The following is a 230,686-nucleotide window of genomic DNA, read 5'->3' as shown; positions in this document are numbered from 1 at the left end:
TAAGTGGGCATAACCTGAACTGATTAGAACACGCTATTGCTAGCTGTGTGTGTTTTAATTGGCTCAGGTTTTTTATTTGTAAAAATCACCATTTATATACAGAAGGAAGGGTCAAATATGAAATATGAGCAATTAGCAAAGGATATCATTGCCAATGTGGGTGGAAAAGAAAACGTTTCCAGTGTTGTCCACTGTATCACACGTCTACGTTTTAAATTAAAAGATGAAAGCAAAGCGAACACAGAAGTACTAAAAAATATGGATGATGTTGTAACTGTAATGAAAAGTGGTGGCCAATATCAAGTAGTAATCGGAAATCACGTTCCAGATGTGTATAAAGCAGTTGTAGCAGCAGGTGGATTCCTAGGGCAAGATCCAGTTGAAGCAGAAGAAGGTCCAAAAGGATCATTATTCAGCCGCTTTATTGATATGATCTCAAGCATTTTTACTCCGGTACTTGGTGTTTTAGCAGCAACAGGGATGATTAAAGGTTTTAATGCTTTATTTGTCGCATTTGGATGGTTAGAAAATACGTCAGGTACGTACCAAATTTTAAATGCTACAGGTGATGCCCTCTTTTATTTCTTGCCAATCTTCTTAGGTTATACAGCCATTAAGAAATTTGGCGGCAGTCCATTTGTTGGGATGGCGATAGGGGCAGCGTTAGTGTATCCGACCCTATCAACAATCACAGCTGGTGAACCGTTGTATACGGTTTTTGCAGGAACGATGTTTGAATCACCTATATACGTTACATTTTTAGGGATTCCAGTTATTTTAATGTCTTATTCTTCATCGGTTATTCCGATTATTATTTCAACTTTCTTTGCAGCTAGATTAGAAAAAGGGTTAAGAAAAGTGATTCCAGATGTTATTAAAGCGTTTATTGTACCATTGTTAACATTAGTGATTATTGTACCAGTTACATTCCTCGTGATCGGTCCTGTTGCCACATGGGCAGGAAGTTTATTAGGTCAAGGAACATTAGCAATTTATAATTTAAGTCCAATTATTGCAGGTTTATTCTTAGGTGGATTCTGGCAAGTATTTGTTATTTTCGGATTACACTGGGGTTTAGTACCAATTGCATTCAACAACGTGGCAACTATGGGATATGATACGATCTTAGCTCTTATATTTGCTGCTTCCTTTGCGCAAATTGGTGCGGTACTAGCGATTATGATCAAAACAAAGAATCAAAAGTTAAAAACATTAAGTATTCCAGCATTTATCTCAGGAATTTTTGGTGTAACAGAGCCGGCGATCTACGGGGTTACCCTGCCATTAAAGAAACCATTCATTATTAGCTGTATTGGTGGAGCCGTTGGTGGTGCAATTCTTGGTATGACAAATGTAAAGGGTTATATCATTGGCGGTTTAGGGATCTTTGGTATTCCTTCATATATTAGTCCAGAAGGAATTGGCATGGATTTATACGGAGCTCTAATTGCAATTGTCGTTGGTTTTATCGTCGCATTCGTTCTAACATTATTTTTTGGGGGTATTAACAAAAAACAAGAAGTTAAAACAGAAGCAACTTCAGCAAGAAATGAAGTTGCAGCAACAAAGGTTCAAACTGAAAAAATAGCAAGTCCTTTAAACGGAGAAATCGTAGAATTATCAGAAGTTCAAGATGCAGCATTTTCATCAGGAGCATTAGGTCATGGTATAGCCATTGAGCCAGAAGAAGGGAAATTGCTTGCTCCTGTATCAGGTACGGTTTCAGCTTTATTCCCAACAAAGCATGCGATTGGCATAACAACAGATTCAGGTGCAGACATTCTGATGCACATTGGAATGGATACGGTTCAATTAGACGGTAAGTTTTTCACAACTCATGTAGCTCAAGGTGATTATGTTGAAATAGGACAACTATTAATTGAATTCGATATCAAGCAAATCAAGAATACCGGTAAACTGTTAACAACACCGATTATTGTGACAAATCATAAAGAGTACCGCTTAGATTTAACAAAAGAAAAAAAGGTGAAAACAGGCGATCAATTATTTACACTAACGACGAAGTAAATTACATGTTCAGGAGAAAGGGCAGGATTTGTTTCTTTCTTCCTGACGTTTTATTTAAGAAAGGGAGGATATTTATATGGCTTTTCCAAAAGGATTTTTATGGGGTGGAGCGCTTGCAGCTAACCAAACAGAAGGTGCGTATTTAGCAGATGGTAAAGGACTAACAACAGTTGACTTATTGCCAACAGGAAAAAAACGCTGGGAGATCATGTTAGGGAATCTTCCTTCCTTTGAACCGTTAGAAGGAGAATTCTACCCCTCACATGAAGCAATTGATTTTTATCATCGTTATAAAGAGGACATTGCTTTATTTGCTGAGATGGGCTTTAAAGCATTACGTCTTTCGATTTCATGGGGGAGAATTTTTCCGAATGGAGATGATGCTGAGCCAAATGAAGCAGGACTGAAATTTTACGACAATGTATTTGATGAGCTATTAAAGCATGGCATCGAGCCAGTTGTGACGATTGCTCATTTTGATGTACCAGTGAACCTGGTGAAAAACTATGGCAGCTGGAAAAACCGCAAGCTTGTTGGCTTCTTTGAAACATATGCTACGATTCTATTTAAAAGATACAAAGACAAAGTAAAGTATTGGATGACGTTTAACGAGATTAATATGCTTCTTCACCTGCCATTCGTAGGAGCGGGTCTTGTATTTGAAGAGGGAGAAGATAAAAAACAAGTAAAATACCAAGCAGCCCATCACCAATTGGTAGCTAGTGCATTAGCAGTAAAAGCGGGTCATGAAATCAACCCGGATATGAAAATCGGCTGTATGTTAGCCGCAGGTCAAACATACCCGTACTCATGTAATCCAGATGATGTTTTTGATGCAATGGAAAAAGACCGTGATTCCTTCTTCTTTATCGATGTGCAATCTCGCGGCAGATATCCAGGGTATGCAAAAAGATTCTTCAAAGACAACCACCTGACGATTGCAATGGAAGCGGGAGATGAAGAACTTCTAAAGAATCATACGGTTGATTATATTGGCTTCAGCTATTACGCAAGCCGTACAACAAGTACCGATCCGGAAATCAATAAGACAACGGCTGGAAATGTGTTTGGTTCGATTGAAAATCCATACTTACAGAAATCTGAATGGGGCTGGACCATTGATCCAAAAGGCTTCAGAATTACAGCCAACCAGTTATACGACCGTTATCAAAAACCTCTATTTGTAGTGGAAAACGGGCTAGGTGCCGTTGATGTTCCAACTGAAGATGGAGAAGTGAACGACGATTATCGTATTGAGTACTTACGGAAACATGTGGCCGAAATGTCAGAAGCGATTGAAGACGGTGTAGAAATAATAGGTTATACAAGCTGGGGACCAATTGACCTAGTCAGTGCGTCCACTGGGGAAATGAAAAAACGTTACGGTTATATTTATGTTGATAAAGATAATGAAGGAAACGGAACATTAAATCGTTCGAAAAAGAAAAGCTTTCACTGGTATAAAGAGGTGATTGCAACAAACGGAGAAAAACTATAAGTTAAAATGAGACTTCCATTAGTAGGTTTTTACTGCCCGTTAAGGATAGGATGATAGTGGAGAAATTTTGATAATGGCTTTCATTCTTATACAATGTAAGAATAGATAAAGGGAAGAATCCATAATAAACTTATAGGTGGTCAAATGAAAATAGCCAAAGTATATAACAACAACGTTATCAGTGCATTTAATGAAAAAAACGAAGAGCTGGTCGTCATGGGGAGAGGTCTGGCCTTTCAGAAAAAGCCGGGAGACCTTGTGGACGAAGAAAAGATAGAAAAGATTTTTGCGCTGAAAAACAACGATATGTCTGAAAAATTCAAAACCCTTTTATATGAAGTGCCGGTTGAATACATGGAAGTGACAGAAGAGATTATTAAAATTGCGAAAAGCAGGCTTGGAAGAAGCCTCAATGATAGCATCTATATCTCTTTAACAGACCATATTCACTTTGCGGTTGAAAGAAATGCAAAAGGGTTTGATATTAAAAATGCCCTGTTATGGGAAATCAAAAGATTCTACAAAGAAGAATTTGCGATCGGCATGGAAGCATTACAAATTATCAAGGACAAGTTGGGTGCCCTTTTACCAGAGGATGAAGCGAGCTTTATTGCCATGCATATCGTCAATGCAGAGCTCAACCAAGAAATGCCGAATGTCGCTAATATTACAAAAGTAATGCAGGACATCTTAAATATTGTGAAATATCACTTTAAAATGGACTTTGATGAAGAATCATTAAATTACTTTCGCTTTATTACCCATTTAAAGTTCTTTGCTCAACGATTATTTAGCAAAACATATATAGAAGACGACGATCCCTTTTTATTCGAAACGGTTCGTCAAAAGCATCAAGAAGCGTTCGAATGTACAGAAAAAATTAATGACTACATCAAAAATCAGTTCGATTACAGCCTGACAAATAACGAAAAATTGTACTTGGCTATCCATATTCAAAGAGTTGTCAATCGCTGATTGCATAATTAGGAGAATAAAACCTACGACGTAAAAAGAGGAGAATGATTATATGGGGTCATTCTCCTCTATTATTTTTTAGGTGTGTTTAGTAGAAGCAAAATTCAGTTTTAATAGAGTATGTATATTGATTGGCACCTTTTTTCACTAATGCGAACACGAGTCCTAGTTATAGAAACGTATCCCTTTTAGAGTATTGGTCCTTTTATAAGAAGTAAAGAGTATAAAATTTGAACTTAGTTTTAGTGTCTAGCTCCAGGCTCCATCTGCTCTAGGGTCTAGTCAAATAGGAATAGAAGGTAAAGAACTTCTATTCCTATTCGCCTTATGCTTGTCGCCGAATGCTAAGCGCCTTGCGCTTTTCTTATGAAAAAACCTAAATTAGTCTTTATAAAAATGTTGAAAAGTTTTCAACAAGGTAGTAAAATGATCACGTAAACGTTTTCTCTAGATTGAAAGTAGGTGGATTATGTCTTGTACCATCAAGGATGTTGCTAGGCATGCAAATGTGTCAATTGCGACTGTATCGAGAATTATCAATAACCAGGTGGGTTATTCGGAAAAAACGAAGAAGAAGGTTCTTGATGCGATTGAAGAATTGGGGTATCAACCGAATGCTGTTGCAAGAGGGTTAATAAGTAAGCGTACACATACAATCGGAGTGCTTTTCCCTAAGCTATCAAGTACATTAGTAACAGACCTCTTAAGTGGTATAGAAAAAGCAACGCATGAGGCTGGTTCAAGTGTCATTGTTTGTCATACCGAATCAAATGGGGAAAAGACAATGAAATACTTGAAGCTATTAAATGAAAAGCGGATTGATGGGATTATCTTCACCAGTGCTCCTTTATTAGGTGAATACTATGACTATATAAAGAAAATGAATGTTCCTATGGTTCTGTTATCGACGGAAACCTATGCTTACCCGGTCCCTTACGTAAAAGTAAATGACCAGCATGCAGCATATACGGCAACACAATACTTAATTAATAAAGGCCATAAAAAAATCGGCATGCTTAGCGGAAATATTGAAGATACTATTTCCGGAAAACCACGATTTGATGGTTTTAAAAGCGCTTTACAAGATCACAACATCCCATTTGATGACTGTCATGTTGTGTTTAATAGGGGCTTTACCTTTTCTGACGGGATGGATGGCCTAAAATCCTTACTTAAACAGGTGTCAGACCTTACCGCTGTTTTTGCGGCAAGTGATGAAATGGCAATGGGAGCGATATCTGCTGCCTACGAGCTGGGGATAAAGGTTCCCGATGAGCTATCGATTATTGGTTATGATAATTTAAGTATTGCCAATATGTCGATTCCGCCATTAACAACCGTTGCACAGCCCTTAACAGAAATGGGAGAAATGGCTGCAAAAATGCTATTTGAGCTGCTGGATTCTCAAAAAACAGTTGAAAGCAGGATTATGCCACATAAAATTGTCGAAAGAAAAAGTGTTATCGCAAAGGAGGGGTAATCTTTTTTTATCACTTTACGTAAACGTTTACTCATATATTAAAAAAAGTTGCGGAAATTCAATGAAAATATTTTTTTAATACAATGAGTAAACGTTTACTATAACTTTTTATTAAATGTTTACACAATATAAAACTACATTTTAGGGGGAACCAACAATGATAAAAAAAGTAACAGCAAGTATCCTAAGCCTTGCGGTAGGAACTTCGATCTTAGCAGGATGCGGTGGAAATGAAGGCGGTGGTGCTGAGGGTGGAAAAGTAACATTAGAGCTGTTCTCAAATAAAGCCGAAAGCATTGATACTTATAAAGGGATTATTGCGGAATTTGAAAAGCAAAATCCTGATATCGACATAAAACTTGATGCCCCTCCAGAGGCAGAAACGGTATTAAAAACTAGATTAACGAAAAATGATTTACCTGACATCATGTCAATTGGCGGTAATGCAACATACGGAGAATTAGGACGAGCTGGAGTATTACATGATTTTTCTGATTCTGAATTAGTAAAAGGCATTCAACCTTCTTACGTTGATATGATTGGCCGCTTAGTTGGAACAGAAGAAGAAGGGGTATTCGGTCTTCCATATGCGACAAATGCAAACACGGTTATTTACAACAAGCAAAAGTTTGAGAAGCTCGGTTTAGAGGTTCCAAAAACATGGGATGAGTTTATTGCCGTTTTAGAAAAAGTGAAGGCAGCTGGGGAAATTCCAATTTACTTTACATTGAAAGATGCATGGACTGGGATGATTTCTTGGAACTCACTTGCAGCAAATATTACTGGTGAAGATTTTGCAGAAAAGAAAAATGCCGGTGAAACAACATTTGTGAAAAGCTATGATGAAGTGGCTGATAAAATGCTAACTCTTACAAAATACGGTCATAAAGACAATTTAGGTGTTGCTTACGGTGATGGAAACAATGCATTTGCAAGCGGTAAAGGAGTTATGTATATCCAAGGAAACTGGGCCATTCCGGAAATCCTAAAGGCGAACCCGGATATTGAATTAGGTACCTTTGCAATGCCAGTTACGAATGACCCTGCGCAAAATAAGCTAGTCTCTGGCGTTGACGTTTTATTAGCGATCAATGAAGAAACAGAGCATAAAGAAGAAGCACTAAAATTCGTTGAATTTATGATGAACAAAGACACAGCAAAACGCTATATCGACGAACAAAAAGCATTCTCTGCTATTGAAGGTGTATTCCAAGAAGATCCTGTATTTGAAGGCATTAAACCGAACTTCGAATCAGGTGCGATTACAAGCTTCCCAGACCATTACTATCCATCAGGCATGGGGGCAGAAAACCTTGTACAAGAGTTCTTAATTAAACAAAAGAAAGAAGCTTTCTTGAAGAAATTAGATAGCGAATGGGAAAAAGTACAAAACCGTTAAAAAAGAATAGGGGGCATCACTTGTTGATGCCCGCATATTCTCTTAGCTCTAAATGTATAAGCCACTCCTTAATAAAAGGTTTGGACGAGGAGCTACCTTTTATTAAGGAGCGTCTTATGTGTGAGAGCTAAAAAATGCCTTATTACATGTGTTTGATAAAGGAGAGGTAATGATGAAAAAGAAAAATTATGTGTACATGTTGATCGCAATTCCAGCGTTTGTCCTTTTCTTCATCTTCCATACGTATCCTGCCCTTCAAGGGATTTTTTACAGCTTTACGGATTGGAAAGGGTACGGGGATTGGAATTTTGTAGGCTTGAAAAATTACTTCAATGTTTTTAAGGATGAACGTGCATTAGATGCATATGGCTTTACCTTTAAATTTGCGATTATCTCTACGATTCTTGTAAATATTTTTAGCTTGCTTGTAGCGATGGGGCTTAATGCGAAGATTAAATTTCAGAAGACGCTTCGTGCCATTTACTTTTTACCCTATATTTTAAGTATTTTGATAGTAGGTTTTATTTTTAACTTTATTTTCACACATTTCCTACCTGGAATTGGAGAAAGTCTAGGAATTGAATTTCTAGCCAAAAATATATTGGGAGATCCTAAACTAGCTTGGTTAGGGATTGTCCTTGTGGCAGTTTGGCAATCGGTTGCCTTTAATACGATTCTCTATTTAGCAGGTCTGGTAACGATTTCAGAAGACTTATACGAAGCGGCGAGTATTGATGGAGCCGGGGTTTGGCGAAAGTTCTGGAGTATTACATTCCCGCTTATTGCCCCTTTCTTCACGATTAATATGGTTCTAGCTATGAAAAACTTTTTAATGGTCTTTGATCAAATCATAGCCCTAACCGGCGGAGGTCCTGGCACATCAACAGAGTCGATTTCATTATTGATTTATCGCGGCGGTTTTGAAGGCGGAGAATTTGCGTATCAATCCGCAAATGCTGTTATTTACTTCATTGTTATTGTCGTAATTTCAATCATTCAATTAAAATTCCTAGAGAAAAGAGAGGCGGAAAGCTAATGATTAACAAACAAACAAACTGGCCTGTGACTACTCTCTTAATTATTGGTACATTACTCATCTTACTGCCTTTGTATTTAACCATTACGATTGCGTTTAAAACACCGCAGGAGATGGCCGGGAATTTATTAGCCCTGCCAAAATCCTGGTCGTTTGATAACTTTACACAAGCTATTGAGATGACAAATTTCTTTAATGCCCTTGGAAATACTGTATTTGTGACTGTATTCGTAGTTATTTTTACTGTGTTAACAAACTCGTTAGTGGCGTATGCGATCGCACGAAATATGCACAAAAAGGCTTATAAATTCCTATTTTACTATTTTGTTAGTGCGATGTTTATTCCCTTCCCAATTATTATGCTTCCGATCGTTAAGCAAACAGCTGCATGGGGGATGGATAACCTAGTTGGTTTAATCATTTTATACGTTGTGTTCAATTTATCGTTTAATACGTTTATCTATGTAGGATATATTCGCTCGATTCCAAAAGAGCTGGAAGAAGCAGCAATTATCGATGGTGCAAGCACATGGGGCGTCTTCTGGAGAGTGATTTTCCCATTATTAGCACCAATGAATGCAACTGTCGCCATCATCACCTGTTTAGGTGCATGGAACGACTTTATGCTTCCTCTCGTCATGTTAAGTGACCGGGAAATGGCAACATTGCCGTTAGTCCAATACATTTTCCAATCACAATTTAGTACAGACTATAATCTGGCATTCGCCTCCTACCTTATGGCGCTGGCACCGATGATTGTCGTCTACATCTTTGCACAAAAATGGATTATTAGCGGCGTAATGAAAGGTTCGATTAAGTAATAGAAATGGGGGATAGGACTGTCCCACAAAAAAAGTGTATTCCCAAAAAAAGGAGTGTATACATGTTGGAAAAAGCATGGTGGAAAGAAAGTGTTATATATCAAATATATCCGAGAAGTTTTAATGATAGCAATGGTGATGGGATTGGTGATTTAAAGGGGATTACAGAGAAGCTTGATTATTTAAAAGATCTTGGCATTGATGTGATTTGGCTTTCTCCAGTCTATAAGTCACCTAATGATGACAACGGATATGATATTAGTGATTATCAAGATATTATGGATGAGTTCGGAACGATGCAGGATTGGGAAGAGCTTTTACATGAGGTTCATCAGCGCGGAATGAAGCTCATCATGGATTTGGTTGTAAATCATTCATCTGATGAGCATGCCTGGTTTGTTGAATCAAGGAAATCAACAGATAATCCGTATCGTGATTACTATATTTGGCGACCTGGAAAAGAAGGCAGTGAACCGAATAATTGGGAATCCGTCTTTAGCGGATCAGCATGGCAGTATGATGAAACAACAGATGAGTATTATTTGCATCTCTTTAGCAAAAAACAGCCTGATCTTAATTGGGAGAATGAGAAGCTACGTGATGAAGTATACAAGATGATGACATGGTGGCTTGATAAAGGTATTGATGGGTTTCGTATGGATGTGATCAATTTTATTTCAAAAGTACCTGGGCTGCCGGATGCGCCAAATCCTCCAGGGAAGAAATATGCTCCAGGCGGACAATTCTTTATGAACGGACCGCGAATGCATGAATTTTTACATGAAATGAATCAACAGGTGCTATCAAAGTATGACATCATAACAGTTGGTGAAATGCCGGGAGCATCAGTTGACGACGCGAAGCTGTATACAGGTCATGATCGTGATGAATTAAACATGGTTTTCACCTTCGAACATATGGATCTTGATTCAGGTCCAAATGGAAAATGGGATTTAAAAAAGCTTAACTTACTAGATTTAAAAGAAAATATTTCAAAATGGCAAAATGGTCTTAATGGGGTAGGCTGGAACAGCTTGTATTTAAACAATCATGATCAGCCGCGAATGGTTTCGCGATTTGGCAATGATCATGAATATCGTGCCGAATCAGCGAAAATGCTTGTAACCTTCCTTCATATGCTGCAAGGAACACCATATGTGTACCAAGGCGAAGAAATTGGGATGACGAATGTCCGTTTTGCTTCCATTGATGAGTACAAAGATATTGAAATCTTAAATATGTATAATGAAAAGGTGATCCAAGGTAATGAGGATCCTGCAAAGATCATGGAGTCAATCTATGTAAAGGGCCGTGACAATGCCAGAACACCTTTTCAATGGGATGATAGCGAAAATGCAGGCTTTACAACAGGAAATCCTTGGATTAAGGTAAATCCGAATTACAAAGAAATCAATGCAAAACAGGCAGTAAACGATCCAAATTCGATTTATCATTATTACAAGAAGATTATTGCCCTACGTAAAGAACATGACATTATTGTCTATGGTGACTATGAGCTGATCTTGCCTGAGCATGAATCGATTTTTGCCTATATACGGACATACGGAAGTGAAAAGCTAGTGGTTATTACAAACTTTAGCAGTGAACACGTTCCATTTACGCTGCCTGAAGGTCTCAAAGTTACTTCTTCACAGTTATTAGTAAGTAATTATGAAATTGATAATCATGAAGATGTTGCCTCTTTTTCGTTAAAACCTTATGAGGCAAGGGTTTATAAAATTTAATAACAGAAAAAAGCAGATCAAGGTATTGGTCTGCTTTTTTTCATCCGAAGAAATTTAAAGATAGTGTATCCTATTAATCCCTTTTGCATATATTTTGATGAATCAGATACATCAAAGGTTCATTAAATTTAATCTCCATCTGTTATTCCGTTATACTTTGTGCCAATTGCTTTTCCTTCCACATGACGGTAATGCTCAGGCCGATGACCATAATGACAGCGGAGAAAAGATAAGGATAGTGGATGTTTACATCAAATAGTATTCCTCCAATTGCCGGACCTACGATATTCCCTAAGCTCGTATAGGTTGAGTTCATTCCAGCAACAAATCCTTGCTCATTTCCAGCCGCTTTTGATAAAAATGTCGTTAATGCCGGGCGAAGCAGGTCAAATGCAAGGAAGATGAAGCAAGTTACCGCAAGCACCACCAAAAAGCTAGAGATCACGGTAGACACGACAGCTAACACAGCACCTGTTAATAAACAAATTTGAATCAGCTTTTTTTCGCCAATCATATCAACCATTTTTCCAAACATAAATACTTGAACAATTACGCCGAATAGTGAGCTTATCGTAATGATCGCTGCAATGTCCTTCGGGGTGAAACCGAACTTATGGTCAGAAAATAAGCTAAAAACCGTTTCATATGCGGATAAACCGAAAGCCAGTACAAATACAATCATAAATGCAATAAAGTAAAGGGGATTAAGCGATCGTTTTAAATCACTTAAAAAGCTTGACTGTTTTGTATTGGAAGAAAGTTCAGCAAGCTGTTCCTTTGTTAGCGGTTCTTTTAACAGAAATATCGATGAAATGCAAGCTAAAAAGGCAATGGCTGCGGCAAAAAAGAAAGGCATACGTATTCCGTGTTCAGCAATAAAACCACCGATGCCAGGTCCTATTATAAAGCCAGTGCTTATCGCCGCAGAAATATACCCCATTGCTTTTGGACGTTCCTGAACAGAGGTAATATCGGCCATATATGCAGTAACACCTGGCATGATAAAGGCGGCACTAATCCCTCCCAGGATCCTTGATAAATAGAGCAACGATACATTTGTTCCTAAACCAAAGATCAGTTCTGAAACCCCGAAGAGGAATAGTCCTGCTATGATTATGTTCTTTCTGCCGTAACGGTCCACCCAACGTCCTGCAAATGGTGACATCAGTAGTTGTGAAACCGCAAAAACGGCAACTAGATAGCCCATCGTTTTTCCTGATAAATGCATGATATCCATAAAGGATGGCATAACAGGGATGATGAGACCAATTCCTAGAAAGGCAATAAATAAATTGCTAAGGAGGATAATAAGTACTGCTTTTTGTTCTTTTATTGGTTTCTTCATGGATCAACACCTCTTTCTGTCATAAATCATTGATGTGAAATGCCTCTCCAAAATACCTTCCAAGAGGCTTCTAATTTGTCCTTTAGTCGTTTCTCATCATTGCCGTATACAAGCTCAAGCATGATGGAATCGACTACACCTAAGAACGCGAACGTGGGTGTTATTGCTTTATCTTCTACGATTGCTTTCGCATTCATCCAATCCTGAAATTTACTTTCGAGGATCGCCTGCACCTTACTCTCAATATCAATAACTTCCATTTCAATTGCTTTTGCAAGGTGGGGTGGCGGAAAAAAGGACATACGCAGCCAAAACTTTAACTGTTCATTTTTTTGGAACAGATCAATTATGAATTGCAGGAATCCATATAGGTCTTTTTCTGGGTTTTGTGCATCTACCATACTGAAATAGTGGAGCTTTGAAGACAGCTCAGTCTCTTTTGCATCATGTAAAACTTGCAGAAAGAGATCATCCTTCCCTTTAAAATGGGCGTAGATCGATTGCTTTTTCATGCCAACTTCTTCTGCAATTTGGGAGAGAGAAGCACCTTCATATCCATGAATCGTAAAATATTTTAGAGCTGCATCTTTAATTTCATTACTTTTCAATAAACTTCACCTCGTATTTTACGAACGTTCGTCAGTTATCTTACCAGATAAAGTAATAGTAAGCAAGTTTTTAATAATAGATATAGAGATTCTAAACAAGTTTTTAGGAAAATTATATAGAAGATAACCATGTATTGACAATTTATTTAGGATCGCTATATAATTTAATTGTGAGGTGAATGTATGATGGAAGCACGTGATAAACAGCTGGAACATTTTGTAGACTGTTTTCAAGCGATTGGCCGGTTTATGAAGCGTAATCAGTGGAGTAATCAAAAGGCAACTGAAATTACAAAAACGCAATGGCTGATTCTTCGCTTTTTGTGGAAACATGATGGTTGTACAATCGGGCAGCTTGCGGAGCGGCTGGAGGTTCGTTCGAGTTCAATGTCACAAATGATTGATCGCTTAGAGCTTGCAGGAATGGTATATCGTGAACCAGACCAGTACGATGCGCGAACACGAATTGTCAAATTAACAGAGGCTGGTAAAGAGACGATCACGAAAATGAAAAATGCCCAAGTCGAGTTGCTGTCTGGTCCGTTTAATCAGCTAACACCGGAGGAACAGTCCACACTTGTTGAGATCATGACGAAAATGGCAAGTCAGCTAAAACCACAAGGATTTAAACGGAAATAACTCTTTTATAGTCGATTAAATGTTTAAGGTCGCTATATAAAATAATTTCTGTTCCTAAATTGACTATACCTTTAAGTTCACAAGCACTATACACTGATTTAATTTACCTCATAAATTTAAGCTTAAGCACGTTATATATAATGAAGGACAAAACCGGTAGGAGAAGCGCAGGAAAAGTTTGTCATCCCGATTTTGAATGACAACACAGCAAAGTAAAAGTCTTGATAAAAAATATGCAAAAAAGTTCCAAACATTCTAAAGGAGGAATCTTTCATGAGTATTCTTAATATCATCAATTCACGACGTACGATTAAAAATTTCAAAGCAGATCCGGTTGAAATGGAGCAAATCAGCAAATGGCTGCAAGCGGCTGCAATGGCTCCGAATCATAAAATGACCGAACCGTGGGAAGTGTATGTGGTTGGTCCGGAAACAAGAGAAAAATTAAACCACAAAACAAATTTCTTTAATGCGCCTGTAGTACTCGCAATTTTATCAAAGCATGGTGCCACTGAAATCGAAACAGAAGAAAACCTCATTGCGACAGCATGCTTTGTGCAGAATTTTAATTTAGCTGCCTGGGAAGAAGGAGTTGGCACATTCTGGTCATCCATGGGAGGAGCTGCGAGAAACCGTGAAATTCTTGGGGTGCCTGAGGGATATGATGTGGTTGGAGTATTTGGTGTAGGTTATCCAGAAGAAATAAATCAGCCAAAAGAGAGAACACCAATTCAAGAAAAAATAAAGCATTTATCGTAAGCGGACATAGATTCTATTATTTATCCGCAGCAATACCACCTTACTTTCAGGAGGAAAAAGGATGAAAGTTGAAGAGTATATCCATTCTCTGTTTACGAAGGATGATGCTGTTTTAGAGCAAGTCTTGGCGAGTATTCGTGCAAATGGAATGCGAAATATATCCGTACCGCCGGAAATCGGAAAGCTGCTGACCCTATTAGTGAAAATTTCAGGCGCCAAAGAGATTCTAGAAATTGGAGCGCTTGGCGGATATAGTGGAATCTGCCTTGTTCGCGGCCTTGGGAAAGAAGGACATTTAACCTCATTAGAGTTAAAAGAGAAATTTGCCCAAATGTCCCATGAAAATTTTAAAAAAGCTGGTTTTGGCGACCGGGTAACCTACTATACTGGCGAAGCCTTAAACAGTTTAGAGCAGCTCGAAAAGGAACAAAAAAGGTTTGATTTTATTTTTATTGATGCGGATAAGGAGAATTATCCGAACTACCTGGAATGGTCAATAAAACTTGCCAATCCCGGTGCACTAATTGTCGGCGATAATGTGTTGCGAGGGGGACGGGTATGTGACAGTTCCTATATTGATGCGCAAACAGATTACATACGTACCTTTAATGAACGTCTGGCAAAAGATCCTAAATTTGAATCGATCATTCTGCCGATTGGAGACGGAATCGCAATTGGTCGGGTAAAGGAATAAAAATAATATCATGAAATTAAGGATTACCGATAGGTTTATCGCCGATGGTATCCTTTTTTTATTTTATATTCTTTGTTTCTGAATCAATTAGATAAAAATTATGGTTAAGTAGACTAACCTTAAACTTTGGCATATTACAATTTCTTTAGCAATCGGGCCATTTTATTTAATAGAATAAGGCTTATTATTAACGGGGAGTTTAGTGAAATTCTTGCTTATCATATAAAAACCATTCAAAGTAGAGAATGGTTGTTTAAGAAAAGTTATTTATGCTTTTTCTAATTATAAATCCGATTATTAAACCAGGAATAACAAACAACATTGGGAGCCATACAGGACCCAATAACACTCCAAATATTGTTAAGTTTGAGGAGAAAATTAATCCTAGGGTAACAAAATAGGCTGAAAATACAAAGGGGAGAAACGAAAAACGGTCTTTTCCTCCTCCAGCGTCTTTATATGCATCCCACATTGCAAAGAAATACAAACAGGGATAAAACATCAGCCACTGGTAATTCGTTTGTTCTATCGCTAATTGAATATTTCCTTGAAAGCTTGAAATAATCGTTTCGTTGAGATTGGCTAATATGTTAATAAGAAGTTCTAAAATTACTAGAACAATCCCCTTTATCAGTTTACCGTTTAAAAACTGGCCAAATCCAGGGAGGGCAATATTCCATAGTAATTTTTCTAGTTCATTTGACTTTATCTCTACTATCAACTTTTATTTTTACTTTGGCTGATTTACAAGTGCTTGACGGTCATCTGCTTGCGGTGGTTCCTCTAGCCAACCGTGTTTTATCAAAATGTTTGCGCCATCTTCTGCATACAAAGCAATTTCTGCTGAAAGGCGAGTATATGTCGCACTTAAATCCATTCTATGACAAGTTCCAGCAGCGGTACCGTAATTCCCTATCCCGACCGCAATCATACCGGTTGTATGGAACATCATCAATTTATCCGAAAAGGGTGCAACAGTACTATCCAAAACATGAGAATCCCAAATCATTGGAGCAGGAACGTCTCCGTTGGTTAGTATTGAACTAAATTTTTTGATGTGTTTATTAGCAATACCTTTTCCCTCCATAAAATATTGTTTCACGTCTTCACCTTTACAGACTTGTGCAAAAGCCATCATCATTGCTTTCCCTAATGCGTTCGTTTGGACGTTTATAAATAGATGTGTTATTTCGATTGAGGATAACGGTCGTTTATTCTGTCCTAAAAAATCAAATAAGAAACTTTGTTTTTTTACAAAATCAACCTTGTCTGGTATTGAAATATGCGGTGGTCGAATATACACGCCTTTTGATAACATAACTTTTCTCGCTTTATCGTGTAACTCTGAAGTAGACAAAAGTAAATCTGTGAAGAAATTACTTACATCTGAACGAGCAGAAACACCAATTGCTACGCCAATACCTGCCATTGCAATAATCCCCATTTTTTGCAGGTACATGAGCATAAATGTATCTGTAAACAATCTTGGTGCATTTACATTTACGTCTTCATCCGTAAATCCAACGGGTATTGGGTGTTTTTCATCGTTAAAAATATATGTAATTGTTTGTAGATTCTTTTGTGATAAATTCATGGCGTCTTTAATGAGCGAAAGTATTTCTTTATCCTCGCATACCTTTTCAAAATATTTGAAGACACAAGTTGCCAAAGAATCGTTTAAATACTGTGTCCAAAGAAAACCCATTTCCGAAGCAGTAAGTGGAATGTTATGCTCGGTCATTACCTTTCCTTTTTCTACACCAGAATTACTCATAACGCATTTCTCCTTAAAGTTCAAATGATAATGCTATAAACAAAAAATACTTACTATTATCATGATGTTTTATACACAGAAACATTATTCATTAATTAAATGGTAAATAATGGGTTTTGAGTATCTATAACAAATAGAAACTTAGTTTATCTTGAGTTGCTTTTCTATTTTATTGTAATCGTAGCACCTTTATTTCGATAAATAGATGTATTAGTTTATGAAGAATTAAGTTATTTTTGGACTGAGGTCTTATTTTAGTTTTTCCATTAATATAAGGGCAAATTCTTTATTGAAAAATTCTATAAACATTCTTTATCTTTTTTTTGGATTTAGTGAAATTGCCATCTGATTCAAAGGGGAGTAATTTGTCTTAGTTCTTAATGACTAGCATTGAAGATTCTAGAAAAATCAACAGATTTTATTTATCTGTAAATAAATCCACATTTTTAATTTTTTTGTAAATTTTATCTTTGTTGTTTTTCTTAAAATTAAGTTAATTAATATTTTTTAAATATAAATTGCATTTAGTTTCTATTAAAAAAACATTATAAAAAGTGAAAAAAATATAGTACGTAGTTATTTTGGTATAAAAATAATTCAAAAAATATTTGTAAAGAGAATATTAAGCTAGAGAAGATAATCTAACAATGCTGTTGACAACAAAAATCAGCTCAAGTAGAATCCAATTTGTAAAACTTATGTGTGACAAAAAATGGATAATACTTACTTTCATTAACAATTTAAGATGAAATAGTTAATTTATCCTAAATAGGAGATGGTGCTAAAAAAGCAGTAATATTTCCTTTTATTGTTCGTAAACTTAATCTTGTGTCAAAATTATAATTTGAGAGGGGAATTTTAAAAATGGCAGATGATACTTTGTACAAATTATCTTATTTGAATAAGTTGGGGGAACTAAAAGAAAGGTCTCCTCAAGTAGCACAAAAGTTTATGCAGTTTGAACATGAAGTGTTTCAGAATGGTGAAATTCCAACTAAGACAAAAGAGTTAATTGCGATAGCTGTTGCTCATACTACTGGTTGCCCTTATTGTATTGAAGCTCACGTAGCCAAATATAAAAAGTTAGGTGGAACGATGGAGGAAGTAATTGAAGCAATTGCTGTTGCAGCTGCACTTAAAGCAGGTGCTGCAATTAGCCATAGTGTAAATGCGATCAATGCCTATGAAAGAAATTAATGATAAATTTTGAGGGGAATAAAGAAATGCTGCAAACCAGTTTAAATAAAAATAGTACACACTCCTCTTTAATAGATTTATTGAATAGCAATGCAAAAAAGCATCCACATAAAATAGCTTTTAAGTACTTAATTGGAGAAGAGGATGAAATTTCCCTTTCGTATAAGCAATTAGTTGTGGATTCTAAAAGAATTGCAGCTTATTTGCAAAAGGAAGGATTTTCTGGGAAACAAGCCTTAATTATGTATCCACCAGGGTTGGAATATGTGAAAGCATTTCTCGGATGTCTTTATGCAGGCGTTATTGCAGTCCCAGTATATCCGCCCACTCTTAGCAGGAATATGGATAGAATTAGAAGTATTTTAGTAGATGCTTCAACAAACATAATCTTTACTACTTCACAGCTACACTCTAAAATTGTCAAACATTTTTCTGAGGAAACAGCCTCAATGGATATAAAATGGATTTGCATTGATGAGTTAATTCTCCCCCAAGCCGATCAATGGAAACAGCCAAATGTTAATGGAGAATCCATTGCTTTTCTACAATACACATCAGGATCTACTTCACAACCAAAAGGTGTAATGGTCACACATCAAAACATTCTGTACAACGAAGAAATGATAAAAAAAGCATTTGATAATAATGAAAACACAATCGTATTAGGCTGGCTGCCTTTATACCATGATATGGGTTTAATCGGGAACGTACTTCAACCACTGTTTTTAGGCGGAACGAGTATCCTGATGTCACCAATGGATTTCTTGCAAAAACCATTGAGATGGTTACAAGCCATATCGAAGTATAAAGCAACCGTAAGCGGAGCACCAAATTTTGCTTATGAGTTATGTGTAAAAAAGATAACTGATGAACAGAAAACTCTAATTGATTTAAGCTCTTGGAAAGTAGCCTATAATGGTGCCGAACCAGTAAGATATGAAACTTTAAAAAAGTTTGCTGAGGCCTTTAAAAATTGTGGATTTAAAGAAGAAAGCTTTTATCCGTGTTACGGGATGGCAGAAGCTACTCTGTTTATTTCGGGTGGAGAAAGTAATAAAAAGCCAATAATCAAACACTTTGATTCACAAGCTTTAAGAGACAATAAAGTACAAGAGACTAGTGAAAGCAATAAATCCACTGCATTAGTCAGCTGCGGAACAACCTATCTAGAACAAGATATCAAAATCGTTAACCCAAATACATATCATATCTGCTCAGAAAATGAAATAGGTGAGATATGGGTCAATGGCGTAAATGTGGCAAAAGGTTATTTCGGTACAGGGGATAATGCAAGTTTTAGCGGACTTATATCTAATGAAAGTGCTGATAAATATCTTAAAACTGGAGACCTAGGATTTATTAATAATGGTCAGTTATATATTACCGGAAGATTGAAAGATATCATTATCTTAAGGGGAAAAAATTATTATCCCCAAGATATTGAATTAACAACGGAAAAAGCTCATATAGGAATACGAAATGGATGCAGTGCTTCATTTTCGATAACTGAAGAGAATGAAGAAAAACTAGTCATTGTTGCTGAAGTCGAAAGAGCTTTTAGACCAAGAGAATCAAGTCATCAAAATGAAAAGTCAGATGCTAATAATGTCTTAATTCGCATTCGTCAAAAAGTCATGGAAGAACATGGGGTTCAACCATATTGTATTTGTTTAATAAAAACAGGTACCATTCCTAAAACTTCAAGTGGGAAAATTCAAAGAAATGCTTGTAAACAGGAATTTTTAAATAACGAATTAGTCATTTGGCACATCGATAAAAAAGAATAGCCAAGATTTTTGAAAGGATATGTTTCTGTGGTAAACCGATATAACACAATAATAGTTGGAGCAGGGCAAGCTGGTTTGGCTATGGGGTATTATCTCCGAGATATGACAAATTCATTTTTACTAATAGAAAGTCATGCTAGAGTAGGAGATTCTTGGCGATTCCGTTACGATTCGTTAAGATTGTTCACGCCTCGATCGCATAGTGCATTACCAGGTATGTCATTACCCGGAGATCAGAATGGTTATCCAACAAAAGATGAAGTTGCGGATTACTTGGAAGAGTACGCCAAAAAATTCAATCTGCCTGTAAAACTAAATACAAAAATTACAAAGGTCTCTAAAGAGGGAGATAATTTTCATATTATCACAAACTCTGGTGAAGAATTTTTAACAAAAAACCTTATTATCGCGACAGGTCCATTTCAAAAACCATCTATACCTGATTTTAGTGACAAAATACCAAATGATATTTTTCAAATCCATTCTGCACACTATAAAAATCCTTCTCAACTAAAAGAAGGAACAACTTTGGTGGTGGGTGGCGGGAACTCAGGAATGCAAATTGCTGCTGAGCTGTCTTCTACAAGAGGTGTATATCTATCATTGGGTAAGAAGCCTAAATTCCTGCCATATCAGGTTCTTAACAAAAGTATTTTTTGGTGGTTCAGTGTACTGGGAATATCTAAACTTACTGTTGATTCAAAACCGGGCCAATTTCTTAAAAAGAATGATCCTATCATTGGTAAAGAAATAATACCATTAGTCAAGGAAGGGAAAGTTAAGATGCTTCCCAGAACTACTGGTATTACAGAGCATAAAATTAAATTTGAAAATGGTAATGAGATACAACCGAAAAATATTATCTGGGCCACCGGATTTAAACCTGATTATGATTGGTTAGATATATCAAATATTTTTGATGAAAAGGGTAATCCGATTCATGAAAGAGGAGTAACAAAAGAACCGGGGTTATTTTTCATAGGATTATCTTGGCAATATCGAAGAGGTTCGGCTTTATTATTAGGCGTTGGAGAAGATGCCAAATACTTAGCAGGGAAATTGCAAACCAATTAATGTTGGAGGATAAACATGGAGAAACAAGAAATGCTGAAAGTGATCCAAAACTCTATTACTTCTTTTACTTCATTAAAAGCTGAGAAAATTAATTTTGATAGTGATATGTCAGGAGACCTAGCTCTGGATTCTGCTGATCGAGTTGAACTGGTATTGGACTTAGAAGAGAAATTTAACATCTCTATATCTCAAGATGATTATAGCTGGTGCAAAACAATTGATGATTTGATTACGTTAATTAATAATATCCAAAATTCTCAGGAGGTAAGTCAATGAATATATCTGAACAATTAAGAGATTTAGGACTTAATCCACTTAATACGTTAGTCGGCAGTTCACATGATTTATATAAACTGCCTTTCGACCTTGTAAATGAGTATAAAGGTAGTATCATTGCTGAGAATTTTAAGCACCATTATGAAAATAATGAGTTTTATCGAGATGTTTGTCATAAAAAACAAGTAACTCCAGAAGACGTTAAAGGGTTCGAAGATTTAGTGAAAATCCCACTAATTCCGGTACAGACTTTTAAACAATGTGATTCGCACCTTTTAATGACATCGAAATTAAATGAAGTTGAATATGAGATGCGCAGTACGGGAACAAGTGGTATTCCGAGCGTTTCTAGACGTGACAAAATTACTGTTGATAATGCATTTGAAAGTGTTGTATCAACTTACAGAGAATTTTTCCAAATTTCCCGCGGTATGGGACTATTTCTTTTTCCTCCAACTGAAGAGATGCCAGAAATGGGCATGGTGAAAGCATTAAATATATTTGCAGGTTTACTTGATGGAGCAGCAAATGTGGTAAAACGTGTTACATTCAATCCAGAGAAAGCGGTGGAATTACTTCATTCATGGGAAGGAAAACATACTCGTCATTTAGTTGGACCGCCTTTTCTTATTCATAAGCTAATCAAATACTGTATGGAAAATAATCTAAAGTTAAACTTGGAAAAGAAAAGCTACATTATCACACTAGGTGGATGGAAAAAGTTTACTGGCGAAGAAATTCCAAGGGAAGAATTTAACCGCCTTTGTCATGAATATCTAGGTGTACAAATTAATAATGTACGTGATATGTACGGGTTAGTAGAAGCAAATATGTTAGCAGTAGAATGTGACCAACAAGAAAAGCATGTTCCACCTTGGGTTCATTTATCACTAAGAAATCCTCGGAATGTTTTAGAAGAGGTAGAATATGGTGAGCGTGGCGTTATTGCTATTTATGATCCTACTTGCATTTCCTATCCTGGTTTTGTCTTGACAGAAGATGTGGGATATTTACGTAAAGATACTACATGTGAATGTGGACGAAATGGGCAAAAATTAGTTTATATTTCACGTATGCCAGGTGTAGAGGTGGGCTGCTGTGCGATTAACTTAGAAAAGTTTATTGAAGAAAAAGAAAAGCAAATGATGGCTGTGCCGGGAGGCGAGTAAATGTTTAATGATATTATTTGCGAGCATTTTATGAATCCAAGAAATATTGGTGAAATGGAGAACCACGATTATGTTGTGGAAATTGGTAACCCAATATGCGGCGATACCGTTCATATGTTTTTGAAAGTTGAGGAACAACAAATTACTGAGGTTACTTACCGAGCATATGGATGTTCAACCTCCATTGCAACAGCAAGCATCGTTTCAGAAGTCATTAAAGGAAAAACATTCGATGAACTTACTTCAATCACTCGTGATGAAGTTGCAGATTGGTTAGGTGAACTTGAACCAGCTCAATATCATTGTATTGACATTGGACTTAGCATCATCCATCAATGTTCACATCCAATTCAGAAAAACCTTGAGAAAAAAGAGTTTCTAGTAGAAGGCGAAGGTGCATTTTAGTGATAAATAAGGAGACTATTTATCTTGATTACAATGCTACGACCCCGTTGGATCATGATGTATATCAGGCAATGGTTCCTTATTTGATGAATTCTTTCGGTAATCCTTCTAGTAAATATTTTTTAGGTAAAGAGGCTAAAGATGCCATTAGTGAAGCTAGAAGAAATGTTGCTGAACTAATTAATGCTGAAGAAAACGAAATTATTTTCACGAGTGGTGCTTCTGAATCCAACTCTACCATATTAATGGGGATTGCACTTAAGAACTTAGATAAAAAACATATCATTACAAGCTCTATTGAACATCCAGCCATTCTAGAAGCTTGCAGGCATCTTCAAGAATACTATGGTTTTAGAATTACAAAGCTTCCAGTAGATTCTAATGGTGTGATTGGTATAAAAGAATTATTGAATGCTATTGACACACAAACCTGCCTTGTAACCATCATGATGGTTAATAATGAAGTAGGTTCAATTCAACCGATTGAACAAATTAGTAGAATCTGCAAGGAAAACGGAATTCATTTTCACTGTGATGCTGTCCAAGGGGTTGGAAAGGTAAAGATTGATGTTAAAGAAATAGCTGTTGATAGTCTTTCTATTTCAGCCCATAAAATATATGGTCCTAAAGGTGTTGGGTGCTTGTATATAAGAGAAGGCATTAAAATATCCCCTCTTATATACGGTGGATCACAAGAAATGGGGATTCGTTCAGGGACTGAAAATGTAGCGGGAATCATTGGGTTTGGAGTTGCAGCAAAAATTGCTAGAGATCATTTAAGTTCCAATCATCAACAAATGCAGGATTTAAGAAATATTTTTTTAGAAGAATTAAAAAATCTCTCTGACTGGTCCATAAATGGAAGCCTTGAATCTTCAGTACCAACTACATTAAATATACAGTTTTCAGGGATAAGAGGAGAAGCGTTAGCAGCTGCCTTAAATCAATATGGTGTATGTGTGTCAATTTCATCAGCATGTAGCTCCTCTTCAGCGAAATTATCCTATGTTTTAAAAGCAATGGGGAAGTCTGATGATGAAATTAGAAGCTCTATTAGAATAAGTTTTGGGAAGTTTACAACTCAATTAGAAATCATTGAGGCTGTAAGGTTAATTTCAAAAATAGTATCTCAATTAAGGACAATTTCAAGTAAATATTCTCCTAAAATAGAGGAACGTGTTCATATAGGATGATATTTATAAAGGAAAAAACTCTCGGTACACGAGAGTTTTTTTGATCTTACAACTATTAAATTGAAATGATTAGTTTGAATTGGTTATTTCAATTTGTTTCTCTTTTTTAATTTGTTTTTTGAAAATAGAAAGTGTCATAAGAATTAGAGAGCCTATTCCAATATAAACCAGTATATTCAACGATTCACCAATATTATGGTTATCAAAGAAGAATATCCCTCTTAGACCTTCGACACTAAATTTTAATGGAATCCACGAATATAACCAATCCTTCGTTAGGTCTGGTAAAAACTCGACAGGTAAGTTCAGTACAGGGATTGAAAATAAAAACATTAGTAAAATAAATGGTGCTGCAATAACTCCAATCCAATTGAATAAAGTATTTTGTAACAAAAAGAAGGTAAAGCCGCTCAAAAGCAGGAAAAGGAAGGTGATTTCTTTATTAGGAATATTCACATCTAATATGTAATCTGCAAATAACATAATAGACGTAACAATAACTAATAGAAATAAAATACCGCCAATTACCTGACTTGCAATAGAAGTTAAACTTATTTGTGAATTTGTCGTTTTCTTTAAAGTGATGAATAGTATTAAAGAACAAATAAAAACAGAAAGCCAAAGAATTTGTGTAAATAATACTGGGGTATTTCCATTAGCTGTATGGCTATCTACATCATTTATTACCTGTTTTTCAATTTTTAAAGGATTTATTACTTGTTTTATTTTATCAGCTGGAAGTGATACAGACTGTGCTTCTAATTGACTAAACATGATATTTTGAACTTGAGTGTTCATTTCCAAACCTATTTGGTTAGCAATTTGTCCTATTGTATTTGCTGCAGTATAATTCATTCCTTCGTTAATAATGACTTCTACTTGAGGCTGCCCAGGGCTTGATTGAAGCAACGCAGCAATATTTTGCGAAGTATTTTCCGGAATGATAATTGCTGCGTAGTAAGATCTATTGTTCATTCCGTTCATTGCTTCGTCTTTGTCCTTTAAGACACTCCATTTAAAAGGTATATCCTTATTTGTTATTAAAGTTTCTTTAACTGTTTCTCCAAAGTTTAATGTATGATTAGGCATTTCAACACCCTTATCTTCCACTACGATAGCTACTGGTAAATCTTTTGGTTCAGGGTTTACTATAGAGCCCATAAAACCGACCATGAATATACTGACAACTACAATGATTGCTAACAACCCTCCCCAAAACAATTTTTGAGAAAAGAAATTCTTCATTACACACAAAATGACCAACTCCTCAAAAAATAATCAACAACATGTTGTATAAATAACTATTTGTTATTTATAATTTCATTATAATGACCAATTTTTGATACTCAATAATCAATATCTTTCGATTTATTAGATATACGACAAATAAACCTGATATGTCTAGAAACTAACAAATTTTTAAGGTGGGTGTAATGATGTCAACAAAAACTGATTTGCGAATTGTTCGTACACGTAAATTAATTAAAGAAGCATTTCTTGATTTAATTCAAACGAAAGGGTACGAGTCCATCACAATTCAGAATATTGCCGATTGTGCATTGGTAAATCGCGCTACTTTTTATTTGCACTATAAAGATAAGCAGGATTTATTAGATACCCTTCTTAATGAGATATTTAATGAATTAGCAGACGCAATTAAGCCATGCAGCTATGTTCAAAACAAAATGGTCAAAATAGCGAATTTCCAACTATTAATTGAAACAATTTTTAATAAAATTGCTGAACATAAAAAGTTTTTTAAAGTGATGTTATTTGAAAACGGTGTTAATGGATTTAATACTAAAATGCAAGATGTTATTAAAGAAAAATTTAATGAAGAGTTTTTAACATATGGACTTGATGAAGAAATCCTATCAATTCAACCTGAATTATTAACTACTTTTATTTCTTCTGCTTTAATAGGAACAGTAAGTTGGTGGTTAAAGGAGGATTTGCACTATTCTCCTAATCAATTAGCTAAGCAAACTGTAAAACTATTTTCTATAGGTCCTTTAAAAACAGCTGGGTTCCAGATAATTGATTAATGGAAGGGGCTTATTTTTCTATATTGATTCAAAAACAGATTATATACTTAGTCCAATTTCGATAAATTCATCCCAACCTAAACTTTATTAAAAATGAAAAAAAGAAATGTCGGAATTTATACAATTTTTCTAAAAAGGTATTGAAATCTGATTATGGATCATATAATATAAAACCATAAATAGGGTAATCGATTACCCTTGATTTATCGAGAATGATAACGTTTTAAACTATGTTTTTTGTAAAAAGTTGTAAAAAAAACTACAAAAGGAGGTTTTTTAATTAATTTGGAATAAATTATCTGCCTCAATTAGGTAATCGATAAATCTCATTTGGTGTATAATTAATCTTACCGGTTGTTAGAAAAACAATTTGGACGATTAAAGGTTTTAGAAATGTAAGCGTTACCTAGTTGTTTAAGATAGTTGTAGTGAATTTACTAAGATATGTAAACAATCTCTATGATGCAATTCATCTATTAGAATCTCACTCGTTGATTCAAAAAATAAATAGATAAAATCTATTTATCTATTTATAAAGGGGAAGAGAGGAGAAATCCATATGAGTAAACAAGGAAACCAAAAGTCGTTTTTACGTACGATTATCATCGTCTCAACATTCGGAGGGCTTCTTTTTGGATATGACACTGGAGTGATTAATGGAGCCTTACCGTTTATGTCTGAAGCGCTTGGTCTTACTTCTTTCACTGAAGGGCTTGTTGCCAGTTCACTACTTTTTGGAGCAGCACTTGGTGCGTTATTTGGCGGCAGGCTTTCAGATCTTACCGGGCGTCGTACCAACATTTTATATCTTGCAGTGCTTTTCTTTGCATCTACACTTGGATGTACACTTGCTCCGAACGTAACGGTTATGATTATTTCCCGTTTCTTTTTAGGACTTGCTGTAGGGGGAGCTTCAGTAACAGTTCCAGCTTATTTAGCGGAAATGTCACCAGCAGATAGACGGGGGAGAATGGTTACTCAGAACGAATTGATGATCGTAACCGGCCAATTATTAGCCTTTGTTATTAATGCGATTTTAGGGAGCACAATGTCCCATCATGATCATGTTTGGCGCTACATGCTGGCGATCGCGGCACTTCCGGCTATTTTCTTATTCTTTGGTATGCTTAAAGTACCGGAAAGCCCGCGTTGGCTCGTATCGAAAGGGAAAAATAGAGATGCCTTAAGCGTCCTTCTTAAGGTACGTGAGGAAAAACAAGCTCAATCAGAGCTGAATGAAATTGAGGAAACGCTAGCGAAAGAGGCAGAAGCTAAGCAAGCAACATATAAAGATTTAAGTGTACCTTGGATTCGTCGTATTCTATTTCTTGGGATTGGAATTGCTGTGGTGCAACAAGTAACAGGTGTTAATTCAATCATGTACTACGGCACTCAAATTCTAAAAGATGCTGGTTTAGGAACTGAGGCTGCTCTGATCGGTAATATTGCAAACGGTGTCATATCAGTTCTCGCTACTTTTGTTGGTATTTGGCTACTTGGCAAGGTTGGCCGCCGTCCAATGTTGATAACTGGTTTGTTAGGAACAACGATGTCACTTTTGCTTATTGGGATATTCTCACTTACACTTGAAGGATCTGCGGCACTTCCATATGTCGTACTTAGTTTAACAGTTACGTTTCTTGCCTTTCAGCAAGGAGCGATCTCACCGGTAACATGGTTGATGCTCTCAGAAATATTCCCACTTCGTTTACGTGGGATAGGTATGGGTGTTACAGTCCTTTTCTTATGGGTTGTCAATGGTTTTATTGGTTTGGCATTTCCGGTATTACTTGATAAAGTGGGCTTATCTACAACGTTCTTTATTTTCGTCGCTTTGGGACTTGCAGCAATCGGATTTGTAAATAAATTCTTACCGGAAACAAAGGGACTGACACTTGAACAGTTGGAACAGAAATTCCGTCATCATGATGGGCGAAATCACCAAGACTACGTGGAACAGGTTGATATCCAAGCGAAATAAAACGGAGCAATAATGTTGTTTGAAATAGATTATATAAATTGGTATAGAAATTGATCAAAAGACTGCAAAGGAGTTCTTATGAATTCTTTGCAGTTTTTTTTCATTAGGATTAATTCCCTCCTTACCATTTCTGCAATTTGGTAGGAAGAGAAAGATATGCTGAACTCAAAGGGTTGTGATATAATGATCAAATAATAAATCAGTACGATAGCCGGGAGTATACCACTTCGTGAAAAGGATATACATCGGTTGAAAGAGTGGGGAGAAATGAAACCAACCATTTACGATATTGCGAGGGAAGCGGGAGTCTCTGCTACTACGGTTTCCAAGGTTATTAATAATAAGGGTCGGATAAGCGAGAAAACAAAAAATAAAATCATGCAAATCATCGAGGAGTTTCATTATCAGCCCAATGTGCTGGCTTCTGCGATGAAAGGAAAATCCACTTACACTATTGCGCTATTAATCCCTGATGCGGCCAATCCAATATATGCCCAATATTTAAAATATATAGAGGAATATGGGCAAGAGTTGGGATTTAGTGTTGTTATGTGCAGTACCGGGAGCGACCCGGAAAAGGAAGCTAGGCATATTACCTTATTAAAGCAGAAACATGTGGACGGGATTATTATCGCTTCGATATTTAAAAATGAACCAGTGTTAAAACAGTTAATTGAGGAAGAATTGCCGATTGTCTTCGTTAATTTTCAACGGCCAGAACTTCCTGTAGGCAGCATAAGCGGCGATGATTTTTTAGGAGGTTACATGGCGACTGATCATCTTTTGTCATTAGGTCACCGAAGAATTGCAATTATTGCCGAGGATGCAACCATAAGCGGGGAAGAACGGATCAAGGGATATAAAAAAGCTCTCGAAAATGCCGGGATAGAGGTTGATGAAAACTTAATTATTACAATTAATGAACCAACCATTGAAGGTGCAGAGGTGCATGCTAAAGAATTGCTTAACAATGCTCAAAGACCTACAGCGATATTTGGATGTAATGATATATTGGCAATTGGATCGATGCTGGCAGCAAAGGGCCTTGGGATCAGGATACCGGATGAACTATCTATTATTGGATTTGATAATACGATTATGTGTAAGATCGTAGAACCTCAGCTATCATCCGTAAATATACCGATAAACGAAATGGGTAAACAGGCGATGGAACTGTTGGCTCAGCAAATTAATAAAAAGAATAACATGAAGCAACGCACTTCTCTTTTACCAGAACTTATTATTCGTCATTCAACGGCTAAACGAAATGAAAAATAGTAAAAGATAGATGGAATTAGATCAGTATGAGGATTCCTATGAAAAAATGCTTGTCAAAACGATAAAAGGCGAGAAATCTTAGTTTTACTTTGATTTCTCGTCTTTTTATCGTTTACCAGGAAAGTATAAAAATTCATTGAACTGTGGATAAGCACTGCGACATCCAGCTCCGAAGCACAGGATGTGCAAGTGCAGTCAGTGCGACAGGACGTCGCGTTTTTGACTGCCAGCGCCTATCGCCTATCAAACTTCAGATCATCTCCCTACGATAAGTCAACATCGGTTCGCTTCGCTTACCGTGTTTCCTTTATCTCAGTCGATGCTCCTCCAGTTTGTACGGCGATGACCAAGGCGCTTGCGCTTTTGTTCTGTAAGGGAAGCGTAGGGTTTAACAATGAAAAGTGAGAAATCGATAACTCTGATTGATTCTTATATTCAATCATTATAAGAATCAGAATACAAATTTTATTAAAAAAATATTGAAATCTCGTGAAGTTTAGGATAAAATGAAATCAAATTTAAAAGGGTAATCGATAACCCTAACCCGAAGGATTTTAGTCCATTAAAGAAAGGATACTCTGTGGAGATACAAATCTTTATAGCTTTATTGAATTTGTAAGCGTTATCTGTCCATTTAGCTGATTATGATAGCAGTGATGCTGAAAATGATTTAGATGGTGTGCAGGGTGAACGTTAAACAATAAGACTTGTCCTTTCAATAAACAAACATTCGATAATTACTTTATGAATTTGGAGGAATGACCATGACTTTAAAATTTGGCGTGATCGGAACGGGTGCCATCGGCAGTGAGCATATTAGAAGAATCACTAACAATTTATCTGGCGGAAAAATTGTCGCTGTAACGGATGTGAACGAAGCATCGGCAAGAAATGTTGTTAATCAATTCGAGCTAGATGCCGTTATCTATCCTGATGACAAAGCGCTTGTTGCAGATGACAATGTGGATGCGGTGCTAGTAACAAGCTGGGGCCCTGCGCATGAACAAAGTGTACTAGCTGCCATTGAAGCTGGAAAGTATGTTTTTTGTGAAAAGCCGTTAGCAACTACAGCAGAAGGCTGCATGAGAATTGTAGAAGCAGAAATGAAACACGGTAAGCGTTTAGTGCAGGTTGGATTTATGAGAAGATATGACAGCGGTTACGTGAAATTAAAACAAGCTATTGACAGTAATTATATTGGGGATCCATTAATGGTTCGCTGTGTACACAGAAACCCATCAGTTGGCGAGAATTATACAACAGATATGGCCATTCACGATACGCTCATTCATGAAATTGATGTTTTGCACTGGTTAATTAACGATGACTATAAATCAGTACAGGTGGCATTTCCGAAGAAAACATCTCGGGCACTTGCACACTTGTCCGATCCGCAGCTCATTACGTTAGAAACAAATAGCGGTATTATCATTACGGCAGAAGTGTTTGTAAACTGTCAGTACGGCTATGATATTCAATGTGAAGTGATCGGGGAAGAAGGGGTTGCCTACCTGCCGGAGTTCCCAGGGATCACCACTCGTAAAAATGCGAAACTTGGAACAAGCATCTTGATGGATTGGAAAGATCGATTTATCGATGCTTATGACATAGAGTTACAGGATTTCATTGACTCAATCAAGAAAACGGGTGAGCCTAATGGTCCGACATCTTGGGATGGCTACATCGCAGCAGTCACGGCGGATGCTTGTGTGAAGGCACAACAAACAGGTGAGAAAGAGCCGGTGACATTAGCTGAAAAGCCAGGCTTCTATAAAAATGAAAAAGAGGTTGTACAACAGTCTTAAATTTGGTTGAGACATCCTCACTTGAATAGCAGCCTTTAATAGGCATAATAAAAAATGAATGGGGGAAATCACTTTATGAAACTTTGTTTTAATCAAGCTACGACGTTAGAGAATTCCAATCTAGCAAAGGACTTAGAATATTGTGAAAAACACGGCTATGACTATATCGAAATTCGAACAATGGACAAATTGCCTGAGTATTTAAAGGAAAAGTCTCTGGACGAGCTCGTTGAATTTTTTAATACACACCATATCAAGCCGTTAGCATTTAATGCTTTAGTGTTTTTCAATAACCGCGATGAAGCTGGTTACACGGAAATCATCAATGAATTCAAAGAGATGATGAAAGCAGCGAAAAAACTAGGCGTAAAATATGTGGTAGCAGTACCGCTTGTGACAGAGCAGAAAATTTTGAAACAGGATATTAAAAATAGTTGTGTAGAGGTATTGAAAGAACTTTCAGATATCGCAGAACCTTATGGCGTAAAAATTGCCGTCGAATTTGTGGGACATCCGCAATGTACAGTCAATACCTTTGGCCAAGCTTACGATATTGTGGAAACCGTAAATCGTGAGAATGTCGGCTTAGTTTTTGATTGTTTTCACTTCCATGCGATGGGGTCAAAATTAGAGGATCTTAAAAAAGCGGATGGCTCTAAAATCTTTATTTTGCATATCGATGACACAGAAGATTTCCCAATTGGTTTCCTAACAGATGAAGACCGTGTGTGGCCTGGACTTGGAGCGATTGATTTAGATACTTTATTATCAACATTGAAGGAAATTGGATACTCTGATGTTGTATCTGTTGAATTATTCCGACCTGAATATTATCAAATGGATGCTGAAGAAACGATTAAGACAGCAAAAGAAACAACACTCAAAGTAGTGTCAAAGTATTTTGACTTGCAGCCAGTATAAATATATTTTACTTCAATTTTTGTTGCTAACAAGATCACAATCTAACAAAAAATATAAATGAACGTTTTAAACCCTTGTTAATATGGGGTTTAAGACGTTTTTTATTTTTATTAGACAAACGAAAAGGAAAATAACTCAAACGATCCATGGGAGCGGTATGTAAAAACTTTATATAAGGCATCCAATTATCTCTCGACTTTCTTTTTAATGAAAACACTCTCAGTCAATTTCAGTTATAATCAAGACAGTTTCAGGTAACGAAATGATGACATTTTTAGTATAAACTGATAGTAATTTCACGTGGAGGAATGGCGAATTGAAGGAAGAAATATTGCGTGTGAAATATAGAATACAAGGGAAGGATGACTACTCTTTTGACTTCCATTCCCATCCGGAATATGAAATTTATTTTTTCCATAAGGGTTCGTGCCGGTATTTAATTCATAACAAAATTTATGACTTAGAACCTGGTGATATTTTGCTTATGGATGGTCTGACAATGCACAGACCAAATTTTGATCCTAATATGGATTATGTTCGAAGTTTGCTTCACTTTTCACCGGAGTGGATTAAAGGTTTACTGGAAGAGCTAGGAAGTATGTATTTAATTGAAGTTTTTCAAAAGCTCCATCATTGTTTAATACGAACAAATGAAAGTAAGGAATCGAAGCGATTAGAAGCATTGATTTCTCAACTGGCTGAGTTGAAGAATAAATCTAAATTCCATGACCACCTTGCAGAAACAGAAATGAAAGCTTTATTTATACAAGTGTTAATTAGTGTATATCGACTAGGACAGTTGGTATCGATCAAAATTCCGAATCAAAAAGGCGACAAAATCGAACATGCTGAGAATATAGCAAATTATATTCAAGAGAATTATATGAATAAATTGACACTGGTTATGATTGCTGAAGCACTTAATTTAAGTAAATCCTATGTGTCACATGTATTTAAAGAAATGACAGGCTTTACTGTTATGGAGTATGTCATGGGATGTCGGCTAACCCAAGTAAAATATTTACTTGAAATGGAGCCGGATAAAGCCATTCATGAGATTGCTTATGATTGCGGTTTTGAAAGCGCCTCCCACTTTAGCCGTTATTTCAATGAGAAAATGGGCGTAACAGCAAGAGAGTATCGTAAAATGCGTCTGCAAAATCGATGAATATAAAACTTGATTATTATGGAATTTTGAAAGCGGATTCTTTATTTGGAATTACTTTCGGTTCATGGAGAAATACAATTCTTCACCTATCAACTTCAAAATCTATGGGGAGTACTTACTAGTTTAAAGAAGACTCATATAGAGGTCTAAACAGTAATTCGCCTCTAGAATGTTTAAACAAATGAATACCTTAAACTTATAAAAGACATGTGGTTGAATTTAATTCTTTAAAAAGGGGACAAAATCATGTCAAGTACAACAATGAATGGAAATGATTATAACAATGCAAGGATATGGCAAATTGCTTTTTTTACCTTAAATAACACGTCATCAAATCTTCACCTATTTATTTTAGGATTTGTCTCTTATTATGCGACAGGACTAGTTGGGCTTGCCGTTATGCTAACAAGTACGCTCTTAATGGCTGCGCGTATATTCGATGGGATTATTGATCCCAGTATAGGCTATATTATCGATAAAACAGAGTCGAAATTTGGTAAGTTTATTCCATTAATGATTATAGGTAATCTCATTTCGGCAGGTACTTTGATTATTATTTTTAGTGTAACTCATTTATTACCGGAATCAGTTCAGTTATTTTTTTTTATTGCGATGTTAATTGCAAATAAAGTCGGTTATTCACTTCAAACAAGTGTAACAAAAGCAGCGCAGACTGTATTAACCAATAATCCCAAGCAGCGACCGCTTTATGCTATTTTCGATGGGATTTATAATATAGGAATTTCTACTGGTGGTCAAATTTTTGTTTCTTCCTATTTAATAGGTAAACACGGTGAATTTAATCTAGGACTGTTTACTGAATTAAATGCCTATGGTCTTATTCTGTCTGGAATCTTTGCATTCCTTGCTGCAGTTGGTATTTGGGCGAAAGATCGTAAAGAATTTTATGGATTGGCTGAGCAAACGATCAGTACAAAACTTCGTGATTATTGGCCGGTCATTAAAGGAAACAGACCTTTGCAAATGCTCTCTCTTTCAGCTTCCATGGATAAACTAGCGACCGGTCTTCTTCGTAATTCAGTAGTGGGGGTCATGTTGTTTGGCATTTTGCTTGGAGATTATGCGTTGAGTGGTCAAATAGGATTAATTACTGTCATACCAACGCTATTGATAACATTTATAGTAGTTGCCATTGCTAGAAAAAAAGGGTTGAAAAATTCTTATGTTAAATCGGCTTGGATAGGAATCCTGTCTTTCCTTGGATTGATTGCTTTATTCCTGCTAATTGATGATCCTACAACGATCTCACTTGCCAATATAGGGATAGAAACGATTTTGTTTTTAGTTTTATATTCATTAGCTTTGGGATTTGCTAGTATTCCAACTACTCTTGTTGTACCGATGATTGCAGATGTTTCAGACTATGAAACATTTAAATCAGGACGTTATGTACCTGGAATGATGGGCACCATCTTCTCATTTATTGATCAATTAGTTTCATCTTTAGCTCCGACAATTGTGGGTGCTGTTGTGGGTATAATTGGATATCATTCAGCATTTCCGCAGGTTGGGGAAGCATTAACTCCTTCATTATTTGCCGCAACATTAGTTTTAGCGTTCGGTTTACCAGCAATTGGGTTGGTTGTGTCAATTATTGCCATGAAGTTTTATAAACTTGATGATAAAAAGATGAAGGAAATTCAAAAAGGGATTGCTGAGATCAAAGAAAAAGTTAAAGGGAAAAAAGATTCTCTTATTATATAGAAAATCAATAATTGTAAGCGTATAACAACATCAATAGCTTCATTATCAACAAAACAGCAATAAAGCAGGCAATTGCAAAAAAAGATTAAATGGCAAAAAAGTATCATTATCTAGAGTTCTAATGTTGAGTGCTATATATCAAAATAGTCTGATTGTAGGGAAAAATAATCTGCAGAATAATAGAGTTGAAGGTATTCTTACATTTTCAAAATAAGAGGAAAGGTTGTGTTGGTTTTGAAATTGAAATGGTTAAACCATAGTCCGAAAAGTCCCTCTGGTGTTTCATGGGGAGTCCCGTGGGGGAGAGGAAGTCTGAAAAGAGAAGACACAGTAACTCTAATCGATGAAGATGGTAAGAAGACTCCTATTCAAAGCTGGCCGATGGCTTATTGGCCGGATGGAAGTGTGAAATGGACAGGTCATAGCGCAATTTTTCATCCAAATGATGGTTCATATGAATTAAAAGTTGGTGAAACTCAAAATCCAGACATTCCCTTACAAGTAATAGATTCAGAAAATCAGATAAAAGTAGATACAGGAGAACTGCAATGGATCATTAACAAAAAAGGGACCCATTTTATCGAGAAAATTGTAAGCGGTTCAAAAATGCTGGGGGAAAAAGGAAGATTAATTTCAATACAAGAAGTGAGAGATGAGACTTCTGAGGTAAAGACTATTCAGGAAATCCCGTTAGAAAGTAAGATCAAACATGCAGAAATTGAACAGCATGGCCCATTAAGATGTGTTATTAAAATTGAAGGTGAGTATGCTAGCATTTCTAATCATCACAAGCGCTCATGGCTGCCTTTCCATTTACGCATCTATTTTTATTCTGGAACTTCATCGATAAAAATGGTTCACACATTTTTCTATGATGGAGATCCTCAAACTGATTTTATTAAAGGGCTGGGAATGGAATTTTCAATTCCTTTAAAAGGAGAGCCATGGAATCGCCATATTCGCTTTGCTGGTGATGCAGGCATTTACTCAGAACCGGCTCAGTTATTGTTAACAAGACGACATCGAAATGCCGATGGACTGTATGAAAAACAAATTAATGGAGAAATGATCAATCTTTCAGAACAAAAATATGAGGACTTACTTGACCACGTCAAGCAAAATGCAATTTGGAACGATTTTAAACTAACCCAGGATTCTGCAGATCATTATCGAATAGCGAAACGAACAAAAAGCGGCTACTCATGGGTTGAATCAACTCATGGCACAAGATCCAAGGGATTGATTTATGCTGGTGGTGAAAATGGAGGGATCGGAATCGGTGTTAAAAACTTTTGGCAGAAGTTCCCTTCAACTTTAGAAGTAACTGGATTAAATAAAACAACGACAAAACTAAAGGTCTGGTTTTGGTCCCCTGACTGTGAGGCAATGGATTTAAGACATTACAGCAATGATACTCATGTGGTGAGTGCTTATGAAGGATTTGACGAAATGCGAGCAACGCCATATGGAATTGCAAACAGTAGCGAGATTTTTTTACAGTGCTATATCAATGCACCATCACATGAAGAGTTAATCGAGAAAACAGAAGAATGGCAATCACCGATTCTATTAGTCTGTGATCCAGCCTATTATTATGAAACAAAAGCATTAGGCATTTGGAGTTTACCAGATACAAGCCATCCAATAAAAGCGCAATTAGAATCAGAGCTAGATAAGGCGATTGATTTTTACAAACGTGAAATTGAACAACGCAGATGGTATGGCTTCTGGAATTATGGAGATGTCATGCATACTTACGATCCGATTCGTCATCAATGGAGATACGATTTGGGGGGCTTTGCTTGGCAAAATACAGAACTGGTGCCGAATATTTGGCTATGGTATGCCTTTTTACGTTCCGGCAGGGAAGATATCTTCAAGATGGCTGAGGCGATGACCCGTCATACAAGTGAAGTAGATGTCTATCACTTTGGTGAATACGCAGGTCTTGGGTCAAGACATAATGTCGTCCATTGGGGATGTGGCTGTAAAGAAGCAAGAATTAGCATGGCAGGTCTTCATAAATTTTATTATTTTCTCACAACAGATGAACGTACTAGGGACTTATTAATAGAAGTGAAAGATGCAGAACTTGCGCTTTCAAATTTAGACCCGATGAGAGAATTTTACCCAGATGATCATTATAAGACACATGTTCGTGTAGGTCCGGATTGGTCAGCGTTTTGTTCAAATTGGCTATCAGAATGGGAGAGAACAGGGAATATCGACTATCGGAATAAAATAGTAAAAGGAATAGAAACGTTCAAACAATTGCCACTACGATTGCTTTCAGGTCCAACCTTTGGATATAACCCAGAGACAAATGAGCTTTATCATATGGGGGATGGTAATGAGGGAGGCTATCATATGATTATCGCTTTTGGCGGTCCGCAGGCCTGGATGGAGCTTGCCCAATTATTAGAAGACGAAGAATGGGAAGACATGCTGGCGGAATTCGGTGAATTTTATGAATTGAGCCAAGAAGAAAAGCTAAAAAGAAGTAATGGAAAATTGCATAACAAATTATTTAATAATCGAATGTTAGCTGCAGGTATAGTTGCCTATGCAGCAGCAAAAAAACAGAGTCCTTCTATAGCAGCAAAGGCCTGGAATCTATTATTAAATGAAGATATAAGTCAGGTGAAACTGCCTTTGGAAGAAAACGAAGTTCAAGCATGGAGAAAAATCACTGAGGTTCCCACGATAACCACAAATACAACGTCACAATGGTGTTTAAATACAATGATCGCTTTAGAGTTGATCGGAGATTATTTAATCTCTGATGAAAGCCTATATAAGAATAATGAGTTGAAACAACTTACTTAAACGGCGTTTGAAAAAACAGGGGAATAGACACGATCCTATCCGTTTTTGTAAGGTATGAACTATTGTGCATGAGGAGGTATGCTTTATGATCCAACGTTATTTTTTTGATAAAGGCAAAAGACTATACAGTAATACATTGTCATCAAATAACGATATTGCAGATTGGGTTCTTGAAGGAGAAGCAAAGGTCCGTTTTAAGGAAGACCGGCTTCAGTTAGAAAATCAATTAGACCCGGCTATCTATGGTGACAACGCTCATTGGGTATTTTGGTGCCCAGTTGATTTTCCAGATAAGATTATGATTGAATGGGATTTTTATCCGATTAGGGAGCCAGGTCTTTGTATGATGTTTTTTGCTGCAACAGGACGTAATGGGGAAGATTTGTTTAGCGCAAATCTTCCTCAAAGAAATGGAAAGTATCCTGAATATCACTCAGGAGCAATCAATGCTCTCCATCTATCTTACTTTAGACATAAACACGAGGATGAACGAGCCTTCCGAACGTGCAATCTTCGAAAAAGCCACGGCTTCCATTTAGCAGCGATGGGCGCCGATCCGCTTCCACCTGTTGAGGATGCAATAGCTCCGTATCATATGAGGCTTGTAAAATATGAAGGGATCGTCCAATTTTCTATTAACAAATTAACCGTACTTGAATGGAAAGATGATGGAAAGAAATATGGAAGTATTTTAAAGGGTGGAAAAATTGGCTTTCGACAAATGGCACCAATGAAAGCAGCTTATCAACATTTGCAAGTTCACGAGGCCCTTTTGTCTGACAACTAAATTGAAATAACCTATAACAAATCAAAAATCCAATTTACAAGAAAGTATTACCTAGTCAATAAAGTTGAAATTTATCCTAAATACTAAGTATACAAATAGGATTAATAAGTAAATAAATGGAGATTTATAGAAAAACAGAAGGGATGCCTGCAAAGGTAGAAATCATCCTGTTCACATCAGTGAAGGCCTGATTCTAAATAAAAATCTTCCATTACAGGGGGCTGGATTTTAAATGAGAAAAGATAAAAAAGAATTAAGTAAAAAAATTGTCCTTCCATTCCTTTCGACCATGCTTCTTACTTCATCATTAGTCGCATGCAGCAATTCAAAAACAACAAGTAGTGATACTGATAAAGGCGGATCGGATAATACGATCACCATTATGACAACAACTTTTCAGCCAGATCCTCCAGGTGATGACAATCCCATTTTAAAAGCACTTGAAGAATATACAAAAACAGATATAAAAATAAACTGGGCACTTAATGCTTCTTACCAAGAAAAACTAAACATTACGTTAGCGTCTGGAGAATTACCTGATATTATGATGATTCCATCAAAGGATCCAAGTTTCATAAGTGCAGTAAAGGATGGTGCATTTTGGGAACTTGGGCCATACTTAAAGGATTATCCAAATTTGAGCCAAGCAAATGAAATGATTTTAAATAATAGCTCAATTGGCGGCAAAATTCACGGAATCTATCGTTCTCGCCCGCTGGGGAGACATGGAATTACCTTTAGAAAAGATTGGTTGCAAAATGTCGGGTTGCAAACCCCTAAAACGATCGATGATTTTTACAATATGTTAAAGGCGTTTTCGGAAAAGGATCCAGATGGAAATGGAAAAGATGATACTTACGGAATGGTTATATCAAAATACACAGGTCCATGGGATATTATGCAAACATGGTTCGGTGTTCCAAACAAGTGGGGAGAAGACGCTGATGGAAACCTGCAGCCTGACTTTATGACTGAGGAATATTTCAATGCATTAGAATTCTTTAAAAAGCTCTATGATGAAGGGTTAATCAATGAAGATTTTGCGGTCATGGATCCGCAAAAATGGGTAGATCCGCTTTTGAATGGGCAAGCTGGTGTGATTGTTGATGTAGTAGACCATGCCCATCGTGCAGAAGAGGATATGCTCGCGGCAAATCCTGATTTAAAGGAGCCAATCGATGTAATAGGTGCAGTGGAAGGGCCTACTGGACTTCATAACCTTCCTACATCTGGATATGCTGGTATACTTGCCATTCCTAAATCCAGCGTAAAAACAGAAGAAGAGTTGAAAAAGGTTTTAGGGTTTATTGATAAATTAAATGACGAGGAAGCACAAAAGTTAGCCAATAATGGTATAGAAGGCCGCCATTATGAAATAAAAGACGGTAAATTCGTAGATTTAAAGGAAGGTAATGAAGCGCTTGTTAATGAAGGTACAGGCTTTAATCAATTTCAGCCATACATCCCGGAAGAGCGTTTTATTAAACCAAAGCAAACTCCTTTAAGAGACAAAGAAGAACAGGTTAAAAAGGAAAACGAAGAAATCGTTGTTCCAAACCCTGCTGAATCACTCGTTTCTGAAGTATACGCACAAAAAGGTCAGCAATTAGACAATATCATTAATGATGCACGCATCAAATTTATCGTTGGGCAAATCGATGAAGCCGGTTTTAAAGATGCGATTGAATTATGGCGCAGTACGGGTGGGGACGATTATATCGAAGAAATAAATAAACTGTACAAAGAAACAAAAAAATAAATAGATTTGTAAAGTCAGGTGGTGCAATGCTTACCTCCTGGCTTTTCACAAAAAATCGTATTACATAGGAAGGAAGGGAGAGAAAGTGGCTTTACTAAAACAAAATGTTAATCAAGAATACCGTCAATCGACGCATTTATTGAGCAAAAGGCAAACGACTACCATTACCAAACGGCAGCGATTGAAAAGAGACCGCTGGCTTTATTTCTTATTAATTCCGGGAATTCTCTATTTTCTCATCTTTAAGTATGCACCTATGTGGGGAGTGGTCATTGCCTTTCAAGATTATTCTCCATTTAAAGGAATGCTAGGCAGTGAATGGGTGGGATTTGAAAATTTCATAAATTTCTTTCAAAACCCCGATTTTTTTAGATTATTACGAAATACCTTCATTTTAGCGGCATTAGACCTGGTCTTCTTTTTTCCAGCACCAATCATCCTTTCACTTCTTTTAAACGAATTACGGATTAATTCTTATAAAAGAACGATTCAAACCTTTATATACGTGCCCCATTTCATGTCATGGGTAATCGTTGCAAGTATCACGTATATTTTCTTTACAACAAGCGGTGGGGTGATGAATGAAATTGTTTCTTATTTTTATGGAAAGGAAATCAACTTTTTATCATCACCTGAGTGGTTTCGCCCGCTCATAATGGGACAAATTATTTGGAAAGAAACAGGCTGGGGCACGGTTATTTTCTTAGCCGCTCTAGCAACTGTCGATCAAGAACAGTATGAAGCAGCAATTGTAGACGGAGCAGGTCGTTTCCGAAGATTGTGGCATGTTACGCTGCCAGCTGTAAGAAGTACAATTATCGTTTTACTCATTTTGCGGCTTGGAAACTTCCTGGATACAGGCTTTCAACAAATTTTCTTAATGTCGAATTCATTAAACCGCAGTGTGGCAGATGTATTTGATACCTATGTCTACTTTGTAGGGATTACACAAGGTGCATATAGTTATAGTACAGCAGTGGGCTTGTTTAAATCAGTCGTCGGCATCATTCTTGTTTTAGGTGCGAACAAGCTGGCGAAGAAAATGGGACAAGACGGGATCTTTTAATTGGTTTTAATTTTAGAGGAGGTGTTTGCAAATGGCAATGCCAAAAATGCACAATACTCCAGCAGGTCGAGTATTTGATGTATTCAACTTTATTTTTTTAGGAATCATCGGATTGCTGATGGTTTGTCCATTCCTATATGTGATTGCTGGATCATTTGCTACTGAAGCAGAGTTAACGAGAAGAAGCTTTTTTATCATTCCAGAAACATTTTCACTGGAATCCTATAAATATATTTTTTCAACAGCTACATTTACCCGAAGCATATTAGTATCCATTGGTGTAACAGTTGTCGGAACGCTTGTATGTCTCTTTTTTACCTTTACGATGGCTTATCCGCTATCTAGAAAACATTTAATGGGACGCAGTACCATAATGAATCTCATTGTATTTTCAATGTTATTTAGCGGAGGAATGATTCCTACTTATCTAGTTGTGAAATCATTGGGATTATTGGATTCTTATTGGGCTTTGATTTTGCCTGCAGCGATTAATCCATTTAATTTAATTATTGTAAAAACGTTCTTTCAAAATATCCCTGCAGAATTAGAGGAGTCAGCTAAAATTGATGGCTGTACGGAGTTTGGGATCTTCTGGAGAATTATGCTCCCGCTGTCAAAACCTGTGCTTGCAACCTTTGCACTCTTTTATGCGGTCGCGATTTGGAATGATTTCTTTAGTGCATTATTATACATCAATGACAATACGAAATGGCCAGTTCAAGTATTGCTTCAGCAAATCATTCTCCTTTCCCAATCGATGTTGAGCGATCCAGCCTCAATGGGTGCAGAATATGTTGAACCACCAGAGCAATCATTGAAACTTGCCGTCGTTGTCGTAGCAACATTACCGATTTTAATCGTCTATCCTTTCCTCCAAAAGCATTTTGCCAAAGGAATGTTATTAGGTTCTGTAAAAGGATAATAAGTTGGAGGGCAATGTATTTGTTTAAGTACAGTAGATTGTCCTTTTTTATGGAGAAATAACATATAAAACAATCTCAGATAATTTTAGGAGATAACTAGGCAATATGAGACCATGAACCGAACGATTATTAAACTATAATAATACATAACACCTGAAAGAACACTGCTTAATTGAAGATTAAAAGGCTATTGTTTACATAGTTTTGAGAGCGTTAAACATTTTGCCAACTATAGCGGCCAAAAGACCTCTCTAAACTTTCTTATTAATAGGGAGAGGAAGTGTTACTAATGGAAAATAAATTTGCAGTCCAATTATATACATTACGAGAAGAATTAAAAGAAGGAATACGTCCATTATTCAAAACCATTAAGGATATGGGCTGGGCAGGTGTGCAGATTTCCGCTTTGCCAAAAGACTATGATCAAAACGAAGTGGCTTTGGCTTTAAAAGAAAATAACTTGTATGCAGCAGGAATGCATACTTCATTAAATCGGTTAAAAAATGACCTTAATGGTGTATTAAAAGAAGCAGAGTTGTATGGCACAAAAGATATTATTCTGCCTTTTTTGGCTCCAGAATTGCGGAGTCCTGAAGAATATAAAGGAATAAAAAAATTGTTGAACCAAATTGCAAAGGATGCCCCAGAATATAGGATTTCCTATCATAATCATGCATTCGAGTTTGACATCGATATAGACGGGCAAGACGCACTTCGTTATTTACTTGATCCATCGAAAGATAATCACATTCTAGCAGAAATTGATGTGTACTGGTTGAAAAAGGCCGGAATGGATCCATCAGAATATATCGCTCCTTATGCAAATCGGATGCCGATCATCCACTTAAAGGATATGACGAATGATGTACGACAAACCTTTGCAGAAGTGGGCACTGGAGTTATTGATTTTCTCCCGATTTTACAATGGGGTGAAGAAAATGGAATCGAATGGTATGCGGTCGAGCAGGACATTTGTGAACGTCCGCCACTGGAATGCTTAGAAACAAGTTTAAGAAACTTAAAGCAATTGGCAAAACAATTAAAAGAAAGATCGAGTAAAGGAGATTTAACTGCCCGTTAATATTTGAACATTATAATATGGAGTGAGACAGATGAGTTTAATTAAAGTTGGCGTTATTGGGATTGGAAATATGGGGAGATCACATGTTCAGCTTTTGGGTAAAGGCAAAATAAAAGGAGCCATTCTAACCGCAATATGTGATTCATTTCAAGATCAACTCGAATCATTAGTAAGTGATTTTCAAGGAGATGTACAGATTTTTAGTGATGAAGATGAATTTTTGAATAAATCCGGTATTGATGCAGTCCTTATTTCAACTCCACACTATGATCATCCAAGACTAGCAATAAAGGCGTTCGCAAAAGGGCTGCATGTTCTTATTGAAAAACCGGCTGGTGTCCATACCAAAGATGTAGCGGAGATGAATCTTGCAGCAAAGGAAAGCGGAAAAGTCTTTGGGATTATGTATAACCAGCGTTCCAACCCAATTTATCAAAAGCTGCGCGAGCTTATTCAATCTGGTGAGCTAGGTGAAATTAAAAGAACCAATTGGATTATCACGGATTGGTACCGCTCTCAAAGCTATTATGATTCAAGCGAGTGGCGGGCAACATGGCGAGGAGAAGGCGGAGGGGTTTTATTAAACCAGGCACCGCATCAGTTGGATTTATGGCAATGGACAACAGGACTTATGCCGAAGAAAGTTCAGGCATTTTGCGGCTATGGCAAATATCATGATATTGAAGTCGAGGATGATCTCACAGCCTATGTAGAATATGAAAATGGCGCAACTGGCGTATTCATTACCTCTACCGGTGAAGCACCTGGAACAAACCGCTTTGAAATTGCTGGTGATCGCGGGAAAATAGTGGTTGAGAACCATAAACTGACCTTTTATCGCTTGACGCAATCAGAACGTGATTTCAATGCAACCTATACTGGCGGTTTTGGAAGACCTGAATGCTGGACAATCGATATCCCGATTAAAGGCATTTATACAGAACACCAAGGGATCATTCAAAATTGGATAGACTCGATCACTAAAGGCACACCTTTATTGGCACCAGGGGAAGAGGGAATAAAAGGCTTGGAAATCTCAAATGCCATTTACTTATCCTCTTGGTTAAACGAGCCAGTTGAGTTACCTATTGATGCAGATCTATATTATGAAAAGCTGCAAGAAAAAATAAATCATTCTACTTTTCAAAAAGAGAACGTAACAAAAGTTGTTTTGGATGTTGCAGGAACACATTGATAATAAGTGAAAATGGCTTACTTCATTTAAGGTAAGCCATTTGAGACTATTGGACCTAGAGTAGCACGAGAATGGCTAGAATCTCAAAAGGTCAAAAAGAGGATATTATTCATCCTCAAATTATTAAAGATGTTTCCTTCAAAGGGGCATGTACAAAATCTCCAAGCTAATAAGTAATAACTATCATTCGCAATAGTTCGGTTATTACTACAAAAATATTATTGTCATAAAATATTTAAGATATTTTTTATTAAAAAACCGTATATTATCTTGTCTTAGGGTCGAAAATGTGTATAATTACTACTAACGATAATTTTGGCAGGTGATTCGCATTTTTCCGACTGATTCGAATGAAACAAAGAAATTCCTTTCCCATTTGTACAATGAAGTATCTAAGGAATTATTTGGCTTCGGTACAACCTTATTAAAGATTAAAGTTGAGGATAATGTGATTACGTTTCAAGCCAAGCATCGCCGTGCTCCGCGTTCTGCCGCTTTAGAAGGAGAGGCTCCAAACTTAAAATTGGAGGTCGATTTTCATATGTCGCTCCTTTATAAGAAGAAGCTAAAGCAAAAGCTGGAAGAGCAGACGGATTGGAAGATTGAAGCTGTTCTAAGAGATTATGATTCAGCGACACAATTTGCTTTTACGAATATTGTGTTAGAAGAAAATTAACAATAGATGGACTACCTTCTTTGATTCATCTTAGAAGGATGCCGGCATAATGTAACGACAGATCGGTTTTATCTTTGTTTACAAAGAAAAGACAATCTTGAGTAGAATAATTATTCTATTTAAGATTGTCTTTTTTTTGCATATAAAAAGACATAATAAAAATAAAAACTGGAGGTATAACATAATGAAAAAAATCATTAAGGGTCTTGTCGTGTCATCTTTATTTTTATTAGCTGCATGTGCTCCTAATGGAGATTCAGCAAATGATAAGCAAGAACCAGTCGAATTAGTCATTTCTACTTGGGGATTCGCTGAAGACTTCTTTCGTGAAGAAGTGTATAAACCATTTGAAGAGGAGCACAATGTTGAAATTGTGCTAGATACTGGAAATAATGCCGACCGTTTAAATAAAGTCCGTCAAGGTACTGCTGATGTCGATGTTATTTTCCTGTCGGACTACTATGCTCAACAAGGAATTAATGATGGATTGTTTGAAACCATCAATCGCAGCAAGATTCCTAATATTGATCACATTTATGATGCAGCAAAAGCGCCGCTAGGTGAAGAGTATGGACCAGCTTATACGATTGCGCAATTTGGAATTGCTTATAATCCTGATGAGGTGGCTCAGCCGATAACTTCATGGAAGGATCTTTGGAGTGAGGATTTAAAGAGTGCCATTACGGTTCCTGGGATTACTTCAACATCAGGTCCAATGTTTTTAGATGCTGCCTCAAAGGTTAGCGGAAGCCAAGAATTTAATGAAGATCAGGCTTTCGAGCAAATGAAAAAGCTTATGCCTAATGTTGTAAAGGAATATGGCCAAACATCTGAGTTTGTTAATATGTTTGCACAAGGTGAAATTGCGGCAGGTCCGATTATGGAAATGTACTTTGCAGATTTGCAGGAGGCTGTTCCGAATGCAGAATTTGTATCACCTAAAGAGGGCGGATATGCCGTCATGAATACGGTCAATGTTGTAAAAGGAACTGACAATAAAGAATTAGCAGAAGAATTTATTAACTATCTTTTAAGTAAGGAAGTTCAAGAAAAGTCTGCGAAAGAGAAGATAGATTCTCCGGTTAATACGGAAGTTCAACTATCTGAAGCAGAAGCTGAAGGATTAACTTACGGTGAAGATGTTGTAAAAAGCTTAGTAGTTTTAGATATGAAGTTTGTCAATGAACACTCAAAAGCATGGATCAACCGTTGGAACCGTGAACTTGCACAGTAAGAAAAAGAGGTGTTAGCGATGAAAAGAAAATTGATTCTCGATGTAGATACAGGAATCGATGATGCAATTGCGATTATTCTTGCTGTAAAAAGCCGACAGTTTGACATTTTGGGAATTACAACCGTAAACGGGAATGTATCCCTAGATTCAGCTACGAAAAATACATTGAAAATTCTTGATCTTTTAGGGGAACGAGACATTTCAGTCATTAAAGGGGCGAATGCCCCTATTCTTAGAGATCGCTTTTTTGAACATCGAATTCATGGAGAAGATGGTCTAGGTGGAGCCCTAAAGGATGTAGAGATTTCCCAGAAGCCTGAAGAGGGCTTTGCCCCTGACTTTCTGATTAACTCCATTTTAAATTTCCCGCATGAAATCACGTTAGTTATAACAGGGCCGTTAACAAATTTGGCACTAGCTATTAAAAAATGCCCGCAAATTACCCAATATGTAAAAGAGGTCATTTTTATGGGCGGGGTTATCCATGGCAGTGGCAATGTGACGCCAACCTCGGAGTATAACATGTATGTTGATCCCGAAGCAGCCAAAATTGTATTGCAAGCGGGCTTCAATTCGATAACACAAGTCGGATTAGATGTAACACGAAAGACTCTATTAACAGAAGAGCATATTCAACTGATTGAAAATAACACACTCGCTGACTATATAAGAACGAGCACATCAGATTACAGGCAGCGATATTTTGAACGAAATGGTGTATGGGGCTGTGCCATGCATGATCCTTTAGCTGTCGGCGTTGCCATCCAAAAAAAGCTTGTGATAACTGAAAAAGTTTATGGTGATGTCGAAACAAGCAGTGAGCTTTGTGATGGACAGTTCGTTTGCGACTTTCAAAATCGGCTCATGAAGCCGGAAAATGTCGATGTTTGTCTTGACGTTAATGTAGAGGCGTTTTTTGACCTGTTTATTCGTATTATCAACTCATAAGGCGCTTTTCTAAAAGATTGTTGTATGTAACGATAAACAGATTAAAAGATAAATACCAGAGTTGAAAACAGCCAATCATAAAACAAATCGAACAGGGGGTTAGAAGATGAAAAAACATTATGCATACCTGTTGCTGTTGCCTGGTGTTCTGTTTTTAACCATTTTTATGTTGATTCCAATCATCATGACGATTGGGACGACATTTTTTAACGAAAATGGTTTTTCCTTTCAAGGATATCTTGATTTTTTCACAGATCGATATTTTGTAGATATCCTCCTCACAACGCTTAGAGTGAGTCTGCTCACAACGTTTATTTGTATTTTATTAGGTTTTCCAGCAGCCTATTATATTTCAAAACTTAGTGCAAGAATGAAGGCTATTATGCTATTATTGACGATTTTTCCGTTATTAACAAGTTCAGTTGTCCGTTCATTTAGCTGGATGATTATCATTGGTAAAAATGGTTTGCTTAATTCGATTTTGCTGTTCTTCGGGTTGATTGAAGAACCGTTAGATATTCTTTATACGCCGACTGCAATCATCATCGGTTTAGTTCATTTATTTTTGCCGTTAATTATCGTCACGCTAGTAGGTGTAATGGAAAACATCGAACTCGATTTGTTAAAAGCAGCTGAAAGCTTAGGTGCATCAAGAGTGACTGTCTTTACAAAGATTGTTCTCCCGCTTTGTGTTCCCGGCTTAGTGATTGGCAGCATTCTTGTGTTTGTAGGGAGTTTTACTGCTTATACAACTCCTGCATTGCTTGGCGGAAAGCAGCGTGTCATTTCGACGTTTTTATATCAAAATGCTATGACGTTAAATGATTGGCAGGTAGCATCTGTTGTCGCAGCGATCATGATTGCGGTAACGATTCTGATTATTGCCATCATGAATGGGCTGGCAAGAAAATTAAATCCGAAGGGGTAGAGGTGTATGCAGGAAAAAAATCGAGGATTGGCCCTGTTTACATTCCTGGTGTTTGTCTTTTTACTAGGGCCTTTACTAATTATATCGATTACATCATTTGAAGGCGGAAGTATTTTAAAATTTCCTCCAGAAGAGTTTTCATTCAGATGGTATCTCAATATTTTTGATGTACAGATGTTTTTAACGACTTTTAAAACGTCGATTATTGTTTCACTTGCCGGCAATCTAATGGCCCTTTTACTCGGAGTCCCGGCTGCTTATGCATTAAGCAGATTTGATTTTAAAGGAAAAAAGCTATTAGATGCTATTTTCGTTTCACCTATTATTATTCCGGGAATTGTGCTCGGCTTTTCATTTTTGCGCTATATTGTCGGGGTTTATCAGCTTCCGATCTATACCGCTTTATTTATCGGACATACCATCATCATGCTTCCGTTCATTATTCGCGTCATTTCTTCAAGCTTGTCAAACTTTGACTTTTCAATTGAAGAAGCGGCGGAAAGCTTAGGTGCCGGAAAACTAAGAACGTTTTTTACAGTGGTCCTTCCGAATATCAAGTCAGGAATTTTAGCTGCTGTTATGATCGCCTTTTTGGAGTCCTTCAATAATGTAGACATTTCGGTTTTTATGACAGGTCCTGGAGTAAGTACGTTTCCGATTCAGATGCTGACATATGTAGAAAACTATTTTGACCCTACGATTGCAGCCATTTCCGTACTACTTATGATCATTACGGCTTTCTTCATGTTTATGGTTGAGAGACTCATGGGACTATCTTATTTTACAAAACGATAAAGGGGGTTTTAGTGGATGGCTTTATTTACTTTACAAGACATATCTGTTGCTTACAATAAACAAAATATTTTAAAAGACTTTAATCTTGAAATAGAAAAAGGAAAGCTTGTTTCCCTGCTTGGTCCAAGCGGCTGCGGGAAAACGACGACCCTTCGGTTGATCGCTGGATTTTTACAAGCGAATTCAGGGAAGTTTTTATTTAAAGATAAGGATTATACAAAGGTGCCAGTGAACAAGCGGAATTTTGGCTTTGTGTTTCAAAACTATGCGTTATTTCCGCACTTGTCTATCTTCGATAACATCGCATTTGGATTAAGGCTTAGAAAAGCAGCGAAAAGTGACATTGAAAAGCGCGTCATGAATGTATTAGAAATTGTCGATCTAAAGGGATTTGAAAAAAGGTTTCCAAAAGAACTTTCAGGCGGACAAAAGCAGCGGGTTGCGATTGCACGGGCACTCGTTATTGAACCAGATATTCTTTTGTTCGATGAGCCGTTAAGTAATCTTGATGCAAACCTAAGAGTGAATATGAGGGTGGAAATCCGCCGCATTCAACAGGAGCTAGGCATTACAACTGTTTATGTTTCACATGACCAAGAGGAATGCTTCTCGATCTCTGATCAGGTAGCAATTATGAATAAAGGCGTCATTGAGCAGCTTGATGAGCCAACAATGATCTACAAATATCCAAAGACTAAATTTGTTGCAGACTTTATCGGATTTAAAAACTTTATTGAGTTTGATGAGCGGAAAGATAATGGAAATCAAATCGAACTAAGCAAATCGGGTCATTCTTTTATCATCGATAAAAATGAACAAATAATCAATCATTCTGGAAAAACAGGGGCAATTCGACCTGATAATTTGATTATTACGGAAAAAGGTCAACTTGTAATGAATCCTGCAAATAGTGTGTTTGGACGGGTTAAGATTAGCACATATCTTGGAAGAAGCTTTCAGTATGTCGTCGAAACGCCAATTGGGGATTTTACGGTGAATAAGGAAATGATCGAACCTTATCATGCAGGTCAGGAAGTGATCCTCGAAATTCCGAAAGATCAAATGGTGCTTGTTGACTAGCAAGAGGAGGAGAAAGTATTGAAAATTGATATGCTGGTCGTAAATGCTAATGTTTACAATAGCTATTTTAAAACCTTTGATAAAGGCAATGTAGCGATAAAGGACGGTAAGTTTTTATATATTGGTAAACGTGGTGCAGAAACTTTAAAAGCAAACGAAATCGTTGATGGTAACGGAAAGTATCTAATTCCCGGTTTGATTGATATTCATTTGCATATTGAAAGCACAATGGTGACACCGTCTACGTTTTCCTACGGGTTAATAAAAAACGGTGTAACAACGATTGTCCCGGAGCCTCATGAGATGGCCAATGTGTTTGGTATTTCAGGTGTAACGGAAATGATTAAGGCAAGCAAGGATTGTGTCGTCGATATGTTTTATGCCATTCCTAGTTCTGTTCCTGCAACAACGATGGAAACAACAGGAGGAGCGATTGAAATAAGTGATATCGATCAGCTGCTGAAAACGGAAGATATTAGATGTCTTGGCGAGATTATGAATTACTATGAGATCGTTTCAGATCATGATGGGAAAACGAATCAAATTTTGGAGTATATCCGCACACACTATCCTAATCTGATTATTGAGGGCCATGTTCCAAAATTGCTTGATTTAGACTTGCAAAAAGTGGCATTTGCAGGAGTGAATTCAGATCATACCCATCAAACAGTAGAAGGAATGGAAGCGCGGATTGCGGCAGGAATGTTTCTTGAAATTCAGGAAAAATCAATGACGAAAGCCGTTATGAATTATTTAAATACAAAGCAAGTTGATGAGCATTTTTGTTTTGTGACAGATGATGTTATGGCTGATTCCTTCCAAAAAAGAGGCCATTTAAATGTTCTATTGAAGAAAGCGATCCAGATGGGGATGTCGCCAGAAAAAGCGATTTATGCGTGCACTTATACACCTGCACAGCGGATGAGAATGTACGACCGAGGAGCTATTGCGCCAGGTAAAATAGCAGATTTTCTTCTTGTCGAAAATTTAAAGGATTTTGAAATTGAGATGGTTTATAAAAAAGGAGAGCTTGTGTTTGATGCATCCAAGCCTTATATTCAAGCAAGACAGGATGGAAAATTTCCAGCGCCTTTCTATCATAGTGTAATCCTGGAAGAACTGACCGAGCAAGATTTTGTGATAAATGTTTCACTCGCTGATGATCACTATAACTGCCGAATTATGCACGTTCAAGATGGTTCGACATTTACTGAGGAAAGACATGATCAGATCGAAGTAAAAGACGGCAAGCTATGCTGGGAAAATAGCCAATATGCGCAAATCACCACGTTTGCACGCTACGGCAAAAACAACAACCGTGCGCAAGGCTTAATTGGCGGAGACATTTTAAAGCGAGGCGCGATCGCAACCACTTATTCTCATGATAATCACAATCTGTTAGTTGTTGGTTATAATAAGCAGGATATGGTTCTAGCAGCTAATGAGGTCATTCGCAAGCAAGGCGGTATCTGTTGTGTAGAAAATGGGAAAATCCTTTCTATGCTAGAATTACCAGTAGGTGGAATTCTTTCGGAAGAGCCGTTAGATGTTATCTCAAAGCAAGTCGATCATCTAACGAATGTTCTTAAATCGTTAGGGTACAAACATTACAATGTTATTATGTCCTTGTCCACTCTTTCACTTCCTGTCAGTCCGGAATTAAAAATAACTGATTACGGATTGATTAGTGTTAATGAAGGGAAATTAGTTCCTTTGGTACTTGATGGAGTATAGGGGCCCTGTGCCAATTGAATGAAGATCAATATGCGAAGAAGAGAAGGTTGGTGTATGACTTTTTCTTCTTCGCATTTTTGCTATCGTAAAATTTGCTATGGATTGAGGCTTTCACCATTGGGAATGGGTGATTAGTCAAGTTTTTCTAAAATACCGAAATAATAAGTATCAACACATACGGAGGGGTTTTAATGCCAAAAGACATAATAGTTTAGTACATACGACCTGAAATTAGTTTATCACCATGCTAAACATTCTAAAATTGCATACCTGGATATGAATTATTTCAATTTTTTTAACGTCTAAAATCGAGATACAATAAAGTAACTAAAGAATTCGATCAATTGATTTTTTTAGTAACTTCTTTAAAGGAAGGGGGATTTGTTAAAGGAACCCGTGTTTTAGAGATAAGCAGAATATTAGATATGAATAAATTTTTTTTGTGGGGGGAACTGGGGATTATGAGGGATTTACTATTTGATGAAGTACTATAAGAGCACGGTCAATAAAATGGGGGATTCAGATGAAAAAATTTTTATACTTGCTTTTAATAGGGATTGTTAGTTTAAGCTTAACTGCATGTGAAGGAAATTTAGCCTCCTCAAATGCGAATGATACGACAAATGAAAAGACCTCAAACTATCCAGCTAAACCAATTACTTTTTTAGTGCCTACTGGTGCCGGTGGAGGGCTTGATACGACGACAAGGGCTTTAACAAAGGTTCTTACAGATACAAAATTATTGAGCCAAACAACCATAGTTGAAAACAAACCTGGAGGCGGACAAGTTGTAGGAACAGTCGAGTTTGCTACAAAGGAAAAAGGAAATGATTACAAGCTGCTAGTCACGTCAACACCTTTTCTGTTGAATCATCTAAAAAAAGAGGGTAACAGTCCTGTTTCATATAGAGATATCACACCATTGGCACAATTGGTAACAGAGCATGACGTATTAGCTGTAAGTGCTGATTCCAAATACAAGGATTTGAAAGCGCTTTACAAAGACTTGGCAGCTGATCCAACAAGAATAACGTTTGCAGGCGGATCAGGTCCTGGGGCATTTGATCACTTAAATGTTGTATTTCCGGCTATGAAAGCCGGTGTTGATCCAAAGTCGATCAAATATGTATCCTACGATGGCGGAGGAGAGGCGTTAACGGCATTGCTTGGCGGTAATGCAGATGTGATCAGTTCTGATGTAACTTCTGTTTACGAGTATCTAAAAGCCGGGAAAGTAAGGATATTAGGCGTTTCCTCTCCAGAAAGACTTCCTGGACAGTTTAAAGAGATCCCTACTTATAAGGAACAGGGGGTTGATGCAGAATTAACAAATTGGCGCGGAATTTTTGGCCCGGCAAATATGTCAGACGATGCAAAAAAATATTGGGAAGAACAAATCAATTCTTTAATAGAAACAAATGAATGGAAGCAGGAGCTTGAAAAACAAGGGTGGCAGGATGGTTATTTGAGTTCAACTGATTTCGTAAAGGCAATGGAAAAAGAGGAGCAAATGTATAAAGAACTCTATACTGAGCTAGGTATGGCTAAATAAAAAGAAAATGAAGCTTACCGAATGAATTCAGTCTCTAAGAGAGGAATTGCCCCTTTTACAAAAGGGTGAGCTTCTTCCTCTCCCTATTTTTACTTTTGGGGGTTAATCATGAGCAAGACGTTTGATAGATATTCAAGTTTACTATTTATGGTGATTGGACTTGCTTTTATCGTAGAAAGTAGAAAAATATCTGATAGTGCCTATGGAAGCAACGTTGGACCAGACATTTTTCCGTTAGGCTTAGGAATACTCTTAATTCTATTGAGTTTACGTCTCTTCTATGAAACGTTTTTCTATCAAGCTAAGAAAGATCGTTCAGCTCTCGACTATAAAAGTTTTCTGATCATGCTTCTATCTGCCATTCTTTATGGTTTGTTTTTAGAAACGATAGGTTATGTCATGTCTACCTTTCTATTTCTTATTATTGGGTTTCAGGTCATGGAGCGCGGCGGTAGGTGGAAAACTCTTCTGATTGCCGGTTGTTTTTCATTTGGTGTGTATTATTTGTTTGTGGAAGTGTTAAATGGAACTTTGCCGGGGTTTCCCGCGTGGTTTAGTTAGGAGGTGGACCAGATGGAAACGTTGCAATTTTTAACAGATGGTTTTTCAACAGCATTGCAGTGGCATAATTTAGTTTTTGCACTTATAGGTGTGTTAATTGGAACGGCTGTTGGCGTACTTCCGGGTATCGGGCCGATGAGCGGTGTAGCCTTGCTCATTCCGGTGACCGCCTCGATTACGAGTGGTCTTGACCCGTCATCTGCTGCAACAAGTTCAATAATCCTGTTAGCCGGTGTTTATTATGGAGCCATGTATGGCGGATCAACAACTTCAATTCTTTTAAATACTCCAGGGGAATCCTCATCTGTAGTAACGGCGTTGGATGGCTACCAAATGGCGAAACAGGGAAGAGCAGGTGCTGCCCTCTCCATTGCAGCCATTGGCTCTTTTGTGGCAGGAGTTGTCTCAATAGTAGGACTTGCCATGATGGCAAAACCATTATCTGAACTGGCTCTTAAATTTGGTCCATCTGAGTATTTCTCCTTAATGATTTTAGGACTATGTGCTGTTAGCGGTTTAGCTGGAAAATCAATGACAAAAGCGTTAATGATGACTGTTTTTGGTTTGCTGCTTGCGACTATTGGCTTGGACAATGTTTCTGGGGTTGCCCGGTTTACTTATAATAACCCGAATTTATATTCAGGTTTGGAATTTCTTACGATTGCTGTTGGACTGTTCGCACTTGGTGAAGTATTTAAAACGGTACTGGAAAAGGATTCTGATGAAGGGGAAGTTTCAAAAGTAGGACGGATTTTACCTACCCGTCAGGATTTGAAGGATAGTGCTGCACCAATTACCCGCAGTTCTCTATTAGGATTTTTTATTGGTGTTCTGCCTGGAGCTGGGGCCACGTTAGCATCATTTTTTTCTTATATTATGGAAAAAAAGCTTAGTAAAAATCCATCAAAGTTTGGAAAAGGGGCCATAGAAGGGGTAGCTGCACCGGAATCTGCCAATAATGCTGCGTCAGGAGGGGCAATGATTCCGCTTCTTACTCTTGGAATACCTGGTTCAGGTACAACGGCTATCCTGATGGGGGCATTAATTATGTATAATGTCCAACCAGGTCCTCTGCTATTTGAGGAGCATCCTCAAGTTGCCTGGGGATTGATAGCGAGTATGTTTATCGGAAATGTCATGTTGCTGATCCTAAATATGCCGCTTGTTAAGGTATTTGCCAAGATTATTGAAACACCAGCAAAGTACTTATTGCCTATTATTATTGCTATCTCATTTTTTGGTGTATATGCCGTTCAATATTCCACATTTGATTTAATGTTGTTACTTGTGTGCGGGGTGTCTGGATATTATTTGCAAAAAAATGATTTTCCACTTGCACCAGTTGTTCTCGGATTGGTGTTAGGTCCTATGATTGAAAACAATATGAGGCGTGCTTTAACGACATCAAATGGGGATTTTATGGTCTTTTTAGAAAATCCGATCTCACTTGTATTTCTAAGTATTGCAGGGCTGTGGGTCATCATCCCGTTGCTTTTAAAAATGAGAGGAAAGAATATCATCATAAATGAGGAGGCTTGAGATCTTATGAGCGGAATTGAAACAAGAGCCATCGTAGAGATAAATCAAGCAGCAAATAAATTCAAGTCCAGCAATGTATTAAGAACAAGTGATAAAAATCTCGATGTAAAAAGTATTCTCGGGTTAAGTTTAACATTACTCAGTTCCCCAACCTATATACTTGAAATCCATGGAACTGATGAAAAGGAAGCGAAGGAGGCCATGGCTGATGTTTATAAAAAACATCGTTTAGTCGTTGAAATCAATTAAGATGGATGAGGAATCGAGAGCAGCTTTATGAAGTTAATATAATAGAATAGGAGATAATATTTATGAGTATCGTAAAACAATTTGAAGAAATTCCAACAACATGTATATCTGATGCTATGCAAGGACTTAATAACTTAGATTCTTCGATTAAATCGCTAAAAGAAGAATATCGTGTAGCCGGACGGGCATTTACTGTCAAAATGCCGGTAGGTGATAACCTTGTCTTTTTAAAAGCCATTCGGGAGGCGAAGCCAGGAGATGTCTTAGTGGTGGATGCAAAAGGTGATACTTACCGTGCGATTGCTGGTGATTTTATTGTCGGAATGGCACAGACATTAGGGATCAACGGTATTGTTGTTGATGGAGTTATCCGTGATATTGAAGGAATAAAGCAATTAAACTTCCCGGTTTTTTGCAAAGGAACGACAATTGCAGCTAGCGGAAAAGCGGGACTTGGAGAGTTAAATGTACCGATTTCATGTGGGGGAGTTACTGTTCACCCAGGTGATCTTATTGTCGGTGATGCTGATGGAGTGGTCATTATTCCGCAGGAAATGGAACAAGAAGTATTGGTTAAGTCCTCAGAAAAATTAGCATTCGATAGAGAAAGGGCTGAAAAAGTTTCTGGAAAGCGAGAAGAAGTCATCAAATATCTCGATGAGTTTCTTTCGAAGTGAAATGGTAAAATTGGAAAAAACAGTAAAAAATGATAAAAAACAAGAAAGGGAATGGTAAATTTGAAATTTCGCCATTCCCTTGGTTATTTTATAAAGTTTAAGAACACTTAGTAAAAAATATATACTTTTAACCCTTGTATAAAATGAACAAAGGTTTTTAGGAAGTAGTTATTTCTCTTTCCAATCGAAATTTTTAATAAAATTGACGAAGGTATTAACAACATTCCATTCCAGCGATTCCTCATGGTAATACATCCACGTTCTTCGCATGATAGGATTTCCATTCTGATCAGTTAAGTCTATTTTATATAAATCATCAATCCCGGTAAGTACCCTGCTGGACAAGATTCCATACCCTAAACCGTTGATCACCATTTGCTTACAGGTATCAACTTGGTCGACTGCTATACTAATAAAGGGTTCTTGAGCAAAGTTTTCAGCCCACCAATGATCTTCTATTGATTTTAATAAGTAATCCCCTTTATATTCGATTTTTGGAAGATGGGGAAGTTCCGAAATATCTATTTCTTCCTTTGAGGTAATACATATTGTTTCTTCAAATAATAGATGTTTCATTAACCCTCTCCAACCATAGTCCCCGCGAATAAAGCTGATATGAACATCTTTATTGTGTATCAGTTGAGTGACGTCTCTGCTCCATCCTGTAATCACCTTAAATTCAACATGGGGATAGTGCATTTTAAATAATTTTAAAATATAAGGAAGTTCATAATTGGCAAAAAAATTTGATACACCCAATTTTAATGTCCCCGCAACTTCATTACTGGAATTATTGCTCATATTTTGGACTGTTTCTTTGACTTTTTGATAATGAGCAAGGGCCTCGTCCGCACATTGGACAAGATATTCTCCTTGAGGGGTAAAATGAACTCCTCTGCTTTCACGGGTTACGATTTTAACACCCAATTCTTCCTGCATATGCTTTAAACGGTTTGTTAATGCTGGTTGGGTAATAAATAAAAGCCTGGCTGCTTTTGTTATATTTTTTTGGCTATAAAGAACCTTCAGTATTTCCCAATCACGATAATCCATCAATTCCACAATCCTTGCGATATATTTTTTTTTTATATTTCTATATAATTTTTCACTATTTTATTTATTTCAATTATTGCATTATCCTTATTTGTAAGCAATCAATACTTATTTATCAAATCATACAATACAAATCAATGGGGGTATTGTAATTGACAATACAGAAAAATCAACAAAATCCTTGGGCGAATTTTCATGGTCCGAACCTTGGCTATGTAATGGAACAATATGAGTTGTATGTAAATGATGCTGACACCGTTAGTCCAGAATTAAAGGAGCTATTTGTAAGTTGGGGTCCTCCTTTATTCGTGGAAGAAAAACAACAAAGCGTGAAAAGTTCAAGTCCTGTTCCTAACGATTTGACAGATACGAAAAAAATAATAAAAGCAGTAAAACTGCTTGATAACATCCGTTCATATGGACACTTAGGCGCGCGAATTAACCCGTTAGAAAGTAATGGGAATGATTCCGCTTTACCAACTCCTGAACAATATGGGTTAAGTGAGGAAGATTTGAAAGCGATTCCAGCCGAATTGGTATTGACAGACGTTCCAACAGGGATACACAACGCACTTGATGCAGTAAACCAACTAAAGAATGTCTACACGGGCTCTTTGTCCTACGAGTTCGGTCATGTACACAATATGGAAGAACGAACTTGGTTAACGCAGATGGTGGAAAGTGGTGTTTTAAAACGTGCACGATCAAAAGAAGAACGTAAAAACTTGTTAGAGCGGCTGGCAGAAGTAGAAGGATTTGAACAGTTTTTACACAAAACGTTTGTTGGTCAAAAACGATTCTCGATTGAAGGAGTCGACATGCTCGTGCCGATGCTCGAAGATGCGATTCATGAAGGTGCAGCGGATGGCGTTCACAATGTCATGATTGGGATGGCCCACCGCGGACGTTTAAGTGTCCTGGCTCATGTGTTGGAAAAACCTTATCATAAGATTTTCTCTGAATTTCAGCACTCCTCCGCAAAACCACAAGGTCCATCAGAAGATTTGCTCGATATTAGCGAGGGATGGACTGGAGATGTGAAATACCATTTAGGCAGAGACCGATTTATGGAAGGTTTTGGTTCGGTTCGTACCCGGATTACTTTAGCGAATAACCCTAGCCATCTTGAATTTGTCGATCCGGTTGTAGAGGGATTTGCTAGAGCCGCTCAAGAAGAACGCCATCAAGCCGGCTACCCTAGACAGGATACATCAAAAGCGTTTGCGATTTTAGTCCACGGTGATGCGGCATTTCCTGGTCAGGGAATTGTTGCCGAAACCTTGAATTTAGGGGGATTAAAAGGATATCAAACAGGAGGAACCATCCATATTATTGCCAACAACATGGTCGGTTTTACGACAGACAGCCATGATTCCCGTTTCACAAGATATGCAAGTGACCTGGCGAAAGGATACGAAATTCCTGTTGTACACGTGAATGCCGATGACCCGGAAGCTTGTCTGGCAGCCATCTATCTTGCCTATCAATACCGGGTACGCTTCCGAAAAGACTTTTTGATTGATTTAGTCGGATATCGACGCTTTGGACATAATGAAATGGATGATCCGGCGGTCACCCAGCCGCAGGTTTACAAAAAAGTGACAAAGCATCCAACCGTAAAAGCATTATATGCGGAACAATTAAAGGCAAACGGCACTCTTAATCAAGAAGAAATACAACAAATCGATCGCCGCGTGCAAGAAACCTTGCAAGCCGAGTTTGAAAAAGCGTCAGAGAAGAAGCGAGAGGAACCAGTCGCAGAAGTAAATGTACCAGGGGTTATTGCTAAAGGAATTCCAAGTATCGAAACGAAGGTGCCGCTTGATGCTCTTCGCGAATTAAATCAGGCATTACTGAAATGGCCGGAAGGGTTTCATGTGTATCCAAAATTAAAGCGTATTCTGGAACGTCGTGAAAACGCCTTAGAACAGAACGGAAAAGTAGAATGGGCGGTAGCGGAAGCTCTGGCATTCGCAACGTTACTAAAAGAGGGCACGCCAATTCGTCTAACCGGTCAGGATTCGGAGCGTGGAACGTTTGCCCAGCGTCACATTGTACTGCATGACACTGAAACAAACGAAACCTTTTCACCTTTGCATCGTATCCCGCAAGCTCGTGCTTCGTTTGCGGTTCACAATAGCCCTCTGTCAGAAGCAGGAGTTGTTGGTTTTGAATATGGCTACAATGTGTTTGCACCTGAAACACTTGTGATTTGGGAAGCGCAATACGGTGACTTTGCCAACACCGCCCAGGCGCTCTTTGATCAATTCATTTCCGCAGCGAGAGCGAAATGGGGTCAAAAATCAGGCCTCGTCCTCCTGTTGCCTCACGGTTATGAAGGGCAAGGTCCTGAACACTCCAGCGCCCGTCCGGAACGCTTTTTACAGTTGGCAGCTGAAAATAACTGGACAGTTGCGAACTTGACAAGTGCAGCCCAATATTTTCATATTTTACGTCGTCAGGGAGCTATTTTGGGAACAGAGTTTGTTCGACCGTTAGTGATTATGACGCCAAAAAGTCTGTTGCGTCACCCACTGACCGCCTCTGTCGGCAAAGAGCTTAGCGAAGGTAATTTCCGAACGGTAGTGGAACAGCCTCAGCTTGGAACTAAAGTGAACAAAGTGAAGCGTTTAGTATTCACAACCGGTAAAATGGCGATTGATTTGGCAGTAGAAATTGAAGCGACTAAAGAAAATCAAAGCCTGGATGAGATACACATCATTCGCATCGAACAATTGTATCCATTTCCAAAAGAAAAAGTAAAAGCAATCTTAAAGCGGTATCTGAACCTAGAAGAAATAGTCTGGGTGCAAGAAGAACCGAAAAATATGGGAGCATGGCATTATATCGCACCAAAGCTGTTTGAGCTTGCTTCTGGCAGCTTAAAAGTAGGGTACATTGGACGTCCAGATCGTTCCAGCCCAGCAGGCGGTGACCCGCTAGTTCATAAAAAAGAACAAGAACGCATTGTCCAACAAACGTTGACAATTGAAAGTATAGTAGATACACAAAAACAAGGAATATAAATGTTATAAACTAACCATTACAAGCGAGACGGAGACTGGTTAACACATTATTAAACTATGAAGATAAAAAGGCCGGGAGGAGAAATCACATGTTTGAAATCAAAGTACCAGATCTAGCAGAATCCATTACAGAGGGAACTATTTTAGAATGGCTAGTTACGATTGGTGATAAAGTGTCCAAAGGTGATAGTGTAGTAGAACTTGAAACAGACAAAGTCAATTTAGAAGTAAACACAGAATACTCAGGTGTCGTAACTAAAGTACTTAAGGAGCCTGGAGATACAGTAGAGGTAGGGGATGTAATCGCCATTTTAGAAGACAAAGTTGCAGAAGGCGAAGCGCCAGCTGTTCCAGCAGCTCCGGAAAAATCGTTAACGGAAGAGGTTCAGCCTGCGAGTACCCCTCCAGCAGCAGAACTTCCAAAAGCAGCCCAACCGATTGCTTCTCCGTCGGCAAGAAAACTGGCAAGAGAACTAGGAATTGATTTAAATCAGGTAGTCAGCAGTGATCCACTTGGAAGAATCAGACCGCACGATGTAAAAGCACACACGCAGACACCTGTTGCAAAGGAAGAGCCACAAGTAGAAAAGGCAAGTTCCAAGCCAGCCGCTATACAGGCAGATCACGAGAACGACAAACCGATGGAACGTATAAAAATGTCCCGCCGTCGTCAAACCATTGCCAAACGTCTCGTTGAAGTCCAGCATACTGCTGCGATGTTAACGACATTTAACGAAGTCGATATGACTGCCGTTATGGAGTTACGAAAAAAACGGAAAGATGCCTTTTTTGAAAAACATGATGTTCGCCTAGGATTCATGTCGTTCTTTACGAAAGCCGTTGTCGCAGCTTTAAAGAAATACCCGCTTTTGAATGCCGAAATTCAAGGTGATGAGCTTGTTATTAAGAAATTTTATGATATTGGAATCGCAGTAGCAGCTCCTGAAGGATTAGTTGTACCGGTTGTGCGTGATGCGAATCAAAAAAGTTTCGCTGAAATTGAAAGAGATATTAGCAATCTCGGCAAAAAAGCACGAGACAATGCCCTCTCCTTAAAAGATTTACAAGGCGGTACATTTACCATTACAAATGGCGGAGTATTTGGATCATTAATGTCAACACCGATCCTAAACGCTCCACAAGTAGGGATTCTCGGTATGCATAAGATTCAAACAAGACCGGTCGCTATCGATCATGATCGAATAGAAAACCGTCCAATGATGTATATTGCTCTTTCATATGATCATCGCATTGTCGATGGCAAAGAAGCTGTTAGCTTCCTGGCTATGATCAAAGAGCTGTTGGAGGATCCGGAGTCTTTATTATTAGAAGGATAAAATTTAAATAAAATGATTGTGATATAGCTTCTCTGTAATGAGCGCTTGATTCTAATAGAGAAGCTAAAATAAGTTTTCAAAGCCCCAGGTCATGAGTGGGGTAATCAACAGCGTCAATAGATTGATATGTTTTAAGGGGATGTAGGTATGGAAGCAAAATATTGTAAAGAATCACGTGTGATACGAACAAGTCGTGTATTCCCAAACGATGTAAATAATCATAATACGTTATTTGGCGGAAAATTAATGAGTGATGTGGACCAAATTGCTTCCATTTCCGCAGCGCGCCATAGCCGGAAAGAATGTGTAACGGCTTCCACTGATTCAGTTGATTTTTTACACCCTGTTCAACCTACAGATTCAGTCTGTTTCGAATCCTATGTGACATGGACAGGCACATCGTCAATGGAAGTATTTGTGAAAATTATCGCAGAAGACTTAAAAAGCGGTAAGCGTAAAATGGCAGCGACTGCCCTCTTAACATTTGTCGCACTTGATGAACAAAAACGTCCAACACGTGTTCCACAAGTAATTCCTGAAACAGAAGAAGAGAAAAAGTTACATGAAACCGCGCCAGAGCGAGCAAGGATGCGTAAAGAAAGAAAACAAAAAAGTAAGGAACTAGCTGCGTTTTTAACAACAAATCAGCCATGGGATTTACATATCATGTAGTGGTTTGGCTAAGGTACAGAATTCAGTTTGGTTTTGAATCATCATGATGACAATAAATTTGGAATGATAAATAAAGATTATACTGCTGGTTTATGAATTACTGATCTATCTTTTATAGGAAATCATGAAACGTTATCTATGGGGGAATTTATTGTGTGGGTCATTATTCACTATTCAAAGGCTAACATGACAATGTTTGAATTTGACACAGAAAAAGAAGCAAGGGAAATGTTCGACAACATCCAAGGCAGCAGCAAGATTCTTTCCGAAATTATTTACTTTGATGATCATCGATTTCAAATTGCAACGGTCTAAGATCCTTACTATGTAAATAAGAGGAAAACAAATTGAACCCAAAGGTGTTTTCTTCGTTCCAGTTAACGCATTTTTTCAGATACTCTAGGCCCAGATATAAGGAAATAGTGGTTTAGTCGTTCTGCCTTTTAAACATGTACGAAGAGTCCTTATCTCATAAAATCATGATCTATTACACTAATTGAAGGAGAGTCATAAGATGTCCACATTGCGTGAAGAAGCATTAAAGATGCACAAGGAAAATCAAGGAAAGCTTGGTGTCCACTCTAAAGTGGCTGTACGAAATGCAAAAGATTTAAGTCTAGCTTATTCACCAGGGGTAGCAGAGCCTTGCATCGAAATACATGAAGATGAAAGCAAAGTGTATGATTATACCATGAAGGGGAATCTTGTTGCGGTTGTCTCGAACGGAACAGCTGTACTTGGCCTTGGCAATATTGGCCCGAAAGCCTCTATGCCGGTAATGGAAGGTAAATCATTATTATTCAAGTCATTTGCTGATGTGGATGCCTTCCCTATTTGTCTGGATACAACTGATCCAGATAAAATTGTTGAAGTTGTCAAATTATTGGAGCCAACGTTTGGTGGAGTTAATTTAGAGGATATTGCGGCACCACAATGCTTTGAAATTGAGGATCGCTTACGAAAAGCTTGTAATATTCCGATTTTTCACGATGACCAGCACGGTACTGCAATAGTAACGGCTGCCGGTTTAATCAATGCGTTAAAGCTAGCGAATAAAAAAATTGAAGATATTCGAGTTGTCGTAAACGGTGCGGGTGCTGCAGGGGTGGCGATTGTTAAGCTGCTTCTTCATATGGGGACAAAAGATGTTGTTTTATGTGATACAAAAGGAATCATTTATGAAGGGCGCCCTGTGGGAATGAACCTATTTAAAGAGGAAATGGCCCGCATGACCAATAGAGAACAAAAACAAGGTATATTAGCAGATGCGCTTGTGGGTGCAGATGTATTTGTGGGAGTCTCAGCAGCAGGTGCTATTACAAAAGAAATGGTTCGTTCAATGAATCATGATCCAATCATTTTTGCCATGGCGAATCCTGTACCGGAAATTATGCCGCAGGAGGCAAAAGAATCGGGGGCACTGGTAGTAGGAACAGGACGTTCTGATTTTCCCAACCAGGTCAATAATGTGCTTGCATTCCCTGGTATTTTTCGGGGAGCTTTAGATGTTCTTGCAAAAGAAATCAATGAAGAAATGAAGCTTGCAGCTGTTTATGCAATTGCTGGATTAATTGATGAGAAGGACCTTCATAGCGATTATGTCATTCCAGATCCATTTGACAGCAGAGTGGCCGCTTATGTAGCGGCAGCCGTTGCTGACGCAGCAATAAAATCAGGTGTTGCGCAAAAGCATGTAAATGGAGAAGAAATCAAAATGCGTCTATTACCCTTAGCAGAAAAAACTACAGTAGTGAGTTAAGAAATCAACTAAGAGCGAAGTTAAAAGGACATGGTATTTTACCATGTCCTTAAGTATTTTGTATCATTCATTTATATTAATACACATCACGTTGGTAACGTCCTTGTTTCTTCATCTCATTTAGATACGCTTCAGCTTCTTCATGGGTCATTGCACCTTCTTTTTCTATAACCCTAATAAGCGTGTTGTGTACGTCTTTTGCCATATTTAGTTTATCACCACAAACGTAGAAGTAGGCTCCGTTTTTCAGCCATTCGAACAATTCTTTGCTGTTTTCAAGCATTCTATGCTGTACATATATTTTTTCCTCCGTATCACGGGAGAAGGCAGTATCTAATTTTGTTAGTACCCCATCTTTTTGATAATGCTCTAACTCGTTTTGATACAAGAAATCCGACGCTGTATACTGTTCTCCAAAAAATAGCCACGATCTGCCTGTTGCTTTAGTTACTGCTCGTTCCTGAATAAAAGAACGGAATGGTGCAATACCTGTCCCTGGACCAACCATAATAATGTCTCTATCCCCGGAATCCGGCAGATAAAAGTGTTTATTTGGTTGAATAAATATAGGAAGGGTATCTCCTTCTTGAATTCGTTCAGCAACAAAAACAGAACAAACTCCTTTTCGTTCGCGTCCGTGAGCTGTGTAGCGTACAGCACCGATGGTGAGATGCACTTCCCCAGGGTTGGCTGCAATGCTGCTTGCAATTGAATAAAGACGTGGTGTCATCTTCCTTAGTAGAGATACAATTTTCTCAGCAGAAGCGTTCCATGGACCGAAGTCACGCAGCATATCAAGCAAATCGCGTCCGCTGGTATATTCTTTTAGTTGGTTTGCATTTTCAACTAGCACCAGTCTTTGTAACTCTTCGTTTTCTGTTAACTCCGCTGCTTGCTGTAAAATCTTTTTGGTCAGAAGTGTAATTTCAAAGTGAGTTGTTAGCGCTTCCTTTAATGGAAGTGTATGACCCTCCTTATTAATGGTTACTGGCGTTTCTTCATCCCACTCCATTTCCTTAAGAAGGGAAGCAACTAATTCCGGATCATTTTGAGGGATAATGCCAAGGGTATCCCCTGGGACATAGGAAAGGCCAGAGCTACTTAAAGATAACTCGATATGCCTAGTTTCTTTATTCGAGCTAGCTTTATTTAAGTTAATATTTTTGAGAACTTTTGCTTGAAATGGATTTGTTCTTGAAAAAGCTGTTATCATCTTATTCGCTTCAGTAAATTGCATGATCATCTTCTCCTGTCTAAAATCTGATTTATAAAGATCTAGATCAAATAATGATCGTGATCAAAAAAGTATAAGATCATTATAGAATAGAAAATGGAAAGTTTACAATTGATTTTTATCATTTTCTTAACTTTTAGCAATGGCATGTCTATTTTAATCGACGTAAAAACTGAAATCGCTTTACCTTGGGTTAAGTCTACCATGACAATTCCCAACGATCCATATTAAGACTTAAGCTGTTGAGCATTCTCAAGCATTTTAATTAAAAATATAGATAAGCGGTTTACTCTTTCTATACTCAACAAGATACTACTTGGCATGAGCATTTGATAGACTGGCGTTGCAGCTTGTTTAGTTATTAAATCTGTGTTATTATCGCAATAAAGTTTTTGATCAAGATCATAAAGTTTATTGCGATAATCTTACTTATGTATTTAAATAAATCTCTTAATAATAGAGAACATATGCCTCGAAGTTATGTGAAATGCATAATATAATTTAAGTTTATCTTTTACTATTTGTGATTCATACACATATATAAATGACTTTTTAGATGAAAAAATGGAGGGCAATTTAATGGCGAGAAGTGAAAAACAAATTGAACGAATGATAAATTATTTTATTGATGCAACGGCTAAACTAATAAAAGAAGAAGGAATCAAAAATATCAGTATAAGAAAAATTGCAAAAGAAGCAGGATACACAAGTTCTACGATCTATAATTATTTTTCGGAAGTTTCCCATCTTATATTTTTTGCAGGAATGCGCTTCGTAGAGGACTATATTAAGGATTTACCTAAATATACTTCAAGAGCAAAAGATCCATTAGAAAAATATTTAGCAGGGTGGGAATGTTTTTGTGACCATTCATTTAGGGAACCTGAATTATATTATGCAATATTTATCGCAGATCTAGGAGAACATCCGGAGGAACTGATAAAATATTACTCTTCCACATATCAATTTGATACGATTCAACTTCCGGAAGAATTAGAGGTAATTCTTACTGAGCAAAACTTAAGTAAAAGAAGTAGAGAAGTTCTAGAAAAATATGCAGAAAAAGGTGTATTTAAAAAAGAAGATGTTGAAAACCTTAGTGAAATAACAATCTTGATATGGCAAGGGATGATTACATCTCTCCTTAACAAACGGGTAACTTATACACCTGAAGAAGCTTCGAGAAAGACGATGGAATATATACGGGATATAACTTTTAATACGGTAAATAAAGTAGATAGTATGTAATTAATTTTTTGTTTAGAGGTGGAAAAACTAGTTTTTCTACCTCTTTTTGATTTTGTACAAAGTGTGGAGGATAGCAGAAAAAAGTTAAAAAATTTTTTTATTTTGATATTTACATAAGCTAAAAAACGAATTATACTGTGAATAAGAAATCGCGATCATTAAAAAATCTAGATTTTAAAAGCGTTTTCAAACACGCAAATTTAGAAGTTTATTTAGTGACTATGAAAATGACAAAAACGTTGATTATGAGAGGAGTAATGAAAATGATTAATGCAATTAACGAAAAGAGTGTTACAGGTTCTACAAAGACAAAACAGTTGGTTATTGATTCTGATGTTCATTCTTATTTAAATTCACTTGATGATCTTGTACCATATTGTGATGAGTCGCTTCAAAAGCGTTTAAATATTGGTAAATTTAAAAAAGGAGCATTTAACGGAAAGTTAATCTCTGCAGCAGAATTTCGCTTCCCTGAATGCAGATATATCAACCCAGTTTCGGTTGTACGTGGAGATGCTTTTTCACCAGAAGGGGCTATCCCAGGTTCTGATCCTGAATTTGTAGCGAAAGATTTGTTTGATCGTTCAAACACACAATATGGAATTTTGAATTCATGTAATGCAACAATGGGTGCTTTTCACAATATCGATATCGCTAATGGATTTAATACAGCTTTTAATGATTGGCAATATGAGAATTGGATTGAAAAAGACAGCAGGTATAAGATGTCTATGCTTGTATCACCTCTTGATCCTGTAGCAGCAGTAAAGGAAATTGAAAGAATCGGGAAAAAACCAGGGGTTGTAGCCGTTAATTTACAAACTACTACTATTCCATTTGGCAATAGAAGTTTATATCCTATTTATGAAGCTGCGGAACACTATGGACTGCAAATGCTTATCCACCCAGATTCTGAGGCCTCAGGGGAGAACGGCCCAGCACAAGCAGTAGGTCCGGCATCAACTTACATGGAATGGCATACTTGTTTAGGGTTCAATGCTCAAAGAAATATAGTTAGTTTAGTTTGTGAAGGGGTTTTTGATAAGTTCCCTAACCTAAAATTTGTATTTGTAGAATATGGTGTCGCTGGGATTGCGCCACTTCTGTGGAGAATAGATAAAAACTGGAAGACACTTCGTGAGGAAGTACCGTGGGTAAAAGAATTGCCTAGCGAATATATTAAACGAAATGTCCGCTTAGGAACGCAGCCAATTGAAGAACCGTATCGTCCTAAAGATTTATTCGAAATCATTCAAATGGCTGGGATTGAGGATATGCTTCTTTACTGCAGTGATTATCCACACTGGGACGGAGATGAAGCAGATCGGGTATTCAATACGTTTCCAAAAGAATTAAAAAATAAAATTTTCTATGAAAATGCTTTAAATACGTACAACTTTAATCGGTAGTAGAAAGGAGAACTAATATGGATGAATTAATAAGTGTGACTGTTTGTTCATCAGAGGATTTACAGCCTGGTCAACGTAAATTAGTAAAAGTTGATGGATCAGAAATTGCTATTTTTAATGTTAATGGTGAGTTATATGCCGTTCGAAATAAATGCCCGCATCAAGGAGTATCCATGGTATATGGTTCGGTAGATGGAACGATGCTACCAAGTGATCCTCATACTTATCAATACGGAAGACATAATGAGATTTTACGCTGTCCTTTACATGGATGGGGATTTGATATGAAAACAGGGGAATCTTTGTTTGCAAAAAATTGTAAATTAAAGACTTATGATGTACGTCAAGAAGGGAATGCTATTGTATTGTATCTTAATAAAGAGCCGAATACTGTTTCGTTAATTGAACCTCACGCTTGTATTGTATCATAACTTCATTTTTTATTGCCATTAAATGATCTCGATCATTTTTATATCTTGATCATTTAATGAAGTGTTTATAATATTATTAGTGCTTTTTCATAGTACCCTGAAAACGGGCGCAGCTAGTGCAGGACTCACACTGAAAACATATGTCTGTTATTTCTGAACCTTATATGGAAAGATTCGGGATTCAACAGAAATATAGAGAGGAGGAAGGGAGCAAGGATGGCTATTTATACGATCGTAGATAAAGAAACTTGTATTGCTTGCGGAGCTTGTGGTGCTGCAGCTCCTGATATTTATGATTACGATGATGAGGGTACTGCGTTTGTCATATTAGATGATAATGAAGGAACTGCAATAGTACCTGATGAATTCGAAGAAGATATGATGGATGCCTTTGAAGGTTGTCCAACCGAATCAATTAAAATAGGTGAAGTTCCTTTTAATGGCAATCCTTCCTTGCAATTAAGAGTAACATCTTAAATACTTGATCAGTATGGACATTTGCAACTAATTCTTAAAAACGGTTAAAAGAAATTAATCGCGTTATTGATTAGATTTTAAGTTTAGTAACAATCTAGAAAAAAATTAAGAATCAAGAGCAGTAAATAGATAAGGAGAGAAAAGATTGGGGAGAAATGGTTTGTTACAATCAATTCCATCAAAAATGAAGGCTGTAGTTGTAACAGAATATGGAGGAGTTGAAAAGCTTGAGGAACGGGAAGTACCTGTACCAATTCCTAAGGAAAATGAGGTGCTAGTAAAAATATATGCATGTGCTGTAAATAACTCAGATATTTTATTGCGTGAAGGTGGTTACGGTACTGATACGAAATCAAGCGAAAAGGCTGGTTGGAAACGAGAGGCAATTTCTTTTCCTCGAATTCCTGGAACAGATGTTGCGGGGCAAATCGTAGCTGTAGGTGCAAATATCAATCCAGCATGTTTAGGAGAAAAAGTAGTGTTATTTCCCTTTATTTCTTCAGCTCCTGATGGTTTTGAACATATGTCAGAAGATATAACGTTAATGAGTTCCGAGTGTGATGGTGGTTATGCAGAGTATATTGCATGGCCAAAGGAATTATGCAGACCAATGCCATTGTCTAGTTATGTTGAAAGTTCTTCTTTTATTGTTAGCTGTTTTACTGCGTGGCATATGCTTGAAAAAAGTAAAGTTGTTCCTGGGGAAAAAGTTCTTATTACAGGGGCTACTGGAGGAGTTGGTTCCTATGCAGTTCAAATTGCATCAAAAGTATTTGGTGCAAATGTCATTGCACTAGTAAGAGATCTAACTTTAAAAGAAAAAATGATCGAACTCGGAGCAAGTGAAGTTATATCCTACAAATCAACAACTTTACCGAATGATATTTTTAAGGCTGCAGGTGGCAAGCTTGATGTTGTACTAGATGTAGTAGGGGATCCTTTATTTTCAACTTGTTTGCAGATATTAAAAAACGGTGGACGGTTAGCAATTTCTGGTGCTGTCAGTGGTGCGATTACACAGCTTGATATCCGTACAGTTTATTTAAAACATCTTTCAATAATCGGGTGCACGTTAGGTACTCGGAAAGAATTTGATGAAATGTTAGATGCGATTCGTAAAGAGAAAATTAAACCTCTTATTGATAAGGTCTTTCCATTAGAAAAAGCGCGAGACGCTCAGGAATACTTTAAAAGGTCAGAAAAATTTGGGAAAGTAATCTTGCAAAATAAAAATTAATTCATATACGAGGAGGGCTCTCTGTTGAGTAGAGTAGTGTCTGAAAAAATTAAAGATCTTGCAAATTATTTAATTGAAGCTGAGAAGAGTCAAAAGCCGATCGACCCATTAACTCAATTGAAGCCAGATTTAACGTTAGACGAAGCTTATGAAATTCAGCTGCAAGTGGTTCAGGAAAAACGATCTCAAGGACTTAGAATTGTTGGTAAGAAAATTGGTTTAACTTCTCGTGATATGCAAATAATGTATGGTATTGATACGCCAGATTGTGGTCATTTATTTGAAAATATGATTGTTGAAAATAACCATGAGGTATCCCTTAATGATGTCATTCAGCCGAAGATCGAATGTGAAATTGCGTTTGTGTTAAAAAAAGATTTACAGGGCACGAATGTTACCGTTGAAGATGTTCTTCAAGCAACAGACTATGTTCTTCCTTCTATCGAAATCATTGATAGTAGAATAAAAGATTGGAAGGTGAAATTGCAAGATACCGTTGCGGATAATGCATCCTCTGGTCTTTATGTTCTTGGAGATCAACCTGTTTTAGTGGATCAAGTTAATCTTCCTGATATTACGATGAAAGTATATCAAAATGGCCAGTTAATGAAAGAAGGTATAGGAAAGAACGCTATGGAGCATCCTGCAGCTTGTGTCGCATGGTTAGCTAATAAATTAGCAGAGTTTGGTGTAGTTTTACGAGCTGGAGAAGTGATTCTTTCCGGAGCCCTTGCTACTACTATTGATGTTGAACCAGGTGATGAATTTACAGCTGTATTTGATCATTTAGGAGAAGTGAAAGTTTCATTCTCAAAATAATCGAGTCTATCAAAAGCTCTAATTTAAAATAGGACTCTAATTATCATGTTAGCACTAGTTTTTTAAGAGGGGAGCTTAACTTGGTATTTCTATCGATCTTAAGTTCTATGTTTATTATGGCAGTTATTTCTGTAATTGGATATATGATCGCAAAAGCCAATGAAATAACAGAGGAATCAAAGCAGCTGCTTATAAGTATTATGCTTCATGTAGCGATCCCTTGCATTATACTGGATGGTGCTTTTAAAGCTGAGGTAGGGAAAGAGTTAATTTCTCAGCTGATGATTATTTTTATTTTTTCAATAATCATCAGTTTAGCAGGGTTACTATTGGGATGGATTTTTGCAAGAATATTTAAATATTCTCCTAGTAATGCAAGGAAAATGGCTTTTATTGCTGGATTAGGGAATACAGGTTTTATTGGGATTCCTTTATGTGCGGCAATATTTGGTCCAAAAGGGGCTCTACTTGCAGCAGCATTTGATACAGGGGTAGGGATCATTTTATTTACGGTAGGTATTGCGTTATTGCAAGAAAATTATCAGTTTTCACTTGCATCTTTAAAACAATTAATAAATCCTCCAGTTATATCAATAGTTATAGCTTTATTCGTAATCATGACTGAAACGAAACCGACAGAAATTATTCAACAATTAAATGGAATGTTAGCAAATTTGGCTACCCCTCTGGCAATGCTTTACATTGGAATACTAATAAGGATGATGCTTAAACAAAAGGGAGCTTTGACAATTAGTAGATTGACAGTACCTATTTTATTGAAGTTAATTATCATTCCAATTCTAACAATAATAATTGTGGTGTTTACCAACTTTTCAATGATGATGAAGCAAGTCATTATTATTCAAGTAGCAATGCCTACGATGACAATCGCTCCAGTCCTATTAGCACGTTATACAAAGGATGAAGAAATTGGGGTAAAGGCAGCGGTTTTTTCAACCATTATCGCAATATTTTCAGTTCCTTTTATTGTTTTTTTAGGAAGTAAATTTTTTTAAAGATAAGGTGCAGTGACAGAAAGGATTGATTTTTATGACAGTGAAAGCAGAAAGTAAAACATTTGTTAATTATATAAATGGTGAATGGAAATCTTCTTCTACGAATGAAGTTATCCCTAGCATTAATCCAGCTAATAAAAATGAAATCGTTGGATATGTTTCAAAATCAACGAAAGAAGATTTAGATCATGCAGTTTCTGCTGCTAAGCATGCACAAATTGCTTGGAGAAAATTATCTGCACTTGCAAGAGGAGAGTATCTTTATAAAGTTGCAAATGTGTTAGAAGCACGATTAGCAGAAGTGGCAGAAACCATGACAAGAGAAATGGGAAAAACCTTCCAAGAGGCGAAAGGAGAAACGGCTCGTGGTGTAGCCATTCTTCGTTATTATGCCGGAGAAGGTATGCGTAAAGTAGGAGATGTCATCCCTTCTACAGATAGTGAAGCACTTATGTTCACTAGTAGAGCGCCTTTAGGCGTTGTGGGAGTGATTACACCGTGGAATTTCCCAGTTGCGATTCCACTCTGGAAGATGGCACCCGCTCTTGTATACGGTAATACAGTTGTATTAAAGCCTGCAACCGAAACAGCCGTTACAGCGGCAAAAGTAATCGAATGTTTTCATGAAGCAGGATTACCAAATGGTGTTATTAATATGGTTACAGGTTCAGGATCTGTTATTGGACAAGGCATTATTGATCATCCCGACATTAATGGTATCACATTTACTGGTTCAGATAATGTAGGAAAACAAGTTGGTCAAGGAGCACTTGCACGCGGTGCTAAATATCAGTTGGAAATGGGTGGGAAAAATCCAGTGATTGTTGCAGAGGATGCTGATCTTGACCTTGCTGTTGAAGCAACAATAAGCGGCGGACTTCGTTCAACAGGTCAGAAATGTACTGCTACGAGTCGTGTGATTATTCAAAGCTCTGTTTATGATGTATTTAAGGAAAAGCTGCTAGCTAAAGTAAAAGAGATAAAAGTAGGGCAAGGATTAAATAGTGACACTTGGATGGGACCATGTGCAAGTGAGAATCAGTTAAATACGGTATTAAGTTACATTGAAATAGGAAAAGCAGAAGGTGCAAAACTTTTATATGGTGGAAGTAAATGTGAAGCTATTGGTTTGGAGGATGGCTTCTATGTTGAACCCACAGTATTTGAAAATGTAAATTCAAAAATGACGATTGCTCAAGAGGAAATTTTCGGGCCTGTATTAGCCTTAATGAAGGTTGATACAATTGAAGAGGCATTAGAAGTAGCGAATGATGTAGAGTTTGGACTTAGTGCTTCTATTTTCACAGCAAATATCCAAAAAATGCTGTCCTTTATTAACGAAATGGAAGCAGGCCTTGTACGCATCAATGCTGAGAGTGCAGGAGTAGAACTTCAAGCTCCATTCGGTGGTATGAAAAAATCTAGTTCTCTTTCACGTGAACAAGGTCAAGCTGCCATAGAATTTTTTACAAATATTAAAACAGTATTTGTAAAGGGTTAATATCATTTTATCTTTCATAGTACGCTTTACCTAAAAGATTAGAGGAAGAGTTGCAAGTAAGTTATACAGTCCTTGCAACTCCTGCTCCAATCACAAGCAAAATGCTGTAGCTATTGAACCACGAATTGGAGAAGTCTGGATAAGGTTGTTTATGGTCCACGCGCTAGTCGCTGCTTTTTTAGCAAATGAAACGGGACCTCAAGAACGGAAGAATGTAAACGCTTTATCGGTACCTAAGATTATTTGATGTTCTTATCCATGACTCAATTTTATTGAAACCGAAAGACAACCAGGCAATAGTTTCAAAAATATATCAGGACTTATTAATGTATTGAAATATTTAATAAGTCGTAGGAGGGAATTTATGAGTAAAGTCCGCACAATGGAAGAAATGCCTTTAAGCCGTTTTCATTATAAAATGTTTGCCTATGCCAGTGGGAGTACATTCCTCGATGGGTATATTATCGGAATTATTGCAGTAGCACTTTCTGTCATGCAGACTCAACTTGATATGTCTGTAACTATGATAGGTTTGGTTGGAGCGGCAACTCTTGCGGGTATGTTATTTGGTGGAGTATTAGGAGGCTATCTTACAGACCTTATTGGCCGGAAGAAGATGTTTCTCATCGATATGCTTGTCATGGCTATTGTGTCAATCCTTCAGTTTTTTGTCAACGATCCCGTGCAGTTGGTCATTTTACGATTTATTTTAGGAATTGCGGTAGGGGCAGATTATCCTATTGCAGGAGCCTTGATGACGGAATTTTCACCAGCAAAAAATCGTGGTGCCCTACTTGGAGGTCTTAATGGACTCTGGTATGTCGGTTACGCGAGTTCATTTTTAGTCGGTTATCTATTGTTATCCATCGGTGATGACAGCTGGAGATGGATGCTTGCAAGTAGTGCGGTCCCAGTAATTATCATGCTTATTTCACGTTTAAATATGCCAGAATCCCCTCGTTGGCTTGCAAGCAAAGGAAGGGAAAAAGAAGCAAATGCTATTGTTCAGAAAATATTCGGAAAACATGTCATCATGTCTAACGAACAAGAGGACAAGATGAAAACCAGCTTTCTCGATATATTTCGAAATGGTTATGGGAAATGGGTGTTTTTCGTAGCAGCTTTCTATTCGCTTCAAGTCCTCCCTCTCTATGGAATAAATACCTATATTCCAGAGATCCTTGGACAATTTGGTTTTGCTGATGGAACGAGGGAATACCTGGGAGCGGCAGTCATTAATATCATCTATCTTGTCGGCTTGTTTCCTGCCCTTTATCTTCTTGAAAAATTCGGAAGAAAACCTACACTTTATTGGGCGTTTTTAATCTGTTCTATCTCTTTATTCGTACTGGGAGCAACCTCTGGAATGAATATGCCATTTGTTTTCATCCTAGCTCTCTTTGTCATTTATGGAACGGTTAATACCGGGATGGGAGCTCATACCTGGATCTATCCGAATGAGCTTTTCCCAACCCATATACGGGGAACAGCAGGGGGCTTTACTACTGGAGTGGCTCGTATCGCCTCATCCGTTGGTACGTTTCTCTCTCCGGCTATTATGGCAAATTATGGTTTGTCAACGACGTTGTATATTTGTGGGGCAGTGCTTTTTATTGGATTCTTAATCACTCTATTCATGGCTCCGGAAACAAAGAATATGAGTTTAACGGAAGCCAGCTCTATCAACAAATCCAAAAATATCGAAAAAGACTGCTTCGCATCGAAAAAGACTGCTAATTAGAAAGTTGAGCACCTTTGTTGAACAGAAACAAGTTCTGGATTTACCTCATCAAAAAGGTGAAAGAGTCGTCTGAGATCCAGAATACGGACTTGTTTCTGTTTTAATGAGGCAACTTAGCTGCCCGATCTTCAAACTTTATTGGAGATCAGGCAGCTTTTTTTAGTTCTTGAAAGCTTTGTTACTGATCGGCTAAAATTTATGAAATTAATTCATTTACAAAAACCTTAAGAGGGATTATACTGCAATTAATAAATCATGATCATTTAATAACCATGATATTTAAAGCATTTCCAAAATAACACCGTTGTTGATAATGATTGCGTAATATTGAAAATCAAACTTAATAATTAACAAATATTTGTTATGAGAGGAGTAACTTAAATGGTTAATGCAGTTAATGAAGAAAATATTGGGAATTGTCAAATAAGAGTACACATTCATTTACATATAATATCTAGCCATCTCTAGTGATATATCGAATAGTTTCCTTCCAATCTTACTGAGCTTTTTACCTGTTTATATAACGTTATGAGGTGATATAGTGAAAGAAATTCTTCTTATTTTATTATTACAGCTTATTTATGTACCATTACTTACTCTACGGACAATTTTTTTGGTTAGAGGCATTCCAGTCCTTGCTTCTATAATCGGAATAGCAGAAATATTAATCTATGTATTTGGTTTATCCCTTGTATTTAGTGGTGAACAGAGCTTTGCTGCAATGGTGGTCTATGCCTTAGGCTTTGGTATTGGAATTATTTTTGGAACAAAAATTGAAAAAAGATTAGCGATTGGTTATATTAACGTAACTGTCAATACACAATCAAAAAATGATGAATTAATTGATACCCTAAGAAATAATGGGTTTGGAGTCACTCTATATATCGGTGAAGGACGCGATAGTAATCGATATAAACTTGATATATTAACAAAGCGAAATCGCGAAAGTGAATTAATTGCGTACGTAGAGAAGTTTGAACCTCAAGCTTTTATTATTTCATATGAACCACGTTATTTTAAAGGTGGTTTTTTATTAGACCGGATAAAACTGTCTAAGTAAGAGAGTTGCTATTTAATATCAAGGGATTGAATAAAAACTATAAAAAAGGACAGACGAATAAATGGCTTTTCTTTAAAAGATAAGAAAGTATAAATTTTGAACTTAGTTTTGGTGTCTAGCTCCAGGCGCCATCGGCTCGAGGTCATAAGTCAAACAGGAATTGAAGGTAAAGAACACCTTCTATTCCTGTTTGACTTATGCTTGTCGCCGATAGGCGGGCGCCTTGCGCTTTTCTTATGTCTTGTCCTTTTTTACATATATTAAAGATGATATACATCCAACTCCTTTATAAAATGAACAAACGCCTGAACAACATTTACCTCTAACGATTCCTTATAATAGAACATCCACGTCTTTTGCGTTAACCGATTTCCTTCTTTATCTTTCAAATAAATTTTATGAATATCTTCTATACCATGTAAAAAAAGGGAAGGCATTATGGCATAGCCTAATCCATTTAATACCATTTCTTTGCAGGTGTCACCTTGATTCACCGACATAGCAATGTATGGGGACTGAGAAAAATGCTCTGTCCACCAATTTTCGACTAACTGTTTATAAAGTTGATCTGTTCGATAGTCTATTCTTGGTAAATGGGGAAGATCATCGAGGTGAACTTTCTCTTTTGACACGACACAAAGATCTTCTTCAAATAATAAATGCTTTTCATCAGGCCAGCTATACTCCCCTCGAATGAAACCGATGTGTGAAGCTTGGTTATATACCAAATTAAAAATATCTTTACTATAGCCAGTATCCACTTGAAATTCAACATCGGGATACTTATCTTTAAATAGCTTAAGTAAAACAGGCAGTTTATACTTGCTAATAAAATTAGAAACTCCTAATCTTAAAGTTCCTGACACATTATGATGAAAGTTCTCTACATCTTCTTTTATTTCACGAAAAATAGTCAGCACTTCTTCAGCACGTTTTGCAAGATATTCCCCTTCAGGAGTAAATTGAACTCCTTTTATGCCACGATCGACAATTTTTACCCCGAATTGTGTCTCAATTTGCTTTAATCGTTTTGTTAACGTCGGTTGGGCAATAAACAGACTCTGTCCAGCTTTTGTAATATTTTTTTCTTGAAACAAAGTATGTAAAATAAGCCAGTCACGCTCATCCATTCGATTAACTCCCTTAGTTTTCTTAATAAAACCATAGCACAGAATAACAGATTAAAGAAGAAAGATTCCGTGTCTATTATGAAAAAGTTTCATATCTAACTATGAAATAATGATATTTTTCGAATGTCAAAATTTGAAATAAAATAATTTTTAGAATAGAAAGACTTAAGGGGTTGAGAGCAGTATGAAAAATAGAAGAAAAGATGTATTTGGGACCCGTGCAACTCTTAACGTTAATGAAAAAGTATATCGTTTTTATCGAATAAACGCGCTAGAGGAAAATGGACTAGGGAACATATCTACATTGCCCTATTCGATTAAAGTGTTACTGGAGGCCGTTTTACGTGAATATGACGGTATTAGTATCACAAAAGTGCATATCAAAAAATTAGCAAACTGGTCAAAAGAGCGTGATCCAAACCAAGAAGTTCCATTTAAACCTTCACGCATTCTGCTTCATGATACGACAGGTCTGCCGGCAATTGTCGATTTAGCTGCGATGAGAGAAGCGGTGAGGCGGATTGGGGGAAAGGTTTCTGAAGTAAATCCGTTGATACCTGTTGATCTTGTGGTGGATCACTCTGTTACGGTTGATTATTATGGAAGTTCTGATGCGATGGAGTTAAATGAAAAAATTAATTTTGAAAGGAATATGGAGCGGTTTCGATTTTTTCGCTGGGCGCAAAACTCCTTCCATAATCTTCTTGTTATTCCTCCAGCAACTGGGATTATGCACCAAATCAATATGGAGTTTCTGTCATCAGTAGTTACGTCAAAAGAAGTGTGCGGTGACATTTTAGTTTATCCCGACTCTCTTGTAGGAACGGATTCACATACAACAATGATTAATGGACTTGGAGTAGTAGCCTGGGGAGTAGGAGGTATTGAGGCAGAAGCGGCAATGTTGGGTCAGCCCTTATATTTTGTGATCCCTGAAGTCGTTGGATTTAAACTGACAGGATCTCTACCAGAAGGAGCAACCGCAACAGATTTGGCTTTAACAGTGACAAATATTCTTAGGAAAAAAGGGGTTGTCGGTAAGTTCGTTGAATTTTTCGGGACAGGTATAGCAGAGATGAGTATAGCGGATCGTGCAACAGTAGCCAATATGGCGCCAGAGTATGGAGCGACAATGGGTTTTTTCCCCGTAGACCAACAAACATTGAATTATTTAAGACTGATTGGTCGAAGCGAGGAACACATCTCGCTTGTCGAGTCCTACTATAAAGCTCAAGATATGTTTTTAGATAGTGACAGCCCTGAACCTGTTTATTCGGATTTGATCGAGCTTGACCTATCAACTATAGTACCATGCTTAGCCGGCCCTAAACGCCCGCAGGATCGAGTCGACTTAACAGCGATGAAACGGGAATATCATAAAGTCATGCTTGAACCGGTAGATAATGGTGGATACGGTTTGAATGAGGAAGATCTAACGAAAGAGGTCTTACTAAAGCATGATAATGGAGAAGAATCGATGCTTAAAAATGGCTCTGTTGTTCTAGCTGCCATCACAAGTTGTACCAATACATCAAACCCTAATGTATTGATTACAGCCGGACTGGTCGCTAAAAGGGCGATCGAAAAAGGACTCCATAAACCTGCTTATGTAAAAAGTTCTCTCACACCTGGTTCCCGTGTAGTTACCGATTATTTAAAAGAATCTGGACTTTTAAGCTATCTGGAGGAGCTTGGATTTCATATTGCCGGATATGGTTGTGCGACTTGTATAGGCAACTCAGGTCCGCTTCCTAATGAGGTAAGTTCAGCCATTGCTGATCACGATTTGACTGTGGCAGGTGTGCTTTCAGGCAATCGAAATTTTGAAGGTCGTATACACCCTCAAATCAAAGCAAATTATTTGGCCTCTCCACCGCTTGTCATTGCTTATGCTATAGCAGGGACGGTGGATATTGATCTGATTAATGATCCGATTGGTCACGATCAAAATGGGCAGCCAGTTTACTTGAAGGATATTTGGCCATCTGCTCAAGAAATTCAAGAATATTTGGATAATGCTGTCCGTCCTGAATTATTTCAGGAGCGCTATCAAAATGTTTACACAGCAAATGAAGCCTGGAATTCTATTGATATTCCTAAAGGAGAACTATATGATTGGGATGAATCTTCAACCTATATTCAAGAGCCGCCGTTTTTGAAGGATCTTCCTGAGGAGCCAGACGATATTCAAGAAATTAAAAAGGCACATTCTCTTGCTTTGCTTGGTGATTCTGTTACAACGGATCATCTTTCTCCATCCGGAGCAATAAAGGCCGAGAGTCCTGCTGGCTTGTATTTGCAGCAAAATGGAGTTAAGCCAAAAGATTTCAACTCTTATCCTTCACGCCGCGGTAACCATCAAGTCATGATTCGCGGAGCCTTGGCTAATCATCGAATTCGTAATCAAATGGTTCCAGGATCTGAAGGCGGTGTAACGAAGTACGTACCGACAGGTGAAATCATGCCGATCTATGATGCAGCGATGAAGTATCAGCAAGATGGAACACCTCTTGTTGTGATTGCCGGTAAAGAGTATGGGACAGGAAGCTCGCGCGACTGGGCAGCAAAAGGGACGTATCTGCTAGGGGTAAAAGCAGTGATCGCACAAAGCTTTGAACGTATACATCGTAGTAACTTGGTAGGAATGGGGGTTCTTCCTCTTCAATTCATAGATGGACAAAGTGCCGCATCACTTGGCATTGTTGGAAATGAAACCTTTGAAACGATAGGTTTATGTAATACCATTCAGCCATGGCAAACGATAAAGGTGAAGGGGATTCGTGAAGATAGCAGTTCCTTTGAATTTGAGGTCATCGTACGACTGGATAGTGTGATCGATATCAATTACTATCGTAACGGAGGAATTATGCAAACTGTTTTACGCCAAATAGTAAAGAAAAACAAAAATGATGAACAAGAAGTCTATCAACATGATATAGAAGCTTAAGATTGTGTATTTGAAATAAAAGTGAGAATTCAAGATTTTATATAATGTTTGAATTCTCATTTTATGTTACGAAATAAACTTGTTTAGTAGCATGGTATAACTATATTTGAAAGCGGATTCAATTTAAAGGGAGTGATTAGATGATTGCATTATTAGGGTTTTTAATGATGACATGTTTTATCTTTTTAATTGTCACGAGAAGGATGTCAGCTTTACTTGCGCTGATTGTTGTTCCTATCGTATTTGCGATTATTGGAGGATTTGGAAAAGACCTTGGACCGATGATATTAGATGGGCTAAGCGGTGTTGCTCCTACAGGAATCATGTTAATGTTCGCTGTCCTGTATTTTGGCATCATGATTGATGCCGGTTTATTTGATCCACTTGTATTAAAAATTTTGTCAATCGTTAAAGGTGATCCCTTAAAAGTTGTTATTGGGACTGCAGTCCTTGCAAGTCTTGTCGCTTTGGACGGGGATGGGACAACGACCTACATCATCACAGTTTCCGCATTACTACCGCTTTACAAGCGCTTAGGCATGAATCCACTAATCTTAACCTGCGTATCGATGATGGCTTTTGGGGTCATGAATATGCTCCCATGGGGAGGTCCAACAGCCAGAGCGATAAGTGCATTAAAGCTTGACGCAAATGACGTTTTTCTTCCTCTTGTTCCAATTATGATAGGAGGAATGCTATGGGTATTATTTACGGCTTATCTTCTTGGGAAAAAAGAACGTAATAGACTAGGAATCTTGCAGATAGATATGTCTAAGGAGTTTATGGAACAGCAAGAAATAGCTGCTACAGTGGAGTCGGATTTTAAGCGGCCTCATTTAATATGGTTTAATCTTTTAGTAACAGTTTCTCTAATCATAACACTAGTTTTAGGGGTGTTGCCTTTACCTGCATTGTTTATTCTCGCATTTGCTTTAGCTTTAATGGTTAACTATCCTAATCTGGAAGTTCAAAAGAAAATCCTTTCGTCTCATGCAGATAGTGTAGTCATCGTCGTCGCTTTGATTTTTGCATCAGGAATTTTTACTGGAATCCTTTCGGGAACACATATGGTTGATGAAATGGCGAACAGTCTCATTTCCATAATCCCTGAAGAACTTGGTTCTTATTTCGCACTCATTACAGCGATTACAAGCCTTCCTCTCACTTATGTCATGGCGAATGACCCTTATTATTTTGGCGTCGTTCCCATTATTGCTCAAACAGCTGCTGCCTATGGAGTAGACCCAGTTGAAATTGCACGGGCCTCTGTACTTGGCCAACCAATTCACGCAATGAGTCCATTAATCGCTTCAACCCATTTATTAGTAGGTATGGCAAACGTTGATTTTGGGGCACATCAGAAGTTTATTTTAAAATGGGCGCTAGGAACTTGTGTTGTCATGATACTTGTTGCATTACTGACAGGAGCAATTTCTTTCTAAAATTTATAATACAATGTTAAAATTTTTTACAACAGTAAGAAAACCTGTTTAACTTAGGAAGGAGTTTAAAAAAGATGAAAGCATGGTTCATCAAAAATCCCGGCAGCATAGGCAACCTTACATGGGGTGATATACAGGATGTTACTGCCGGAGAAGGACAACTTGTTGTAAAGGTTGTTAGTACTGCTTTGAATCCTGTTGATTATAAAATGATCGAAAATGGTAGTAACAACTGGAGCTATCCACATATTCCGGGAGTAGATCTCGCAGGAGAGGTGGTTGAAATTGGTGAATATGTAGTGGGATTTAAAGTGGGGGACCGTGTAGCATGTCATACAGATTTGAATCAAAAGGGTGCGTTTGCTGAGAAAGCGGTAATTGATGCACACGCTGCGGCTAAAATTCCTGAAGGTGTTTCTTATGATCAAGCGGCAGCAGTTCTTTGTGCGGGGATGACGGCTTACCAAGCTGTGATTCAAAAATTAAATCATCATCACAAAAAGACGATATTGATTCATGCAGGAGCTGGCGGGGTTGGCGGATATGCGATCCAATTGGCTAAAGAGCTGGGATTAAAAGTGTTTACAACAGCTTCATCACATAACCATTCTTGGGTAACATCTCTTGGAGCAGATGTGGCCATCGATTATAAAACAGAAGATGTCACGAAACGAATTTTAGAAGAAACAAATAATGAAGGTGTTGATTTGATTTTCAATACAGTAGGCTCTAATGAAGCTACAGAAGACTTAAAACGACTGGCCTTCTCCGGGCACATGGCTTATATCGCTGGTGCACCAGATATGTCTAATGTTAAGCCTTTTACTCTTTCTCCATCCATACATGAGGTTGCGCTAGGTGCAGCTCATTCCAGTGGTTCCATTCGTGCGAGGGAAAACTTGGCCTTTATGGCAAAAGAATTATTGGAAAGGGTCGATGCAGGAACGCTTGATCCGATGATAACTGAAGTTCTTCCTAAAGAGGAATTACCTGCTGGTTTGGATAAATTAAAAGGCCGTCATGTACGTGGAAAAATCATCATTAGAATGCATGCTGAATAAGAAAAGCGCAAGCGCCTTGCTCAGCCTAGGGCAAATAAGCCTAATTGGAATACAAGGCGTTCTTTGCCTTCAATTCCAATTAGGCTAGATACTGATTACCATGTTAAAAGAAAAATGGTCGAGGGCACGCTGACAGAGGAGCAAATGCAGATCTCTAACGAATTAAATTAAGGCAAATAGAAGCAGAAGCCATCCACAGCTTGGTATCGCAAGTGTGGATGGCTTCTATATATTGAAAGTTTCCAAGAAAGTATAACTTTTTGTACTTATTCCAATCTAACTAAAATTAGATACATATTATACCAGTTCTCTGCTTTGAACCTTCCGAGACCAAGCAACAACAGGTATCAGCAACAGGGAAAGAATCGCTCCAGAAAGAGATAGTACCGCATAACTAGAATGAGCGACGACCATTCCTGATAACGCTCCGCCGGAGGCACCTGATAGTGCAAGCAAGACATCAACCGACCCTTGAGTTTTTGCACGAATAGATGGATGTGTTGCATCGACAATGAGAGCCGTTCCGCTAATTAAGCCAAAATTCCAGCCAGCGCCAAGCAGTACTAGTGCACAGATAAGTAGTATCATGGAGTCTCCTGGAGCAAAAGCTGCCAGCATACCAGAGGCCAGAAGCGTAGAACCAGATGCAACTGCCATCGCAGTACGGCCGACTTTATCTACTAATAGGCCTGTAACAAGGGAAGGAAAGTACATGGCACCTATATGAAAGCCTATAACCAATCCCACTTCCCTCAAACCATGGCCATGGTGTCCCATGTGTATCGGTGTCATTGTCATAATAGCAGCCATGACAAATTGTGTTAAAACCATAACTGCAGCGCCGACTACAATTCCTCTTTTGCTTATTGGAGAGCTATTCGAATTTGGTTTTTCCTGCACTGTACTGTTTTCCTCTTGGGCATTTGCAATGGCTGTAGATACAATCAATGGATCTGGACGAAGGAATAGGAGGAGAACCAATCCTGCAAGAATAAAAGCAGCCGCCCCTAAGACAAAGGGACCAGCCAAAGTTGGAATCCCAATAGAATCTGCAAATCCACCCATAACACCCACCAAGTTAGGACCCGCTACTGCACCGAAGGTAGTCGAAACCATAGCCATGCTTACAGCAGTTGCCCGTTGTTTAACTGTCGCCAGGTCTGTACCCGCGTATCGTGCTTGCAGATTTGAGGCGGTACCAGCTCCATAAAAAAGCAGAGAAGCAAATAAAAGAAAGACGCTGTTGATTAAGGCGGCGATTATTACGCCGATCGCACCAAGTCCGCCAGTAAGAAAACCTGCTGCAAGTCCTGCTCTACGCCCGAAACGCTGAGAAAGCCTGCCTACAAGCAGTGCGGCCCCTGCAGAGCCTAAAGTAAGTAAGGCAACAGGAATCCCTGCTGCACTTTCAGTCCCCAGCATCTCTTGTGCAAGTAGTGCGCCTACCGTGATACCTGCTGCAAGTCCTGCCCCTCCAAAGATTTGTGACAGGATCACAATTCTTAACGTTCTTTTATAAAGCTGTTTTTGCTTTTCAGGTGAATCAATATAATCTTGAAGCCAAGCATGCTGCTGTTTTACCCCTTTTGTAACTACTGTTTCAGTTATCATAAACGGCACTTCCTTATAAAATAATTTTTTTGATTTTACATGCTTTCCTACCTATCTTCTACTAGAATATTACTGTTTCGGGCAGCTATAGACCTATAATTAAGAAGAAGCTCATGATTGTCAACGACATGATCATGAGCCCCTTGTTATTTCAAATGCGTAAGTAAATAAACTTAAAAACCTTTCACACTATCAAATTCTTTTTTTTCTCTATTTAAAATGAGTATGATTCTCCGTCCTCTGGTACTAACACATTTGAAGAGATTCCTTTTTCCTCAATGAAGCTTTTTAATTCTTCTCGTGATAATGTCCAATGGTTGACAGCTTCCATATGGACAGAAATGATTTTGGCATTAGGAGCGGCTTTATGAACTTCATAGATGTCATCTTTCCCCATTACTAAGGATCCGCCTTGTAGGAATTGATTATCACCGCCATTTACAACAATGATTTCTGGTTTATGTGTATGGATCTCTTCTCGAACTCCATCATACCACACTGTATCTCCAGCCACATATAACGTTTTTTCATTTGGGTGTTTGAAGACAACACCGCACACTATACCAGCAAGTTTTAAGATTTCTCCTCTTCCGTGTTCACCTTTTGTTTTCACTAATTGGATCCCTTCAAAGACTGTATCTTCTTGCAGTACCTCTAAATGTAGAAACCCAGCGTTTCTTACTTCTTTCGCATCTTCATCATTTTGGACAAACATTTTGATCTCCTTTGGCAATACTTCCTTGGCAGCATCATCAAAGTGGTCTAAATGCAGATGAGTGACAATGACAGCATCTACATTTTTTATAATGTCGTCAATAGATGTTGGTAAGCTAACTAAAGGGTTATGTTGATCTTGTCTTACTGAATTAGGAAAAGGTGGGTAAGTTCCCTTATCTGCTAAAAATGGATCGATTAGAAACTTTTTGCCTTTATATTCAACAACGATGGTTGCATTTCGAATATGTGTAATCTTCATTTTTACAACTCCTTTTCTTTCATTTACGTATAGTTTATACTATGTCCGAATACCATTTACATAGATAAAATCAAGTCTTTTGGCCGTTTCACTTGATTAATGAAAGGAGTTGACTAAATGTTAGATAACACAGATATGCGGATCTTGGATGAGTTATCCAAAAACAGTCGGATTACGATGAAAGAATTAGGTGAGAAAGTCCACTTGACTGGACAAGCAGCAGCGTCCAGAGTCGCGAAATTAGAGGATAATGGAGTCATTGAGGGTTATACCATAAAAGTAAATCAAGCTAAATTAGGCTGTTTTATCCATGCTTTGATTAATATCTATACAAAAAGTACCCACCATGAACCTTATCTCTCCTTCATAAAAACACAAGAACAATTCGTCATAAACAACTATAAAATCAGTGGAGATAGTTGTTATCTTCTCGAATGCAAATTTCCATCTAATGAACGTTTGGATCAATTTTTAGTAGACTTAAACAAGCATGCAAACTATAAATTATCGATTGTTATTAATAAATAGTGCTCCAATTAAAGATTGATGAAAATGTTAGTTGCTTTTTAACTTAGAATATCTATTTTAATATGATACATTATGATTAGAAAATAAATGTAAGCTAATCAAATAAAACTGGTAACATAGTCAGGACCTCTAAAAAAACTTGATATTGTTTTTAGAGGTCCTGACTTTTTTGAATTGCTAAAAATGTAAGCTTATTCTTCTAAAATGTAATATTACGAAACTTATTTGGAGGCAGACCATTTGCTTTTTTAAAAGAATTAATAAAATGTGTTTCGCTTTGAAATCCACAGGTGAATGCAATGTTTTTAATTGAAGAGTCGGTATTTTGCAATAAATGTTTGGCATGATTTAATCGGTGCCGAATTACGTACTGAATTGGTGTTACATTAGTAGATTTTTTAAATAGTCTTAAGAAGTAATATGGACTTAAATTGACATGTGATGAAATATCCTCCAAAGTAAGTTCTTTACTAAAATTGGCTTCAATAAAAGAAATGGCTTTCGTCACAACAGTATTCATTTGATCTTGCTGCTTGAAGGCAATTTTGTTTAATTCGTAAAGAATCTTACTGATTAAAATAGATATATGTTCTTCGTCATTCTGTTTTTTTTCCGCGTTTTCAAGAAGCTGGCTCATAAGCATTTTTAGGTTGTTTTGAATAGTGGGGAAAACACACCCATGCTTTGAAAAAATCTGATCGAAATAGGCACGGCTGGCATTTCCTGCAAAGTGAACCCATTTAAACGTACTATTTCCTTCTGAGTAATAGATATGAGGTTTATAGCAGTTAAGAAAAATAAATTCGCCTTTTGTGGCGCAATACTCCTTGTTTTCAAACTTCACAATCATTTTTCCGTCTTCTACATATAGAAATAAAAAACTGTTCCAGTTGTTACGATTTACATGATAATCACTATTTGTATAAAAGGTTCCGCTATAAATTAAATGGTATAAGGCCTTATACGCGAAGTCGCTTGGTTGATAAAAGCGCATTTCTGAATGAGGTAAAATACCTTTTTCGTTCATTTTCAAAGCTATCACCTCTTTTATTTCCGTTCCTGCTATGTTTGGTTGGAAAGAGCAATTATTTACAATATAACAGCAAGAATCACTGATGACAACGTTTTCTTTAATCTATAGTATTAAATTAAACTTTTAATAGGGGGAATAAAAAAGATGGATGTACGAATTGGTTTGGTAGGAGCAGGTTGGATGGGAAAAGCCCATGTTTCATCATTTCATCAAGCGGCAATGGTTTTTGGAAGCCGTAATGGAAAGCCGGTCTTTGAAATCATTGCAGATGTCAATATAGAGGTTGTTGAAAAGGCAAAAAATACTCTAGGTTTCAAGCGATCAACGACAAATTGGCTCGATGTTGTAACAGATCCCCATGTAGATATCGTTGATATTGCCACACCGAATGCCTTTCATTATGAAGTTGCGAAGGCTGCGTTAGAAAATGGGAAACATGTGTATTGCGAAAAACCTTTAACGCTTACGTTTGAACAATCATATGAATTGGCGGAGCTGGCGAAAAAGAAAGGCGTAGTCAACTATGTCGGCTATAATAATGTCGTTAATCCAGCATCAGCCTACATTAAAGGGTTAATTGATTCCGGGAAACTGGGAGAAATCATTCGATTTAATGGCACCTATGATCAAGATAGCTTGCTTAACCCTGAAATTCCACTATCATGGCGCCATATCAACAAATATTCAGGATCAGGTGCATTAGGGGATCTTGGTTCCCATTTACTAAGTTTGTCACAGTATTTAATGGGAGATATAAAATCTGTTCAATCTGTATCAAAAACATTTATTAAAACTAGACCAAAAACAAATGGGTCACTTGAACATGGAACGGTTGAAAATGAAGACGTTTTACTGTCAATCGCTCAGTATGATAGCGGAGCAATAGGTACCATATCTTGCAGTCGGGTTTCCGCTGGAAGAAAGAACTATTTAACCTATGAGATTCAGGGTACAAAAGGAAGTGTGTACTATTCACTTGAGGATATGAATGAGGTTCACGTCTATTTTACCTCTGATGATCCTTTTGATAGAGGATTTAGAAGGGTGTTTTTAAACGAAGGGCATGAAGGCTACAGTGCTTTTCAGCCGGCTGCTGGAATTGCAATTGGTTATAACGATATGAAGGTGATAGAAGCACACAAATTGTTGAAAGCTGTTACTCAAGGTGCTGCTTATACATGTGATTTTGCTTTTGCAGCAAAAGTTGATGCAACAGTGAAAGCGTTGCTAGAGTCAGCTAAGAGCAATATTTGGGTTAATGTGAAGACTGAAGGAGGAGTTAACGTTGGCAATTAAAATTGGTACTGCCCCTGATTCCTGGGGTGTTTGGTTTCCACAAGATGAAAAGCAAATCAATTGGAAGACATGCCTTGATGAAATGGCGCAAGCTGGCTATGAAGGGATCGAATTAGGGCCATGGGGGTATTTGCCTAATGATTATAAGACGTTAAAACATGAATTAGATTCGCGAAACCTTCAATTAGTAGCCACGACTTTAGTAGGCGATTTGATGTCAGTTGAAAAAACAGAAAATATGATCGAGCAGCTTCATATGATGGCAGAGCTGCAAGTGCAATTTGATACTGCTCCATATGTTGTATTAATTGATGATTGCTATACAGACTTATTTACTGGTGAGATCTTGCGACCTGTTGAGCTGAACGAACAGCAGTGGAAGCAATTTATTGAGAATGTAAATCGTATTCGAAAGGTTGCAAAGGAAAACTATGATCTTGAAGTTGTGTTTCACCCCCATGCACAAAGCCATATAGAAACAGAAGAACAAATAGAACGCTTATTAAAAGATACAGATATCAATCTTTGCCTGGATACTGGCCATCATGCTTACTGTGATGGAGATCCAGTTGCTTTTATGAAAAAACACCATGATCGCATTCCTTACTTGCATATTAAAAGCTGTGATATGGAAGTGAAAAAGATGATGCAAGCAAATAACTGGTCGTTTGCAGAGGCTGTTAAGAGAGATGTCATGTGCGAACCGGAGTTAGGTGTTGTTGATATGAAAGCATTCTTTCAGGTATTGGCTGACATTCGTTATGCAGGTTGGGTAGTTGTAGAACAAGATATGTACCCGGCACCTTTTGATAAACCATATCCAATTGCTAAACGAACAAAGGAGTATTTAGATGGGGTGTTAAGTCAAACGATGAATATGAGCAAGTCATGAAGATTAGCTGTTAAAAAAACCGGTTATTTTTTAAGCTGGATTTGATAACTTAATTTTATTGCCAATCCTTTTCTCACATTCATTTTAGTGAAAAGCAACATTCGAATTTATGCGGTGTATTGTATAGTTTGGACAATCATGATGTATACACTGCATAAATTCGCTTCTAACCAAAAAGAACATTCTAGAAAAGAAAAAAGCAGATGAATAATTGAATAACCTAGAGAGGGGTTGTAATTTTGAAGGCGTATTCAAGCAAAGAAGAAAATCAATCCTCAAGAAAATATTTAATGTTAGTGGTAACCATCGCCACTTTTGGCGGATTATTATTTGGGTATGATACAGGTGTCATAAATGGGGCATTGCCATATATGTCGCAGCCGGGGCAACTTGACTTAAGCCTGCTGGGAGAAGGTTTTGTAGCGAGCTCTTTATTATTAGGGGCAGCATTCGGTGCATTATTCGTTGGCAGATTATCAGACTTTCAAGGAAGGCGTAAAACAATCTTACAACTATCGGTTGTATTTATCATAGCAACAATTGGTTGCAGCTTAGCCCCGAATTTTATAACAATGATTATAAGCAGATTTATTTTAGGGGTAGCAGTCGGAGGAGCGTCTGTTACAGTTCCAACATTTTTAGCAGAAATGGCACCTGCAGAAAAAAGAGGGAGACTCGTAACCCAAAATGAATTAATGATTGTGACAGGGCAATTTTTGGCTTTTCTGTTTAACGCATTTCTTGGAAATATGTTTGGAGACACAAGCCATATTTGGCGTTATATGTTATTTATTGCAGCTATTCCGGCAGTGGTATTGGGAGTCGGCATGTTGTTTATGCCTGAAAGTCCAAGATGGCTTGCGGCAAAAGGAAGAGACCGTGACGCATTGGATGTGTTTAAAAAGGTGAGGGAGACAAAACAAGCCTCTGCTGAATTAGAAGAAGTTAAAAAGTCGATTTTACTAGAATCCAAACAAACACAGGCTTCGTTAAAAGATTTAAATATAAAATGGATTCGAAACATTGTATTGCTCGGAATTGGAATTGGCGCGATTTCTCAATTAACAGGCGTGAATTCTATTATGTATTATGGAACGCAAATTTTACAAAATTCTGGTTTCGAGACAGAAGTAGCTTTAATTGCCAATATTGCAAATGGAGTGATATCTGTATTGGCATGTTTGGTAGGACTTTATCTGTTAGGGAAAGTCGGCAGACGGCCAATGTTTATTACCGGCTTAGCAGGAACAACAACGGCATTAGTGTTAATAGGCATATTTTCCATTGTGTTTGATGGTTCCGAATGGCTTCCATATCTTGTTCTTTCTATGACTGTCATGTTTTTAGCGTTTTATCAAGGATCGATTGGCCCTCTGACGTGGCTGACATTGGCTGAAATATTCCCAATGCGGTTAAGGGGATTAGGTATGGGTGCAGCCGTTTTTTGTCTCTGGATGATGAACTTTTTTGTAGGTCTTTTCTTTCCGGTTTTTATGAATAGTGTAGGCATCTCTATGACATTTTTCATTTTTGCAGGGTTTGGTATTTTGGGTCTTGTGTTTATTATAAATTATTTACCGGAAACAAAAGGGGTGAGTTTAGAAGAGGTTGAGCGTTATTTCAGAAATGAAACCGAACCAATTCGAAAAATAAGTGGATAATTTAACAATACGATTAGATAGAAAAAATAAGCCATATCAATCTCGTAATATTGTTGCACAGGATACCAATTGGTCTATGACCGATGGGTATCTTTTTTTCTTCCCAAAATGTATAACGTTTTCTATTTTTATAAAATCTTTTCCCTTTCACCAAGTTTTCACCAAACTCTACTAAACTACAACCAATGATAACGAAAGGAGGAAAGAAAACGATGAGTTTTAAAGTCAAAAAATCGCTTTTTTGGGGGACAATCATCACTCCAATGGTGTTAGGAGTCTACTTTCTATTTGGGGGGGATCGTACGCTGGCAGGCGGCCCTCATGGACATGGTCCAGGCGGAATGGGGCCGCGAGGAGGCTTCGATGGACATCACATGATGAATGGACCTTATCATGGAGGATTTCCTTGGTTGAGCATTTTGCTATTTTTGATCATCGGAATCGCTATTTTGCTTCTTTTAGTGAAAATGCTTAGAAAGAAATCGAAGGCTTCTTCGATGCAACAGTTTATTGATACATCTTTCATGAGTCCACGTCAACCGATCATGAACAAAAATGAGAGTTTTTTAGATCAGTGGGAAAAAAATGTAACAACGAAAAAGGAGAATGAGTAAGATGGGTATTTTTAAGAGAATAAAAACAATTGCAAAGGCTGATATTAATCAACTATTAGATGGAATGGAAGATCCAATTGCCATGTTAAATGAGTATTCCAGAGAAATGGAAAAAGAAATGGCAAATGCCCAAAAGGCCCTTTCACGGCAGATGTTTGTAGAAAACAAACAAGCTGCGCTTATCCTTGAAACAAAAAGTTTAGTAGAAAAAAGAACTCGACAGGCGAAGCTGGCTGTCGAGCATAAAGAGGATTCAATCGCGAAGCTGGCTATTCAAGAAAAATTACATCACGAAAAGCAACTCAGCCTTTATCAGCAGCAATATGAAGCGATCCAAGCACAAACACAACTTCTAAAGGAAAAAGTAAGTGAGCTGCAAGAAATCTATTATGAGCTGCAGCATAAGAAAGTTTTATTGGCATCGCGAGCGAATGTGGCTCAATCTATTAAACAAATTCAAAATACAACGGCTTCCTTCCAAACTGATCATCTTGCAAGAGGGGTTGCCCGGGCAGAAGAACGAATTTTATTAATGGAAGCAGAAGTACAAGCTGGCAGCCAATTTTCTCATCCGTTGGCACAGCACGATGCTGCGTTCAGAAACTATGTGAATGAAGAAGAGCTAAATAGAGAGCTCGACATGCTAAAGAGTGAAAACGAGAGCCAGTCAAAGGCGAAATAGGATGAATACTGGAAAGAAAGCACCAGCACGATATGCTTAGGTGCTTCTTTTTCTTAATCTATAAAAGAAAGGAGAATGATCATGAATCTGTATCAATATCTAGATTTAAATCTAAATTTAAATCATCCATTTCCTATTCTTGTTTATCTGCTTGCTGCATTGATTGTATCCCATATTCCTTATATAAGAGTGTATTTTTCTCTTTGCAATACTCTCCTCCGTGAGGTCATTCGAGCCTTGTTAGCTGGGGGATTGTCTTATAGGATTAAGCTGAATAATGATGAAGCAAACCGGATCACAAACAGTGATCATTCCTTATTTAAGCATACACTTATCACATATGCTGGATATACGGGAGAATCACTTACGGCTATTGGGTTATTTTATTTAGTGTCAATGCAAAACTATGAGTATATTCTCTTTCTGTTTATTGGATTGATAGGGATGGCTATTTTACTTTGGATACGAAATGTATGGGGGATCCTCTGGGCATTGTCATTTGTGAGTTTATTAGCTATGCCTATTTATTTCAGGTATGATATCGCGATTATGCATATAAGTATCCTTCTATCATCCTTCATCCTTATCCAATCGATTCTTAACGGAATTCAATTGTGCAAGCATATCCTTTTGAAACGAAAAAACCCTGCTATGTCAGGATTTCTTGCTAGGGTCAGATTAATCCCCGCTATGATGCTGGGGGCAGTTCTTCTTGGACAATCTGTTTATACTGGATATTTTATTGTGAAAAATATTATAAGTTTATATTAACAAAATGAACAAGCGTTAAACTGTATTACTTTGAGGAGAATTTCGCTATTTTAAGCTAAAAATAAAAGGTATTTTCCTCCTTGTTACGATTATACAAAAGACAATTATAAGGAAATTCAACGAGATGATTGGGAAGGGCTGATTCGAGCTTTTCAAACAGCGAATAATTAAAGGAGCATGTATATCTCGGCCTCCTCCAACCGATAATGGAGTTGTGGAGGTGTGTGAATGAACGAAGATTTATATGTTATAAACGGGAAAGCAGCTATTTTATCATCGCTTTTAGACGGCAAGGTCACTTCCGCAGACGCTTGCGAGGTTACACCAGAAGACTTCGCAAAGATATGCGGAGACATGAAGAAAGAAGGCTTAATTAGACAAGTCAATTTTGGAAATGTATTAAATGTTGAAGTAACGGAAAAAGGAATAAATTATTTCGATAGTATTACGAATAAATTAAGAACCTAAAGGCAATCGATTACTTACGGTTGTCTTTTTTAAAAGGTAAGAAAGTATAAAATTTTGAACTTAGTTTTAGTGTCTAGCTCCAGCGCCTAGCCCCTCTAGGGTCTAGCCACTCATGAATTGAAGGCAAAGAACGCCTTCTATTCATGAGCGTCTTATTTGCCCTAGGCTGATCAAGGCGCTTGCGCTTTTCTTAGTCGTATTTTAACTTGGTGTATGATCCATGACTGATCGCTTTTTTAGAAAACCATTCAGTATTATTATTTCTATTTTAGTAAATACTTTGTTTATAGTCTTGACAATGGAGGATCACAATGATGAAAAAAGGTTTAATTTTTGCAATCATATATGGGATTATCCTCCTTACAGCCATTTATTATAGAGATTTTTTATTAAATTGGCTAAATGACAGTGATTTATCCCAAATTCCTTTAATGTTTTTTCTATCTATCGTTTTAAGTGTATTCCCTATCTTTCCATTTTCGGTATTTGCTGGAATGATGGGAGCGAAATATGGGATCATGATTGGAAGTATTATAAACTGGTTTGGCTCTGTAGGTGGAGCAATCATCTTTTTTGTTCTTTCACGTTATTTTTTTATTGCTGAATTTAAAAAGTTTGTAAGTCGTTTTAATAAATATGATAATTTAAATACAACGATTAATCGCAATCCTTTTTTTGCTGTATTATTGGCTCGAATCATTTATATTATCCCTCCCCTCGTAATCAATATTTATTCTGGTCTAAGCTCTATTTCGTTTAGAGTATATTTTTTTGCAACTGCTATTGGTCAAGTTCCAGCAATGATTGTCTATGCCTTGTTAGGAAATCAATTATTTACTTCAGTTCAATCTTTTCTGCAAGTTTTAATCATTTATATAGGATTTATTCTAATTGTTTTGTTTATTTATAGATGGTGGCTTAAAGAAAAGTCAAAGATTGCTGTTGAGTAACGATAAAGTCATTTTGGCAAGTAACGGATTTTTTTTAAAATCCTGCGTAAACAATAAAAAATGAACAAACGCCAAACCCTTGGACAAATACCGGGTTTGGCTATTTGGCTTATTTCCTAGAATTAGCAATATGTTAACCAGGGATGTATTTTCTATATATTTCTCGTACTCTTAAAAGTATTGAGCATTGCAAAGTAGGGTAGGATGAATAACTAGATAAAGGCGTAAAAGTGTTCATCAGAATCAGATGCAACCTAATCTATTTATTATATTACATCCCAAAGTCTTCTATTTAATGAATTCCGAAGACTTTTATGTCGATACGAAAAAATGAAAATAATGAACCAATAAACTTTCTATCAATCTGGTAGAAGTTATTTTATTTACAGGTTTTTTGTTTAAAGACTTTTTCTGCAGGGTAAAACCCCATATAAGTAAAAAAAAGGAGGAGTTTAGCCATGAATCTTAATTGGAAGAAACGATTCCTAGTAGGTGGTCTTTTTGCGACACTTACATTAGGAGGATTAACTGGATGTGCTGATGGGGTAGATCAAGATAATGGTCCTACTGATGGTGAGCAGAAGGACGAGGTGGATACTGAAAATAAAAATCAAGAAACAAACTAATCTAGCATTAAAAAATCAATTTTTTTAGGAGGTATTTATCTCATGAAAGATGTAAAAGTTGTAGAAAATGCTGTTGAAGCAAGAGAAGCGATTGGACAATTTATCACTCAAGGGTTTACCAAAGATGAGGTTTACTTGCTGGCTCATGACAAAGACTTTTCTGAGGATCTAACAAGAATAACAAATACGGAAGAGATCGGTGTAAAAGAGCAAGGGGTTTTTGATTCAGCAGCAAATGTGTTTCGTTCCCGCGGTGATGAGTTACGCTCTAAAATTCAATCGTTAGGTGTTTCAGATGCAGGTGCACAACAACTAGAGGAAGAATTGGACCTGGGACGCATCGTGGTGGTTGCAGCAAAATCAGTTTCATAATTTTCCTTAAAGGCTCGTCAGCAGGCGGGCTTTTCCATGTTAAATACATAAACTTCTTTTCCTATTAATCTCTCCTCGTACTTAGATTCTCTAACGTCATAACAAGTAAACTAATGTTGGAGGACATATGAAAAAACGAAGAATTGAATTCTTTTTTGTACTTATGATTATTGCATCCGTTTATATGATCTTTTTTACAAATAGCAGCTACCTATTAAAGGCTGGTTTTGTTATTTTATACGGACTCATTATTGTGACAACTATTTTTTCATTAATCCTAGAAAACCGAACTGCACATAATACTCTATTATGGATGTATGTCTTGATCTTTCTCCCTGTTTTTGGCTATATCTTTTATTTGTATTCAGGTCAGCTGTACTTGAAAGGCTACCTTTTTCAAAGCAAACGAAAAAATGACCGCGAAGCTTTGAAGATGACGACACAGCAGCATACACCAGATTTAGCAAAGCTTAAAGAGCATCAAAAGGGATTTGTCTATTATTCCCAACGTGTTGCGTTAACGGAGATGAATACATCTACACAGACAAAGGTTTTAACAAATGGTGCTGAAACGTTCAATGAAATGAAAAAACAGCTTAAGAAAGCAAATGACTTTATTCATATCGAATACTATATTTTTCGTTCTGATCGACTTGGGAAAGAGATCATGGATATCTTAATTACCAAAGCAAAAAATGGGGTAGAAGTACGATTTATCTATGATGCAGTTGGAAGTCGGTCATTGTTAAGTAAAGATATAAAAAGAATGAAAGACGCGGGTGTTTCCGTCTATCCTTTCTTACCAATCAAGTATGGATTTTTTAACCAAAAATTCAATTTTCGCAATCACCGGAAAATTATTGTGATTGATGGGAAAATCGGATTTGTCGGAGGATTAAATGTGGGCATTGAGTACCTCGGACAAGATGAAGAGATCGGTTTTTGGCGGGATACCCACTTGATGATAGAGGGAGAAGCCCTTCAAACACTGCATTCTATTTTTCTTTTAGATTGGGAATATATTAGCAATGAATGTTTGCTTGATGATCCGCACTACAACACGTCATACTCTGTAGAAGGAGATGGGCTGGTCCATGTCGTGGCAAGCGGACCAGATACGCAGGAGGATATTATAAGTGACATGTACTACACGATGATCTCCTTTGCCACCAAATCGATTTGGATTGCAACCCCATACTTTGTTCCAAATGAATCCATTCGGACAGCCTTAAGGGTAGCCGCGAAAAAAGGCGTTCAGGTTCGGGTGATGGTGCCAGAAATTAATGACGGCTTTCTTACCCAGTATGCAACAAGATCATACTTTCCTGAACTATTAAGGTGCGGTGTTGAAATTTATTCCTATCAAAAAGGATTTTTGCATCAAAAAATCATCATTGTTGATGGGGATCTTGCCTCAATTGGAACCGCGAATATGGATATGCGAAGCTTTCATTTAAACTTTGAAGTAAATGCTTTTTTAATTGGGACTAGTTCTATTCAGGATTTAGTGGCCGATTATGAAGCGGATATGGAAGCGAGTAAACGTATACGGCCTGTAGAATTTTATAAGCGGAGCCCCATCGAAAAGTTGAAGGAATCAATTGCCCGTTTGTTTTCCGGGGCTTTATAATGTCTCTAGGGGGATGATAATGTTTTCTTATGAGGTAATTTGTTATAGCTGCAGAAAAAGTTTAAAGTTTATGAAGGTACAAGGCAATACCAATTGTATAAAGAAAACAGAAAAGGCTTTTTGTTGTGAAGACTGTAACCATAAAATACGTCTTGAAGCCATTAAATTCTTTTTTAGATAGAACGTTTAACAATAAGTGAGCATTTCTTTTAAGCAGGAGAAGTGCTCTTTTTGTTGAAGATTTGTGTTATAACCCTTTGACTTTTTTAAAAAGGAATTCTATAATGGCATTGTACTTTTAAATATTAAGGAGGATTATTAAAAAATGACACATGCTATGAGACTACGATTCCCAACTTTGAACCAGTAATTGAATACGTTCAAAGTCTCTGCTTTGTGATTGCAGAGTAAATGGGATCAGTCTGTCCTTTTTTAATAATCTTCATTTCATATTTATTTGCCCATGCTAGCTTCTTTATGATGAGCAGTAGGCAAGTATAGAAAAAATATGTAATGTCCAGAAAGGCGGAGTAATCTGTCTTTCTTTATTTTTGTCTTAATTTCCTTCTTTTGGCCGGTAAAAGGAAGGTTTATTTGCTGACGGCTTCCTATTAGCCCCTAACTTCATAAGGATGGGTATGTTTCTTCCCTTTACTCTGAATCACAGGCAGATGCTTGTGATTTTTTTTTCGTTTAGGAAATTATAAAATTCATTGAACTGTGGATAAGCACTCCGACATCCAGCTCCAGCGCCTATCGCCTATCAAACTTCAGATCATCTCCCTACGATAAGTCAACATCGGTTCGCTTCGCTTACCGTGTTTCCTTTATCTCAGTCGATGCTCCTCCAGTTTGTACGGCGATGACCAAGGCGCTTGCGCTTTTGTTCATTAGAAAGGAAGAGAGAACATGGCCGATAAAGCAAAGAGTGTTAGTGAATTTCTGGAAGTATTTAGATGTCCGTATTGTAAAAATTCGTTTAGAGCGGTTGATTTAAAAAGCTTGAAATGTCCAAATAACCATACGTTTGATTTTGCAAAGCAAGGATATGTAAACATGATGATCCGTCCCTCTATTAGTCATTACAATAAGGCATTATTTGAGGCAAGGCAAAAAATGATTATGGAAAGTCATTTGTATTCATTGCTTCATAAGGAGATTTCAAACTTGATAAAGGAACATTTGGGTGAATCATCTTCTCCATCTTTAATTCTTGATGCAGGATGTGGTGAAGGTTCCCATTTGCAAAAGATTATAGAGGAAGCCAGGAATAGTTCCATAACAGGGATTGGGTTGGACATTTCAAAAGAAGGCATTCTTATGGCCGCAAAGAAATACAAAAAACTAATTTGGCTTGTAGGTGATGTAGCAAATGCTCCATTTGTGGATCAATCGTTTCAGATTAATCTCAATATCTTATCACCTTTAAATTACACAGAATTTAAAAGATTGTTAGCTCCAAATGGTCTCGTTATGAAAGTTGTTCCTCGTTCTAGTTATCTAAAAGAACTACGGGAAGCACTTTTCAATGATACAGAAAAGAAGGTCTATCATAATGATGATACCGTGTACCTTTTCAAAAAGCATTTCCAACTAAAAGATGTGATCAGCTTACGTTATACAAAAAAACTGGAGCAGACAGAGTTGGAACATTTCGTTCAGATGTCACCCCTTTCTTGGACATCAAATCAAGCAGATATTGAAGCGTTTATTCTTAAAGGTTTTTCGGAGGTCACAATCGATTTAGATATTTTAATTGGATTAAATAAAAAGAATGAAGAAAAAAGCGAGGTAATAAATAATGGAAAAAGTATGTCTTGAACTAGAAAATATCGAACTATCATTTTTAGATCGATTAGTATTAGCGATTCCGCGGCTGGCGGTACATCAGTTAGATCGGATTGGGATTGTTGGCAAGAACGGGGCTGGTAAAAGCACGTTATTGAAACTTATGAACGGACAAATCAAGCCTGAGAAAGGCCATGTCAAACGCTTTGTGCAATTTGCTTATTTCGATCAACTGGAATCACCAGTTGAAAAAGATGTAGATTATGAACTAGTTGGAAAGTTATCCATCCCGCAAACCAATATTGAAAATTTTAGCGGCGGGGAACAAACAAGGCTGAAGTTAGCACAAATTTTTTCAAACTACTATGAAGGTCTATTGATTGATGAGCCAACAACACATCTTGATGAAGAGGGTACACGCTTTTTTACCGATGAATTGACTTATTATTATGGGGCACTTGTGCTTGTCAGTCATGACCGTTATATACTTGATAAACTCGTAACGAAAATTTGGGAAATCGAAGATGGATATGTAACTGAATATACAGGAAACTATTCGGATTATGTAGCTCAAAAAGAGCTTCAGCGAAATCAGCAGCAACAGCAGCATGAAAACTATTTAAAAGAAAAAACACGTCTGTTAAAGGCTGCAGAAGAAAAAATGAAAAAGGCTGAAAAAATCACACAAGCAAATGGACATATTTCTAAGAAGGAAACGAAAGCAAAAGCAAATAAAATGTTTATGACAAAATCAAAAGATACAAGCCAAAAAGCAGTTCAACGTGCCGCAAAGTCGATTGAGCAACGAGTGAAACAGCTTGAGGCAGTTGACGCTCCAACAGTAGAACAGGCATTAAGGTTTCATCAGCCAAGTGCACTTCAGATGCATAATAAGTTTCCTATTATGGCGGATCGCCTGACACTAAAGATTGGCAATAAGATTCTTTTGAAGGAAGCATCTTTCCAATTTCCATTGGGGAACACCATTGCCATAAAAGGAAAGAATGGTTCAGGAAAATCAACCTTACTCCGCCACATTTATCAAAGGGGAGAAGGGATGATCATTTCACCAAAAGCGGTCATCGGACGTTATGAACAAATGGGTTACCAATTTGAAAAAGACAAAAGTGTATTAGACTATATGAAAGAAAGAAGCGACTATGATGAAGGGAAAATTCGGGCAGCTCTTCATGCGATGAATTTTATAGGTAATGATGTTAAGAAAAATGTCCGGGAATTAAGTGGCGGTGAAGCGGTTCGTTTGGAATTGTGCCAGCTTTTTTTAGGGAGATATAATGTGTTGATCTTAGATGAACCAACCAATTTTTTAGATGTTTTTTGTATTGAAGCATTAGAACGCTTTTTGAAGGCATATGAAGGTACAGTCCTTCTTGTATCACATGATCGCACCTTTATTGAACGGGTAGCTGATTGCGTGTATTTAATCGAAAATGAAAAATTACTCGTAATAAAATAATGTGGGGAAGCAGAGGGATCTCTGCTTCTTTTAGTTCAAAAGTATAAAATTTGAACTTAGTTTTAGTGTCTAGCTCCAGGCGCCATCGGCTCTAGGGTCTAGTCAAATAGGAATTGAAGGTAAAGAACACCTTCTATTCCTATTCGCCTTATGCTTGTCGCCGAATGCTAAGCGCCTTGCGCTTTTCTTAATCACATAGTTGAAAAAGTTTTTGAAACGAAAAGAACATGAATCCGTAAATATAGGTAAGGGAGAATTTCCATAAAGAGGTGAATGAAATGGGTTTATACGCAACACTTGGGATTATTGGTGCATATCTGTTATTATCGTTACTCTTATTACCGATGCAATATAGGTATATCAAACAATTAAAGGAAGACGAAAAGGAACGAAAGGTATTAGGCTTAACCCAGATGAATATTATGAACGAATGGGGTTTGAAACACAACAATTACACTTCAATGCACAAGGAAACCTATTATTTTTAGGTGCCAACCTTTTGGCCACTCTTGTCTATAATTGGAAACATAAGAGAAGCTAAAATACGATACGGGAATGCTTCGTTTTAAAGGCTGTTCTAAAAAGAAAATCTAATTGCTGAAATAATGCTTGTACTTTTATTTATCCTGAAGTATTTTTAATCTATTAAATTTACTTTGAACAAAGAGGAGCAAGCACATGGAAGAATCCCGCTTACAAGAATTATTGAATGTCGTGCAAAAGAACACATCTTATTATCATCTAAAATGGGGATCGGTTAATGACCCTGGGAAGCAAAACACGTGGAATTGGGCCGCGTTTTTCTTTTCTACATTCTGGCTGGCGTATCGTAAAATGTATAAGTTGTTTTTTCTTTTTCTAGGAATTGAATTGCTTTGGACCATTCCTGCCTATTTTGTAGATCTTCCCCTATGGGTGATGTATAGCTTTTATCCGCTTGTAGCAATCATTACTGGCTTGTACGGAAATCGCTGGTATTATTTACACACTGTAAAGATTTTACATGAATCTCAAAAATGTCCCGATTCTCAGCAAGAATCTTATGTGAAAACGAAGGGCGGGGCACATCTTGGGATTATGTTCGGTCTTATGGCATTTAGTCTATTATTCTACTTTCTAACAGACTTTGCTCTTGCTCATGTCCCAACTACGACTAATATTAAAGATATTGTCCGCTATAGTGATGATGCGATTACACTTGAAGTATTTACAGAAGATTATGAGTGGAATTATGTGGAGAAAAAAGATCGCTACCATGTGGTTGAATTCAAAGGCTATGACTATACAGAAGATGAAGATGTGCGTATTCTCTTTCATGTGTTTTTTGATAAACAGATCTACGAATGGAGAGATGTCTACCTGAACGGTCAGAAACTCAGTGAAGAAGAAGCGATAGACTATGAATTGTGGATTGAAGAAAACTGGTAGACGTAGTGAAAGCTTCAATAAAAACCCCTCAACCGACTCTGAGGGGTTTTTCATTTTTAAATGTTTTACCAGTTTTAGAGGAAGACTTTTTATTCAAAGCTAATATTAAAATCATCGTGATAATGCAGGCTGTACCAACCCATTGGAAAAATCCAAATGATTCTTTTAACCAAAAGACGGTAGTTAAAACTGCTGCCAACGGTTCTAAACTGCTTAAAAGACTTGTTTCTTTAGGCGAAAGACTTTGCAAGCTTTCAATATAAAACCAAAAGGCCAGCATCGTGCCAAAGATGATCACGAATAGTAGGTAGACGTAAGTTTCCAGCGTAAAGCTTGAAGCATCTACCTGCCAAGGGGGATGGATAATGCTTAAAGCTAAACCGCCGATGACCATCGCCCAGCCAACAATGACAAGTGAATCGTACTCCTTCAGCAGAGGAACAGCATATAACGTATAAAATGCTAATGCAGCTCCAGATAAAATCCCCCAAATGATCGCTGGTGAAGGCACAGATAATTGTGAGATTGAGCCATTTGTTAACAAAAAAAAGCAGCCGATTAAAGCAAGCAAAATCGTGACTGAATCTCTTCCTGTTAAAACAGTTTGCTTACGTAATAGGAGATAAATGATAATCATCACAGGTGCTAAATATTGCAATAATGTAGCAACAGCTGCATTACCATGATGGATAGATGACATATACGTATATTGAACGGCAAGCATGCCAACTAAGCCGAAGATGATTAGTTGAACAGCTGAAGTACGATTTTTCCACACACCAACGATTTGAGAACGGTCTTTTCCTAAAAATTGAACGGTTAATAATAATAAACCAGCGATAAGCAATCGTACTGTAACAAGCCAATTTACATCGATTGCGTATTGAAAGAGCTTTTGTGCAACTGTCCCGCCAACTCCCCAAAATACCGCTCCTATTACCACGAGGAACAACCCTGTTCTTCTCGCAGGTTTATTCATGATTGCCTCTCCACCTTTAAATATAATAATATTGTTATCATAAGTGTAAAGATGGGTTTATTCTACTGAAATTGAACGAAAAAATATCAATATATTGAGGTGGTCGTATGCAAATAAAGAATTTTGTCATTGATCAAAACTTAAAAGAGCAAACGAAGCATCGCACAGTGGCATTACCAATTGCCTGCTACGAAACAACGATTCAGCAAAATATACATGGTTATATACCACTACATTGGCATGATGAACTACAATTTGTCCTAATTGTAAAAGGGGAAGCAATTTTTCAAATAAATGAAGAGAAAATAGTGGTTCGAGAAGGTAATGGACTATTTATAAATAGCGGCTGCCTTCACATGGCGAAAGACCACAATCAATCAGGGTGTGTTTATATTTGCTTAAATAGTTCACCTCATTTCCTTTTACCCCAGGAACTTTATACAACCTATGTCTTTCCCTATATTCAAGCGACTAATTTACCTTTTTTATGTATAGATGCATCTGAGCCTTGGGGGAAAAACATTTTAGATGCCATGATTAAAATCAATCAATGGGTCCAACAAAAACCATCATACTTTGAAATCGACATTACCCTACAGCTGACGATCATTTGGCAAAACTTAATCATTAATGGCTTTCAATTAGAATTCGATGAGACAGAGATGGTGAAAAATAGCCGTATGAAGGAAATGTTAAATTGGATACATCTCCATTATGCTGAGAAAATTTTGCTGGACGATATTGCAAAAGCAGGCCAATTGAGCCGCTCTGAATGCTGCCGGTATTTCAAGCGGATATTAAACACTACCCCATTAAAGTATGTAACCGATTATCGAATTCATAAAAGCTTAAGCTTATTGCAGCAAACAGAATCCAATGTGACGGAAGTCGCCTTTCAAGTAGGATTTAATAGTACGAGCTATTTTATTGATAAATTTCGAAAGTCGATGAATATGACGCCATTGGCCTATAAAAAATCGAGAGTAGGCGATTAAATTCATATATGGCCAAAACAAATGCAGCCAAGTGAGTATAAAAGCTGATTCCTTTTTGGATGAGGAAGGATCCTTTTGTTTTTTTGTTGAAAAATTCAAAAAATAGCATTGACACTTTTATTATTTGATATTATGTTATAGACATAACATATGTAACATACATGAACAAATGTAAATGAACGTCATTGTTTATTAATCTGGGAAACATATGTTATTGCACTTTTTCAGAAATAAAATGACAGCGTTTTAATTATGTGATCGGAAAGTATTAAGCTGCCATCACATAACCAAAAAGACATAAAAGGGGAGGATTTATTTTCTAAAGCAAGATTGAATTTGAAAGCGCTTAAATTATTTGAATATCGACAAAGGGGAAGGAGTGCAAGGATAATGGAATGGATTCAATGGTTTGGAGAACACTTTATTGGGATGTTTAATGCTGGCGGAGAAACATTTATGGGTTTATTAACCGGCATTGTTCCAACATTAGTTGTGCTATTAACCTTTACGTATGCTGTAATGAAATTTATTGGGGAAGAGAGAGTAAACAAAGCGATTCAGTTTGCAGCAAAATATACATTATTAAGATATACGGTGATGCCTATTCTAGCAGTCTTGCTTTTAACAAATCCCATGGCTTATACATTTGGCCGTTTTTTACCTGAAAAGCAAAAGCCGGCATTTTATGATTCAGCTGTCTCGTTTGTTCATCCTGTAACAGCGTTATTTCCATATGCAAATGCAGGTGAGCTTTTCGTTTATCTTGGCATTGCAAACGGAATTAAGGAAGCGGGTTATTCCATGTCAGAGCTTGCCGTGCGTTATTTTTTAGTTGGTATCTTAATCATTCTCATACGCGGGATTGTGACGGAAATGATTACAAAGTATTTAGCGAAAAAAATGGAAGTCAAATCATTATAGAAGGAGGAGATGTTAGATGGCCTATCGTGCGGTTTTTGTTGCAAAAGGATCTGGCGGCTGGGGAGCAGGGCTTCATATTGAACCAAAAGGCAAAAGAACAAAGGTCGTGTCTATTACTGGAGGCGGGATTCATCCGGTTGCAAGAAAAATTGCTGAATTAACTGGAACAGAAGCAATTGATGGCTTTAAAAATGCTGTTCCAGAAGATGAGATGATGTGTGTTGTTATTGACTGTGGCGGTACGGCACGAATTGGGCTATATCCAATGAAGCGAATTCCAACTGTTGATATTATGGCATCTTCACCTTCTGGTCCGCTTGCAAGGCATATAACCGAGGATATTTTTGTTTCGGGTGTTACTGAAAAAGAAGTTGCTGTTGCCGAAGGATACAATGAAGCAGCAGGTGCTATGGAAGCTTCACAAGAATCCGTGTTTAACACAAAGGATAAAGAGAAATTTAAAGAAAACTATGAAAAGCTCAAAAAAGAAAAACTAGGAAATAGTGATAATTTTTTAACGAAATTTTCAAGAGGAATTGGGAAAGTAACAGGTACGTTCTATCAGGCTGGACGTGATTCGGTTGAAATGTTAATAAAAAATATTATCCCATTCATGGCTTTTGTCAGTATGTTAATTGGGATTATTAACTATACAGGAATCGGTGACTTCATTGCGAACTTTTTATCTCCGCTTGCAAGCTCACTTGTAGGTTTGATTGTTATCGTAGTGGTATGTACTTTGCCATTTTTATCACCAGTACTAGGCCCTGGTGCCGTTATTGCCCAGGTTATCGGAGTATTAATTGGCAGTCAAATTGCCTTAGGGAATATACCTCCTCAATTTGCGCTGCCGGCCCTATTTGCTATAAATGGTCAAGTTGGCTGTGACTTTATCCCTGTAGGTTTATCGCTGGGAGAAGCAAAGCCTGAAACGGTTCAATACGGTGTACCCGCGGTTTTATACAGCCGCCTTATTACTGGTGCATTAGCCGTCGTGATTGCTTATTTTGCTAGTTTTGGAATGTACTAATCTCTGGGAGTATTTTTATACGTATTCGCTTAAATAAAAGTACGGACTAAACTGCTAAACTGCTATAAAAAAGCTGAAGAGGATGGCTCAAAAAGGCTTAGATAAGCCGATTGGGTTATTCTCTTATTTGTTTAAGTGAAAAATAAAGCTTTGAAGCAATCTTGCTAACAGGTTAAGGAAGGATAACACTAAAAAAGTAACGATAAATTTACAATATATTAATTAAGTATTCATACTATTTAAATAATTAATTGGTCTAATTTAAGTGTATCTAATAATAAAAAGGAGGCTTTGTAATGAAAAACAGATTATTATCTCTAGCATTACCTGCTATTGTTGCACTTATTGCGTTATTGGGGCTTTTTCCGAATACATCATCTGCTGCTACATATAAGGCTACGATTGATCGGGTAGTTGATGGTGATACGGTTTATCTCAAAGAAACCATCAAAGGGACGTACAAAGTAAGAATGCTTTCAATCGATACTCCTGAAACCTATTATCAAGGACAAGCTCAAGAGCCCTGGGGAACAGCGGCTAAGAACTATTTGAATCAACTTCTTCCCGCTGGAACAAGTGTAACGATTGAGACGGATGTTGAAGAAACAGATGCTTATGGTCGTTTACTCGCTCATGTCTATAAAGGTACGTTAGATGTTAACAAAGAGATGGTTCGGCAGGGACATGCAGTAACGTATTATATTTGGCCAAATATGCTTCATTTTACAGAGTACCAACAAGCTTATTTGGAAGCAAAACAAAACGGTCGAGGGATGTGGAACCCAGCCAACCCTATACAAGAACTCCCATTTGAGTTTCGTGATCGTGTCTCAGGGCAATCTCAAGATAAGTATGTAGGAGATTTCTTTACAAATAAGTATGTAGCACCAAACGATTATAAACAAATACCGATTGAAAAACGTGTGTTTTTCTTTACTGAGTCTGATGCTCTTGCTGCAGGATACACAAAAGAAGGTTCTTCAGGTGGTGGAGTAATTTCAAATGAACTTGTAATCAATGAGGTACTTCCTGCTTCAGGTACTAAATATCAAAAAGAGTTTGTAGAAATATACAATCCAACAAGTGCTGCTGTCGATTTATCTGGATATGTTCTAGATGACTATGTTAATGCCGGTTCAGCTCCTTATACGATTCCAGGTGGAACTATTATTCCTTCCAAGGGATACTTTGTCTGGGAAACAAGTAGCTACTTTAATAATACAGGGGATGATGTTACATTGAAGGCTCCGAACGGAACGATCATTGATCAGTACCATTACTCATCATCAAGTGCTGATAAATCTTGGGTACGTATGCCGGACGGTGGAAGCTGGTCATCTACAATGGATTCCACACCAACCAAGGGAGCACCTAATAACTGACTTTTTACACCAGAATTTATTTTTTAGGATGATAGTATTAGAAAAGAGGGTGTCCAAAAAGCTGGGCTTTTTGGACACCCTCTTTGTCTAATTGCTTTTTTATCCAGGTTTATAGAGTTAATTTATTCACATTTTCTTTCAAGCCAATTAGGGATGGATGATTTTTGTTTAGTTTAAAAAATAAATAAAATGATTGTATATAGAAGAAAGCCATGATAATATTAAAACAGTAAATCACATATATGATTTTAAATCACATATGTGATTTTGGAGGTATGACATGTCAGTAAAATCTGCAGAACGAGTATTAAGAGTATTTGAACTATTGGGGCAACACACAGAAGGTCTAACGATTAAAGAAATGAGCGGTAAACTTTCGTTTCCTCAGAGTAGTACATCTAATCTTATTGGCACTCTGTTTAAGGAAGGATATTTAAACCAAGATTCCCTTAAACGGTATAAACTAGGGCCAAAACTGATTCAAATGGGAACACTTGCAATGGAATCACTGGATATTTCTTCCCAAGGAACACCATATCTTAAAAAGTTAATGGAAGATGTACAAGAAACGGTATTTATGGCTGTATTATCCGAAGGGGAGCTAGTCTATGTTTCAAAAATAGACAATAACCGTTCGATTCGAACAACGGCTCAACCGGGTTATCGTAAACCCTTATATTGCACTGGACTAGGCAAAGCATTTTTAGCTTTCTTACCCGAAAATGAAAAAAATGCGATTTTGGATCATGTTGAACTATCCCCCATCACAAGAAATACGATTACGAATCGACAAGAGTTAGAAAAGAAATTGGAGATGTTTGTGGATATGGGATATTCCATTGACGATGAGGAAAATGAGGAAGGTTTGTATTGTCTAGCTGCCCCAATTTTCGGTCCGGACAATACAATTCAAGCAGCGATTAGCGTTGCTGGACCTAAAGAAAGAATGCTCAACCGGAAGGATTTAATTGTAGAAAAACTCCTTCAAACATCAAAGAAAATCTCAGAAAGCATTGGGCATTCTTAAGAGAAGCAAAAGTGAGAAGTGGAGGCTTAACATGGATGTAATGAGTATAGGAGAAACAATGGTTTTGTTTACTCCTGATACACAAGGGCAGATGAGATACGCCAGGAATTACTCGTCAAAAATGGCTGGAGCCGAAACCAACACATTAATCGGCTTGGCAAAGCTCGGTCATAAGACAGGTTGGATCAGTCGTGTAGGGAAGGATGAATTCGGATCGTTCATCCTTTCTGCAGTCAGAGCAGAGGGAGTCGATACAAGTCAGGTGGCTACTGACAATAACGCACCAACCGGACTTTTTTTTAAAGAGTTGATAAATGAAAAAAATGTTCGAGTCTATTATTATCGTAAACATTCTGCTGCAAGCTTTTTGACTCCTGACGATATTAATGAAGAATATGTTGCGAACACGAAATATCTGTACATAACAGGTATAACCCCCGCTCTCAGCCAATCTTGCCGAGACAGTATCTTTTATGCTATTGAGATAGCAAAGAAACATGATGTGAAAGTGGTTTTTGATCCGAATGTGCGTCGTAAATTATGGAGTGATGAAGAAGCGCGTACTACACTTTTAGCAATCGCAAAGATGGCAGACATTGTTTTGCCGGGAATAAGTGAAGGAGCATTTTTATTGGGGACAGAAGACTGTGAGGAAATGGCAGAACTGTTTCATCATCACGGAGTTGGAACCGTTATTATTAAACGTGGCGAAAAAGGAGCTTATTATTCGACTCTGTCGGAAAAAGGATATGTAGAAAGCTTTAAGGTGGAAAAAGTAGTAGATCCGGTCGGAGCAGGAGACGGATTTGCAGCAGGTGTGCTGTCAGGTCTATTGGACGGCCTTACTCTTAAAGAATCTGTATTGAGAGGCTGTGCCATCGGTGCAGCAGTGACAACAGTCAACGGTGATATTGAAGGGTTGCCTGATAGAGAAATATTAGAAGCGCTTGTGAAGTTATCAGGAACAGAAGATGTTTCTCGTTAACTAAAAAGGGAGGATCATTTTTTTTATGAATACACTGTCCAGCATTCTAGATAACAAAATTGTAGCAATAATCCGTGGTGCAAATCCCGAAGACGTTATAAAAATTGCTAAAGCACTGCATGAAGGGGGAGTGAAAATTTTAGAAATTACCATGAATTCTCCAAGGGCATTATCTGTTATTGGAGAGGTATCAGATGAACTTGGCGATCAAGTGCTGGTAGGTGCCGGTACCGTTTTAGACTCTGAAACTGCCCGATCAGCAATTTTAGCAGGCGCGAAATTCATTTTATCTCCTACTGTTGATATCGAAACGATTAAAGTGACAAAAAGATATGGAGCAGTGAGCATTCCCGGTGCCTTTACTCCAACTGAAATTCTATCAGCCTATGAAAATGGCGGAGATATTATCAAAGTTTTCCCTGCGACTTTGGGACCAGGCTTCATAAAAGATATACGCGGGCCTCTTCCGCAAATTCCATTGCTTCCGACTGGTGGGGTAGATTTAGGCAATATTCAGGAATTTATGAAAGCGGGTGCTGTTGGTTGTGGAATTGGAAGCGCTCTTGTGAATGCGAAGCATGAGATAACAGATGAATATTTAATGCAAATAACAGAAAAAGCAAGCCAATTTGTTTCAGCTGTAAAAACAAACAACTAAAAAGGAGAAGTTATTTTATGAAAATTACAGGTTATGAATTATTCCAAGTACCGCCACGCTGGTTGTTTTTAAAATTGGAAACAGATGAAGGAATTATCGGATGGGGTGAACCAATCATAGAAGGGAGAGCAGCTACTGTTAAAACAGCTGTTGAAGAATTAATGGAATATCTCATTGGCAAAGACCCGCTTAATATTGAAGATCATTGGAATGTTATGTATCGCGCTGGTTTTTATCGCGGCGGCCCGATCTTAATGAGTGCTATATCTGGTATTGATCAAGCCTTGTGGGATATAAAAGGAAAGTATTACAATGCCCCTGTTCATCAACTTCTTGGAGGAAAAGCAAGAGAATCCATCAAGGTATATTCATGGATTGGAGGAGATCGTCCGGCAGATGTTGGAGAGGCAGCGAAAGAAGTTGTATCACGTGGATTTACAGCCGTAAAAATGAACGGTACGGAAGAACTTCAATATGTTGACTCATATGAAAAAATAGACCAGGTAATTGAGCGTATTGCAACAGTAAGAGAGGCGGTAGGACCTTATATTGGAATTGGAATTGACTTTCACGGCCGGGTACATAAACCTATGGCAAAAGCTTTGGCAAAAGAGCTTGAGCCTTTTCGACCTATGTTTATTGAAGAACCTGTTTTGCCGGAAAATAATGAGGCCCTTCGTGAAATTGCAAACCATGTGACCATTCCTATTGCAACCGGTGAAAGAATGTTCTCAAAATGGGATTATAAAAAATTATTAATAGACGGGTATGTTGATATTATTCAGCCAGATCTATCGCATGCAGGCGGGATTACAGAATGCAAAAAAATCATTTCAATGGCTGAAGCATTTGATGTTGCTGCAGCTCCACACTGTCCATTAGGTCCGATCGCGTTAGCCGCTTGTCTTCAGGTTGATGCTACTTGTCACAACGCATTTATTCAGGAACAGAGTCTTGGCATTCATTATAATCAGGGCAGCGATTTACTAGATTATATTATAGATAATCGTGTTTTCCAATATGAAAGCGGATACGTGAAGATACCGGATGGTCCTGGATTAGGTATTGAAATCAATGAAGAACATGTAAGGAAAATGGCTGACATCGGTCATAATTGGAAAAATCCAGTCTGGAGACATAAGGATGGCAGTGTCGCTGAATGGTAATAAAAACTGGTGAAATGGGTGAATAACATGGGCAATAGAATGACAAAAGTACGGTATGGAGTAGTTCTTATGTTGTTTATAACAGTCATTATAAATTATATGGATCGAAGCAACATTTCAGTAGCAGCACCTTTAATTTCAAAAGATCTAGGTTTAGATCCTGTTCAGATGGGATTGATTTTTTCAGCTTTTGGATGGACATACGCTGCTCTTCAAATACCGGGTGGATGGATACTAGATAAGTTGGGTAACAGAAAGACCCATACCATAGGGATAGCTGGCTTTTCTATTGCGACTTTACTGCAGGGGTTTATCCATGGTTTCTCAGGATTTATATTTCTCCGTATTGCATTGGGAGCCTTTGAAGCACCAGCATTTCCAACCAATAGTAAAGTAGCTGCTTCTTGGTTTCCGGAAAAAGAAAGAGCTAGAGCAATTGCTATCTATACCTCAGGACAGTTTATTGGATTAGCCTTTTTAACACCAACATTAATATTCTTGCAGCAGTGGTTTGGATGGAGAGGTTTATTTATTATCACAGGTGTCATTGGTTTATCATGGGCTCTTCTATGGTATTTATTTTATCGTGATCCTCTACAGAGTAAGCGGGTTAATAAACAAGAACTTGATTATATTAGTAAGGGCGGAGCAGTTTTTGATTCTGTTTCTGAAGAAAAATCGAAAAAGTCTGAATTTGGCTTAAAAGACTTTGCAACTGTATTAAAAAGCAAGAAGTTATGGGGCATATACATTGGCCAATTTGCAGTAACATCAACTTTATGGTTTTTCTTAACCTGGTTTCCAACTTATCTTGTTGAGTATAGAGGAATAGACTTTGAGAAATCTGGCTTTCTAGCTGCATTGCCATTTATAGCTGCTTTTGCAGGTGTATTAACTTCAGGATTCCTCTCTGATTTTCTTGTGAAAAGAGGTTTTTCTGACAGCGTTGCAAGAAAGGTGCCAGTTATCACTGGACTATTATTGGCGACATCTATAGTTGGTGCAAACTACGTTGAAAATACAAACTTAGTCATAATGTTTATGTGCATAGCATTTTTTGGAAACGGCTTTGCATCGATTACCTGGGTCTTTGTTTCCTTATTAGCGCCTAAACGACTTATAGGTATGGCAGGAGGTGTGTTTAACTTTATTGGTAATACATCATCGATCATCATTCCTATTATTATTGGTTTTTTGGCGAAAGGAGGGAATTTTGCGCCGGCACTTACCTTCATTGCATGTGTTACACTGTTAGGAGCTTTATCTTACATCTTTTTGGTCGGAAAAGTTGAGCGGATCCAAGTTATAGGGGAAGCCATAGAAAGCAATAAATCTGCATAAATTAAAAAAGAATATTTTTTGCTCTAAAACCTTAAATATGTTGCATTGAAATTCATTTAGTTAAGTTCTTAAGTAAATTGGTATTTAATGAAAAAGTATATAACTATTTTTATTGCACCGTTCTATTTTTGAACGGTGTTTTTTGTGTTTAGAAAATGAATAGTTAAACGATTTTATTGTAACTTCCGATTCTTTCCTCCTTTAGAAAACAGGCAAAAGATAAAAAATTCAAAAAATTACAGACAATACCTTGACTATTTTCAATAATAGGATTACGATATTTACAAATGTAACACATAAGAACAAATGTAAAAGGAGGAAGGGAATTGATGTTAAGCACAGTTAAATTGCCACCCCATATCACCAATGAGAAGCTAATTTCACTCTATAAAGAAATGTGGTTAATTCGTTATTTTGATGAAAAGGTTGACCAGTTTTTTGCTAAAGGAATGATTCACGGCACAACCCATTTATGTGTTGGGCAGGAGCCTTCTGCAGCAGGGCCAATCGCTGCTTTAAAAGATATAGATAAAATTACAAGCACACATCGAGGGCATGGCCATTGTATTTCAAAAGGAGCAGATGTTAAACGCATGATGGCAGAGCTGTTTGGACGGGAAACAGGCTACTGCAAAGGAAAAGGCGGTTCCATGCATATTGCCGATCTTGAAAAAGGGAATTTAGGAGCAAATGGAATTGTAGGCGGGGGTATCCCGATCGCTGTAGGCGCAGCATTAACGTCAAAAATGAAAAAGTTAGGCTATGTTGTCCTCTGTTATTTTGGTGATGGTGCAAGCAATGAAGGAAGTTTCCATGAAGCTCTTAATCTAGCATCCATCTGGGATTTACCGGTCGTCTTTATTTGTGAAAATAACCAATATGGAATGAGCGGTCCTGTAAAGGAAATGACAAATATTGAACATATTGCTGAACGTGGCAGCAGTTACGGAATACCGGGGAAAATTGTTGATGGCACAGATGTGATTGAAATGATGAATACCGTTTACGATGCGGTTGAACATGCTCGCAGCGGCAATGGGCCAACATTAATTGAAGCAAAAACATATCGTTGGAAAGGGCATTCGAAAAGTGATGCGAAAAAATATCGGACACGTGAGGAAGAGCAAGAATGGAGAAATAGAGACGGCATTAAGAAGTATAAAGAGCTATTAATTTCAGAAGGCCTCATTACCGAAGAAGAAGCGAAACAACTTCAAATGGAAGCAAAAGAGGAAATTGAAGCTGCTGTTACCTATGCAGAAAATAGTCCAGAACCATCCATTAATACTTTATTAGAAGATGTGTATGCGTAAGGAGGAACGTAGCATGAGAGAGATTACGTATTTAGAAGCCGTCAGGGAAGCAATGAGTCAAGAAATGAGACAGAACGAGGACGTTTTTATTTTAGGCGAGGATATCGGAGTTTATGGAGGCGCTTTTGGCGTAACCCGTGGAATGATTGAAGAATTTGGGCCTGAGCGTGTCCGTAACACTCCAATATCTGAAGCAGCTATTGCAGGTGGTGCAGTTGGTGCAGCATTAACAGGGATGAGACCAATTTTAGAACTACAATTCTCTGATTTTATTACAATTGCAATGGACCAAATGGTTAACCAAGCAGCTAAGCTCCGCTATATGAACGGCGGGATTGGGAGTGTGCCAATGGTGCTGCGTACACCAGCCGGATCAGGTACAGGTGCGGCGGCACAGCACTCACAAAGCTTAGAGGCTTGGATGGCACATATTCCAGGTCTTAAAGTGATCCAGCCTTCAACAGCTTATGATGCAAAAGGCTTGCTCAAGGCTGCGATAGATGACGATAATCCCGTGATTTTCTATGAGCATAAGCTTCTTTATAAAACGAAAGGTGATGTTCCTGAGGAGCAGTATTCGATTCCGATTGGTAAGGCTGACGTGAAGCGGAAAGGAACGGATGTCACGATTGTCGCAACATCCATTATGGTCCATAAAGCATTGGAAGCAGCTGCAGAGCTTGAAAAAGAGGGAGTTGACGTAGAGATCGTTGATCCAAGAACACTCGTCCCCTTAGATGAAGAAACGATCATTGAATCTGTAAAAAAGACAGGCCGCTTAATCGTAGTTCATGAAGCTGTAAAGCGGGGCGGATTTGGCGGTGAGATTGCAAGCATGATTGCAGAAAGTGAAGCTTTTGACTATCTTGATGCACCTATTAAACGCTTAGGCGGACTTTCAATTCCCATTCCATATAATCCAACTCTAGAAAAAGCGGCAATACCGCAAGTACCAGATATTATCGGAGCTGTAAAAGAAATCGTTCGCTACAAATAAGGAGGGATGATCGATGGCAAAGGAAATTTTCATGCCGAAATTAAGCAGTACGATGGAAGTCGGAACCCTCCTTCAATGGTTTAAAGAAGAAGGGGATCCGGTAGAAATTGGCGAACCGCTGTTTGAAATCATGACAGATAAAATCAATATCGAGGTAGAGTCATATGATGATGGGGTTTTACTAAAAAAATACTTTGATGTGGATCAAGAAATCCCGGTAAATCAAATCATTGGCTATATCGGAGAAGAGAGTGAAGAAGTACCAGCTGAATCACCAGGGATTTCTTCAGATGATTCAAGCGGGGAAGGTTCAAAAGCGACTACAGAGGGAACTGATAACTCAGCTCCGGTTGAAGAAAAACAACTTGTTTCGACTGAAAAGGTAAGGGCAACTCCTGCGGCAAGAAGAGTGGCAAGAGAAAAGAAAATCGCGCTCACTCTTGTAACCGGCAGCGGACCAAATGGCCGTATTCATGAAAAAGATGTGAAGCATATGTCTGAGAATAAGGCAGCAGCTGTAAAAATGACACCGCTCGCTAGAAAAATTGCCCAATCAGAACAAGTGGATGTTTCAAAAATAACGGGTACAGGTAAAAACGGAAAAATCGTAAAAGACGATCTTGTAAATCCCCGAAGAGGTCAGAATGCCGTAGCAGAAACAAATCAATCAAACCGTAAAAAGCTTTCTGGTATGCGAAAAGTGATCGCAGATCGTATGCAAAAAAGCGTAACAACTGCCCCACATGTTACGTTAACAAGTGATATCGATATGACAAAGGTAAAAGAACTACGTGGGCAGCTTTTGCCAACAATCGAGAAACAAACTGGCTATCGTTTATCATTCACTGAAGTCATTATCAAAGCGGCAGGTATGGTTCTCTCACGTTATCCATCTGTTAATGCTTCGATAATCAATGATGAAATTGTGATGAACGAACAAATAAACATTGGCTTGGCAGTTGCACTTGAGGATGGCTTAATGGTACCGGTGTTAAAGGATGTTAATAAAAAAGGATTAAGTACATTAACATCTGAAGCAAAGGATATTGGCAAACGAGCACGTGAGCTCAAATTACTTCCAGATGAGATGAAGGGCTCGACCTTCACGATTAGTAATCTTGGTATGTATGCGATTGATACGTTTACTCCAATTATTAATTTGCCAGAAACAGCGATCTTAGGTGTAGGAAGAATTCAAGATAAGCCGGTTGTGATCAATCAGGAAATTGTGATACGACCAATGATGGCAGTCAGTCTTTCCTTTGATCACCGGGCAATTGATGGTGCTCCTGCCGCTGCATTTTTAACAGAGCTTAAACATGTACTGGAAAATCCATTTGAATTGCTAGTTTAGGAGGTGCAAAGAATGTCAAAAAGCTATGATATTGTCGTTATAGGCGGAGGACCTGGCGGATATGTTTCCGCTATCCAAGCAGCTGAATTAGGGAAAAGCGTAGCGTTGATAGAAGCAGAATTTTTGGGCGGCACCTGTTTAAATCGCGGGTGTATCCCGTCAAAAACATTCCTCAGACATGCGGAAATCATTGAATCGATTGAACAAGCAAAAGCTTGGGGCATTGAAACAGGTGAGCTCACCTTTTCATTTGAGAAAATGAAAAAACGAAAAGATGATGTCATACATCGGTTGCGCAACGGGATTTCCTTCCTAATGAAACAAGGTAAAATTGATGTTTATGAAGGATTTGGCATGATAGAAACCCAAAACCAAATTAAGATTGTCTCAAATGAACAGTATGAGTACATTCAAGCAGATAAAATCATCATTGCTACAGGTTCTACACCAGTCGTACCGGGCATACCTGGACTTGAAGCTGTGCAATTCGATACAAGTGATTCGATTTTTGATTTGCCTAAGATACCAGAGTCGATCACCATTATCGGCGGTGGTGTGATCGGTGTTGAGTTTGCTTGTATTTTTGCCAGCTTAAACACGAACGTAACAATCATCGAAATGGCTGATCGTCTTGTACCGAGTGAAGATAAAGACGCTTCAAAGCTTTTAGAAAAGCAATTAAAGAAAAAAGGCGGGCAGATTTTAACTGGCACTACCGTCGAACGTGTTGAACAAACAGATCAACTCAAACACATCATTTGTACCAACAAAAAAGGTAATGAAAAAATTGTTGAATCAGAAATCTTGATTGTGTGTATTGGTAGAAAGCCCAATCTCTCTGCTATAGCACAAATAAAGCTTGAAATGGACGGACCATTTATCAAAGTTAATGAAAAAATGGAAACAAGTTTAGCAAATGTTTATGCAGTAGGGGATGTCGTGGGAGGTTATCAGCTGGCACATGTAGCAAGCGCTGAAGGTATTGTTGCGGCAAATAATGCTTCAGGTGTTGCTGACACAATTGATTATAAAGTTGTCCCTCGTTGCATCTATACACTTCCTGAAATCGCTAGCGTTGGTATGACAGAAGATGAAGCACGTGGAAAAGGCCTTGCAGTCATAACGGAAAAATTTGATCACGTTGGTAGCGGAAAGGCCCTTACCATCGGCGAAACATCGGGCTTCACAAAGATTGTCTACGAAGAAAAATACGGAGAGATCATCGGAGTAACAATGGTTGGACCACATGTAACGGAAATGATTTCAGAAGCTTCAGCTTTTATGTATTTAGAAGGAACCGTAGATGAAGCAGCTAAAATGATCCATCCTCACCCAACGGTATCTGAAACCTTTTATGAAGCAGCGCTGAATCTAGCGAATAAGGAAAGAAAGAAACGAAAAGAAATAGTGAAAACTACTTGATTGAATTTTAAGAATATTTTATAATTATTACAAAAGTAACATGTCAGAACAAATGTAAATGATGTTCTGACATGTTATGATAAAGAGTTTTTGAAAAGAGTATAGTAAGAAATATTTTTGAGTAAAGGGGAGGAATAAATGGGGGAGTTATTTTGTTTAGATCAACAAGTTGTTTTTTTAGATGTTGAAGCAGAAAAAAGTGAAGAAGTCATTACGTTTCTTTATAAAAAATTGAAAGATTTAAACTATGTAAAAGAATCATTTCTACAGGCTATCTTGGAAAGAGAAAATGTTTATCCAACAGGATTGCCATTGGCAAATATGGGGGTAGCTATTCCACATACAGACCCTGAACATATTGTCAGCCCCATGATTTCGTTCGCTAAATTGTATAAACCGGTACAATTTCAAATGATGGGAAATCCAGGGGAAACCGTTGATGCCGATATCGTATTTATGTTGGCGATCAAAGAACCAGAAAATCAACTTGTGATGTTAGAAAGACTAATGGGGGTTTTTCAAAACGAAGAAACGATGTCACGATTACAAGATGCAAAAAGTGCTGAAGCAGTAACAAATATACTTAATAAAGAACTAAATCGAGTAAGTGTTTAGAGATGTTAAGGGCGTCAAAAATGTAAGCGCTCTCTATATTGAGGAGGTGGATGAATGATTAAACAGGCTGTTGATTTTGTTTTGGATTTGGGTCCTACAATCATGCTTCCGATTATTATGACGATTTTTGGAATGCTGCTTAAACAAGGGTTTAAAAAGTCATTTACAGCAGGTGTAACAATCGGAATTGGGTTTGTAGGTGTGAATCTCGTTATTGGTCTTTTAACTAGTGCTCTTGGGCCTGCCGCACAAGCTATGGTGACTTCTTTAGGTCTAAATTTGGATATTTTAGATGTCGGCTGGCCAATTGGGGCTGCAATATCATTTGGAACACCAGTTGCACCACTTATGATTCCATTAGTTTTACTTTTAAATGTAGTGATGCTTTCACTAAATGTAACCAAGACACTTAATGTAGATATTTGGAACTTTTGGCATTTAATCTTTGCGGCATCTGTAACCTATTATGCCTATGACAACATGGTTTTAGCATTAGTAGTGGGACTAATTGTGTCAGCTATTACGCTTAAATTAGCTGATTGGACCGCACCTGCAGTCGAGCATCATTTCGGATTAAAAGGTGTTTCAATGGCTCATTCTGAAACAGTTAATTTTGCACCGATTACGTATGCTAGTAATCGAATACTCGATAAAATTCCAGGTATAAATAAACTTCATGCTGATCCAGAAACATTAAGTAAAAGATTTGGACTTTTTGGAGAACCGCTTGTTATGGGGTTAGTACTAGGGATGATTATCGGTTTACTTGGTGGATATGATGTGAAAGGCGTATTAATGCTGGGAGTTCAAATGGCAGCGGTATTAATTTTAATGCCTAGAATGGTTGCTTTATTAATGGAAGGGCTTATTCCAATTTCCGAAGGTGCCAGGGAAATGATTAATAAAAGGTTTCCAGGAAAGGATGTCTATATCGGATTAGATACAGCAATCGTAATTGGCACACCATCAAACATGGCCGTTGCGTTAATTATGGTCCCAATTACCATTCTTCTGGCTGTTACCCTTCCATACAATGGAATGTTGCCGTTTGCAGATTTCTCTGTGTTGCCATTCACAGTTGTCTGGGCGGTTGCAGCCGCAAGAGGAAATATCATTAGGGGGATCATTAATAGTATCGTAACGTTAATGATTGTATTCTTTATAGCTACCAATCTTGCAGACTTGGCAACCACGATGGGCAGGGCTGTTGGATTTGACTTCCCAGAAGGAGCTACCAGCATTTCTGGCATCGATTTAGGATCACATGTTATTCCATGGATTATTGTTCGCTTATTAGATCCAAGTAATCCATATTTTATAGGTGCTATTATTGCTGCAATTGCCTATGCATTACTATGGTTTTGGGTTCGGAATGATATCAAAAAACAATATGCAAAACAGATGGGATTGGATCCAATAACATTAAAGGCTGAGCAAGTAATTGAGGCTAACGAAAATACAAAGAGTCTATAAAAGAAAATGAGGAATGGAGGAAACAAACATGGCAAAACGTATTTTAGTATCTTGTGGTACAGCAGTTGCAACTTCAACAGTAGTAGCAAAAAAGGTAGAGGAGGTTTTAAAGAGTAAAGGGTATGACGTGGTAGTTGAACAATGTAAAGCTTCAGAGGTCCCATCTAAGGCTGAACGAGCAGACCTTATTGTGACAACTACACCAGTAAGCGGGGTAGGAAGTAAGCCTGTTATTCATACACTTTCTTTCCTTACAGGGGTAGGAGTAGATGAGGATATTAAAAAAATTATCGAATATCTTGATTAATATTTGCTTCATAGTAGTGGAAAGCCATTTATAAACCAAGGTGCTCGGTCTGCTAAGGAAAAGGAGTTTACTTAGTTTGGACCTGAGCACCGTTTAGAATAAAACTGGAGGAATGGTCATGAAAAAATATGTTTATAGCAAACCAGTTCTTTGGGTTTCTATTATTTTGCCTGTATTTTTAATGATGGGCTTATTTCTTTGGGCCATTTATCGAAGTTTAATGGAAGGTCCTCTTCCATTCTATCAGTTACTTATCATCACGATGCCGCTTCTTTTGTTATCAACATTAATGGGACTTCATAATCCTTCTTCTGTTACCGTTACAACCAATTCAATTATCTTTGAGGGGTTCGGCAGAAAGCATGAATATCTTTGGGAGGACATTGAAGGTTTGTCAGTAAAAAATTATGGATATGCTGGAAAATCCTTTATAAGAATTGGGAAATATCGTTTATTCGGAGGAAGGTATTGGATATCGAACAAAATGCATGGCTATAAGGAGCTGCTGAACTTTTTACAAACAAAATTTGGCCAATTGGGGTGAAAGAATGAAGGCTGCTGTTTATTATGACAAAGGTGACTTTCGATTTCAAGAGATGCCTCTTCCATTAATAAAAGAAGATGAAGTTTTACTCAAAATGCATGCCTGTGGCTTATGTGGAACAGATATTCATAAGGCTTTGGAGAAGACAGTACCTCCTAAAACCGTACTAGGACATGAGGTTTCAGGAGAAATTGTCAAGATTGGAAGTGAAGTAGATGGTTATCAGGTTGGTGACAGGGTATTTGTTGCACACCATGTTCCTTGTTTTACATGCCATTATTGTAGAAAAGGATCTTATAGCTTATGCCCGCAATTTAAGCAAACAAATCTTGATCCTGGAGGATTTTCAGAATATATACGAGTCCCGTCATTACATGTTAAACATACAATGGGAAAAATTCCAGAGGATTTGAGCTATGAAGAAGGTGCCTTGGTTGAGCCAATTGCATGTTGCCTTCATGGGTTTGAGTCCATATTGTTTCAGCCTGGTGATTCAGTACTTATTATGGGTGCTGGTCAAATTGGTTGTATGCAAGTCCAAATTGCAAAGTATTTAATGGCAGGAAAAATAATGGTAAGTGATATTAACCCATATCGCTTAAATAAATCGTTAGAATTTGGTGCAGATTATGCGATTGATAGCAAGAATGAGGATGTCGTTCAACAGATCATGGATATAACAGATGGATTGGGCGTAAATATTGTGATCATTTCAGCAGGGATCCAGTCCCTTTTGCCTCAAGCGATGGAATGTGTAGCAAGGGGAGGAACCATATTAGTTTTTGCTCCATTTAAAAACGAATTGGTTCCGGTACAAGCAGCACGATTCTTTAATGATGAAGTTAAGATTATTGGCTCCTATTCCTCTAATCCATATAATTATCAGGTTGCTTTGGAAATGTTAAGAAATCGAGTATTTGATGTTGAAAAAATGGTGACTCATCGCTTTTCTCTAGCCCAGCTAAACGAGGCGATCGAATGTGCACATGATCCTAGTGAACAGATTCTAAAGGTGTTAATAAAACCATAATCTACAAATAATGGAGGGTGCCATGTATCATTTCAATTTGAATAATAAAGTAGCACTGGTCACAGGTGTGGCAGATCATCTCGGTATCGAGATTTGTGAAATACTTGAAAAAGCAGGTGCTAATGTATGGCAACACCAATTTAATGAAGACCATTTGGTTGAGGAGATTTTTACTAAACTTCGCATTGATGGTAGTAAAATACAAACAATAACAGGTGATTTAAGAACTCCTTACACAGTAAAATCCTTAATCGGAGAGATATTGGATAAGAGTGGAAAAATAGATATCCTCATTAATTTATCAGAGATTGCTTCTCCAAGATCTTTACACGAATTAACACCTGAGGAATGGCTAGATACTTTTGCGGTTAATTTAGATGTTCCGTTTTTATGTTGCCAGGAGATTATACCTTTAATGGTGGAAAATGGAGGAGGAGTTATTGTTAATATTTCCTCCCAAGCAGCTGAGACAGGAGGAATAGGTCCCCATTATGCGTCAACAAAAAGTGCTCTAGACGCGTTAACAAAAGGGATATTAAGAGAATATAAAGAAAAAGGAGTTAGGGTCAATACCATTTCTCCTTCTGTTCAACTTCATGATGAATCCTTATCGGAACAGATAAAAATGAACATCAGAGCAACAATAGCCAATATGATTTTACTTTTAAGCTCATCCTCTACATGTTTGGTAAATGGGGAAACTCTTTTTATAGGCAAGGAGGCCACCATAAAATGAAGAATGTTTTAGTTATCGGGGGAGCGGCTGGTATTGGTAAGGACATTGCTTTGAGTTTCGTAATGGAAGGCAATACGGTGGCGATTGCTGACATTAATAAACAGGCTCTTACCAAAATGAAGAATGAATATGGAAAGGAAAATAAACTTTTTGTTTTTGAAGCAGATGCTAGCGAATGGAAGAGCATTGAAGATTTAGCAAAGCAAGTAAAGGAGCAAATTGGAACAATCGATCTTCTGGTCTACTCAGCAGGGATTACAAAGCGAATAAAATTTGAAGAAATTGATTGGGAAACGTGGAAGAAGACGATGGCCGTTAATTTGCATGGTTTATTTTATAGTATAAAGTCATTTTATCCTATTTTAGAATTTGGTGGCAGTGTCGTCATTATAGGGTCGGGTTCTGCCATAACAGGATCCGGCGGTGGAATCCACTATGCCTCTTCTAAAGGGGGAGCATTCGGATTCATAAGATCATTAGTAACAGATTTAGGTAAGTTGGGGATAACTATTAATGTTTTGGCACCGAGAGTGATTGAATCTGAAATGCTTGATTCACTATATCCTTCACATGAAGCGAAGCAACAATTAACAAATGAAATTCCTATCGGGAGATTGGGAAAGCCTTCCGATATTACGAGTGCTGTTAAATATTTATGCAGTGATCAAGCTAAATACATTCATGGGCAAGTTATCTTATTAGATGGCGGGAGAACGTATAAAAGCTCCTAATATAGAACAGCAATAAGAGATGAAGTTCACCTCCCTATTTATTAAAAGAGAGGTGTTTTCTGTTTTTGGTATAAAAACACACTCTTACCATAGCAGTCCAACCAGTAAATACGATATGATAGAACTAAAACATATAATTAAAGGCTTGAGGTGAAGCTATGCTAAGCTGGGAAGAAAGAAGACAGCTAGTGAAAACGGCTAGCTTGTATTATATAGAAGGATTAACTCAGGAGCAGATTGCGAAAAGGGTTGGAGTATCAAGGCCTGTTATCTCGAAGCATCTGCAAAAGGCTAAGGAATACGGAATAGTCGAAGTGTTTATTAAGGATGAAAGCTTACATACAGTTGAGCTTGAAAACAAACTTGAGACAAGATTTAACTTAAAGGACGCTGTCGTTGTTCCAAATGCAAGTTCCAAAGAGCTAAGCAAAAAAGCAGTCGGTCAGGCAGCAGCAAACTACGTATCCAAAAATTTAAAGCGTGTAAAAAAGATAGGAATCAGCTGGGGAACGACGTTAGCGGAGTTTGTGAAGGAATACCCGTTTGAAAGAAGAGAGCATATGAAAATTGTCCCATTAGTAGGAGGAATGGGAAGTCAGCATGTTGAAATTCATGCTAATCAATTAGCTTATGAATTGGCGAAAAAAATGAATGCAGCGTGCTCGTATCTTTATGTCCCGGCTTTTATTGAGTCTGGGGAATTAAAAGAACGGTTAGTCGATATGACAGACGTTAAATATGTCCTTGAAGAAGGAAAAAATGTTGATATGGCTATTGTCGGCATTGGAAACCCATATCATGATTCCATCCTAGAAAAAATCGGTTACTTAACAGCAAAAGAATTAGAGGAATTTAAAAAGGTGGAAACCGTGGGTGATATCTCATCCCGCTTTGTCGATATAAATGGAAGGTTAATCAATCACCCTATAAATGATAAGGTGATTGGAATAACCTTGGAAGAACTAAAGGAAATTGATGATGTTATTGCTGTGGCAGAAGGATTAAATAAAGTTGAAAGTATTTTAGGAGCACTAAATAGCCACTGCCTTGACGTGTTAATCATTGATGAATCAACAGCAGCAGCTCTTTTAGAAAGAGTGGGGGACCTATAGTATAATAACCATGACAAAGATTCGCTTTATTGTATAGCGTTAGTTTTAATGTTTAGTATTAGTGTAGGGAGATATCGCGAAATAAAGTTTTACTTTAGCAATTGATGAAAAAGGGGCGATAAACATTGAAAAGATCTGAGATGGATGCTAATCTTTTTTGTATTTATTGCAATGATGAGACACCACATGTGCTCGTATATCTTAATGATGAAATTACCAGAATTGAATGCAAGGAATGTCATCATATCGTTGAGCTGAAGGTGGATATTATGAAAGAATTTTACAAAGAGATATATGAACGCGTCTCAACAAAGCCATCTCGAATAACGAGTGAGTATAAGAAGGATCTAAGCAGCTTTTTATCGAAACTCCCAATAAGAATTGCCAGCAAACCTTATCGGTTAATGCATGATTTAAACGAATCAAGAAAAATAATTAGAAAGTACAAGAAAAAGCAATAATTAATTTTTAATAAAAAATAATCCACCAGTTTTGAACAAAAAAACGGTGGATTATTTTATGTATCCTTGTTTCAGTTAAACGAACAATCCAAGTTGGCTTTATTATTTTCCTCCTTGTAACCATTCTTTTATTTCATCCGTCGTCTCAATCACCTGTTTATCGTTTCCTGGCGGTGTTTTAACGAAAAAAATCTCGGTACCTGGTTGTGAACGTTGTGCATACTTAATTCCAGGAGGTGTCACATAAAAGTCGCCTTGTTTAAAGGTATATACTTCTCTGGTTTCTACATCTATATATTCGGTCATCCCTTTCACAATAAACTGATATTCATAAGCTTGTGTATGATAATGCGGAAATTCGCTAATATATTCATCATATGAAGTAATCCCAATCTCCAACTTTTCATCTTCGATATAATCAAGCTCTTGAGGGCGTGATAACCTTCCTACTAAGTACTGTCTACTTGTATTTTCCAATGATTTTACTATTTGTTCTCCTCTAATAATTTGAATTTGCTTTTTCATCTTACTTCCTCCTTGTAAACGATTCTCTGATATTTTTGAAATAGGTTCCATTATAAATTTATTTAAAAAGGAAATCTGGAATTTCGCTGATAAATCGAAAAAATAGCCGATAAAATTGGAATTTCGCTGATAAATCGAAAAAATAGCCGATAAAATTGGAATTTCGCTGATAAATCGAAAAAATAGCCGATAAAATTGGAATTTCGCTGATAAATCGAAAAAATAGCCGATAAAATTGGAATTTCGCCGATAAATTGTAAAAAATCGCCGATATACCGGAATTTCACGATAAAACAAATGGCCAATAGCATAAAACTCCTCTGATAGCTTAAGTTTACCAGAGTAGCCCTTTAAGAACGCTGCCTTAGCTTCCTGCAATTTATAAACACTCTTAAAAATATGTATGAATGAAACCCGCCTACATCATATTTTTACCCCTTCACCTATATTATTTCAAATTTTATTGTTGACAACCCTTTCATTTCATTTTAGAATGAACACATAACCAGTAGCAAATGATAATGATTGTAACATATGTTACAAATTAATTATTTTTGTTCTTAAAAGGAATAATTGTTATGTAAGTTTTAAAAGTGTTATTGAGATTAACAAAAGTTATATATTTTTGATTTACACAAAGGGAGGATATTAGAATATGTCTATTTATCAACAGCTTTTAGAAAGAGAACGTGCGAATGAACCAATTAAAGTAGGAGTCATCGGTGCTGGACAAATGGGTTTTGGAATGATTGCTCAAATTTCTACGATTCCTGGGATGAGTGTTACAGGAATTAGTGATATCAATTTAGAGGCAGCAAAAAGAGCCGAAGATTTCTATCTATCACATTCAGCAAGAAAAGAATCAATCGTTGTATCAAATGATTTTCGTGAAGTGATTCATTCTCCAAATGTTGAAGTAATTGTTGATGCTACTGGTGTTCCAGAAGTTGGAGCTAATATTTCTTTAGAGGCTTTAACAGCTAAAAAACACCTTGTTTTATTAAATGTTGAAGTCGATATCACAATCGGTTCCATCATGCATCAACAATTTAAAAATGCTGGCTTGGTTTACACAGGGTCAGCAGGTGATGAGCCAGCAGCAACACTTGAGTTATATGAGTTTGCGAAAACAATGGGTATGGAAGTTTTAGTTGCTGGTAAAGGAAAGAATAACAAATTACGAGTTACAGCAAATCCAGATACAGCAAGAGAAGAAGCTAAAAAGAATAAAATGGCAGCACATATGCTGGCTGCGTTCCAAGATGGTACGAAAACGATGGCGGAAATGAACTTATTGTCCAATGCGATTGGATTTGTTCCAGATGTTGTTGGAATGCATGGTATTGCTGGGGATCTTGATTCCGTATTAAAAGATTTAGATCTTAAAGAAAAAGGCGGAGTTTTAAGTCAATATGGTGTAGTTGAATATGTAGACGGTCTGGCACCTGGGGTATTTGTCATTGTAAAGGGACAAAATGAAGGTGTAGCACATGAATTAAATTATTTGTTGAAAAAAGGTGAAAGAGACCATCACATTCTATATCGCCCATATCACTTAGCAAGTTTAGAAACACCAATTACAATCGCAAAGGCTGTTTTACAACATGATTCATCGATTCATCCGTTAGGTGCACCGGTATCAGATACGGTTACGGTTGCAAAACGTGATATTAAAGCAGGAGAAACATTAGATGGTATTGGCGGTTATTCTGTACGCGGTGTTCTTGAAACACATCAAGAAATGAAGCGTAACGGACATATTCCAATCGGCCTCATCAGCGGAAAGGTTGTTGCGAAAAGGGATATTCGTCAAGGTCAATTCCTTACAACTGACGATGTTGAATTAGATCATTCAACAACAGTTTGGAAGCTGAGAGCGCTTCAAGATACGTTATTCCCAACAGTTTAAGGGAAAGTACAATCGTATTGTAAAACTATAAAGGGTGTTGCAAGCCAAATCTTTTCATCAGTTTTGTAACACCTTTTAGAAAACATAAATGAGGGGTGGATGCTCTTTATGAAAATTGCCATTATTCTCTGTTGTTTATTAGTCATTCAATATGCCCTAACCTTTATACAAGTACGTTATTATCGAAAAAGTATGGATAAGATTGTAAGCCGTTACACTCAGAAAGAGGGATATTATTTGTTTTCTGGTATGGAAAGACGGCAATTCCGCCCTGGAGCGATTGCGATGCTAGTGGTGGACAATCAATATATTATTCAAGAATGTCATGTCGTAAATGGTTTTTCGGTATTATCAAAGTTTAAAGAGTTGGAGAAATATAAAGGACAGCATGTAGGAGCTGTACTAGATAGTGTTCAAGAAAATAGCGGGGAGAAGCGCAAAAAAATGCCAGCAATCAGTTCAGCTCTTGCAAAAGCTGCTGAAAATGCCTTGTTGTCGATATCGAAAAAAAATATCTCCATGGTTTAATGGGAAGGAGTGTTTAAATAATGGAATGGATTCAATGGTTTGGTGAACATTTTATTGGAATGTTTAATGCTGGTGGAAAACAATTTATGAGTCTATTAACTGGCATTGTTCCAACGTTAGTTGTTTTATTAACATTTACGTATGCTGTTATTAAATTTGTTGGGGAAGATAGAGTTAATAAAGTTATTCAATTCGCTGCTAAATATATGATCTTACGATATACGTTAATGCCAATCTTATCAATCTTGTTATTAACGAATCCAATGGCTTATACATTTGGTCGTTTTGTTCCAGAAAAACAAAAACCAGCCTTTTTTGATTCTTTAGTATCCTTCTTACATCCAGTTACAGCGTTATTTCCGTATGCTAATGCTGGTGAGCTCTTTGTTTATTTGGGAATCGCCAATGGTTTAGCGGAAGCAGGCTATTCGATGTCAGAACTTGCGGTTCGTTACTTCTTAGTCGGGATTGTCATTATGTTGATGCGCGGAGTAATCACAGAGTTGATTACAAAATATCTTGCTAGAAAAATGGAAGCGAATTCTTAATTACGAGGAGGTATCATCATGACACAACGAGCAATTTTTGTTGATAAAGGTTCAGGCGGTTGGGGAGTCGGTCTTAGAATTGAACCGAAAGGAAAAAAAGTAAAGGTTGTTTCCATTACAGGTGGCGGAATTCACCCTGTTGCCAAGAAAATTGCAGAGTTATCAGGAACGGAAGCTGTCGATGGCTTCAAAAACTCTGTACCTGAAGATGAGATGATGTGCGTTGTTATTGACTGTGGAGGAACAGCAAGAATCGGTCTATATCCAATGAAGCGTATTCCAACAGTGGATATTTTGCCTTCTTCTCCATCTGGCCCGTTAGCAAAACACATTACAGAAGATATATTTGTATCAGGTGTAACGGAGAAAGAAATTAAACTAGCTGACGAAGCAACAGTTGTAACAAGCCAGCAAGAAGAAGCAGAAACTCCTAAGTTTGATACTAAGGATAAAGAAAGCTTTAAAGAAAACTATGAGAAGTTAAAGAAAGAAAATCGAGAAAGCAATGATAATTTCTTAATGAAATTTTCAAGAGGCATTGGAAAGGTTACTGGAACATTCTATCAAGCAGGCCGTGATTCCGTAGACATGTTGATTAAAAACATTATTCCTTTTATGGCATTTGTCAGTATGTTAATTGGAATCATCAATTACACTGGAATCGGTGATGTGATTGCGAATTTCCTATCACCATTGGCAGGTTCACTTTGGGGCTTAATCGTCATTGTTTTTGTTTGTACCTTGCCATTTTTATCTCCAGTGCTTGGTCCTGGTGCCGTCATTGCACAAGTAATTGGGGTGTTGATTGGTACGCAAATAGCTGCAGGAAACATTCCGCCGCAGTTTGCCCTTCCAGCATTATTTGCTATAAATGGGCAGGTTGGTGCGGACTTCGTACCGGTTGGTTTATCATTAGGTGAAGCAAAACCGGAAACCGTTCAATATGGGGTGCCTGCTGTATTGTACAGTCGCTTAATCACAGGTGTACTTGCTGTTGTCATCGCTTATGTTGCGAGTTTTGGAATGTATGAGTAAACTTTTAATAGTGTAGAATGCTATCTAAAAATGGAGGAATGAACATGTATAAAAGTATAGTAAAAGAAATTGGAGCATTAGCCTTATCATTTGAAGAAGAAAAAATTGTCATCTTATTTGGTCCTCAAGCACCTCAAGAACTAAAAGAAGTAGCTGTTATTCATGAATTCGAAGAAGATAGCTCAGATGAACCAATTAAGGTTGGAGGCATTCTTCAAGTAGATGATCAACAATTTACCATTACAGCAGTAGGCTCAGCAGCAAACAATAATCTAAAGGAACTTGGTCATATTTCAATTTATTTCTCAGAGCCAGCTGAACAAGTTCTTCCAGGAGCTGTATTTGCAAGTCCTTATGAGCTTCCAAAATTTAAAGATGGCAGTGTAATAGAATTTAAAGGGTAATGTCACCTAGACATGAATTGAAAAGAACGGAATAAAGGGGGTGCTGATTTGTCCTTTTTTGAAGATAGAAGATTGCTTGTAAAAATTGCACATATGTACTATGAGGAGGGGGCTACTCAATCACAGATTGCCGACGAAATTGGGGTAAGCCGTTCGCTGATCTCGAAATACCTCTCCAAAGCCCGAGAGCTTGGGATTGTGGAAATTATTATTCACGACGATACCATTCACCCCTTTAGACAGCTTGAAGGAAAGATTGAACGGTTATATGGGCTGCGTGAAGTGGTTTGTGTTCCAAACCTTGGTAATGAATCATCAAAGGCTCGAGTAGGAGCTGCAGCGGGTAAATATCTGCTAAGAGTCATCCGGGATGGACAAACCATTGGAGTTTCGTCTGGAACGACGATACATGAAATGGTAGAAGCGATTTCTACCAACCAGCAATTTCCAACTGTTACGTTTGTCCCGCTAGTTGGCGGAATGGGAAATGAGCGGGTTGATATTCATGCCAATCATATAGCAGCTACGTTTGCTGAAAGAATGCAAGCTCAATATAAGCTCCTCCATGCTCCGGTTGTTGTAGATTCGAAAGAAGCGAAAGAAATCTTTATGAGGCAAACCTCAATCCAGAATATCTTTTCTTTAGGTACGAAAGCGAATATAGCGATTGTAGGGATTGGCGGAACTCCTGAACATTCGACAATGGTAAAGTCCTATTTAGGGCAGGAGCATCAAGAATATTTTGATCAATCAGATGTAGTCGGAGATATTTGTTATAACTTTATCAATGAGCATGGACAGGCATCAAATGTGTCATGGAATGAAAAAGTTATTGCTTTGGAAGTAGAGAAACTAAAAGATATTCCGCTAGTTGTTGGAGTAGCTTGCGGAGTGGAAAAAGTTAAGGCGATAAAGGCATCATTGGAAGGGAAACTAATAGATGTTCTTGTTACTGATGAGCAAACGGCAAAAGCCTTATTAGAGGAAGCATAGCTTTATTATGGGACGAAATAATGTTATCGTCCCATTCTAATTTTTTTGGAAAATTTTTTTAACGACAATTAACTGAATATTCAGTTATAATAGAACTACTAAATATAGGAAAGCTAGAAATAGGGAGGAAGAATAAAATGACGACGAGATACAACCTGATTTTACGTAATAAAGTTTATGTGGTTGATTTTGCACGTCCAAAAGAATCGAACGAAGCGCTGCTCGATTTCTTTTCTGATGTTCAAAAGATAGATAATAATATAGAATGTTTAGATCAGATCATCACAAAAATGAGAGGTAGAAATGTTGTTGATCATGATATTGTGCAACTTGCAAAAACGTATGAAAAAAATCTAGAGGAGCGGTTGAATTTTATCGATTGATCGATAAACTTTGCCGTTCTCATTTGTTATTTCCTCTTTTCATCAACTCCAAAATGAACTTCAACGATTTTTTGACAAGGTGAATTAGAAACCATCCAAGTAATTGAAAAATCATAGTTTTTGCGAACTTTGCAGTAAGGAAATGTATTCTAGGTGAATGAAAGACGAAATTAATCAATAAAATCCCTTGAGAATATCTAATTTTCAAGGGATTATTTTATTGATTTTTCCAATCTGTGGATTTTTTGAAAAACATCATAAATTCTCATGCAGTTGCAATAAATAATTTACAATTGCTTATTATCCTGTTTTTATAATTAAAATCTATTTGATTAATTACTAGACAGGCAATAAAAGTTTTTGAGTTCAATGAAAAGATTTCTCCTCTACTGGAAAGCTCGTAATAAATCATATCAGCCACTGTATTTGCTCCTATAGCATTTTATTTATCCATTTTTGTCATTTTTTAAATTATCTCTTGTTTAGAATTTTGTTTTAGGTTACTATCTTAGTAGTAACTTTGAAAAAGGGGAGCAAGAGAATGGATAAACGTGTCTACTTATTAACAATCGTTTCGTTTGTTGTTGGAATGGTTGAATTGATAATCGGCGGGATCCTTGATTTAATTTCGTCAGATTTAAATATAGGCCTGGGAAAAGCAGGATTTCTTATCACAGTGTTCTCACTTGTTTTTGCGGTTGCGGCACCGGTTTTATTGACCATGACAGCGGGTGTTGAGCGAAAGCGATTAACCTTGCTTTCGTTATTAATCTTTTTCATCGGGAACGGCTTGGCTGTCTTCAGTCCATCCTATAGCATGCTGTTAATCGCTCGAATTATTTCCGCTGCGAGCGGATCCTTGCTTGTCGTATTATGTGTAACGATTGCTTCAAGCATTGTTGCAGAAAAATACCGGGCGCGTGCTATTGGCGTGGTATTTATGGGAATCAGCGCTTCTCTTGTGCTAGGTGTTCCTATCGGCTTGATGTTAGGGAATGAATTTGGCTGGCGGGCTCCATTCATTCTGATTCTCGCGTTAACACTGCTCTCAGTAATCGGTGTGTATTTCTTTATGGATAAAATTGATCCGAAGCCTGCCATACCGATTAGGGTTCAGCTTCGTACGTTGAAGAATCGGAAGGTATTATTTGCCCAGCTCACTTCCTTTTTATTTTTGGCAGGGCATTTAACACTATATGGCTATTTAACTCCATACTTAAAAATGGAGATTGGCCTTGATGGAACATGGGTAAGTATTGTCTACTTAATCTTTGGTGTTGCTGCCGTAGCTGGCGGAGGTATTGGCGGGTTTCTAGCTGACCGGTTCGGTACAAAGCCTACCATTTTGTTTGTGACGGTTGTTTTTGGAATTGCCATCTTTTCCATTCCATTTACGACTTTCGCTCTTCCGTTATTTTTAGCGATCATGATGATTTGGAGCATGTTAAGCTGGGCGATTACGCCTGCTATGCAAAGCTATCTAATCGAGTCTGCTCCTGAAACCTCTGAGATTCAGCAAAGCTTAAATAATTCTGCCCTTCATTTTGGTATTGCTTTTGGATCGTTTCTCGGAGGGGTTGTGATCGAGAAAGGATCAGTCTCCTTAAACCCTCAAGTTGGAGGTTTAATTATTATTGCCGCTTTGGGAGCTGCAGTGATATCAATGGCTCAACATGATCATTCGTTCATGTCTTTTACTAGAAATAGAGAAATGAACGAAAAAATATAAATCTAGTTTTTTACTATTTACGATGGAGGTGAACATCATGACAATTGTTACCCAATTGTCATGATCAATAAAATGAGTACACATATTAACGCTAAACAAGGTGAAATCGCAGAAACTATTCTATTGCCTGGAGATCCGCTTCGTGCAAAATATATTGCGGAGACATTTTTGGAAGATGTCATTTGCTATAACAATGTAAGAGGAATGTTAGGATTTACTGGAACATTTAATGGAAAACGTGTGTCTGTGCAAGGTACTGGTATGGGAATTCCTTCTATTTCGATCTATGTCAATGAACTGATTCGTGACTATGGCGTAAAAAATTTAATTCGCGTGGGAACATGCGGTGCGATTCAAAAGGATGTGAATGTGCGAGATGTCATTGTTGCGATGACAGCTTGTACCGATTCGAATATAAACCGCCTAACCTTTCCGGGAATTGATTTTGCCCCATGTGCAAGCTTTGATTTATTAAAGAAGGCGTATGATTCTGGAGTTGAAAAAGGACTGTTTGTACGAGCGGGAAATGTTTTAACAGCGGATATTTTTTATCGTGATAGCATGGAAATAGTAGAGAAATTAGCCGCTTACGGGGTACTGGCTGTGGAAATGGAAACAACCGCTCTATACACCCTTGCCGCAAAATATGGTGTTAATGCCCTGTCAATCTTAACGGTTAGTGATCATATTATCACTGGTGAAGAAACATCTGCTGAAGAACGGCAAACAACCTTTAATGATATGATTGATATGGCGTTAATAGCAGCGATTTCTTCCTAATTTCTTCGGTAAGAGAGGCGGCTCATATGAGTCAGCCTCTATTTGTATTGAAAAAAATACCTAGTAGCGCAATTTCATCAGAATGTTTTTGATCTCTTCATCATTCATCAACAGATCAAAATGCTTTTCATTAATTTTTGCCAGTGCCACATCATGGTAGAAGAACTCGGTAAAAACCTTGATAAATGGTTTTGACATTGTCTTCATGGCTTGCCAGGATTGATCCTCCATGCCGGCAAAAATGACTTCTTTATCGTCAACGATAATCAAGCGAAACCGTTCTAATGAATGGTGTTCTTTTGCTGGAATCAGTGAATGAATAGTCGATAAGGATGTTTCCAATTCACCAACGACCAGCACCTCGACATCTACGCCTTGTTTTTCTTTTTCAGTTAACAATGGCAGGTATTCGTCTAGGTCATCCTTCCAAGCCGAAATACGGATTGATTCTTTGGCTTCTTGAACAAGCTGTTTACTTTGGGCACGAATGGATGTATCCACCTTTAAGCTCCAGACATGCTCATCATTGTAGGACCGCTTTTTGATGCCGCTCTTTTTTAATTGTTCAACGTTTGCTTGAAATTCTGTTGTTAATTTTTCAATCGCAAGCGATAGTGGCAGCCCGGTATAAAGCTTTTTATTATCTGAAATGGAATCCATTATCATGCCTTTTTCAATCATGCGTGAGATCACTTCATAAATTTTTGCCTTTGGGACACCTGAATATTTAACAATGGTAGTAGCGTCCATAGGCTCCTCGCTTGTCGCCAGAACTTCATAAACTTTACTCTCATATTGTGAAAAGCCAAATTTTTGTAACATGGTTCCTCCAATGTTATCCTATAGAATTTTCTGTTTTAATAAAGGGGGATACCTATTAATCATAATCATATTGTAAGTGGAAAATCAATTTCAAAAGCTCCTTGCTTTAAATCTAATAACGGATTGTTTCAGGAAGAGGATGTACAAGCCTTGAAACTCTGATTTTCTCAATGGATATTATTTCTTGCAAATATTGGAGTTATGTTATTTGCATAGAGCAATCATATAAAAAAGCTTCAAATCCTTTTTATTAGGATTGAAGCTCTATTTTTTAGGTAGACATTAATTCAATGGGTTTATTCTTTTGATTTCGCAGCTTTTTTAATGTTTTCATCATTTCTACATGCTGTATACCATAGTAATTTTGCATTTCTTTATAATAGTAAAACAATTTTTCATAGATCTGTACATGTTCTGGATGAGGATAATACGTTTTTTCAACTGGTGAAGCCATATGCTTGACTGCTTCTTCCATCCTGCTAAATCCTCCATTTTTATTACCTGCGGCAGTTGCTCCTAATATGGCAGCGCCAATTGCAGGTGCATAATCAGATTTAGAAACTTTTATTGGTTTATTTAAAACATTGGCATAAATTTGCATAAGAAGGTCATTGCGCTGAGGTAATCCTCCACATGCGACAATTTCTTCTATTTTCATCCCCCACTCCAAATAGGTTTCTACAATGATTCTTGTCCCAAATGCTGTACTTTCAAGATAAGCACGGTAAATTTCTTCAGGTTTTGTCTGTAATGTAAGTCCAATTAAAACACCTGATAAATCAGCATCTGATAAGATGGATCGATTCCCATTATGCCAGTCAAGTGCTAATAAACCATTTTCTCCAGGGGAGAGCGAGCGTGCTTTCTTTTCGAGGAGGTCAAAGATAGATAAACCTGCTTCTTTTGCTTCGCAATGGTAGGATTTAGGCACATGATTTTTCATATAGGAGCCAAATAGGTCGCCCACAGCGGATTGACCTGCTTCGTATGCATACATACCTGGCAAAATAGCGTCTTTAACAACACCAGAAATACCGGGGATTTCCTTTAACTCATCATTAAGCATAAGGTGGCAAGTAGAGGTGCCCATGACCATAAGTAATGTTTCAGATTGATAGACTCCAGTACCTAATACAGCGGAATGGGCATCGATGATACCTGTAGCAATTGGTAAACCTATTGGTAATGAAAGTTTATTTGCCCATTCTTCTGTAAGGAAGCCTGCGCAAGTCCCGACATTTTTTACGTTTCCTTGTAATTTAGATAGAAGTGTTGAGCCAAACTCTGCATCAAGCTCAATAAAAAATGCCTCCGGAAATCCTTCGCTTTCATTCCAAAAAGTCTTAAACCCTAATGAGCAATTGTTTCTGGTTAGGGAAGATGTCAGAGTTGAAACAATCCAGTCTGCTGCTTCTAAAAAAGATGCGGAAGCATCATATAAATCGCGAGCATCTTCAAATACCTCAAAGATTTTCGGAATTGCCCATTCCTCTGAAATATTAAATCCTAATTGTCGAAGCCATTTCTCTTTTCTCTTAGCAGCTAATTTATATATTTTTTCTGTTTGAACTTTTGTATGATGATGTTTCCAAAGCTTAGCCCAAGCATGATGAAAATGCTGCCACTCCTTTTGAAAACATAAAGGAGTAAGCTCTCGATCTACTGGTAAAATAGTAGATGATGTAAAGTCAACTCCTAAACCAATAATTTGATTCGATTGGATGCCGGCTTTGGTCATCGCACAAGGTATCCCCACTTCTAAAACGTCCAAATAATCTTGTGGATGTTGAAGAGCACTTCCTATGGGAATTCGTTGCGAATTGATAGGTAATGATTCAGTTATAACACCGTGTTTATAGGGAATGACATGCATTCCTTTTATCTCCCCGGTTTTTACATTAATAATTAAAACTCTCCCTGATTCTGAACCATAATCAATTCCGATTGAATAGTGTGATTTTGTCATTATTACGTACACCTCTCATTGTAAACCTTTTCAAAAACTATAAATGATTTTAACATAAATGAGCATTAATGAGCAATAATTTTATAAATTCGGAAGTAATTTATGAATTTTTGTTAAAAATATATTGACTAAATTTAAAATTGACATTAATTTTAATGATAACGAGCGAAAATAAACAAAAATGAAAGAGGTGGATGTTCATTCGTTTCTAAAAGCTCGATTTTGGTAGATTTAAAATTTAATAGAGGAGGTAACAAGCATGAATACAATTTTAAATAAAATGGGGTTGCCGAGTAATCTCGTTTGGGGCTATTTGGGAGTATTGGTTTTTATGATGGGGGATGGTCTTGAGATTGCTTGGTTAAGCCCATGGTTGATAGACAATGGATTTAGTGTACAACAGAATTCCTTGTTGTTTGCTGTGTATGGTGTGACAATTGCTCTTTCATCTTGGTTTTCAGGCGTATTAGTCGAATCCTTAGGACCAAAGAGAACGATGTGGCTCGGTGTACTCATGTATATTTTAGGTACAACAGGCTTTATTGGTTTGGGGGTAGCTGCGGATTTACATTATGGAATGATGCTTGTTTTTTATTCTGTAAGAGGGTTAGGTTATCCGTTATTTGCTTATTCATTTTTAGTGTGGATTGCTTACAGGGCCCCGCAGGAAAAGCTTGGAACTGCTGTAGGCTGGTTTTGGTTTGTGTTTACAGGTGGTTTAAATGTATTGGGTGCTTATTATTCAACTTGGGCTATACAGCATTTAGGCCATGTTAATACCCTGTGGAGCTCCATTATCGTTGTTGTGATTGGTGCAATTTTGGCGTTAATTGTAAATCAAGATAAATTAGAAAGAAAGTCGAAACAAGGGACACAAGGCAAAGTAAAGGAATTATTGAAAGGGCTTACTATTGTAAAGGAAGAACCCAAAGTGTTGTTGGGGGGGATCGTTCGTACGATCAATACGACAGCTCAATTTGCATTTCCTGTTTTCTTGCCGACCTATCTTGAGGATTATGGAATTCCGACCACAACATGGCTTGGAATATGGGGGACCATTTTTATCGGGAATATTCTCTTTAATCTTTTATTCGGAATCATTGGAGACAAATTAGGGTGGCAAAATACGATCATGTGGTTTGGAGGAGTGGGATGCGGTATTACGACTTTAGCGTTATATTATGCTCCTCAGTGGTTTGCTGGAAACATTTGGGTTGTAGGTTTTATCGGTTTCTTATGGGGAGCTCTATTAGCTGGATATGTACCGCTTTCTGCACTTGTCCCATCTTTGGTAAAAGAAAATAAAGGAGCTGCTATGTCTATTCTAAATCTTGGAGCAGGTTTTCCTGTTTTTCTTGGACCAGCAATCGTGGGTGTCTTTATTGGAGAAATTGGCCCTCAAGGAGTCATGTGGATTTTAGCTATTTTATATTTCGTAAGTGCCCTATTAACAAAGTTTATTAGTGTTCCAGAGCAAAAGAAATCACAAGTAGAAAAAGCAGTTTCCTAATGATTAATATACCCATGAATTTTTACACATTTTTTTAAATAAATAATGGGTATTATTCATTTAAAAGGATGCGCATAATTGCTTATATTCATTTTATTTACATTAAAAAAATGCTTGACTTCGTATTTTTAATGGTATTATCATAATTAATGAACAAAAACAAACATTTTATTCACTTATTCAAGCATTTGTAGAAAGGGAATTGAAGAATAGTGTCAATTTTTAATGATGATAAGGAGGACTAGGAGTATGCAAACAACAAAAACATCCGTGGATTCACGTACATTTCGTTTAGTAAGTCCGGGACTAGTAGAGGAAATGACTGTTAAACGGTCAATTCGAAAAGGTGAAGTTGCAGTAGAGCCAACAATAGGAAGTATATGTCATGCAGATTTAAGGTATTATATGGGGCTTAGAAGACCGGAAGCACTTGCTAAAAAGCTGCCTATGGCCCTTCTCCATGAAGGAATAGGAAGGATCGTAGAAAGCAGCTCAGATTCACTAAAAGTAGGTCAAAGAGTTGTCATTGTTCCCAATATACCTGGAAAAGAGAATACTGAAGAGTGCAGTTCTTTATGTGATAAAGAGTTTATTGATAATTACAGTGAGAAAAATCATTTCTTAGGAAGCGGCTATGATGGAATAGCACAGAGCCGCTTAGTATTACCAGAAGCGTGTGCAATTCCAATTTCAGATCAAATTCCAGATGAAATTGCAGTCTTGGCTGAATTATGTACAGTTTCCTATCATGCGCTAAGCAGAGTAAAGGGTAAATTAGCATTTCCTAAAGTAAAGGTTGCTGTTTTTGGAGATGGTCCAGTTGGATACTTAACAGCTGCGATGCTTCATCATATTTATGGGCTTGATCAGACAAGATTGAAAGTTTTTGGTGCAATTCCAGAAAAGCTTGAGCAATTCAGTTTTGCTGATCGTGCTCTCGTACAAGAGTTTGATATTTTCGAAGCTGAAAAAGTGGATATAGTTATAGAGTGTACAGGAGGGAGATTTAGTGAAAGTGCAGTGAATCAAGCGATTGATTTATTAGCACGAGGTGGTTCTCTAATTTTAATGGGAGTAACAGAAGAAAGAGTGCCAATTAATACGCGGGATGTATTAGAAAAAGGACTTACCTTATATGGAAGCAGCAGAAGCTCAGCACCTGATTATCATGCCGTGTTATCAGCCATGCAAAACATCGAATATCAAGAAACCTTGCGAGCGATTCTTCCAGAAAAATTTACACCGATCGAAAATGTTAACGATTTTAAAGAAGCAATGGATTCCGCTGCTGAGCATAAAAGCTGGCAAAAGGTCATCCTTGATTTCAATTGGTCATAATGCTTGAATACAGTCTGCCTTTAGCAATTAAGGGCGGACTGTTTTTTTAAAAAGGTAAGAAAATTTTGAACTTAGTTTTAGTGTCTAGCTCCAGCGCCTAGCCTCTCTAGGGTCTAGCCACTCATGAATTGAAGGCAAAGAACGCCTTCTATTCATGAGCGTCTTATTTGCCCTAGGCTGATCAAGGCGCTTGCGCTTTTCTTATTTTCTATATGCTTGACAATCAACTTCAATTAAACATAATCTTAAATAAGATAAACATAAATGAACATAAAAATTGTGAAATATAAGAAATGTTTTAAAGGAGGACTGTCATGCTAGCTGCGGAGCGAAAGCTGAAAATCATTGATTATGTCAAAAAAAATAATGTTGCTTCAGTTGCCCAATTATCAGCCGAATTCAATGTGCATGAAGCTACAATTCGAAGAGATTTGTCTGAAATTGAAAAAGAGGGACTTTTAAGGAGGACACATGGAGGAGTTGTGCTTGGTGAAGGGATTAGCTCAGAACCATCGTTTACCGTCCGTGCGACAGAAAGGGTAGACGAAAAGCAAAGAATTGGAGAAAAAGCTGCCGAGATGATTAACGAGGGAGAACATATCATCCTAGACTCAGGCACAACAACCTTGCAGATTGCTAAAAATATCGTGAATAGGTCAAATATAACGGTCGTAACAAATGACGTGAATATTGCAGCGGAGCTGAGAGATTCAAAAGGGATTAAAGTTATTGTAACAGGAGGGATTCTTTATCCTGAAAGCTTTATGTTAAATGGCATGTTTACGAATGAAGTATTAAAGACGTTGCATGTTCATAAAGCTTTTGTTGGAACTCCGGCAATTCACCCTGAATTTGGGCTTACTCATTTTGAAGAGCAGTTAGTTCCTGCAAAAATGGGCATGATTCAAGCGGCTAAAGAAGTCATTGTTGTTACTGACCATACGAAAATAGGCGGTGTTTCCCTTCATACTGTATCTCCGATCAATAACATACACAAGCTTGTTACAGGTAAAGAAGCTTCAGAGCTTCAAATCCACCAATTTGAGGAGAAGGGCATAAGCGTTATTACGGCATAATTTTAGAAAAATTCTAACTGAGCTATTGGTTTGAATTTGTCAATTCTGCTGTTGAAAATGTAACTGACGTCCCTCCTATGACCATGATAAAAAGTAAAAAATTAACTTTTCACTCCCCATTTTAAATCTTTATGGCGAAATGGGGATGTTTTCAAATATCTTTCACCCCAATTGAAGTACGATTGATTAATAATCCTCAGTCTTATGAATTCCGCTTATAATACCTATGAAAACAATCCTATTCATTAAATTTCTTCTATTTTTTAAAAATGGTAATGCAAAACAATGAAAATATTTGTTAGAAATTCAAATTTATGCACGGTTTTTACATGGACTATTTATCGATAGTATGGATCGAGAATAAGTCTACTATTTTCATGATAGTAAGATTCACTTATCGAAAAATCATTGATGGAATATTATTTCTAAAATTTACACATTCTATATTTACAATGCTATTAGGAGATTAAATAAAATGGAAGAACATAATATACAATTAACTTCTCCAGAGATTACAGGGCTTTGGACTACATACATTCAAAATAGTGCAACAATCTGTTTTTATAAACATTTTCTTCAGAACCTTCAGGATCTGGAAATAAAGAAGATTGTGGAAGAAGCATTGTCTTTAGAGCAATCAAATATGGAAAAGATTAAAACAATCTTTACGAGCGAAAACTTTCCAATTCCCAAGGGCTTTTCTGACAAAGATGTTGACCTATCTGCCCCGTCATTATACACTGATTTGTTTGCTCTAAGTTTTGTGTATCGTGTAGGTCAAATGACAGTTCCTTATTACAGCACAGTCCTCACAAAAATAGCAAGGACCGATGTTGTTGCTTTTTTCGATGAATGTATGAAATCCTCAACAGAATTGTATAAGAGATCTTTAAATTTAATGCTTTCTAAAGGGATCTATGATAGGCCGCCTAAAATCCCATATCCAAATGAAGTGGAATTTATGAAAAAACAACAATCTCTTCTAAGTTTATGGTTTGGTGAAAAGAGACCATTAAATGCAATCGAGTTAGGTGAAATTTTTTATACAATTGAACGAAACTATATTGGTTTCCTTTTGTTAATGGGTTTAATCCAAGTAATGAAGGATAAGGAAATAAAGGAATATCTAAAAAAAGGGAAAAAGCTATCAGAAAGACAAGTCGACATATTTAATAAAATTTTAAAAGAAGATGAACACCTTGGTAATATTCCAGTAAGTTTAGAAATTACAGAATCAACCGTTTCTCCATTTTCTGATCGTCTTATATTGTTTCTTATCACTACGACCTCTTCAGCAGGAATTTATTTACTTTCATATGCCATGTCCATTTCATTGCGAAAAGATATAGTCGCTCAATATGTCTTACTTATCCAAGAAATTATGAATTATAGTGAAGAAGGATTAATGATTATGATTAAGCGGGGATGGATGGAGCAACCGCCGCAACCAATTAACAGACATGATTTATATAATGAATAAAGGCAATGAATGTTAAACAAAAGTTAAAGTTTTTCAATTATGGATGATAAGAATCCGATACGAAACATATAATAAAAGCGACACTAAAAGATCTGTGTCGCTATTTTAAATGGGGAATTATGTTTTTTATTATGAACGTTTACCAGTACCGCCTACATCTCTTGTTACATCTTTTCTTTCATCTCTTGTCAATTTAAGCACCTCACTAACATTTTCTTATTACTCATAAGTTGTCCACGAAAAGGAGGTGATATACATAATGAATAAAAAAAATAATTCAGAACAAAATAAGGTCACATATGTTAGTTTTGGCGACAGTCAGACATCTGAAACTGAGGACCAATCTAAACAAGATGAATATGTATTTATAAAAGTGGGCTTTAAAAAAGAAAACTTTGATAAAATTAAAGATTACACAACCTATGCAAATGTAGAAGCAAAAATGGATAAAGTCGATGTGGAGTATACCCCGGAGGATTTCATAAAGGGCGCAACTATGCTTTTTATCGACTCTATGCTTGATAATATTGATGCACACCAGCCGAAGGAAATAACCAGGAAATTATATGAATCCCTGCCTGAATTTTTGCCGATTATAAATGAGGCCGCTAAGCAAATGAGCGACACTCCTAAGGAAAATGTTGAATCACTTATTAACCGTCATGAGGGGATTATTAAAAATAATATAAAGAAAATCATGAAGCAACAAAAACTGACGCAAAAAGAGCTTTCAGAATTGACCGGCATTGATAAAAGTAATTTATCCATTTATATGAATAATAAATCTCAACCATCGATTGAATTTTTTTTGCGGATTTGGCATGCGCTTAACTATCCTCCCCTAAACGAAATGTTATATAGAGAAAAAACACGTGATGCTTAAGAAAAGGCATCTTTTTTTTTCTGTACGGAAGTTAAAAATTTTTAATAAAAGTTAAAAATTTTTAAAAAAAGGTCATAAAACATGCACCAACCTCAATATGCTATACCATAAGAAATAAGTGAATATTTTTGTGCCATGACATTATGACAATGGCCAGCTGGGGTGGCATAAAAGCCTCCCATCATGGAGGTGCACCGATGGATATTAATACAGCGATGTTTATGATTGCCTTAGTTACGTTGGTCGTTTTATTAGTTGAAAAAGTTAAAAAGTAATCAGCCCTTATTTATCACTATGAGGGTTGGTTACTCTTTTTTTTGTTATAATTCTCATATTTTCACCTGATTTTTGTGAAAATTAGTAAGGTATTTTTAGCGTCTTTCCTCCTTTAAAATGAAGATAAAGAAAAGGAGGAGTCTTATGGAAATGGTAAAAAAGAAACCGATTACAAGAGGAAATCTGACGATGAAAACGAAAAAGACACGGAATTTTTGGAAGGTGTTTTCAAGTCAAAAAATCCTTTATGCGATGTCACTTCCTTTTGTTGCATGGGTGTTTGTTTTTAATTATTTGCCTTTATGGGGCTGGACGATGGCGTTTCAAAATTATCGGCCTGCAAGGTCATTCTTTGAACAAGAGTGGGTCGGCTTCGAGCATTTTATTACCTTGTTTACCGATGAACGTTTTTACCTGGTGTTAAGAAATACGTTGGCGATGAGTTTCCTTAGTTTAATCGTTGGGTTTACGATTCCTATTTTGTTCGCTGTTTTGCTCAATGAAGTTCGTCATTCAGTCTTTAAACGAACTGTGCAAACGGTCACTTATTTGCCTCACTTTGTGTCATGGGTTGTGGTGGCAGGGATCGTCACAAAAATGCTATCAATTGATGGCGGTATTGTTAATGACCTTTTATTGAAATTAAACATTCTTGATGAGCCTTTTCAGTTTATGGCCCAAGGGACATGGTTCTGGGGAATTGTAACGGCCTCAGATTTATGGAAGGAAATGGGTTGGAATGCGATTATTTTTTTAGCGGCGATTGCCGGACTTGATCCACAGCTTTATGAAGCTGCAAAAGTAGATGGGGCGGGCAGATTAAGAAGAATCTGGCATGTGACGTTACCAGGCATTCGTCCAACCATTCTCGTAGTACTGATTTTAAATATCGGTCACTTGGTCAGCATTGGATTTGAAAAACAGATGTTATTAGGGAACTCACTTGTTGTTGATTATTCAGAGGTCTTAGATTTGTATGCGCTTAATTATGGAATTGGTTTAGGACAATTTTCTTATGGGACAGCCATTGGTATTTTTAATTCAGTCGTTAGTATTATCCTTTTGTTTATTGCGAATGGAATCTTTAAGCGCTTTTCAAATCAAAGTGTCATGTAAAGGAGAACGGATAAATGGCTGCGAATCGAGCATTAAATAGAGTTATGAACAAAGACCGTGTATTCGATCTACTAAACTATACTTTCTTAACGGTGGTCATGATTGTCACACTTTATCCTTTTTTAAATGTATTGGCGATATCATTAAATGAATCAACTGATACAGTAAGAGGCGGCATCTATTTATGGCCAAGAGAGTTCACGTTTAATAATTACTTAGAAATTGCTAAATACGATAACTTAGTGACAGGTTTTTTTAATTCTGTCATGCGAACAGTGGTTGGCACCGTTTTGGGCGTATTTGTTCAAGCAATGGTTGCTTTTACCTTAAGCCGGGCAGACTTCCAAGGGCGGAAGTTTGTATCCACTTTTATTGTGTTAACGATGTATTTTTCCGGGGGGTTAATTCCTGGTTATATGCTTGTGAGAGATTTAGGCTTAATGAATTCATTTTGGGTATATATTTTGCCGGGTTTAGTTAGTGCTTTTAATATCATTATTATCCGGTCGTTTATGGATGGTCTGCCATTTTCCCTCCAGGAATCAGCGAAAATGGATGGAGCAAATGATTTTACAATCTTTTACCGGATTATCCTGCCGCTCTGTAAGCCAGTGTTAGCGACAATCGCATTATTTGTCGCAGTAGGACAATGGAATAGTTGGTTTGACACTTATTTATACAATAGCATGAATGAAAGTTTGACAACCTTACAGTATGAATTAATGAAAATTTTAGATAATACCTCCATGAGTGGAAGTGTTGATGCGAATCAGATGCGGCCAAACGCGGAGCAGCAATCAAACATGGTTTCACCAGAATCCATTAAAATGGCGATCACTATGATTACCGTTATCCCGATTATCTTGGTGTATCCATTCGTGCAAAGATATTTTATTCAAGGGATGACATTGGGGGCAGTAAAACAGTAAGACTTCTGTAGGTTTACCTGTTGTCGGACAATACCTGCTATCTGACAATCGAAGGACTATCAGATGTTGAAAAAGTAGTTCTGAAAAATGATGTATGGAAATCGTTTAATTATGGAGCAAGAAATAAATTGTTAATTTGAAATAGGGTCCTGAAGGCAGGACCCTATTTTGTTAGCTCGATTAATAATTTCAGTGCATTTTCTTTATTATTTGAGTCTACCCGTATTGCGGCAATTTTCTTCTCATCATTGACTTGGATTCCATTAAAGAATTTTGTGTCAGAAACGACAACTCCGTATAAATGCTCAGCATTATCTTCAGGTGATGTGGCATAGATAAGTTTGTCTGGATCAACATTTTCTTTAAGCGAAGGCTCCAAGTCGTCCAAAGGCAGGAACATTTCATTCGTCATGAGCTGTTCAAAGTTAATAGAATCCATAACGTAAACATCTGATTTATCAGAAGCAAGTGTCACAACACTTTTCTGCTGCATGCCAACATCCATTGAGTCGTTTACTTCAGTCGGCGAGTAGTTCAAATTAACGGTAACCCGCTCCCATGAAGGAATGTCAGCCAAAACATTATCCGATACAGGCGATTTGTCACTATTTGGGTCAAAATAGTCACCATGCAGCATAATGCTTACATTTTCAGGTGGAAGGCTTGCCAATCTTTTTTGTTCCTGAAAATGAGAAACGACACTTTGGGTTATATAGACGCAAAGCGCAATCAGGATGATCACCCCGACCATATGGAGCTTGTAATAATGAAGAAAATGATCCATTTTCTCGCGAAAGGTAGTTGGGCCTTGCTTGTCCTCGGTACCATCCCGATAAGCTTTAATCTTATTATAGGCATTCGTAATCTTATCAAAATCGAAAGGCTTTTCGGCATCCTTCTGACTTTGGTAAGCATGATTCCGCCGAATCCATGTCATATATTGTTTTTCAATTTGATCATCAGTAGCATCCTCTGGAACACCTAGTACTTTGTAAGCTTCTTGTATGTCCAATTTTAGCGTCACTCCTCATTTCCTAGTTTGCTTTTTCGTTTGTAAGTGAAAATGTTAAATATAAGATAGATTACTATAAAGATACCTCAAATTGAAGGCGTTTGCACTATGTATAAGGATATTGGGAAAAGTTTTTTGCTAAGTCTATTAAATGTTTATGGATAATAAATATAGATGGATTTTAATAGAATGCAAAGAAAGATTTAAGAAAATGTTAAGAAAAGAACTATTCAATCATTTGTCAATTAAAGGTATACTAACATGTGGGATTAAGAATTTTGCTTTCCGATTTATTTAAAAGAATAATAATGTAAATTGATTCAGTAATAATGGAGGTTTAAATGGAAAATTGGATAACAGGTATCATTGAACAATTTGGTTATGTAGGAATCTTTCTGATGATTGCGCTGGAGAATGTTTTTCCTCCTATACCATCTGAGGTCATTCTTACGTTTGGGGGCATGCTGACGAATTTTACTGACTTAACGGTCCCGGGCGTAATCCTGTCGGCAACTTTTGGGTCTGTTGTCGGAGCAGTCATTTTATATAAGATTGGAAATCTTCTAGATGTTGAAAGACTCGAGAAAATTGTCGATCGATGGGGAAAGGTTCTTCAAGTAAAAAGAAAGGACATTTACAAGGCGGATCAATGGTTTGATAAGTACGGATATTGGACAGTCCTTATCTGCCGTATTATTCCATTAATCAGAAGTCTCATTTCAATCCCTGCCGGAATGGCAAGTCTGAACTTTTGGCTGTTTCTCCTTTTTACAACGATTGGAACATTAGTTTGGAACGTTATCTTAGTTACGGTTGGCGCGAAATTTGGAGAGTCATGGGAAAAAATAGTGGAAGTAATGGATGTTTATTCAAATGTTGTCTATGTGCTAATTGCGGTTGCAGTAATTGTTTTCCTAGCACTATTTATTAAAAAGAGAAAAAAAAATAAGGGAGATTAGATATGGATTTTCTTACGCTTTTAAAGGCCATCATCTTAGGATTAGTAGAAGGATTAACAGAGTTTGCGCCAGTATCGTCGACCGGACATATGATAATCGTTGATGATATGTGGCTGCAGTCTGAAGAGTTTCTCACGAAATATGTAGCAAATACATTTAAAATTGTGATTCAGCTCGGATCCATTTTAGCTGTTGTAGTCGTTTTTAGGAATCGTTTTATTGATTTACTAGGTTTAGGCCGTCTCAATAAAAAGTCAGTTTCTGAAGGTCAAAATCGTCTGAAGTTAACGCAAGTCATTGTGGGATTGATTCCAGCAGGTGTTCTTGGTGTGCTGTTTGAAGATTATATTGATGAGCATTTATTTTCAATTGAAACAGTATTAATCGGTTTAGTTGCTGGTGCGATTTTGATGATTTTAGCAGATGTTTTTGGTCCGAAACAGCCTAAGACCGAAACAGTGGATCAGATTACATATAAACAAGCGTTCACGGTTGGACTTATTCAATGTCTTTCTCTATGGCCTGGGTTCTCTCGTTCAGGTTCAACCATTTCTGGCGGGGTTTTATTAGGTATGAGTCACCGTACTGCTTCCGATTTTACGTTTATTATGGCCGTTCCAATTATGGCCGGTGCCAGCTTTATATCTTTATTGAAAAACTGGGAGTACTTTACGCTTGATGCCATGCCGTTTTTCATTGCTGGGTTTATTAGTGCATTTGTGTTTGCATTAGTTTCGATTCGCTTTTTCTTAAAGCTGATTAATAAAATTAAGCTTGTTCCATTTGCGATTTATCGTATTGTTTTAGTAGTGGTAATTTATTTTGTTTATTTTTAATGACAGCGGGCTAAGAGGCGCGAATTCGTGCTTTTCTTAGCCTTTTGTAATAATTAGGGGAGAAGAAAATGAAATTTTTGAAAATAGTTGTAGCATCAATATTAATCTTGATTATTTTAGGCTATGGCCTTTTGCAAGTGATAAATTCTAGAAGCTTTCAATTCTTTGGTGAAATCATAAACAAGGTAGATACAGATAAAAAGGTTGTGGCACTGACATTTGACGATGGACCAACAAATAAAACAGATGACATTTTAAAAATCCTTCATGAAAAGAATATAAAGGCTACCTTTTTCTTAACTGGTAAAGAAATAGAAGAAAATTTTGAAGAAGCTAAAAAAATTTTTAATGCCGGACATGAGATTGGCAATCATACATATTCCCATCAAAGAATGGTTTTTAAATCACCTTCCTTTGTAAAGGATGAAATTGAGAAAACTGATAAGCTTATTAGGAAAACCGGCTATTCCGGGGAGATTCTTTTTAGGCCGCCTAATGGAAAAAAGCTCTTATTGCTGCCAAAATACTTAGCTGACAATGATCGAAAATCCATCCTCTGGGATATTGAGCCGGAAACAGATCCGGAGATTGGCGCTGATTCCGAAAAAATCGTTCAATATGTTAACGATCATGTCGAAAATGGATCGATTATCTTATTGCATGTTATGTATGATAGCCGACAGGAATCCCTTGAATCTGTTGAAGGGATCATCAATGAATTAACTGAGCAAGGATATGAATTTAAAACCGTATCAGAGCTCTTGAAATATGAAGAAGCTAATAATTAAGGTTAAATGTCTGAATGAATCAGGCATTTTTTATTCCTGATAGCTATGTTAATCATCAATGACAGCTAAAAAAAAATAGATTTCTATTTTAATAGCTTTTACATTCCCGCTGGAAAATATGTTTTTAAGAAAAGGATTGCAAGCATAACTCTAACTTTTATCCTAACTTAATTTTATAACAATTTTATCCATAATTATAATATATTGGTTTATTTAATTGTATACAACAACTTGGCTAATAGATAAAATGAATAAAGTGTCTGAAAATGTAAGCAAAGGGAATAGATGAAACAAAAGTGCCTGATGATACGTATTTACGATTAAAGAAGGGGAGTGGATATAGTGAGTAAATATTCAATTAATGAATTTATTAAACAAACCGAACAGGAAGACAAAGGAGAAGGTTTGTTTGAATTAGAAACACCTCGTATGCTGGAAGTAAATCTTGATGGCCAGGTTTGGGCAAAAGCCGGATCAATGGTTGCATATAGTGGTCAAATAAAATTTGAACGTGAAGGTTTGCTTGAGCATGGATGGGGAAAGACATTTAAAAAAGCGTTGACAGGTGAAGGCACTTCATTAATGAAAGCAAAAGGACAAGGCAAAATGTATCTTGCAGATCAAGGTAAAAAGGTCATTATTCTTGATTTGCAGGATGATATAATTTTTGTTAATGGAAATGACTTGCTTGCTTTTGAACCGAGTATTCAATGGGATATTAAGCTGATGAAACGTGTTGCCGGTATGGTAGCAGGCGGGCTTTTTAATGTTAGATGTGAGGGAACTGGGATGATTGCGATTACTTCACATTATGAGCCTTTGACTTTAAGAGTTACTCCGGGAAGACCAGTGATCACCGATCCGAATGCAACGATTGCATGGTCAGGTCAATTGCAGCCGGAATTTCAAACAGATATCACCTTAAAAACACTGTTGGGGAGAGGAAGCGGCGAATCCATTCAAATGAGATTTGAAGGCCAAGGCTTTGTTGTTGTTCAGCCTTTTGAAGAATCCTATATGAAACCAACTAGTTAAGTCTCATTTCATAAAGTTGGAAAGATTTTTTTCTAGAAAAATGGTAAAATAATATTCAGCAACTGTTCACAAGCCCCAAATTTTAATAATGCTACATCTCAGGCCCTAGACCAATATAAAGCCTGAGGATGTTTTAACATTCATTGATTCATAGGATGATAGAAGAGGGAAGATCTAGAAGTCTCACTTTATATAAGGGCTTTTCTATTTGTTAAAAACGCGTTACAATCAATGTCTAATACACTATCATTCATCATCACTATTTATTTGCCTAAGTTAGGAGATACAAACGTGTTGGTAGGAAAATCAAAAGTTTTAATATTAACAGAGAAATATGGAAACGGACATATTCAAGTAGCGAAAACCTTGGAAAATGAATGTAGAAAAATGGGATTTAAGCAGGTTGTCGTTTCCGAGCTATACAAAGAATCACACCCAATCATTTCGAAATTGACAAAACATTTATATATTAAAAGCTTTTCTTACGGAAAACAATTTTATAAAATTTTTTACTATGGTATTGATAAAATGTACAATAAGCGCTTCATGAACCTGTATTATACACTTGGCCAGAAAAAGCTGAAAGAGCTGATACAGACAGAGAAGCCGGATATGATTATCAATACATTTCCAATGATGGTTGTTCCGGAATATCGGAATAAAACAGGTGAGGTTATCCCGACATTTAATGTGGTAACTGACTTTTGCCTTCATAAAATTTGGGTTCATCAACATATTGATAAATATTATGTTGCGAGTGAGCATGTTAAAGAGAAATTAGTCGAGCTAGGCGTTAACCATAATCAAGTAAAAATTACTGGGATCCCCATCCGTGAACAGTTTGAAATGGCAAACGGTAAAAATGAAGAAGTATACAAAAAATACAATTTAGATCCAAATAAGGAAATTGTGTTGATTATGGCCGGAGCACACGGTGTCTTAAAAAATGTAAACTATATATGTGAATCCTTCATTAACCAGGATAACCTGCAGATTGTCATTGTTTGCGGAAATAACAATGCATTGATGAGAAAGCTCGAGCCATTTGCATTGGCACATCCAAAAACAATTATTCCATTAGGATATGTAGAAAAGGTTGATGAGTTATTCCGTATTGCCTCCTGCATGATTACAAAGCCAGGCGGAATTACCTTATCTGAAGCTACGGCACTTGGCGTCCCTGTCATCTTATACAAACCGGTCCCTGGTCAGGAACAGGAAAATGCTTTATATTTTGAAGAAAAACGATCTGCTATGATCGTCAATGATTATAAGGAAATGAAAGAGGTTGTTTTAAAGCTTCTTAATGATAAAAAAACATTAAAAGAAATGAGAGAAAACATTAAGCAAATGCATTATCCTAACTCCGCTAGAGCGGTGTTGGAGGATATGGTTAACGAGGCATTCAAGCAAGATGTTGCAGAACGGTCTCGTACCAAAAAATCAGTCAAGTTGAAAGTCGGTATGTCCTGATCATCTTTTGCCTGAAAACAAAAATGTGTTATGAAAGGCTGTTTCAAAAGGGTCTGCACCCCTTTAACACCAATAGATGGTGTTAAAGGGGACAGTCCTTTTTTTGTTTTTCAAAATTTAAATGGTCGATTAATTATTTTAATTAAGAATGAATATTATTAATTATTAATGATAATAAAATTAACATTTTTGAAAATTGAATTGATAAATTTAATTTATGTTATATAATTGAATTATTATTAGGAAAGGAGAGAAACATGGCATTTCCTCTACTAACAGATTGTCCAGTTTGTCAAAAAACATTAACCGTAACAAAATTGCATTGTTCCAATTGCCATACGAGTATTGAAAATGAGTTTGCATTATCCAAATTCTCTTCCCTTGCTTCGGAGCAGCTTCATTTTATTGAGGTCTTCTTAAAATGCAGGGGGAATATTAAAGAAGTTGAAAAGGAGCTTTCGGTTTCATATCCTACTGTTCGCGGCAAGTTAAATGAAATTATTGAGGCGTTAGGATATTCTGACCGTACGAAACCAAAGGTTGATAAGAAAAAAGTGATCTCAATGCTTGATGCTGGAGAAATAACGGCTGAAGAGGCCATTCAATTACTAAAAGAAAATGGGGAGGATGCGTAATGAAAGAAGAAATTTCAAAGGTAATGACCATGGTGCAAGAAGGGAAATTGGACGTTGAAAAAGCAACAGAGCTGCTCCACGTTATGAAGGATAATAAAGAGAGTAGTATTCATGTTGATACGAGCTCAGGTTATCATAAAAGGATGCTTAAAGTTAAAGTTGAATCAACTGATAAGGATAATATTAATGTCAATGTTCCGATTAATCTTGTAAAAGCTGTTTTAAAAGCAGGTCATGGAATTGCTGCAAATATACCGCAGGCTGCGATGTACGTAAAGGATATTGATATTGAGCTTCTCATCCATGCGATAGAAAATGAAGTAGATGGCCAGATCGTTGATGTTTCTTCTGCAAACGGAGATAAGGTTTCTGTTGTTATTGAGTGAGAAGAATGATTAAAGTCATGATTAAAACAAGAAAACATGTTCAATTTATGGTTCCAGTCCCCTATGCTGTTTTGAACTGTTTAGGAGCTTTGCTCTCCTCGCAGCTGCTTTGGAAACAGATTAAAAAATGGACTAACCAGACGAAAGCAGATCCCTGGCTCCCTGATTCACTCGATAAAGAAATGTTCAATCTCATCGTGTCTTCTTTAAAAAAACATAAAGGATTGACACTAGTTGATGCTGATTTGCAAGAGAACATGAAGGTCAAAATTATCTTGTAAACGATCGAGGGGCTGACGCCTTGGTTTTGAGACAGCCCCATGTATTCTTTATACATTTGCAGTCTTCTTCTTTTCCTTCCGCGGCCAAATAAAATAACTAATCGTAAAAATAAAATCAATTCCCAACACAAGAGACCAAATTCTTAATACGCCGCCTAATGCTTCTGTTCTGGAAGGATCATCAATCAAAAACATAATGCCTGCCAACAAACCAACTCCAATGACATAGGCGATGATATGACGCAGAAAGTTCGTAAGATTATGTTTTGCATATTCCATCCCATATTGCTTCCTCGGCTTTTCTCCTTGTTTCATCACATAGTACTGAAAGCGTTGATCTGCCCATTCAATCATACTTTTACCATAGGCAAGCGAGACACCGATATATACAGCGGCAAGTGCATGGGCAAGTGTTGCGTTAGCTCCACGATATAAATCAAAACCTGCCGTAATTAGCAGAATCAAGTCGATAAGAGGGGTTAATGCTAATAAAATGAGGCCTAATCGTTTTTGCTTGAAGAGATAACGTACCGTTAAACCTAAAACGATCACAACCCAAAAAGCAACTTCACAAAAAACGATCATCCATCCGACTATACTCATAAAGTGCACCTCTTTTCAATACAGTTGTATTATTTAAATCCAGTTTACTACAGAATATTTTTCAATACAAGTGTGTTATAAAAATCTATTATTTTTGGTACAATAAACATATGCCAAAAATAGTTGATCATGAATGGAGAAAAAAATTAATTGCAGAAGCTTCGTGGAGGGTTATTTTAGAACGGGGAATGGAAGGAGCGACGGTTAGAAATATCGCAAAAGAAGCAGGTCTTTCACTAGGAGCCTTGCGTCATTATTTTTCAACACAGGATGAGCTGCTCATTTTTGCAATGAATCTAGTGATTGAACGAGTAACAGAGCGAATAAATAAAATTGCCGTTCAAGAATTACCTCCAAAAGAAAAAATACTTAAGATCATTCTTGAAATGGTGCCAACGAATGACGAATCAATGGCAGAAATGGAGGTTTGGTTTGCCTTTACTGCATATGCCAGACATAAAAAGGGTTTTGATGCCCATCATGATGGACTTTTAACAGGTATGCATCGATTAATTGATTCCATGGAGCAATACCAGCTGCTAAAAGAAAATGTAGACAAGTCTATTGAGGTCGAGCGGCTTTATGCGCTGGTGGATGGAATCGCCTTACATGCCATGCTAGATCCTAAGCGGCTTAATCGAGATCGCATCTATAAGTTGTTTGTCTATCATTTAAATTCAATTAGTAAAGAAGAATTTGCCCCATCTTAACGGGCAGTAAATTGTTTTGAATTGCATATTTGCTATTCTAATGAAAAAGATAGATTAAAGATTATAAGATGTTTAATGAAATAAAGGAAGGTGATAGAAGTCAGAATAGGATTTCTATCACCAAACAAGTTTTCATTCTTTTTTAGCAGACAATCCATGCAGTAAGAATTGCACAGTTCTTTCAATTTCAGCCTCCTCATCCCATTCAGCCTCTGGTAAGAGGATATATCTCGCAATAACATAACCGAAAATTGTAGAAGCAGTCATGCGGATCACACTAAAAGCAGGGATTTCAATAATTTGCCCCTTTGCTTGATAATGTTCAACAATAGTTTGAAAGCGATCAATGATTTTTTTTGCAATATGTTCTTTGAATTGTTCCTTTAATTCAGGCTGAAAAGGAATTTCCTGGATTAAGATCCGGAAAAGCTGCATGTTATTGTTAAGAAAGTTAATTCGGTTTTCAATTATCGCTCTTAAGAAGTCTTCATAGGTTTCATAATTTTGATTTAAAACCTTATTAAAATCCTTAATAACAAAAGGGGCAATCAGCTTTGCCATCATAGGTGAGACAATGGAGATCAGCAAATCTTTCTTTGTTTTATAGTGTCTAAAAATAGTCCCTTCAGCAACCCCTGCCTTTTTGGCAATTTCACTTGTAGATGTTGCTGCATATCCCTTCTCGGCAAACGAATCAATCGCCGCGGCTAAAATCTTTTTTTGCTTTTCTGTTAACCCTTCATCTTGATCAAACCATTCATCAAATAATGTATCTTGTTCAGACATTTTTTGCTCCTTTATAACATGGATATAATACTAATACTAATTGATATGATTAGATTTTTCGATATTTTCTTAGTGCCAGAATGTTTAATAGCATAAACAGAATAGAAAATCCCGCCAAAACGAGAAGGTCGATTTGAATTTCCTCCCATCCGTAACCTCTTACCATGACATTTCTTAAGGCATCTGCTGCATAATACAAAGGGGTATACGGGCCAATCCAGTTGAGCCACTCTGAGATTGTGTCCAAATTAAATAATCCTGAAAAGAAGATTTGGGGGACAACGACGATCGGAATAAACTGAATCATTTGCAGTTCATTATTGGCAAAGGCTGAAAGTAAAATACCCAATGTTAGAGCTGTTAAAGAAAGCAGCAAAGTGATTAAGAGAACATAGCCAAATGCTCCCTCCATCAGCATGCCTAACACATAAATGGCATAAGCAGCGATAATGGAAGCCTGAATCACTGTAAAAAGTCCGAATCCGATGACATAACCGATGACAATTTCCCATTTTCTTAGCGGACTTGAAAGAAGCCGCTCCAATGTTCCAGTTGTACGCTCTCTTAAAAACGATACACCTGCAATAAGGAAAACAAAGAAAAAGACGAAAAATCCCAGCAGCACCGGACCGAAATAATCAAATTGTCCCATTTCACTTGAACCATGCAAGTAATCGATCTGGAGCTTCTGCATGGCTTCATTGTTTCCCTGCAAAGGCTTTAACGCTGTTTGAAGCCATTTAATTGTTGCAGCATTGACACTTGGGTCACTGCCTTCAAGAATGGTTTCGGGACCACTGCTGTCAAACTGGACATAAGCATCGATTTCTTGATTTGCTAAGGCATCAGTTGCCTCCTTTTCATTGTCATATTCCGTAATCGCTGCTCCGGCTTGATCTATTTTTTCAAATACTGCTTCTTGCACCGAAACAAAGCCGATCTTAGGTTGATAATCATCACCATTAAAGACAAGATGCAGCATGGTTAAAACAAGAATCGGAGCAAACAGCAGCAATCCCATTGTTCGCTTATCACGGGTAATTTGCCGTAAGATACGTATAACTAAGGCTCTTATTCTCATGATTGAACACCTCCATAAACGAGGAATGCCTCTTCAATTGATTCGGAATTTGTTTTCTCTTTTAATTCATTCGGAGTACCGACTGCAATCAGAGAACCATCACGCATTAAGCCCAATCGATCACATTTTTCAGCTTCGTCCATGACATGGGTGGTCACAATGATTGTCGTGCCTTTTTCCTTTAATAGATAGAATGCTTTCCAGATGCTTTTTCTTAAAACAGGGTCAATTCCCACTGTAGGCTCATCAAGAATTAACATGGCAGGCTCGTGCAAGAGGGCAATAGCCAAAGAGAGTCTTCTTTTCATTCCGCCAGAATAGGCGGAAACAAGCTTGTTGAGATCATTCGTAAGCTGAACCAGCTCCATTACTTCATTTATTCTCTTCGTGAGCTTTTTTCCTTTTAGCCCGTAAAGCGCACCAAAGAATTTAAGATTTTCCTTTGCTGATAATTCACCATAAAGGGCATCAGACTGTGCCATATAGCCGACCCTTTCGATTAATCTTAAAGAAGGCATTTTCTCATGAAAAAGAAAGATCTCACCAGAAGTCGGAATTTCCAATCCAACCAGCTGCTTCACTAATGTTGTCTTACCTGCGCCAGAAGGGCCTAAAAGTCCAAAGATCTCACCTTTTTGTATTGCTAAAGAAATATTAGTTAAAACCTTCTGTTTTCCAAAAGCCTTTGATATATGTTGAATAGAAACAATTTTTTTCTCTTGTTCCATAAATCTCTCCTCTTCCATCGAATGAGTGATTACTCACTATTATATTAATGATTTTAAATGAATTTGTAAAGTGAGTAATCACTCACTTTCCCCGAATATGTTTTCGATAGATTACTTCATGCAAGAACTGTATAATAAGGCTGAATGAAACTGAATTCTTTCAACTGATGAAATCATGATTCTTATGATTGTTCATTCTGAAGGGGATAGATTTTATAGCCAAAGCAATGCTTAACCATCAATAAAAGCATGCCTGCTTTTACTAAATTTTTATAGATGAAAAGGTGAAGATATGCAAAAAATATTACCTGCTTTTTCTTCCATCAAGCAGTTTGAAAAGTTTTTACAAAGTGATTATGAAATCGGTGTATTCTTGGAAACACATATTTCCCAATTAGCGCATATTCAAAAATTGGCAAACCAATATCAGAAAAAAATCATTTATCATGTCGATCTTATCCATGGCTTGAAAAATGATGATTATGCAACAGAATATATTTGTCAGGAGTTCGCTCCTTATGGGTTAATATCAACTAAATCAAATGTCATTTTAAAGGCGAAACAAAAGGGAGTCATCGCCATTCAGCGAATGTTCTTAATTGATTCGCATGCCCTCGAACGAAGTTATCGCTTAGTGGAAAAAACAAAACCGGATTATATTGAGGTGCTGCCTGGTGCTATGCCTTGGATGATAAAAGAGGTTAAGGAACGAACGAATATTAAAATTTTTGCTGGAGGATTAATTCGCACGATACAGGAGGTGGAAGACGCGCTGGAAGCTGGAGCTGAGGCAATCACCACTTCAAAGAGGGAGATATGGGAGCATTTTAAATAAGATTTCAAAGAAAATGGCCGTAAAACGTTTACTTTCGGTCTTTTTTGTTTAATGAAAGAAAGATAAAATCACATAAAAGGGGTGGCTTTCATGGAACAAAAAAGTTGGGTAACCATGTCAGATGGCCATGACGTTTTTTTGACGAAATGGTATGTAGAAAATGCGAAGCCAAGAGCGATCCTGCAATTATCACATGGAATGGCAGAGCATATTGGTCGCTACCAGGAGTTTGCTGAATCACTTGTGTCAAAAGGAATAGTTGTCTACGGAAACGATCACCGCGGTCATGGAAAAACAGGTGAAAGAAGCGGAATTTTAGGGTTTTTTGCTGATGAAAATGGCTTTGAGCGAGCAGTTGATGATTTGAGCGAAATTAATGCATACATTCAAAAACAATATCCCAATACACCTGTCTTTATAATGGGACATAGTATGGGCTCGTTTTTAGTTAGGCGATTTTTACAGCGCTATCATGGAAGAGTTAAAGGCGTGATTCTTTCCGGAACCGGTGGAAATCCTGGATTCATGGGTAAGATCGGCAAACGAATAGCAAAATCACAAATTCGCAAATTAGGAAAGAAAACAGAAAGTCCGCTCATGAATAAATTAACGTTTGGCAATTATAATAAAAAATTAGCTAGTATTGAAACCGAATTTGATTGGCTGACAAGTGACCGCGCTGAGGTGCAGAAGTATATAGGAGACCCTTATTGCGGCTATGTTGCAACTGCGGGGTTTTATTATGATTTGTTATCAGGATTGGAAACGATCCATCATCCTCATGAAATAGCAAAAATGGAGAAGGAATTGCCTTTCTTCTTTATTAGCGGGGAGCAAGACCCGGTCGGTCATTATACAAAAGGAGTAATGAGAGTTATTCGGCAATTTCAAGAACATGGGATAAAAAAAATCGATTATACCTTTTATCAACAAGGCAGACATGAAATGCTGAATGAAACAAATCGTGGAGAAGTCATTGCTGATATTATTCAGTGGATCGAGAAAAAATTGGCAGAGGCTTAAGGTTGACATGTAACCAAAAGGTTTCGTATTATTGATGCGAAACCTTTTGGTTACATATTTTTTATTGGAGGAAATGAACATGACAACACATCAGGAACAAGTACCAGATATTCGCAAAACCGTTGTTTTCGAAGCGCCGATTGAAAAGGTTTGGCAGACTGTTTCAACTGCAGAGGGAATTGCCGAATGGTTTATGCCAAACGATTTTGAACCAAAGGTCGGTCATGAATTCACACTTCATTCGCCTTATGAAAAATCACCATGCAAAGTACTTGAAATAGATCCGCCAAATGGTCTTTCTTTCACATGGGGAAATTTTGGCTGGAAAGTTTCGTTTGAACTAAAGGACCTGGATGGAAAAACGGAGTTTACGCTCATTCATACAGGATGGGGAGCTCCAGACAAAGTAGCTGGACCAGCAGGCGAAACCTTTGCGGTTATTCGAAATCGCATGAACAATGGCTGGGATGGAATTGTTGATGAGCGTTTACGCAAAGTAGTTGAGGCTTAATGACAGCTGCTCAAAAATATGATGTTTTTCAAGCAATTTCCGATCCATCGCGTAGGAAAATGCTAAAGCTTCTAGCAAATCAGCCATTGCCGGTAACTGTGATCAGCAAGCACTTCCCAATGAGCCGCACGGCTGTATCTAAGCATTTACGGATTCTCTCGGAAGCTAATCTGCTAAGCGCTGAAAAAGTAGGGAGAGAAACAAGGTACAAGCTCGAGCCTGATGCGCTGCTTGAATTAAAGGAATGGCTCTCGTTTTATGAACAGTTCTGGGATAATAAGCTGTCCATGCTTAAATATTTGGTTGAAAATAATGAAAAAGATGAGTAGGAACAGACCCCTCTAACAACATTTGTGCAGGGGTCTCCCTTTGTTTTTAAAAAAGTGTAAAGGAGAAAAAAATGGCTGAAGAATTGAGAAAGGTATTTGATCATAGCTTTATAAACCAGCTTTCTTCTTTGATTAAAGCGAACTATCCTTCATTTAATGCCTCTGGATTTCAAGAGCTGATTTATGATGATAAGTGGGAAGAGCTGGCACTTAAACAGCGAATAAGACATATTACGATTTCCCTTCATCAAACAATGCAACTTAACTATAATGAAGCCATTTCGGTATTAAAAAAAGCTGCCCTGCATGTTCAAAACGGGTTGACGGGAATTATTTTTCCGGATTATGTAGAAGTATACGGTCTAAACGACTGGGATGAATCAATGGAAGCACTCGAATACTTTACTCAATATTCCACCTCCGAATTTGCGGTAAGACCTTTTGTTATTAAAGACCAACAAAAGATGATGAAACAATTCTTAGCATGGAGCAACCACCCAAATGAGCATGTAAGAAGATTGGCAAGTGAAGGCTCAAGACCCCGTTTGCCATGGGGAATCGTCCTATCCAGCCTAAGGCAAGACCCATCCTCAATCCTGCCGATTTTAGAAAATTTAAGGGAAGATCCGTCATTATATGTCCGAAAAAGTGTAGCCAACAATTTAAATGATATTTCAAAAGATCACCCAGATCTTGTCCTCGAACTAGCAAAAAAATGGAACGGACACAACGAAAAAACTGACTGGATTATCAAAAAGGGCTTACGCACCTTAATGAAAAAAGGAAACAAGCAAGCCCTGGAATTACATGGCTTCACCAGTAATCCCAAACTCTCTGTAGAAAATTTACTTGTAACAGATGCCTTACACATTGGAAGTTCTTTAACTTTCTCCTTTCAGATCAGCTCCACAGACGAAAAGCAAACCCAACTAAGAATTGAATACACAATCGATTTTGTAAAGGCAAGCGGAAAGCATTCCAAGAAAATCTTTAAAATCGCTGAACATGTTATAAACGGCGGGGAAAAAAGAGCTTACTCCAAAAAGCACTCCTTCAAAGACTTAACAACAAGAAAACATTATCCCGGCGAACATCTGCTTTCTATTATCGTAAATGGAGAAACAAAAGCAAGTCAGGGTTTTACCGTTTTGTGATTTGAGTCCTTTTTCTCGAGGCGGCGTGGATTGAAAAAAAGGGAGTGGTTCAAATAAATTGGCAGGTGGTTCAATAAAAAAGAAAAGTGGTTCAATAAATGAAAAGAGTGGTTCAAAAAAGGAGGAGCGTGGTTCAATCCAAAAAACAAAGTACTCAATAATTTAACTTTCCAAAGAAAGAAGGATTTCTCATATTCACATCGAATATCAATCCTTGTTTATTAAAATATACAGGGAGGAAATGAGTTTGATAATAAAAGAGCATAAAAAGCCTCTTATGCTGTATAGGTATGAGGCGTTGCTAAGCCGTCTGCGAAGGTCGCATATTAGTTACCCCATGTTAGAGAAAGAGTATTCAAAAAGGAATGCAGGATTTAAGGGAGAGATGGGAATTCAATACTTCTTAAGATACCTTAATGATGATTATCTTATTTTTAATAATATTAGACTTAAAGATAATGAACAGTTCTTCCAGATGGACACGCTTATAGTTACATCTTGTTTCATTTTTATTCTTGAGGTAAAAAATATTATTGGAACTTTATATTTTGATGAGGAATTCGATCGAAGGGTTTCAAAATCCATTTATTCAAATAAAGAGACAGCAATACCATCTTGAAAACTGGTTGAAGGAACGACATTTTACTCCAATCCCCTGTATGGGTTATGTTGTGATTAGCAATCCTGCAACAATTATCAAAGTTCCAAAAACGTTTAAATCCAAAATCATTCATAGTGCAAACATCCCTTATATACTAGAAGACAAAAACATAAAATCTACCAAACCTACTCTTTCACGCGTAAAGGCAAAAAATTTAACGGATTCGATAATCGATAATGATACGGAAGAGGATGTTGATTTATTAAAAAAATATAACATTACAGTAAATGACCTTGTAACAGGTGTTCAGTGTCCGAATTGTGGACAGTATCCATTAATAAGGGTAAATGGATTTTGGCGATGCTCAAGCTGTCAGCATTTATCAAAGGATGCACATCTTAAGGCATTAGAGGAATATAAATATTTATTTGGTAAAAAGATAACAACTCAAAAGCTTCGTTCATTTCTCCATATCCCTTCCAGAACAACCGCTACAAAGCTTTTCCGCAAATTACAATTTCCTCATACAGGTACAACGAAAGATAGAGTCTATTTTATAGACTAAGAATCAAATCATATTCCCAGTTCATATATAATTAAAACCAACATATTTTAAAAATTAATGCAACACCCCATATCTTTTTATACCGTCTTATCCGTTTAGATAGCAGAGAGTGTTCAAAGGAGTGAAAGACATGCACAGGAATGTGTCAAATGAATTCAGTCAGCAGCAGATGAAAATCGAGGATATTTTACCGTCACTGCTTACTTATTGCCGTTTTTTAACGAAATGCAGGTGGGATGGCGAGGATATTGCCCAAGAAGCAGTACTGAAAGCGATTGAGAAGTATGGTCAAAAACCAGAGGTGCTTTCACCAGCTTTATTAAAAAAAATAGCGTATAATCAGTGGATCGATACGGTGCGAAAGCGGAAAAAAGAATCACTTGAAACAGAAATAGAGGTAAAGGAAGCGGCAAAAGATTCCGCACTTGATGTACTTGACCTTGTTCAATTTTTAATTAGTCATTTCACACCAAAGCAGGCGGTGATTCTGTTTTTAAAAGAGGCGTTTGGCTATCGATCGTCTGAAATCGCTGAGATACTTGGGACAACTGAAATGGCTGTGAAGGCGATTTTACACCGGACAAAAAAGCGGATTGAGCATCATCAAAACCTTTTTGAGCTAGTTTGGGAAAAGGAAGAAGAACAATTGCTTTCAGAGCTTTTTTATGACTCGCTTATCCAACAGGATCCAACGATTTTAATTCGCCGCATTCCTGCTATACACTCTTTAAGAAGGGAAACACAGCTTCCTTCCAAAACACTCTCTCCTTCATGCGGGCTATGCATGGCTGCTTAATGTAATCTGGATAAGGAGGGTAACTTTAGATGACTACGATTCCGTATGTAATTGATCAATCTAATCGAGGGGAACGCTCATATGATATTTATTCACGGCTTTTAAAAGACAGAATTATCATGATTGGTGATGAGATAAATGATCATGTTGCCAATAGTGTTGTTGCACAATTATTATTTTTGGCTGCTGATGATCCTGATAAAGACATATCATTATATATCAATAGTCCTGGCGGCTCTGTTACTGCAGGTTTTGCTATTTTTGATACGATGCAATATATCAAACCCGATATTAGAACAATATGCACAGGTTTAGCCGCTTCATTCGGGGCTACATTGCTTCTTGCAGGAACAAAGGGAAAACGCTACGCCTTGCCTAATAGTGAAATCATGATCCACCAGCCTCTAGGCGGTGTAAAAGGGCAAGCAACCGATATCGAGATATCAGCTCGGCGCATTTTAAAGCTGAAAGAGCATGTCAATCAATTGTATGCAGATTTCACGGGACAGCCAATTGAAAAAATCAGAATAGATACTGAGCGGGATTTCTATATGAGTGCAGAAGAAGCAGTCGAATATGGGATTATAGATGAAGTGCTTAATTCAACTAAATAAAGTGAGACTTCCATCAGTGGGTTTTTCGCGAAGTACAGGATGTACAAGTGCCGATTTTGCCACAGGACGTGGCGAAGTTAGTCGGCAATTCCCCACTGATGGTTCGCGAAACTTATCGGATCTTTACGGGCAGTTATCCCGCACCAATCTTCTTAGCTACACTTGAATCTTGAAGTAAGGATTTTATTGCCCGTTAAGATTGGGATAAAATGAAAAAAAGCGGTTCTTTTTTTAGAATCGCTTTTTTGTCGTTTTTTGGAAGGAATATAACAGAAATGTTACATGCGCTAATCTACCTATATAGAATTGGAAAAAAATAGATACATATACCTTGTGTTCTTCATAGAGGATATGGGTTAGAATTGCCTCGGAATTATGATAGAGTTTACATTGTAGTTTTACTAGTGTAGAAATAAAGGATGTTTTGTTATATTTGAAATGAAATTGTAATATTAAAAACATATTTTTGTCACTTTTTGATGATATACTTCTAATTATGAAAATAAGAAAAAAGTAGTAGAAGATTTATTATACATAAGATAAATAGATACATAGAAATAGATTTCGTTTTTACAAAATGGGAAAGTAGGGGAAGAGAAATGTCGAAAAAGAAATTACTGGTCATGAACTTAGCGGTCATGATCGGACTAGGAAGTTCATTTGCTATTCCTTCGGCAAAAGCTGAAACTGAGAGTGTATCAGATGAGCGTACAAAAATCCAAGCTGATATAAATCAAGCTGATCAAGATGCACAACGTATTCAAGCTGAGATTCAAAATTTAAATGAGCAAAAGCAGCGTGTTGCTCAAGCAATTCAGGATAACAACAATAAGATCAACCAAACACAGGAAGATATTAAAGCTGCAAATAAAATCATTAGTGAAACAGACGCTGAAATCAAAGAATTAGAGACAGCGATTCAAAATAGAACGGAAATTTTAAAACAACGTGCTATTTCCTACCAGCATAGCGGAGGAAATGTTGAGTATATTGATGTGTTACTAGGGTCTTCAAGTTTTAGTGATTTCGTTAATCGTGCGATTGCAGTTGGCAAAATTGTTGAAGCAGATCGTGCAATGATGGAACAGCAAGAAGCGGATCAAAATGTGTTAAAAGAAAAGAAAGCTCAGAAGCTGCAAAGCCTTGCAAAACTTAATGAGTTGAATACAGAGCTTAAAGGAATGCAAGAGCATTTAAATGCGCAAAAAGCAAAGAATGATGCGTTGGCAGCAGATCTTCAAAATGAAAAAACAGCTACTGAGGCAGCTATAAAAAGCTTAAAGCAAAAAGAAGCTGATATTGCTGCTCAAGAAGCTATTAATAAACAGCTGGCAAGCGCAAATGCAAATGCAAATGCTAATAGCGAGGGACAAGCCTCCCAGGAAGCTGCTGTTGAGCAGACAAATACTAAAGCTGTTACAAGTGCAAAAACATCTAGCCCTGCAAGCAAAGAAACAACGTCTTCTTCAAAATCAAGTCCTGCTAAGGAAACAGTTGCGGCAACCCCTGTAAATTCAAGTGGTTCTGTTAATGATTTGATTCGTGCTGGTTATAAATATATTGGAAACTCTGTCTATGTAATGGGCGGTGGAAGATCGGCGTCTGATATTGCTAACGGAAGATTCGATTGTTCAGGATTTGTTATTTGGGCATTTTCAACAGTTGGTGTTCAATTAAGTGGTAATACAGATACTTTAAAACATGCTGGAACACAAGTTTCAACAAGCAGTATGCAGCCAGGAGACCTTGTTTTCTTTGATACGTATAAAAGAGATGGCCATGTCGGCATTTACGTTGGCGGCGGTAAATTTATCGGTTCACAAAGCTCAACTGGTGTAGCGATTGCCAATATGTCCAGCGGCTATTGGGGCGAAAAATTTAACGGACGTGTTGTTCGAATTAACTTTTAATAAATAAACTAGAGTTGGTGTATGAAATATGCCAACTCTTTTTTAATTCTATTACTCTATTCCCGTATTTATTGACTTGAAACATAAAACTTTAAAAAATTATAAACAAGTATGTTGCAAAAAAGTAACTGATTGTGTACAATTTGAAACGTAATGATTACGATTTAAAAAACTAACTCATCTATATGATTAGTGTTTCAACTAGAAAGGGTGTTATCTACCATTTAAATCGTAATAATAACGATTTATGAAAGAAGGAATATTATGAAAACTGATAAGATACCTGTCACAGTATTAAGCGGCTATTTAGGAGCGGGGAAAACAACTTTGCTCAATCATATATTAACAAATAAGGAGAATAAGCGAGTGGCCGTCATTGTCAATGATATGAGTGAGGTAAATATTGATGCGGCACTTGTTAAAAAAGGCGGTTTTTCTCAAACTGAGGAAAAACTTGTGGAGCTGCAAAATGGCTGTATCTGTTGTACACTGCGTGAGGACTTGATTTTTGAGGTGGAAAGGCTGGTAAAGCAAGGGGATATCGATTATTTAGTGATCGAATCATCTGGCATTTCAGAACCTATCCCAGTTGCCCAAACCTTTACATATATCGATGAAGAGCTTGGCATTAATCTATCCGAGATATGTCAATTAGATGCCATGATCACCGTGGTTGATGCAAACCGCTTTTGGCATGACTTTTCATCAGGGGAGTCCCTATTAGATCGGAAGCAGGCAACAGATGAATCAGATACTAGAGAGGTATCCGATTTACTAATTGATCAAATTGAATTTGCAAATATCATTGTGGTAAATAAAGCCGATTTAGTTCCTGAAGAGGATCTTCTTGAAATAAAAGCAGTGATCCATAAATTAAATCCCGGTGCATTAATTTTGGAAAGCACCTTTTCAAAGGTAGCACTAAGTGAAATCTTAAATACGAATTTATTTGACTTTGAAAAATCAAGTCAGGCTGCCGGATGGATACAGGAACTGATGACGGAACATACTCCGGAAACAGAAGAGTATGGTATATCATCGTTTGTGTATAGACGTAAGCGGCCATTTCATCCTGAAAGATTGCTGAAATGGCTTGAGAATTGGCCTGTAGATGTTGTACGCGCGAAGGGATTCTTTTGGCTCGCAACTCGAAACAATATCGCTTGCCTGCTTTCCCAAGCTGGACCATCGATTATGCTTCAAGGGGCTGGTGAGTGGGTCGCGACCTATTCGGAAGAAGAAAGACAGCAAATTTTGCTTGAAGAGCCAGAGCTGCTTGAAAAATGGGATCAGCAATATGGGGATCGTATGACAGAGCTTGTGTTCATTGGTCTTGATATGAACCGTGAAGAAGTTGAAGATACTCTTGATGTTTGTTTATTAACAGATGAAGAAATGGAACAGGATTGGTCACTTTTTAACGACCAGCTGCCTGCATTTTCAGAGGCTGCTTTAGAAATATTTTAACTATTTGAGGAGGAAAAGAAATATGAGAGTGAAAATTACATTAGCTTGCACGGAAACTGGAGATCGAAATTATATCACTACGAAAAATAAACGAAACAATCCAGAGAGAATCGAATTAATGAAGTATTGTCCCAAGTTGAAGAAAAGGACATTGCATCGAGAAACGAAATAGATCATCGCCGGAGGCATTACATGGGAAGAAGTCCCTGTAATGCCTTTCTTAAGGTTTTAGTAACCATAAAAACCCAGTACACTGGATAAGCGCTCAACTTTCAGCTCAGAAGGACAGGACGTGCAAGTGAAGTCAATGCGACAGGACGTCACGCTTTTGACTGCCAGCGCCTAGCCCCTCTAGGGTATAGACAAATTGGAATTGAAGGCAAAAAAACGCCTTCTATTCCAATTCGTCTTATTTGCCCGAGGCTTTTTAAGGCGCTTTCGCTTTTGTTCATGTTCTGGGAATAATTTCCGTCTTTGAATTTAACCGCTAGTAGTTTAAAATCAAATCTTGGAAAAGTCAACATTAAAATTTTCTCAAAATGAAGAAGGTTTTTAGCGAGTTATGTCTAAATTTTATATGAAATAACCTTGAAAGAATGAAAGCGGTGGTATTAGTTGAAGTCTGCATCCGAACCAGTCGTTTCAACAGAGGATAAATTAATTAAGTTTCTGGAAGAAAGAGAAGAGGCTTTCCTAACTTTATGGCAGGAAACAATTATTATTCATGAAGAGGATCTTTATAAGGAAGAGGTAAAGAAAAACGGCTATCAAATGTATTTATTAATAAAAAGGTCTATTACTCAATTTGTTTCTGATGAAGAGGTAAAAGAGCTTGCTTATAAGGTGGCCAAACAACGGGTATTAAGCAACAGCAACATAGGGGAATTTGTTTATAATGTTAATTTAGGCAGAAGTGCAGTGATAAAATATATTAACAAATCTGGTATAGCGATTGATAAATTACAGCCAATCATTGATAAGGTGAACCTTCATTTTGATCGTTATTGCTATCATGCGGTTACAAGATATACGGAATTAAAGGATTTTGAATTGAAGGAAAAAATGTTATTTATCAATCAATCACATAAGGATCGATTATCTCTACTTGGCCAGATGTCCTCAAGCTTTGTTCATGAATTTAGAAATCCCCTTACCTCGGTTATGGGCTTTATCAAGCTTTTAAAGCTGGAAAACCCCACTTTGAAATACATGGAAACGATTGAGCATGAATTGGATCAGTTAAAGTTCAGGATCACACAATTTCTGCATGCTTCGAGGCTTGAGATTGTAGATAAACACCGCGAAGAAATCCAAATGGAAGACCTGTTTTCAGAAATACTTTCCTTTTTATATCCGAGTATTGTCGACGGAGACGTCGATGTCAAAACAAACATCGATTCAACTTGTAAGATTATCGCTGTAAAAGATGAAGTGAAGCAGGTATTAGTGAATATCATTTTAAACTCGATCGATGCCTTGAAACATCGGCCATCCAATCGCTGCCTGTCCATTACTTGTGAAAAAAAACACGAAACGATCGTTTTTACGATCACAAATAATGGGCCGGAAATTCCCGAAGAAATGAAGGAAGCGATTTTTGAGCCGTTTTATACAACCAAAAGCTTAGGAACGGGAATCGGCCTATATGTTTGCAAAACCTTGATTGAAAAGCATAATGGGACAATTAACTGTGAATCAAATAAGGAACTCACTTCTTTTATTATTAGTTTGCCAACGATTTGAATTATTTTAAATAAGTATGGATGATATGTTTATACTATAAACGACCACTACATAGTTGTAACGGTCGTTTTTTTGTGTTCGTTCAAGAAATTATAAAATTTTTATACTGTGGCAAAGCGCACAGATCCAGCTCCAGCGCCTAGCCCCGAAGCACAGGACGTGCAAGTGCAGTCAATGCGTCAGGAGGTCGTGTTTTTGACTGCCTCTAGGGTTTTGCTAGAAGGTAAAGTAGACCTTCTAATCTTGAGTGTCTAATTTGCCTTAGGCTGTTCAAGGCGCTTGCACTTTGTTCCATGTAAATACAATTAATTTTTAGAAAATTAGTGTTATTATCTATTTATCTTTTTCACGATTTCATGTATACTATCAAGGTAACAAATGTTCAATGAACTATGAACGAAATTTCTATTTAAGGGGGGTAACGTAGATGAAGATAGGTGTGGTTCATTTTGGATGGGCTTCAGCAGGTACAGCTCAGATCGTTCGTACCCTTATAGAAGGATTATCTAAAGAAGAGAATACTGTATATGGGATCGAATGCAATAAAACAACAAAAGATATAGAATTGAAAGAACTATCGAATAAGGATTTATCGAAATTTGGTTCACATCGCTATGAATTAAGTATTTTTCCTCCTGAAATCTGGACAGAACAAGCTTCAGCCCTTGCAAATTCGCTGGGTAATCTCGATAAAATCATTTTATTAGGTCAAAGTGAAGTGAATCTAAAACAGTTGGCTGCTAAAACATTACAGGTTCCGATTAGTATTTTTAATCATATCGATGGATCACAGCTGACATTAGGCTATGATACGGCTTTTAATGCCATTGTGAAAAACATTGAAAGTGTTAGAGATACGGCTAGTTCCTTATCGTATGGAAAAGTTAGGGTCTTTAATGTGCAAATTCCTGGAGCCGGACCATCTAAGCTGCTGGAACATACTGCTTTAGCAGTTGAAGCAGAAGTGGTGAAAAATTCGAATGAGGAAACTATCGCCAAATTAAAGCAGCATATTCGTGAGAAAGAAGCGAATAAAGAAGGGTATACTTTTTTTATAATGGATCAAACCGTTAATCCGGAACATTTAGCCGAACATTTTAAAGAATTTGATCTTGATTGGAAAGTTGTTGAGATTGATGAATCACAATGCGGAGGTCCTTATCCTACTGCATTGGACCAGCTTCTTGCTAATCAATTGAAAAAAGCTGTGGTCGATTGGACATTATCTGATCAACCTTCAGGCCAGTTACTTATTCAAGACAATCAAGCATTGTTTGAAGAAATAAATTCTATTTCGGAGGTAGTAAAATAATGAGTGAATTAACACAAATCGAAAAGTTATCAATTGAAACGATCCGTACATTATCGATTGATGCCGTAGAAAAAGCAAATTCAGGACATCCTGGTATGCCAATGGGTGCAGCGCCAATGGCTTATGCACTTTGGACAAAGTTTATGAACATCAACCCATCTAACCCAAGCTGGTTTAACCGTGACCGCTTCGTGCTTTCTGCAGGACATGGATCAATGCTTTTATACAGCTTGCTTCACTTAGCTGGCTACGATGTAACAATGGATGATATCAAAAACTTTAGACAATGGGGAAGCAAAACACCAGGTCACCCGGAATATGGCCACACTCCAGGTGTTGACGCAACAACTGGTCCATTAGGACAAGGTATTGCAATGGCAGTGGGTATGGCAATGGCTGAGCGTCATTTAGCTGAAACTTATAACAAGCCGTCATACAATGTGGTTGATCACTTCACATATGCAATTTGTGGCGATGGAGATTTGATGGAAGGTATTTCTTCAGAGGCAGCATCACTTGCAGCACATTTAAAATTGGGTCGTCTCATTGTATTATATGATTCAAACGATATTTCACTGGACGGCGATCTTCATCTTTCATTCTCAGAAAATGTTGAGCAACGCTTCCTTGCGAAAGGCTGGCAAGTCATTCGCGTAGAAGATGGAACAGATGTGAACGAAATTTCAAATGCGATTGAACAAGCGAAACTTGAGTTAGACCGTCCAACATTAATCGAAGTAAAAACAACAATTGGTTACGGTTCACCTAATAAAGCTGGTAAATCTGCTTCACATGGTTCACCACTTGGTGCTGATGAAATTAAATTAACGAAGGAAGCTTACGACTGGACATTTGAAGAAGATTTCCATGTACCTTCTGAAGTATACGACCACTTTAACAAAGCGATTAAAGAAGCTGGAAATGCAAAAGAAAATGAGTGGAATGAATTAGTTGCAGCATATGAGAAAGAATTCCCTGAGCTTGCCCAGCAATTCAAAACAGCGATTAGCGGAGAGCTTCCAGAAGGCTGGGATAAGGATATTCCAGTATATGAAGAAGGCTCAAGCCTTGCATCTCGTGCGTCTTCAGGTGAAGTGTTAAACGGCATTGCGAAAAACTTGCCATCATTCTTTGGCGGATCTGCAGACTTAGCAGGCTCAAATAAAACAACGATTAAAAATGGCGGCGACTTCTCAAGTACAAATTATGGCGGTCGTAACATTTGGTTCGGTGTTCGTGAATTTGCAATGGGTGCTGCCCTAAATGGTATGGCATTACATGGCGGATTGCATGTATTCGGCGGTACATTCTTTGTATTCTCTGATTACCTGCGTCCAGCGATTCGTCTAGCTGCATTAATGAACCTTCCTGTTACGTATGTATTTACACATGATAGTATTGCTGTTGGTGAAGATGGTCCAACACATGAACCAATCGAACAGCTTGCATCATTACGTGCAATGCCAAATCTATCTGTTGTACGTCCGGCAGATGGAAATGAAACAGCTGCAGCATGGAAATTAGCAATTGAATCTACATCAACTCCAACTGCACTTGTCTTAACTCGTCAAAACTTAAAAACAGTTAAAGGTACAAATGAAACAGCTTATGAGGGTGTACAAAAAGGAGCATATGTCATTTCTCCGGCTGCTAAGGAAACGCCAGATGTCCTTCTTTTAGCATCAGGTTCTGAGGTTGGTTTAGCAGTAGAAGCTCAAAGTGTGCTGGCTGCTGAAGGTATTGAAGCGTCAGTTGTAAGTATGCCTGCATGGGATCGCTTTGAAGCTCAATCTGATGAATATAAGCGTTCAGTTCTACCAAAAGAAGTAAAGAAACGTCTAGCAATCGAAATGGCATCTCCACTTGGTTGGGACCGTTACACAGGTGATGAAGGTGATATTCTAGCTATTAATACATTTGGTGCGTCTGCTCCGGAAAAACGCATTTTGGCTGAGTATGGCTTCACAGTTGAGAATGTTGTTGCGCGTGTTAAGAAACTTCTTGAAGCATAATTGAAACATAAGAGGCTGACGAATAGATACTAGTGTCAGCCTCTCTTTTTTACAAAATGATTAATTAGGTGCTGTTTAAATGGAAAAGGATAAGCTTAATAAAATCATCGAAGTCGCACGGCTCTACTATCAATTGGATTATAGCCAGCAGGAGATTGCCAAAAAATTAAATGTGTCAAGGCCAACTGTTTCAAGGATGTTAAAGCAAGCAAAGGATTCAGGGATTGTCGAAATTAATATTCATAATCCGCTTGAAGCTGGTGAATTGCTAACCGAACGGTTAAAGGATAAGTTTGGCTTAAAGGAGGTAGTTATTGCCTCTGTCTCAGAATACGATCACACCTTGGTTAAGCGACAGCTAGGTGAGGTTGGTGCAAACTATCTTAATCGGACGGTGAAGGATTATGATGTGATTGCAACATCATGGGGAACAACTGTATATGAACTGGCAACAAAATTAAAACCAAAGCCAGTTAGTCATACAACTGTTGTTCAACTGAATGGCGGTGTCAGTCATTCTGAAACAAAGACCTATGCATCAGAAATTATCCATTTATTTGGAGAAGCTTTTAATACGCAAACGTTTTTGTTGCCGCTGCCAGCCATTGTTGATCACATTGTTGTGAAGCAAGCGATAGAAGCTGATCGCCATATTCACAAAATTTTAGAGTTAGGCAAGCAAGCAAATATCGCTATTTTTAGTGTTGGTACACCTGTCGTCGATTCCCTTTTATTACAGGCTGAATATTTTACAGATGAAGACCAGCATTTAATCCAATCAAAAGCTGCGGGAGAAATTTGTTCGAGGTTCTTTGATAAAAATGGGGAAATCTGTGTTGAAAGCTTAAATAATCGTACGATCGGCATCGAGCTGCATGAACTGGCAAAAAAGGAAAAGTCGATTTTAGTTGCTGGCGGTCCTAAAAAATTAGAAGCGATTTATGGAGCATTGAAAGGGAAGTATGCAAATGTGCTCATAACAGATGAGCATACAGCAAGTTTATTAGTTGAAATGGATTATTAAAATAGCCGTAGAGGGGATTACTTTCCTTTATGGCTTTTTAGTTTGAATAAAAAAGGTAAGCATAATCCCTATATGCTCACCTTTCTTATTTTACAATGGGAAAAAGAAGATACACTAGAATATTCAATGCTTATGTGAAAGATGGTATTCTAAACAATGATCGTAGCTTAGAATTTGAATTTTCAATTAAGAATCTAGCTCTTATCACCAAAGAAAGTAAAGCTGACAATAAGCCAATAAGAATATTCAAACGATATCCCTCCACATTGAAGTGTAGTGTTAAAATGGTAACACTACGCTTAGTATGAATTAATTTAATTAAGTTATCAGTGGTGAATTTTTCCTTATAATTTGTCATAGCTGAGCTGTTTATGTATCGTTCAATAGCTCTTATCTTAATGTTACTTCGATTTGTTAGGGACGCTCTTCCATTTGTGGCGGCTCTTCTAACCATCCTTTTTTAATCATAATTTTAACTCCTTCGTTTGCGTAGAAATAGATATCCTTTGTAAACAATGCCGTTTTCATGGATAGGTCATTTCTTAAGCTGAAAACTGCTCCGAAGCTGCCTCCTACAATACCGAAACCATTTAGAAGGTATATACAAAACATCATAAGCTTTTGAGAAAATGGAGCCACCCTTGAATTCGTAACAGTGCTTCCTGAACTTGCTGAAAATTGAACATCGCTATGAAGCAGAACTTCCTCGTAAACTTTTATTTGTTTTTTGGCAAGATCGATTCCTTTTTTGAAATACTGTTTGATTTCTTTATCCTCTGCACATTGTGCAAAACCGGTAATAAGCTGCATGCCAATATTATTTGTTTCAATTCCATGATGAAGGTAGCCTAATTCAATATCGTTTAGCGCCCTTTTTTCACCAAAGGGTTTAAACCCATTTAAATAACTTTTGCTCATAATAAATTCAGTTGTTTTAGGCATTGTGACATTTGGCGGGGTCGTGAGAATCCCTTTTTCAAGAAGATACAAGGTAGATAATTTATATATTTTTTGTGTTACCACAGTAAGACCTTCATAAATCCCTATAACATCTTCCCGATAGGCCATATTCATATTGATTGTATACAAACCCATGCTAATCTCTTTTAAGATGCGAAGAAACATAATATCAAATCCATTGTCGTATAACTTAGGTGCTTCTAAGTTAACATCTTCACTAGTAAATCCTTTCGGAATGGCTACTCCTTCCTTTACGAAAATAGCTTTCATTTGTTTAACATAATAATGAAGCTCCTGCCATAAGCCACCCATGATATTCCTTGCCTGTTGATCTTCGGATTTTTCAATGAAATATTCTAAAACTCTAAGGATCAGTGTTTTTTCTTGATATGTGAGCCAAAGGGTTCCCAGCTCTGATGAACTTAAAGGATTTTTAATATCCAACATTATTCCCCCTACTCTTTTATTGTCATTATTTTCTTAAAGCGTGCTAATTATTCTTAAAACTTAAGTGCTAGGTGATCACTGAAAAACTAAACTTTAGAAGAGTAACTGCAATATCAGAATTGTTATATAAAATGATAGAAATGTGAAAGAAATAAGGTTTAATAATCAGTATTATGGTAATAGGAAGAAGGTTTCAAGTGAATGGGGATCTGGAATCGATATCATAATCGTAAAAAATCAAGGAATGGGTCGATGAAAAGTAAGCCCTTTCTAAAACGCAACATGTTAAATCATATGTGAAAGAGTGGGATTGTCAATGAATGAAAATCAAGTTGGCTGGAAAGAAAGAATTAGCTATGGATTAAGTGATACTGCCTGTAATTTAGTTTTTCAAGTTATTGGTACTTATTTAATGTTCTTTTACACAGATGTTTTTGGATTAAGTATAGCAGCAGTGGGAACCTTGTTTTTAGTTGCGAGAATTATCGATGCGTTAGACGCACCGCTTTTCGGCGTATTAATTGACAGAACAAATACGAGGTGGGGGAAGAGCCGTCCTTACTTTTTATGGCTAGCTGTTCCGTTTGGTGTAATGGCCACTTTAACATTCTTTACACCGGACCTTAGTTACCAAGGAAAATTGATTTACGCGTACATTACGTATATTTCCGTTGGAATTATTTATTCTGGAATAAATATACCTGTCACTTCTATTCTTCCCAGCTTATCGAGTAATCCTCAGGAACGCACAGTGCTGGGAACCGTTCGCTCGATAGGGGGTCAGTTGGGAGCTATTATTGTAACCGTTGCTACTCTACCTATTGTAAGCGTTTTAGGAGGAGGAGACGACCAGAAAGGCTTCTTTTGGACGATGCTAATCTTTTCTGCCTTTGGTGTAATCATGTTATTCATTACCTTTAAGAATACAAAAGAACGGGTCATAATTCCAGGAAAAAAAGTCACTCCTTTTAAAGAAGGGATAAAAGCTATCAAAGGGAATCTTCCTTGGTTCATTATGATTTTCTTAAATTTTATTTATTGGATGGGGCAAACCATTAAAAACCAGACAACAGTTTATTACTTTGCAAATAATATTGGAAATGCAAAGCTTGTTCCAATCATGATGAGTTTTAATTTTATTACTCTTTTTAGTTTGATTTTAACACCAATGTTCTCTAATCGTATTGGAAAACGAAATACAATGATACTTGGACTCGTTATTGGTGTAATTGGCCAAATCTTTATTGGTATCGGCGGAAAAATGGTAAATATTCCATTGATCATGACAGGTACAATTATCGGAACTTTTGGAACCGGATTCATTTTAGGGTTGATTTCTGTCATGCTAGCTGATTCGGTAGACTATGGTGAATGGAAAAGCAAAGTTCGTGCAGCTGGTTTATTAACCTCAGCATCAAGTTTTGGTGCAAAATTTGGCATGGGGATTGGCGGGGCACTTACAGCTGCTATTTTATCTGCAGGAGGATATATTGCCAATCAGAAACAGACGGCTTCTGCATTACAAGCAATCGAATTTAACTTTATTTGGCTGCCGATTATTTGTAGCGGACTAGCAATCATAGCTTTATTATTCCATAAATTTGATAAGCAAGAAAAACAAATTATAAAAGAATTGAATGAAAGAAGAAGGTTAATGGAGAAAAAAGAGGGGCTGGAAATAGCCTAACGTTTAAATGAAGAGTGTAACGAACTTAAAAATAGGGATGTAAGAAACAAAGACAGCCCCAAAAGGTACTAATCCTTTTGAGGCTGTGTTTCTTTTCTTTCTATTTTTTAATCTGCCTTATCAGTGGAAGTCAGTCCGTAGGCTTCCCGGATAAGTGAGAAGTACTCATCAGCTCTGACGATTTCATACTCTGGTCCGAGCGTTTCAGTTAGAGCTAATACATGCGAAGGATTCATTCCCCAAGCATTAATCCCAATGGAAATGAACTTAGGTGATTTTCCGTCCCAGTCCTTTTTGTAATCTGCTAGTAAATTCATTCCATCCTGAACAGTTGCGATTCCGCGTAAATAGGAGATTGGAAGGCTGCCGTTCATGATTTCGATACCGACTTTTTCTCCCCCGCCTAGGAAGAGACCAGGAACTTTATAGTTGTTCTCATATGCTGCGGCTTTTGATTCGCTAAGCGGAAGATCCAACGCCACATCCCGGTTCAGAACATAAGGATACGACATTTTTGATTTCTTCAAATAGGAGTAAGTATCGTTTAGGAAATCAGAAAAATTCTCTTCTGGCCAAGCATATGGACTAAAGTAACCGACCCCTGACGGTCCTGCGACAAGCAGGTCATTTTCTGTCGCAGTTGACTGGTAATAATTCAGGATAGCGGGAGCTGCATCATAAAGCATCGGGCTTGATGTCCAGTTAATCGGCACTTTACCTCTTGCAGGATCATTCCATAAATTCCGCATATGGTTCTGATCGTATTGCAAGTTATCGCCTTCTCCAAAGGTGTAGGTTACATAAATTTTATTTTCAAGTTTTGGTGTGGTCGGCACGTTCATCTTTACGTTTTTATGTTTTGTTCCCGAAAAGACCGTCATGTTATGAAACCAGTCTGATGGAAGAACATAAACACCGTGCTTAGAGGTTATATCGATTCCGGCAACTTCACCTTCAAAGTCGTTGTCAAACCATCCCATATACGGGGTGCCAGGTTTAACATCTGACAAAATTTTTTCAAAGAGCGCCTTTTCTTCTGGCACGCTTGTGGATAGCCAGAAGACCATAGCTTTGTTCGCAACCGCATAGTCACGTAAATAGCCGTAAGGTTCCTTTTGTTCGGAAGAGAGTGGGCGAACATTGCTTGCGGACACAGCATATTGGTTCCACATATCGACATAGACCGTTAACTGCTTTGTTCCAGCCGGCGGTTTAAATTCGTACATGAAGTAGTTGCCGTGATCCGCAAATCGGTGATCACTCCCTGGTAAAAATTTTGAGCCGTGTTTATCATAAAGAAATGGTTCTTCCTCAGATGTGCCAGTTTTAAATTGAGCAATCGTCACACCGTCAGCTTTAACGACGATTTCATGAACAGCTGGTCCCCAGCCATCTTGCGTAAATGCATCATTAAAGCGGAGATACACTGCCTCATTTCCTAAAAAAGAAGACAGATCAAATTCGTATGTTTCCCGATTGCTCTGATCTCTAATTTGTTCCTTTTCAATTGCTATTGTTTGAAACGCATCATAATTATCTGGTGGAATTGGGATGGATGTGTTAGGACTTAACCCAACTAACATTCTCTTGGTTGTTTTGCTCCAAAGATTCTCATATTGCCATGTATACGCTTCTATTCGGTTGTTAAATTGACCTCGGAAATCTTTGAGTACATTGAGATTGTACGGCTCAGATGTCAATTGCTGTGCTAATTCAGGGCCAGCGACAACGGCATTTTTAAGCCCGGCTAAAGTTGTAGCCACGTTAATTGAATCCGGAACTTCTGGATCATAGATAATGATGCCTTCAATTTCATCCTTATAAGCCTTGAAGACATCCATCGCATCGTTATGAAGCTTGTAAGGTACTTGAAGATCATTTAACCAAGGATCTGTTTCATTCTGCTGCACATAAATCCGTGGCTTCTCCCGGTTAACAATCCCTTGAAGGGTCGTTAAAAGAATCTTAATGTCCCCAGACTCTTTATGAACATTGGCCACATCTAAATGCTTTACTTTCGCAAAGGTAGGGAGCTCTTGATGCTTTGGCCACTTAACAGAGCCATTGTGCAGTGCAGTGTCCGCTGAAGCGGAGACCCCAAACGTTAAAGAAAGTGTACAAAGTGTAATCACTGTTAGAATCATGAGCTTTCGAATCAAGATTTTACACATCTCCTTTTCAGTAGTAGTGGTGGAACGTCAACGTCTGATTCATCACCTCCTTTATTGAACCAATTACAGTAATACAGAAAATTAATCTTAAATTACCATATTAAATATATTTATATATACATATATTGTTATAGTCAACAAAAAAATTACTGAATATCATTTTTTCTTTTGTTTGTTTATGAGGCGAAAGGCTGTTAATTACTTGATAATATTCAATATGTTGTAATCAAAAAAGTTCGTTTATGAAGAATTTGGACTTTCTTGAAATAAAAAACTCAAATGATATAATGATATAAAGACGCGAGGAGAACAGGAGTAAACATTCATGCAAAATAACCAAAATTCGAGGACGCCATTGTACTTGCAGATTCAAGAATATTATAAGAACCAAATTTCTTCCAAAAAGCTATCAGAGCATGAAAAAATTCCACCGGAACGTGAAATAATGGAAAAATTTAATGTGAGTAGAATTACCGTTGCGAATGCATTGGCTGAATTGGCGAAGGAAGGTTGGATTTATCGGATCCCAGGAAAAGGAAGTTTTGTCCAGGAAGGTATCCACCGGTTAACCGGTAAAAACATGGAGAATGACTTAGATAGAAAGGTTTTAATGGATGAATCAATACAAATTCCAGCCCCAAACTCGAGTAAGCGTAAAATGATTGGGTTAATAATGCCGTCGGTTGATGATTTTTTTGCTATAAGGTTAATCAATGGGATAAAAAAAGTGTTAAATCAATCAGATTATTATCTTGTTATCATGCTCACTGATAATTCAAAGGAATCAGAGCGGGAAGCGATAAGGGAATTGCTTCGGATGCAGGCTGTCGGGCTTCTTATATTCCCTATAGATGCAGAAACATACAATGATGATATTTTGGAATTGAAGGTTCGGCATTTTCCATTCGTATTGATTGATCGCTACTTGCCGGGAGTTGAAACGAATTATGTGAATTCAGACAGTGTCAGCGGAGCTAAACTTGCTGTTAATCATTTATGGGATTTAGGGCATCGGAACATTGCTATCTGTTCCGATTCTGCACTTCCGACCATTACAGTTGAAGACCGGATTAAAGGCTATATGGATGTATTTAAAGAGAAAGGAGCGATGATTAATCCCTCGTTAATTCTTACTGACTTTAGAGTGAATTACGGTAACATGGATGACGATCATCCGTTGTATCGATTTATCGCTTCTCAATACGCTTCAGCTTATATTACACTGAATGCAAAGCTTGGATTGCACATTTCCAGATTGGCAAAGAGGATTGGATTGAAAGTTCCTGAGGATGTATCGATTCTAACCTTTGATGATCCGTCTTCCGGATATGATGAGTTTAGTGTTTATACTCATATTTCTCAGTCTGAACAGGAAATGGGACAAGAGGCTGCAAAGATATTGGTGGAAATGCTTGATAAACAAAAAAACAATACACGCATTGAGTATAAGAAGATAAACCTCACCCCGAAATTAATTGTTAAGGAAACGACAGGGGTTTTAAATAAATCGAAAAGTTAATCTGCTTTTAAGATACCTGATAAAATCGGGTATTTTTTTATTCTGCTTATTTCGATATAATGCAATTTTTTCAAATGTATTATTGACATAAATGAATTATTATATATAATCGTATATAACAAAGTTGATAGTGAACAAATATTAAAAATTGTTCACTTAAGGATTTTACATGTATTGATTGCTTCTTAGTTCCCTTCTTGAATGAACTTCCTTCTTTGTTACGACATCTACAATTAACATTTATGATATTTCCGCTTTGATATATAAAATAAACCAAATTTTAGTAAACTAATAATCTTCTAATTTAGATTTTGAAAATTTAACTTACCCGAATCATAATCAATATACCAGAATGAACAGTAGCTTTACTCCAAAAAAGTAAGCGCTAACAATAAATTAATAGAAACTTATCATTTTCTAAATTCAAGGAGGTGATCATTTAATCATACATATTTTCCAGAAAGAGGTAATGCAATAATTGATGCCTGTGTGAAGTTGTTTTTAAGGATTAGGCTACTTTTTTATAGGGAGGATAATATGGTCCGAAAACTTTTATTGTTAAGTTTAACATTGCTATTAGTCCTTACGGGAACTGCTGTCTACGCTAAAGATGCAAATTCAGAATCAGTCAAAAATGGAAACATATACTGGCCTGAAAACCAGGCACTGCCTACATTTGCTGAGGCAAAGCATCTGGATGTCCTTGATTTAAGAGATAATACTGGCGATGAAAAGCTGCTTTTCACTACACTGCAAGGTAATGTAAATCGCGAAAAGCCGAGAATTTATTCGATCGAAGTGAATTATGAGGAAGGAAACTATACTTGGTTAAATGATTTGAATGTACCTTATACAATGATTGAGGATCCTTGGGAGTTAATTTTGAAATACAAAAATGACATATCAGGCATTATCATCTATGATCCCGAAGTCGAGGATTCGATCAATGTTGCCACAACAAAGGCGGGATTGGAAAATGCAGTGGTTGCCAGTCCTGAACTCGCTGAGAAGCTTACGAATGCACCGTACAATTTAAAAGTGATTGAAGACTTCCGCGGGCGTTTTAAAGACGGGTTGGATGCATATAAGTGGCAATTTGAAAATCTTTGGCCGGAGACGACTCACCGTATGCTGATCGGCTTGAACCCGAGTAAAAGCGTTGCCCTTCCTGACGACAATTGGAACGATTTTCGTACCATTATTGAGGAAGATGAGCAGATTAGAGATAGCTCAAATCGTGATGTATATGAGTCGGATTTGTCTGAATTTCTTGGAGAAGAAGCTGTTTATCTCCGTTTCCAAGATGCGTTTACGAATGATGGCTGGGGCCCAGCTATACATGAGGTAACAGTGAAAGCAGATGGAAAAATCATTGCTCAATTTATACCTGGAACAGCAGAAGAAGAGCCGTTTTTATATGACCGCAATAACTCAAGTTCCGATGAGCGCTTTGGCGGACATAGATGGGCGGATAACGGCAATTATTTCGTGTATCAATTTGATCCGCCAGAAGGTACTCAGGAATTAACCGTTTCGATTGATATGTGGAACCAATTTAAAGTTTCGGCATCAAATGTTCAACCGTTATCGTCAGAGGTGACCGAGCCTTATGGTTATTTAAGAGATTATGCTGTCGCAAACAAAGCCATGGTGTTCTGGCTTGAATCAAATGATCCAGAAGAAAAGGAATTGTTTGAGAGCATCCTGTCAGATGTTGAACCAAATACACCTTATTTAGGATGGTTTGGAAACGATGTTGCCGGAGAATTTAGCTCAACAGAAATTACGTCAAGGCATAGCGTTTATGTCCTAGCTGCCGATTGGTTTAACAATATGACCGTCTTCTCAGGCACAAAGGGGAAACTTAAGAAACAAAAGCCGCTGCCGGCACCAGAACTTGATAATAAAATTTACGTTACCTTTACACTTGGTGAGGGGGACAATCTGCAGTATAACCAGCATAAATTAAGACAGCTTTGGGATGATGAGGCAAGAGGAAGTGTGCCGATTAACTGGTCAACCACTCCGCTGCTTTATGATGCAGCTCCAATAATGCTAAGTCATTATCAGCAAACTGCAACGGAGAATGATCTGTTAGTTGTCGGTCCTTCAGGTGCAGGCTATATTTACCCAACACCTTGGCCAGATGAAACGTTCAGTACATTTGCTGAGCAGACAAATAAGTACATGAAGCTTACCGGTATGGATATTATATATGCATTAAATCGGGTGGATGAGCAAAATGTACCATTATCTGAAACCGAAGCACAAGACTATATCGATTATATTAACCCTAAAGGAATTTTCATGAGCTGGGAAAATAACACAGGAACATCCATCCTGAATGGGAAGCTTCCACAGTCGATTTTGCGCGGTGCAGGAAGTGTAGTAGAAGCAAAAGAGGCGATTGCGCAGGCAGCAGCCGAATGGGATGGAACATCACCTTTATTCATCTCAATGGGAATGCTATCTTGGACTGTTACTCCTTCAGATATTAAGGAAATAGCAGATTCTTTAGGTGAAGAATATGAGGTTGTACGGGGAGATCAATACTTTGAACTCCTTCGTAAAGCAAATGGCCTGCCTAGTAAATAAAAAGTGCTTTCTATCTAATCGAAAAGGATAAAGCAGGTGAACTCCTCTAGATGGGATGTAACTTTTAGAGGGGGCCTGTCTTACATAATACGAAAATGAATCTTAAAATAGGAGCGATTAATTAGGATGATAATCAGGGACCGAAGTGAAGAAAGAATTGGTTTTCAGGAATCTTCCCCTTACAAGCCTACCTATGATTTACAAACTGATTTTGTGATGGTTTACGGAATTGATAGGACGATGCCAGAGCGAATAAAAGCGTGGAAAGAAAAAGGCTATGTCGTTCATTTAATGACAGGGGTTGCATGGGGAGAATATCAGGACTATTTGTATGGCAAAATCGATGGCCGGAATCATTGGGATGAAGCACAAAAAAATAAACATGATTCATACATTCAACACGGAAAAGATGTTCCCTATATGGTGCCGACCATTTCTTATACGAATTTTTTGACAGAAAGAATTAGAGCTGCGGTTGATGCAGGTGTTGAGGCCATTCATTTAGAAGAACCAGAATTTTGGGCGGACGGAGGGTATTCTGAAGCGTTTAAAAGAGAGTGGCAAATTTATTATAAGGAACCATGGCAGCCGCCTCATGAATCTGTTGATGCTGAGTATCGTGCTTCCCATCTGAAAGCTTATTTATATAAACGTGCTTTAGACCGTTTATGCAGTGAGTTAAAAGAGTATGCGTTAGTCAAATATAACCGGTTTCTACGATTCTATGTTCCGACACATAGTCTTATCAACTATACACAATGGCGCATTATTAGTCCGGAATCTATGCTGATTGATTTGCCGGCGATTGATGGTTATATTGCCCAGATTTGGACTGGAACATCGCGTACACCGAATGTATATGAAGGTGTTCGTAAGGAACGGACTTTTGAAACCGCATTTTTAGAATATGGAATGATGCAGGAGCTTGTAAGCGGGACGGATCGAAGAATGTGGTTTTTACATGATCCAATCGAAGATAATCCAAGACATACATGGTCAGATTACCGAAGAAACTATTATAAAACTGTTGTTGCTTCCCTATTGCATCCCGAAATCTCTCATTTTGAAATTTCACCATGGCCAAAAAGAATTTTTGAAGGGAAATATCCTAAGGAAGATGGTACAGGTGTAGAAACCATCCCAGAAGACTATGCAACAAACCTGCTGAGCGTTATGCATACATTGGGCAACATGGATCAGCAAGACATCCATGTTCACGGAAATGCTGAAAAAATTGGTGTTCTTGTTGCTGATTCAATGATGTATCAACGAAGGAATTTTTCGAATGAAGAAAATGAATCAAATGCTCGTTATGATGGAACAGATCCGGATTCAGTAGGTAACGAGGAAGATATTGAACTATTAAACTTCTCGCATTTTTATGGATTAGCATTACCGCTATTAAAGAGAGGATTATGGATCAGACCTGTTCAACTAGATAATGTTCGCCGCTTCTCAAACTATTTAAAGGATTACCGTTTATTAATATTGAGCTATGAGTTTTTAAAGCCTGAATATCCGGATTTGCATAATGCCCTTGCTCAATGGGTGAAGGAAGGCGGAGTACTCATTTATGTAGGTGATGATCGTGATCCATACCACAAGGTTAGAGAATGGTGGAATACAGGAAAACACCAATATAAGTTTCCTAGAGAACATCTTTTTGAATGCTTAGGATTAGTTAACGAGCTTGATCAAGGAATCTATCGAATCGACAAAGGCGTTCTTGGTTATTTAAGGCTTTCTCCTAAAGAATTGACGACATCGAACAAAAGTGCAGATTGGTTAAGAGATATCGTTAAAAATAGTTTAGAGACCTATGATCAACAGATTACCTTGGAAGAAAAAAATTACTTTATGCTGCAACGGGGACCGTATCGAATCGCAGCGGTAGTAGATGAATCAATGAGTTCAGACCCATTAATCATTAGAGGGAACTTCGTTGATTTGTTTGATCCAACTTTAAAGGTACTTGGTCACATTCAATTGAAGCCCGATGAAAACGCTCTATTATACGATCTAAACTATGATTCTAATAAAGAGGATGTAAAGGTCATTGCAGCTTCCTCTAGGATTGAAGAATTAAACCAGTCTGAAAATGGCTTTGAGATGATCGTTAGAGGACCTGAAAAAATAAAGGCAGCAGCCCGAATATATTGTCCAAAAAAGCCAATGGAAGCAAAGCTTGTGATCGGGAAAGTAACGATACCGATCAAATACGAATGGCATGAACCATCAAAAACCGTTTTTCTAAACTATAAACACAGTTCAACTGAGCAAACAAAAGTCGTAATAAATTGGAAGTAATAACGTTGCTGTATATAAGGCTTCATAAGTGAAACTATGGGAGGAGAGAAAAAGTGAAAAACCATACGGAAACAAAGCTAGCTTCCCAGCCCGTTTATGTAACGAAAACTAGGAAACAAAACCTCTGGTTAAGAATATGGCAGCATAGAGTATTCTATCTCTTTTTGCTTCCAGGGATTATTTGGTTTTTTATCTTCTCTTATATTCCATTGTATGGGATAACCATTGCCTTTAAAGATTTTAACTTTGTAAAGGGAATTCTGGGAAGTCCATGGGCTGGATTTAAGTACTTTCAACAATTTTTTACCTATTATCAAGCAGCGGAAATCATTCGAAATACGTTAATCATAAGTTTGATGAAGCTGCTGATTGGTTTTCCGATGCCTATTATATTAGCGCTAATGTTAAATGAAGTGAGAGTTTCGAAGTTTAAAAGAACGGTGCAAACGATTTCTTACTTACCCCATTTTATCTCTTGGGTTGTCGTTGTCACACTTATGCAACGAATGTTAACTCCGTACGGAGGTCCAATAAATGAACTTATTGCTGCGCTTGGCTTTGATAAAATCCAGTTTTTAGGGAATGTTAATTATTTTTATCAAATCATTATTGCCTCAGATGTTTGGAAGGGTGTAGGATGGGGAGCCATTATTTATTTAGCAGCTATTTCGGGAGTTGACCCGCAATTATATGAGGCGGCAAAAATGGATGGCGCGAATCGATTCAGGCAGATGTGGCATGTGACATTGCCCTCAATAAGAGGTGTAATGGTCATTTTGTTTATTCTTGCATGCGGAGGAATTATGTCTGCTGGGTATGAGCAGCTGTTGTTATTGAACACACCGGCAACGGCAAAGATAGGTACTGTATTAGATGTTTATGTGATCAAGGCTGGTTTGGAGCAAGGACGTTTTAGTTATGCAACAGCGGTAGGGCTATTCCAGGGGATGATTGGATTAATTCTGATCATTACAGCAAATCGAATTAGCAAAAAAGTCAATGGAACATCTTTATGGTAAAGGAGTGAAGGCGTGAATGAAAGGAAAATGGTCACTATTCTCTATCATTAACTATTCAATATTGGGGATATTTGCTTTTAGTACGCTTTACCCCTTTATTTATATATTAGCTTACTCCTTGAGTGATGGGGTGGAAGCGATGAAGAACCCTATTTATTTTCTTCCGAAGGGTTTTACATTTGAAAACTATATTCAGATCTTTCAAGACACAAAGTTTCTGGAAGCCTATAAAATTACGATTCTTCGTACAGTGATTGGCACGGTTTTACATGTGTTTTTAAGCGCGTTATTTGCCTATGCCTTAACGAAAAAAACATTGCCGGGAAGAACCTTTTTTACCTTTTTCATCTTTATCCCGACACTTTTTGGCGGCGGAATGATCCCAACATTTATTTTATATCGGGAATTAGGGTTAATCGACTCATTTTGGGTGTATGTCATTCCATTTTTATATAACTTCTTCAACATTGTTGTCTTAAGAACCTTTTTTCAGCAAATTCCTAGTTCTTTAGAAGAGTCAGCGAAGATTGATGGGTGCGGGGATTTCAAGATATTCATGAAAATTATTTTACCTTTATCTGCACCTGTCCTTGCCACCATTGGATTATTTATTGGGGTATTCCACTGGAATGATTGGTTTACAGGTACCTACTTTGTGACAGATAAAAATTTATTGCCTGTTCAGACATTGCTTAATGATCTGTTAAGCCAGTCACTTGCACAAGCTGATGCGGCAAAGAATGCTTCCCAAACAGGTACCTCTGTAGGACTGCAGGCTGTTGCGCAAACAACACCGGAATCATTGCGGATGGCAACTTTAATGGTGGCGACTTTGCCAATATTATGTGTCTATCCATTTTTGCAAAAGTACTTTGTTAAAGGGGTCATGATTGGTTCGGTGAAGGGATAAGCCTTCTCTTTTAAAAGAGAAGTTATCATATAAAAAATATTCAATTTAGGGGGAGAAAGATGAAACAGACTTTTAAGCTAGTCATGACGTTGTTCCTGGTTTTCTCGCTGACTATTTTAGCTGCTTGTCAGAAACAGGAAACAAGTACTGAAACTGAGGACGGTCCTGTTACAATCAAGGTTTTGCATAACTGGGCCGGTTCAGATGGAAATGCTCCAAAAGATGCTGTCAATAATCCTGTTGCTAAAAAGATTTTGGAAGAAACAGGAGTAAAAATGGAATTTGACTTTCCAAAAGGGATGAGTGAAGTAGAAAAAATTACTCAAGTTTTTGCTACCGGTGAATTTCCCGATCTATATACAGGTCCTGCTTGGGGAAAAGAAAGTGAAACCTTGTTAAAGGCAGCAAATGAGGGGCAGCTTCATGATCTAACAGAATACATCGAAAAATATCCAAATCTCGCAGAATTGGTGAAGAAAGAAAATATGTCACCGTCTTTATACGACAGTATCATTAGTAAACAAGAGGGCGGTCAATTTATGCTGCATGCTAGTTATCCTGCTACTGATGATGATGTGATTAATTGGTTATATGGATTATATGTTAATAAAGAGATTGCTGACAAGGTTGGGATTGATCCACAATCTGTCCATACGCCAGAGGATCTTTACAATTTTCTGAAGGCGGTAAAGGATGAGAATCTCCAGGTTAATGGGAAGCCAGTTTTTCCATTGGGAGCAGGTGGAAGCGGGTGGCCTTTAGACATCATGTCTGAAATGTTTGTACCTGTTGCAGGTTCTTCCAGCTGGATGATTGATGACAATGGCAATACGCAATTAAATTTTATGACAAAAGAATATGAAGAGTATATTTTATACATGCAAAAATTACGCAATGAGGGATTGCTTGATCCGGAGGCATATACACAAACCGGTGCGATAGCCGAGGAAAAGTTTACACAAGGACAGTATGCAGTCGTCCCAAATCAATTCCCTGGATTATGGACGGGGTTAGTAAAAGCAGGACTACAAGATAAATTTGTTCCATTAGGACCATTAAATGATTTCAACGGTGATCCTCATCGAACAGAAGTGAATGTAACAGGATCTCAGCTTATTGCAGTTCCAAATACAGTTTCTAAAGAAAAATTAGATGCAATTATGAAAATGTTAGATTATTTGGCATCTGATGAAGGATTCCTCTTAACAAACTTCGGTATCAAAGGTGTTCATTATGACATGGTTGATGGCAAGGTTCAAGCGAAAAAAGAATGGGTTGATAAACTAAAAGAAGATCCTAAAGCATTGATTAATGAGGGAATTGGTTCTTCTTACGGTACATTAGCAGGTTTATATCGTACCGTTTCTTTAGCAGGCGGTGCGTATGGATATCAATATGATGAACGATACAAAAAAGAAGAAGAATTCAAAAAGATCATGTCACCAAATGGAATTAAGCCAATTGAAGGAAAAGATCCTTATAACGTGTATCAGGGACATGAAAACTTTGAGCAAATTCAGCCTGTGTTTGATACGTTGGGAGATGTTGTCCTCCAGGCGATTCATGCTAAATCTGAAAAAGAAGCCCTGGACTTAATTAAGGAATCTCGTGAAGCATTAAAGAGTGTCGGAATTGAAGATGTAGCTGATGAAATATCAAAACAGGCAAAAGAAGGAACAGAATTCATGCGCTATCGGACATCAAACTAAACACGTATTGATCTGAGTTGTGCTAAAAAGGAGAGCATTGCGCTCTCCCTTTCCCTTACTTAGATATAAATAATAGCTAAAAGGAGATAGATAAAATGATTCAACAATTTAGACCCCCTTCCGTACCGCTCATTACAGTTGATCCTTATTTCAGTGTTTGGTCGGCCGGTGATCATCTTTATGATCATCATACGGTGCATTGGACAAATAAACGCAACAGCATGGTCGGTATGATTGTGGTAGACGGAAAGACTAGCCGATTCATGGGAAAAATTGAAATGGCTCCTGATGCAGAATACGAGGAACCACCTGCTTTCTTACAAAAGTCTTTAAAAGTTGAGCCGTTAACAACTACATACTTATTTGAAGGAGACGGTATCGAGCTGGAAGTGAAATTTATGACACCGCTGCTTCTAAATGACTTAGATCTATTGTCAAGGCCAGCATCATATATAACATTTAATGTACGCTCCATCGATGGAAACGTTCATGATGTCAAAATCTATTTTGATGTATCTGGAGATCTGTGTGTAAATACAGCTGATCAACCTATTGTATGGGATAGAAAATTGATAAATGGACAAATTTCTGCCATGTATATGGGTACCGAAGAACAGCCAATTTTAAGACGTGTTGGTGATGATACAAGAATTGATTGGGGGTACTGTTATTTAGCTTCACCTCAAGTAAGCTCAATAAAAACGGTTATCCATTCCTATGACGTAAGGAAGCAGTTTGTGGAAACAAGACAATTGCTAGAGAAAGACGATGAGCAGCAGCCAAGACCAGTACAGTCAAACCCGGCAGTCATGGCTGCACTAGTAGATATTGGCGAAGTTGATGAAACTCAAGTATCTCACTTTCTGGTTTTAGCTTATGATGATATCCATTCAATTGAATATTTTGGCAAGCCTTTGAGTGCATATTGGCGCAGAAATGGAATGACGTTTGAAGAAATGATCACCTTAGCAATCACGCAATACGAGGAAATTCAACGAAAATGTGAAGAATTCAATCGAGAACTGATCAATGAAAGCCAACAGGCAGGAGGAGAGAAATATAAGGATTTGATGGCACTTTCCTTTAGACAGGCGATTGCTGCTCACAAGCTGGTTATAGATGAAATTGGCGAAGCTTTATTTTTATCAAAAGAAAACTTCAGTAATGGCTGCATTGCCACTGTAGATGTGAGTTACCCATCCATTCCGCTGTTCTTACGGTATAATCCTGAGTTTGTTAAAGCGATGATGAGACCAATTTTTCGATACGCCGCAAGCGAGGATTGGACATTTCATTTTGCGCCGCACGATGTTGGATGTTACCCAAAAGCAAACGGTCAAGTGTATGGTGAAAATAAATTAGAATACCAAATGCCAATCGAAGAATGCGGAAATATGTTGATCATGGCGGCTTCTATTTGTCTTTATGATAAAAATGCAAGTTTTGCAAAAGAAAACTGGGGCCTATTGACTGAATGGGCAAATTATTTGATTGAAAATGGACTTGATCCGGAAAATCAACTTTGTACGGATGATTTTGCTGGACACTTGGCACATAATGCCAACCTGTCGATTAAAGCCATAATTGGGATTGGAGCTTACTCGATTATGTGCAAGTTGCTAGATAAACAAGATGGAGAACTTTTTTACCAAAAGGCAAAAGAGATGGCATTACAATGGGTAGAAATGGCGGCAGCTGATGATCATTATAAGCTTACCTTTGATAGTACTGATGAGACATGGAGTCTAAAATATAACCTAGTTTGGGATCGGCTATTCGGACTAAATCTATTTCCAAAAGATATCGTTGAGAAAGAAATCCCTTATTATCTAGCTAAACAAAACAAGTTCGGAACCCCTCTGGACAACAGGAATTCCTATACTAAGTCTGATTGGCTAGTATGGTGTGCATCGTTGGCAAAATCGCAAAGTGATTTTGAGCAAATGATCGCACCGCTATGGGACTTTTTGAACGAATCTCCGAGTCGTGTTCCTTTTACGGATTGGTATGATACGATCACTGGAAAACAAATAAACTTTCAAAACCGGTCTGTTGTAGGAGGTCTATTTATTAAGTTACTAACTCCAGTCGGACCGGAATCATAGTCAACAGAGCGAAAATAAATCAATATCAATATGATAAATATTACTTAGAGGAGATATACGTAAATGAGTGAATACTATGTGACTCCAACCGAGCTTCGTCCAGCATTTGCACAGGAGTTTGAAACAACAGACTTTTCTACTTCATTTGAAGAGAAAGACGTGCAACTTACTTGGAAAAACGCTGTAGAAACTGACCGTGATGGAAATCAAAGAGCCTTAGGAGTTAAAGGAGGCATTATAGATGATTCGAATCAGGAGAATATCACTCATAATGGAAAAGGTGATGACCAGCATCTAGTTGTGGACAAAAGGAAACAGATAAAATCCCTAGAGGTTGAATCTCCCAATATGATTTCACAAATAGGGAATGGTCCGAAAAACAGTTATACCGGAAAAGTCAATGCAGGATGGACAGGTGGTAAAGCTCTTCTTTACTCAGGAAGGCATGTATCAGAAGGCAGAGCCTATTCTTATAATAAAATTTTCGATGTTAACATTGCGATTACTTCAAAATCAAAGCTTTCCTATTATATTCATCCCCAGTTTATGGATGAAAAACAAATGGATTATTCAAGTACCTATGTAGCTATCGATCTTGCATTTTCAGATGGAACCTATCTTAGCGAGCTTGGGGCAAAGGATCAGCATGGCATTGAATTACATCCCCAGGCACAGGGTAAATCCAACACATTATATCCTAATCAATGGAATTACAAATCATCTATGATAGGAAAAGTGGCTGAAGGGAAAACGGTTGAACGAATTTTAATAGCCTATGATCATCCTAATGGTCCGGCGATTTTTGAAGGCAGTATTGATGATATTAAAATCGAAGGGAATCCGAAAGAGGAAATCTATAATAGTCCAGTAGACTATGTGAATATTTTGCGGGGCACAAACTCGAATGGAACTTTTTCAAGAGGGAATAATTTTCCGGCAGTGGCTGTACCACATGGGTTTAACTTTTGGACTCCTGTGACAGATGCCGGTTCGACAAGCTGGCTATACACGTACCAACAGGCAAATAACTCAGATAATTTGCCGGAAATTCAAGCATTTTCTCTAAGTCATGAAACAAGTCCATGGATGGGAGACCGTCAGACATTTCAAATCATGCCTCAGGCGTTGGAAAAACCAAGTGCGAATCGACAGAAGCGTGCATTGGCATTTAAGCATGAAAATGAAATAGCGAAGCCACATTACTATTCAGTTACATTTGAGAATGGAATGAAAACGGAAATAACGCCAACAAACCGTGCTGCAATGTTTGCGTTTACATTTGTCGGTGAAAAATCCAGTCTGATTTTTGACAATGTAAATAATGAAGGCGGCTTGACATTACATCCAGAAGAGCAGGCATTAACCGGATATACAGATGTAAAAAGCGGTCTTTCCGATGGAAGCACAAGGATGTTTATTTATGCAATCTTTGATAAGAAAGTAGTAGACAGCGCGAAGTTAGTTGGAGAGAACAGGGACAATGTTGCCGGCTATTATTGTTTTGATACCTCAGGTGAGGATAAAACCGTGACAATGAAAATCGCGACGTCATTGATTAGTGTCAACCAGGCGAAAAGGAATCTTGAGCAGGAGATAAAACCTGATGCCACTTTTGAAAGTGTAAAAGAAGCTGCAAAAAAAGCATGGGAAGAAAAACTGAAAATCATTGAAGTGGAAGATGCAAGCAAAGAAGAACTTATCACCCTGTATTCCAATATGTATCGTTTATTTTTATATCCTAATATTGGATATGAAAATACAGGTACGGAAGAAAAACCAATCTATCAGTATGCTAGTCCGTTTTCAAACCAGACAAATGAAAACACACCGACAGAAACAGGTGCCAATATTGTCGATGGTAAGTGCTATGTCAATAATGGTTTCTGGGATACGTACCGAACATCGTGGCCAGGTTACGTCTTGTTTACTCCGACAAATGCTGGTGAGATGATCAATGGCTTTATCCAGCAATATAAAGATGGGGGATGGATATCTAGATGGTCTTCGCCTGGCTATGCGAATTTAATGGTCGGCACAAGCTCTGATGTTGCTTTTGCTGATGCTTATTTAAAAGGAGTAACAAACTTTGATGTGAAGGCCTTTTATGAATCAGCAATAAAGAATGCTTCTGTTGCGAGTGATGAAGAAAGTGTGGGACGAAAAGGATTAGCGACATCAATCTTTAATCGTTATACTAGCACAGCAACTGGTGAAGGATTGTCGTGGGCAATGGATGGCTACATTAATGACTTTGCGATTGCGAATATAGCAAGAATGCTGGCAGAGCTGACGGATAAGTCGAATCCAGATTATCAACAATATTGTACGGATGCTGTTTATTATTTAGAACGTGCCCAAAACTATGTTGAAATGTTTAATTCTGAAGTGAATTTTTTTATGGGAAAAGAGCCGTCAGGTGAATGGCGAACCTCTGCTGAAAACTTTAATCCTGAATCCTGGGGTGGCGATTATACAGAAACAAATGCGTGGAATATGGCTTTCCACGTACCGCAGGATGGTCAAGGCTTGGCAAATCTTTATGGGGGCAGAGCTGGATTGGCGGAAAAACTGGATGCCTTTTTTTCTATTCCTGAGACAGCCTCCTACCCTGGGCATTATGGCAGCATCATCCATGAAATGCTTGAAGCGAGGGATGTAAGGATGGGGATGTACGGTCATAGTAACCAGCCTGCCCATCACATTCTTTACATGTATAACTATGCGGGGCAGCCGGCAAAGGCACAGGAAAAAATCCGTGAAGTGTTATCAAGATTATATATCGGCAGTGAAATCGGCCAAGGGTATCCTGGAGATGAAGACAACGGGGAAATGTCTTCATGGTATTTGTTCAGTGCTGCAGGATTTTATCCGCTGCAAATGGGTTTACCTGAATATGCAATAGGGGCTCCTTATTTTAAGAAAATGACGATCCACCTTGAAAATGGGAACACCATTATAATAAAAGCACCAAATGTTAGTCATAAAAATAAATATGTCCAAAGCATGAAAGTAAATGGCAAACTCCATGATCAGTTAACAATTGATCATAAAACGCTAATTAATGGGGCAACCTTGGAGTTTGAAATGGGAAGCGAGCCATCAGAGTGGGGAACAGGCTTAGAGGCCTTACCTAGGTCGATTACCGATCCAGCAACAAATGGAACATCCGTGCAGCCAACGATCTTGTATGATTTGACTGATCATAAGAAAGGGATCTCCCAGCATTCTGATAAAGGTGGGGCTGAAACGTTATTTGACAATACTTCTAACACAATTCTGTCGCTCAAAAGCAATCAACCATGGGCACAATATCAATTTGAAAATGGACCTGAAGAAGTGTTGATGTACACGATCACTTCTGGCGAGGTTGAGGAACAGGACCCCAATTGCTGGGTATTATTAGGTTCTAAAGATGGTGAAGCTTGGCAGGTTCTTGATAAAAGGGAAAATGAATGTTTCCATTGGCGAAAATTCACCAAGCCATTTTTAATCAAAAACCCTGGTGCCTATTCTTTCTATCGATTAGAAGTGAAAGAGAATGGAGGAGCAGCCATCACTTCTATCGCTCAAATCGAGTTGCTTGGATATGGTAATATCATAAGGAAATTTCATCACGTTGAAGCAGTCATTCAGCGTTATGTAGAATCTGGAGAGATTGAGGACACATTAAGAATCCAATTTTCTAGGTCGCGGGAGCAGTATCAACAAGGGCATTACAAGCAAGCAATGAAGACATTAAGTGACTTTTTAAAGGAACAAGGGCCCCTTCCAAAGAAGGCAAGTGAGAAAATAACAGCTGATATTCATGCGTTGATTGAAGCAATAACAAAAATTACAAATTGTTATCACTTAGGCAAAACAAAGTAAATAAAAAAGGAGCCTGTTTGATTGAATAAGCAGGCTTCTTTTCTATGGATTACGACAATATCATTTTTTTACTGCTGCTATAATAGGATTACAACGAAATTCTTGCTGAGATCCTATTATTTTGTTAGATTTGGAATAGAATTTCCTTTTATTCTTCTAGAAAGATTAAGAGAGAGTTTCTTTAAGGTGTTTTTTGGGAAAGGGTTGAAAACAAGGAGGGAGCACAAATGAAATTAGCAGGAAAAAAAGTATTAAGCTTTGTCCATGAAGATTTTGAGGACTTGGAGCTTTGGTATCCAATCCATCGTTTACGCGAAGAAGGGGCAACTGTTGATTTAGCTGGAGAAGAGGCTGGATTTACATATAAAGGAAAGTATGGGGTGCCAGCAACTTCTGATTTTGCCTTTCAAGATGTTGACCCTAAAGATTATGATGCTCTATTAGTTCCAGGAGGCTGGGCTCCTGATAAGCTGCGCAGATTTCCAAAGGTGCTGGCTATTGTTCAGCATATGGAAGAGCAGAAAAAACCGATTGGCCAAATCTGTCATGCTGGCTGGGTGCTGATCTCTGCAAAAATATTAAACGGCAAAACCGTAACAAGTACACCAGGTATTCGTGATGATATGGAGAATGCCGGAGCGAAATGGCTGGATGAAGCAGTTGTTGTTGATGGACATCTTGTATCAAGCAGACGTCCGCCTGATTTGCCGGACTATATGAGAGCGTTTATTCAGGTTTTAGAAGGCAAGTAAGGCGAATAAGACTAAAGGGTCACAGACACTCTAAACACAATGATTAAGTTTAGTAGTGGGCTAGTGATCCTTTTGCTTTTATACATACAAAAGTTGGTAGATACGATATAGTTATATATATTTCATGATTAAGAGAGGGGAATAGCAATGATAAATAAGTTAACCTACCAAGTGAATGACACGATCCATGCCGAGGAGCTGTCAGAAGTATTTAAAGCGTCTGGCATAAAACGGCCTGTTGAAGATCTTCCGCGGCTGCAGCAAATGATTGAACATGCCGATCTCATCATCACTGCCCGGGCTGAAGGTCGTTTAGTTGGCGTAGCACGTGCGATTACGGATTTTAGCTATTGCTGTTATTTATCAGATCTTGCTGTTGATCGGAACTTTCAAAAATGCGGAATTGGTAAAGAACTTGTCCGCTTGTTAAGAGGAGAGCTTGGGGAGCAGGTGTCATTAATCCTATTATCTGCTCAAGAAGCCATGGATTATTATCTGAAAATCGGCTTTGACAAAATTGACAATGGTTATAAAATAAATCGAAAAAGCTAGTGTAATAAAGGGCTGTCTCAAAACTTGAGCAGCCCTTTGTTGCTGCTTTTATTCCATATCCTTCTCCATTTTATAATTCCTCCATAAGAACGGTTTGTGCTCAATGCCGTCCCCCGCTCCATTTGTTGGCGTTTACATAAACAGCCTTTAGTAATATACGCCTTAAGCCCTAGATAGTTTTACACCTTAAGTCATTTAACTCTTCCACTTTTTGCTATTAGAATGATGACTGTAGTAATGAGCTGCTTATACGAAATTTTTCCTGCAACTAGATTGGTTCAAAACTAGTTGGAAGCAAAACGAAAATTGAAAGGAGTTTGTAAGATGTCTTGGCTGACGAAATGGTCATTTAAGAACAAAGCTGCAGTTGCTATTATGTCAATGTTGATACTTGTGTTGGGAGTTTTAAGTTATTTTCGATTGCCGATGGAGTTTTTGCCTTCTGCTGACCAACCCTTTATTTCAGTGGTTGCCATGGGTGAAGGTTTAGACGCAAGTATGATGGAGGAGCAGGTGACAACTCCGATTGAAAATGCCGTTGATGGTGTAAATGGGAAGACCAATGTGTTTTCAAGAATTGGTGACGGCTATACATCCGTCGATATTCACTTTGAGTCTAGTATTGATAAGAAAGAAGCGAAGCGGGAGATTGAGGAGGCTTTAGCAAATGTAACATTACCCGAAAATGTTATGAAGCCCAATATTGTCCAATTGAACACGTCCATGATACCTGTTTCCTACATTGCGTTAACGTTTGACGAAGGAATCAATCCTGAAACAATTCAGTATGCGAAAGATGAAATTGTTCCTTATTTTAAAGAAATTGCTGGAGTTTCATCGATCCAAACAAATGGAACTATACCTTCGTACGTATCGGTTGAACTAGATGAAAAAAAGATGGCTGCAAAGAAAGTTTCTATTGAGCATATTATGCCATTGCTTCAAGGACAGAATATGGCAACGGCAGTCGGAGAAAAAACAGTAGATGGGAAAACAGCTAATCTTAAGGTTGTTGGCGATTTAAATTCGATTGAAAAACTAAGAGAAACGGAAGTGCTTCCCAACGTACCTCTTAAAGATCTAGCAACGATTAACGTCACAAAACAAGAAAACAATCTTACACGAGTGAATGGAAAGGATGCATTGATTTTCGTTATTACGAAGGATGGTCATTCAAACGCAGTAACGATAAGTAAAGAAGCTGAAAAAGCGTCACAGGAAGTAAATGAAAAGTACGACAATCTTGAAACGACTGTTGTTTTAGCTTCAGCTGATTCGGTAGAATCGTCTGTCCACAGTATGATTAAAGAAGTTTTATTAGGTGCCTTATTTGCAACCATTGTGATCATGTTGTTTTTACGTAATCTTCGCTCCACTTTAATAACGATTGTGTCCATTCCACTTTCATTAGGGTTTACTTTATTCCTGCTCAATCAGTCTGGTGTCACATTAAATATTTTGACATTAGGCGGAGTAGCCGTTGCAGTTGGACGTCTTGTAGATGACAGCATCGTCGTTATTGAAAATATTTTTAGAAGAGCACAACATGAAAAATTCACGATCAATATGGTCATGGATGCCACAAAGGAAGTTGGCTCAGCGATTACTTCTTCAACCCTTACAACGGTGGCTGTATTTTTACCAATGGGGCTGTTAAGTGGAAGTTTGCAGGATTTCTTGCTTCCATTCGCATTAACCATCACTTATTCTCTGTTGGCTTCTTTAATTGTGGCCATTACAGTTGTACCTGTTATGAGTGCCGGCTTGCTTAAGAAGGCGAAAATAGAAGAGCACAATCCATCTCCGCGTTTTGCGAAAATGCTAACCTGGTCATTAAATCATAAATGGGTGGTGCTTGTAACCGCATTGCTTTTATTTGTCGGCTCGGTCGGGGGGTACTTCATGCTTCCTAAAGGCTCTGTTAATAAAACAAAAGCGGATTACGTCTTGGTCTCTTTAACATATCCGAATGAAACACCAATTGAAAAAGTAAAAGAAGAATCAATGAAGCTTGAAGAATATTTGTTAGCGCAAGAAGGGGTTGATACATCATATTTGCAATTAGGAAATTCTGAAGATGCAGCAAAATACGGAGCCGTTGGTAATCCAACTCAAGCGCAAATCATGGCAATCTTAGAAGAGGATGCAGATATGGGCGCCTTTATCGATACGATTGATACACAAAAAGATGTGTACAAGGATGCAACAATTGAGGCTACAGAAGCGACAATGATGGGCGGAGGCTCGACTTCCATAACCATTGATTTAATCGGTGATGATGTGGAAGGACTCATCATATTATCAGAAGAAGTTGAAGCAGAGATCAAGGATATTGAAGGAATTGAGAAGGTAAGTTCCAACCAAGAGGAAACAAAAGCGGTTTATTCCTTTGTTGTTAATTCTTCCGCTGCGAAAGCTGACCAAGTTGCCCAACAAGCTGCAGTCATGCTGAACAAAACCCCCCTTGGTTCTGTTGAAATGAACGGAATGCAAACCACGGTTATGCTGGAACCGTTATTTAATCCAGAGACGGAAAAAGAATTATCAAATGTTCCGATTATAACGGCTAATGGTATGACAACGATCGCAGAAGTAGCGGAGTTAAAGCAGACAGAAGAACCTACTAGCACATTCCATAAGGATGGGGATCAATATATCAGGATAACGGCAACTGTTGATCCAGAAAAATTATCAGACATTTCCACGGAAATCAATAAGCGTATTTTTGGTGATAAAACGACCGAAGGCATAGAGATTCCTGAAAACATGGAAGTACTTGTCGGCGGGGCAAGTGTTGATCAAGCAAACGACTTTCAGGATTTATTTATGACGATGCTTGCTTCGATTGGGATTGTGTTTCTGATTATGGTGATCACCTTTAAAACCATCCGAGCACCAATTGCGATTCTCTTTTCTTTACCGCTTGCCGCAATTGGAGCGATTTTAGGAATAATCATCAGCGGCATATCTGTTGATGTAACGGCTTTATTGGGAGCATTAATGTTAATTGGTATCGTTGTAACAAATGCGATTGTTCTATTAGATCGCGTGAAGCAAAATGAACAAACTATGATTATTCGTGATGCGATAGTGGAGGCTGCTTCAATTAGAATGCGCCCGATCATCATGACAGCTGTAGCAACCATTTCGGCGATGCTTCCTTTATTATTTAAAGAAGCTGAAATGGGGAATTTAGTATCTGCAAGCTTAGCAGTAGTAGTTATTGGCGGATTAAGTGTCGCGACACTTTTAACACTTATTGTCATTCCAGTTGTTTATGAGCTGCTTCATTTTAAAAAGGCGAAAAAGCAAAGACTAAAGGCGGAAAGTGAAAGCCATGTAGAAACATTAGAAATGTAAACAAAAGAAGGGGCGGACTGCCCCTTCTTTTATTTAGTCTCTTTGTTTACAGATTGTTGCTTTTTTAGTAACAAGGAATGGCTCTTTTCAAAAGGTAAAATAGGTTGCTTCTATTCAATTTATCACATAATCCTTCAAGTATTTAATGATAAAATATAAGATTATGAAGTTTGCGATAGGTAAAAAAGCCTATAAACTAATAATAGCAAAAAGTTTTTTATTAAATATTTGGTGAAATATAGTATAATTGTAAGCGGATACAGGATATAGAGGAGAAAAAACACGAATATAGTTATTTAGAACCAGGTATAAAGTACTGTATTTTTTTGCTCTCATGTCAGAATATTTTGTGAATACATACAAAGGGGTTAAGATGGTGAAGGAAAAAAAGAAGTCTGTTGCCAATAAGTCCTATAAAAAACGGCAGAAAAGAAGTTATCTAAGAGGGATGACATTAAAGTCAAAAATTATTTTATTGATCCTATTATTTACGATCATTCCAAGTGTCATGATCGGGAATGTTGTATACTTTGTTTCATCAAGTACGATTGAAAACAAAGTTTCTGATATGAATAATGAGATTGGTGTTCAGGTTACGAAAAATGTAAACCATCTGTTAAGAGAAATTGAAAACATTACGCTAATTCCTTTATCGAACATGGATTTAATGGAACAGTTAAAGAATAATGAGGGGTTAACAGAGTATGAGAGATTTACAAAGGAAAGAGAAGTAACAGAATATTTCTCGAGCATTACATTTACAAATGAAAACGCTGAAGCGCTATTATTTATTAATGAAGAAAACATTGTTTTTGGTGAGTCAAGCACTACAGATGATTTTAAAGTGGATGAATACTTTGATTCAGAAATTCCTGACAAAGTGGAAGAATTATCGGGTTCAGTATTATGGACATCCGGTTTAGGGGATCTTTATGAAAATATTTACTTGTTTCGAAAATACGATCAGCTAGGCACCCTTATCCTTATCGCTAATGCAAAGCTTTTTGATGATGTGTTTGAAAATGGAAGAAACACATCAGCAAGAGAAATTTCGATTATTAATGAAAACGGTATAATAATAGCTAGTAATAAACAGAAGCTTGTTGGAAGTATCTATGAATCTCAACAACTTAATGATGAAAATTTAGTTTCGTTGCATGAAAGTGAAAACGGCTGGAAGGTATCTGTTTCAACCTCAAAAGCATATTTATTAAAAGAAATTCATGATGTGATTTATCTTGTCTATATCCTTATTTTCGCTTTTGTCCTTTTATCTGTTTTTGCGAGCATCTTTTTAGCCAAAAGTATGATTAGGCCCATACAGCGCATCGTTTCAATTATGAAAATGGCTGAAAAAGGTGACTTAACACACCGGGCAGACTATTTATATAAAAATGAAGTCGGTCAGCTAGGGAAAAGCTATAACACGATGATTGACAATATTACGGTCATGATTGAAGAAAATAAAAAGGTATCAACCTATGCGGTGAACCGGGCCAATGATCTGAAACGAATTGCCGAAGAATCGGCAATAGCCACTGAACAAATTGCCAGCGCAATTGAAGACGTTGCAAAGGGAGCTGTCAGCCAGGTCGATTATTCAGAACGAACAAACCGGGAAATGAAAGAGTTATCAGCTGAAATAAATGAGGTAGCCAATAATATGGAAAGAGTATCATCTATAACGCAAACAACAAAACAGCTTAGCAGTACATCTATTGAAACGATTAAAGAGTTAACCAATAAAAATCAAGAAATGGGAACGAATATTGAACAAGTTGAACAAACGATGAATGTGTTATATGAGGAAATAACGCAAATAAAGGACATCGTTGAAATCATAAAGAGTGTAAGTGAGGAAACAAACTTATTATCATTAAACGCAAGCATCGAAGCGGCAAGAGCTGGGGAGTACGGTAGAGGATTTGCGGTTGTTGCCCAGGAAATACGAAAGCTTGCTGATCAAACGAAAACCTCGTCGCTGAGAATCGATTTGGTTATTGCCAGTATATTATCGCAAACAAAAAAATCGGTTCAAATGGTTGATACAACGATAAGACTATTTAATGAACAATCGAATTCAATCCACGATACACAAAAGGCGTTTGAAAATATTCTTGAAGGAACAAATGCGATTATCAGTGAAATTGATTATGTGGAAGCCTCAATTGGAAAGATCACGATCAATAAGGAAAAGGTAGAAAAAGCGATAAATGAAATGGTCGAAGTAGCAGAAATTTCTTCCTCCACAACTGAAGAAGTAACAGCAACAACAGAGGAACAGGCAGCATCTGCAGAGGAGTTGGGAGATTTAGCTTCTGCTCTTACAAGCACCATCCAAGAAGTAGAGGAGCTGATTCATAAGTTTAAGGTAAGAGAACAGCTGAATAATGTTGATGGTTATTAGGTGAAAAGGGCTGCTCCTTTTCACTTTTTGTAAAGGTAAGTATAAAATTTTGTACTTAGTTTTAGTGTCTAGCTCCAGGCGCCATCTGCTCTAGGGTCTAGTCAAATAGGAATTGAAGGTAAAGAACACCTTCTATTCCTATTCGCCTTGCGCTTTTCTTATGTTTAGTTGGCTTTACCCCATTCTTTGTGTTAGGAAATTGTCATAGTTTATCACAGCCTGTCTAAATGATCCATGTATAATAAAAGTATAAATCGCTAGAAATTGGAGTTGATATGATGTTTCAAACATCTGTAGGTTTTTTGCGCTTTGTTGGGAACTTAGAGGGGATTTCTTATTTAGTGTTACTGATTATTGCCATGCCGCTAAAGTATTTTCTTGATTTTCCTCTTGCCGTCACCATCGTTGGCGGTCTGCATGGATTTTTATTTGTCTTGTTTGTCGTCATGGTAGCTGTTGTGAAATTTAAAAAACATTGGTCAGTTCTCTGGGGAATATGGGCTGTATTCCTTGCATTTATTCCATTTGGCACGTTTTATTTGGATAGGCAATTAAAGAATAAGGAATAGGATCAATATCAATATCTATTTGCTCGAGGCATTATCTTTTTTATAAAATAAGAGCAAAAGGAAAATCCACGACGATGTGGATTTTCCCATTTTTGTATTATTAAATGACTTTGGCGTTGTTTTTAAGTCTCTTACTCCTCTATCTCCACCTTCTCCAAAATATTCTGAGACGTTTCTTCATTAAACCGATACTCAATATGAATTTCTTTATTTGTCTCCAGCGGTTCTAGGATCTTCCTTTGTTCTTTTGTAATTTGCAAAGCCAAGGGTTTATTATTGACGATTACTTCAATTGTGTGCGGATCCATGAGTCCGATATAAGTGGCTTGTGCAGAAATCATTTCTTGCTCTTGCATATTCTTTTCACTAGCTCCTTTTGTTGTAAGAGGTTCATTTGTTTGCTGCTGAGAGTTGCTGCATCCTGATAAGAAAATCATTATAGAAATAAAAAACGCAAAAAAATGTTCAGACATAAAAGCCCCCCAATACACCCTTTTTTCTTTTATGTATAGACTAATAAGCAGGGTGACATGCCTAAAATAAAAAAAGTAAGAATAAATGGTGGAAAAAGGATTGACATATACCATGGGGGGGTATAGTATAATACATAACAAAGGTGATATCACTCAAATTTTTTAAACATGTGTGAAGTGAATTTACATTGAGATAAAGGAGACATTTCAATGAATCCATCAAAGCAAGAAATTAACCTGCCGATTATAGGTATGACATGTGCAGCATGTGCCAATCGAATTGAAAAAGGTTTAAAACGAATGGAAGGGGTGGAAGAGGCGAATGTCAATTTTGCCTTAGAAAAGGCTTCGGTTACCTATGATCCCAATCAAGTAGAAATCGATCAGCTTTTTCGAAAGGTGAATGATCTAGGATATGAAGTCGCCACAGAAAAAACAGAACTATCTATTATGGGCATGACTTGTGCGGCATGTGCGAACAGGATAGAAAAAGGCTTAAACAAGCTGGACGGAGTCGTAAATGCCTCAGTGAATTTTGCTTTAGAAACAGCAAATGTAGAATACAATGCTTCACAAGTAACCGTTCAAGATCTTAAAAATAAGGTTTCCCAACTAGGCTATGAGGCAATGGTAAAAGAAGAAGAGAAAGCAGAAGGAAGTGATCACCGTTCACAGGAGCTGGAAAGACAAAAAGGCAAATTTATTTTCTCGCTTATTTTATCTGTTCCATTATTATGGGCGATGGTCAGCCATTTTGAATTTACGTCCTTTCTTTACTTGCCAGAGATGTTCATGAATCCTTGGTTTCAATTAGCGTTAGCAACACCTGTACAATTTTTAGTTGGAAAGCAATTTTATGTTGGAGCATTTAAAGCATTAAAAAATAAAAGTGCAAACATGGATGTATTAGTCGCGCTTGGAACGTCTGCAGCTTATTTTTACAGTTTGTACTTGGCAATTAAGTCAATTGGATCGAATGAGCATATGGTTTCCCTTTATTTTGAAACAAGTGCTGTTTTGATTACGTTAATAATTCTCGGGAAATTATTTGAGGCACGAGCAAAGGGCCGTTCATCAGAAGCAATTAAAAAACTCATGGGCTTACAAGCAAAAACTGCGCTAGTCATTCGAGATGGTAAAGAAGTTGAGATACCGATAGAAGAAGTCGTCGTTGGAGATTATTTTCTTGTGAAGCCGGGTGAAAAGGTGCCGGTAGATGGGGAAATTGTTGAAGGACAGTCAGCCTTAGATGAATCGATGATTACTGGTGAAAGTGTTCCAGTGGATAAAACAGCAGGGGATGCCGTCATTGGAGCCACAATCAATAAAAATGGATTTTTAAAGGTGAAAGCAACAAAGATAGGCAAAAATACAGCGTTGGCACGAATCATTAAGGTGGTTGAGGATGCACAAGGTTCAAAAGCACCGATCCAGCGTTTAGCCGATCAAATTTCGGGCATCTTCGTACCAATTGTGGTAGGAATTGCTTTTCTTACCTTCTTTATTTGGTATCTCTGGGTTAGTCCTGGTGAATTTGCCGTTGCCCTAGAAAAGCTAATCGCCGTGCTCGTTATCGCTTGTCCATGTGCATTAGGCTTAGCAACACCAACATCGATTATGGCGGGATCCGGTCGTGCAGCCGAATATGGGATTTTGTTTAAAGGCGGCGAACACCTAGAAACAACTCACCAAATTACCACTGTTATTGTCGATAAAACAGGGACTGTTACAAATGGTAAACCGGTTTTAACGGATGTGATCGTGGAAAACGGCATAAATGAAGAAGACTTTTTACGTTATGTAGCAAGTACTGAGAAGCAATCGGAACACCCGCTGGCTGAAGCGATTGTAAAAGGAATTCAGGAGAAGCAGCCTGCTTTGGAAAAGGTCGATTCCTTTGAAGCCATACCGGGATATGGGGTCAAAGCACTGATAAATGGTACAGAAGTTCTGATTGGAACAAGAAGCTTAATGGAAAACAATCACATTCAGATTGGTCATGCAAATGAAAAGATGGAAGCACTTGAAATGAAAGGAAAGACTGCGATGCTTGTCGCAATCAATCAGCAATATGCGGGAATTGTGGCTGTTGCAGATACAGTAAAGGATACTTCTAAGCAGGCGATTCACCGTTTGAAAGAAATGGGGCTGGAAGTAGTCATGATGACTGGTGACAACGAAAGGACGGCAAAATCGATTGCTGCTGAAGTGGGAATTGATACGGTTATAGCAGAAGTCCTTCCTGAAGGTAAAGCAGCAGAGGTGAAAAAATTACAGCAGCAAGGGAAGCTAGTCGCAATGGTCGGAGATGGCATCAATGATGCTCCCGCACTAGCGGTTGCAAACACAGGAATGGCAATTGGAACTGGCACAGATGTGGCAATGGAGGCAGCGGATATTACGTTAATGAGAGGCGACTTAATGAGCATTGCCGATGCGATCCTAATGAGTAAGAAAACTATTCGTAATATTAAACAAAACCTGTTTTGGGCGTTTGCTTATAATACAATCGGAATTCCGATCGCAGCAATCGGTTTCCTTGCACCATGGCTTGCTGGTGCGGCAATGGCATTTAGTTCTGTATCCGTTGTATTAAATGCCTTGCGATTACAAAGGGTAAAATTAAATGTAAAGGATGCTTCATAAAAGGGGTTGGAGAAAATGATGAAATGGGCAGCAGCTGCAGTCGTATATTTACTGGTTGTAATGGGCTCCTATTTGTTTTATTCAGAAGTAATTGCTAGTGAACAACAAACAACGAATAAACATCAAGACAGTCATGTGACAGAAGACAAAACAAGTGAGCATGGACATCATGGTGAAGAAAATAATCTGGAACATAATAGCGAAGTGGATGCAGATGTAAATTATGATGGCACGTCACTTGTTGTGAAGCTGACTGATCAACAAGGAAATCTAGTGGATGATCTCGAAGTGAATCATGAAAAGCTGATGCATTTAATAATTGTTGATGAGCATTTAGCTGAATTTTATCATGTTCATCCAGATAAGACTGGCAAAGGAACATTTAAACTGAATAAGAAAATGCCTGAAGGAGCCTATAAAGCGTTTGTTGATATCAAACCAAATAATTTAACGTATCAGGTCAAACCCATAACATTAACGGTTGGAAATAAGGAAACAGCTCATAGCCATCAGGCACTACAGCCTGATCAATCGTTAATCAAAAAGATAGATAGCTATGAAGTGACACTAAAAATGAGTTCACAAAAGGCGAACGAGCCAATCACCATGTCATTTGAATTGGATCAAAGTAAATTAGAGCCTTATTTAGGGGCAATGGGTCATATCGTGATTTTAGATGAAGAAGGGACAAACTATATTCATGTTCATCCGGTAAGTGATCAGGAGCCACGCTTTGAAACACAATTTGACGAACCCGGCAATTATAAAATCTGGGCTGAGTTTAAACAAAATGGAGTGGTAAGAGCATTTCCATTTGTTGTTGAAATAAAGCAATAATCAGCAGATTTTGAATAGATGAAGGGGGGGTATTATAATATAAAAGATAGTGAACGTAAGGGGGCATATTCGTTGAGCAATGATCATGAAAATCTTGAGCACGACCTTGAACAGGAACAATGCAGCCATCATGAGCATAGAACAAGTCATCATTCTGAAAAAGTGAAAAAAAATTTAATCACCCGGTTAAACAGAATAGAAGGACAAATTCGCGGGATAAAATCGTTAATTGAAAAGGATACGTATTGTGATGATGTCATCACCCAAATCTCAGCAACCCAATCAGCACTTAATAGTGTTGGAAAGCTTCTGCTTGAAGGACACCTTAGAACATGTGTTGTCGAAAGAATTCAAGAGGGTGACGAAGAAATCATCGATGAACTATTAATTACTGTGCAACGATTAATGAAAAAATAGGAGGATAATATAAATGGAAACAATTCTTTTAAAAGTAGAAGGAATGTCATGTAATCACTGTGTAAATTCAATAGAGGGAAGTATAGGAAAATTAAATGGTGTATCTAATGTAAAAGTAGACTTAGGTCAAGGAACAGTTGAAGTCAAATTTGATGCTAGCCAAGTAACAGAAAAAGAAATGAAGGATACAATTGAAGATCAGGGATATGATGTTGTATAAGTTAACAGTTTAAATAGAATGGATAAAATCGAGTGTAAACAACGTTTACACTCGATTTTTCTATGTGGTGATCAAAAATAGAAAAAATGACAGAATGGTGAAACTTTCATTCTTTCTATCCGTATTACTTGATGATCCTGATTGGACATTGTATGATGAAACCATCACGTTATAGTTTGGAGGTATAATATTGGGACTGGCAAACTAAAAATTGGAGAATTAGCCGAAAGAACTGGTGTGACAAAACGCACGATTGATTATTATACCAATTTGGGGCTGTTGGAAGTAGAACGTTCCCCTTCTAATTATCGATACTATGATATGTCGGCAGTTGAGCGGTTGCATTTTATAGAAAAGTGTAAAAAAGATGGGATGTCATTAGAACAAATAAAAAAGAGACTAATAGATGAAAATGCAGAAGAGATTGATGTATTAGAATTAAGACTGAAAATAAAAGAACTTGAAAGTGATGTAACGAAAGTATTAGCACAACTCGACCATAATCAGGAATATATCAAAAAAAATATTTCCCGTGAAAGTCTTTCGTTAATACAATCTTTGCTCTTGCTCCTGAATTAATTTCTTACAATTTGGGTAATGAAAAGAATAACAAGTATATAAAGGAGGTGTAGATCTTACATCCAGTAAGATCACTCATTGACCACTATTAATTTATTTATTTTTGTATTATTAATTGCTTTAACTGCCTTTTTCGTAGCCACAGAGTTTGCGATCGTAAAGGTAAGAGCATCAAAAATTGATCAGCTGATTGCAGAAGGGAAAAAAGGAGCAGTTTCAGCAAAAAAAGTCGTTACCCACTTAGATGAATATTTATCTGCTTGTCAGCTCGGAATAACGGTTACAGCACTAGGAATTGGGTGGGTTGGAGAATCGACATTTGAAATCCTATTACATCCTGTTTTTAGTTATTTTAATGTCGATGAATCATTGTCACATATTCTCATTTTAGTTATTGCTTTTGTTCTTGCAACATTCTTGCATGTTGTAGTGGGGGAGCTTGCTCCTAAAACAGTTGCAATTCAAAAAGCAGAGACGATAGCACTTCTGACGGCAAAGCCAATTATCTGGTTCTACCGCATTTTGTACCCATTCATTTGGTTCCTAAATGGATCTGCACGTGTATTAGTTGGATTCTTCGGGCTTAAGCCGGCTTCAGAGCACGAGTTGGCGCACTCTGAGGAAGAACTTCGCATCTTGTTATCAGAAAGTTATAAAAGCGGAGAAATCAATAAAAATGAGCTAAAGTATGTAAACAATATCTTTGAATTTGATGAGAGAATTGCCAAGGAAATTATGGTTCCGCGTACCGAGATTGTGACGATATCAATTGATGATTCTTATGATGATATTGTAAAAATAATTAAGAATGAACGATATACCAGATATCCGATTGTAGACGGGGATAAGGACAATATTATAGGCTTTCTTAATATTAAAGAGTTTTTAACTTCAAAGGTTATGGCGGGAACTAGTACGAAAGCATTTAACATTGATTCGTTTATCAACCCTGTTATTCAAGTTATTGAAACGATCCCTATTCATGATTTATTAGTAAAAATGCAAAAAGAACGAACACATTTAGCTATTTTGATTGATGAATATGGCGGTACCTCAGGGTTAGTTACTGTTGAAGATATTCTTGAAGAAATCGTTGGCGAAATAAGAGATGAATTCGATGAGGATGAAATCCCTGAAATACGTAAATTAAGTGATCAGCATTTTATTTTAGATGGCAAATTACTCATTGATGATGTTAACAACTTGCTAGATACGCATTTATCTGATGAGGGTATTGATACAATCGGAGGCTGGTTTCTTACGCAAAACTTTGATGCAACGGTTGGAGCAGAAGTTGAGAAAGATGGATATCTATTCAGAGTGCATGAAAGTGACGGACACCATATCCTCTATTTGGAAGTGTTAAAAACAAAACCACAAAATGTCGTTTACCTGCAGAACTAACAAGGCAAGCTTTTAAACCAGCAGGCTTCAAAAAGTAATAACACTTGTCCAAAAAATGCGAACACCTCGAATTATGTTGAGGTGTTCGCATTTCTTTTATAAGGTAAGAAAGTATAAAATTTGAACTTAGTTTTGGTGTCCAGCTCCAGGCGCCATCAGCTCTAGGGTCTAGTCAAATCGGAATTGAAGGTAAAGAACACCTTCTATTCCGATTCGCCTTATGCTTGTCGCCGAATGCTTAGCGCCTTGCGCTTTTCTTATAAGGAAAGTATAAAATTTTGTACTTAGTTTTAGTGTCTAGTTCCAGCGTCTAGCCCCTCTAGGGTCTAGCCACTCATGAATTGAAGGCAAAGAACGCCTTCTATTCATGAGCGTCTTATTTGCCCTAGGCTGATCAAGGCGCTTCCGCTTTTCTTATAACAATCTCTTTAAGATTTAAGCTTGTTTTTCCATTGCTTCTTTTGCTTTCAAAAATTCCTCTTCCACCTCAAGAGAATATGTTTTGTCTTGAAGCGGTCTATTTTTAGATAAGTAATCAAGCGCACTTGCTTTAGACTCTAAGTGTAAAACCTTATCTTCCATTCTAGCAAAACCATTTACAATGCTTTCAGATTGGGAAGAAAACAATGTGTTTTTCACTCTGTAGCTTGTCTGGGCTGTTGTAGCTCTTGAGAGAAGCATTGTTTTGCGATTTTGCAAATCAGCATATGTTTCCTTTAATTTTACAACCTGAGCTTTTAATTGATTTGTTTGATCTTTTATTCCTTCAAGCTGTTCCTCAAGTGCTTGTAGCTTTTTTTCTTGCTCAAGACGATCTTGGATAGCCATTTTTGCCATTTCATCATTCTTCTTTTCCAGAGCAAGTTGCTGCTGTCTTTTGCGGTCCTGAATGGTCTGTTTGACCTGACGAATATACCCTTCATGCTTTTGTTCAAAATAAAGCTGGTTGCCTAAGGCAGATTGTGCTTTTGCTAGTTCTGCCTCCAGCTCTCTAATATATTGTTTGACCATACTGACGGGATCCTCACATTTGTCCAATACATGATTGAAATCGGCTGCTGCAATTGTTTTTACTCGTTTAAAAATTCCCATTATTTTTCTTCCTCCTTTTTTGTTTTGCGTTCCCATTCATCAAGATGATCATGGGTTGTATAAGCTGGGGTCATAATAGCCATTTGTTCATCTATTAAATCGGAATCCGCCTTCTTGCTTTTAAAAGCGAGATAGATAGCAAGCAGCAATGCTGGAATTGCAATCACTAGCGGAAGAATTGAAAACACGCCAACTGCTAGTAAAATACCTCCTAGCCATTTTTTTACTGACTCACCATCTGCTTTTTTCCAAATCCACCAGCCAAAGGCAATCAATCCTATAGCAAAGAGGAATGGAACATTAAAAAAGTCAAAGTGGCTGCCAAACCCTGCATGTGGAATATAGCGACCATGGCCCATATGTGACTGCTGAAGACCATAGTGGGTAAAGAAATGGACAATCATATTTACGATGGTGGTTAGGAAAAACAACCCTGCTAGGGCAATCCCTATCCAAACGAAAGGATGTCTTCTCTTTCTCATCAATCCTTCACCTCCTTTCAAGTTGTTATCTTGCTATGGTTATAATGTAATAGAGTTTGGTGAAAAGACGGTGAAAAATAGGGGAACTTATAAAATTTCTAGCAAGAAAGTAATAGAAAATAAAAATAGCTTGCAGATCTATCTGCAAGCTACAGTTTTTTATATGGAATTTTAACTAAAAATGTACTGCCTTCTCCTAATTTGCTTTCGACTGTGATTCGGCCGTTGTGAAGCTCCACAATCCATTTTGCTATCGAAAGGCCAAGCCCATGCCCGCCTTGCTGTCGTGTTCTCGCTTTATCTACACGATAAAACCGTTCAAAAATATGGGGCAATTCCTTAGGGTCCATCCCGATTCCTGTGTCCTTAACTGCGATTAGCACCGTGTTTGCTTCCTTCTTAATAGACAAAGAAACAGATCCAGGGTCTTGAGAATATTTAATCGCATTATCAAGCAGGATATACAGCAGCTGGGTTAGTCTTTCCTTATTTCCATTGATTTTGATCATTTCGTGACTATTTAATTCTAGTTTGATATTTTTGGCTAGAGCATGTGCTTTAAACGAAGCAACCGTCCGTTCGGCGACCGAATATAGGTTGAAATCCTCAAAGGTAATTTTCTGGTCATCTGAATCTGATCTTGCTAGTGTGAGCAAATCACCGACAAGTCCAGTCATACGTTTCACTTCATCTTTTAAATTATCAACCATTTTTCCTGCCATTTCATTTTGTTCTTGTTTCTCCATTTCAAGAATATCTAATGAGGACAGCATGACACTTAACGGTGTTCGTAATTCATGGGAGGCATCTGCAACGAATTCCTGTTGCCGCCTGAAGGCTTGTTCAATTGGAACCATCGCCCGCCTTGCCATAATACGGCTAAATGAAAAGGCGATTCCGGAAAAAATAAGTGCTGAAATCACTAAAATCGTTAAAAGTCCTTTTAATAGCTCAGATAAATCAGTGATGTTTTGTCCGATATAAAGATAGCCAACAAGCTGGTTTCGTTCATAGATCGGCTTTGCAATCATAAGCAGCTTTAACTGTTGATCCTCTGGAACATATGTTGAAAAGCGGTTGTTATCGATATTCTCCATCATTTGGCGATGATTTATCGATAATGTCTCTGTGCGTAATTCTTCTCTGGGCGGCTGCCAACCTTCTATGAAATTGATAAAGTCTGTTTGAAGAAATGGCAGCTGCTCATTCTGTAAAATCAGTTCCCCTCGAATAGTTATAACATAATAAAAGAGCTGATCACTATCTGTTGAAACAAATTCAGGATCCTGTTTCCGCCCGTTAGGACCATCGTCAAAGTCCTCTTCTAAAAAACTTTCAACACGCTTTGCTTCATGCTCAGCCATATCGCGCAATTCATTTTTTTCAGCAGCAGTAAACCATACATATACAATTGAATATAGAATTGTAATAAATAAGAGCAAAAACAAAATAATGAGTAAACTAAAGTTAATTGTTAATTTCCTCTGTGTTTTAAAAAATAAATTGGTCTGATTACGCTTCAAGCTTATATCCAACCCCTCTAATGCTCTGCAGCCAATCTCCTTTTCCAAATCGGCTCAGCTTTTTGCAATTTTACAGTAGCATCAATTGTTTTATAAGAAACATCTGTTTCATTTCCCCAAATCCGATCAAAAATAATCTCTCGTGTAAGAACCTGCCCCTTATTTTGTACCAATAAATCAAGAAGCTGGTATTCACGAGGGGTTAACTGAATGACATGTTGATCCATCTGCAGGGTGTGGCTTGTTCGATTGATGGTAAGGGCATCGATTGTAAAGATTTCTTCGCGAATCGGTGAAAAATTGCGACGACCTAGCGCCCTGAGTCTTGCTAACAGCTCATCAATCTCAAAAGGCTTTACTAAATAATCATCTGCTCCAGCATCAAGTCCGACAACACGATCCTGAATCGCGTCTTTTGCGGTTAACATTAAAATAGCTCCGCCATAGCCTTCTTTTCTTAAACGCTGGCAAATCTCAACTCCGTCACCATGTGGCATCATCCAATCCATAATGATTACATCATAAAAAGAGGCTGTTGCATAATCATAAGCATCCTCTCCAGTTTGAACCCATTCTACTTGATACTTTGCCTTTTTCTCAAGCATATATGTAACAAGCTCGCCAAGCTTTACATCATCTTCGGCTAATAAAATATTCATCATGTCTATCTCCCTCCACAAAACTAAAGCTATGCTTATCCTATTATTATAAAGTGAAAAATCGGAGAAAAAAATGAGTGCTGGATTTTTTACATACAAAGTAACTCTATGAATATAAGGAGACGGAGTGGGCTGAAAATAATGAATAAAAAGTTTTACGCTGAATTTTGGAAGATTAGTAGAATGCTTTGTTGCATAGAAACCATAGTATGAGACAATTAATGCTGATAAAAATAAAGAACTATGTAGCGAATTTGTGCTGATGGAAGATAAATACTATCACTAAATTCAATGTCCAAAAGGGGATGAAAAAATGGTAGAAAAGATGATTGAAGCTTTAGATCTCGCGTATGTATCGTCATTTTCAAAAAAGGTAGAAACAATCTGGGGCTATCTTTTTTATAATGTAGACCAGCCAGATTATTATGATGCGAACCATGCCTATATTTCCTCTTATGATCAAAATCATGAGGATATCATAGATGAAGTCGTGAACTTTTATCAGGGGAAAGGACTTATTCCAAGATTTTATCTATCCCAATATGAAGAGCATCCCGATTTTGTTAAGGCTCTTAAACAAAGAGGCTTTGGTTTTGAAGAGTTCGAATGTCCAATTCAACTCATGAAATTAAAGGTAGATGTGAAAAGGGATTCAAAGGTAACGATTGAAAAAGTAACAGAGGAAAATAAGCAGGATGCCATTCACATTGAATGCCAAATAAAAGAACTTGGCGGAGCAATCCGAAAAAAAGCTTTTGAGGAAGAATTTGCTCATGAAGCGTATACACATTATGTATTAAAATATGATGGGGTTCCTTGCTCAACAGCTTGTATCTTTATGCATGAACAGGATGCAAGATTAGAAAGCGTGGCAACTTTGGAAGCGTATCGTGGTAAAGGGCTGATCGGCCAGCTGATCCATTATATCCAGGAGGAAGTATCAAACATGCATGTGGAACGCTTTTGGGTCATTCCAATTAACGAGACAGTGGAAAAGGTGTATAAGAAATCTGGCTTTGAAACAATTAAAACAGTAAAAACCGGCCATGCATTTTTAGGCGGAAGAAGTATCGAGGAAATCCGCAATAGTTAATAGGATTCCTTATATTGACAGTGTGATCCATTATCTGTTATTTTATAGGTAACAAAATTTTAGGAGATGTGTTTTGTGAGGGTTTCTGTTCTTAACTAATCGAAGTAAATACTTCAACTGCATGACTTAGCTTGGAAAAACTTTTACAATCGTAAAGGTTTATTTAGCTATGTATCTGCAGAAAGTTAAGAACAAAACGGTCATCATACACAATTTGCAATCTCTTGCATAACGCCCGTAGACAGCCGTGCTTTGTTTAAGCATGGTTTTTGTTTGTATTGGGTGATAGCTTTATTAGGCGAAGTCTGCTTAATAATAGGGATAAAAAGGTGATGAACAACCAACTGTTCATCACCTTTTTTTATTTTATTAATGGAGGTTTAAACATTGAACAAAACAGCAATGGAACGTTTAGAATTTACCAAAGTAACAGCATTGCTTAGTGACTATGCAATGAGTGAGACGGCGAAAAGAAGAGCTGTTCAGCTTGAGCCGATTCATGATGAGAAAAAAATTAGGCGCTGGCTTAATGAAACAACGGAGGCATGTAAAATTTTCGAAAAATCCTCGAGCATACCTGTGCATTCCCTTCATGGGGTTGAACAAATGATTACCATGGTGGATAAAGGATATATTCTCACACCAGAGCAATTTGGATTTTTAGGCGCTTTCTTAGATAGCGTGAAGAAAATTAAACGTTTTATGGTGAAACAGGAATATATTGCACCAACGATCAGCTCCTATGCTTATTCTCTTTATGAGCTTTCAGATTTGGCAGATGAAATTGCACGATCCATTCGAAACAATACAGTGGATGACTATGCGAGCAGAGCTTTAACGAAAATTAGAAGTAAGATCGCATCAACAGAAGAAAAGATAAAAGCAAAGCTTGCACAAATAATGAAAAATTCAGCTTCTTACCTGCAAGAGCAAGTAGTCAGTGTTAGAAATGGCCGATATGTTGTCCCAGTGAAAAGTGAATGCAAACGGAAATTTTCAGGAACCATTTTAGACCAGTCGTCAAGCGGGCAAACCGTTTATATGGAGCCTAAAGATTTAAATAAGCTGCAGGATGAACTGACGTTTTTAAAAGTGGAGGAAGAGCTTGAGGTTCAAAAAATTCTTGGTCAATTAACTGAAATGACAGCGATGTATAAACAGGAGCTTCAGATCAATATTGAAGGAATGGTGTCCTATGATTTTATTTTCGCAAAGGCAAAGCTAAGCAGATCGATGCAGGGAAATGAAGTCCAGCTGCAACCTGATGAAGGGCTGCAGCTTATCCAAGCAAAACATCCCTTATTAGGTGTGAATGCAGTGCCATTAACGGTGGAATTAGGGAAAGAGTACATGGCACTAGTGATAACCGGACCAAATACAGGCGGTAAGACGGTTACGATTAAAACGGTAGGATTATTAGCAATGATGGTCCAATCAGGTCTCCATATTCCTGCCGATTCGAATAGCAGCTTTTGCATTTTTAAAGATATTTTTGTTGATATTGGTGACCAGCAAAGTATTGAGCATTCCCTAAGTACTTTTTCTTCCCATATTCGGAATGTGATTGATATCCTGCAAAAATCCCGGAAGGATACGCTGATTATCCTTGATGAAATAGGTTCAGGAACAGATCCTCAGGAAGGAATGGGGCTGGCAATTTCAATCTTAGAGGCATTATACCGATCAGGGGCCATGATCATTGCTACCACACATTATAGTGAACTAAAGGACTTCGCAGAAAAAGCAAATGGATTTCAAAATGGCTCAATGGACTTTGATATTGAAACACTTCAGCCTCTCTATAAGCTGATTATCGGCAAGGGTGGAGAGAGCCAGGCATTTACAATTGCACAAAAATTAGGGATGTCTTTGGAGATTATCAAGAGAGCAAAAGAAATCACCCATCAACAGCCTCGTAGTGAACGTGAAATACTGCCAAATGTCGTTCCATATGAGAAAAATCAAAAGCAGAAAGCTCAAGAAAAGAAACAAATGACAACCTATCAAGCTGGTGATGTAGTATGGATTTCACATCTTCAAACAAAGGGAATCGTTGCATCGGGTGCAAACTCGAGAGGAGAGCTTGAACTTTTAGTGAAAAATCAAAAAATGATGGTCAATCATAAACGAGTTCAGCCATTTATTGAAGCGGAAGACTTGTATCCTGACAATTATGATCTTGATCAAGTCTTTGATTCTAAGGAAGTGCGCAAGAAAAAGAAAGTGATGGGTAGAAAGCATGTTGAAGGTCTAAAGATTGATCATGAGGAGTAGAAAGGGGAGTTTTTCCCCTTTTTAAAAAGGTAAGAAATGATAAAATTTCAACCTAGTTTTTGTGTCTAGGCACTCATGAATTGAAGGCAAAGAACGCCTTCTAATTCATGAGCGTCTTATTAGCCCTAGGCTGAGCAAGGCGCTAACGATTTTCTTATTTAATTTGTGAAAAACTTCACAAAAAAGTATTGCCTTTTTCATAAAGGCGGAATATAATAAAACCATAAACAATGTGAAACATTTCACAATTATATGTGAAAAACTTCACAAACTTATTTTTAGGAGGAAATTAATATGAAAATTGCTGTTATTGGATGTACACATGCAGGAACTGCAGCTATTTCAAATATGATAAAACTATACCCAAATGCAATTATAAATGTTTATGAAAAAAACGATAATATCTCTTTCTTATCTTGCGGAATTGCCTTGCATGTCAGCGGTGTTGTAAAGGATGCAAATGGCTTGTTCTATTGTACACCAGAGGAGCTTACTCAGCTTGGTGTGAATATGTTTATGCAGCATGAAGTCCTTGATGTAAATATTGAAGGGAAAACACTTGTCGCTCGAAATCTTCAGACAAATGAAACGATAAATGATACATTTGATAAATTAGTGATTGCAACTGGATCTTGGCCAATAATTCCTAAGATTGAAGGAATCAATCAAGAGAATGTCCTCCTATGCAAAAACTTTCAACATGCAACGACCATTATTGAAAAAGCAAAGGATGCGGAAAAGATTGTTGTTGTTGGAGCAGGCTATATTGGTATCGAGTTAGTAGAAGCGTTTGAAATGAGAAGGAAACAGGTAACGCTTATTGATGGGGAAAACCGCATTTTGAGCAAATATTTAGATGAGTCTTTCACTGATATTATTGAAGAGGATTTCCGCAATCGTGATATTCACTTAGCATTAGGTGAAACGGTTACTCGTTTTGTTGGAAAAAATGAAACAGTTGCAGCTGTTGAAACAACAAAAGGAACGTATGAGGCGAATCTTGTCATCTTATGCATCGGTTTCCAGCCAAATACGCAGCTATTTAAAGGGCAAATCGACATGCTTGAAAATGGCGCAATCAAAGTCGATGAATATATGCGCACAAGCAATGAGGATGTGTTTGCAGCTGGTGACAGCTGTGCCATCCGCTATAATCCAACAGGTGAGCATGCCTATATCCCGCTTGCAACAAACGCGGTGAGAATGGGAACATTGGTGGCAAAAAACCTGATGGAGCCAACGATTAAATATATAGGGACACAAGGAACATCTGGTATCAAAATCTTTGATCAAAATATTGCAACAACTGGTTTAACAGAAATGATGGCACGTCGTATGGGTATGAATGTGAAAAGCATCACAATCTTAGAGCATGACCGCCCAGAGTTTATGCCAACCTATGAAGACATTATGTTAAAGGTAGTCTATGAAGAAGAGACAAAACGAATTGTCGGGGCACAGGTGATGTCTAAAGTTGATGTTACACAATCTATTAATACATTATCTGTTTGCATCCAAAACAACATGACAACAGATGAGCTAGGATTTGTCGATTTCTTCTTCCAGCCGCATTATAATAAGCCGTGGAATTTCTTAAATCAGGCTGGATTACAAGCACTCTAAGCTTACTTAGGAGGCTGGCTCAATAGAATGAGCCAGCCTTTTCCTTTTAAAAAAATAAAAATAGCCATAATATAGATGTGTGACATCATTTTTCGGAGGTGGTTGAGGATGAATTTTCGTATTGAAAAAGACACAATGGGTGAGATTCAAGTACCAGCTGATAAGTATTGGGGAGCTCAAACACAACGCAGCAAGCAAAACTTTAAAATTGGCGGAGAAAAAATGCCAAGTGAGGTTATCATTGGTTTCGCTATTTTAAAAAGAAGTGCGGCAAAGGTAAATGAATCACTAGGAAAGCTACATAATGAAAAGGCACAAGCGATTATAATGGCTTGTGATGAAATCATTGATGGCAAATTAACTGAGCATTTTCCGCTTGTTGTATGGCAAACGGGAAGCGGAACACAAAGCAATATGAATGTAAATGAAGTGATTGCACGAAGAGGCAATGAAATTCTAAAGGAAAAAGGGATCGATGCCGTTATCCATCCAAATGATGATGTAAATATGAGCCAAAGCTCAAATGATACATTTCCAACAGCGATGCATATTGCGGGCGTGATGGCAGTGGAAACGAATTTGCTTCGAGCGATTGAGAAGCTATCAGCAACGTTAGAAGAAAAAGTGAAGCAATTTAAGGATATCGTAAAAATCGGACGTACCCACTTGCAGGATGCGACACCTTTAACCTTAGGCCAGGAAATTAGCGGTTGGGTTCATATGCTTCAGCAAACTAAGGAAATGATCCAGCAAGCAACATCATATATGGAAAATTTGGCTATAGGCGGTACTGCAGTAGGGACGGGAATTAATGCTCATCCTGAATTTGGCGATCGAGTAGCAAAGGAAATCAGTGAGTATACCAAGAAAACATTTCGCTCTTCAGCAAATAAATTTCATGCGTTAACAAGCCATGATGAAACTGTTTATGCACATGGCGCGTTAAAAGCATTAGCGGCAAATTTAATGAAAATAGCCAATGATGTCCGCTGGCTGGCAAGTGGTCCTAGATGCGGAATCGGGGAAATTACCATTCCTGAAAATGAACCGGGAAGCTCAATCATGCCGGGAAAAGTAAACCCGACGCAAAGTGAGGCCATGACGATGGTTGCTGTTCAAGTAATGGGAAATGATGCAGCCATTGGTTTTGCGGCAAGCCAAGGAAACTTTGAATTAAATGTGTTTAAGCCGGTAATCATTTATAATTTCCTGCAGACTGTTCAGTTGCTTTCTGATGCAATTATTTCCTTCCATGACAATTGTGCAGTTGGTATTGGAGCAAATCTGCCAGTCATTCAACGTTACCTTAATGACTCTTTAATGCTCGTGACTGCATTAAATCCTCATATAGGATATGAAAATGCGGCTAAGATTGCAAAGCTTGCTCATAAAGAAGGGATTACGTTAAAAGAAGCTGCCGTTCAACTAAACCTGCTAACAGAGGAACAGTTTGATCAATATGTAAAACCTGAAGAAATGACTTATCCAAAATGAAAAGGGGGGCTAAAATAGCCCCTTTTCACTTAATGATCAAAGGAATTTTCGTATAAAAAGCTGCACCGTTCTCCTCATTTACCGCCCAAACCTTTGCATCATGTAAATCGGCAATTCGTTTTACGATGCTTAAGCCGATGCCAAACTCTCCTTTATGTCCTTTTTGGAAAGGCTCAAAAAGCTGATCCATAATCCCCTCATCAATGGATGGACCATCATTCCAGAAACGCAGCAGGATTGACTGGTCTGTTTTTGTAATAGAAATGGAGATTACATTTTTGGCATAACGTAATGAATTTTCAAGCAGGTTTTCGATCAGCTTTTCCCATTGCTCGGCATCACCTAAAATTTCTGCTTCTTCCAAGTGAAGCTGCCAATCAAGATCAGCTTTCGCCCATTTGATTCGTTCCACTTCATCGCTCACAAGCTGATCAAGGTGAAACACGGCTTTTGTCGGCTTGCGGGTTGATAAGAAGTCGAGCTTTGTTAAATACAGCAAATCCTTGATTTTTTTCTCAAGCTTTTCGGACTCCTCCTCGATGACATCCATCGTACTTGTTAAATCACCTTTAGGAAAAATACCGTCATTGACAGATTTAGCATAACCGCGTATAACCATAACCGGTGTTTTTAAGTCATGTGAAATATTTTGCAGCAAGGTTTGTTGGGCTTCATCTTTCCGAACAAGATGCTGCCGCATTTTTTCAATCGTATGACCGAGCTTGCCAATTTCATCATTTCGATCTACCTCAACCGGCTCATGCCATGCTTGTTCAGAAATATCTTTTACATGCTTTTCAAGCTTAACGAGCGGCTTTGACAAGTATCGTGCAAGCCAAATCGAAGGGATCCAGCTAAATAAAAAGACAATAAACATTACAACCATTAATTGCCTGAAAAGTGTAAACACAAGATCATTTCGGTATGAATCCCAGGAATAAGATAAAAGATATACGGGTTCGCCATCCACCGTTAAATTCTTCCGTATCACATAAAAGAGGGTTTGGTCTTTTATGTTTTTTTCATACCTCGCCGTTGCATCCGTTTGATTGGCTGCTAAGTCTTGTGTCTGCCTGATAAAATCAAGCGGTAATTCTTCCGAATATAAGAAAAACGGACTTTGAATAGGAACCACTACATGTGAAACAGAACGATCTTTTTTCTTGTCTCGTCCTAATTCATTGATATCAGGTTCCCCATAATCAGTTAGAACGAGTTGTTGATTTTCAATGGTTTTATAAATTTCCTTCGTAAAAAATCCCCGTAGGGTCGTTGGAAAAAGAATGACCAGTAATAAGGAGATAACGAGGAGAATTCCTGAAAAAACAACCCATATTTGAAAGGCTAATGATTTATTTTTCATCCTTTTAACATCCTATAGCCAAACCCATAAATTGTTTCCAGCTTGAGATCGGGCATTTTTTTTCGCAGCCGCCTTACAAGATCATCTACCACCCGATCTGTGCCAAAATAATCCGGTCCCCAAAGATTCGTTAAGATTTGCTCTCTTGAGAATGCCTGTCCTTGGTTGTGGAGAAATAACTGCAGCAAATCAAACTCTTTTGAGGTCAGGTTTACTTCCTCCCCGTTAAGGTAAGCGATCCTTAACTGTTCATCAATATGGTATGGCGGAAGATTTGTCAGTGCATTCGTTTCCTCTGTATAGGTTCGTGATAAAAGCTTTTGCACGCGGATGACAAGCTCTCTAGGCAAAAATGGTTTTGAAATATAATCATCGCTGCCTAATTCCAGCCCTAACACACGGTCAATATCCGCATCCCTTGCTGATATAAAGATAACAGGTATTTCTGGTGTTGCTTCTTTAATTTCCCTGATTAATTGATAGCCATCAATATCCGGAAGCATGATATCTAAAATCCATAAATGAGGCGGCCGGTTAATTAAGTTTTTTGCATCGGTTCCTGTTAAACATGAAGTGACCGACCATCCTTCATTTTTTAAATACATAGTTAGCAGTTCATTTAAGTTTTTTTCATCCTCGACAAGATAGATGGTATAGCTCATGGTTTCACTTCCTCTCAAGGGTATTATACATCGTACTTGTAAATGTGGATGCCCTTTTCACAATTTCCCATAATTCTTTCATTTTTATCCCAAACTCGTTATGTATAGTTACCTTATAAGACAGGACAATGTTATATACGAAAGAAGGAATTCAGTTATGAAAGCCATTATATTAACAGGAGTATCATTATTATTCATTTTAATTGTCATAGGCGGATATGTTAGCTCAGGAGCTTAATCTTTTATCATATTAACAAAAATAGGAGGACTAAAGAATGGGATATTATGACGACACTGAACTTTCTCGTGAAAAAGCAAAACCGTCCAGAAGCATTAAACCATTTTTTTCATCGTTAATAAGTGGTGTAATCGGCGGAGCGCTTGTACTAGGAGTAACGACATATACAGACCAAAAGGAAAATTCAACTTCAGTTGCTGATAATAATTCGGTTGAAGCATCTGTACAAAAGAATGATCAAGAAAGTACTTCAACAATTACCGCACAGGAGCTGTCCAGCAATGCAAATTCGATTGCAGATATTGTGGAAAATTTATCACCAGCAATTGTAGGAATTACTAATATGCAAGCAAGCGGAGCCGATATGTTTGGGAATACTCAAAGTGAAAGTGTGGAGAGCGGGACAGGTTCAGGTGTTATCTTTAAAAAGGAAGGTGATGCAGCATATGTCATTACAAATAATCATGTGATTGAAGGTGCTCAGTCGATTGAGGTAACACTTTTTAATGGAGAGAAGGTGGCTGCAGAATTAGTTGGAGCAGATGCGTTAACAGATATCGCCGTATTAAAGATTGATGCCGAGCATGTCACTGTAGTTGCTGAATTAGGTGATTCATCAGCCCTTCGCACAGGAGAAAATGTCATTGCGATTGGAAATCCTTTAGGAGAAGAGTTTACAAGAACGGTTACCCAAGGCATTATTAGCGGTGTTGACCGGACCATTGACGTGACAACATCTGAAGGGGATTGGGCATTGAATGTCATTCAAACAGATGCCGCTATAAATCCAGGGAATAGCGGTGGACCGCTTATTAATATGAGCGGAGAGGTCATTGGGATTAACAGCTTAAAAATTAGTGAAAATGGTGTTGAAGGATTAGGGTTTGCGATCCCGAGTAACGATGTTAGTCCGATTGCTGAAGAACTAATGAAAAATGGTAAGATTCAAAGGCCATTTATCGGTGTAGGTTTACTCGATATGAGTGAGATTCCAGAGTATTATTTACAGCAAAACATGCAGCTTCCGGATAATGTAACAGAAGGCGTAATCGTTGGCAATGTTCAACAAGGCTCACCAGCAGATGAAGCAGGCTTAAAGCAGCAGGATGTCATTATCGCGATGGATGACAAAGAGATCGGTTCAGCAAGTGATTTAAGAAAATATCTTTACACTGAGAAGAACATTGGTGATGAAGTGAAACTAACCATTTATCGCGCAGGAGAAAAAATGGATGTTACACTTAAGCTTGTGAACCGTGATGGAACAAATGCATAATTGGTTCGAGGATTAACATGTTACTCTTTATATAGATGATAAGAACTGACCAAAGGATGTTTCAGCTAATTAAAGTCTGACCTTCCTTTTGGTCAGTTTTTTGCATATTCATCTTTGTTTTTGGGAATGGTTATATTCGAGGAGTGATGTAATTGGAAAAGAAATCAAACCAAGTGGATCCAAATCAAATTGCACCAGGTATGGATGATGACCAGGAATTAAATGAAAATGCATCGCAGGAGGAAATAGAAAAAGGCGAATCAACGAAGGTGGTTACATTATCTTATGATGAGGTCGATCCTTCCTGAGAGAAAGACCTTTTCATTAATTATGTCTTATAAGGAGTGGCCAAGGATGGATAAAAAACAAAAAGTGGAAAGCAGCCAAATTGCAGGAAGACATTATGAGCCAGAGGATTATAAGCGTCAGGATGAACTTTCGGAAGGATTGGCAATGACTCACGAACAAGCGTCAGATGATTATATGGAAGGAACAATTGATGCAAATTTTGAAGAGAATGTTGATCAATCAAATGGAAGCGCAAGAAAAGGTAAGCAATAAGCTATACATATTGGGCTGTCTCAATAGATCTGAAATCTATTTTGGGATAGCTTCTTTTTTTACTAAAAAATTGGGTTCTTGAAATAGAGTTATTGAATAACGATTAAAATCACTTCGGCATATATTAGTTATGTATCGTTACACTTAATCCAGAAAGAGGTGAACATGAATGAGTCAAGAAGGTGGATATGCAGGAGGCTTTGCATTAATCGTTGTTTTGTTCATCTTGTTAATCATTGTTGGTGCTGCTTATGTTGGTGGCGGATACTAGAATCAACAATGAATAGTAGAATGAAAGAGCCTGCTTTTTAGCAGGTTCTTTTCCTGTTAAAAAAATTGAAATGTTTGAAAAAATGAAAGTGTAAACTTAGAATATAAAGAATAAGAAGATTTTTACATACTAGCCATTCATCGTATCTAAGAGTGATTATGAAAAAGCTATGGAAGGAGAACAACATGAATAGCGCAAACGCTAGGATAGAGAGAGATAAGCTTAAGGTTTTCTTAAAGAATAGCGGTTTTTTTAATCAACAAATATTCGAGGAACACCCTAATGGATATTATGCCTTAGATAGCAAACCGTTTTTTACGACGAAAGAAAATGGAATAGGCTTAGGGTTTATGGTTAGCTACGAAATTATTAAACATCATAACGGTGAGGTAAAGATAGACAGTCATTCAAAGGGGACAACGATTTCTGTCATTCTCCCAATCTCAAATGATGACAAGAAAAAGAGTCTTGGTTTGCACTTATAACGGTTGATTTAAAAAGAGGTTAGAAAGAGGAATTCAATATGGAAATAACGACAAAGAGATTACTTATTGTACCGTGTAAAGAAGAATTATTAAGCGATGATGTTGATGTAAGCGATCATATTAACTTTTATTTACATGAAATTGAAAGCGATCCTGGTTTAATAGGTTGGGGAGTTTGGCTAGTCTTTCTGAAAGAAACAAATCAATTTATTGGAGATATCGGTTTCAAAGGAAAGCCGAAAAATGGCGTGGTTGAAATCGGCTACGGGATCCTTAAGGAAGCCCAAAATAACGGATATGCAACAGAGGCTATGGAGGCTCTTATCAATTGGGCTTTCCAAACGAAATCGGTTGTAAAAATTACAGCAGAATGCTTAAGTGACAACAAACCATCGATCCGGGTGCTTGAAAAACTAGCTATGCTGAAAACATATGAAGATGAGGAAATGATGTATTGGGAGAGAAATCTTGAGCATTAAATTATAAGCGGAAGCGCCTTGCCCTTGGCTGAGCGAGGCTCTTCCGCTTTTGGTCTTTTCTAACTGCTAAAATACATAAATAATAATATACGCCGTCTCTTCATACATTTTAAAGAATAAGGTTTAGGAGGAGTTACATGAAAACTTTTGAAGAGGCAGCTGTTTTTGAGCATCAATTTTGGCTTCAGATTTTAGGGGATCATGCTAGATTTATATTAGATTCTTTGGCTGTTAGTCAACAGGATGATATAAAAAAGGCTAGACAGTTTCAGCAAATTTTTGACACTTTGCTGAAAAAAGCAAGGGAACAGACCGATTTGAATTCTTTGACATTGGAAGCAGAAGAGTATGCACGCGAGCTGCGAAGGTTTAAACTCTCTTTGATTAAAAGGCATCTTGTTGGGAAGATAACCATTCATTTAACGCCAACCTTTATTAACCATATGGTGAACGAGCTTGAAGAGTATTTGCTTGTGCTCACTTATTTAAAAAGGAAAGAAAAACCGCCTGTTTTTCATGAGCTCCATCATCACTTATTATGGCTGCTAGATGCTTCAGGTCACGCTGGAGCCATATCAGATACACTTGATCGTACGGAAAAAGAATTGAAGCTTAAAAGTGAGCTGTTTGCAAAGCAATTTGAGGATTTCTATTTAAAAGCCGTTGAATTGTCAGGGTATTTAAGAGCCAATATAGATTCCTTTCCGGCACTGGGGAAAATGAATAGAGATGTTAAGCTTGAAATCGAGTTATTTAGAGGCTTCTTAGCTGAGGTGGAAGAAATGGAATTATCCAATGAAATGTTAAGCACCTTTTCACCTTTAATGGCCGATCATATGTTGAGAGAGGAATGCTATTATTTAATGAAGGTAGCAGAGGCAACCAGTACGAAAAAGCCTGATTGTAATCCGGCGAAGCCGAGATTAGAAGCATAATAGAGAGAGTCCCTTTTATTCGGAGCTTAAAGGGACTCTTTCGCATTTCCATTGTGCAAAGTAAGGAGCAGCAATACCATATTAAAATAATCAAAACGCCGATCATTTGACTAGTTGACACCTGTTCGTGAAGAATAATGGATGCAGTGATAACGGCTGTTGGCAGCACGGTCGCTCTTAAGATTGTCGCAAAGCCTGAACCTATTTTTGGAGTTCTAATAAAAAAAATAAAACAGGTAAAAGGACCCCAAAAAACCCAGATGATTACCAAGAAATCGATAAACCACTACCAAAAGATCCATTTATACTATATATCTGTGAAACGACAGTTACTAAAAAGAGAAATTCTTCTATGAAAAAAATCTACTTACCAATTTACGCTAATAGGGAATAAATTTAAGACCGATTGTAGCAGAAATAATCATCGCAATAAATAATAATCGTTTCCAACCTGCTGATTCACCAAAGAAAAGGATGCCCATTAATGCACTCCCGACAGTCCCTATTCCTGTCCAAACTGCATAGGCTGTTCCCATTGAAATGGTCTTCATGGCAATTGAGAGCATAAGAAAGCTCAATGCAAATCCAGCTGTCATATAAACGATATTGATGAGCGATTTATTTTTATTAAACTTAGAAATCGCAGCAACTCCGGCAACCTCGCAAAAGCCTGCTAAAATAAGAAAAATCCAATCCATGATTTTATGCCTCCTTTTCTTGAACCTCATGCTCACTAGTTACTACTTTTAAGCCGATCACACCGGAAATAAGAACGGTACATAAAGCGATTTTCACCCAATTAAAGGGATAATCAAAAAAGATAATTTCCGCAAGAACAGTGCCAGCTGCACCTAACCCAGTAAAGACGGCATAAACGGTGCTGACAGGTAATGAATTTGTTGCTTTTATAAGCAGATAAAAGCTAATGATAATAGCTGAAAATGTACCAATCCATGCAAGAGGATCTTGAGCGTGCTTTAATCCAGCCACCCAGCTAACCTCAAAAAATCCCGCTATATAAACGAGCAGCCACTTTTTATTCATATTCATATCCCCCTTTAGAAGCAATTCCTTGCCAAAAAATTTTCCAACCAGCGTTTAATCTCCGTTGAAACCGTTCATTTCCGCTGTATAAAAGCTCGACTAGAACAGCATCATTTAGGCCAATAAAGGCGATTACTGCATCATTTATGCTCACTGCCCCATTTAAGCTTTGTTTATTTTCCTTGAATAGCTCGACTAGAATGTCCTCTAATTCATCATAATAATGATAAATATTATCCATTACTTGATCATAGAGGTGATTGGGCGGTAAAAAGCCCATTCTTAGCAAAAACTTCGTATCAGCCTGTTCTTCATACCGATTACTATACTCTTGCAGAAATTGAAATAGCTTTTTCTCCAAGGATAGTTGCATATTCTTTATGAAGAAATTTATAATGTATTCTTTTTCCTGGATTAGCACCTCATTCATGACTGTAAGGAACAAATCATCCTTATTGGCAAAATGGGCGTATATTGATTGCTTTTTAATTCCAACCTCGCTTGCGATCGCGGATAAGGACGTTCCTTCATAACCGCTGTTAGCAAAGTGATTTAATGCTGCGATCTTAATTTTGCTTGCTGACATGCCTCTCACCCTTCCTGACGTTCGTCAGTTTATTAGTATAAACGTCCAATAAAATAGTGTCAATGTAAAAAATGGAAAAAGAATGAAGGTGGGTACTTTTGCCTATTGTTATTTGATCATGATATTGCTTTTTTTTATGCCGGACTTGTTATTCTATTGAAAGTGGAGTTAAAATGCTCACCGCTACAAGTAAAAAAATACTTAGGAGTAAGCAACATGAATATAAACATATTTCAATATATCCTTATATTGCCCCTGTGCTTATTCGTCTTTCCTTCAATAATAAGTGCTGAAACAGAAGAAATTGAAAATATCCAGTTAGATAGTCAATCCGCTATATTGATAGAAGCAAACTCAGGTCAAGTTTTATATGAAAAAAACAGCCAAGAGAAACTCCCGCCCGCCAGCATTACAAAAATTGCAACCGCTATTTATGCTATAGAGAAGGGAAACCTCGATGATCTTGTTACGGTAAGTGAAAAGGCCAGGAATGTCGATGGAACCCGCGTATACTTAGAGACAGGTGAACAAGTTCCTTTAATCAAACTAATACAAGGTCTTGTGATTAATTCTGGAAATGATGCAGGTGTCGCGATTGCTGAACATTTAAGTGGGTCGGTTGATGAATTTGTCATCGATTTTAACCAGTATCTTCAAGAAGAAATAGGCGTTGAACATACACATTTTACAAACCCGCATGGACTTTATGATCCCGAGCATGTAACAACAGCTGAGGATATGGCCAAGATTACTCAATATGCGATGAAAAATGATATTTTTCGTGAGATTTTTAATACGGCAGAGCTTCCGTGGGATGGTGAAACATGGGATACAACCCTCATTAATCACCATATGATGGTGCGTGATCAATCGTATGAAGGAATAACCGGCGGTAAGAATGGATTCGTTACTGAAGCAGGCTTTACACTCGTGACGACGGCTGAACGTGAAAATTTAAGCTTGATTGTAGTCACGTTAAATACAAAGACTGATGAACAATCGTATGAAGATACGGTAGCATTAATGGATTACGGATTTCATCATTTTGAAACAGAAAAAATAGCAGAGGATATGCAATTTGTAGATGATTTAGAGAGTCAATATGTAACGAATGAGGAAATCTCCTTTACAAAAAAAATAGGTGAGCTTACAGAGGAAGAGGTTCTTTCTTCCGGAATGTTAGTCATAAAGGGAGAAGATGGGAGAACCATTCTTGAGCAACAGCTGACAGCAGTCAATACAAAAGAAAAAAATGAACAAATGGATAGTAAAGTCGTAGCTTCTCCACTGCCGGAAGAAGAGCTGAATCATGAAGACCATTTATCTTTTCTCGTCCCTATAGCTCTTGTGATTACTTTAATTATTTCAAGTATGTTTTTATTACAGGTAAGAAGATTGTAAAGGGAGAATCTTTTTTGCATAATACGGCTTATTCAGCTATAATTTATTAAGATTCTATTCTTTTAAGAAAGAAGTGTTCAAGAATGAACTTAGGCTTCGGCGAAATCATGCTTATTGTGTTTGTCGCTTTACTTTTATTCGGTCCAAAGAAGCTGCCAGAGTTAGGTAAGGCTGCTGGAAAAACCTTAAGAGAATTTAAACGGGCAACAAAAGGTCTGATGGATGATGAGGACGATACCTCAGTAAAAAAATAACGATTGATTATGATGATGAGTGGGGCATGGCGTCTGCCAATGTCTCTTTTTTTTGGTTAAATACGTTATAAACCATTTTGTTTGTACGTATTTTTATAAGTAATGAACAAAAAAAGGAAAGCGCTTTTATCAGACCTCAGGAAAGGAAGATTCTTTGTCTTCATTTCGGAGTTGGCGCTGGCATCGAATTGAACAACATTCCTTATCTCTTTTTGCACTATCAGAGTCATGAGCGCTTAAGCTTTTTCTGTTAAGAAAAAATTCATTTGCCTAAAGGAGGCATGTAACGTGCAAACACCAATATACAAGAACAGTTGGAACCTTGAGACGATCTTCAAAGGCGGCAGTCTTTCTTCCGAATTTACCGGTTATATAGCTGAGATCGAGCAGCTTGTTGCAGAGTTGGAAAACATAATGAAGAAATGGCCGGTAGAGTTTGCTGTAACAGATATAAAGCATTTATTGGATACACTGGATAATATCACGTACATAAAAATTAAATTAGAACAAGCGGGATCATTTGTTAGCTGTTTGCAGGCACAAAACACTTCAGATGCACAGGCAAATCTCTTGCGTTCAAAGGTAACAGCAATTGGTTCAACCTTTGCAAAGGCAAAACTTACATTCGAACAGCTGCTTGGTAATATGAACCAAGTTGTTTGGGATGAACTGCTAACAGACAAGCGGCTGCAAGGTCTTTCCTTTGTACTGAATGAAATGCGTGATCATACAAAGGAAAGGCTATCTGTTGATAAAGAGCAATTGGTTCAAGGCTTGTCTGTTGACGGTTATTATGGATGGGAACAGCTATATGATCTTTTAGTCGCAAAAATCCAAATTCCATTCGAAGAAAATGGCCATGTCAAGTCATTATCAGTTGGCCAAGCTGCAAATAAATTTTCTGAAAAAGACCGTTCTATTCGGAAAGACCTCTTTGTTAAATGGGAAAAAGCCTGGGGATCACAGGCAGATGTGTTTGCAGAGACATTAAATCGTATCGCAGGATTCCGCTTAACCGTTTATCATGAGAGAGGCTGGGCTGATCCTTTAAAAGAACCGCTTGAAATAAATCGAATGAAAAAGGAAACACTTGAAGCGATGTGGCAGGTTATTTCAGAAAATAAACAGCCGCTCATAAGTTATATGAAGCGGAAAGCAGAACGATTGGGCATAAATAAACTAAGTTGGTATGATGTCGAGGCTCCAATTGTGGAAACAGATCATTCCGAGGTCACCTATCAAGAAGGATCCCAGTTTATTTTGGAGCAGTTTAGCAAATTTGGACCGAATTTAACGGAGTTTACTAAAAAAGCTTTTGAACAAGAGTGGATTGAAGCTGAGGACCGTCCAGGAAAAGCACCAGGTGGATTTTGTACAGGATTCCCTGATAGCAATGAATCACGGATTTTTATGACGTTCTCAGGCTCGCCAGGAAATGTGTCAACACTTGCCCATGAATTAGGCCATGCGTTCCATTCCTTTGCGATGAACAGTGTTCATCCGCTAAATTGCGATTATGCTATGAATGTAGCGGAGACTGCATCGACATTTGCCGAAATGATTGTTGCCGATGCTGCAGTAAAACAAGCAAAAACTAAAACTGAAAGACTTGCTTTGTTGGAGGATAAATTACAGCGAAGTGTTGCATTGTTAATGAATATCCATGCCCGCTTTTTATTTGAAACAAGGTTTTATGAAGAAAGAAAGGCAGGATATGTTTCAAGTGAAAAATTATCAAAAATGATGGTTGAAGCTCAAAAAGAAGCATATTGTGACGCATTGGAGGAGTACCATCCGCATTTTTGGGCATCAAAGCTTCACTTTTATATTACCGATGTGCCATTTTATAATTTTCCGTATACATTTGGCTATTTATTTTCCCTTGGCCTATATGCAAAAGCACTTGAGGAAGGAGTAGCCTTTGAAAAGCAATACATAGCACTGCTAAAAGATACAGGTTCAATGACTGTAGAGGAATTGGCTGCAAAGCATTTGTCGGTAGACTTAACCAAACGGGAATTTTGGGAGAAAGCGGTTCATTTGGCTGTAAGCGATGTTGAAGAATTTATGGAGTTAACAAATTAAAAAGAAAGAATGGGTTTTCATTTAGGAAAGAAAGGGAATAGATCATAAAGTGTGGTTTACTCCCCGTTATGACCAGGTTAATTGAAAGAAACAGAGGTGGTTAAATTGAAGTTAGCAACGAAGATTATTATAGGATTGATCACTGGGGCAATTGTTGGATTACTCTTAAATATTTTTTCTCCTGACTTATTTGGAACACTTAATACCTTTTTATTTACACCATTAGGAAAGATCTTTTTAAATTTAATTAATATGCTTGTTGTTCCTATTGTGTTTTTCTCGATCACACTTGGGGTTGCAGGGCTTGGAGATCCGAAGAAGCTTGGAAGAATCGGATTTAAAACCATTGCATTCTTTTTAGTAACAACGGCGATTGCGATAATAATCGGATTAGCTCTTGCGATGATTATTCAACCAGGCAATGTCGGCAACTTTGATACGGCGGGAGCGAAATTTGAAGCGGAAGAGGCACCATCAACCGCTGAGACATTATTAAATATCGTTCCAACCAATCCGATCAAAGCATTTGCAGAAGGAAATATGCTGCAAATTATCGTATTTTCGATCTTTGTTGGCTTTGGGATTACGATGCTAGGTAAGAAATCAAGCGCTTTGCTAAATGTTGTTGAGCAAGGCAATGACTTGATGATGTTTTTAGTCAACTTGGTCATGAAGTTTGCTCCGTACGGTACGTTTGGGTTAATTGCAACAGCTGTCGGCAGTCAAGGTCTACCGGCTATTAAAGCAATGGGCTTATACATGAGTGTTGTCGTGTTAGCCCTTATTATCCATGCGATCGTCACGTATGGCTCAGCAGTGTTTTTCTTAGCAAAATACAATCCATTAACATTTTTCAAAAAGTTTGCCCCAGCAATGAGTGTTGCGTTTAGTACATCCAGCAGTAATGCAACCTTGCCTGTTTCCATGGAAACGGCGCAAAAGGAGCTCAAAGTGCCTGAATCGATCAGCAGCTTTGTTCAGCCGCTTGGTGCAACAATTAATATGGATGGTACAGCAATTATGCAAGGTGTGGCAACGATTTTTATTGCACAGGTTTACGGTGTATCTTTATCCCCAATGGAACTTGTGACCGTTGTATTAACTGCTGTATTGGCAAGTATTGGAACAGCAGGAGTGCCCGGCGTTGGGTTAATTATGCTGGCAATGGTATTAAGTTCTGTAAACTTGCCTGTAGCGGGAATCGGTTTGATTTTAGGTATTGATCGTTTATTAGATATGGCACGTACCGCAATTAATATTACAGGTGATGCTGCTTGTGCCTTATATGTTTCTGAAACAGAGAAAAAGCATATGAATCTTAAAGAGGAAAATTGATTATTACCTATAAAATGGAGCTGATGATAAGGGTCTGTCCTTATCATCAGCTCCATTTTTTATTAGAGGTATATACTAATCACTTTAAGGAGATGGATAAGAT

209 protein-coding genes and 2 pseudogenes are annotated in these 230,686 nt (G+C 37.6%); 179 read left to right on the top strand and 32 right to left on the bottom strand.

Going from position 1 to position 230,686, the window contains the following annotated elements; genetic code table 11:
* Positions 1-117: 117 nt before the first annotated feature.
* The 8 genes from ACSVDH_RS24955 to ACSVDH_RS24920 all read left to right on the top strand — a co-directional run bounded on the left by ACSVDH_RS24955 (position 118) and on the right by ACSVDH_RS24920 (position 10,982).
* Positions 118-2,028 carry a beta-glucoside-specific PTS transporter subunit IIABC gene (locus ACSVDH_RS24955; RefSeq protein WP_439252753.1) on the top strand — a complete coding sequence of 637 codons (1,911 nt, stop codon included), beginning with the start codon at positions 118-120 and terminating at the stop codon, positions 2,026-2,028.
* Positions 2,029-2,104: 76 nt separating this feature from the next.
* Positions 2,105-3,526 (top strand): 6-phospho-beta-glucosidase, encoded by a 1,422-nt coding sequence (locus tag ACSVDH_RS24950; RefSeq protein ID WP_439252754.1) that lies wholly within the window; start codon positions 2,105-2,107, stop codon positions 3,524-3,526.
* A 144-nt stretch (positions 3,527-3,670) separates the two neighbouring features.
* Positions 3,671-4,501 (top strand): BglG family transcription antiterminator LicT, encoded by an 831-nt coding sequence (licT, locus tag ACSVDH_RS24945; RefSeq protein ID WP_439252755.1) that lies wholly within the window; start codon positions 3,671-3,673, stop codon positions 4,499-4,501.
* Positions 4,502-4,970: 469 nt separating this feature from the next.
* Entirely contained in the window at positions 4,971-5,981 is a 1,011-nt protein-coding gene (locus ACSVDH_RS24940) for a LacI family DNA-binding transcriptional regulator (RefSeq protein WP_439252756.1), read from the top strand.
* A gap of 157 nt (positions 5,982-6,138) precedes the next feature.
* The gene (locus ACSVDH_RS24935; protein WP_439252757.1) at positions 6,139-7,380 is read left to right on the top strand and encodes an ABC transporter substrate-binding protein; all 1,242 of its coding nucleotides are present in this window, start codon (positions 6,139-6,141) and stop codon (positions 7,378-7,380) included.
* Between the two features lie 172 nt (positions 7,381-7,552).
* Entirely contained in the window at positions 7,553-8,416 is an 864-nt protein-coding gene (locus ACSVDH_RS24930) for a carbohydrate ABC transporter permease (RefSeq protein ID WP_439252758.1), read from the top strand.
* Between the two features lie 2 nt (positions 8,417-8,418).
* On the top strand, positions 8,419-9,237 hold the full coding sequence (locus ACSVDH_RS24925) for a carbohydrate ABC transporter permease (protein WP_439252794.1): 819 nt from the start codon (positions 8,419-8,421) through the stop codon (positions 9,235-9,237).
* A 65-nt stretch (positions 9,238-9,302) separates the two neighbouring features.
* A complete protein-coding gene (locus ACSVDH_RS24920; protein ID WP_439252795.1) occupies positions 9,303-10,982 on the top strand; it encodes a glycoside hydrolase family 13 protein in 1,680 nt (559 codons plus the stop codon).
* A 142-nt stretch (positions 10,983-11,124) separates the two neighbouring features.
* Here ACSVDH_RS24920 and ACSVDH_RS24915 read toward each other — a convergent pair whose 3' ends face one another.
* Positions 11,125-12,327, bottom strand: a complete 1,203-nt coding sequence (locus tag ACSVDH_RS24915; protein ID WP_439252760.1) for an MFS transporter — start codon at positions 12,325-12,327, stop codon at positions 11,125-11,127.
* 26 nt (positions 12,328-12,353) lie between these two features.
* A complete protein-coding gene (locus ACSVDH_RS24910) occupies positions 12,354-12,935 on the bottom strand; it encodes a TetR/AcrR family transcriptional regulator (protein WP_439252761.1) in 582 nt (193 codons plus the stop codon).
* Positions 12,936-13,121: 186 nt separating this feature from the next.
* Between ACSVDH_RS24910 and ACSVDH_RS24905 the strand changes: the two genes are divergently transcribed.
* The 3 genes from ACSVDH_RS24905 (at position 13,122) to ACSVDH_RS24895 (ending at position 15,027) form a co-directional block, all read left to right on the top strand.
* Positions 13,122-13,574, top strand: coding sequence for a MarR family winged helix-turn-helix transcriptional regulator (locus ACSVDH_RS24905; RefSeq protein WP_439252762.1), 453 nt, complete (start codon positions 13,122-13,124; stop codon positions 13,572-13,574).
* A gap of 273 nt (positions 13,575-13,847) precedes the next feature.
* Positions 13,848-14,333 (top strand): nitroreductase family protein, encoded by a 486-nt coding sequence (locus ACSVDH_RS24900; protein ID WP_299093599.1) that lies wholly within the window; start codon positions 13,848-13,850, stop codon positions 14,331-14,333.
* A gap of 61 nt (positions 14,334-14,394) precedes the next feature.
* Positions 14,395-15,027 (top strand): O-methyltransferase, encoded by a 633-nt coding sequence (locus ACSVDH_RS24895; RefSeq protein WP_439252763.1) that lies wholly within the window; start codon positions 14,395-14,397, stop codon positions 15,025-15,027.
* Between the two features lie 253 nt (positions 15,028-15,280).
* Here the strand turns inward: ACSVDH_RS24895 and ACSVDH_RS24890 are convergent, their stop codons facing one another.
* Complete coding sequence (locus ACSVDH_RS24890; protein WP_439252765.1) at positions 15,281-15,748, bottom strand: hypothetical protein; 468 nt, start codon at positions 15,746-15,748, stop codon at positions 15,281-15,283.
* A gap of 9 nt (positions 15,749-15,757) precedes the next feature.
* Positions 15,758-16,801, bottom strand: a complete 1,044-nt coding sequence (locus ACSVDH_RS24885; RefSeq protein ID WP_439252766.1) for a DUF3231 family protein — start codon at positions 16,799-16,801, stop codon at positions 15,758-15,760.
* A gap of 864 nt (positions 16,802-17,665) precedes the next feature.
* On the opposite strand from ACSVDH_RS24885, the gene ACSVDH_RS24880 reads away from it, so the two are divergent.
* The 7 genes from ACSVDH_RS24880 to ACSVDH_RS24850 are packed head-to-tail and all read left to right on the top strand — an operon-like array spanning position 17,666 to position 23,902.
* Positions 17,666-17,998, top strand: coding sequence for a carboxymuconolactone decarboxylase family protein (locus tag ACSVDH_RS24880; protein ID WP_299093597.1), 333 nt, complete (start codon positions 17,666-17,668; stop codon positions 17,996-17,998).
* 26 nt (positions 17,999-18,024) lie between these two features.
* Positions 18,025-19,785 (top strand): fatty acyl-AMP ligase, encoded by a 1,761-nt coding sequence (locus ACSVDH_RS24875; RefSeq protein ID WP_439252767.1) that lies wholly within the window; start codon positions 18,025-18,027, stop codon positions 19,783-19,785.
* Between the two features lie 27 nt (positions 19,786-19,812).
* The gene (locus ACSVDH_RS24870) at positions 19,813-20,859 is read left to right on the top strand and encodes a flavin-containing monooxygenase (RefSeq protein ID WP_439252768.1); all 1,047 of its coding nucleotides are present in this window, start codon (positions 19,813-19,815) and stop codon (positions 20,857-20,859) included.
* A 15-nt stretch (positions 20,860-20,874) separates the two neighbouring features.
* Positions 20,875-21,135, top strand: coding sequence for an acyl carrier protein (locus tag ACSVDH_RS24865; protein WP_439252769.1), 261 nt, complete (start codon positions 20,875-20,877; stop codon positions 21,133-21,135).
* On the top strand, positions 21,132-22,304 hold the full coding sequence (locus ACSVDH_RS24860; protein ID WP_439252770.1) for a LuxE/PaaK family acyltransferase: 1,173 nt from the start codon (positions 21,132-21,134) through the stop codon (positions 22,302-22,304). Before ACSVDH_RS24865 ends, ACSVDH_RS24860 begins: the two co-directional genes overlap by 4 nt.
* Complete coding sequence (locus tag ACSVDH_RS24855) at positions 22,305-22,709, top strand: iron-sulfur cluster assembly scaffold protein (protein ID WP_439252771.1); 405 nt, start codon at positions 22,305-22,307, stop codon at positions 22,707-22,709.
* A complete protein-coding gene (locus ACSVDH_RS24850) occupies positions 22,709-23,902 on the top strand; it encodes a cysteine desulfurase family protein (RefSeq protein ID WP_439252772.1) in 1,194 nt (397 codons plus the stop codon). The genes ACSVDH_RS24855 and ACSVDH_RS24850 overlap by 1 nt, the downstream gene beginning before the upstream one ends.
* A gap of 69 nt (positions 23,903-23,971) precedes the next feature.
* Here ACSVDH_RS24850 and ACSVDH_RS24845 read toward each other — a convergent pair whose 3' ends face one another.
* The gene (locus ACSVDH_RS24845; RefSeq protein ID WP_439252796.1) at positions 23,972-25,147 is read right to left on the bottom strand and encodes a YhgE/Pip domain-containing protein; all 1,176 of its coding nucleotides are present in this window, start codon (positions 25,145-25,147) and stop codon (positions 23,972-23,974) included.
* A gap of 191 nt (positions 25,148-25,338) precedes the next feature.
* Here ACSVDH_RS24845 and ACSVDH_RS24840 point away from each other — a divergent pair, with 191 nt between their 5' ends.
* From ACSVDH_RS24840 to ACSVDH_RS24715, 26 genes are all read left to right on the top strand, one after another.
* Positions 25,339-25,947, top strand: coding sequence for a TetR/AcrR family transcriptional regulator (locus tag ACSVDH_RS24840; protein ID WP_299093588.1), 609 nt, complete (start codon positions 25,339-25,341; stop codon positions 25,945-25,947).
* A gap of 559 nt (positions 25,948-26,506) precedes the next feature.
* The gene (locus ACSVDH_RS24835) at positions 26,507-27,928 is read left to right on the top strand and encodes a sugar porter family MFS transporter (RefSeq protein ID WP_439252774.1); all 1,422 of its coding nucleotides are present in this window, start codon (positions 26,507-26,509) and stop codon (positions 27,926-27,928) included.
* Between the two features lie 267 nt (positions 27,929-28,195).
* Positions 28,196-29,206 (top strand): substrate-binding domain-containing protein, encoded by a 1,011-nt coding sequence (locus tag ACSVDH_RS24830; RefSeq protein WP_518617423.1) that lies wholly within the window; start codon positions 28,196-28,198, stop codon positions 29,204-29,206.
* Positions 29,207-29,970: 764 nt separating this feature from the next.
* Complete coding sequence (gene iolG, locus ACSVDH_RS24825; protein ID WP_439252776.1) at positions 29,971-31,011, top strand: bifunctional inositol 2-dehydrogenase/D-chiro-inositol 1-dehydrogenase; 1,041 nt, start codon at positions 29,971-29,973, stop codon at positions 31,009-31,011.
* A gap of 75 nt (positions 31,012-31,086) precedes the next feature.
* Positions 31,087-31,932 carry a 2-keto-myo-inositol isomerase gene (gene iolI, locus ACSVDH_RS24820; protein WP_439252777.1) on the top strand — a complete coding sequence of 282 codons (846 nt, stop codon included), beginning with the start codon at positions 31,087-31,089 and terminating at the stop codon, positions 31,930-31,932.
* A 316-nt stretch (positions 31,933-32,248) separates the two neighbouring features.
* A complete protein-coding gene (locus ACSVDH_RS24815; RefSeq protein ID WP_439252778.1) occupies positions 32,249-33,100 on the top strand; it encodes an AraC family transcriptional regulator in 852 nt (283 codons plus the stop codon).
* Positions 33,101-33,346: 246 nt separating this feature from the next.
* Positions 33,347-34,825, top strand: coding sequence for an MFS transporter (locus ACSVDH_RS24810; protein ID WP_439252779.1), 1,479 nt, complete (start codon positions 33,347-33,349; stop codon positions 34,823-34,825).
* Between the two features lie 225 nt (positions 34,826-35,050).
* Positions 35,051-37,651: an exo-rhamnogalacturonan lyase family protein gene (locus tag ACSVDH_RS24805; RefSeq protein ID WP_439252780.1), complete on the top strand. Its 2,601-nt coding sequence runs from the start codon at positions 35,051-35,053 to the stop codon at positions 37,649-37,651.
* Positions 37,652-37,736: 85 nt separating this feature from the next.
* Entirely contained in the window at positions 37,737-38,438 is a 702-nt protein-coding gene (locus ACSVDH_RS24800) for a DUF1961 family protein (RefSeq protein ID WP_439252782.1), read from the top strand.
* A gap of 232 nt (positions 38,439-38,670) precedes the next feature.
* Positions 38,671-40,197: an extracellular solute-binding protein gene (locus tag ACSVDH_RS24795; protein WP_439252784.1), complete on the top strand. Its 1,527-nt coding sequence runs from the start codon at positions 38,671-38,673 to the stop codon at positions 40,195-40,197.
* A gap of 139 nt (positions 40,198-40,336) precedes the next feature.
* Positions 40,337-41,263: an ABC transporter permease subunit gene (locus tag ACSVDH_RS24790; RefSeq protein WP_518618372.1), complete on the top strand. Its 927-nt coding sequence runs from the start codon at positions 40,337-40,339 to the stop codon at positions 41,261-41,263.
* Positions 41,264-41,300: 37 nt separating this feature from the next.
* Complete coding sequence (locus tag ACSVDH_RS24785) at positions 41,301-42,185, top strand: ABC transporter permease subunit (protein WP_518618326.1); 885 nt, start codon at positions 41,301-41,303, stop codon at positions 42,183-42,185.
* 290 nt (positions 42,186-42,475) lie between these two features.
* The gene (locus tag ACSVDH_RS24780) at positions 42,476-43,267 is read left to right on the top strand and encodes a sugar phosphate isomerase/epimerase family protein (protein WP_439252798.1); all 792 of its coding nucleotides are present in this window, start codon (positions 42,476-42,478) and stop codon (positions 43,265-43,267) included.
* A gap of 31 nt (positions 43,268-43,298) precedes the next feature.
* Entirely contained in the window at positions 43,299-44,462 is a 1,164-nt protein-coding gene (locus ACSVDH_RS24775; protein WP_439252799.1) for a Gfo/Idh/MocA family protein, read from the top strand.
* A gap of 322 nt (positions 44,463-44,784) precedes the next feature.
* Positions 44,785-45,138, top strand: a complete 354-nt coding sequence (locus tag ACSVDH_RS24770; protein ID WP_439252801.1) for a DUF2294 domain-containing protein — start codon at positions 44,785-44,787, stop codon at positions 45,136-45,138.
* Between the two features lie 184 nt (positions 45,139-45,322).
* On the top strand, positions 45,323-46,372 hold the full coding sequence (locus ACSVDH_RS24765) for an ABC transporter substrate-binding protein (RefSeq protein ID WP_439252803.1): 1,050 nt from the start codon (positions 45,323-45,325) through the stop codon (positions 46,370-46,372).
* 18 nt (positions 46,373-46,390) lie between these two features.
* Entirely contained in the window at positions 46,391-47,320 is a 930-nt protein-coding gene (locus tag ACSVDH_RS24760; RefSeq protein ID WP_439252805.1) for a nucleoside hydrolase, read from the top strand.
* Positions 47,321-47,426: 106 nt separating this feature from the next.
* Positions 47,427-48,248 carry an ABC transporter permease gene (locus ACSVDH_RS24755; protein WP_439252806.1) on the top strand — a complete coding sequence of 274 codons (822 nt, stop codon included), beginning with the start codon at positions 47,427-47,429 and terminating at the stop codon, positions 48,246-48,248.
* A 6-nt stretch (positions 48,249-48,254) separates the two neighbouring features.
* The gene (locus tag ACSVDH_RS24750) at positions 48,255-49,043 is read left to right on the top strand and encodes an ABC transporter permease (protein WP_439252808.1); all 789 of its coding nucleotides are present in this window, start codon (positions 48,255-48,257) and stop codon (positions 49,041-49,043) included.
* Positions 49,044-49,058: 15 nt separating this feature from the next.
* Entirely contained in the window at positions 49,059-50,123 is a 1,065-nt protein-coding gene (locus ACSVDH_RS24745) for an ABC transporter ATP-binding protein (protein WP_439252810.1), read from the top strand.
* Positions 50,124-50,141: 18 nt separating this feature from the next.
* The gene (locus tag ACSVDH_RS24740) at positions 50,142-51,857 is read left to right on the top strand and encodes an adenine deaminase C-terminal domain-containing protein (protein ID WP_439252811.1); all 1,716 of its coding nucleotides are present in this window, start codon (positions 50,142-50,144) and stop codon (positions 51,855-51,857) included.
* A gap of 523 nt (positions 51,858-52,380) precedes the next feature.
* Positions 52,381-53,409: a tripartite tricarboxylate transporter substrate binding protein gene (locus ACSVDH_RS24735; RefSeq protein ID WP_439252812.1), complete on the top strand. Its 1,029-nt coding sequence runs from the start codon at positions 52,381-52,383 to the stop codon at positions 53,407-53,409.
* A 108-nt stretch (positions 53,410-53,517) separates the two neighbouring features.
* The gene (locus ACSVDH_RS24730; RefSeq protein WP_439252813.1) at positions 53,518-53,970 is read left to right on the top strand and encodes a tripartite tricarboxylate transporter TctB family protein; all 453 of its coding nucleotides are present in this window, start codon (positions 53,518-53,520) and stop codon (positions 53,968-53,970) included.
* Positions 53,971-53,982: 12 nt separating this feature from the next.
* Positions 53,983-55,509: a tripartite tricarboxylate transporter permease gene (locus ACSVDH_RS24725; protein WP_439252814.1), complete on the top strand. Its 1,527-nt coding sequence runs from the start codon at positions 53,983-53,985 to the stop codon at positions 55,507-55,509.
* 6 nt (positions 55,510-55,515) lie between these two features.
* Positions 55,516-55,758 (top strand): HPr family phosphocarrier protein, encoded by a 243-nt coding sequence (locus tag ACSVDH_RS24720; RefSeq protein WP_439252816.1) that lies wholly within the window; start codon positions 55,516-55,518, stop codon positions 55,756-55,758.
* Positions 55,759-55,820: 62 nt separating this feature from the next.
* The gene (locus ACSVDH_RS24715) at positions 55,821-56,435 is read left to right on the top strand and encodes an RraA family protein (RefSeq protein WP_439252817.1); all 615 of its coding nucleotides are present in this window, start codon (positions 55,821-55,823) and stop codon (positions 56,433-56,435) included.
* 168 nt (positions 56,436-56,603) lie between these two features.
* Here the strand turns inward: ACSVDH_RS24715 and ACSVDH_RS24710 are convergent, their stop codons facing one another.
* Positions 56,604-57,488, bottom strand: a complete 885-nt coding sequence (locus tag ACSVDH_RS24710; protein ID WP_439252818.1) for a LysR family transcriptional regulator — start codon at positions 57,486-57,488, stop codon at positions 56,604-56,606.
* Between the two features lie 152 nt (positions 57,489-57,640).
* Between ACSVDH_RS24710 and ACSVDH_RS24705 the strand changes: the two genes are divergently transcribed.
* From ACSVDH_RS24705 to ystJ, 5 genes are all read left to right on the top strand, one after another.
* Positions 57,641-60,514 (top strand): 2-oxoglutarate dehydrogenase E1 component, encoded by a 2,874-nt coding sequence (locus ACSVDH_RS24705; RefSeq protein WP_439252819.1) that lies wholly within the window; start codon positions 57,641-57,643, stop codon positions 60,512-60,514.
* 89 nt (positions 60,515-60,603) lie between these two features.
* The gene (gene odhB, locus ACSVDH_RS24700) at positions 60,604-61,851 is read left to right on the top strand and encodes a 2-oxoglutarate dehydrogenase complex dihydrolipoyllysine-residue succinyltransferase (RefSeq protein WP_439252820.1); all 1,248 of its coding nucleotides are present in this window, start codon (positions 60,604-60,606) and stop codon (positions 61,849-61,851) included.
* A 147-nt stretch (positions 61,852-61,998) separates the two neighbouring features.
* Positions 61,999-62,523, top strand: coding sequence for an acyl-CoA thioesterase (locus ACSVDH_RS24695; RefSeq protein ID WP_439252821.1), 525 nt, complete (start codon positions 61,999-62,001; stop codon positions 62,521-62,523).
* A 153-nt stretch (positions 62,524-62,676) separates the two neighbouring features.
* Positions 62,677-62,838 (top strand): hypothetical protein, encoded by a 162-nt coding sequence (locus ACSVDH_RS24690; RefSeq protein WP_299091009.1) that lies wholly within the window; start codon positions 62,677-62,679, stop codon positions 62,836-62,838.
* A gap of 199 nt (positions 62,839-63,037) precedes the next feature.
* On the top strand, positions 63,038-64,282 hold the full coding sequence (gene ystJ, locus ACSVDH_RS24685) for an NADP-dependent malic enzyme (RefSeq protein ID WP_439252822.1): 1,245 nt from the start codon (positions 63,038-63,040) through the stop codon (positions 64,280-64,282).
* A gap of 76 nt (positions 64,283-64,358) precedes the next feature.
* Here the strand turns inward: ystJ and ACSVDH_RS24680 are convergent, their stop codons facing one another.
* Positions 64,359-65,519: a sulfite reductase subunit alpha gene (locus ACSVDH_RS24680; RefSeq protein WP_439252823.1), complete on the bottom strand. Its 1,161-nt coding sequence runs from the start codon at positions 65,517-65,519 to the stop codon at positions 64,359-64,361.
* 576 nt (positions 65,520-66,095) lie between these two features.
* Between ACSVDH_RS24680 and ACSVDH_RS24675 the strand changes: the two genes are divergently transcribed.
* The 10 genes from ACSVDH_RS24675 (at position 66,096) to ACSVDH_RS24630 (ending at position 76,455) form a co-directional block, all read left to right on the top strand.
* Positions 66,096-66,764: a TetR/AcrR family transcriptional regulator gene (locus ACSVDH_RS24675; RefSeq protein ID WP_439252824.1), complete on the top strand. Its 669-nt coding sequence runs from the start codon at positions 66,096-66,098 to the stop codon at positions 66,762-66,764.
* Between the two features lie 263 nt (positions 66,765-67,027).
* Positions 67,028-68,173: an amidohydrolase family protein gene (locus ACSVDH_RS24670; RefSeq protein WP_439252825.1), complete on the top strand. Its 1,146-nt coding sequence runs from the start codon at positions 67,028-67,030 to the stop codon at positions 68,171-68,173.
* Positions 68,174-68,190: 17 nt separating this feature from the next.
* A complete protein-coding gene (locus ACSVDH_RS24665) occupies positions 68,191-68,604 on the top strand; it encodes a Rieske (2Fe-2S) protein (protein WP_439252826.1) in 414 nt (137 codons plus the stop codon).
* A 216-nt stretch (positions 68,605-68,820) separates the two neighbouring features.
* Positions 68,821-69,081: a ferredoxin gene (locus tag ACSVDH_RS24660; RefSeq protein WP_439252827.1), complete on the top strand. Its 261-nt coding sequence runs from the start codon at positions 68,821-68,823 to the stop codon at positions 69,079-69,081.
* Between the two features lie 145 nt (positions 69,082-69,226).
* Positions 69,227-70,318, top strand: a complete 1,092-nt coding sequence (locus ACSVDH_RS24655; protein ID WP_439252828.1) for a zinc-binding dehydrogenase — start codon at positions 69,227-69,229, stop codon at positions 70,316-70,318.
* Between the two features lie 24 nt (positions 70,319-70,342).
* A complete protein-coding gene (locus ACSVDH_RS24650; RefSeq protein ID WP_439252829.1) occupies positions 70,343-71,137 on the top strand; it encodes a 2-keto-4-pentenoate hydratase in 795 nt (264 codons plus the stop codon).
* Between the two features lie 80 nt (positions 71,138-71,217).
* Complete coding sequence (locus ACSVDH_RS24645) at positions 71,218-72,153, top strand: AEC family transporter (protein WP_439252830.1); 936 nt, start codon at positions 71,218-71,220, stop codon at positions 72,151-72,153.
* A gap of 34 nt (positions 72,154-72,187) precedes the next feature.
* Positions 72,188-73,654, top strand: coding sequence for an alpha-ketoglutaric semialdehyde dehydrogenase GucD (gucD, locus tag ACSVDH_RS24640; RefSeq protein ID WP_439252831.1), 1,467 nt, complete (start codon positions 72,188-72,190; stop codon positions 73,652-73,654).
* Positions 73,655-74,018: 364 nt separating this feature from the next.
* Positions 74,019-75,395, top strand: coding sequence for an MFS transporter (locus ACSVDH_RS24635; RefSeq protein WP_439252832.1), 1,377 nt, complete (start codon positions 74,019-74,021; stop codon positions 75,393-75,395).
* A 541-nt stretch (positions 75,396-75,936) separates the two neighbouring features.
* Positions 75,937-76,455 (top strand): DUF2179 domain-containing protein, encoded by a 519-nt coding sequence (locus tag ACSVDH_RS24630; RefSeq protein ID WP_439252834.1) that lies wholly within the window; start codon positions 75,937-75,939, stop codon positions 76,453-76,455.
* A gap of 260 nt (positions 76,456-76,715) precedes the next feature.
* Here the strand turns inward: ACSVDH_RS24630 and ACSVDH_RS24625 are convergent, their stop codons facing one another.
* On the bottom strand, positions 76,716-77,585 hold the full coding sequence (locus ACSVDH_RS24625; protein WP_439252836.1) for a LysR family transcriptional regulator: 870 nt from the start codon (positions 77,583-77,585) through the stop codon (positions 76,716-76,718).
* 184 nt (positions 77,586-77,769) lie between these two features.
* Between ACSVDH_RS24625 and acnA the strand changes: the two genes are divergently transcribed.
* The 3 genes from acnA (at position 77,770) to ACSVDH_RS24610 (ending at position 83,035) form a co-directional block, all read left to right on the top strand.
* On the top strand, positions 77,770-80,532 hold the full coding sequence (acnA, locus tag ACSVDH_RS24620; protein ID WP_439252837.1) for an aconitate hydratase AcnA: 2,763 nt from the start codon (positions 77,770-77,772) through the stop codon (positions 80,530-80,532).
* 140 nt (positions 80,533-80,672) lie between these two features.
* A complete protein-coding gene (locus ACSVDH_RS24615) occupies positions 80,673-81,974 on the top strand; it encodes a CitMHS family transporter (RefSeq protein WP_439252838.1) in 1,302 nt (433 codons plus the stop codon).
* A gap of 74 nt (positions 81,975-82,048) precedes the next feature.
* On the top strand, positions 82,049-83,035 hold the full coding sequence (locus ACSVDH_RS24610) for a zinc-binding dehydrogenase (protein ID WP_439252839.1): 987 nt from the start codon (positions 82,049-82,051) through the stop codon (positions 83,033-83,035).
* Positions 83,036-83,332: 297 nt separating this feature from the next.
* On the opposite strand, the gene ACSVDH_RS24605 is transcribed toward ACSVDH_RS24610, so the two are convergent.
* Together ACSVDH_RS24605 and ACSVDH_RS24600 are read right to left on the bottom strand one after the other, a co-directional pair.
* Positions 83,333-84,646 carry an MFS transporter gene (locus ACSVDH_RS24605; protein WP_439252840.1) on the bottom strand — a complete coding sequence of 438 codons (1,314 nt, stop codon included), beginning with the start codon at positions 84,644-84,646 and terminating at the stop codon, positions 83,333-83,335.
* Between the two features lie 214 nt (positions 84,647-84,860).
* Positions 84,861-85,622 carry an MBL fold metallo-hydrolase gene (locus tag ACSVDH_RS24600; RefSeq protein WP_439252841.1) on the bottom strand — a complete coding sequence of 254 codons (762 nt, stop codon included), beginning with the start codon at positions 85,620-85,622 and terminating at the stop codon, positions 84,861-84,863.
* A gap of 117 nt (positions 85,623-85,739) precedes the next feature.
* Here ACSVDH_RS24600 and ACSVDH_RS24595 point away from each other — a divergent pair, with 117 nt between their 5' ends.
* Positions 85,740-86,150, top strand: coding sequence for an Lrp/AsnC family transcriptional regulator (locus ACSVDH_RS24595; RefSeq protein WP_439252842.1), 411 nt, complete (start codon positions 85,740-85,742; stop codon positions 86,148-86,150).
* A gap of 199 nt (positions 86,151-86,349) precedes the next feature.
* Here the strand turns inward: ACSVDH_RS24595 and ACSVDH_RS24590 are convergent, their stop codons facing one another.
* Positions 86,350-87,177 (bottom strand): helix-turn-helix domain-containing protein, encoded by an 828-nt coding sequence (locus tag ACSVDH_RS24590; protein WP_439253000.1) that lies wholly within the window; start codon positions 87,175-87,177, stop codon positions 86,350-86,352.
* A gap of 150 nt (positions 87,178-87,327) precedes the next feature.
* Between ACSVDH_RS24590 and ACSVDH_RS24585 the strand changes: the two genes are divergently transcribed.
* The 17 genes and pseudogenes from ACSVDH_RS24585 (at position 87,328) to ACSVDH_RS24505 (ending at position 101,838) form a co-directional block, all read left to right on the top strand.
* Entirely contained in the window at positions 87,328-88,479 is a 1,152-nt protein-coding gene (locus tag ACSVDH_RS24585) for a Gfo/Idh/MocA family protein (protein WP_439252844.1), read from the top strand.
* Complete coding sequence (locus ACSVDH_RS24580; protein ID WP_439252845.1) at positions 88,469-89,371, top strand: sugar phosphate isomerase/epimerase family protein; 903 nt, start codon at positions 88,469-88,471, stop codon at positions 89,369-89,371. Before ACSVDH_RS24585 ends, ACSVDH_RS24580 begins: the two co-directional genes overlap by 11 nt.
* 239 nt (positions 89,372-89,610) lie before the next feature.
* Entirely contained in the window at positions 89,611-91,032 is a 1,422-nt protein-coding gene (locus ACSVDH_RS24575; protein WP_439252846.1) for a sugar porter family MFS transporter, read from the top strand.
* Between the two features lie 212 nt (positions 91,033-91,244).
* The gene (locus ACSVDH_RS24570) at positions 91,245-91,646 is read left to right on the top strand and encodes a hypothetical protein (protein ID WP_439252847.1); all 402 of its coding nucleotides are present in this window, start codon (positions 91,245-91,247) and stop codon (positions 91,644-91,646) included.
* A 1-nt stretch (position 91,647) separates the two neighbouring features.
* Positions 91,648-92,328 carry a PspA/IM30 family protein gene (locus ACSVDH_RS24565; RefSeq protein ID WP_439252848.1) on the top strand — a complete coding sequence of 227 codons (681 nt, stop codon included), beginning with the start codon at positions 91,648-91,650 and terminating at the stop codon, positions 92,326-92,328.
* Positions 92,329-92,409: 81 nt separating this feature from the next.
* Positions 92,410-93,099 carry a M50 family metallopeptidase gene (locus ACSVDH_RS24560; protein WP_439252849.1) on the top strand — a complete coding sequence of 230 codons (690 nt, stop codon included), beginning with the start codon at positions 92,410-92,412 and terminating at the stop codon, positions 93,097-93,099.
* Between the two features lie 228 nt (positions 93,100-93,327).
* Positions 93,328-93,567, top strand: coding sequence for a hypothetical protein (locus ACSVDH_RS24555; protein ID WP_299090993.1), 240 nt, complete (start codon positions 93,328-93,330; stop codon positions 93,565-93,567).
* A 314-nt stretch (positions 93,568-93,881) separates the two neighbouring features.
* The gene (locus ACSVDH_RS24550) at positions 93,882-94,517 is read left to right on the top strand and encodes a TVP38/TMEM64 family protein (protein WP_439252850.1); all 636 of its coding nucleotides are present in this window, start codon (positions 93,882-93,884) and stop codon (positions 94,515-94,517) included.
* 458 nt (positions 94,518-94,975) lie between these two features.
* Complete coding sequence (locus ACSVDH_RS24545) at positions 94,976-95,143, top strand: hypothetical protein (RefSeq protein WP_439252852.1); 168 nt, start codon at positions 94,976-94,978, stop codon at positions 95,141-95,143.
* A gap of 42 nt (positions 95,144-95,185) precedes the next feature.
* Positions 95,186-95,515, top strand: a complete 330-nt coding sequence (locus ACSVDH_RS24540) for a YflT domain-containing protein (protein WP_299090985.1) — start codon at positions 95,186-95,188, stop codon at positions 95,513-95,515.
* Positions 95,516-95,642: 127 nt separating this feature from the next.
* Positions 95,643-97,145, top strand: coding sequence for a cardiolipin synthase (cls, locus tag ACSVDH_RS24535; protein WP_439252853.1), 1,503 nt, complete (start codon positions 95,643-95,645; stop codon positions 97,143-97,145).
* A 13-nt stretch (positions 97,146-97,158) separates the two neighbouring features.
* A pseudogene (locus ACSVDH_RS24530) lies at positions 97,159-97,326 on the top strand (DUF2197 domain-containing protein).
* Between the two features lie 144 nt (positions 97,327-97,470).
* On the top strand, positions 97,471-97,515 hold the full coding sequence (locus ACSVDH_RS24525) for an erythromycin resistance leader peptide (RefSeq protein WP_142301762.1): 45 nt from the start codon (positions 97,471-97,473) through the stop codon (positions 97,513-97,515).
* Positions 97,516-98,054: 539 nt separating this feature from the next.
* Positions 98,055-98,966 carry a putative RNA methyltransferase gene (locus tag ACSVDH_RS24520; RefSeq protein ID WP_439252854.1) on the top strand — a complete coding sequence of 304 codons (912 nt, stop codon included), beginning with the start codon at positions 98,055-98,057 and terminating at the stop codon, positions 98,964-98,966.
* The gene (locus ACSVDH_RS24515; RefSeq protein WP_439252855.1) at positions 98,947-100,410 is read left to right on the top strand and encodes an Msr family ABC-F type ribosomal protection protein; all 1,464 of its coding nucleotides are present in this window, start codon (positions 98,947-98,949) and stop codon (positions 100,408-100,410) included. Before ACSVDH_RS24520 ends, ACSVDH_RS24515 begins: the two co-directional genes overlap by 20 nt.
* Positions 100,411-100,777: 367 nt before the next feature.
* Complete coding sequence (locus ACSVDH_RS24510) at positions 100,778-100,951, top strand: DUF3949 domain-containing protein (protein ID WP_518618366.1); 174 nt, start codon at positions 100,778-100,780, stop codon at positions 100,949-100,951.
* Positions 100,952-101,088: 137 nt separating this feature from the next.
* Entirely contained in the window at positions 101,089-101,838 is a 750-nt protein-coding gene (locus ACSVDH_RS24505; RefSeq protein ID WP_439252856.1) for a DUF2628 domain-containing protein, read from the top strand.
* A gap of 28 nt (positions 101,839-101,866) precedes the next feature.
* On the opposite strand, the gene ACSVDH_RS24500 is transcribed toward ACSVDH_RS24505, so the two are convergent.
* Positions 101,867-102,817 (bottom strand): EamA family transporter, encoded by a 951-nt coding sequence (locus ACSVDH_RS24500; RefSeq protein ID WP_439252858.1) that lies wholly within the window; start codon positions 102,815-102,817, stop codon positions 101,867-101,869.
* A gap of 107 nt (positions 102,818-102,924) precedes the next feature.
* On the opposite strand from ACSVDH_RS24500, the gene ACSVDH_RS24495 reads away from it, so the two are divergent.
* From ACSVDH_RS24495 to ACSVDH_RS24390, 22 genes are all read left to right on the top strand, one after another.
* Complete coding sequence (locus tag ACSVDH_RS24495; RefSeq protein ID WP_439252860.1) at positions 102,925-103,812, top strand: AraC family transcriptional regulator; 888 nt, start codon at positions 102,925-102,927, stop codon at positions 103,810-103,812.
* A 390-nt stretch (positions 103,813-104,202) separates the two neighbouring features.
* Positions 104,203-104,733, top strand: coding sequence for a PTS glucitol/sorbitol transporter subunit IIC (gene srlA / locus ACSVDH_RS24490; protein WP_439252861.1), 531 nt, complete (start codon positions 104,203-104,205; stop codon positions 104,731-104,733).
* Between the two features lie 16 nt (positions 104,734-104,749).
* Positions 104,750-105,763 carry a PTS glucitol/sorbitol transporter subunit IIB gene (srlE, locus tag ACSVDH_RS24485; RefSeq protein WP_439252862.1) on the top strand — a complete coding sequence of 338 codons (1,014 nt, stop codon included), beginning with the start codon at positions 104,750-104,752 and terminating at the stop codon, positions 105,761-105,763.
* A gap of 296 nt (positions 105,764-106,059) precedes the next feature.
* Positions 106,060-107,145: a thermonuclease family protein gene (locus ACSVDH_RS24480; protein WP_439252863.1), complete on the top strand. Its 1,086-nt coding sequence runs from the start codon at positions 106,060-106,062 to the stop codon at positions 107,143-107,145.
* 280 nt (positions 107,146-107,425) lie between these two features.
* Positions 107,426-108,172, top strand: a complete 747-nt coding sequence (locus ACSVDH_RS24475; RefSeq protein ID WP_439252865.1) for an IclR family transcriptional regulator — start codon at positions 107,426-107,428, stop codon at positions 108,170-108,172.
* A gap of 31 nt (positions 108,173-108,203) precedes the next feature.
* Entirely contained in the window at positions 108,204-109,157 is a 954-nt protein-coding gene (locus ACSVDH_RS24470) for a sugar kinase (RefSeq protein ID WP_439252867.1), read from the top strand.
* Positions 109,158-109,182: 25 nt separating this feature from the next.
* The gene (locus tag ACSVDH_RS24465) at positions 109,183-109,815 is read left to right on the top strand and encodes a bifunctional 4-hydroxy-2-oxoglutarate aldolase/2-dehydro-3-deoxy-phosphogluconate aldolase (protein WP_439252868.1); all 633 of its coding nucleotides are present in this window, start codon (positions 109,183-109,185) and stop codon (positions 109,813-109,815) included.
* A gap of 17 nt (positions 109,816-109,832) precedes the next feature.
* A complete protein-coding gene (gene dgoD / locus ACSVDH_RS24460; protein WP_439252869.1) occupies positions 109,833-110,981 on the top strand; it encodes a galactonate dehydratase in 1,149 nt (382 codons plus the stop codon).
* Positions 110,982-111,008: 27 nt separating this feature from the next.
* The gene (locus ACSVDH_RS24455) at positions 111,009-112,322 is read left to right on the top strand and encodes an MFS transporter (protein ID WP_439252870.1); all 1,314 of its coding nucleotides are present in this window, start codon (positions 111,009-111,011) and stop codon (positions 112,320-112,322) included.
* Positions 112,323-112,651: 329 nt separating this feature from the next.
* Positions 112,652-113,635, top strand: coding sequence for a thiamine pyrophosphate-dependent dehydrogenase E1 component subunit alpha (locus ACSVDH_RS24450; protein ID WP_439253002.1), 984 nt, complete (start codon positions 112,652-112,654; stop codon positions 113,633-113,635).
* Positions 113,636-113,648: 13 nt separating this feature from the next.
* Entirely contained in the window at positions 113,649-114,632 is a 984-nt protein-coding gene (locus ACSVDH_RS24445) for an alpha-ketoacid dehydrogenase subunit beta (RefSeq protein WP_299090959.1), read from the top strand.
* A 13-nt stretch (positions 114,633-114,645) separates the two neighbouring features.
* Positions 114,646-115,986, top strand: coding sequence for a dihydrolipoamide acetyltransferase family protein (locus ACSVDH_RS24440; RefSeq protein ID WP_439252873.1), 1,341 nt, complete (start codon positions 114,646-114,648; stop codon positions 115,984-115,986).
* 12 nt (positions 115,987-115,998) lie between these two features.
* On the top strand, positions 115,999-117,408 hold the full coding sequence (gene lpdA / locus ACSVDH_RS24435) for a dihydrolipoyl dehydrogenase (RefSeq protein ID WP_439252874.1): 1,410 nt from the start codon (positions 115,999-116,001) through the stop codon (positions 117,406-117,408).
* 138 nt (positions 117,409-117,546) lie between these two features.
* Positions 117,547-118,023, top strand: a complete 477-nt coding sequence (locus ACSVDH_RS24430; protein ID WP_439252875.1) for a PTS sugar transporter subunit IIA — start codon at positions 117,547-117,549, stop codon at positions 118,021-118,023.
* A gap of 54 nt (positions 118,024-118,077) precedes the next feature.
* Positions 118,078-119,496 (top strand): PTS galactitol transporter subunit IIC, encoded by a 1,419-nt coding sequence (locus ACSVDH_RS24425; RefSeq protein ID WP_439252876.1) that lies wholly within the window; start codon positions 118,078-118,080, stop codon positions 119,494-119,496.
* 28 nt (positions 119,497-119,524) lie between these two features.
* Positions 119,525-119,803, top strand: coding sequence for a PTS sugar transporter subunit IIB (locus ACSVDH_RS24420; RefSeq protein WP_439252877.1), 279 nt, complete (start codon positions 119,525-119,527; stop codon positions 119,801-119,803).
* 118 nt (positions 119,804-119,921) lie between these two features.
* A complete protein-coding gene (locus ACSVDH_RS24415; RefSeq protein ID WP_439252879.1) occupies positions 119,922-120,347 on the top strand; it encodes a hypothetical protein in 426 nt (141 codons plus the stop codon).
* 4 nt (positions 120,348-120,351) lie between these two features.
* Positions 120,352-121,377, top strand: coding sequence for a zinc-dependent dehydrogenase (locus ACSVDH_RS24410; protein WP_439252881.1), 1,026 nt, complete (start codon positions 120,352-120,354; stop codon positions 121,375-121,377).
* Positions 121,378-121,399: 22 nt separating this feature from the next.
* A complete protein-coding gene (locus ACSVDH_RS24405; protein ID WP_439252883.1) occupies positions 121,400-122,113 on the top strand; it encodes an SDR family NAD(P)-dependent oxidoreductase in 714 nt (237 codons plus the stop codon).
* Positions 122,110-122,844, top strand: coding sequence for an SDR family NAD(P)-dependent oxidoreductase (locus tag ACSVDH_RS24400; protein WP_439252885.1), 735 nt, complete (start codon positions 122,110-122,112; stop codon positions 122,842-122,844). Before ACSVDH_RS24405 ends, ACSVDH_RS24400 begins: the two co-directional genes overlap by 4 nt.
* Before the next feature lie 158 nt (positions 122,845-123,002).
* Entirely contained in the window at positions 123,003-123,956 is a 954-nt protein-coding gene (locus tag ACSVDH_RS24395; RefSeq protein ID WP_439252886.1) for a sugar-binding transcriptional regulator, read from the top strand.
* Positions 123,957-124,081: 125 nt separating this feature from the next.
* Complete coding sequence (locus ACSVDH_RS24390) at positions 124,082-124,417, top strand: bh protein (protein WP_299090932.1); 336 nt, start codon at positions 124,082-124,084, stop codon at positions 124,415-124,417.
* A gap of 102 nt (positions 124,418-124,519) precedes the next feature.
* On the opposite strand, the gene ACSVDH_RS24385 is transcribed toward ACSVDH_RS24390, so the two are convergent.
* The gene (locus tag ACSVDH_RS24385; protein ID WP_518617392.1) at positions 124,520-125,320 is read right to left on the bottom strand and encodes a cupin domain-containing protein; all 801 of its coding nucleotides are present in this window, start codon (positions 125,318-125,320) and stop codon (positions 124,520-124,522) included.
* A gap of 277 nt (positions 125,321-125,597) precedes the next feature.
* Here ACSVDH_RS24385 and ACSVDH_RS24380 point away from each other — a divergent pair, with 277 nt between their 5' ends.
* From ACSVDH_RS24380 to deoD, 9 genes are all read left to right on the top strand, one after another.
* The gene (locus tag ACSVDH_RS24380; protein WP_439252890.1) at positions 125,598-126,851 is read left to right on the top strand and encodes an NAD(P)H-dependent oxidoreductase; all 1,254 of its coding nucleotides are present in this window, start codon (positions 125,598-125,600) and stop codon (positions 126,849-126,851) included.
* A 108-nt stretch (positions 126,852-126,959) separates the two neighbouring features.
* Positions 126,960-127,379: a transcriptional regulator GutM gene (locus ACSVDH_RS24375; protein ID WP_299090922.1), complete on the top strand. Its 420-nt coding sequence runs from the start codon at positions 126,960-126,962 to the stop codon at positions 127,377-127,379.
* 20 nt (positions 127,380-127,399) lie between these two features.
* The gene (srlA, locus tag ACSVDH_RS24370) at positions 127,400-127,927 is read left to right on the top strand and encodes a PTS glucitol/sorbitol transporter subunit IIC (RefSeq protein WP_439252891.1); all 528 of its coding nucleotides are present in this window, start codon (positions 127,400-127,402) and stop codon (positions 127,925-127,927) included.
* Between the two features lie 18 nt (positions 127,928-127,945).
* On the top strand, positions 127,946-128,962 hold the full coding sequence (gene srlE / locus ACSVDH_RS24365; RefSeq protein WP_299090917.1) for a PTS glucitol/sorbitol transporter subunit IIB: 1,017 nt from the start codon (positions 127,946-127,948) through the stop codon (positions 128,960-128,962).
* Between the two features lie 44 nt (positions 128,963-129,006).
* On the top strand, positions 129,007-129,366 hold the full coding sequence (locus ACSVDH_RS24360) for a PTS glucitol/sorbitol transporter subunit IIA (RefSeq protein ID WP_299090915.1): 360 nt from the start codon (positions 129,007-129,009) through the stop codon (positions 129,364-129,366).
* Positions 129,367-129,414: 48 nt separating this feature from the next.
* Positions 129,415-130,359 (top strand): sugar-binding transcriptional regulator, encoded by a 945-nt coding sequence (locus ACSVDH_RS24355; RefSeq protein ID WP_439252893.1) that lies wholly within the window; start codon positions 129,415-129,417, stop codon positions 130,357-130,359.
* A 137-nt stretch (positions 130,360-130,496) separates the two neighbouring features.
* The gene (locus tag ACSVDH_RS24350; RefSeq protein WP_439252894.1) at positions 130,497-130,742 is read left to right on the top strand and encodes a hypothetical protein; all 246 of its coding nucleotides are present in this window, start codon (positions 130,497-130,499) and stop codon (positions 130,740-130,742) included.
* Positions 130,743-131,283: 541 nt separating this feature from the next.
* The gene (locus ACSVDH_RS24345; protein WP_439252895.1) at positions 131,284-132,471 is read left to right on the top strand and encodes an MFS transporter; all 1,188 of its coding nucleotides are present in this window, start codon (positions 131,284-131,286) and stop codon (positions 132,469-132,471) included.
* Between the two features lie 72 nt (positions 132,472-132,543).
* Positions 132,544-133,251, top strand: a complete 708-nt coding sequence (deoD, locus tag ACSVDH_RS24340) for a purine-nucleoside phosphorylase (RefSeq protein ID WP_439252896.1) — start codon at positions 132,544-132,546, stop codon at positions 133,249-133,251.
* Between the two features lie 60 nt (positions 133,252-133,311).
* Here the strand turns inward: deoD and ACSVDH_RS24335 are convergent, their stop codons facing one another.
* Both ACSVDH_RS24335 and ACSVDH_RS24330 read right to left on the bottom strand, forming a co-directional pair.
* The gene (locus tag ACSVDH_RS24335; protein ID WP_299090903.1) at positions 133,312-134,073 is read right to left on the bottom strand and encodes a TrmB family transcriptional regulator; all 762 of its coding nucleotides are present in this window, start codon (positions 134,071-134,073) and stop codon (positions 133,312-133,314) included.
* A 271-nt stretch (positions 134,074-134,344) separates the two neighbouring features.
* On the bottom strand, positions 134,345-136,039 hold the full coding sequence (locus ACSVDH_RS24330; RefSeq protein WP_439252897.1) for a ribulokinase: 1,695 nt from the start codon (positions 136,037-136,039) through the stop codon (positions 134,345-134,347).
* A gap of 259 nt (positions 136,040-136,298) precedes the next feature.
* Here ACSVDH_RS24330 and ACSVDH_RS24325 point away from each other — a divergent pair, with 259 nt between their 5' ends.
* The 8 genes from ACSVDH_RS24325 (at position 136,299) to ACSVDH_RS24290 (ending at position 144,647) form a co-directional block, all read left to right on the top strand.
* Positions 136,299-137,549 carry an MFS transporter gene (locus ACSVDH_RS24325; protein WP_439252898.1) on the top strand — a complete coding sequence of 417 codons (1,251 nt, stop codon included), beginning with the start codon at positions 136,299-136,301 and terminating at the stop codon, positions 137,547-137,549.
* A 249-nt stretch (positions 137,550-137,798) separates the two neighbouring features.
* Positions 137,799-138,887 (top strand): zinc-binding dehydrogenase, encoded by a 1,089-nt coding sequence (locus tag ACSVDH_RS24320; RefSeq protein ID WP_439252899.1) that lies wholly within the window; start codon positions 137,799-137,801, stop codon positions 138,885-138,887.
* Positions 138,888-139,201: 314 nt separating this feature from the next.
* On the top strand, positions 139,202-139,963 hold the full coding sequence (locus tag ACSVDH_RS24315; protein WP_439252901.1) for a DeoR/GlpR family DNA-binding transcription regulator: 762 nt from the start codon (positions 139,202-139,204) through the stop codon (positions 139,961-139,963).
* 475 nt (positions 139,964-140,438) lie between these two features.
* Positions 140,439-141,443 carry a DUF3231 family protein gene (locus ACSVDH_RS24310; RefSeq protein ID WP_439252902.1) on the top strand — a complete coding sequence of 335 codons (1,005 nt, stop codon included), beginning with the start codon at positions 140,439-140,441 and terminating at the stop codon, positions 141,441-141,443.
* Positions 141,444-141,702: 259 nt separating this feature from the next.
* Positions 141,703-142,326: a helix-turn-helix domain-containing protein gene (locus ACSVDH_RS24305; protein ID WP_439252903.1), complete on the top strand. Its 624-nt coding sequence runs from the start codon at positions 141,703-141,705 to the stop codon at positions 142,324-142,326.
* A 128-nt stretch (positions 142,327-142,454) separates the two neighbouring features.
* Complete coding sequence (locus ACSVDH_RS24300; RefSeq protein ID WP_439252905.1) at positions 142,455-142,601, top strand: hypothetical protein; 147 nt, start codon at positions 142,455-142,457, stop codon at positions 142,599-142,601.
* A gap of 190 nt (positions 142,602-142,791) precedes the next feature.
* Entirely contained in the window at positions 142,792-143,718 is a 927-nt protein-coding gene (locus ACSVDH_RS24295; RefSeq protein ID WP_439253003.1) for an ABC transporter permease, read from the top strand.
* Positions 143,719-143,732: 14 nt separating this feature from the next.
* A complete protein-coding gene (locus tag ACSVDH_RS24290) occupies positions 143,733-144,647 on the top strand; it encodes a carbohydrate ABC transporter permease (RefSeq protein ID WP_439252906.1) in 915 nt (304 codons plus the stop codon).
* A gap of 163 nt (positions 144,648-144,810) precedes the next feature.
* On the opposite strand, the gene ACSVDH_RS24285 is transcribed toward ACSVDH_RS24290, so the two are convergent.
* Positions 144,811-145,659, bottom strand: a complete 849-nt coding sequence (locus ACSVDH_RS24285; protein ID WP_439252907.1) for a DnaJ domain-containing protein — start codon at positions 145,657-145,659, stop codon at positions 144,811-144,813.
* Positions 145,660-146,000: 341 nt separating this feature from the next.
* On the opposite strand from ACSVDH_RS24285, the gene ACSVDH_RS24280 reads away from it, so the two are divergent.
* From ACSVDH_RS24280 to ACSVDH_RS24245, 8 genes are all read left to right on the top strand, one after another.
* Entirely contained in the window at positions 146,001-146,618 is a 618-nt protein-coding gene (locus tag ACSVDH_RS24280; RefSeq protein WP_439252908.1) for a DedA family protein, read from the top strand.
* A 2-nt stretch (positions 146,619-146,620) separates the two neighbouring features.
* Positions 146,621-147,454, top strand: a complete 834-nt coding sequence (locus ACSVDH_RS24275; protein WP_299090876.1) for an undecaprenyl-diphosphate phosphatase — start codon at positions 146,621-146,623, stop codon at positions 147,452-147,454.
* A 68-nt stretch (positions 147,455-147,522) separates the two neighbouring features.
* Positions 147,523-148,242, top strand: a complete 720-nt coding sequence (locus ACSVDH_RS24270) for a polysaccharide deacetylase family protein (protein WP_439252909.1) — start codon at positions 147,523-147,525, stop codon at positions 148,240-148,242.
* A gap of 342 nt (positions 148,243-148,584) precedes the next feature.
* Positions 148,585-149,277, top strand: coding sequence for an AIM24 family protein (locus ACSVDH_RS24265; RefSeq protein WP_439252911.1), 693 nt, complete (start codon positions 148,585-148,587; stop codon positions 149,275-149,277).
* A gap of 294 nt (positions 149,278-149,571) precedes the next feature.
* Positions 149,572-150,750 (top strand): diglucosyl diacylglycerol synthase, encoded by a 1,179-nt coding sequence (locus tag ACSVDH_RS24260; protein ID WP_439253004.1) that lies wholly within the window; start codon positions 149,572-149,574, stop codon positions 150,748-150,750.
* A 257-nt stretch (positions 150,751-151,007) separates the two neighbouring features.
* Positions 151,008-151,385 (top strand): DUF2089 domain-containing protein, encoded by a 378-nt coding sequence (locus ACSVDH_RS24255; RefSeq protein ID WP_439252912.1) that lies wholly within the window; start codon positions 151,008-151,010, stop codon positions 151,383-151,385.
* On the top strand, positions 151,385-151,771 hold the full coding sequence (locus ACSVDH_RS24250) for an SHOCT-like domain-containing protein (RefSeq protein WP_299090866.1): 387 nt from the start codon (positions 151,385-151,387) through the stop codon (positions 151,769-151,771). Before ACSVDH_RS24255 ends, ACSVDH_RS24250 begins: the two co-directional genes overlap by 1 nt.
* Positions 151,772-151,776: 5 nt before the next feature.
* A complete protein-coding gene (locus ACSVDH_RS24245) occupies positions 151,777-152,052 on the top strand; it encodes a hypothetical protein (RefSeq protein WP_299090863.1) in 276 nt (91 codons plus the stop codon).
* A gap of 48 nt (positions 152,053-152,100) precedes the next feature.
* On the opposite strand, the gene ACSVDH_RS24240 is transcribed toward ACSVDH_RS24245, so the two are convergent.
* Positions 152,101-152,655 (bottom strand): hypothetical protein, encoded by a 555-nt coding sequence (locus tag ACSVDH_RS24240; RefSeq protein WP_439252913.1) that lies wholly within the window; start codon positions 152,653-152,655, stop codon positions 152,101-152,103.
* Positions 152,656-152,765: 110 nt separating this feature from the next.
* Between ACSVDH_RS24240 and ACSVDH_RS24235 the strand changes: the two genes are divergently transcribed.
* A complete protein-coding gene (locus tag ACSVDH_RS24235; protein WP_439252914.1) occupies positions 152,766-153,365 on the top strand; it encodes a TetR/AcrR family transcriptional regulator in 600 nt (199 codons plus the stop codon).
* A gap of 132 nt (positions 153,366-153,497) precedes the next feature.
* On the opposite strand, the gene ACSVDH_RS24230 is transcribed toward ACSVDH_RS24235, so the two are convergent.
* From ACSVDH_RS24230 to ACSVDH_RS24220, 3 genes are read right to left on the bottom strand one after another with little or no spacing between them, the layout of a single operon-like run.
* On the bottom strand, positions 153,498-154,151 hold the full coding sequence (locus tag ACSVDH_RS24230; RefSeq protein WP_299090857.1) for a TetR/AcrR family transcriptional regulator: 654 nt from the start codon (positions 154,149-154,151) through the stop codon (positions 153,498-153,500).
* A gap of 49 nt (positions 154,152-154,200) precedes the next feature.
* Entirely contained in the window at positions 154,201-155,232 is a 1,032-nt protein-coding gene (locus ACSVDH_RS24225; RefSeq protein WP_439252915.1) for an ABC transporter permease, read from the bottom strand.
* On the bottom strand, positions 155,229-155,960 hold the full coding sequence (locus ACSVDH_RS24220; protein WP_439252916.1) for an ABC transporter ATP-binding protein: 732 nt from the start codon (positions 155,958-155,960) through the stop codon (positions 155,229-155,231). The genes ACSVDH_RS24225 and ACSVDH_RS24220 overlap by 4 nt, the downstream gene beginning before the upstream one ends.
* A 292-nt stretch (positions 155,961-156,252) precedes the next feature.
* On the opposite strand from ACSVDH_RS24220, the gene ACSVDH_RS24215 reads away from it, so the two are divergent.
* The 16 genes from ACSVDH_RS24215 (at position 156,253) to deoR (ending at position 171,856) form a co-directional block, all read left to right on the top strand.
* Entirely contained in the window at positions 156,253-156,795 is a 543-nt protein-coding gene (locus ACSVDH_RS24215; protein WP_299090849.1) for a glycerol-3-phosphate responsive antiterminator, read from the top strand.
* Between the two features lie 90 nt (positions 156,796-156,885).
* Positions 156,886-157,818: an alpha/beta hydrolase gene (locus ACSVDH_RS24210; protein WP_299090847.1), complete on the top strand. Its 933-nt coding sequence runs from the start codon at positions 156,886-156,888 to the stop codon at positions 157,816-157,818.
* Positions 157,819-157,897: 79 nt separating this feature from the next.
* Entirely contained in the window at positions 157,898-158,329 is a 432-nt protein-coding gene (locus ACSVDH_RS24205; RefSeq protein ID WP_439252918.1) for an SRPBCC family protein, read from the top strand.
* On the top strand, positions 158,329-158,658 hold the full coding sequence (locus ACSVDH_RS24200) for an ArsR/SmtB family transcription factor (protein WP_439252919.1): 330 nt from the start codon (positions 158,329-158,331) through the stop codon (positions 158,656-158,658). Before ACSVDH_RS24205 ends, ACSVDH_RS24200 begins: the two co-directional genes overlap by 1 nt.
* A gap of 71 nt (positions 158,659-158,729) precedes the next feature.
* Complete coding sequence (locus tag ACSVDH_RS24195; RefSeq protein WP_439252920.1) at positions 158,730-159,812, top strand: DNA alkylation repair protein; 1,083 nt, start codon at positions 158,730-158,732, stop codon at positions 159,810-159,812.
* Positions 159,813-160,053: 241 nt separating this feature from the next.
* Positions 160,054-160,431, top strand: a complete 378-nt coding sequence (locus tag ACSVDH_RS24190; protein WP_518617376.1) for an NERD domain-containing protein — start codon at positions 160,054-160,056, stop codon at positions 160,429-160,431.
* The gene (locus ACSVDH_RS24185) at positions 160,346-160,978 is read left to right on the top strand and encodes a hypothetical protein (RefSeq protein WP_439253007.1); all 633 of its coding nucleotides are present in this window, start codon (positions 160,346-160,348) and stop codon (positions 160,976-160,978) included. The genes ACSVDH_RS24190 and ACSVDH_RS24185 overlap by 86 nt, the downstream gene beginning before the upstream one ends.
* A 130-nt stretch (positions 160,979-161,108) precedes the next feature.
* A complete protein-coding gene (locus tag ACSVDH_RS24180) occupies positions 161,109-161,774 on the top strand; it encodes a sigma-70 family RNA polymerase sigma factor (RefSeq protein ID WP_439252922.1) in 666 nt (221 codons plus the stop codon).
* A 29-nt stretch (positions 161,775-161,803) separates the two neighbouring features.
* A complete protein-coding gene (gene clpP / locus ACSVDH_RS24175; protein ID WP_299092513.1) occupies positions 161,804-162,388 on the top strand; it encodes an ATP-dependent Clp endopeptidase proteolytic subunit ClpP in 585 nt (194 codons plus the stop codon).
* A gap of 599 nt (positions 162,389-162,987) precedes the next feature.
* Positions 162,988-164,298 carry a C40 family peptidase gene (locus tag ACSVDH_RS24170; RefSeq protein ID WP_439252923.1) on the top strand — a complete coding sequence of 437 codons (1,311 nt, stop codon included), beginning with the start codon at positions 162,988-162,990 and terminating at the stop codon, positions 164,296-164,298.
* Positions 164,299-164,562: 264 nt separating this feature from the next.
* Entirely contained in the window at positions 164,563-165,765 is a 1,203-nt protein-coding gene (locus ACSVDH_RS24165) for a GTP-binding protein (protein WP_439252925.1), read from the top strand.
* 22 nt (positions 165,766-165,787) lie between these two features.
* Positions 165,788-165,937: a 50S ribosomal protein L33 gene (gene rpmG / locus ACSVDH_RS24160; RefSeq protein ID WP_299092507.1), complete on the top strand. Its 150-nt coding sequence runs from the start codon at positions 165,788-165,790 to the stop codon at positions 165,935-165,937.
* Between the two features lie 443 nt (positions 165,938-166,380).
* Positions 166,381-167,508: a histidine kinase N-terminal domain-containing protein gene (locus ACSVDH_RS24155; RefSeq protein ID WP_439252926.1), complete on the top strand. Its 1,128-nt coding sequence runs from the start codon at positions 166,381-166,383 to the stop codon at positions 167,506-167,508.
* Between the two features lie 427 nt (positions 167,509-167,935).
* A complete protein-coding gene (locus ACSVDH_RS24150; RefSeq protein ID WP_439252928.1) occupies positions 167,936-168,820 on the top strand; it encodes a 6-phosphofructokinase in 885 nt (294 codons plus the stop codon).
* Positions 168,820-170,832 carry a transketolase gene (gene tkt / locus ACSVDH_RS24145; protein ID WP_299092503.1) on the top strand — a complete coding sequence of 671 codons (2,013 nt, stop codon included), beginning with the start codon at positions 168,820-168,822 and terminating at the stop codon, positions 170,830-170,832. The genes ACSVDH_RS24150 and tkt overlap by 1 nt, the downstream gene beginning before the upstream one ends.
* Before the next feature lie 79 nt (positions 170,833-170,911).
* Entirely contained in the window at positions 170,912-171,856 is a 945-nt protein-coding gene (deoR, locus tag ACSVDH_RS24140) for a DNA-binding transcriptional repressor DeoR (RefSeq protein ID WP_439252930.1), read from the top strand.
* A 414-nt stretch (positions 171,857-172,270) separates the two neighbouring features.
* Here the strand turns inward: deoR and ACSVDH_RS24135 are convergent, their stop codons facing one another.
* Positions 172,271-173,263, bottom strand: coding sequence for a DUF3231 family protein (locus ACSVDH_RS24135; RefSeq protein WP_439252932.1), 993 nt, complete (start codon positions 173,261-173,263; stop codon positions 172,271-172,273).
* A 316-nt stretch (positions 173,264-173,579) separates the two neighbouring features.
* On the opposite strand from ACSVDH_RS24135, the gene ACSVDH_RS24130 reads away from it, so the two are divergent.
* The gene (locus ACSVDH_RS24130) at positions 173,580-174,950 is read left to right on the top strand and encodes a glycoside-pentoside-hexuronide (GPH):cation symporter (RefSeq protein ID WP_439252934.1); all 1,371 of its coding nucleotides are present in this window, start codon (positions 173,580-173,582) and stop codon (positions 174,948-174,950) included.
* A 107-nt stretch (positions 174,951-175,057) separates the two neighbouring features.
* Here the strand turns inward: ACSVDH_RS24130 and ACSVDH_RS24125 are convergent, their stop codons facing one another.
* Entirely contained in the window at positions 175,058-177,109 is a 2,052-nt protein-coding gene (locus tag ACSVDH_RS24125; protein ID WP_439252936.1) for a GxGYxYP domain-containing protein, read from the bottom strand.
* Positions 177,110-177,446: 337 nt separating this feature from the next.
* Between ACSVDH_RS24125 and ACSVDH_RS24120 the strand changes: the two genes are divergently transcribed.
* From ACSVDH_RS24120 to ACSVDH_RS24060, 13 genes are all read left to right on the top strand, one after another.
* A complete protein-coding gene (locus tag ACSVDH_RS24120; protein WP_439252938.1) occupies positions 177,447-178,640 on the top strand; it encodes a GntR family transcriptional regulator in 1,194 nt (397 codons plus the stop codon).
* 537 nt (positions 178,641-179,177) lie between these two features.
* Positions 179,178-181,235, top strand: coding sequence for a GxGYxYP domain-containing protein (locus ACSVDH_RS24115; RefSeq protein WP_439252940.1), 2,058 nt, complete (start codon positions 179,178-179,180; stop codon positions 181,233-181,235).
* A 126-nt stretch (positions 181,236-181,361) separates the two neighbouring features.
* The gene (locus tag ACSVDH_RS24110) at positions 181,362-183,542 is read left to right on the top strand and encodes a hypothetical protein (protein ID WP_439252942.1); all 2,181 of its coding nucleotides are present in this window, start codon (positions 181,362-181,364) and stop codon (positions 183,540-183,542) included.
* 53 nt (positions 183,543-183,595) lie between these two features.
* Positions 183,596-184,561, top strand: coding sequence for an ABC transporter permease (locus tag ACSVDH_RS24105; RefSeq protein ID WP_439252944.1), 966 nt, complete (start codon positions 183,596-183,598; stop codon positions 184,559-184,561).
* Between the two features lie 139 nt (positions 184,562-184,700).
* Positions 184,701-185,471 (top strand): carbohydrate ABC transporter permease, encoded by a 771-nt coding sequence (locus ACSVDH_RS24100; protein WP_439252946.1) that lies wholly within the window; start codon positions 184,701-184,703, stop codon positions 185,469-185,471.
* A gap of 59 nt (positions 185,472-185,530) precedes the next feature.
* Positions 185,531-187,180: an extracellular solute-binding protein gene (locus ACSVDH_RS24095; protein ID WP_439252948.1), complete on the top strand. Its 1,650-nt coding sequence runs from the start codon at positions 185,531-185,533 to the stop codon at positions 187,178-187,180.
* Between the two features lie 95 nt (positions 187,181-187,275).
* On the top strand, positions 187,276-189,285 hold the full coding sequence (locus tag ACSVDH_RS24090; RefSeq protein ID WP_439252950.1) for a glutaminase family protein: 2,010 nt from the start codon (positions 187,276-187,278) through the stop codon (positions 189,283-189,285).
* Between the two features lie 63 nt (positions 189,286-189,348).
* A complete protein-coding gene (locus tag ACSVDH_RS24085) occupies positions 189,349-193,152 on the top strand; it encodes a GH92 family glycosyl hydrolase (protein ID WP_439252952.1) in 3,804 nt (1,267 codons plus the stop codon).
* Between the two features lie 227 nt (positions 193,153-193,379).
* Positions 193,380-193,904: a type 1 glutamine amidotransferase domain-containing protein gene (locus tag ACSVDH_RS24080; protein ID WP_299092491.1), complete on the top strand. Its 525-nt coding sequence runs from the start codon at positions 193,380-193,382 to the stop codon at positions 193,902-193,904.
* Between the two features lie 147 nt (positions 193,905-194,051).
* Complete coding sequence (locus tag ACSVDH_RS24075; RefSeq protein ID WP_439252955.1) at positions 194,052-194,456, top strand: GNAT family N-acetyltransferase; 405 nt, start codon at positions 194,052-194,054, stop codon at positions 194,454-194,456.
* A gap of 324 nt (positions 194,457-194,780) precedes the next feature.
* Positions 194,781-197,816, top strand: a complete 3,036-nt coding sequence (locus tag ACSVDH_RS24070) for an efflux RND transporter permease subunit (protein ID WP_439252957.1) — start codon at positions 194,781-194,783, stop codon at positions 197,814-197,816.
* Positions 197,817-198,192: 376 nt separating this feature from the next.
* A complete protein-coding gene (locus ACSVDH_RS24065; protein ID WP_439252959.1) occupies positions 198,193-200,223 on the top strand; it encodes a methyl-accepting chemotaxis protein in 2,031 nt (676 codons plus the stop codon).
* A 278-nt stretch (positions 200,224-200,501) separates the two neighbouring features.
* Positions 200,502-200,792, top strand: a complete 291-nt coding sequence (locus ACSVDH_RS24060; protein ID WP_439252961.1) for a DUF3817 domain-containing protein — start codon at positions 200,502-200,504, stop codon at positions 200,790-200,792.
* A gap of 131 nt (positions 200,793-200,923) precedes the next feature.
* Here the strand turns inward: ACSVDH_RS24060 and ACSVDH_RS24055 are convergent, their stop codons facing one another.
* The gene (locus ACSVDH_RS24055) at positions 200,924-201,265 is read right to left on the bottom strand and encodes a LytA/YqiH family protein (RefSeq protein ID WP_439252963.1); all 342 of its coding nucleotides are present in this window, start codon (positions 201,263-201,265) and stop codon (positions 200,924-200,926) included.
* Positions 201,266-201,475: 210 nt separating this feature from the next.
* Here ACSVDH_RS24055 and ACSVDH_RS24050 point away from each other — a divergent pair, with 210 nt between their 5' ends.
* The 6 genes from ACSVDH_RS24050 to ACSVDH_RS24025 all read left to right on the top strand — a co-directional run bounded on the left by ACSVDH_RS24050 (position 201,476) and on the right by ACSVDH_RS24025 (position 207,368).
* Positions 201,476-203,911, top strand: coding sequence for a heavy metal translocating P-type ATPase (locus tag ACSVDH_RS24050; RefSeq protein WP_439252965.1), 2,436 nt, complete (start codon positions 201,476-201,478; stop codon positions 203,909-203,911).
* A gap of 15 nt (positions 203,912-203,926) precedes the next feature.
* Positions 203,927-204,748: a DUF8832 domain-containing protein gene (locus ACSVDH_RS24045; RefSeq protein ID WP_439252966.1), complete on the top strand. Its 822-nt coding sequence runs from the start codon at positions 203,927-203,929 to the stop codon at positions 204,746-204,748.
* 72 nt (positions 204,749-204,820) lie between these two features.
* Positions 204,821-205,165 carry a metal-sensitive transcriptional regulator gene (locus ACSVDH_RS24040; protein WP_439252967.1) on the top strand — a complete coding sequence of 115 codons (345 nt, stop codon included), beginning with the start codon at positions 204,821-204,823 and terminating at the stop codon, positions 205,163-205,165.
* Positions 205,166-205,178: 13 nt separating this feature from the next.
* Positions 205,179-205,385: a copper chaperone CopZ gene (copZ, locus tag ACSVDH_RS24035; RefSeq protein WP_299092473.1), complete on the top strand. Its 207-nt coding sequence runs from the start codon at positions 205,179-205,181 to the stop codon at positions 205,383-205,385.
* Between the two features lie 237 nt (positions 205,386-205,622).
* A complete protein-coding gene (locus ACSVDH_RS24030) occupies positions 205,623-205,964 on the top strand; it encodes a MerR family transcriptional regulator (protein WP_439252968.1) in 342 nt (113 codons plus the stop codon).
* 78 nt (positions 205,965-206,042) lie between these two features.
* Positions 206,043-207,368 (top strand): hemolysin family protein, encoded by a 1,326-nt coding sequence (locus tag ACSVDH_RS24025; protein ID WP_439252969.1) that lies wholly within the window; start codon positions 206,043-206,045, stop codon positions 207,366-207,368.
* Between the two features lie 435 nt (positions 207,369-207,803).
* On the opposite strand, the gene ACSVDH_RS24020 is transcribed toward ACSVDH_RS24025, so the two are convergent.
* The 4 genes and pseudogenes from ACSVDH_RS24020 to ACSVDH_RS24005 form a co-directional block, all read right to left on the bottom strand.
* The gene (locus tag ACSVDH_RS24020) at positions 207,804-208,460 is read right to left on the bottom strand and encodes a PspA/IM30 family protein (protein WP_439252970.1); all 657 of its coding nucleotides are present in this window, start codon (positions 208,458-208,460) and stop codon (positions 207,804-207,806) included.
* On the bottom strand, positions 208,460-208,942 hold the full coding sequence (locus ACSVDH_RS24015) for a hypothetical protein (protein WP_439252971.1): 483 nt from the start codon (positions 208,940-208,942) through the stop codon (positions 208,460-208,462). Before ACSVDH_RS24015 ends, ACSVDH_RS24020 begins: the two co-directional genes overlap by 1 nt.
* Positions 208,943-209,091: 149 nt before the next feature.
* The gene (locus tag ACSVDH_RS24010; protein ID WP_439252972.1) at positions 209,092-210,465 is read right to left on the bottom strand and encodes a sensor histidine kinase; all 1,374 of its coding nucleotides are present in this window, start codon (positions 210,463-210,465) and stop codon (positions 209,092-209,094) included.
* A pseudogene (locus ACSVDH_RS24005) lies at positions 210,455-211,124 on the bottom strand (response regulator transcription factor). The gene ACSVDH_RS24010 and the pseudogene ACSVDH_RS24005 overlap by 11 nt, the downstream one beginning before the upstream one ends.
* 313 nt (positions 211,125-211,437) lie before the next feature.
* Here ACSVDH_RS24005 and ACSVDH_RS24000 point away from each other — a divergent pair.
* The 4 genes from ACSVDH_RS24000 (at position 211,438) to fumC (ending at position 217,608) form a co-directional block, all read left to right on the top strand.
* Entirely contained in the window at positions 211,438-212,217 is a 780-nt protein-coding gene (locus ACSVDH_RS24000; protein ID WP_439252974.1) for a GNAT family N-acetyltransferase, read from the top strand.
* Positions 212,218-212,604: 387 nt separating this feature from the next.
* Positions 212,605-214,491 (top strand): endonuclease MutS2, encoded by a 1,887-nt coding sequence (locus ACSVDH_RS23995; RefSeq protein ID WP_439252975.1) that lies wholly within the window; start codon positions 212,605-212,607, stop codon positions 214,489-214,491.
* 294 nt (positions 214,492-214,785) lie between these two features.
* Positions 214,786-216,114 carry an FAD-dependent oxidoreductase gene (locus tag ACSVDH_RS23990; protein WP_439252976.1) on the top strand — a complete coding sequence of 443 codons (1,329 nt, stop codon included), beginning with the start codon at positions 214,786-214,788 and terminating at the stop codon, positions 216,112-216,114.
* A gap of 108 nt (positions 216,115-216,222) precedes the next feature.
* A complete protein-coding gene (fumC, locus tag ACSVDH_RS23985; protein ID WP_439252977.1) occupies positions 216,223-217,608 on the top strand; it encodes a class II fumarate hydratase in 1,386 nt (461 codons plus the stop codon).
* A gap of 25 nt (positions 217,609-217,633) precedes the next feature.
* Here the strand turns inward: fumC and ACSVDH_RS23980 are convergent, their stop codons facing one another.
* Together ACSVDH_RS23980 and ACSVDH_RS23975 are read right to left on the bottom strand one after the other, a co-directional pair.
* A complete protein-coding gene (locus ACSVDH_RS23980; RefSeq protein ID WP_439252978.1) occupies positions 217,634-218,971 on the bottom strand; it encodes a HAMP domain-containing sensor histidine kinase in 1,338 nt (445 codons plus the stop codon).
* Positions 218,968-219,633, bottom strand: a complete 666-nt coding sequence (locus ACSVDH_RS23975; RefSeq protein ID WP_299092458.1) for a response regulator transcription factor — start codon at positions 219,631-219,633, stop codon at positions 218,968-218,970. The genes ACSVDH_RS23980 and ACSVDH_RS23975 overlap by 4 nt, the downstream gene beginning before the upstream one ends.
* A 275-nt stretch (positions 219,634-219,908) precedes the next feature.
* Here ACSVDH_RS23975 and ACSVDH_RS23970 point away from each other — a divergent pair, with 275 nt between their 5' ends.
* The 7 genes from ACSVDH_RS23970 (at position 219,909) to ACSVDH_RS23940 (ending at position 223,878) form a co-directional block, all read left to right on the top strand.
* Positions 219,909-221,147: a S1C family serine protease gene (locus ACSVDH_RS23970; protein ID WP_439252980.1), complete on the top strand. Its 1,239-nt coding sequence runs from the start codon at positions 219,909-219,911 to the stop codon at positions 221,145-221,147.
* Between the two features lie 152 nt (positions 221,148-221,299).
* The gene (locus ACSVDH_RS23965; RefSeq protein WP_439252982.1) at positions 221,300-221,455 is read left to right on the top strand and encodes a hypothetical protein; all 156 of its coding nucleotides are present in this window, start codon (positions 221,300-221,302) and stop codon (positions 221,453-221,455) included.
* Between the two features lie 46 nt (positions 221,456-221,501).
* Positions 221,502-221,708: a YozQ family protein gene (locus ACSVDH_RS23960; RefSeq protein ID WP_299092455.1), complete on the top strand. Its 207-nt coding sequence runs from the start codon at positions 221,502-221,504 to the stop codon at positions 221,706-221,708.
* Positions 221,709-221,877: 169 nt separating this feature from the next.
* A complete protein-coding gene (locus tag ACSVDH_RS23955) occupies positions 221,878-221,979 on the top strand; it encodes a YjcZ family sporulation protein (protein WP_439252984.1) in 102 nt (33 codons plus the stop codon).
* 185 nt (positions 221,980-222,164) lie between these two features.
* Positions 222,165-222,464 carry an ATP-binding protein gene (locus ACSVDH_RS23950; RefSeq protein ID WP_439252985.1) on the top strand — a complete coding sequence of 100 codons (300 nt, stop codon included), beginning with the start codon at positions 222,165-222,167 and terminating at the stop codon, positions 222,462-222,464.
* Positions 222,465-222,502: 38 nt separating this feature from the next.
* Positions 222,503-222,943, top strand: a complete 441-nt coding sequence (locus ACSVDH_RS23945; protein ID WP_299092452.1) for a GNAT family N-acetyltransferase — start codon at positions 222,503-222,505, stop codon at positions 222,941-222,943.
* A gap of 137 nt (positions 222,944-223,080) precedes the next feature.
* Complete coding sequence (locus tag ACSVDH_RS23940) at positions 223,081-223,878, top strand: DUF2935 domain-containing protein (protein WP_439252986.1); 798 nt, start codon at positions 223,081-223,083, stop codon at positions 223,876-223,878.
* Positions 223,879-224,258: 380 nt separating this feature from the next.
* Here the strand turns inward: ACSVDH_RS23940 and ACSVDH_RS23935 are convergent, their stop codons facing one another.
* From ACSVDH_RS23935 to ACSVDH_RS23925, 3 genes are read right to left on the bottom strand one after another with little or no spacing between them, the layout of a single operon-like run.
* Positions 224,259-224,576, bottom strand: a complete 318-nt coding sequence (locus tag ACSVDH_RS23935) for a DMT family transporter (RefSeq protein WP_299087557.1) — start codon at positions 224,574-224,576, stop codon at positions 224,259-224,261.
* Between the two features lie 4 nt (positions 224,577-224,580).
* Positions 224,581-224,922, bottom strand: a complete 342-nt coding sequence (locus tag ACSVDH_RS23930) for a DMT family transporter (RefSeq protein WP_439252987.1) — start codon at positions 224,920-224,922, stop codon at positions 224,581-224,583.
* Positions 224,915-225,508 carry a TetR/AcrR family transcriptional regulator gene (locus ACSVDH_RS23925; protein ID WP_439252988.1) on the bottom strand — a complete coding sequence of 198 codons (594 nt, stop codon included), beginning with the start codon at positions 225,506-225,508 and terminating at the stop codon, positions 224,915-224,917. Before ACSVDH_RS23925 ends, ACSVDH_RS23930 begins: the two co-directional genes overlap by 8 nt.
* A gap of 216 nt (positions 225,509-225,724) precedes the next feature.
* On the opposite strand from ACSVDH_RS23925, the gene ACSVDH_RS23920 reads away from it, so the two are divergent.
* The 4 genes from ACSVDH_RS23920 to ACSVDH_RS23905 all read left to right on the top strand — a co-directional run bounded on the left by ACSVDH_RS23920 (position 225,725) and on the right by ACSVDH_RS23905 (position 230,583).
* The gene (locus tag ACSVDH_RS23920) at positions 225,725-226,909 is read left to right on the top strand and encodes a D-alanyl-D-alanine carboxypeptidase family protein (protein WP_439252990.1); all 1,185 of its coding nucleotides are present in this window, start codon (positions 225,725-225,727) and stop codon (positions 226,907-226,909) included.
* An 83-nt stretch (positions 226,910-226,992) separates the two neighbouring features.
* Positions 226,993-227,163 carry a twin-arginine translocase TatA/TatE family subunit gene (locus ACSVDH_RS23915; RefSeq protein ID WP_046512441.1) on the top strand — a complete coding sequence of 57 codons (171 nt, stop codon included), beginning with the start codon at positions 226,993-226,995 and terminating at the stop codon, positions 227,161-227,163.
* A 288-nt stretch (positions 227,164-227,451) separates the two neighbouring features.
* Entirely contained in the window at positions 227,452-229,248 is a 1,797-nt protein-coding gene (locus tag ACSVDH_RS23910; protein WP_439252992.1) for a M3 family oligoendopeptidase, read from the top strand.
* Between the two features lie 105 nt (positions 229,249-229,353).
* Complete coding sequence (locus ACSVDH_RS23905) at positions 229,354-230,583, top strand: dicarboxylate/amino acid:cation symporter (protein WP_439252994.1); 1,230 nt, start codon at positions 229,354-229,356, stop codon at positions 230,581-230,583.
* The last annotated feature ends 103 nt before the right edge of the window (positions 230,584-230,686 follow it).

This window comes from Metabacillus sp. Hm71 (genome assembly GCF_051842955.2).
GTDB lineage: Bacteria > Bacillota > Bacilli > Bacillales > Bacillaceae > Metabacillus.
Note: the sequence above shows the minus strand (reverse complement) of the source record. Positions and strands in the feature narration are given on the sequence as shown.

Coding starts and splice junctions, on each gene's coding strand:
- ACSVDH_RS24955 (WP_439252753.1), top strand. CDS start 118: ATGAAATATGAGCAATTAGCAAAGGATATCATTGCCAATGTGGGTGGA.
- ACSVDH_RS24950 (WP_439252754.1), top strand. CDS start 2,105: ATGGCTTTTCCAAAAGGATTTTTATGGGGTGGAGCGCTTGCAGCTAAC.
- licT (WP_439252755.1), top strand. CDS start 3,671: ATGAAAATAGCCAAAGTATATAACAACAACGTTATCAGTGCATTTAAT.
- ACSVDH_RS24940 (WP_439252756.1), top strand. CDS start 4,971: ATGTCTTGTACCATCAAGGATGTTGCTAGGCATGCAAATGTGTCAATT.
- ACSVDH_RS24935 (WP_439252757.1), top strand. CDS start 6,139: ATGATAAAAAAAGTAACAGCAAGTATCCTAAGCCTTGCGGTAGGAACT.
- ACSVDH_RS24930 (WP_439252758.1), top strand. CDS start 7,553: ATGAAAAAGAAAAATTATGTGTACATGTTGATCGCAATTCCAGCGTTT.
- ACSVDH_RS24915 (WP_439252760.1), bottom strand. CDS start 12,327: ATGAAGAAACCAATAAAAGAACAAAAAGCAGTACTTATTATCCTCCTT.
- ACSVDH_RS24905 (WP_439252762.1), top strand. CDS start 13,122: ATGGAAGCACGTGATAAACAGCTGGAACATTTTGTAGACTGTTTTCAA.
- ACSVDH_RS24900 (WP_299093599.1), top strand. CDS start 13,848: ATGAGTATTCTTAATATCATCAATTCACGACGTACGATTAAAAATTTC.
- ACSVDH_RS24895 (WP_439252763.1), top strand. CDS start 14,395: ATGAAAGTTGAAGAGTATATCCATTCTCTGTTTACGAAGGATGATGCT.
- ACSVDH_RS24885 (WP_439252766.1), bottom strand. CDS start 16,801: ATGAGTAATTCTGGTGTAGAAAAAGGAAAGGTAATGACCGAGCATAAC.
- ACSVDH_RS24880 (WP_299093597.1), top strand. CDS start 17,666: ATGGCAGATGATACTTTGTACAAATTATCTTATTTGAATAAGTTGGGG.
- ACSVDH_RS24875 (WP_439252767.1), top strand. CDS start 18,025: ATGCTGCAAACCAGTTTAAATAAAAATAGTACACACTCCTCTTTAATA.
- ACSVDH_RS24865 (WP_439252769.1), top strand. CDS start 20,875: ATGGAGAAACAAGAAATGCTGAAAGTGATCCAAAACTCTATTACTTCT.
- ACSVDH_RS24860 (WP_439252770.1), top strand. CDS start 21,132: ATGAATATATCTGAACAATTAAGAGATTTAGGACTTAATCCACTTAAT.
- ACSVDH_RS24855 (WP_439252771.1), top strand. CDS start 22,305: ATGTTTAATGATATTATTTGCGAGCATTTTATGAATCCAAGAAATATT.
- ACSVDH_RS24845 (WP_439252796.1), bottom strand. CDS start 25,147: ATGAAGAATTTCTTTTCTCAAAAATTGTTTTGGGGAGGGTTGTTAGCA.
- ACSVDH_RS24840 (WP_299093588.1), top strand. CDS start 25,339: ATGTCAACAAAAACTGATTTGCGAATTGTTCGTACACGTAAATTAATT.
- ACSVDH_RS24835 (WP_439252774.1), top strand. CDS start 26,507: ATGAGTAAACAAGGAAACCAAAAGTCGTTTTTACGTACGATTATCATC.
- ACSVDH_RS24830 (WP_518617423.1), top strand. CDS start 28,196: ATGAAACCAACCATTTACGATATTGCGAGGGAAGCGGGAGTCTCTGCT.
- iolG (WP_439252776.1), top strand. CDS start 29,971: ATGACTTTAAAATTTGGCGTGATCGGAACGGGTGCCATCGGCAGTGAG.
- iolI (WP_439252777.1), top strand. CDS start 31,087: ATGAAACTTTGTTTTAATCAAGCTACGACGTTAGAGAATTCCAATCTA.
- ACSVDH_RS24810 (WP_439252779.1), top strand. CDS start 33,347: ATGTCAAGTACAACAATGAATGGAAATGATTATAACAATGCAAGGATA.
- ACSVDH_RS24800 (WP_439252782.1), top strand. CDS start 37,737: ATGATCCAACGTTATTTTTTTGATAAAGGCAAAAGACTATACAGTAAT.
- ACSVDH_RS24795 (WP_439252784.1), top strand. CDS start 38,671: ATGAGAAAAGATAAAAAAGAATTAAGTAAAAAAATTGTCCTTCCATTC.
- ACSVDH_RS24785 (WP_518618326.1), top strand. CDS start 41,301: ATGCCAAAAATGCACAATACTCCAGCAGGTCGAGTATTTGATGTATTC.
- ACSVDH_RS24780 (WP_439252798.1), top strand. CDS start 42,476: ATGGAAAATAAATTTGCAGTCCAATTATATACATTACGAGAAGAATTA.
- ACSVDH_RS24775 (WP_439252799.1), top strand. CDS start 43,299: ATGAGTTTAATTAAAGTTGGCGTTATTGGGATTGGAAATATGGGGAGA.
- ACSVDH_RS24765 (WP_439252803.1), top strand. CDS start 45,323: ATGAAAAAAATCATTAAGGGTCTTGTCGTGTCATCTTTATTTTTATTA.
- ACSVDH_RS24760 (WP_439252805.1), top strand. CDS start 46,391: ATGAAAAGAAAATTGATTCTCGATGTAGATACAGGAATCGATGATGCA.
- ACSVDH_RS24755 (WP_439252806.1), top strand. CDS start 47,427: ATGAAAAAACATTATGCATACCTGTTGCTGTTGCCTGGTGTTCTGTTT.
- ACSVDH_RS24750 (WP_439252808.1), top strand. CDS start 48,255: ATGCAGGAAAAAAATCGAGGATTGGCCCTGTTTACATTCCTGGTGTTT.
- ACSVDH_RS24745 (WP_439252810.1), top strand. CDS start 49,059: ATGGCTTTATTTACTTTACAAGACATATCTGTTGCTTACAATAAACAA.
- ACSVDH_RS24735 (WP_439252812.1), top strand. CDS start 52,381: ATGAAAAAATTTTTATACTTGCTTTTAATAGGGATTGTTAGTTTAAGC.
- ACSVDH_RS24730 (WP_439252813.1), top strand. CDS start 53,518: ATGAGCAAGACGTTTGATAGATATTCAAGTTTACTATTTATGGTGATT.
- ACSVDH_RS24725 (WP_439252814.1), top strand. CDS start 53,983: ATGGAAACGTTGCAATTTTTAACAGATGGTTTTTCAACAGCATTGCAG.
- ACSVDH_RS24720 (WP_439252816.1), top strand. CDS start 55,516: ATGAGCGGAATTGAAACAAGAGCCATCGTAGAGATAAATCAAGCAGCA.
- ACSVDH_RS24715 (WP_439252817.1), top strand. CDS start 55,821: ATGAGTATCGTAAAACAATTTGAAGAAATTCCAACAACATGTATATCT.
- ACSVDH_RS24710 (WP_439252818.1), bottom strand. CDS start 57,488: ATGGATTATCGTGATTGGGAAATACTGAAGGTTCTTTATAGCCAAAAA.
- odhB (WP_439252820.1), top strand. CDS start 60,604: ATGTTTGAAATCAAAGTACCAGATCTAGCAGAATCCATTACAGAGGGA.
- ACSVDH_RS24695 (WP_439252821.1), top strand. CDS start 61,999: ATGGAAGCAAAATATTGTAAAGAATCACGTGTGATACGAACAAGTCGT.
- ystJ (WP_439252822.1), top strand. CDS start 63,038: ATGTCCACATTGCGTGAAGAAGCATTAAAGATGCACAAGGAAAATCAA.
- ACSVDH_RS24680 (WP_439252823.1), bottom strand. CDS start 65,519: ATGCAATTTACTGAAGCGAATAAGATGATAACAGCTTTTTCAAGAACA.
- ACSVDH_RS24675 (WP_439252824.1), top strand. CDS start 66,096: ATGGCGAGAAGTGAAAAACAAATTGAACGAATGATAAATTATTTTATT.
- ACSVDH_RS24670 (WP_439252825.1), top strand. CDS start 67,028: ATGATTAATGCAATTAACGAAAAGAGTGTTACAGGTTCTACAAAGACA.
- ACSVDH_RS24665 (WP_439252826.1), top strand. CDS start 68,191: ATGGATGAATTAATAAGTGTGACTGTTTGTTCATCAGAGGATTTACAG.
- ACSVDH_RS24660 (WP_439252827.1), top strand. CDS start 68,821: ATGGCTATTTATACGATCGTAGATAAAGAAACTTGTATTGCTTGCGGA.
- gucD (WP_439252831.1), top strand. CDS start 72,188: ATGACAGTGAAAGCAGAAAGTAAAACATTTGTTAATTATATAAATGGT.
- ACSVDH_RS24635 (WP_439252832.1), top strand. CDS start 74,019: ATGAGTAAAGTCCGCACAATGGAAGAAATGCCTTTAAGCCGTTTTCAT.
- ACSVDH_RS24625 (WP_439252836.1), bottom strand. CDS start 77,585: ATGGATGAGCGTGACTGGCTTATTTTACATACTTTGTTTCAAGAAAAA.
- acnA (WP_439252837.1), top strand. CDS start 77,770: ATGAAAAATAGAAGAAAAGATGTATTTGGGACCCGTGCAACTCTTAAC.
- ACSVDH_RS24615 (WP_439252838.1), top strand. CDS start 80,673: ATGATTGCATTATTAGGGTTTTTAATGATGACATGTTTTATCTTTTTA.
- ACSVDH_RS24610 (WP_439252839.1), top strand. CDS start 82,049: ATGAAAGCATGGTTCATCAAAAATCCCGGCAGCATAGGCAACCTTACA.
- ACSVDH_RS24605 (WP_439252840.1), bottom strand. CDS start 84,646: ATGATAACTGAAACAGTAGTTACAAAAGGGGTAAAACAGCAGCATGCT.
- ACSVDH_RS24600 (WP_439252841.1), bottom strand. CDS start 85,622: ATGAAGATTACACATATTCGAAATGCAACCATCGTTGTTGAATATAAA.
- ACSVDH_RS24595 (WP_439252842.1), top strand. CDS start 85,740: ATGTTAGATAACACAGATATGCGGATCTTGGATGAGTTATCCAAAAAC.
- ACSVDH_RS24590 (WP_439253000.1), bottom strand. CDS start 87,177: ATGAACGAAAAAGGTATTTTACCTCATTCAGAAATGCGCTTTTATCAA.
- ACSVDH_RS24585 (WP_439252844.1), top strand. CDS start 87,328: ATGGATGTACGAATTGGTTTGGTAGGAGCAGGTTGGATGGGAAAAGCC.
- ACSVDH_RS24570 (WP_439252847.1), top strand. CDS start 91,245: ATGAGTTTTAAAGTCAAAAAATCGCTTTTTTGGGGGACAATCATCACT.
- ACSVDH_RS24565 (WP_439252848.1), top strand. CDS start 91,648: ATGGGTATTTTTAAGAGAATAAAAACAATTGCAAAGGCTGATATTAAT.
- ACSVDH_RS24560 (WP_439252849.1), top strand. CDS start 92,410: ATGAATCTGTATCAATATCTAGATTTAAATCTAAATTTAAATCATCCA.
- ACSVDH_RS24555 (WP_299090993.1), top strand. CDS start 93,328: ATGAACGAAGATTTATATGTTATAAACGGGAAAGCAGCTATTTTATCA.
- ACSVDH_RS24550 (WP_439252850.1), top strand. CDS start 93,882: ATGAAAAAAGGTTTAATTTTTGCAATCATATATGGGATTATCCTCCTT.
- ACSVDH_RS24545 (WP_439252852.1), top strand. CDS start 94,976: ATGAATCTTAATTGGAAGAAACGATTCCTAGTAGGTGGTCTTTTTGCG.
- ACSVDH_RS24540 (WP_299090985.1), top strand. CDS start 95,186: ATGAAAGATGTAAAAGTTGTAGAAAATGCTGTTGAAGCAAGAGAAGCG.
- cls (WP_439252853.1), top strand. CDS start 95,643: ATGAAAAAACGAAGAATTGAATTCTTTTTTGTACTTATGATTATTGCA.
- ACSVDH_RS24520 (WP_439252854.1), top strand. CDS start 98,055: ATGGCCGATAAAGCAAAGAGTGTTAGTGAATTTCTGGAAGTATTTAGA.
- ACSVDH_RS24515 (WP_439252855.1), top strand. CDS start 98,947: ATGGAAAAAGTATGTCTTGAACTAGAAAATATCGAACTATCATTTTTA.
- ACSVDH_RS24505 (WP_439252856.1), top strand. CDS start 101,089: ATGGAAGAATCCCGCTTACAAGAATTATTGAATGTCGTGCAAAAGAAC.
- ACSVDH_RS24500 (WP_439252858.1), bottom strand. CDS start 102,817: ATGAATAAACCTGCGAGAAGAACAGGGTTGTTCCTCGTGGTAATAGGA.
- ACSVDH_RS24495 (WP_439252860.1), top strand. CDS start 102,925: ATGCAAATAAAGAATTTTGTCATTGATCAAAACTTAAAAGAGCAAACG.
- srlA (WP_439252861.1), top strand. CDS start 104,203: ATGGAATGGATTCAATGGTTTGGAGAACACTTTATTGGGATGTTTAAT.
- srlE (WP_439252862.1), top strand. CDS start 104,750: ATGGCCTATCGTGCGGTTTTTGTTGCAAAAGGATCTGGCGGCTGGGGA.
- ACSVDH_RS24480 (WP_439252863.1), top strand. CDS start 106,060: ATGAAAAACAGATTATTATCTCTAGCATTACCTGCTATTGTTGCACTT.
- ACSVDH_RS24475 (WP_439252865.1), top strand. CDS start 107,426: ATGTCAGTAAAATCTGCAGAACGAGTATTAAGAGTATTTGAACTATTG.
- ACSVDH_RS24470 (WP_439252867.1), top strand. CDS start 108,204: ATGGATGTAATGAGTATAGGAGAAACAATGGTTTTGTTTACTCCTGAT.
- ACSVDH_RS24465 (WP_439252868.1), top strand. CDS start 109,183: ATGAATACACTGTCCAGCATTCTAGATAACAAAATTGTAGCAATAATC.
- dgoD (WP_439252869.1), top strand. CDS start 109,833: ATGAAAATTACAGGTTATGAATTATTCCAAGTACCGCCACGCTGGTTG.
- ACSVDH_RS24455 (WP_439252870.1), top strand. CDS start 111,009: ATGGGCAATAGAATGACAAAAGTACGGTATGGAGTAGTTCTTATGTTG.
- ACSVDH_RS24450 (WP_439253002.1), top strand. CDS start 112,652: ATGTTAAGCACAGTTAAATTGCCACCCCATATCACCAATGAGAAGCTA.
- ACSVDH_RS24445 (WP_299090959.1), top strand. CDS start 113,649: ATGAGAGAGATTACGTATTTAGAAGCCGTCAGGGAAGCAATGAGTCAA.
- ACSVDH_RS24440 (WP_439252873.1), top strand. CDS start 114,646: ATGGCAAAGGAAATTTTCATGCCGAAATTAAGCAGTACGATGGAAGTC.
- lpdA (WP_439252874.1), top strand. CDS start 115,999: ATGTCAAAAAGCTATGATATTGTCGTTATAGGCGGAGGACCTGGCGGA.
- ACSVDH_RS24430 (WP_439252875.1), top strand. CDS start 117,547: ATGGGGGAGTTATTTTGTTTAGATCAACAAGTTGTTTTTTTAGATGTT.
- ACSVDH_RS24425 (WP_439252876.1), top strand. CDS start 118,078: ATGATTAAACAGGCTGTTGATTTTGTTTTGGATTTGGGTCCTACAATC.
- ACSVDH_RS24420 (WP_439252877.1), top strand. CDS start 119,525: ATGGCAAAACGTATTTTAGTATCTTGTGGTACAGCAGTTGCAACTTCA.
- ACSVDH_RS24415 (WP_439252879.1), top strand. CDS start 119,922: ATGAAAAAATATGTTTATAGCAAACCAGTTCTTTGGGTTTCTATTATT.
- ACSVDH_RS24410 (WP_439252881.1), top strand. CDS start 120,352: ATGAAGGCTGCTGTTTATTATGACAAAGGTGACTTTCGATTTCAAGAG.
- ACSVDH_RS24405 (WP_439252883.1), top strand. CDS start 121,400: ATGTATCATTTCAATTTGAATAATAAAGTAGCACTGGTCACAGGTGTG.
- ACSVDH_RS24400 (WP_439252885.1), top strand. CDS start 122,110: ATGAAGAATGTTTTAGTTATCGGGGGAGCGGCTGGTATTGGTAAGGAC.
- ACSVDH_RS24395 (WP_439252886.1), top strand. CDS start 123,003: ATGCTAAGCTGGGAAGAAAGAAGACAGCTAGTGAAAACGGCTAGCTTG.
- ACSVDH_RS24380 (WP_439252890.1), top strand. CDS start 125,598: ATGTCTATTTATCAACAGCTTTTAGAAAGAGAACGTGCGAATGAACCA.
- ACSVDH_RS24375 (WP_299090922.1), top strand. CDS start 126,960: ATGAAAATTGCCATTATTCTCTGTTGTTTATTAGTCATTCAATATGCC.
- srlA (WP_439252891.1), top strand. CDS start 127,400: ATGGAATGGATTCAATGGTTTGGTGAACATTTTATTGGAATGTTTAAT.
- srlE (WP_299090917.1), top strand. CDS start 127,946: ATGACACAACGAGCAATTTTTGTTGATAAAGGTTCAGGCGGTTGGGGA.
- ACSVDH_RS24360 (WP_299090915.1), top strand. CDS start 129,007: ATGTATAAAAGTATAGTAAAAGAAATTGGAGCATTAGCCTTATCATTT.
- ACSVDH_RS24350 (WP_439252894.1), top strand. CDS start 130,497: ATGACGACGAGATACAACCTGATTTTACGTAATAAAGTTTATGTGGTT.
- ACSVDH_RS24345 (WP_439252895.1), top strand. CDS start 131,284: ATGGATAAACGTGTCTACTTATTAACAATCGTTTCGTTTGTTGTTGGA.
- deoD (WP_439252896.1), top strand. CDS start 132,544: ATGAGTACACATATTAACGCTAAACAAGGTGAAATCGCAGAAACTATT.
- ACSVDH_RS24335 (WP_299090903.1), bottom strand. CDS start 134,073: ATGTTACAAAAATTTGGCTTTTCACAATATGAGAGTAAAGTTTATGAA.
- ACSVDH_RS24330 (WP_439252897.1), bottom strand. CDS start 136,039: ATGACAAAATCACACTATTCAATCGGAATTGATTATGGTTCAGAATCA.
- ACSVDH_RS24325 (WP_439252898.1), top strand. CDS start 136,299: ATGAATACAATTTTAAATAAAATGGGGTTGCCGAGTAATCTCGTTTGG.
- ACSVDH_RS24320 (WP_439252899.1), top strand. CDS start 137,799: ATGCAAACAACAAAAACATCCGTGGATTCACGTACATTTCGTTTAGTA.
- ACSVDH_RS24315 (WP_439252901.1), top strand. CDS start 139,202: ATGCTAGCTGCGGAGCGAAAGCTGAAAATCATTGATTATGTCAAAAAA.
- ACSVDH_RS24310 (WP_439252902.1), top strand. CDS start 140,439: ATGGAAGAACATAATATACAATTAACTTCTCCAGAGATTACAGGGCTT.
- ACSVDH_RS24305 (WP_439252903.1), top strand. CDS start 141,703: ATGAATAAAAAAAATAATTCAGAACAAAATAAGGTCACATATGTTAGT.
- ACSVDH_RS24295 (WP_439253003.1), top strand. CDS start 142,792: ATGAAAACGAAAAAGACACGGAATTTTTGGAAGGTGTTTTCAAGTCAA.
- ACSVDH_RS24290 (WP_439252906.1), top strand. CDS start 143,733: ATGGCTGCGAATCGAGCATTAAATAGAGTTATGAACAAAGACCGTGTA.
- ACSVDH_RS24280 (WP_439252908.1), top strand. CDS start 146,001: ATGGAAAATTGGATAACAGGTATCATTGAACAATTTGGTTATGTAGGA.
- ACSVDH_RS24275 (WP_299090876.1), top strand. CDS start 146,621: ATGGATTTTCTTACGCTTTTAAAGGCCATCATCTTAGGATTAGTAGAA.
- ACSVDH_RS24270 (WP_439252909.1), top strand. CDS start 147,523: ATGAAATTTTTGAAAATAGTTGTAGCATCAATATTAATCTTGATTATT.
- ACSVDH_RS24255 (WP_439252912.1), top strand. CDS start 151,008: ATGGCATTTCCTCTACTAACAGATTGTCCAGTTTGTCAAAAAACATTA.
- ACSVDH_RS24250 (WP_299090866.1), top strand. CDS start 151,385: ATGAAAGAAGAAATTTCAAAGGTAATGACCATGGTGCAAGAAGGGAAA.
- ACSVDH_RS24245 (WP_299090863.1), top strand. CDS start 151,777: ATGATTAAAGTCATGATTAAAACAAGAAAACATGTTCAATTTATGGTT.
- ACSVDH_RS24240 (WP_439252913.1), bottom strand. CDS start 152,655: ATGAGTATAGTCGGATGGATGATCGTTTTTTGTGAAGTTGCTTTTTGG.
- ACSVDH_RS24235 (WP_439252914.1), top strand. CDS start 152,766: ATGCCAAAAATAGTTGATCATGAATGGAGAAAAAAATTAATTGCAGAA.
- ACSVDH_RS24230 (WP_299090857.1), bottom strand. CDS start 154,151: ATGTCTGAACAAGATACATTATTTGATGAATGGTTTGATCAAGATGAA.
- ACSVDH_RS24225 (WP_439252915.1), bottom strand. CDS start 155,232: ATGAGAATAAGAGCCTTAGTTATACGTATCTTACGGCAAATTACCCGT.
- ACSVDH_RS24220 (WP_439252916.1), bottom strand. CDS start 155,960: ATGGAACAAGAGAAAAAAATTGTTTCTATTCAACATATATCAAAGGCT.
- ACSVDH_RS24215 (WP_299090849.1), top strand. CDS start 156,253: ATGCAAAAAATATTACCTGCTTTTTCTTCCATCAAGCAGTTTGAAAAG.
- ACSVDH_RS24210 (WP_299090847.1), top strand. CDS start 156,886: ATGGAACAAAAAAGTTGGGTAACCATGTCAGATGGCCATGACGTTTTT.
- ACSVDH_RS24205 (WP_439252918.1), top strand. CDS start 157,898: ATGACAACACATCAGGAACAAGTACCAGATATTCGCAAAACCGTTGTT.
- ACSVDH_RS24200 (WP_439252919.1), top strand. CDS start 158,329: ATGACAGCTGCTCAAAAATATGATGTTTTTCAAGCAATTTCCGATCCA.
- ACSVDH_RS24195 (WP_439252920.1), top strand. CDS start 158,730: ATGGCTGAAGAATTGAGAAAGGTATTTGATCATAGCTTTATAAACCAG.
- ACSVDH_RS24190 (WP_518617376.1), top strand. CDS start 160,054: ATGAGTTTGATAATAAAAGAGCATAAAAAGCCTCTTATGCTGTATAGG.
- ACSVDH_RS24180 (WP_439252922.1), top strand. CDS start 161,109: ATGCACAGGAATGTGTCAAATGAATTCAGTCAGCAGCAGATGAAAATC.
- clpP (WP_299092513.1), top strand. CDS start 161,804: ATGACTACGATTCCGTATGTAATTGATCAATCTAATCGAGGGGAACGC.
- ACSVDH_RS24170 (WP_439252923.1), top strand. CDS start 162,988: ATGTCGAAAAAGAAATTACTGGTCATGAACTTAGCGGTCATGATCGGA.
- ACSVDH_RS24165 (WP_439252925.1), top strand. CDS start 164,563: ATGAAAACTGATAAGATACCTGTCACAGTATTAAGCGGCTATTTAGGA.
- rpmG (WP_299092507.1), top strand. CDS start 165,788: ATGAGAGTGAAAATTACATTAGCTTGCACGGAAACTGGAGATCGAAAT.
- ACSVDH_RS24150 (WP_439252928.1), top strand. CDS start 167,936: ATGAAGATAGGTGTGGTTCATTTTGGATGGGCTTCAGCAGGTACAGCT.
- tkt (WP_299092503.1), top strand. CDS start 168,820: ATGAGTGAATTAACACAAATCGAAAAGTTATCAATTGAAACGATCCGT.
- deoR (WP_439252930.1), top strand. CDS start 170,912: ATGGAAAAGGATAAGCTTAATAAAATCATCGAAGTCGCACGGCTCTAC.
- ACSVDH_RS24135 (WP_439252932.1), bottom strand. CDS start 173,263: ATGTTGGATATTAAAAATCCTTTAAGTTCATCAGAGCTGGGAACCCTT.
- ACSVDH_RS24130 (WP_439252934.1), top strand. CDS start 173,580: ATGAATGAAAATCAAGTTGGCTGGAAAGAAAGAATTAGCTATGGATTA.
- ACSVDH_RS24120 (WP_439252938.1), top strand. CDS start 177,447: ATGCAAAATAACCAAAATTCGAGGACGCCATTGTACTTGCAGATTCAA.
- ACSVDH_RS24115 (WP_439252940.1), top strand. CDS start 179,178: ATGGTCCGAAAACTTTTATTGTTAAGTTTAACATTGCTATTAGTCCTT.
- ACSVDH_RS24110 (WP_439252942.1), top strand. CDS start 181,362: ATGATAATCAGGGACCGAAGTGAAGAAAGAATTGGTTTTCAGGAATCT.
- ACSVDH_RS24100 (WP_439252946.1), top strand. CDS start 184,701: ATGAAGAACCCTATTTATTTTCTTCCGAAGGGTTTTACATTTGAAAAC.
- ACSVDH_RS24095 (WP_439252948.1), top strand. CDS start 185,531: ATGAAACAGACTTTTAAGCTAGTCATGACGTTGTTCCTGGTTTTCTCG.
- ACSVDH_RS24090 (WP_439252950.1), top strand. CDS start 187,276: ATGATTCAACAATTTAGACCCCCTTCCGTACCGCTCATTACAGTTGAT.
- ACSVDH_RS24085 (WP_439252952.1), top strand. CDS start 189,349: ATGAGTGAATACTATGTGACTCCAACCGAGCTTCGTCCAGCATTTGCA.
- ACSVDH_RS24080 (WP_299092491.1), top strand. CDS start 193,380: ATGAAATTAGCAGGAAAAAAAGTATTAAGCTTTGTCCATGAAGATTTT.
- ACSVDH_RS24075 (WP_439252955.1), top strand. CDS start 194,052: ATGATAAATAAGTTAACCTACCAAGTGAATGACACGATCCATGCCGAG.
- ACSVDH_RS24070 (WP_439252957.1), top strand. CDS start 194,781: ATGTCTTGGCTGACGAAATGGTCATTTAAGAACAAAGCTGCAGTTGCT.
- ACSVDH_RS24060 (WP_439252961.1), top strand. CDS start 200,502: ATGTTTCAAACATCTGTAGGTTTTTTGCGCTTTGTTGGGAACTTAGAG.
- ACSVDH_RS24055 (WP_439252963.1), bottom strand. CDS start 201,265: ATGTCTGAACATTTTTTTGCGTTTTTTATTTCTATAATGATTTTCTTA.
- ACSVDH_RS24050 (WP_439252965.1), top strand. CDS start 201,476: ATGAATCCATCAAAGCAAGAAATTAACCTGCCGATTATAGGTATGACA.
- ACSVDH_RS24045 (WP_439252966.1), top strand. CDS start 203,927: ATGATGAAATGGGCAGCAGCTGCAGTCGTATATTTACTGGTTGTAATG.
- copZ (WP_299092473.1), top strand. CDS start 205,179: ATGGAAACAATTCTTTTAAAAGTAGAAGGAATGTCATGTAATCACTGT.
- ACSVDH_RS24020 (WP_439252970.1), bottom strand. CDS start 208,460: ATGGGAATTTTTAAACGAGTAAAAACAATTGCAGCAGCCGATTTCAAT.
- ACSVDH_RS24015 (WP_439252971.1), bottom strand. CDS start 208,942: ATGAGAAAGAGAAGACATCCTTTCGTTTGGATAGGGATTGCCCTAGCA.
- ACSVDH_RS24000 (WP_439252974.1), top strand. CDS start 211,438: ATGGTAGAAAAGATGATTGAAGCTTTAGATCTCGCGTATGTATCGTCA.
- ACSVDH_RS23990 (WP_439252976.1), top strand. CDS start 214,786: ATGAAAATTGCTGTTATTGGATGTACACATGCAGGAACTGCAGCTATT.
- fumC (WP_439252977.1), top strand. CDS start 216,223: ATGAATTTTCGTATTGAAAAAGACACAATGGGTGAGATTCAAGTACCA.
- ACSVDH_RS23980 (WP_439252978.1), bottom strand. CDS start 218,971: ATGAAAAATAAATCATTAGCCTTTCAAATATGGGTTGTTTTTTCAGGA.
- ACSVDH_RS23975 (WP_299092458.1), bottom strand. CDS start 219,633: ATGAGCTATACCATCTATCTTGTCGAGGATGAAAAAAACTTAAATGAA.
- ACSVDH_RS23970 (WP_439252980.1), top strand. CDS start 219,909: ATGGGATATTATGACGACACTGAACTTTCTCGTGAAAAAGCAAAACCG.
- ACSVDH_RS23960 (WP_299092455.1), top strand. CDS start 221,502: ATGGATAAAAAACAAAAAGTGGAAAGCAGCCAAATTGCAGGAAGACAT.
- ACSVDH_RS23955 (WP_439252984.1), top strand. CDS start 221,878: ATGAGTCAAGAAGGTGGATATGCAGGAGGCTTTGCATTAATCGTTGTT.
- ACSVDH_RS23950 (WP_439252985.1), top strand. CDS start 222,165: ATGAATAGCGCAAACGCTAGGATAGAGAGAGATAAGCTTAAGGTTTTC.
- ACSVDH_RS23945 (WP_299092452.1), top strand. CDS start 222,503: ATGGAAATAACGACAAAGAGATTACTTATTGTACCGTGTAAAGAAGAA.
- ACSVDH_RS23940 (WP_439252986.1), top strand. CDS start 223,081: ATGAAAACTTTTGAAGAGGCAGCTGTTTTTGAGCATCAATTTTGGCTT.
- ACSVDH_RS23935 (WP_299087557.1), bottom strand. CDS start 224,576: ATGGATTGGATTTTTCTTATTTTAGCAGGCTTTTGCGAGGTTGCCGGA.
- ACSVDH_RS23930 (WP_439252987.1), bottom strand. CDS start 224,922: ATGAATAAAAAGTGGCTGCTCGTTTATATAGCGGGATTTTTTGAGGTT.
- ACSVDH_RS23925 (WP_439252988.1), bottom strand. CDS start 225,508: ATGTCAGCAAGCAAAATTAAGATCGCAGCATTAAATCACTTTGCTAAC.
- ACSVDH_RS23920 (WP_439252990.1), top strand. CDS start 225,725: ATGAATATAAACATATTTCAATATATCCTTATATTGCCCCTGTGCTTA.
- ACSVDH_RS23915 (WP_046512441.1), top strand. CDS start 226,993: ATGAACTTAGGCTTCGGCGAAATCATGCTTATTGTGTTTGTCGCTTTA.